The sequence below is a fragment of the Ruegeria sp. HKCCD8929 genome (assembly GCF_013031405.1).
In the GTDB taxonomy this organism is placed as follows: Bacteria; Pseudomonadota; Alphaproteobacteria; order Rhodobacterales; family Rhodobacteraceae; genus Ruegeria.
Window position 1 is genome coordinate 113,959 of record NZ_WPZY01000007.1, and the last position, 168,738, is coordinate 282,696.

The window sequence follows — 168,738 nt, forward strand, 5'->3', positions numbered from 1 at the left end:
CCCTTACCACGCCTGGACCTATGAGCTCTCCGGCCAGTTGCGCGCCGGGCCCAACATCAAATCCGTTCCCGGCTTTGACCGCAGCGCCATCTGCCTGACCTCTGTCCGCACCGAGGTCTTCAACGGCTTTATCTTCGTCAACCTCGACGATGACGCCGCCCCGATGGACGACTGGTACCCCGGCGTGCGCGAGGAAATCCGCGCATTCGTCCCGCATATCGACGATCTGGAACCGCTGGAATGGGTCGAGATTCCGGAAAACTGCAACTGGAAGGTCAGTGTCGAGAACTACTCGGAATGCTATCACTGCCCGACCAACCACCCGACCTTTGCCGAAGGCGTGGTCAAGCCCGAAACCTATGACATCCAGCCCGATGCGGGCGGCGGCTACGTCCTGCGTCACACGACCGAGTGTCAGAGCCTCGACAAGATGACCTACCCCATCGACCTGTCGGTGCCCCATGCGGGCGACTACCAGTCGTGGTTCCTGTGGCCGATGTTCTCGTTCCAATGCTACCCGGGCAATGTGCTGAACACCTATCACTGGCGCGCAAACGATGCCGATCACTGCACCGTCTGGCGCGGCTGGTACACCGAGGGCGGCTCGGAAAGCGCGGTGATCCGGCAACTGGCCGTACAGGACCGCGAAACCACGGTCGAGGAAGACATCCGCCTGGTCGAATCCGTCCACCGCGGCCTGAAATCCCGCGGCTACCGCCCCGGCCCGCTGGTCCTCGACCCCGGCTGCGGCGTGATGTCGGAACACTCCATCGCCCGGCTGCAACAATGGATGCGCGAGGCCGTGGATGGCTGACTTCCGCACTACATACACCAAACCCGTAGGGCGGGCTTCAGCCCGCCTCCCGCTTGCAGCCGCACGGGATTGGATACGCAAATCCCTGCTCTCGCTTGCAGGCCTGTGTCTGACATCGCTTCCAACATCGGCCTGTTATACGCCAGAAATGGGCTCTTACTTCTTTTGGAGCAAACTCTCCGAAGAACTACTGGAAAAGGAATTTGCCGCGAAAATCAGGGTGAAATCCTTTGAACCAACGATGTGGGAAGCCGTCGAATACAAACTTTCCGATGGCACAACACATCAAGGCCGTCAGCTGATTAGCTGGCCAACGATCGAATTTGAGGTGGTTGAATTATTCCGGGGCAAACTGGACGTGACGACATCCGTGCAGAAACTAATGGTGGACAGCTGCAATTCAGGCGTGAGGCTCGAGTCCGGAGATGAACGCTTCGTTGCGGGGCGGATAGTCGACGGGCGACCCGTTTTGCAGAAAATTCACTACCACACCGGAGGGTGGGAATGACGGAAACGCTTGTCGGCCAATGCATGTGCGGCGCGGTCAACTGGTCGTCATCCGACCAGATCACCCGCCGCCTGTCCTGCCATTGCGGCGACTGCCAGAAAGCCACCTCATCCCCGTTCACGACATTCGTGGGCCTACCCCCGGAAACCGTCGAATGGACCGGCGAGATCAACCACTACGAAAGCTCGCCCGGCACCCATCGCGGCTTCTGCCCAAAATGCGGCACCCGCCTCTATTTCCGGTCAGACAAATGGCCGGGAGAGATCCACATCCACGCGGCGACGTTGACCGACGCCTCAAGCTATACCCCCGACGCCCATGTCGTCATGGCCAGCGCCGTTCCCTGGCTGCATCTGGCCGATGACATTCCCAAACACCAAAGCTTTCAGGCCGAGCCCGCCGATCAGGAGTAGAACCCATGCTGATGCCCGGTGAGTGGCAACCCGAACACAAACTGTTCCCGCATTCGGTGGGTTTTACGTCTCCACCTTTCGACTTTGACGCCGCACCATCGGATTTCCTGCGCATGTGTCCCGAAACCGTCGGCGTGCATGGCTGGATGCTGCACGTGCCCGACTATGTGCACGGGCTGGACCAGCGCAAACAGAATTTCGGCATGCTCGATGATTTCGTCCATTGCATGTCTCGCAACGGCGTCGATGTCTGCGGACAGGTCGGCTCAAACTGGGTGCATGCCTGCGGTCTGGGGGTCGAGGGCGTCCGGCAGCATTGCGAAGACCTCTCCGACAAATACGGCATCCGGTTTCACATGGCCGGATACGCCATGGTCGAAGCCCTGCGTGAGATAAATGTCGAGAAGGTCGCGCTCAACGCCGCCTATCACTGGCCCGAATGGTGGCAGGGCACGGTGGGCTTTTTGCAAGAGGCCGGGTTTGACGTGGTTTGGGCGGGCAACTTTCACGATCAGGGCTGGTTCGCCAGTCAGGAAGAGGTCAACGCCTACCGCTGGGTCTTCGGCGGCGATCTGGCAATGAAGAGTTTCGAATATGTCGCCGAGCTGGCACCCCAGGCCGAGGCAATCCTGATTAACGGAATGTGCAACTTCCGCACGGGTCCGGACGGGTTACCGCAACGCCCGTTGCACCTGGCCGACGATCTCGAGGCGGCACTGGGCAAGCCGGTGATCGGCCATGACATCGCGCTCTACTGGCGCATCTTCAAATCGCTCGGGATTGCGCCCGAGACACCACATGGGCAGCTTTTGAGGCGGCTCTAGTCACCGAAAAAACCTGTACAAGTCGAACACGTCGCATCCGGGAGCCGGTACAAAATGCACAAAATCCTCGCCCTGTGGGCTGTGCCCCGCTCAACCTCGACCGCCTTCGAATGGATGATGCGGCAGCGCGGCGATCTCGATTGCCTACACGAACCGTTCGGCGAGGCATGGTATCAGGGCGAGGAGCCGCTCTGGCATCGGTTCCAGCCCGGCGAGAAAACGACCCCCGGCCTGACCCTGGAAAGCGTCTGGGACGACATCCAGCAACGTGCCCGCAAAGGGGCCGTGTTCCTCAAGGATTTTCCTTATTATATCAACCACATGTGGGACGCAGAGTTTCTGTCGAACTTCACCCACGCCTTCCTGATCCGAGACCCGGCCAAGACGATAACCTCGATGTACAAACAATGGCCGGATTTCGCCGAGGGTGAGGTCGGCTTCCCCGAGCAGCGCGCCCTGTTCGATCTGCTGACCGCTCTGAACGGCGCCCCGCCCCCGGTGATCGACAGCGACGACCTGCTGGAAGATCCCCATGCCATGACCAGAAAATTCTGCGATTCCATGGGCATACCCTTCATCGAAGAGGCGCTGACATGGGCGGCCGGCGGTGACCCTTCCGCCCATAGCTGGTGGGACGGCGGCTCGTTTCACGGCAATCTCGCGAAGTCCACCGGACTGGTGCCGCAGCCGCGCAGACATATCTCGATCGAGGACGCTCCCGACCGGGTCAAACAGGTGTATCGCCGGATGAAGCCGCACTACGATCACCTCTATAAACACCGCATACAGCCGTGATTTCCACCACGCGCAAACCGGAGACAAAACATGGCAGACACATTTGACGAAGACCTGTTCCTGAAAGGTCTGGAGCAGCGCAAAGGCACGTTGGGCGCTGAATATGTTGAGAAAAACCTGGCCGCCGCCGACGATTTCACTCGCCCCTTCCAGGAGGCGATGACCGCCTGGTGCTGGGGCTTTGGCTGGGGCGACGATGTGATCGAGCCCAAGACCCGCTCGATGATGAACCTCGCCATGATCGGCGCGCTCGGCAAGATGCACGAATGGGAAATCCACTGCCGCGGCGCGCTGAACAACGGCGTCTCAAAGGAAGAGATCCGCGCCATCGTCCATGTGGTCGGCATCTATTGCGGCGTCCCGCAGGCGCTCGAATGTTTCCGGGTGGCCCGCAAGGTTCTGGCGGAGGCCGGACAGCTTTGAGGCCATGCCGAAGGATGTTTTGAAGGCCCGCCCTCGTGGCGGGCTTTTCTTTTGGCGCCTCATGACATGTTACGAAAAAAACTGCCAGAAGCAAATTCCGTTACATTTTGTCTTGCCGCGAATCGCATTCCGGCGTATTACCCGACCAAGCGGTCACTTAATGACGCCCTACGCAAGACCGGAGTTTCTGACGCATGGACGCTTTCATCTGCGACGCTCAACGCACGCCCATCGGGCGCTATGGCGGAGCCCTTTCCCAGGTGCGCACGGACGATCTGGCCGCAATCCCGCTGGCGGCACTGAAGGAGCGTAACCCGGATGTGAATTGGGCCAGCGTCGATGACGTGATCTATGGCGATGCCAATCAGGCCGGGGAGAGCAACCGCAACGTCGCCCGCATGGCCGCCCTGCTGGCGGGCCTGCCGGTCGATGTGCCCGGAACTACGATCAACCGGCTGTGCGCCAGCGGAATGGATGCGGTGGGCATGGCCGCCCGCGCGATCAAAGCGGGCGATTACGATTTGGCTATCGCCGGCGGCGTCGAGAGCATGTCACGGGCGCCCTTTGTGATGCCCAAAGCCACCAGCGCCTTTACCCGCGCGAACGCGGTTTATGACACCACCATCGGCTGGCGTTTCGTGAACAAGAAGATGCACGAGATGTACGGCACCGACTCGATGCCGCAAACCGCCGACAACGTGGCCGAGGACTACCAGATCAGCCGTACCGATCAGGACGCTTTTGCCGCCCGGTCGCAGGCCCGCTGGGCCGCCGCGCATGAGGCGGGTTTGTTTGCCGACGAGATCACGCCGGTCACTATTCCGCAGCGCAAGGGCGAGCCCATTGTAGTGGAGACCGACGAACATCCCCGCCCCGGCACCAGCGCCGAAAAGCTCTCGGGCCTCAAGGGCGTTAACGGACCGGACAAGACGGTGACCGCAGGCAATGCCTCGGGCGTGAATGACGGCGCGGCGGCGATCCTGCTGGCGAATGAGGCATCGGCGGCACAGAACAACCTGACCCCGATGGCCCGCGTAGTCGGCATGTCGGTGGCGGGCGTCGAGCCCCGCGTGATGGGCATCGGGCCGGTGCCCGCCAGCCAGAAGCTGCTGGCCCGCGCAGGTCTCAGCATCGACCAGATGGATGTGATAGAATTGAACGAAGCCTTTGCGTCGCAGGGCCTTGCCACCCTGCGCGCGCTTGGCGTGGCCGACGATGCACCCCATGTTAACCCCAACGGGGGCGCCATCGCGATCGGCCACCCGCTGGGCATGTCCGGCGCGCGGCTGGTGATGACTGCGGCCTATCAGTTGAAACGCACCGGCGGGCGCTATGCGTTGTGCACCATGTGCGTAGGCGTCGGCCAGGGGGCCGCACTTATTCTCGAACGCGTGTAGGGCGCGGTCCAAAAAAACGGGAGGAGACCCGATATGTACGCTCAAATGATCAAGGCAGCAGGAACCGGCGTCAAATCCCGCGAGGAGATGACCGATCAGGAACGCGTGTTTCAAGACAAGATCGACGCCGATATCAAGATCGAGCCGCGTGACTGGATGCCCGATGACTACCGCGCCACGCTGATCCGCCAGATCGGCCAGCACGCGCATTCCGAGATCGTAGGGCAACTGCCCGAAGGCAACTGGATCACCCGCGCGCCCACATTGGAACGCAAGGCGATCCTGCTGGCCAAGGTACAAGACGAGGCGGGGCATGGCCTGTATCTCTACTGCGCCGCCGAAACACTGGGCGTCAGCCGCGACGAGATCACCGAGATGCTGCTGGATGGCCGCATGAAATACTCGTCGATCTTCAACTATCCGACGCTGAACTGGGCAGATATCGGCGCCGTGGGATGGCTGGTCGATGGTGCGGCGATCATGAACCAGGTGCCGTTGCAACGGACGTCCTATGGCCCCTATTCGCGCGCGATGATCCGCATCTGCAAGGAAGAGAGCTTTCACCAGCGTCAGGGCTATGACGCGATCCGCAAGATGGCCGAGGGCACGCCCGAGCAGCGCAAGATGGCGCAGGATGCGCTGAACCGGTTCTGGTATCCGTCGCTGATGATGTTCGGACCTTCGGACAAGGAGTCGGTGCATTCGGCGCAGTCGATGGCGTGGAAAATCAAGATCAACACCAATGACGAGTTGCGCCAGAAATTTGTCGATCAGACCGTGCCGCAGGCCGAGTATCTGGGTCTGACCATCCCCGACCCCGAGCTGAAGTGGAACGAACAGCGCGGACATTATGATTTCAGCGAGCCGGACTGGTCCGAATTCTTCGACGTGATCAAGGGCAACGGCCCCTGCAACGTGGACCGCCTCGCCGACCGCAACAAGGCTTGGGACGACGGCAAATGGGTGCGCGACGGGCTGCTGGCCCACGCCGAGAAGAGAAAGGCCCGTAAATCCGCCGCCGCCAAGGTGGCAGCCGAGTAAAACATGAACGATCCGCTGCGCGAGGCTGCCGGTTTTCGCCACCGGAATCAGAACCCGCGCCCAGCCAGGAGGAGAACTGAGCGATGAAAAACGAATGGCCCCTGTGGGAAATCTTCATCCGCGGCCAGCATGGCATGAGCCACCGCCACGTGGGCTCACTGCATGCGCCTGACGCCGAGATGGCGATCAAGAACGCCCGCGACGTCTATACCCGCCGCAACGAGGGCGTGTCGATCTGGGTAGTTGAAGCAAAGCATATCAGCGCCACCGCGCCGGGCGACAAGGGCCCGCTGTTCGAACCGTCGGAATCCAAGATCTACCGTCATCCGACGTTCTTTGACATTCCCGACGAAGTGGGGGCGATGTGATGACCCGGGAAGACGCCTTTCTGCAATTCCTGCTGCGGATGGGGGACAACACCCTGATCCTTGGCCACCGGGTCAGCGAATGGTGCGGCCACGCGCCGGTGCTGGAAGAGGATATCGCGCTGGCCAATACCGCGCTGGACCTGATCGGTCAGACTCAGATGTGGCTGGGGCTTGCGGGTGAGATCGAGGGCGCCAAGAGCGCCGACGATCTGGCCTTCCTGCGGGACGCCTGGGATTTCCGCAACGTGCTGCTGGTCGAGGTGCCGAACGGCGATTTCGGCCGCACTCTGATGCGCCAGTTCCTGTTCGACGCATGGCACTCGATCATGCTGGGACGGTTGATGACATCTTCGGATGAGCGCGTTGCCGCCATCGCCGAAAAGGCCAGCAAGGAGGTTTCCTACCACCTGGAACGCTCAGGCGACACCGTGGTCGGTCTGGGAGACGGCACTGAGGAGAGCCATGCCCGGATGCAGGAGGCGCTGGACTATCTCTGGCCGTATGTCGGCGAGATGTTCGCAGGCGACGCGGTGGATGCCGAGATGGCGGCAGCAGGGATCGCTCCCGACCCGGCGGGCCTGCGCGAGGAATATGACGCGCTGGTGGGCCGCGTGCTGGGCGAGGCAACGCTGACGATCCCGGAAAGCCGTTTTGCCCACAAGGGCGGGCGCGACGGGCGGATGCATACCGAGCATCTGGGCCATCTGCTGACAAGCATGCAGTGGCTGCAGCGCGCCTATCCCGGCGCAAGCTGGTAAGATCCGATGACGCGTGCCTCGGTCAAACAGGTCTGGGACTGGCTCGACGCCGTTCCCGACCCCGAGATCCCGGTGATTTCGGTCGTCGATCTCGGCATCGTGCGGGATATCGAATGGGATTCGGATACGCTGACGGTTACCGTGACCCCGACCTATTCGGGCTGCCCGGCGACCTCGGTGATCAGTTGGGACATCGAAACCGCCCTGCGCAATCACGGGATCAAGGACATTCGCCTGCAAACCCGGATCTCGCCCGCCTGGACGACGGACTGGCTGAGCGACAAGGGCCGCGCGAAGCTCGAGGAATTCGGCATCGCACCGCCCCAACCCGCGGGCGGCCCCGAGCGCTGCCCGCGCTGTGGCAGCAAGGCAGTGGAAAAGGTCAGCCAGTTCGGCTCGACCCCGTGCAAGGCGCATTGGCGCTGCACCGGCTGCCTGGAACCTTTCGACTATTTCAAGTGCATCTGAGGAGGACCGGATGGCACGCTTTCACGATCTGGAAGTCACCGACATCCACAAAACCATCCGCGACGCGGTCGTGGTGACGCTGAAGCCGATGAACGGCTCGGCCGAGGAATTCGATTTCACCCAAGGACAGTATCTGACCTTTCGCCACGACTTCGACGGCGAGGAACTGCGTCGGTCCTATTCGATCTGCGCGGGCAAGGACGATGGCGTCCTGCAGGTGGGGATCAAGCGCGTCGATGGCGGTGCGTTCTCGACCTGGGCCAACGAAGAGCTGAAGGTCGGTGATAAGATGCAGGCCATGCCGCCGATGGGTGGCTTCTTCACCCCAATCGATCCGGAGGCCGAGAAATCCTATCTTGGTTTTGCCGGGGGATCAGGCATCACACCGGTCCTGTCGATCCTCAAGACCACGCTGGCGCGTGAGCCCAGGTCGCAATTCACGCTGGTCTATGCCAACAAGGGCGTGAACACGATCATGTTCCGCGAGGAACTGGAGGACCTCAAGAACCTCTATATGGGCCGCCTGAACGTGATCCATATCCTTGAGACCGACGCGCAGGAGATCGACCTGTTCACCGGTCTGGTAACACAGGAGAAATGCGCCGAGTTGTTCCAGCACTGGATCGACATCGAGAATACCGATGCAGCCTTCATTTGCGGCCCCGAGCCAATGATGCTGGGCATCGCGGCAGCGTTGCGTGCACACGGGCTGGACGACAACCAGATCAAGTTCGAACTGTTCGCCAGCGCCCAGCCGGGCCGCGCCAGACCCAAGGCGGTCTCGGCCGAGGCAGCGACCAGCGCCAACCAGACCAAGGCGGCGATCACGCTGGATGGGGCAACCCAGACCATCACCATGCCCAAGGACCTCTCGATCCTCGACGCCGCGCTCGAAAACACCATGGATGCGCCTTATGCCTGCAAGGCCGGGGTCTGCTCGACCTGCCGCTGCAAGGTGATCGAGGGCGAGGTCGAGATGGTGGCGAACCATGCGCTTGAGGATTACGAGGTCGAGAAAGGCTATGTGCTGAGCTGCCAGGCCTTCCCGCTGACCGACACAATCGTCGTCGACTACGACCAGTAAGGGAGAGGGACTATGGCCGAAGACATGACGATCGAAAGCTATCTGGCCGCCGGTGGCGTGCTGACCAATCCCGTGAACGTGCCGCCGCGCTACCGCGCCGAGCTGATGAAGCTGATGGCGACCTTCGTTGACAGCGAACTGGCCGGGGCCGCGGGCTTTGCCGACATCATCAACGAGGGGCCCGGCATCAAGGAGCGGATCGCAGCGGCAAAGATCGTGCTGGAAAAGACCGACAATGCCGACCGGGTGCTGCGGATCATGGGCGAGTTCGGCGCCAATACCGAACGCTACGCGACCCACCACCCCTGGACCGCCCGGCTGGAGCGCGCCGCCGATATCGGCGCGACCCGATCCGAGCACGACATGCGGCTGGCCGTCTTCAACTATCCGCTGCAAGGCTGGGTCGATGCGGTGGTGATGAACCTGCTGATGAGCCGCGCCGTGGTGGTGCAGCTGACCGAGTTCTCAATGATCTCCTACCAGCCGCTGGCCGAAGCGTTCCGGACCATTGCTCCCATCGAGGCCCATCACGGCGAACTGGCGCTGGAAGGGGCGGTCAAGCTGGTGGAAGAGGGTCAGGCAGCCGGGATGCAGGCCTCGGTTGACTACTGGTGGCCACGCGTGGCGGCCAGTTTCGGAACCGGATCATCCGAGAAAGCGGACAGCCTACGCGAGATGGGATTGCGCAAATCCTCCAACACCGAACTCCGCACCCGATGGGAAGCGGAAGCCGGTAGCCAGCTGGAAAATCTCGGCCTCAAAAAGCCCTGAGCACACGCAAACGGAGACCGGGCGGCTCCCGCCCGTCGCCCACGCCTGCGGCGCGGCCTCCCGTTGGGCCCGGCCGCGCACGCCAAGGCGTGCGCGGCGGCATCTCGTCCCAAAGACGGTGACACCCGCAGCACCTTCTCCGCGCGGCGGGCGCGAAAAGTCGAAGCCGGCGCGCGGGTGACCCGCCGCCTTTGGCACAGGTCTCAGGGTGTTTTGGGGCGGCCGATCAGGCCAAACTTCAGGGCGAAAGATCGTAAGGACATGCGTTTGCGGCGCGCTCTACGGGTTGGCTTGACCTGCGCATCTCCGCCGGTCCGGTTGAATTCGTAGACGTCGATCACCTTTTCGGCACAGCCGCAGGCCTCGCCCAGGCCGACCTTGGTGTAGTAGAACTTCTCGAAACTCTCCGGCCTTTGCATCGCGCACCTTCCTGCCCACATGAAGCAAGAGGCCAGCCGCCCAGACAAGTCTTTTGCGAGCGGCTCAGGCGATTGTGAGAACGCCGCTTACAGCCCCGGCACGCCGTGCAGAGTCAGGTCGCTGACCATCCGCGCATATTCCTCGCGCGCATCGGACCCCGCGCCGGAATTCCACATGTAATACCAGTTCAGCATCCCGAAGACCGACATCGTGGCCGAGCGCAGCTTGACCGCGTCGCCTCGGAACACATCCGGTGCAATCTCGGCGATGATGCCGCTGAGAAACTCCACCATATCGCGCTGATAGCTGCGCAGCAGTTTCTGCTGATCTTCCGGCAGGGCGGACATGCCGCTGGTCTGCACCCGGTGCTCGTCATCGACCCCCTGATAGGCCAGCAGGATCTCGGCCACCACCTTATGCAGCCGTTCCGCCGCGCTGAGTCCATCCATCTCGATGCCGCAGATCAGATCGCGCAGCTCGCGCAGATAGGTCTCGAGGATGTCGAACAGGATCGCATCCTTGCTGTCGTAATAGTGGTAGATATTGGCCTTCGAGATCCCGCACTCGCGCGCAAGCTGGGTCATCGACGCGCGGTCGAACCCTTCGCGGGCAAAGACGCGCGCGGCGGATTTCAGGATCTGCGCGCGCTTCTGGTCATGGTCCTTGGCAATCGTACGGGCCAAACCTCACTCCTTATCCCGGTTGTCGACAACGCGCTTGGCCTTGCCCTGAGAGCGCTCGACATCGCCGGGCTCCCCTACAACAATCTCGGTGGAAACGCCAACGATGTCCTTGATCCGCTTGGTCAACATGCGGGCGGCGGCGGTCTTGCTGAGCTCATCTGCCGCATCCGGCATCGCTTCGACATAGACCCGCATCGCGTCCATGCGGCCCGCCTTGTAAAGCTCGATCTGGTAGTGTGGGGCCAGGCCGCCGGTGGCCATCACCTGTTCCTCGACCTGGCTGGGGAAGACGTTGACGCCGCGCAGGATGATCATGTCATCCGAGCGCCCCGTGATCTTCTCCATCCGCCGCATCGAGCGCGCGGTCCCCGGAAGCAGCCGCGTCAGATCGCGGGTGCGGTAGCGGATCATGGGCAGGCCTTCCTTGGTGAGCGTGGTGAACACCAACTCACCCATCTCGCCATCGGGCAGCACCTCACCCGTCTGCGGATCGATGATCTCGGGGTAGAAGTGATCCTCCCAGATCACCGGACCGTCCTTGGTTTCGACGCACTCGTTGGCGACGCCCGGGCCCATGATTTCGCTGAGGCCATAGATATCGACGGCGTGCATGTCGAAGGCCTGTTCGACCTCCCTGCGCATTGCGTCGGTCCAGGGTTCGGCCCCGAACACGCCCACCGACAGAGAGCTTTCGCGCGGGTCCATGCCGACCTTGTGATACTGCTCAAGGATGTTGAGCATGTAGGACGGCGTCACCATGATCCCGTCGGGCTTGAAATCGGTGATCAGGCCCACCTGTTTCTCGGTCTGCCCGCCGCTCATCGGCACCACGGTGGCGCCCAGACGCTCGATCCCGTAATGGGCGCCCAGACCGCCGGTGAACAGGCCGTAGCCATAGGCGTTGTGGATCATGTCACCCCTGCGCAGGCCCGACGCACGCAAGGAACGCGCCACCAGATCGGCCCAGTTGCTGATGTCGGTTGCGGTGTAACCCACCACGGTCGGCTTGCCGGTGGTGCCCGAGGAGGCGTGCAGGCGCATGATCTGCTCGCGCGGAACGGCGAACAAACCGAACGGGTAGTTGTCACGCAGGTCGTTCTTGTAGGTGAATGGGAATTTCGCCAGATCGCTCAGCGATTGCAGATCGTCGGGATGCACCCCGGCCTCATCACAGCGCTGCCTGTACATCGGCACGTTGTCATAAGCATGGCGCAGCGACCATTTCAGCCGGTCCAGTTGCAGGGCGCGAATCTCGTCGATCGAGGCGATCTCGATCGGGTCCAGATCGGCTTTGTTCGGGGTCAGGTCCTTCATTGAGTCCTCCTCGCCTTATTCTTCGTCAAACAGGTTGCCGTTGATCGCCCGAGAGAAGCCCCGGAATTCGGCTATCCTTTGGCCGTCCTGATTGGTGACTGTCACATCGTAAATCCCGCTGCGCCCGGTCAGGCTCAGCTCGGTGGCGTTTGCGATCAACCGGTCGCCGCGCCGTCCCGGCGCGATGAAGCTGATCACGTTGTGCTGGGCAACCGTTGACTGGTTGCGGCTGTTGCAGGCAAAGGCAAAGGCGCTGTCGGCCAGCATGAAGCTGACCCCGCCGTGGCAGATGCCGTGCCCGTTGCAGTGATGCGCCTCGACTATCATTTCCAGCGTCGCGGTGCCCTCGTCGATATGGGTGATCGCCATCCCCGCCCATTTCGAGGCATTGTCCCCCGCCCACATGGCGGCAGCGGCTTTTTCGGCGCGTTCCTTCGGAGTCATGGTCACCTGCCCTGAAATTTCGGCGCGCGTTTTTCGAGGAAGGCGGTGACGCCCTCGGCATAATCCGCGCTTTCACCGCAGGTTTTCATCGCATCCGCCTCGAGTTCAAGGTGATCCGTCAGCGTGTTGACCGCTGCGGCCTGAATGGATTGTTTGGTCAAGCCCAGACCCAGCGTCGGGCCATTCGCGAATTGTTCGGCCATGGCGCGGGCTTCACCCATCAATTGGTCGTCGGGCAGCGCTTTCCAGATCAGGCCCCAATCCTCGGCCTGTTTCGCGGGCAACGGCTGCGCGGTCAGGGCCAGTCCCTTGGCGCGCGCTTCGCCCAGCAAGCGCGGCAGATGCCAGCTGCCGCCGGTGTCGGGGATCAGGCCAACCTTGGAAAAGGACTGGATGAACTTGGCGGATTCGGCGGCCAGCACGATGTCACAGGCCAGAGCGATATTTGCCCCGGCCCCGGCGGCCACGCCGTTTACCGCGCAGATGACAGGAAAGTTCAGCGAACGGATCAGGCGCACCAGCGGCGCGTAGAAGGTGCGCACCGTCTCACCAAGATCGGGCGGCCCATCCATCTTGGACGGGTCACGATCACCCAGATCCTGTCCCGCGCAAAACCCCCGGCCCGCCCCGGTCAGCAGCACCGTGCGGGCGCCGGTGTCGCGCGCTTTTTCCAGCGCGGCGCGCAGGGCGTAATGCATCTCGTCGGTGAAGCTGTTCAGACGATCCGGGCGGTTCAGCGTGATTTCCACCCAATTTCCATGATCCTGCGCAAGAATCGTATCGCTCATCACCGCCCCGCTTTGCAGATGTTTCGACAAATATCTTGCATTAACCGAACGGTTGGTCAATAAATTTCTTGAATATGACGAATCTCCCGGTTGAGAAAGGCAAGACATGGCGCAGAGCCCGGTCGTAACGGTGACGCAGGACGATGACATCGCGTGGGTTGAGATCAGCAACCCGCCAGTCAACGCGAGCTCCACTGCGGTGCGGGCCGGGTTGGCGCATGCTGTGACCGAGGTTCGGGGCGCGCGGGTCGCGATCCTGACCTGCGCGGGGCGGACCTTTGTTGCCGGCGGCGATATGTCCGAGTTCGACCGCCCTGCCGAAGAACCGCATCTGCCGGATGTGGTGCAGATGATCGAGGACAGCGACACGCCATTTGTGGCAGCGATGCATGGCTCGGTACTGGGCGGCGGGTTCGAGATTGCCATGGGCTGCACCTGGCGGATCGCGGCCCCGGGCACCAAATTCGGCCTTCCGGAAGTCAATGTGGGCCTGATCCCAGGCGCCGGAGGCACCCAGCGGGCACCGCGCCTGATCGGGATGCAAGCGACCATCGACATGGCGTGTTCGGGCCAGATCTTGGATGCCGACCAGATGCTGGCGTTGGGCGGTATCGACAAGGTGGTCTTGGGAGACCTGAAAGCGGCGGCCCGAGCCTTTGCCGCCGACCTGCCGCAGCGCCCGACCAAAGTGCGGGACCGCGAGGCCGTTGCGCTGGACACTGAAGCCTATGCGGCAGCCGAAGCAACGCTGAAAAAGCGCGCCAAGGGGCAGCAATCGTCGCTGAGGAACCTCGAAGCGTTGCAATGGGCCGCTCTGCCCTTTGCCGAAGGCCAACCCAAGGAACGCGCGCGCCATCTGGAACTGCGCCAGTCGCCTGAAAGCAAGGCGCTGCGCTATGCGTTCTTTGCCGAGCGCGCTGTGAGCAAGCCCCAGGCGATTGAGGGGGTCGCACCCCGCGATCTGCACCATATTGCCATCGTCGGCGGAGGCCTGATGGGGGCGGGCATCGCCATGGCCTGCCTGACGGGCGGTCTGCGCGTGACCCTGATCGAGCGCGATGCCGACGCTGTCTCAGCCGCCCGAGACCGCGTGGCACGGCTGATCGCAGGTGGCGTGAAACGAGGCAAGATTTCGGAGGCGAAACAGGCCGACTTGCTGGCCCGTCTGGTCACCACGGACAGCTATTCTGACGCGGCACAGACCGATCTGGCCATCGAGGCGGTGTTCGAAGACCTCGACGTCAAAAAAGCCGTCTTCGCGCAATTGGCCAAGGTCATGTCCGGGGACGCGATCCTTGCCACTAATACCTCCTACCTCGACCCGACGCTGATCTTCGAAGGCATCCGGAACCTGTCCCGCTGCCTTGGTCTGCATTTCTTCAGCCCTGCTCATGTGATGAAACTGCTGGAGATAGTACGGACGCCCGACACCTCAACAGAAGTGCTGGCCACCGGGTTCGCCTTGGGCAAACGCCTGCGCAAGGTCTCGGTTCTGTCCGGCATCTGCGACGGCTTCATCGGCAACCGGATGCTGGCCGCCTATCGGCGCGAGGCCGAGTATCTGCTGGCCGACGGTGCCCTGCCGCATCAGGTCGATGCGGCCATGCGGGCGCAAGGCCTGCCTATGGGCCCGTTCGAGCTGCAGGACCTGACCGGGTTGCAGATCGCCTGGGCCAACCGAAAACGGCAGGCTGCGACCCGCGACCCGAAGGAGCGCTATGAGCGCATCGCCGATACAGTGTGCGAAATGGACCGGCTGGGCCAGCGCGCGCGCAAAGGGTGGTACAAGTACAGTGAAGGCTCCCGCAGCCCGGAACGTGATCCGGAGGTGGAGCGGCTGATTGAGGACTATTCCGCCCAACGCGGCATCCGCCGACGCAGCTATACCGCGCAGGAGATCTCCGACCGCCTGCTGGCGGTGCTCGCCAACGAAGGCGCCCGCATCGTGGAAGAGGGAATCGCCGAACGAGCCGAGGATGTGGATATGGTGAAGCTCCATGGCTACGGATTTCCACGCTGGCGCGGCGGGCCGATGCATCTAGCCGCCGAGACGGGCTGGGAAAAGACGCAGAAGATCATGCAGATGGTCGCTGATGAAAGCCCTGATTCCTGGGTCATCGCGGCCCAACCCGAAAACCCTTAACCTGTTGATGGTTACAAAAAGGACCATTAACGCATTCTTGACTCACGTTTCTCAGGGAGGAGACAGACCCATGAAATTCACCAAGTTGAGCACCCTTCTGGCCTCGGCGGCGCTGGCCGTGTCGGGCACCGTGGCGCTGGCGGCGGATTACACGCTGACCATTTCCAGCTGGGCACCGCCGACCCACGGCATCAACGCCAAGATGTGGCCCAAATTCGTCGAGATGGTCGAAGAGGCCACCGACGGCAAGGTGACTGCCGAACTGAAGCTGGGCATCGCCCCGCCGCCCGCGCAGATGGACCTGATCCAGGACGGCGCCGCCGATGCCTCGATCATCTTCCACGGCTACCAGCCCGGGCGCTTCGTCACCACCAAGTTGATCGAGCTGCCGGGGTATGAGGGCTCGGCCGAGGCGGCCTCGGTCGCCTATTGGCGCGCCTATGAAAAATACTTCAAAGAGGCCAATGAACATCGCGGCGTCAAGCTGATCGCGCTCCATACTCATGGCCCGGCACAGCTGCATTCCAGCGCCTCGGTGACCGATCTGGGCCAGATCTCCGGCCTCAAGGTCCGCATCCCCGGCGGTGTCGGCGGTGATGTCGGCACGGCTCTGGGCGCCACCGGTATTCAGGTGCCCGCCCCCAAGGTCTATGAAACGCTGGCCTCGAAGGCCGCCGATGGCGTCGTGATGCCGTTCGAATCCCGCAAAGGCTTCAAGCTGACCGAGGTGGCACAGAACGTCTATGAGATGCCGGGCGGTCTCTATCGCGGCTCGTTTGCCTTCATCATGAACGAAGACACCTTTGCCGACCTGCCCGCCGATCTTCAGGCCGCGCTGGACGAGAAGGTGTTCGGTGAGCCGCTCAGCCGCGAGATCGGCAAGATCTGGGACGAGATCGACGCCATTGGCCGTGAGGCCACCGAGGGCGCCGACGGCAACGCGATCAACTCCGCCTCGGACGCCGATCTTGAGGCATTCGGCACCATCGCGGCGGATGTCCGTGAAAAGGTCATTGCCGAAGTCACGGACGCGGGCGTCGACGCCCAGGCCGCCTATGACATGATCAAGTCGGAAATGGCCGCCAACTAAGCCATCGCCAGCGGGGCGGCCCAGTTCGCCGCCCCGCAGCCAGCCCCGTGGGAGGAACCCCATGACATCCCTCATCCAGCTCATCCGCCGCGCCAGCGCGCTGCCGGTCATCGTGGCAAGTGTCGCGCTGTTCATCCTGATGGTGATGACGTTCTGCGACGTGATCCTGCGGTCGGTGTTCAATTCGCCCATCGAGGCAGCGACCGAACTGACCCGCATCCTGATGGCGATCCTGGTGTTTTCGGTGCTGCCGATCATCTCGGTCACCAATGGTCAGATCGCGGTGGACCTGACCGATGGCATCTTCAACCGCCTGCGCCTGAGCCGGTTACGGGACGGGATCATCTATGTGGCGAGCGGAGTGATGCTCATTTGGCCGATCCAGCGGGTCTGGGTTCTGGCCGAGCGTGCGCGTGACTATGGGGATGTCACCGAATACCTCTCGATCCCCACCTATCTGGTGGGCTGGTTCATCACCTTCTCGGTGGCGGTCACCGCGCTCGCCATGGTGATCACCGGCCTGCTGCACCTCTTTGCCCCCAGCCTTCTTGCGGAGCCCGCGAAATGACCGCCGCCCTGATCGGATTTGCCCTTGTTCTGGTGCTGGTGCTGGTGCGCCTGCCCATCGTCTTTGCCATGGGCCTCGTCGGTACGCTGGGGTTCGCCTATGAGCGCGGCGGCTCGATTTTCTCGGAACGCGGGCTCAAGGCCGCCATGTCGATGGTGGGTCGCCAGATTACCGACACTGCGCAGGATTACGGCCTGTCGGTGGTGCCTCTGTTCATCCTGATGGGCCTGTTCGTGAACAAGGGGGGTATGGCCCGTGAGCTTTATGCCGTGTCCAACGCTTTTCTCGGCCATCTGCGCGGCGGCATCGCCATGGCGACAGTCGCGGCTTGTGGCGGGTTCTCGGCGATCTGCGGCTCTTCTCTGGCCACGGCAGCCACCATGTCCAAGGTCGCCATGCCGCAGATGCGCCGCTATGGCTATTCGGACGAACTGTCCACCGCTTCCATCGCCGCAGGCGGCACGCTCGGCATCCTGATCCCACCCTCGGTGATCCTGGTGATCTACGGCCTGCTGACCGAAACCTCGATCGGCAAACTGTTCATGGCAGGCATCATTCCGGGCCTTCTAGGTATCTTGTTCTACCTCTTTGCCGTCCGTTGGACGGTGTGGCGCGACCCCGAGGCAGGACCTGCCGGCGAGCGCTCTGGCTGGGGCGAGCGGTTCAAGGCGCTGGGGTCGGTCTGGGCTGTGCTCCTGCTGTTCTTTCTGGTGATCGGCGGGCTCTACGGTGCATTCGATTTCCACCCGCTGAATCTGACCTTCTCACCGACCGAAGCGGCGGGGATGGGAGCCGCGGGTGCCTTCCTGATTGCGCTGTTTCGGGGCGGGCTGACCGTCAGGTCCACCTTCGACGTGCTGAAGGAAACCAGTTTTACCGCCGCCGCCCTGTTCTCGGTGCTGATCGGCGCGCAGGTGTTTTCGAACTTCATCAACCTCGCCGGCCTGCCCGAGGCACTGATCGCCATGGTCACGGCTTACGAAGTCGCGCCCTTCATGGTGATCCTGATGATCCTCGGCATCTATATCATCCTCGGTTGTGTGTTCGAATCGCTGTCGATGCTGCTGCTGACGGTGCCGATCTTCTTTCCGCTGGTGACCTCGCTGGGCTACGATCCGATCTGGTTTGGCATCGTGGTAGTGGTGGTGACCGAGATTTCGCTGATCACCCCGCCCGTGGGCCTGAACGTGTTCATCCTCAAGGGGGTTGTGGGCGATGTCTCGACCGGCACCATCTTTCGCGGCGTGACACCGTTCTGGGTTGCCGACATCTTCCGGCTGGCGCTGATCGTTCTGGTGCCCATCGTGGTGCTCTACTTGCCGCAACAGATGGGCGCGCTGGGACACTAAGCAGTTCGCGACCGGGGCAATTGCTCCGGCCGTTTGTTTTGCAGACCTTGCATACAGATTTATTGACCGATCGTTCGGTTAATTATATAACACAAAAGCCGCTGCGGCCGGTGTGACAGGAACAGGAGAGCCCGATGACGCTACAACAGATTTCCAGCTTTGCCGCCGGTGAGTGGATCGCGCCCGGCTCCGGCGCCCGCACCATCGCCTCGGCCATCACCGGTGAGCCCATCGCCACCGCCGGAAATGACGCGCTGGACGTACAGGCCATGCTGGACTTCGCCCGCAACACCGGCGGCCCGGCTCTGCGCCGGATGACCTTCCACGAGCGCGCCAAGATGCTCAAGGCGCTGGCCCAGGCGCTTGGGACCCGGAAACAGGCGCTCTACGATCTGAGTTTCAACACCGGCGCCACCCAAAGCGACCACCTGATCGACATCGACGGCGGCATCGGCACCATGTTCGTCTTTGCCTCGAAGGGCCGTCGCGAGATGCCCGACGGGCATGTCTATCTGGACGGCGATGTCGAGCAGCTATCGCGCAACGGCACGTTCCTGGGCCAGCACGTCTGCACGCCGCTGCAAGGCGTGGCGGTGCACATCAACGCCTTCAACTTCCCGGTCTGGGGGATGCTGGAAAAGCTGGCCCCAACCCTGCTGGCCGGTGTTCCGGCTATCGTGAAACCGGCCACCAACAGCTGCTACGTCACCGAACTGGCGGTGAAGATCATGCTCGACAGCGGTCTGTTACCCGTAGGCGCGCTGCAACTGGTTTCGGGCGGCCTGGGCGACATGCTGGATCGGCTCTCCTGTCAGGATGTGGTCAGTTTCACCGGCTCCGCCGACACCGCGCTGAAACTGCGGCAGAACCCGGTGATCCTGCAGAATTCGGTACGCTTCGTGGCCGAGCAGGACAGTCTGAACGCTTCGATCCTCGGCCCCGGCGCCGAACCGGACACGCCCGAGTTTGATCTGTTCGTCAAGGAGGTCGCCCGCGAGATGACCACCAAGGCGGGCCAGAAATGTACCGCCATCCGCCGCATCATCGCACCGCAGGCGCGGGTCGAGGCGGTGATCGAGGCGCTCTCTGTCCGCCTCGCCAAAACGGTCATCGGCGATCCCCGGCTGGAAACCACCCGCATGGGCGCGCTGGTCTCGAACGGGCAAAAGGCGGACGTGCTGGCCAAGGCCGAAATCATCGGGCAGGAGGCCGAGCGGGTGTTTGGCAGCCCCGACACTTTCCACGTACAGGGCGCTGACGGCTCCAAGGGCGCCTTCGTACCGCCGATGCTGTTTCACTGCGCCGACCCTGATGGCGCCCAACGCGTGCACGACACCGAGGCCTTTGGCCCGGTCTCGACCATCATGGGTTATCGCGATCTGGATCACGCCATTGCGATCGCCAATCGCGGGCAGGGCTCACTGGTCACATCGCTGATCACCCACGATCCGGGTACCGCGCGGCAGGTGGTACTGGGCGCGGGCGCCTATCACGGGCGGATCTACATCAACAACCGCGACTCGATGAAGGAATCGACGGGCCACGGCTCCCCGCTGCCGCATATGGTCCACGGCGGCCCGGGCCGCGCAGGCGGTGGCGAGGAAATGGGCGGCGTGCGTGGCGTGAAACACTATATGCAGCGCACTGCCGTTCAGGGCTCGCCCGAGATGCTGGCCACAATCGGCGAAAAGTGGGTACCCGGTGCTGCCGAGATCCAGGGCCCCGCCCACCCGTTTACCCGCAAGTTCGGCGAGCTTGCAATCGGCGAAACGCTGCATACCGCACCCCGCACCGTCACGATGGATGACATCGAACATTTCGCTCATTTCACCGGCGACACCTTCTATGCGCACATGGACGAGGACGCGGCCAAACGAAACCCGTTCTTCCCCGGCCGCGTGGCGCATGGTTACCTGTTGCTCAGCTTTGCCGCCGGTCTCTTCGTCGAACCGAACGAAGGTCCTGTGCTGGCCAATACCGGCCTCGACGGGCTGCGCTTCATGAAACCGGTCAGCGCCGGTGACAGCATCAAGGTCCGTCTGACGGTCAAGAAGAAAACCCGCCGCACCGACGAATACGGCGAAGTCCGTTGGCACGTGACCCTGACCAATCAGGACGACGAGTTGGTAGCGGAATACGAGCTGCTCACAATGAACGCCTACTAGGCATCGACCCATCCGCTGGCGCCCCCTCTCCCCTTGCGGGAGAGGGCCGGGGTGAGGGGTTCACACAGGAATCTGTTTTTCATATCGCTCACACGGCCTTAGACTGGGTTCATGACCCAAAACGACGCGTGGTTCGAAACGGCCGTTACCGAACTGATTGACCCGCAAAACCAACGGGTCTGGTCGATCATCGTCTCACTGTTCGGCGATCTGGCGCAGGAGCGCGGCGCCCAGCTCTCGGGCGGTGCCGTGACCCGCATCATCGAGCCGATGGGCATCAAGCCCGAGGCGATCCGCGTGGCCCTGCACCGGCTGCGCAAGGATGGATGGATCGAAAGTGCGCGCAGCGGACGAGCCTCCATGCACTTCCTGACCGACTATGGCCGTGCACAATCGGCGCAGGTCACCCCCCGCATCTACGCGCGCGCGCCTGAGATTGCACAGGACTGGCACCTGCTGATCGCCGAGGACGGGCCGGGCATCCGCACGCTGGACGACCTGATGCTGACCAAGCCCTACACTCCCATTGGCCGCGCCGTCGCCTTGGGGGCAGGTCCGTTGCCCGCCGATTGTGAAGATCTGGCCACCTTCGAGGTAACCGCCCGCGCGGCACCCGCTTGGCTCCAATCCCGCCTCTGCCCGCCTGATCTGATCGAGGCCTGTACCAGCCTGCGCGACGCGGCGCAGCGGGTGCGCAAAACCCGTCCGGCAGAGTGGCAGCCTACGCCACTGCAAATCGCAACATTGCGCACCCTGATCGTCCACCGCTGGCGCCGCGTCGTGCTGCGCCATCCCGACCTGCCTGACGTGTTTTATCCCGACGATTGGACCGGCGAACTGTGCCGGGCCGAAGTCTTTCGCCTGCTCGATACGCTGCCTTTCACTGGCCCCGCCGAGGTGAACGCCGCTGTCTGATATTCGCCGGTCGAAGTTAGAATTGCCTAGCCTCACCCTCCGCGCAGGCGCTGCATCAGATAGACTTCGCTGTCGGGGCGGATCGGCTCGTTCAGGCTGCCCGCGATGATCCGCCCGTCGACGGCCACGGACACGCCCGCGTCGATGGGACCTTGTAGCGCCGGATAGGCGCGGACCAGTTCGCGCAGCAACTCGCCGGTGTCCGAGGCCTCGACCTCGACCACTTGCCGGCCCCCGGTCAGAGACCGGAGGCCGGACCAGAGGTTGACCTCAACCATTGTCCTTGAGCGCCGCCAGAATGCGCGGCGGCGACATCGGCAGCTGACGCATCCGCACACCCGCCGCGTTCGACACCGCGTTGGCGATGGCAGCAAGAGGCGGCACGATGCCGGTCTCTCCGACCCCGCGCACACCGAACGGGTGACCCGGATTCGGCACCTCGACGATCACCGTATCGATCATCGGCAGGTCTGAGGCCACCGGAATGCGGTAGTCGAGGAAGATCGAGTTTTGCAGGCGTCCGTCCTCGCCATAGATATATTCCTCGTTCAGCGCCCAGCCGATACCCTGCACCGCGCCGCCCTGATACTGCCCCTCGACATAAGCCGGATGGATCGCCTTGCCCGCGTCCTGGATGACGGTGTAGCGGGTAACGGCGGTCTTGCCGGTTTCCGGGTCGACCTCGGCATCGACGATGTGGGTCCCGAAGGACACACCGGCCCCTTCAGGCGTTGCCTCGAAATGGCCCGAGATCGGGCCGCCCGTGGATCCCATATTGGTTGTAATATCGGCCAGTGGCATCGGATCGAAATCGCCTGCGTTGGGGCCGGAGGGCACGGCGCAGCCGTCCTCCCACTTCACCGCATCAACGGGGATGCCCCACTTGGCAGCCGCCCGCTCGCACAGCTTTTCGACCGCATTGCGTGCGGCCTTGATGGTGGCGAGGCCGGATGCGTAGGTCACGCGCGAGCCGTGGGAGACGTCGTTGTACCCCAAAGTGGCGGTGTCTGCGACGGTCACCCGGATGTTCTCGTAAGGGATACCCAGCACCTCGGCCGCCATTAGCGCCATCGACGCGCGCGAGCCGCCGATATCCGGCGTGCCGACCATGAGCTGGGCCGAACCATCCTCGGACAGCGCCAGCGAGACCGAGGTTTCGCCGCCATGGTTGAACCAGAACCCGCAGGCAATCCCGCGTCCCTGCCCCGGTTTCAGCGGCGCTGCGTAATGCGGATGCGCCTTGGCGGCCTCCAGCGTTTCCACCAGCCCGATCCTTCCATAGCGTGGCCCATAGCTGGCCTTGGTGCCCTCATAAGCGGCGTTCTTCAGACGGACATCAATCGGGTCGAGGCCCAGCTTGTTGCACAGCTCGTCGATGACCGATTCCACCGCGAACGCCCCCATCGGCGCGCCCGGCGCGCGGTAGGCTGCCTGTTTCGGGCGGTTGGCCATCACGTCATAGCCCACCTGCCGCACATTGGTCAGGTTATAGGGCGCAAAACCGCACATCGCGGTCATATCACCCGGCGCGCCCGGGAAGGCGCCGCCCTGCAGACGGAAGATGCCCTCGGCGGCGGTGATGGTGCCGTCCTTCTTCATGCCGATCTTGACATCCATCGACGCGGACGAGGTCGGCCCCGTGGCTCGGAACACCTCGGAGCGGTTCATCACCACCTTGACCGGCCGGTTGGCCTTACGGCTCAGCGCCAGCGCCACCGGCTCGATGAACACGGTGGTCTTGCCGCCGAAGCCGCCGCCAATTTCCGAGGCGGTGACCCGCAGGTTTGAGGTTTCCATACCCAGGAGCGCTGCACAGGTCTTCTGCACGATCCAGTGGCCCTGGGTGCAGCACCACAGTTCGCCCTTGCCGTCATTGCCTAGCGAGGCCAGGCAGGCATGCGGTTCGATGTAACCCTGATGGGTGGCTTCGGTGACAAAACTGTCCTCGATCACCAGATCGGCCTCGGCAAACCCGGCCTCGACATCGCCATGGCCGCTTTCGTGATAGCGCACCACGTTGGGGTGCATACCCTCGGGCACCGAGTAATCGGCAGCCCCTTCGCGGATCACCGGAGCGTCCGGGGCCATTGCCTTATCCACGTCAGTGACATGCGGCAGCACCTCATATTCCACCTCGATCTGCTTCAGCGCATCCCGCGCCGCTAGCGCCGAGGTCGCCGCCACCGCCGCCACCGCGTGCCCGTCATAGAGCGCCTTTTCGCCCGCCATAACGTTTTCCAGAACGTTCCAGAACTCACCTTCAAGCCCCGGTTTGAACGGCACTTTGTCCGAGAAATCAGCGCGGGTGATGACAGCCTTGACGTCCTTCAGCGCCTCGGCCTTCGAGGTGTCGATCTTGACGATCCGCGCGTGGGCGTGGGGGCTGCGCAGGATCGCGCCATGCAGCATCCCCGGCGCATGGGCGTCCGCGCCGAACTTGGCCCGCCCCGTCACCTTGTCCAGGCCATCGGGCCGGTCGGGCCTCGTGCCCACGAATTTGAAATCGGATTTGCGATCGTCGAGCGCCATTACGAAGCCTCCCGCATCTCAGCCGCCGTATCCATCACAGCGCGGATGATCTTGTCATACCCGGTGCAGCGGCACAGGTTGCCCGCCAGCCAGTACCGGGTTTCCTCTTCGGTCGGGTCGGGGTTCTTTTCCAGCAGCGCCTTGGCCGCAACCAGAACCCCCGGCGTGCAGACCCCGCATTGCAGCGCGGCATATTCGATGAATTTCTTCTGCAGCGGGTGCAGCTCTTCTCCGTCCGCCATGCCTTCGACGGTTTCGATCTGCCCGCCCTCGGCCTCGGCCCCCAGCATCAGGCAGGAACAGACCAGACGGCCATCGACCGTGACAGAACAGGCGCCGCAGTCGCCGGTGCCGCAGCCTTCCTTGGCGCCGGTCAGGTTCAGCCTGTCGCGCAGGCAATCCAGCAGGGTTTCGCGCGGATCGCAGAGATATTCGACCGTATCGCCGTTTACGGTGGTCGAGACGTGGATCTTGCTCATGCTTGTTCTCCTTTGGCACGGGCATAGGCGATCTTGGCGGCGCGCCTGGCGAGCACACCGGCGACCTCAGTACGGAACGCGATGGTGCCGCGCTTGTCGTCGATCGGGTTGCAGGCGGCAGAGGCGGCAGAGGCCAGCGCTTCCAGCGCGGCCTGGTCCAGCGTGGTGCCGATGATGGCGTTCGCGCAATCCTCGACCAGCAGCACGGTCGGCGCCACGGCGCCCAGCGACACCCGCGCCTCGGTGATGGTGTCGCCCTCCAGCCGCAGGTTCACGCCGCAGCCCACCACGGCAATGTCCATCTCGGTGCGCGGGATGAACCGCAAATAGGCGTCCCCCGCATTCTGCCCGCGCGCGGGCACATGTACGGCCGAGATCAGCTCGCCCTTGCCCAGCGAGGTCCGGCCCGGCGCCGTTGGGATATCCTCGACGGCAACAACCCGGTCTCCCCCGAGGCCCGTTACTGTCACGGTAACACCGGCGGCGAACATGGCAGGAACGGAATCGGCTGCCGGAGAGGCGTTGCACAGGTTGCCGGCGAGCGTCGCGCGGCCCTGCACCTGGGTCGAGCCGATCAGGTCCATCGCCTCGACCAGCCCGGGCCAGTCGCGGCCCAGTTCGGGATGCTCGCTCATCTCGGCGCCGGTCACGGCCACGCCAAGCGTCCAGCCGCCGTCCGCGTTCCGGGTAATGTCCCGCACGCCGCCGATCTTCTTGATGTCGATCAGGTTATCGGGGGTCACGATATCGGCGCGCAGTTGCACCAGCACATCGGTGCCGCCGGCTAGAAACCGGGTGATGCCCGTTGCATCTGCAGCCAGCGCCGAGGCCTCGGCAAAACTGGCGGGGCTGTGGTAGTTCATCAATATACCTCGCACCTGTTGGTCAGGATTGACTGGGGTGTTCGCCGCGAAGGTAGAGCAGCAATCCGCCCTCGTCCATGTCATGAGCGACGGAAATTTTACCCCTGAAATGTCGTGAACAGACAAAGGGAGGGGCAGGTTTGTCGACTGGTTATGTCAGTTGACTGGACAGCGCCGCTCTCAAGTCTTTACCAGCCGGCTTTTTGGACCGGAATCAAGGGCGAAGCCCGCCGGGCCGCGACCTCCCTCCCCCTTGGGAGGGCGCATTGGCGATGTCCCGCGCCGCCCGGCCGTCCTTCAGGACTTTTGAGATAAAGCGCTAATCTCATCCGCCATGAGCGCCCACCCGAGGGAGGCCGCGGCCCTCTGATCGGCTCGGGAGGCTACCGTCATCGGAGCCGCCCGCGCGGATTGCCAGTTTTACCAAGCCCGAATCACGCGTCAGGATCACAGTTCACCACGCAGATGCCAAAGCTCCGGAAACAGCTCCACCTCCAGCATCCGGCGCAGATATTGCACGCCCGAGGTGCCACCGGTGCCGCGCTTGAAGCCGATCACCCGTTCCACGGTCGTCACATGGTTGAACCGCCAGCGGCGAAAGTAATCCTCAAGATCCACCAGCTTTTCGGCTAGTTCGTAGAGATCCCAGTACCGCGCGGTGTCCTCATAAACCATCAGCCACGCCCGCTGCACCTTCGGGTCGGCAGCATGAGGGCTGTCCATCCGCCGGACCTGCGCCCCGAACGCCACCCCGGTCCGCGCCGACAGCGCATCCAGCGCCACGTGGTAGAGCGAGGGGCGCTTCAGTTCCTCCGCCAGCATCCGATGCAGTTCCGGCCGGTGCTCATGCACCTTCATCATCGCCGTATTGCGATTGCCCAGCATGTACTCGATCAGCCGATACTGATGCGACTGAAAGCCCGAGGAACTGCCAAGCGCCTCGCGGAATGTGGTGTAATCGCTGGGCGTCATCGTCCGCAGCACGTCCCAGGCCGAGTTCAGCTGATCGAAGATTCGCGCCACCCGGCTGAGCATCTTGAAGGCGGGCCGGAAATCCTCGCCCTGTTGCAGCAAGTCACGCGCCGCTGACAGCTCGTGCAGCACCAGCCGCATCCACAGCTCGCTGGTCTGGTGCTGGATGATGAAGAGCAGCTCGTCGTGGGCATCGGAGTGCAACTGATGGGTCGCAAGCAGCTCGTCCATATGCAGATAGTCGCCATAGCTCATGTCCTTGGCATAGGACATCTTGGCACCTTCCCGGCTGGGGTCATAGGCTTTGGACATCTGGTTCAATCCCTGAGTAGTTCTGATAGCAGCGCGGAGCCGGGCCTGGCCAGTTCCTCGACGACGCTGAAATGATCGTGGCCCGGATCGAAGATATTGGGCACCTGCCACACCTCGGACAGAACCCGTGTCTGGCGCACCAGTTCCGGGCGTTCGTTGGCGCCGACCCAACACGTAGCCTTTACGCCGTCACGCTTGGACAACAGCGCCGGGCTCAGCGCGGCGGCCTCCGCCGCGTCCAGACCAAGGGTCCGGTTCATTTCAGTATGCAGCAACGGGCGCAGATCGTGGATGCCGCTGACCGGAACCACCTTCTCGACCCGTTCGGGCAAAGGCCCGTCCGCGCAGGCCATACGCGCCACCAGATGACCGCCCGCGGAATGGCCGATCAGGCGGATGGGCCCCGCAACGTGCCGCGCCGCCTCTTCGATGGCGGTGCGCACCTCGTCCGCGATCCGGCTCAGCCGTGCCTCGGGCGCTAGCGTGTAGCTGGGAATGGCCAGCACCCAACCCTGCGACAGCGGCCCGGCGGCGAAATGAGACCAATAGCTCTTGTCGAGCATCTGCCAGTAACCGCCATGGATGAACACGACCAGCCCCCGCGCCTCACCTTTGGGGCGAAACAAGTCCAGCCGGTTGCGCGGGGCGTGGCCATAGGCGATGTCGATCTGTCCGCCCTGCTCGCGCCACGTGGCCGCCTCGGCCGCCCAGCGCGCGGGCAGCTCATCGGACCCGGGCACATAGCCGGAATTGTCGAACGCGTCGTCCCAGTCGATCATGCACCGCTCCTCCACCGTCAACGCTACGCTCGCGCGCCAATTACTTCAAGCCTGAAACTTTATACTTGAAATAAAATCGCCACCGCGCAACCATACCCGCACGGGCATGGGGAGGACACGAATGCGCGTTGCATGTCTGGGAGGCGGCCCGGCGGGCCTCTACTTCGCGATCTCGATGAAGCTGCGGGACCCGTCGCATGAGGTCACCGTGATCGAGCGCAACAAGGGCGACGACACCTTCGGCTGGGGCGTGGTGCTGAGCGACGACGCGCTGGAGAACCTGACCGCGAACGACCCCAAGAGCGCCGAGGCGATCCGCGCGAATTTCGCCTATTGGGACGATATCGCGGTGATCCATGACGGGCACCGCACCGTCTCGGGCGGGCACGGGTTCGCCGGGATCGGACGCAAGGCGATGCTGCTGCTGTTGCAGGATCGCGCCCGCGAGTTGGGCGTCAACCTCCAGTTTCAGACCGAGGCGCGCCCGGTGGCCGAGTATCAGGCCGAGTACGATCTGGTCGTGGCCTGCGACGGGCTGAACTCGCGCGTGCGCAGCGATCTGGCCGAGCATTTCAAACCCGATATCGACACCCGCAAGTGCAAGTTCATCTGGCTCGGCACCCATCAGAAATTCGACGACGCCTTCACCTTTATCTTCGAAAAGACCGAACATGGCTGGATGTGGATCCACGCCTACCAGTTCGACGAAGACACCGCGACGGTGACCGTGGAATGCAGTCAGGAGACCTGGGGCGCCTGGGGCTTTGAACACATGTCCAAAGAGGACAGCATCGCCACCTGCGAGCGCATCTTTGCAACGCATCTGGACGGGCACGCGCTGATGTCAAACGCCAGCCACCTGCGCGGTTCGGCGGTGTGGATGAACTTCCCCCGGGTGCTCTGCGAGACATGGCACCACCAGAACGTGGTGCTGATGGGCGACGCGGCAGCCACAGCGCATTTCTCGATCGGCTCCGGGTCGCGGCTGGCCTTCGACAGTGCGATTTCACTGGCCAATTACCTGCATTCCGAGCCGACCATGGAACAGGCGTTCCAGCGCTATCAGGACGAACGGCGGCTTGAAGTGTTGCGCCTGCAATCGGCGGCACGGAACTCGCTGGAGTGGTTCGAGCAGGTGGAACGCTATCTCGACATGGACCCGGTGCAGTTCAACTACGCGCTGCTGACCCGGTCGCAGCGGATCAGCCACGAGAACTTGCGTCTGCGGGACGGCGCATGGCTGAACGGGGCGGAGGAGTGGTTTCAGACCCGCGCGGGAGGCGCGGCGGAACCGGTGCGCGCGCCGATGTTCGCTCCGTATCGGCTGCGCGGCATGGAGCTGACGAACCGCATCGTGGTGTCCCCCATGGCGCAGTACAAGGCGGTCGAGGGCTGCCCCACCGACTGGCATCTGGTGCATCTGGGCGAGCGCGCCAAGGGCGGTGCCGGGCTGGTCTATACCGAGATGACCTGCGTCAGCCCCGAGGGCCGGATTTCGCGGGGCTGTCCGGGGCTGTATGCGCCCAAGCATGAGTCCGCGTGGCGGCGGATCGTCGATTTCGTTCACGCCGAGACACGCGCCAAGATCTGCTGCCAGATCGGCCACTCGGGCCGCAAGGGGTCGACCCAGCTGGGATGGGAGGAGATGGACGCACCGCTGGAGAGCGGCAACTGGCCGGTGATGTCAGCCTCCCCCATCCCATGGTCCGCCAAAAACCAGATCCCCCGCGAAATGGATCGGGACGACATGGACCGGGTGCGGAATCAGTTCGTTGCGGCGGCAGGGATGGCGGAACGCGCGGGCTTTGACATGATCGAAGTGCACGCCGCCCACGGCTATCTGATCTCGTCCTTCATCTCGCCGATCTCGAACCAGCGCACCGACGGTTATGGCGGCTCGCTCGACAACCGCATCCGCTATCCGCTGGAGGTCTTCGCCGCCATGCGGGCGGTCTGGCCTGCGGACAAGCCGATGTCGGTGCGCATCTCGGCCAATGACTGGGTGGGCGAGTACGGCGTGACTCCGGAAGAGGCGGTTGAGATTGCCCGCCGCTTCGGCGCTGCCGGGGCCGACATCATCGACGTCTCCGCCGGGCAGACCACGACCGAGGCTCAGCCAGTCTATGGTCGCATGTTCCAGACCCCGTTCTCGGACCGCATCCGCAACGAGGCCGGGATCGCGACCATGGCGGTGGGCAATATCTATGAGGCGGATCACGCCAACTCGATCCTGATGGCGGGCCGCGCCGACCTGATCGCCATCGCCCGCCCGCATCTGGCCGATCCCTACTGGACCCTGCACGAAGCTGCCCGGATCGGCGACCGCCACGCCGAGTGGCCCCTGCCCTATCTGGCGGGCCGGGATCAGGCCTGGCGGCTGGCGGATCGTGAGGCGGAAATGGAGATACGGGCATGACTGCGAACGCGAAACGGACCGACCGCGAACCCGACAGCAAGGCACGGCTGCGGCTCTGGCTGAAGCTGTTGAAAGTGTCCCGCGGCATCGAGGCCGACCTGCGCGAGAACCTGCGCGTCGAGTTCGCCTCGACCCTGCCGCGCTTCGACGTGATGTCGGCGCTCAGCCGTCATGGCGACGGGCTGAAGATGAGCGAGTTGTCGGGGCTGCTCAAGGTCTCGAACGGCAATGTTACTGGCATCGTCGAGCGGCTGGTGGACGAAGGCTTTGTCCTGCGCGAGGCGGTGCCGGGCGACCGCCGCGCCTCGCGCGTGCGGCTGACGCGGAAGGGGGCCGAAGAGTTTGCTCGTCAGGCTTCGGAGCATGAGAACTGGGTGGACCAGCTGCTGGGCGCGTTGGGGCCAGAAGAGGCGGCAGAGATGACCGAATGGCTGGACAGGATACTAACGGGGGGACCGGCATGAGCGAGGCGACACATTTCCAGTGCGAGGTCAGCGACGGCATCGCCCGCATTGTGTTGGACCGGCCCGAACGCAAGAACCCACTGACCTTCGACAGTTATGCCGAGCTGCGTGACTGGTTCCGCGACCTGCATTACCGCGAGGATGTGAAGGCGGTGGTCTTTGCGTCGAACGGCGGCAATTTCAGCTCGGGCGGGGATGTGCATGACATCATCGGGCCACTGACGCGCGTGACCGTGAAAGAGCTGCTGGCCTTCACCCGGATGACCGGCGATCTGGTCAAGGCGATGGTGAATTGCGGCAAGCCGGTGATCGCTGCGATCGACGGCATCTGCGCGGGCGCCGGCGCAATCATCGCCATGGCCTCGGACCTGCGGATCGCCACACCCGAGGCCAAGGTGGCGTTCCTGTTCACCCGCGTCGGGCTTGCCGGCTGCGACATGGGCGCCTGCGCCATTCTGCCCCGGATCGTCGGCCAGGGCCGCGCGGCGGAACTGCTGTTCACCGGCCGGTCGATGAGTGCAGAAGAAGGGCAGGCTTGGGGCTTTCACAATCGGTTGGTTTCGGGCGCTGAATTGGACGGCGCCGCACGGGAGATGGCGGCGCAGCTGGTGGCGGGGCCGAATTTTGCTCACATGATGACCAAGACCATGCTGGCGCAGGAATGGTCGATGTCGATCGAACAGGCCATCGAGGCCGAGGCGCAGGCGCAGGCGCTTTGCATGCAGACCGGCGATTTCGAGCGAGCCTACACGGCTTTTGTCGCCAAGGAACGGCCTGTGTTCGACGGGGATTGAACCGATGATCTTGCGAATATGGCAAGCTGCGGGAGCCTCCGGCGGGAGTATTTGGGAAAAGATGAAGGGAGGGAGCCGCGCATGCCTGACCGCAGTTTCCTGAACTGGCCATTCTTCGAGGACCGGCATCGCGCCTTGGCAGCGGAGTTAGAACAGTGGTGTGCGGTGTATCTGGAGGTGGATCATGCGGATGTGGACGCGGCCTGCCGCGCGCTGGTTCGGGATCTGGGCGATGCGGGTTGTTTGCAGCATACCGGCGGCGCGCTGGATGTCCGCACGTTGTGCCTGATCCGCGAGACGCTGGCGCGGCATGACGGGCTGGCGGATTTCGCCTTTGCCATGCAGGGGCTGGGGACCGGTGCGATATCGCTGTTCGGGACGGCGGAACAGCAGGCGGAGTGGTTGCCCCGCACCCGGTCCGGCGCGGCGATTGCGGCCTTTGCGCTGACCGAGCCGCAATCGGGTTCGGATGTGGCGAACTCGACGATGACGGCGGCGCAGGACGGCGATGACTATGTGCTGAACGGTGAGAAGACCTGGATTTCGAATGGTGGCATTGCCGATGTCTACACCCTCTTCGCCCGCACCGGTGAGGGGCCGGGCGCGAAAGGGCTGAGCGCCTTTGTCATTCCCACCGGCTTACCGGGGTTCGAGGTGGTCGAGCGGCTTGAGGTGATGGCACCGCACCCGCTGGCCCGGTTGCGGTTCACCGATATGCGGGTGCCGCGCTCGGCGCTGCTGGGGGCGGCAGGCGAAGGGTTCAAGGTGGCGATGGCCACGCTCGACGTATTCCGCTCGACCGTGGCGGCGGCGGCGTTGGGATTTGCGCGGCGGGCGCTGGATGAGGCGCTGGCGCGGGTCGCAGAACGGCAGATCGGCGGCGCGGCGCTGTTCGATCTGCAGATGGTGCAAGGCCATATCGCCGACATGGCGGTGGATGTGGACGCCAGCGCCCTACTCACCTACCGCGCCGCCTGGGCCAAGGACATGGGCGCCGCGCGGGTCAGCCGCGAGGCGGCGATGGCCAAGCTCTACTCGACCGATCAGGCGCAGCGGGTCATCGACAACGCGGTGCAGCTCTTCGGCGGCGACGGGGTCCGGCGCGGCGAAAAGGTCGAGGAGCTTTACCGCGATATCAGGGCGTTACGCATCTACGAAGGCGCATCCGACGTGCAGCGCGTCGTCATCGCGCGGCAGACCATGGGGGCGTTTCAGGGAGGAGGTTGAACCATGCTGGGACCAACGGCACATGTGGACACGTTCGCGCGGGACAATCTGCCTCCGCCCGATCTGATGCCGGATTTTCTGCTGGACGGGTTCGAGTACCCTGAGCGGCTGAACGTGGGGGTCGAACTGACCGACGCCATGGTCGGCAAGGGCTATGGCGATCACACCGCCCTGATCGGCAACGGGCGGCGGCGCACCTACAAGGAGCTGTCGGACTGGACCAACCGTCTGGCCCATGTGCTGGTCGAGGATCTGGGGGTGAAACCCGGTAACCGGGTGCTGATCCGGTCGGCCAACAACCCCGCCATGGTCGCCTGCTGGCTGGCCGCCACCAAGGCGGGTGCGGTGGTGATCAACACCATGCCCATGCTTCGGACGCGAGAGCTGACCCAGATCGTCGATAAGGCGCAGATCACGCACGCACTCTGCGACACGCGGTTGATGGAAGAACTGGTGAGATGCGCCAAGGCCTCGGACCACCTGAAATCCGTGGTGGGGTTCGACGGCACCTCGAACCACGATGCCGAACTGGACCGTCTGGCGTTGGAGAAACCGGTCCTGTTCGATGCGGTCGAGACCGGGCGGGACGACGTGGCGCTCTTGGGCTTTACCTCGGGCACCACCGGAGAGCCCAAGGCCACGATGCATTTCCATCGCGACCTGATGATCATCGCCGACGGCTACGCGCAGGAGGTTCTGGGCGTGACCGAGGCGGACGTGTTTGTCGGTTCCCCGCCGCTGGCCTTTACCTTCGGGTTGGGCGGGCTGGCGGTCTTCCCCTTGCGCTTCGGCGCCGCCGCGACGCTGCTGGAACAGGCCTCGCCGCCAAACATGGTCGAGATCATCGAGACCTACAAAGCCACCGTCTGTTTCACCGCCCCCACCGCCTATCGCTTCATGTTGCAGGCGATGGATGAGGGTGCAGACCTGAGTTCCCTGCGCGCCGCGGTGTCGGCGGGCGAGACCCTTCCCGCGCCGGTCTATGACGAATGGATGGAGAAGACCGGCAAGCCGATGCTCGACGGGATCGGCGCCACGGAACTGCTGCACATCTTCATCTCGAACCGCTTCGACGACCACCGCCCGGCCTGCACCGGCAAACCGGTTACAGGCTATGAGGTCCGGATACTGGACGATGACGGCAACGAGGCCCCACGCGGCGAGGTTGGCAAGCTGGCGGTGCGCGGGCCCACCGGCTGCCGCTATCTGGCCGATGACCGGCAGGCGGAGTATGTGCGCGATGGCTGGAACGTCACCGGCGACAGTTTCATGATGGATGAGGGCGGGTACCTGCATTTCGCCGCCCGCAGCGACGACATGATCGTCTCCTCGGGCTACAACATCGCGGGGCCGGAGGTCGAGGCCGCCTTGCTCGCCCACCCCGCCGTCGCCGAATGCGGCGTGATCGGTGCGCCGGACGAGGCGCGCGGCCAGATCGTCGAGGCGCATGTGGTGCTGGCTGAGGGGCACGCAGGCGACGCGTTGATGATCAAGATCCTGCAGGACCACGTCAAAGCCACCATCGCCCCCTACAAATACCCCCGCAGCATCAGGTTCATTACCGAACTGCCCAAAACCCAGACCGGCAAGATCCAGCGCTTTCGCCTGCGCGCGGATGAGACCTGAGCGGAGACAGATATGGCACATGAGATCATTCAACCCGACGGCTGGGCCCCGGCAAAAGGATATGCCAACGGCGTGCTGACCGGGGATGGGCAGCTATTCGTCGGCGGGCAGATCGGCTGGAACGCGCAGCAAGTCTTCGAAACCCACGACTTCATCGGCCAGATGGAGCAGGCACTGCGTAATATCCTCGATGTGGTCGAGGCCGCCGGGGGCCGGGCCGAGCATATCACCCGCCTCACCTGGTATGTCACCGACAAACGCGAATACCTCGCCCGCCAGTCCGAGATCGGCGCCGCCTACCGCCGGATCATTGGCCGCCATTTCCCCGCCATGGCCATGGTGGTGGTCGCGGGCCTGATCGAGGACGAGGCGCTGGTCGAGATCGAGGCAACCGCGGTGATAAGCTGACGCGTCGCCACGTGAGACAGATGCCATGACCAACTCATGCGACCGCGCAAATATCGATGCGATACATTTCGGATCAAATCTCGGAGTTCTCCGCACATTCGCAAATTGGCCGCTCTCGACGACATATCAGGTACTCGGGGGTCTGGTTGCAGTGAGTTACTGGGGCAGGGCATGGTTCAATGAAACCAGCCAATTGAAAACGGATTGTATGTCTTTCCGGGGTCGGGCTCCTGCCCGCAGCTCGGCGAAATACCCATGGGTCGGGGCGATCTTCTCGTCAAACAGCCGAACGATCCGTCCATCCCTCAGGTCTTGCTCGATCAGCGGCAGCCAGCCAACAATGGCGCCCTGCCCCTCGGCGGCGCCTCGCAGCATGACATTGGCATCCTCAAAGAGCGCACCGCGCAAAGCTTCGGAGGGTTTCACACCCTGGGCCGAGAACCAGTCGAGCCAGCCCCAGTGATTGCGTTGGTGCAGAATGGGCGCCGATAGCAGGTCGCCGGGGTCAGCGAAGGGGCCATGCCGCTTGACGAAAGCGGGGCTCGCCACTGCGACGGGCTCAAGCTCAAGCAGCTTGGTGGCATTCGCCGGCATGTCCTGCACCCGCTCCCACCGGATCACGATATCGGCGGACCCGGTTGCTAGATCGCCGGGCCGGTAGGACGGAAGAAACTCAAGCTCAAGGTCCGGGTGACGTTGCCAGAATTCGCCGATGCGCGGCATCAGCCAGCGCGCGGTGAAAATGGGCCCCGCAGCGATACGGACGACCTTTCGCGGTGCCTCGCGGAGAGCGTCAACAGCCCCCTCCAGCAGCCCGAACGCCTGCCGGGTCGCCTCTGAAAGCTTCTTGCCGTCTTCGGTCAATACAACGGTGCGCCCTGTCCGGTCGAAAAGGCGCCGTCCAAGCTGCTGTTCGAGGCCGCGTATGTGATGGCTGATGGCAGTTGCGCTGACCGACAGCAGTTCGGCTGCCGCCCTAAAACTGCCCAGCCGGGCGGCCGCATCAAATGCACGCAGGGCAGGCAGGGAAGGAAGCATTACGGAATATCCATGAATTTTTCTCATCATTTGTCGAGAAAAATGCCTTTGTAAATAGGGCCGTTTCCGAGGAGCCTGGCTTGAGTAAATTCGATCCGAGGCAATCATGCCGAACCCCGTCACCCGGCGAGGACGCAAAAACCGCGCCAACGCGGCAGCTCAGCCGGATGCAAACCCGCCGGTCTGGCCCGGGGTTGTCGGCGGCCGGTTCAAACCGCTGTCGGATGATGAAGTCGCGTTGGTCGAGGAAGCCGCGTTTGGATTGCTCGAAACTTTGGGGCTGAGCCAGGCAACCGAATCCATGGTCGATAAGGTTACTGCCGCCGGGGGCAGAGTGACCGACGACAGACGCCTGCTGTTTCCGAGAAACCTGGTTCGAAAAACCATCGCCAACGCGCGGCGGGATTTCACCCTGTGCGGCCAGACCCCTGAACATGATCTGCAAATCGAAGGGGCACGGGTACACATGTCGACTGGAGGCGCGGCCCCCGGTGTCTTTGATCTGGATACCGGGGCCTACCGGGACTCATCGTTGCAGGATCTCTACGATGCCGCCCGCATCACCGACCGGATGGAGAACATCCATCATTTCAGCCGTTCGGTCGTGGCTCGCGACCTGCCCGACAACGCGGCGATGGACATCAACACCGCCTATGCCTGTCTGATGGGCACGTCGAAGCATGTCTCGATCTCGATCACCGAACCTGCCAATGTTGTCGATGTCGCGGCGCTCTGCTACCGGATCGCAGGGGGCGAGACGGCGTTCCGGGCGCGGCCCTTCCTGACAGTCATGGTCTGTCATGTGGTGCCGCCAATGCGCTTCGCCAAAGAGGCCTGCGACGTGCTTGAAACGGCCATTCGTGCGGGTTTTCCGGTGCAACTGATCAGCGCCGGACAGGCCGGAGCGACCAGCCCCGCAACCATTGCCGGTTCACTGGTGCAGGCGGTGGCCGAAACACTGGCCGGGCTGGTCTTTGCGCGACTGGTCGACCCTGAGGTGCGGGCCATTTTTGCGCCCAAGCCGCTGGTTGCGGATCTGCGGACCGGATCGATGTGCGGGGGCGGCGGCGAACAGGCGATCCTCATGGCGGGTGCTGCGCAGATGGGGCGCCATTGGAACCTGCCCACCAGTTCCATCGCGGGGATCACCGATGCCAAGACGCTGGATGCGCAATACGGCTCGGAAAAGGCGCTGGCGGTGGCAATGGCGGCCCATGCGGGCGCTAACCTGATCACGCAGGCGGCGGGCATGATGTCAAGCCTTTTAGGCGTCAGCCACGCCGCCTATGTGGCGGATAACGACATGTTAGGGAACATCCTGCGCACTGTGCGCGGGGTCGAAGCCACACCCCAGAACATTGCCGCCGACGTCATCGCGGGCGTGTGCAGGGGCGAAGGTCACTACCTGGGCCAGCAGCACACGTTCGAGCGCATGAAAGCCGACTATTTCTACCCGAATGTCGGGGATCGGCGCGCGCCGGGGGATTGGGAGGCCGGCGGGGCTCATACGGTCGGAGACGCGGCGCGCGACCGGGCGAAAGAGATCCTCGCCAACCATTTCCCCGCGCATATCGACGACGACACGGACCGCGCATTGCGGGCCCGGTTCGACATCCGCCTGAGCCGGAACCAGATCGGGAGGGCAAGCGGATGACCCCATTGCGCGACACCACCGGAAACACCGACTGGACGGCCCGGGCCCGCGCCGTGATCCCCGGCGGCGCCAGTCACGAATTCCGCTACCGCCAGCCACACGCGATCTTTTTCACCCGGGCGAAGGGCGCCGAAAAATGGGACGTGGAAGGCAAGCGCTATATCGATTTCAAGCTGGGCGCGGCGAGCCAGATATTGGGCCATGCGCATCCCGAGATCGCCGAGGCCGTGGCGCGGCAGATGCATCAGATGCCCTATACCGGCGATTGCCATCCGCTTGAGGTCGAATGGGCCGAATGGCTATGCCGCCTGTTTCCCTCGGCCGAGCGGGTGCGTTTCACCGGATCGGGTAGCGAGGCAACCATGCTGGCGCTGCGGGTCGCCCGGGCCCACAGCGGCAAGGACAAAGTGCTGCGGATCGACGGGCATTTCCACGGCTGGCACGACCTGTTGCTGGCCGGGGCGAAGCCAGGCACCGACGCCCCGCCCTCGCTGGGCGTACCGCTGGCAATGTCCGATCTGACCGTGGTCGCACCGCCCGATCTTGTTCAGATCGGCGAAATTTTGGCGCAAGACACCGGCATCGGCACGATCTTCGTCGAAGCGTCGGGCGCAAACTATGGCTCCGTCCCTCTGCCCGACGGGTTCCTGCAGGGCATCCGCCGCCTCGCGGACGACCTCGACCGGGTGCTGGTCTTTGACGAGGTCATCACCGGCCTGCGCTGGTCGCCCGGCGGTCGGCAGGCGCGCGATGGGGTGGTGCCGGACCTCACCGCGCTGGCCAAGATCACCACCGGCGGGTTGCCCGGCGGCGCGCTGGTCGGGAAGGCCGAACTGATGGAGCTTCTGAGCCCGCTCAAGGCGCGCGACGGGCTCAGCCCCCCGGTCAGCCACAAGGGCACGTTCAACGCAGCACCAATGGTGGCCGCCGGGGCGATCCGCGCGATGGAAATTCTGTCAACCGGCGAGGTGCAGGCGCATGCGGACGCCATGGCCGCCCGGCTGCGCGACGGCTTCAACGGTGTTTTTACCCGCCACGGCCTTGCCGCAACGGCCTATGGCGACAGCTCTACCTGCCACCTCTATTTCGGCGGCCCCTCGGTCGCCGGGCTGGATGCCGCCACGATCCGCAAGGTGCCGCCCGGGCTGATCAAGGGGCTGAAGGACGGGTTGCTGGAATGGGGGGTCGATTTTATGTCCCACACCTCTTGCGTCACCGGGCTGCCGCACACACCGGACCTCGTGGACGAAGCGGTGGCCGCCTTTGACGCCGTGATCGGCGACCTGATCCACAACGGGGTGCTCGCATGACCCTGCCCACCCATGCCCGTACCGTCGTCATCGGAGGCGGCGTCATCGGCTGTTCCATCGCCTACCACCTCGCCCGTGAAGGGCGGCAGGATATCGTGGTTCTGGAACGCTCGAAACTGACCAGCGGCACCACCTGGCATGCCGCTGGCCTGGTGCGCCGCCTACGCCCCTCGGCCACGCTGACCAAGCTCATCAGCTACTCGATCGACCTCTATGGCGCGTTGGAGGACGAGACCGGGCAGGCCACCGGCTGGGTCCAGACCGGATCGCTAACGCTGGCCACCAACCCGGACCGGCTGACCAACATCAAGCGGCAGGTCAGCCTGGGCCGCGCCTTCGGGCTTGAGGCCGAAGTGGTCGATGCGGGCCGGGCCAGGGAGCTCTGGCCCCTGATCGAAACGGATGACGTTATCGGCGCGGTCTGGTCGCCCGCGGATGGCCGGGTGAACCCGTCCGACGTGGCGCTGGCTCTGTCGAAGGGAGCGAAGGCGCGTGGCGTGCGGTTCTTTGAGGACACACGCGTGACCGGGCTGCGCAAGACGGGCGGGCGGATCAGCGGTGTCGAGGTGGGCTCGCATCTGATCGAGGCCGAGGAAGTGGTGATCGCCTGCGGGCTCTGGTCTCGCGAGGTCGCGGCGATGGCCGGCGCCCACATGCCGCTTTATGCCTGCGAGCACTTCTACATCCTGACCAAGCCACTGGCGGAGGTGCAGGCACTGGGCAAGGGCGCCCATCTACCGACGCTCAACGATCAGGATGCCTTCCTATATGCTCGCGACGATGTCGAGGGTTTGCTGGTGGGCAGCTTCGAACCCCACGCCAAGGGCCTGCCGCTCGACCGCCTGCCCGCCGATTTCAGCTTTGACCTGCTGGACGAGGACTGGGATCACTTCATACCGATGATGGAAAACGCGCTGCACCGCATCCCGGCGCTGGAGCGGGCCGAGGTACGGATGCTGCTGAACGGGCCGGAAAGCTTCACGCTCGACAGCCAGTTCATGATGGGTGAAAGCCCAGAGGTGCCGGGATTGTTCCTGATGGGTGGCATGAACTCCACCGGGATCGCCCTAGCCGGTGGCGCGGGCCGGGCGATGGCCGAATGGATCATTGCGGGCGAGCCGACGATGGAACTGGCCGAGGCCGATATCCGCCGCTTCGGTCCCGAGATGAACGTGCTGGCCGCGCTCGATGCGCGTATCCCCGAGGTATTGGGCCGCCACTACGACAACCCGTATCCGGGCCGGGCGATGGAAACCGCGCGGGGACAGCGCCGTTCGCCCATCCACAACGCGCTGGTGGCCGCCGGGGCCCGGTTCGAGGCCCGCGGCGGCTGGGAAAGGGCGGTGCACTTTGGCGGCGCGGCAGTGCATCTGCCACTGACCTTTGGAGTGCCTAAATGGCGGGAACAGGTGGGGCGCGAAGTTGAGGCTTGCCGCAATGGCGCGGCCATTCTGGACCAATCCGCCTTTGGCAAGATCTGGGTGCAGGGGCCGGATGCCTGCGCCTTTCTCAACCGCCTCTGTACCGCGCAGATGGACACTGCAGTGGGCCGGATCGCCTACACCCAGATCCTCAACGCGCGCGGTGGCATCGAAAGCGACCTCACCGTTCAGCGGCGTGGCCCCGAGACCTATCTGATGATCGTTGGCGGCGGAGAGGTCGTGCGGGATCTCAAGCGGATGCGCGAGACCAAGGGCGATTTCCGGGTGGAATTCACCGACGTGACCAGCGGTTACGCGATCCTCGGACTGGCGGGTGCAAGGGCGCATGAGGTGCTGCAAGCGTGTTCGAACACGCTTGTGCCCCAACTCAAACACTTCCACTTCGCCCCGGTCGAGATCGGCCTTGCCTGCGGCTGGGCCGGTCGGCTGTCGTTTACGGGCGAGGAGGGGTATGAGCTGTACATTCCCGCAGATATGGCGATGGCCGCACATGAGGCGCTGGTCGCGGCGGGGGCGACCAATGCGGGGCTCTACGCGTCCGGCAGCTTGCGCATCGAAAGCGGGTTTCGGGCCTTCGGGCATGAACTCTCACCCGGAACCACCCCGTTCGAGGCTGGTCTGGAGGCGTTTTGTGCCTGGGGCACCGGCTTTGTAGGTGAGGTCGCGCTGTGCCATCTGTCGGGGGAAAGCGGTTTGGAAACCGCTTTTCAAGAGCCTTCGAAGGCTCTTGATCAAGGCGTTTCGAAACGCCTTGGCGCGGGACGTTGGATCGTTTCGCTCCTGTTCGACGACCCGGATGCGATCCCTATTCATGATGAGCCGGTCTGGTTCGATGGCCGCGTGGTAGGCCAGATCACCTCGGCCGCGTGGAGCTACCGCTTTGGCCGCTCGGTCGCCTTGGCCATGGTCGACGCACCGCTCAACCGGCTTGCCTGCGAACCGGTCGTGGACGGGTTCGAGATTGAAATCGCCTGCACCCGGTTCACCGCCCGCGCCTCACTGAAACCCGCCAAGGAGGCGTTTGCATGAGCGACACCACCCGCAACACGCAAGTCGCTATCATCGGGGGCGGCATCATGGGCGTCGCCGCGCAGTTTCAGCTGGCCGAAAACGGCTGGACCGATACGATCCTCTTTGAAAAGGCGGAGCTGACCAGCGGCTCGACCTGGCATGCCGCAGGTCAAATCGCCCACGCCGTCGGCAGTCGCATCATGGGTTGGATCAACAAGACCTCGATTGAGACTTACAAGCGGGTCGAGGCCGAAACGGGTCAGTCCATCGGCTGGCACGAGGTCGGCGGCTTCCGCATCGCCACCACCGATGATGAGGTCGACTGGATGAAATCGATCATGGGCGTGGGCCGCTTGCTCGATCTGCCGATGGAGCTTGTGGGGCCGGAAGAGGTAGCCAAAGGCAACCCGTTCTACAAGGTCGATGACGTCAAAGCTGCCGTGCAGACCTTCGAAGACGGTCACATCGACCCTTCAGGCGTGACGATGGCTCTGGCGGCGGCGGCCCGGGCGCGCGGGGCCCGGATCGAACGGCGCAACCGTGTGACGGGCGCCAGCCGCAACGGCAATGCCTGGCTTCTGCGCACTGAGCAGGGCGATGTGCTGGCCGAACATGTGGTGATCGCCGCAGGATCCTATGCCAATCAGGTCGGAGAATGGTTCGGATTGAAAATCCCGTCCGTCTCCTGCCTGCACCACTACCTCGTCACCGACACCGTGCCGGAATTCGCTGGTCGCCCCGAGCTTCCGGTGGTGCGCGACAACGCCTTTGGCGGCTATATCCGGCAGGAACAGCAATCCGGGCTGATCGGCATCTACGAAGATCATCGCTGCCCCACCGTGTGGGAAATGCCCAAAGGCGCGCCATGGGCCGCTGAGAATGAGCTGTTCGACGCCGATTACGACTCGATTGGCGATTTCCTGATGGTGGCCTTTGGCAAGATGCCGATCCTCGCCGATCTCGGAATCAAGCGCGTCGTGCGCGGGGCGATCACCCACACGCCCGATGGCGGCATGCTGGTGGGACCCTCCGGGGCGCCCAATGTGTGGCTGGCCTGCGGGTCGTCCATCGGGCTGGCCTGGGGCGGTGGCGCGGGCAAGGTGCTGGCCGACTGGATGGTGCATGGCGAGACGCCGATCAATACTCGCTCCCTCGACCCGCGCCGCCATGGCGATTTCGCGACCGACGCGTTCATCGTCGAGCGTACCCGGGACGAGTTCATGCGCCGCCATGACACGCCATGCCCCGGCAAGCAGTTCGCAAGCCTGAGGCCGGTCAGGCGCCACCCGCTCTATGACCGGCTGGCCGCCAAGGGCGCCGTGTTCGGAGAGATCGCCGGCTGGGAACGCCCGCGCTATTTCGGCGCGGTGGGCGAGGTCGAACAGATCGGCTGGGGGCGTCAGCCCTGGCACGAGAACGCAAAGGCCGAGGCCATGGCAACCCGCCGCGCGGCAGGCGTGATCGACCTCTGCGCCTTCGCCCAGTTCGAGATCACGGGTAGGGATGCGGGCCGTCTGCTCGGCCGGCTTTCGGCGAACCGCATCCCGCGCAAGGACGGTCGGATCAGCCTCAACCACCTGCTGACCGAACGGGGCCGGTTCGAGACCGAAATCACAATCTGGCGCGTAGACGAAAACCGCTATTTCACTGGCTCGGCCATCACTCGCGCGGGGCCGGATTTCGACTGGATCCGCGCGCATATCCGAACCGGCGAGGATGTGACGATGATCAACCGCAGCGCCAATTGGGGCATGCTGGCCTTGTCCGGCCCGGCCTCACGCCGCATCCTGCGCGATCTGACCGATGCCGATCTCTCCAACGCGGCCTTTCCGTGGCTGTCGGGGCAGGAAATCGAGGTGGCGGGGGTGCCCTGTTACGCCCTGCGGGTCTCATTCGTGGGCGAGCTCGGCTGGGAGCTGCACGCGCCGCTCGACCGCATCGCCGAGCTTTATGACGCCCTCTTCGCGGCTGGTGAAAAGCACGGGTTAACCGATCTGGGCTCTTACGCTTTCAACGGCATGCGAATGGAAAAGGCCTATCGCGCCAGCGCCGAGCTGACCACCGATATAGGGCCGTTCGACGTCGGCCTTGACCGGTTCGTTGTGACCGACGGGCGCGACTTTGTCGGGAAGGAAACGCTTCTGTCCGGCGCACCGGAATGGGAGTTGCTCTATGCCGAACTGCACGCCGAAGGGATCGACATTCACGGGGGCGAACCGGTCCTGCTGGGGGATAAGGTTGTCGGGCTAACCACTTCGGGCGGGTATGGTTACACGGTCGGCAAATCGCTCGGCTGGCTGTTTGTCCGCAAGGGCACCTCGCGCGACAGGTTGGCCGTGCAAATCCTCAACGCCACCCACCCTGTAACCATCCACGACACCGCGCTGTTTGACCCCGAGAACCTGCGCCCGAGATCCGAGGAGTGACCATATGACCATGATCAACGGAGGTGAGGCCGTCTACCGCGTCCTCAAGGCCAACGGAATCGACACGGTGTTCGGCCTGCTCGGCGGTTCAATGCTCGAGCTTTACGATGCCATGCACAAGGGCGGCGAGATCGCCTATGTCGGCGCTCGGGATGAGCGCGCAGCGGGTCACATGGCGGATGCCTGGGCGCGGATGACCGGCAAACCGGGCGTCGTCCTGGGCGCGCAGGCGGGTCCCGGTGTCGTCAACATCGTCACCGCCGTGGCCGAGGCGCATCTGGCCTACTCGCCGCTGGTGGTCATCGCCGGGGCGATCACGCGGGCCGATCAGGCCAAGGACACCTTTCAAGAGGTCGATCAGGTCGCGCTGTTTCAGCCTATCTGCAAGCGCTCGGTCATGGTGACCGACCCCGTGCGGCTTGTGCCAATGCTGGAGGATGCGATCCGGCTGGCCAATTCGGGACGCCGCGGGCCTGTCGTGCTGCACGTGCCGCGCGATATCTTTGCGGCTGACATGCCCGCCGTGGACCCTCAACCGGTCAGGATCGCCCGCCCGGGACCGGCGGCGCCGGAAGATATGGCGGCCATCGCGTCCCTCCTCGGCGCCGCGCAGCGCCCGGTCATCTTCGCCGGGGCCGGGTTCAAATGGGGGCATGGCCGCAACGTGCTCATCGCACTGGCCGACGCGCTGGAAGTTCCGGTCGTGGCCTCGACCGGTCATGCCGACGTGATGCCGCACCGCCATCCATGGTTCGCCGGACAGGCCGGGCCGCGCGGCAACCGGGTGGCCAGCAAACTGACGAAAGAGGCCGATGTCATGGTCGTGCTCGGGGCGCGGCTGGGGTTCAACTCGACCTTTCATTCGAACGACTATGTGGGAGCGCGCACCCGGATTGCCCATGTCGATATCGAAGGCTCTGCCGTGGGCCGTTACTTCCCCGCCGAAATCGCGGCGCAGGGGGATGCGCGCCTGACGGCGGAAGCACTGCGCGAGATCACTCCAAGGCCCGATTGCGACGACTGGCGCAAGAGCTTTCAAGCAGACATGGAGGACCTATGGGCGGAGCGCGCCGAAGAAGGCCGGAGCGACACCCTGCCGCTGCACCCGCGCCGGGCGCTGGCCGAGATACGGGGCGCCCTGCCCGAGGATGCCATCGTCACGCTGGACACCGGCAACACCTGCCTGCAGGCCGCCGACCGGCTGGCCCACTACGCGCCGCTGTCCCTGATCACCCCGCTCGATTTCGGGCTTGTCGGCTTCGGCCTCGCTGCCGCTATCGGCGCCAAGGCCGCCAGCCCGGACCGCCCGGTTGTGGCGATCATGGGCGACGGCGCCATAGGCTATACGATGATCGAGATTCAGACCGCCGTTTCGCACAATCTGCCGGTGGTTATCGTCGTACTCGACAATCAGGCCTGGGGCGCCGAGAAGGCCTATCAGCAGGAGTTTTTTGGCGGCCGCCTTCTGGGCGCCGAAATCCGCTCGCCCCGCTTCGACCACTTCGCCGAAAGCTGCGGTGGCAAGGGCATTTGGGTGGACGGCCCGGGCGATATGGCCCCGGCCCTCAAAGGGGCGCTGGACAGCGGACAGACTGCCGTCATTCAGGCCCGGATCGACCCCGGCGCACTGATGACCCTGCGCAAGGACCTATTCAAGGCAACGCGAAAGGAGTGACCCCAAGCCAGTCTGGGACACGATCATCGTCGGGGTGACCTCACGCTTGGCCGATATTTGCGCCGGCGATTTTTAGCGCCCACTCGCGCCCATGAAACGGGCCGCAACGTCTGGCGCAACCGGCTCAGACCACACATAACGCGGCACCCCAACTGTCGGCATTCTCCTCATATGGATCGGTCACATGCCAACGCCCAAGATATTTGGCTGGCCGTTCACCGCGTTTTGGTCAAATCTGTGCACGGGAGGAGACAGCGATGCAGAAGCGACAGGATCGGCACCGCCTGACCGGGCCAGAGGTCCCCCGGCGATGAACCGTCACGACAAGGGCATGGAGATCCGACGCGCGGTTCTGGGCGACGCCCATGTGGACCGCGCCGAGGCTGCCAAAACCGATCTGGATGCCCCGTTTCAGGACCTGATCACCGAGGCCGCCTGGGGCACCGTTTGGGCCAGCGACGGGATCTCCCTGCGCGAACGCTCGATGCTGACCCTCGCCCTGCTAGCCGCCACCGGCAATTTCGACGAAATCCCCATGCATATCCGCGCCACCGCCCGGACCGGGGCATCGAAACAGGACGTGCTCGAAGCATTCCAGCACGTCGCCATCTATGCTGGCGTACCCCGCGCCAACCATGCGCTTAAACTGGCCATGGCCACCTATGCCGAGATGGAGGCAGAGCCATGACCAAACCCGCCGAATTCTACGCCCGCGACCGGCGCTGGCATCCCCCGGCCTATGCGCGCGACTACAAGACCTCGGTCACCCGCTCACCGCAATACGCTGCGATCAGCCTGGAAAACACCGTTTCGGAAATCACCGGCCCGGTCTTCGGGCACAGTGATATCGACCCGCTCAACAACGACCTGCTGTCAAACTTTGCACAACCGGGCCAGAGCCCCATCGGCGAGCGCATCATCGTGCACGGGCGGGTGCTGGACGAAAACGCACGCCCGGTGCCGAATACACTGGTTGAAATCTGGCAGGCCAACGCTTCGGGCCGCTACCGGCACCGCAAGGACACCTATCTGGGCGCGCTCGATCCCAATTTCGGCGGCTGCGGACGGACATTGACCGACGCCGAGGGCCGCTATCATTTCCGCACCGTCAAACCCGGTGCCTACCCATGGCGCAACTGGATCAACGACTGGCGGCCCGCGCATATCCATGTCTCGGTCTTCGGCACCGGCTTTGCCCAGCGCCTCGTCACCCAGATGTATTTCGAGGGCGACCCGCTGATCGCCCGCTGCCCCATCGTCAACACTATCCCCGACCCGGAAGCCATCGACCGCCTGATCGCGCCGCTCGACCTGAACGCGACCGTCCCGCTCGATACCATCGCCTACCGCTTCGACATTGTGCTGCGCGGGCGCCGCTCCACCCTGTTCGAAAACCGGCCGGAGGGGAACTGATGCCACCCAAGCTGCCCTATCTCAAGGAAACCCCCTCGCAAACCGCCGGGCCTTACGTCCATATCGGCCTCGCCCCCGGGGCGGCAGGATTCGACATCTACGACCAAGAGCTTGGCCATGACATCGCAGGCCCCAATGCGCGCGGCGAGCGCATCCGGGTCGAGGGGCTGGTGATCGACGGCACCGGCTCACCGGTCAAGGACGTGCTTCTTGAGGTCTGGCAGGCCAATGCCAACGGCATCCATGCCCATCCCGAACAGCCCGGCGAGACCGAGGACGGCTTTCGCGGCTGGGGCCGGGTGATCACCGATTTCGACACCGGAGAATGGGGTTTCGACACCGTCAAACCCGGCCCGGCCCCGGGTCGGAACGGCACCGTTCAGGCCCCCCATATCAACCTCTGGATCGTGGCGCGCGGTATCAATCTGGGCCTCAACACCCGGCTCTACTTCAGCGATGAGGCCGAGGCCAACACAACCGACCCGGTGTTGAATCTCATCGAATGGGAACGCCGCCGGGCCACCCTGATCGCCCAGCGCTCCGAACGCGACGGCCAAGCCCTCTACCGGTTTGACATCAGGATACAGAGCGAGGAAGAAACCGTATTCTTCGATATTTGACCCCCCAATGCCAAATCCAAGGACCCGCCCATGACCAAACCCTGCATCCTCTGCTGCGCGATCACCGGTTCCGTCCCCACCAAAGCCGCCAATCCGGCGGTCCCGACCTCGATCAGCGAACAGATCGAAAGCAGTCACGCGGCGGTCGAGGCGGGCGCGTCGATCATCCACGCCCATGTGCGCAACGACGATGAAAGCCCCAGCTCGGACCCCGAGAAATTCGCGCGGCTGAAAGAGGGGTTGGAAAAACACTGCCCCGGCGTGATCATCCAGTTCTCGACCGGAGGCCGCTCGGGCTCGGGTCTGGAACGCGGCGATATGCTGCCGCTGAAACCGGACATGGCCTCACTCTCGGTCGGCTCGAACAACTTCCCCACCCGGGTCTACGAGAACGCCCCCGACCTGATCGAGTGGCTGTCGTCCGAGATGATCAAATACGAAATCACCCCCGAGATCGAAGCCTTCGACCTCAGCCACATCCTGCACGCCATCCGCATGAGCGAGGCGGGACTGCTCTATGGCAAGCTTTACGTGCAATTCGTGATGGGCGTCAAAAATGCCATGCCCGCCGACCGCGAAGTGTTCGACTTCTACGCCAAGGTGATGCGCGAGCGTGCGCCGGATGCCGAATGGTGCGCCGCCGGGATCGGACCAAACCAGATCACGGTCAACGAATGGGCCATCGCCGCCGGAGGCCACACCCGCGCGGGCCTCGAAGACAATGTCCGCCTAGACAAACACACCCTCGCCCCGTCAAACGCCGCCCTGATCGCCCGCGCCGCAGAGCTGTGCGAGAAATACGAGCGCCCGGTCGCCACCCCGGCGCAGGCCCGCACCATCCTCAGCCTACGCGCCGCCGGATAAAGCACCCCTTTTTCCTCTTGCCTCAAAATATCCCGGGGAGCGCGAGGGGCTGGCCCCTCGCCTGCACTACATCTCAACAAGCACAAGACTTGAAATACCGCGAACCAAGCCGCTTGGAAGCGGCTTAAGCGGTTTGAAAACCGCTTCAAGGCGTTTGCAAACGCCTTGGCCCGGCCCATCCGTCAGAGGTCGATCTCAACCACTCCGCCCGCCTCCGCCGCGCGGCTCTGGCACAGGATGATCGCCCCTTCGCGCTGCTTCTTGGACAGCACGAAATCCCGGTGCTCGACCTCGCCCGAGACCAACCCGCATTTGCACACCCCGCAAATCCCGTCAGAACATTTCACATCCACATGAATGCCCGCCTCGTTGAGCACCTGCGCCGCATCCTTGTCCTCGGGCACATGCAACTCCCGCCCGGACCGGGCCAGCCTCACGGTGAACCCGAAATTTTCGTAATCGGGTTGCTCGGGCACCAAGAAATACTCCAGATGCCGCGCCTCCTCGGGAAACCCCTGCCGTTCGGCGGCCTGCATCACTCCGTCCATGTAACGTTCCGGCCCGCAGGTATAGACGTGCCAGCCCTCGGCATACCCTGCCAGCACCGAATTCAGATCGGCCCGCGTGCCCTCATCGGAAAAATGCAGATGCACCTTGTCCGCCCAGAGGACCGCCGCCAGATCGTCCAGATACCCCGCCCCCGCGCGAGTACTGGCCGAGTAATGCAACTCGAAATCCGCGCCAAGCTCATGCAACCGATGCGCAAATGCGATCATCGGCGTGATGCCGATCCCGCCGCCCATAAGGAAGGTCTTTGTCGCGCTCTCATCCAGTTCGAAATGGTTGATGGGCTTTGAGATGAAGACCTTGCGCCCCTCGCTGAAGATCCGATGCAAAAGAGCCGATCCACCCCGCCCCTCATCCTCGCGCAGCACGCCGATCTGGTACTTCGACCGATCCGCCGGATCACCCGACATCGAATATTGCCGCAGGAATTCCGGCGCCACCAGAACGTCCAGATGCGCCCCCGCCGTCCATTCCGGCAAAGGCGTGCCATTCGGTGCCGCGAATTCATACTTGGTCACATCCGCCGTCATCTGCTCGACCCGGGTCAGTTCCACCCGCATCACCGGCGCATCGCCTGCGACCGAATAACGATGCACCACCGACATATCGCCCGCCGCCAGCCGGGCCTTGTACTCCTCGGCGCTCACCATCGCCTCATAGGCCGCAATCCCGGCCTCGCGATCCATCGCAAAGGGATAGGGCCAGGGATGCGGCGCCAGCGGCGCGGGATAGACCGCCAGCGTCTGATCCTCGTATTTCAGGTCCAGGTCCTTTTGCAGGTCCCGCCGGTTCAGCGGATGCTCCGAGGGCCGATACGCCCCGTCCGCCTGCAACTCGATATCCCACCACCATTTCTTGGTGTCATTCAGCCCGCCATTGCCCACAGCATCGTCCAGCTTCGCGAGTGCCGGCGCAGCGGAGGGTATATTCATCGCCGCCCAGCGGAACGGGCGCTCGGCAAACAGCCCTTCAAGGTTCCACGGACAGGTCTTCATGCAGCGCCCACACATCGCCCCGCCCGGCGTGGTGATCCGGTAGGTCGCGCATTTCTGGCTGTCGGATTTCCAGATCTCATAGCCATTGAACATCAGCTTTGGCCCGGCGGTGATCGCTCCTGACGGACACTCTCGCGCGCATTTGTTGCAGCTCTCACAGAAGGTCTGCAGGCCGAAATCGATGGGCTTGTCATGGCTCATCGGCATATCCGTCGTGACCACCCCCGATTTCAGGCGCGGACCCAAGTAGGGGTTCAGGATCACCTCGCCGATGCGGCTGACCTCACCCAATCCGCTCAGCAGCAAGAGCGGGGGCTGCAGCACCTCGCCATCCATCACCGTATGCGCCTTGGCCTTGTAGCCGACATTGCGGATCTGCTGCGCGATCACACCGCCCAACAGGGAAAACCGCAGATAGGCCCGCATGGATTGCGCGACGCTGATCCAATCGTCACCGCTGGCACCCTCCATAGTCTCATAACCCTGATCAACGATCATCGACACGGCTTGATCATGCAGCGGCACGATCTCTTCCCCGGTGGCGTCATGGGAATACCAAGTCCATTCCGGACACCGGCTGAGCCCCACCGCGTCGATGCCCAGAAAATAGCTTGCCGCCTTCACATTCGCTGCGTTGCGACCGGCGTCTTTCGGTTTGTACGTTTCGGCACTTTCCCCGTCCTGAAGCAGTACAAAAGCGCCAAGTGCCCGCCGCTGCGCAAAACTGGGCGCCGCCTTGCGCGCGTAATGCCCGCCCTTGGCCCCGTCCTGCAACGCCTTGCCCATATCCCCGAACTGCGCCCGCGCGAACATGTCGGCCCGCTTGGGCACCCGCGCCACGTTGGCCTCGTCGATATAGGTGGTGGGCACATCAACGCGTTTGAGTTTCTCGAAGGGATGCGCCCCATCCATATAGCGGCGTTTGGCATAGGGATCGCGGTTCAACGCGTTCTTGGCAAAACCCGCGCCCAGCCACCATGCGGGACCTTGCGTCGGGAACCACGGCTGCTCCGCCAGCGGCACCAAAGGCCGGTCATGGGCAATCTCCATCTCGGTCGTCACCGCCGCCAGCCCGAACCGCTGCCCCAGCCACGGCGCGACCAGCGCCCCGTCCTCGGCCGAGACCAGCCCCGCCGCCACCGCCAGCCGACCCAGATCGACATCCGAAGAGGTCACCGTATGCGCCCGCGCATCGAACCCCAGCAGACGGATGTAATTCGCGATCACTACCGCGTTTTCCGTGGCCAGCAGACAGGCGCGATGATCCTGTGCTCCCATGATCCACTCCGCCCCGGGCTCGCCCGGTTCCGGATCGCGGTTGTGTTCATAGAGGAACACGATGGCATGGCGATGGCTGTCGATGGTCGAAGGCTCCGCCTCCATGCTCTCCTTGAGGTCGGCCATGATCACGTCGATGCCCGAGGCCAGCGTCTTGGTCTGTCGCGTCTTCAGCGCATGGGCCAACCGGTCGATATCCGGGTTGCGGCGTGGCTTGGCCAGCAGGGCCCCGGCGGGCAGCGGACCACACCCCGTCATCGACGCATCGTTGAAATATCCAAACGCTTTCAGATGGTTGGCGCGCTCCTGCGGATCGCCCGGGATCTCCGCCATGGCTGGGTTTACGAACCCATCCCGGATCGCATCCATCATCGCCTGAAACTCGCCCATGGCGTTGACGATGCTCTCCGGGCTCTCGGGCCGGTGAAACCTCAGCTCCGCCATCCCGGGCACATCGGTCAAGCCCGGCGTATCTGCACGCCGCTGCAACCGCTCCAGCGGATACCGCCCCAGATGAACGGGCCGGTTCTTGTCCGAGAAAAAGCGGATGCCCATTGTCTCTCTCCTATTCCTGCGCCTGACCTAGCCCGGATTGGACAGCAAATCCATTCATGACTAATCATAGATTGCATGAGCAAAATCGATTTCACTGATCTCGACGGCAAGGTCCTGCGTACCTTCCTGACCATCCTCGAGGAAAGCTCGGTCTCCAAGGCCGCTGACCGGCTGGGCGTCACACAATCGGCGGTCAGCCACACGCTCGGCAAGCTGCGCGCCGTGCTGGGCGATCCGCTCTTCGTACGCTCGGGTCAAGGGCTGACCCCGACCGAACGGGCACTGGCGCTGAAGGAACCAGTGCAAAAGGTCCTCGACGGGATGCGGGCGCTGACCGAGGAGCGGCCCTTCGACCCGCTCTCCGAAGAGATGCAGTTCCAGATCGCCGCCAACGACCTGCAGCGCGAACTGATCTTCCCGATCCTCCTGCGCGAAGCTCGCACCGAAGGCATCCGCCTGCGCCTCGATTTCGTCCCCTCCGGCGTGCCGGACCCGGCAATCCTGCGCAATGACCGCTGTCAGCTGATGCTGACCCCCCTGCCACCCGACGGACCGGATATTTATCAGAAACGGCTGCTGACCAGCCCGCTGATGATCTACTACGACGCCGACCACCGCGACCCGCCAGACAGTTGGGAGGCCTATTGCGCCACCGAGCATGTCGAGGTCCGCTTTGCCGATGGGCGCAGCGCCAAGGTGGTGATGCGTGGGGTGGACCAAAGCCAGATCCGCCCCGCCACGGTCACCCTGCCACATTTCAACGCCATCCCGTCCTTCGTGAAGGGCAGCGACCTGATTTCGACCGATACCGCGCTGATGCGACAGGGACCACTCGCCAGCCTCGACTGCGCACCGCTGCCCTTCGCCTGTGACCCGGTATCGATCTACATGGTCTGGCACGAGCGCTCGACCGGCGATCCGGCGCATCGCTGGCTGCGAAACCGGATCGAACGGATCGCAGCAGCGCTGGCCGACTGAGACGCCGGGAGCAGGAGCAACCAAGAAAATTCGAATTTTCTTGGCAACAGCCTTTAAAGGCTGTTGGGCCGCGCCGTTTGCACCTGCGCTGTCAAGCCTGTGACAACAACCAGTCGCGCATGACTGCCACCAGTTCCGGATGGCGCGGCTGGCGCGGGGTCACGATGTAGAACCCCAGATCGGCCGACAGGCTCTGCGCAAACGGCCGCACCAGCCGCCCCGATGCCAGTTCTGCGGAGACCAGTGGCGCATTGGCCAGCGCCACGCCCTGCCCGGCCACGGCGGCGTCGATGGCCAGGCTGGTCTGGCTGAAATTCATCATCCGCTGCGTCGCCGCCACGCCCATTTCGTCCAGAAACAGCGGCCACAGCCCATGAGTGTCGTTCAGCAGCGTCTGCCGTGCCAGATCCTCCGTGGCGTGCAGACCCTCCGCCAAACCTGGGCTGCAGATAGCCACATACTCAGTGGCAAACAGCGGCTCAGCCACCAACCCCGGTCCGAAAGGCGGGTGCCCCTGCCGAACGGCGATATCGACGCCGTCGCTCTGGAAATTCGCCAGTCGCTCACGTGCATCCACCTGCACCTCGATCCCGGGGTGCTGCGCTGTAAAGTCGCCCAGACGCGGCACCAGCCATTTCGAGGCAAAGCTGGGCGTCACCGACAGGGTCAGAGGTCGCCGCTCCGCCAGCGTCTCGGCCGCCTCACCAATCAACCGGAACGCTTGCCGCAGCGGCGCATGAAACCGCCGCCCCGCTTCGGTCAACCGCAACCCGCGCGGCAACCGGTCAAAGAGCTGAACACCCAGCCGCGCCTCCAGCCCGCGCACCTGCTGCGCCACCGCGCCCTGCGTCACCCCGATCTCTTCGGCAGCGAGACGGAAATTCAGATGGCGCCCCGCCGCCTCAAAGGCGCGCAAGGCATTGAGCGGGGGCAATGACATGAGAACACCCAGTAGGTTTTCTACAGGATTACGGCAGCAGAACTGATTGGTCAAACCGGCCCGCTCTCCCCATCCTTGGGCCAACGATTGAAGGAGACATCAAGATGGCAGAGAAAGTGGCCCTCATCACCGCAGGCGGCAGCGGCATGGGCGCGGATGCGGCACGGCGGCTGGCGGCGGACGGGTTCAGGGTCGGCATCCTGTCCTCATCCGGCAAGGGCGAGGCGCTGGCGCAGGAACTCGGCGGCGTCGGCGTGACCGGCTCGAATCAATCGAATGACGATCTGCAGCGGCTGGTCGATGCGGCGATGAGGCATTGGGGTCGGGTCGATGTGCTGGTGAACTCCGCAGGCCACGGGCCCCGCGCGCCAGTGCTGGAACTGACGGATGAGGACTGGCACACCGGCATGGAAGTCTATTTCCTGAACGCGGTCCGCCCCACGCGGCTGGTCACCCCGATCATGCAGGCACAAGGCGGCGGTGCGATCATCAACATCTCGACCTTCGCCGCGTTCGAGCCCGACCCGGTCTTTCCCACGTCGGGCGTGTTCCGCGCCGGGCTGGCGGCCTTCGCCAAGTTGTTCTCGGACCGATATGCCACCGACAACATCCGCATGAACAACGTCCTTCCGGGCTTCATCGACAGCCTGCCGGAAAAGAAAGAGTTCCGCGCCCGCATCCCTATGGGCCGCTATGGCCGCAGCTATGATGAAGTCGCTTCAGTGATTTCACTGCTCGCCTCTGAGGGCGGCGGCTACATCACGGGCCAGAACATCCGGGTGGATGGCGGCATCACCCGCTCGGTCTGAGTCCGCCGTCTCTCTGCTTGCAGAGGGCGGATGAAGGCGTTTCGAAACGCCTTCAAGCCGCTTGCATGCCGCTTTCCCGCCCTCAATATCCGATCCGCGCCTTGATCAGATGGGTCAGCGTGGCCCCCGTCTCGAAGTAAGCCTGCCGCACCCGCGTCAGGCTTTCCCTGTGCTCCGCCACCGGCGCAACCGGCAGCGCCTCCGGGTTGCCCGTCAACAAGCTCTCGGCCATGCCCTCACCGAACACCGTGCCGGGCCCGATCCCACGCCCGGAATAGCCATGCGCGGCCAGCGCATTCGGGCCAATCTGTGTGATCTTGGGGATATGATCCGACGTCATTGCGATTCGCCCGCACCATCCCTGTTGCAGCGGCACCCCCGCCAGCGCCGGATAAAGCTGCGTCAGCTTGCGCCGCGCCCACCCGGCATGGATGGCGCTGCCGGGATGGCCCAGATCCCCCATCGCGCCGATGATCATCCGGCCCGCGCCGTCCATCCGGAACGAAGACATCACCAGCGCCGTATCCCAACACCCCTCGCCGCCAGGCAGAATCGCCGCGCGTTGCACCTCGGTCAGGGGTGGCGTGGCGAACTGGAAATAATGCACCGGGACATAGGCCGGAGCCGTACCGGGCCACCCCGTGTGATAGGCATTCGTCGCCTGGATCAACGCCCTGGCCCGAACCTCCCCGCCGGGGGTGCGCACATGCCACAGATCGCCCTCGCGCCGGATCTCCAGCGCCGGAGTCCGTTCGTGCAACCTCGCCCCCGCCGCCTGCGCCGCCCGGGCCAGCCCCCGGACATAGCCCAAAGGTTGGATCGTGCCCGCACGCGGATCGAAAAGTGCGCCGTGAAAGGTGGCAGAACCTGTGCGCTGGGCCACCCCCTCCGCCGAGATCATCTCGACCGGAGCGCCCGCAGCCACCAACTGTGCATGCCGGGTGTACAGGTCCTTCAGCCCGGCGGGTGAATGGGCACAATGCAGGGTTCCGTTGCGCACCGCCTCGCAGGCGATGCCATGGCGGTCGATCAGCTCGAAAACGACCGAGGGCGCCCCGGCCAGCAACGCAATCAGCCGGTCGCCTGCCTCGGCCCCAAGATGCCCACCGATCTCATCCGGAGGCAGCCAGAGACCGGCATTGACCAGCCCCACATTCCGCCCCGAGCCGCCGAACCCGATGGTCTCGGCCTCAAGCAAACACACATCCGCGCCCGCCTGCGCCCCGTGAAGTGCGGCGGAGCAGCCGGTAAATCCGCCGCCAATCACCACCAGATCGGCCTGCACGTCGCCGCTCAGCGCCGGCGCCTCCACCCTTTCGGCGCAAGTCCGGTGCCAGAGATTATCCGCATTCTCCGAACTCACGCCCATCCTCCCTGGCCCAGCCTTACTGCGCGGCCACTAGCCCACGCTGGTCGTCACGGCCCATGGCGATCAGAAACGGAGCCTGCCCCTGAAGGGCCTGAAACCCCGCCTTGTCCGCCATGCCACGCCAGTTGCCCAGCATCAGTGACTGCGCCACCGCACCACCCAGCGTGGCCCCCGGACCGGTGACGATGAACAGGTCCGGCGCGAACTCGCGCGCCGCCGTCTGTACGGCCCGGGTGAAATCATAAGGCTCGGTCACTTGATGGCCCAGCGTGTAGTCCCACAGCGCCCGTGTATCGGTCGCGCCCGGCCACCAGATCTTGCCGCGCCCGTCGATCAGCGGGCGATCGGGCTGGCCGAACATCTCTCCGGACAAACGCGCCCGCCCCTCGGCCGCGACCGGCGCCTGCAGCGACGTGTGAAACGCTGCGTGATTGACCAGCCGCATCGGGAACCGCTCCTGCGCGACAGGCTGCGAGGCCTCAAACGCCTTGAGCCCCTCCTCATTGCCCGCCAGCACCAGCATCCCGCCCAGATCGATCGACAGTGCCAGATCGTGCCCATCCAGCGCGTCGATGCGGGCCACATGGGCCAGCAATTCGGCCTTGCGCGCGGGATCGTCAACCCAATCCTCGCCGGTGAAGGGATAGACCAGCTGCCCGCCGATCAGACGTTCCTGCATCAGCGTGCCCATGGTATTGACCACCCGGAACCCGTCCCCGGCGCTCAGTGCCCCGGCAGCGGCCAGCGCGGTATACCAACCCATCGAGTTGCCGGTGACCGCGACCACCTCGATATCCTCGGCCAAGCTCCGCGCATCGGCCAACGAGGCAGCATAGATCAAAGGTGAGGCCACATCGCCGCGCGAGTACTTGCTGACCGAGAACCGCCCGGCCCCATCCAGCGCCGTCACCGTCTCTTGCCCGGTCTCAGCGCGGATGGCGTCGAACTCGTGGAACTGCGCCATCCGGTTTGCATGGTAGCGATGCAGGTAGCCGAGCTCCGGCTTGTTATAGGTGCCCCGGCCGGGGCAGATCACGACGGCAGTGCGGGTCATGTCTTTGCTCCGGTCAGGGAAAGGGCGGCGGCAACGATGCCCGGTTTGGAGGGCAGAGGCGCGGCATAGGCAGGCCCGGTGGCAATGAAACAATCCTCGGCCACCACACGCGCGGCCCGGATGTCGGAGGCTTCGGCAAACAGCGTCATCAACGCCTCGGATTGGCTGCCGGTGCGGCGGCATTCATCGACGATCAATACGTGCCTGCAGCCTTTGGTGGCCGCCAACAGAGCCTCAGCCGGCAGGGGTGCCAGCCAGCGCATGTCGATGATGCGGGTTTTCAGCCCCGCCGTGTCCAGCTCGGGCAGAGCCTGCTTCGACAGGTAATGCCCGTTGCCATAGGTCACGATGGCCAGATCGGTGCCGTCGCCATGCATGCCGACCTCGCCCAGCCCGATCCGCTGATCCGGCGAGGGATAGATGGTCATCCAGCCCCCATCCTGCGCCTCATGCAGATCGCGCATGGGATAAAACGCGATAGGCTCCAGAAACACGACCACCCTCTGCTCCTCCCGCGCCAGCCGCACGCATTCGCGCAGCATCCGCGCCGCGTCCGCCCCGGTCGAGGGGCAGGCGATGATCACACCGGGGATGTCGCGCAGCACCGCCAGCGAGTTGTCGTTATGGAAATGGCCGCCAAAGCCCTTCTGGTACCCCAACCCGGCAATCCGCAGCACCATCGGGTTGGTGAATTGCCCGTTCGAGAAAAACGGCAACGTCGCCGCTTCGCCCCGGATCTGGTCCTCGGCATTGTGCAGATAGGCCAGGAACTGGATCTCAGGGATGGGGACGAACCCGTTATGCCCCATGCCGATGGCGAGGCCAAGAATGGACTGCTCGTCCAGCAGAGTGTCGATCACCCGGTCGGGACCGAAACGCGCTTGCAGCTTCTGCGTGACGCCATATACCCCGCCCTTGCGGCCCACATCCTCGCCCATGCAGACGATCTCGCCATGTTCCAGCATCAGATCGGTCAGCGCCCAGTTGATCAGGCGGCTCATCGGCTGCGGCTCGTCCATTGCGCGCATGTCGCCGCCAAATGCCTTGGCCCGCGCCTCGGCGCTGGGGCCGTTGGTCGGCTTGCAGTCCCGTTTCGGCGGGATGAGGCTCGCCATCACCTCCTCGGCATTGGCCAGATGCGGGCGGGTCGTGGCCTCGGCCGCAATCCGGTCGGTGCGGGCGCAGGTCTCCTCGTAGATTTTCAACGCCTGATCCGGTGAAAGCGCCCCAGCCTGATCCAGCAAACGCACCGAATTTAGCAGAGGATCGTTGGCCTCATCCGCCTCGACCTCGGATTTGCTGAGATAGGTCGTCGGCACATCCGCCCCTGCATGGCCGTAAAGACGCACGGTTCTGAGATGCAGGAAAGCGGGTTTGCGGCGAGTGCGCACGTATTCTGCCGCCTCTCGCGCAACCGCATAGGTCTCGTAAATGTCCAACCCGTTTGCCTGAAAATACCTGATCCCCGGCCGATGCTCCATCGACGCCTGTATCCAGCCCTTCGGCGTCTTCACCGAGATACCGATCCCGTTATCCTCACACACGAACAGCAGCGGCAGTGGCGTGGACTGCACGCTGGTCCATCCGGCGGTGTTGATCGCCCCCTGCGCGGTCGAATGGTTGGCCGAGGCATCGCCGAACGAACACATGGCGATCCCGTCCGCGGGCAGCTCCCGATGCTCGGGATCATGCCTGCGCGCCGCGCCCAGCGAATAGGCCGCCCCCACTGCCTTGGGCAGATGGCTGGCGATGGTCGAGGTCTGCGGCGGGATGGTCAGCGCCTTGGACCCCAGCACCTTGTGCCGCCCGCCCGAGGTCGGGTCCTCTTTTGAACAGGCAAAGCTCAACAGCATATCCCAGGCAATCTGCTGCCCACCTTCCTTTTGAGCCACCTGGTCGGCGCGGGCGATCTGGAACGCGGCATCCCGGTAGTGCAGGAAAGCGATATCCGTGGGCCGCAGCGCATGCGCCACCGCTGCCATCCCCTCATGCCCCGACGAGCCGATGGTATAGAACCCCTGCCCGGCCTTCTGCATCGCCCGGCTGGTCCGGTCCAGCGCCCGGCTCAGCACCTGCGCGCGATAGAGCGACACCGCCTCGGTCCCGCTCAGCCCCGGAGCAGGGGGCGCACCAGCAGGCAGATCGCGCGCGGCAACACGGGTCAGGAAATTCTCATGAACGATCTGGGCGCGGTCCATCGCGGGTCCCCGGTCTTGATTGGATTACAGTCTGGCGGTCGCGTCCGCGATCCGGCGCAACCCTTCTTGCAGGCTTTCGGTGGCATAGGCAAAGGAAAGCCGCAGATGCCCCGGCATCCCGAACGCCCGCCCCGGCACCAGCGCCACGCCGGCCTCATCCAGCAGATAGCGGCAGAATTCATGATCCACCGGCATCTTCTCGGGACAGCTCGGAAAGACGTAGAACGCGCCATCGGGCTGCGCGCAGCTCAGGCCCGCAGCATTCAGCCCTGCCACCACCAGATCCCGCCGCGCCCGCATCTCGGCCCGGCGCTCGGCCAGTAACTCCCGCGGTCCGGTGATCGCGGCCAGCGCCGCCGCCTGCGCGATGGAACAGGCGCCGGAGGTGATCTGCCCCTGCACCGCCACCATCGCCTTGGTCAGCGGCGCCGGGCCAATCCCCCAGCCGATCCGCCAGCCGGTCATCGAATAGGCCTTGGAGACGCCGTTCACGGTCAGCACCCGCCCCGCCAGCGCGGGCACCGCCTGCACAAAGGGCGTGAACGGAACGTATGAGAGATGCTGATAGATCTCGTCCGAAATCACCCAGACGTGGCGGTGCCTCTCCAGCACCGCCCCAAGCGCCTGCAACTCCGCCTGCGTATAGACCGCCCCGGTCGGGTTCGACGGGGTGTTCAACAGCAGCCAGCGCGTTCGCGGTGTGATCGCGGCCTCTAGCTGCTCCGGCGTCAGCTTGAACCCCTGCCCGCGCGGGCAGTCCAGCACCATCGGCAGCCCACCCGCCAGCTTCACCATGTCCGCATAGCTGGTCCAGAACGGCGCGGTGGTGATGACCTCATCGCCGGGGTTCAGCGTCGCCAGAAACGCCCCTGCGAGCACCTGCTTGGCCCCGGTCGAAACGATCACATTCGCAGGCTCCACTCCGGCCTGCCCCGCAATCGCTGCGCGCAGGGCAGGCGTCCCGGCGGTGGCCGGATAGCGAGTCTGCCCGTCCAACGCCGCCTTGTGAGCCGCCTCAATCACATGTGCCGGGGTCGGAAAATCGGGCTCGCCAGTGCTCAGCGCGATCACGTCCACACCCTGCGACCGTAACTGCGCAGCCCGCTCCGAGATCTGCACGATCTCCGACAGCTCGATCCCGTCGAGCCGCCCGGCCCGCCGAAACTCTCCCGGATTGTTCTGAATGGTCATGGCATCCTCGCCGTTGGGTCCGTGCTTTCCCGCCCTTCATCGCGCCGCAACCGGGAAAAAACCAGTGACATTCCTTTCGAAAGCCATGAGTATAACTCATATGATTGCCCCTCGCCGCTTCCTGCCCTCAATCGCGTCCCTGCTGGCTCTGGAGGCCGTCGACCGGCTCGGCAGCGCCTCGGCGGCGGCCGAAGAACTGTCCCTGACCCAAAGCGCCATCAGCCGCCAGTTGAAAGTGATGGAGGAGCAACTCGGCGTCGCCCTGATCCAGCGCACGCAAATGCGGCTGCAACTGACCCCTGCCGCGCGGGAATATGTCGAGACCGCCCGCACGGCGCTGCACCAACTGGCGCAGGCCTCGCTCAAGCTCAAGGCCAACCCGACTGGCGGCTCGCTGCACCTGTCGATCCTGCCCGCCTTCGGGATGCACTGGCTGGCCCCGCGCCTGCAGGATTTCGCCCGGCGGCACCCGGAGGTAACCGTAAATCTCAGCACCCGGCTACAACCCTTCGACTTCGCCACCGAGCCCTTCGACGCCGCGATCCATTTCGGACAGCAGGACTGGACCGGTGTAAACTATCTGCGGATCATGCGCGAGGATGTGCTGCCCGTCTGCGCCCCTGATCTGGCGCCAAAACAGGCCAACAGCCCTGACTGGCTGCTGACCGCCCCGCTTTTGCATCTCGATACCCGCCCCGACGCATGGGAGCGTTGGTTTGCCGCGCAAGGCATGATTGCCACGGGGCTGCGGGGGATGCTGTTCGACCAGTTCTCGACCATGATCCAGGCGACCATACATGGGCTGGGCGTGGCGCTGCTGCCCAGCTATCTGGTGGCGCAGGACCTGCAGAGCGGACGGCTGGCGCCCGCCTGGGACGGACCATCGGTCAGCCTCGGAGATTACTATCTGGTCTGGCCGAAGGGCCAAACCGAGTCCGCACCGCTGATGTCGTTTCGGGACTGGTTGCTGCGGCAGGTGGCGGACCAGCCCGGCATGTGACGGGGTCGCGCGGCGCGCCCACCCGCAGCTTCAGGGTCCGGATGCCGGGCCTGACCCGGTCGATACCAGAGCCAACGCCGTTGTCACCGCGTCGTCGGAAACCTGATCGAATTTCCTGTAATATGCGCCAACGGCATAAAACGGCTCAGGCGTTTTCAGACAAATCACTTCGTCGATCCCGGCACTCTCTTCTAGTTCAGCCAACGTGTCTTCGGGCGCAACGGGAACGGCAAGGATCAGCCGCGACGGACCCCGCGACCGAAGATTCTGCAGGGACGCCCGCATCGTGGCGCCGGTGGCAATTCCGTCGTCAACGACGATCACGGTCTTGCCCCGGATTGGCAATGCCGCCCGACCACCAAGATAGGAGTCACGCCGCCTCGCGATTTCGCGCAGTTCCGGCTGGGCCAGCTCCCAGATCCGGTCTCTATCCAGACCCGCGCTGCGCGCGATGTCCTCATTGACGACAAGACCCGGCTCCGCCCCGTTGGTGACGGCGGCCAGCGCCAGTTCGCGGTGGCCCGGAAAACCAACCTTGCGCACGAAGACGATATCGAGCGGTGCGCCGAGACCTTCGGCGATAATCTCGCCGATCGGCACGCCACCCCGGGGCAGCGCCACCACAACGGTTTCAGCAGGATCGAGCGCAGGCATCCGTGCCAGCAATTGCCGCCCCGCATCGGTTCTGTCCTGGAACATTTGATCCTCCTGCGATCAGGAAGGTATGCCAGGCAGTCTATCGCGCCCGTCGGTTTCCACCAAGGACTGGCGGGTTGCCAAATGGGTGGCGGCGGGCGGACCCGCCGACCGGCAGGATCACACGTCCAGTGACCGGGCGATCAGTTCCTTCATCACCTCGTTGGTGCCGCCATAGATCATCTGCACCCGCGCATCCGCGTAGAGCCGCGCAATCGGGTATTCCATCATGAACCCGTAGCCGCCAAAGAGCTGCAGACATTCATGCATGACCTCGTTCTGCACCTCGGACCCCCAGTATTTCACCATCGAGGCCGTGGGCGCATCCAGCTCACCCTTTTCCAGCTTGGCGATACAGTCATTCACGAAACTGCGCAGCACCTCGGCCTTGGTCTTGCACTCCGCCAGCTTGAACCGGGTGTTCTGGAAATCCATCACCCGCTGTCCAAACGCCTTGCGCTCCTGCACGTATTTCACCGTTTCGGACAGGGCGAAGTCGACGGCGCCCAGCGCCATGATGCCGATAGTCAGCCGCTCCCACGGCAGCTGCTTCATCAGTTGGTAGAAGCCCTGCCCCTCTTCCGCGCCGATCAGGTTGGTCATCGGCACCTTGACGTCTTCAAAGAACAGCTCGGCCGTGTCGTTGGCCTTCATCCCCAGCTTCTTCAGGTTGCGCCCGCGCCGGAACCCCTCGGCGCCGTAGGTCTCGACCGCGATCAGCGACACGCCCTTGGCGCCTTGGCTCTTGTCGGTCTTGGCCACCACAATCACCAGATCGGCGGTCTGCCCGTTGGTGATGAAGATCTTCGACCCGTTGATCCGGTAGGAATTGCCATCCTTCTCAGCCGTCGTGCGCACCGATTGCAGGTCAGACCCCGTCCCCGGCTCGGTCATCGCAATCGCGCCCACCATCTCGCCCGAGGCCAGTTTCGGCAACCACTTCTGCTTTTGGTCCTCGCTGCCATAGGCGGTGATGTAATGGGTCACGATCGACTGGATGCCATAGCCCCAGCCCGCATCCCCGCGCGCCGTCTGCTCGTAGATGGTGACCGAGTCGAACCCCACGCCGCCGCCGACACCGCCATATTCCTCGGGGACCGAGCCTGCCATCAACCCGGTTTCCCCGGCCTTGTGCCAGAACCCGCGATCAACGACGCCGTTATCGACCCAAGCCTCGATGTTCGGGACCAGTTCGTCATCCATGAACCGGCCCGCCATCTCGGCAAACATCCGGTGTTCGTCGGTGACCCAGGCCGCTGTGCTGGTGAAAAGAGACATGTTCATTCCTCATCATCCGGGATTACGCCCAAGCTACAATCGCTTGCGGATCAAGCCAATCCGGGTGACGCGGCGTCCCGACGGCGCAACGCAACGTATCTTTCGCTCACTGCCCGACGCGATGCCGCGCGCCTTTGGCGGGCGGGGTCTCCGGACCACCGGCAAAGCACTGGGCGATGGACATCCATTCGGTCGCCACCGGCCCCTCGGCCCGCAGCGCGGTGTCGGCGACGTTGCGGGTCTGGGCCACCACCTGCGCGAATTCTACTGCCGGGCCGTTGATCCGGTTTTCGCTCGGTTCACCGAATTCCCACGCCGCACCCGAGGGCGCGGTCAGCTCCAGCCGGGGCATCACTTCGGGTACCTCGCGGCCATGCACCTTGTAGGACCAGCTAAAGGTGTTGACCCCCAACACCACGATGTTTCGGATCCGGTCGGTTTCCTGCCGTTCGACGCCGAGGATATCGAACACCTCCTGCCCATGCGCCCAGGTCTCCATCTGCCGCGCGGTGATGGACGAGCGCACCGACATCTCCGGCCCCGCCCATTTCACCCGCTGCTTCGGGTCCAGCCGCGCCCAGCGCGCGCCCATATCCGTGTAAAGCGCCCTCCAGGCGGCGCGCAGTTCCTCTCCCCGCTCGGGGATCATCGCATTCTCGGTCGCCCGAAACCCTTGGCTGCCGATCCCGTCGAAAGTCTCAGCCAGCCGCGCCTGAAACGCCGCCTCGTCAGCTAAGGACAGATCGGCCATCCGGTTCCAGAAATGCAGATGCACCAGCACGTCGTTCAGCGTCCAATCCTTGAACTGGGTCACCGTTTCCCAAGCGTCGCCGGTCACATCCGCCAACACGGCATAAAGCGCCTCGCTCTCGTCCAGAAAATCCTTGGCCTGCTCCATCGCTCACCTCTCGTCGATCTCGATCATCACATCGCCCGAGGCCAGCTGCTGGCCCGCCGCCACATGCACCTCGCGAACCGTGCCCGAGACTGCGGCGGTGATCTGGTGCTGCATCTTCATCGCCTCCAACACCGCCAGAGTATCCCCTTTGGCGACGCTCGCGCCCGGCGCGGCCTCGACCGCCAGAACCAGCCCCGGCATCGGCGCCGTCACCCGGCCACCGCTGGCCGCCGCTTCCTCCTGTGCACCCGCGTGCAGGCGGTGGAATGTCAGCCGTTCGGCCCCGACCGCCAATTGCACCTTATCCCCAGCCACATGCGCCACCGCGTCGACGGTCTGGCCGTTGATCCGGGCGCGCAAGGACCTGTTCTGTCCCTCCAACGTGACGTCGAACCGTTCCTCGCCAACCCATACCTGCCACCCGGCGCGCGCGGCGCTGACCGAGGCGTCAATGCGCCGCTCCCCGGCACTCAGACTCAACCCGCGTGACAGCAGCGGCGCGCTCGACCAACCCAGTTGATCCGGAGACACATACCCCGCCCGCGCCAGCGCCGCGTCCCGGTCATGCTGCATCAGAACCGCCACCGCCAGCGCAATGTCGCGCGGCGCGGGATCGCTCGCCGGAAACCCCTGCGGATAGACCTGATCCAGCAGCCCGGTCGTGACCTCTCCGGCCACAAAGGCCGGTTGCCCCAGCACATCCGCCAGAAACGCCGCATTGGTGGCGGTGCCCAGCAGCACCGTCTCCTCCACCGCCCTGACCAACCGCCGCCGCGCCGCCGCGCGCGTGGGTCCTTGGGCGATGATCTTGGCCAGCATCGGGTCGTAGAAGGGTGAGACCTCCTGCCCCTCGACCACCCCTGCATCAACCCGGACACCCGGCCCAACCGCAGGTTGCCAGAGGTCAACCGGACCCGTCACAGGCAGGTAACCACTGGCCGGGTCTTCGGCATAGAGCCGCACCTCGATGGCATGCCCATTCAGCGCCACATCCTCTTGCGTCAGCGGTAAGGCCTCACCCTGCGCCACCGCGATCTGCAACGCCACCAGATCCAGCCCGGTCACCATTTCGGTCACCGGATGCTCCACCTGCAGGCGCGTGTTCATCTCAAGGAAATAGAACGCCCCCGACCCGTCCAGCAGAAACTCCACCGTCCCGGCGCCGCGATAATGCACCGCCCGCGCCGCCTCGACCGCCGCCGCACCCATGGCGGCGCGCAGATCGGGCGTCATCACCGGGCAGGGGGCCTCTTCCACCACCTTCTGATGGCGGCGCTGAACCGAGCAATCTCGTTCGCCCAGATGGATGATGTTGCCGTGGGTATCAGCAAAGACCTGAAACTCCACATGGCGCGGCTCGACGATCGCCTTCTCAAGGATCAGCTCATCCGAACCAAACGCCCCCTTCGCCTCGGATCGCGCTAAGGCCAGCGCCTGCGGCACAGCATCCGCTTGCATCACCAGCCGCATCCCCCGGCCACCGCCGCCTGCCGCCGCTTTGACCATCAGCGGAAAACCTATCTCCTCTGCCGCCTGCGTTAGAGCAGCGTCGGACTGGTCCGCCCCTTCATAGCCCTGCACGCATGGCACGCCCGCGGCCTGCATCAGCCGCTTGGCCTCGGCCTTGTTGCCCATGGCGCGGATCGCATCCGGCTCGGGCCCGATGAACACCAGCCCCGCCGCCTCAACCGCGCGGGCAAAATCGGCATTCTCGGACAGGAACCCATAGCCCGGATGGATCGCCCCAACGCCCGGCTCTCGCGCCGCGCCGAGGATCTTCTCCGCATCCAGATAGCTATCCCCAACCGGCCCCTCACCGATCCACACCGCCTCATCCGCCAGCGCCACATGCAGTGCCTTGGCATCCGCCGTGGTGTAAACGGCCACCGTCCGCAGCCCCATCTCGCGGGCCGAGCGGATGATGCGCGCGGCGATCTCGCCCCGGTTGGCGACCAGTATCGCGTCAAACATCCTCAGAACCTCGCCACACCGTAAGAGCCCGGCTTCACCTTGCGCGCCCGCCCCTCAAGGCAGGTCTCCAAACAGAACCCCAGCACCAGCCGCGTGTCGCGCGGGTCGATCACGCCGTGATCGAGGCACCGGCCCGAGGTGTGAAACGCCCCCGCCTGCCGGTCGAAATGGGCGGCAATCGCGGCGCTCTGCTTGGCCAGAAGCGCCTCGTCGACCTCCTCGCCCTTCCGCTTGGCCCCGGCACGGGCCACCATCTCCATCGTGCCCGCCGCCTGCTCGCCGCCCATGACGCCAGTGGTGGCGTTGGGCCAGGCAAACAGGAAATCCGGCTCATAGGCAAAGCCCGACATGCCATAATTCCCGGCCCCAAAACTGGCGCCGATATAGAGCGTGATGCGCGGCACATCGACCGAGGTCACCGCCTGGATCATCTTGGCCCCATGCTTGATCATCCCCGCCTGTTCGTATTGCGTGCCAACCATATACCCGGTGGTATTGTTAAGGAAAATCAGCGGAGTATCCGCCTGCCCGCAAAGCTGAATGAACTGCGCCGCCTTGGTGGCACCCGCCGGATCGATGGGACCGTTATTCCCAATGATCCCCACCGCGATCCCGTTGATTGCCGCCTGCAGACACACGGTCGAGACCCCGTAGCGCGGCTTGAAATCCTCAAACTCCGAGCCATCCACGATCCGCGCCACCACCTCACGCACGTCGTAGGGAATGCGGTAATCAGTGGGCACCAGCCCGGCGATCTCGTCGACATCCAGGCGCGGCTCGGCATAGCTGCGCTCACGCCGTGGCGGCAGGGATTTGTTCCAGTCGAGCCGCGCGATCACGTCGCGCGCCATCTCGACGCCATGCGCATCATCCTCGGCCAGATACTCGACCAGACCGCTGACCGAGGCATGGATCTCGGACCCGCCCAGATCGCGGTCATCGGCCTTTTCGCCGGTCGCCGCATGCACCAGCGCCGCCCCCGCCAGCGCCGCCATGCCGTTCTTCTTCACGCCCACCACGTAATCCGCCAGCCCCGGCATATAGGCACCACCGGCGGTGGACGGCCCGTGCAGGATCGCCAGGTTCGGCAATCCCGCCGCCGAGAGCCGCGCCAGATTGCGGAACAGCTTGCCGCCATTGGCCCACAGCTCGACCTTATACTCCATCAGGTTCGCCCCGGCGCTTTCCACCAGATGCACGAAGGGCAGGTTCTGGCGCAGCGCCATCTCCTGCGCCGACAGGAACGCGGCCATGGTCATCTGGGTCATCGCGCCTGCCTTGATACCGCTGTCATCCACAACAACGACACAGCGCACGCCCGAGACGAAACCGATCCCGATGATCACCGACGCACCGGGGACCGAGGCCTCGGGGTCGTCGCTATCCACCATGTACCCGGCCAGACTGTGGAGCTGCAGAAACGGCATCCCCGGGTCCAGCAGCCGCGCCAGCCGGTCGCGCGGCGTGATCTGCTCGCGCGCCTCCATCCGCTCGCGGCGCTGTTCCGACAGGGCCACGGGCCGCGCCTCCAGCCCGCGTAATTCCTCGGCCAGCGCCAGCATGTCGGCGCGGTTTCTGGCGTAGGTCTCGCTGTCTCGGATGACCTGGCTGACAAAGCCCATCGGCCCCTCCCCGTCAGGAATTTACAATCAGCCCCGCCGGGATCTCGACCGGCAGGGACAGGAGTTTCTGGGCGAATGCCTTGCCCTGCGCGTCATTGCGCAGCGAGGCGACGCCGCCGCCGCCCAGCACCCGCGTCATCAGGATGTTCATCGCGGGCAGTCCGGGCAAGTAGAACCGTTCCACCCCGCCCGCCAGTTCCTCGCTGAACACCCGCGCCACGGCCTCGGACGTCAGCGCGGACCAGATATGCGGCATGTAGGTGGGATGCCGGGCGATCACGCCGATATTGGCGCTGTCACCCTTGTCGCCCGACCGCGCCCAGGCCAGTGCCTCAAGCGGGCGCGTCTCGGTTTCCGCCACCGGGGCCAGAGTTGGCGGAACCTCCGGGCGGCTCGGTTCATCGGCCTCGGGTGGAGGGCCGGGCGGGTCGAACGCCACCACCTCTCCATCCACGGTCACGCGGCACTCAATCGCCCCCGAATCGACCAGAAACGAAAACAGCGCGACCACAGGCGAGGGCTTGGCCCGCCCACCCCCGGTAAAGAAATGCAGCCCCGGCGGCGTGGCCAGCGCACCTCCTGTCAGTTCCTTCAGAAACACCCCGACCGCGCGTGCATCGTCATGGTGTACGGCGGCCTTGAATGCGATCTCTTCATAGTCCCCAGCCCCGGGCCGCCCGCCAAACGCCTCGAACGACACCTCGCGATAATCCGGCGCCCCCATCGCCGCCAGCACGTCCCGCGCCCGGTCCAGCCCGGCCTGCGCAAAGCCCCGCGCCTTGGCCCGCGCGTCGCGGCCGTTCATCTGAAACACCATCCCGGCGCGATATCCGTCGGTCCAGGTCACCGAGACCTTCAACCGCCCCGTCGGCGCCCGCCCGCGCGCGCCGGTCACGCGCACCCGGTCCGACCCGTCCTGCGCCACCTCAACCCCGGAGAAATCGCACACCACATCCGGCAGGTGATAGGCCTGCGGATCGCCGATCTCATAGAGCATCTGCTCCCCCACCGAAGCGGGCGAAACAATACCGCTCGTCCCCTCAGGCTTGGTCAGCACCATCGCCCCGTCGCCCGAGACCTCGGCAATCGGATAGCCGATCCGCGCCGGATCGCCCGCCTGTTCCCAATCGGTGAAATTGCCCCCAGTTGACTGCGGCCCGCATTCCAGCAGATGCCCGGCCAGCGATCCCGCAGCCAGCAGATCGAAGTCACCCGCGCCCCAGCCAAAGCGATGCATGCAGGCCGCCAAGGTCAGCGCGCTATCCACGCAGCGCCCGGTGATCACGATATCCGCGCCGGCCTGCAGCGCCGCCACGATGGGCCCCGCGCCGATATAGGCGTTGATCGAGGCAATCTTCTCCACCGGCGGCATCGGCGCGCCCAAGAACATCTCGACCTCGCCCGTAAACTCCGCCGCGCGCGGCAGCAGGTCGTCACCCTCGACCACGGCCACCTTCAGATCCAACCCGGCCTCGAAAATCCTTGCCTGCAACGCCTCGGCGCAGGCCAGCGGGTTCACCCCGCCCGCATTGGACAGCACCTTGACCCCGCCCCCGGCAATCGCGGCCAGGTTTCGCCCCATCGCCTCGGTGACGAAATCAGGCGCATAGCCAAGGCTCGCATCCTTCATCCGCGCGCGGGCCATGATCGACATGGTGATCTCGGCCAGGTAGTCGTAGACCAGCACATCCACCCCCGCGCCCAATAGCTGCGCGGTGGCATGGGTCGCCTCGCCCCAGAACCCGCAGGCCCCTCCGATCCGAAGTGCAGAAGTCACGCGACGTCCTTCCTTCTCCTCCCGCAGCGGCACTTTACAGACCGCCCGTTCTGTTTTTAGGTTGCCCGCAACAGGGGCGGCCGGTCAACGGGGTTCCGCCCGAAACAACGCCACGGAACGGATGAGAACAGACAAGCCCAGACCGCAGGACCAGCGCCGCAAGACGATGCAGGCCCGGATCATCCGCGCCGCCATCGCCTGCCTCGACGCGGATGGTTACGGCGAGACCAGCTTTGCCCGCATTCAGGCCGAGGCGGGCGTGTCGCGCGGCGCGATCACCCATCACTTCCCCACCAAACAGGCACTGGTCGCCGCCACCGCGATGGAACTGCTGGCCAACGCGCTGGAACCGGTGGAACAAGGCGCCTCCGTCCCGGTCCGCGAGCTGATCCTGACCGCCTGGGACCGGGTGGTGAATTCCTCCGGTGGTCGCGCCATGGTCGAAATCCTCGTCGCCTGCCGCACCGATGCCGAGCTCTACCACCTGCTCGCCGACCACCTGCACGACTGGGACCGGCGAAGCCGCGCCTCGATCGCCGCCAGCTACAAAGGCCACGACCCCGGCGACGCGGACCTCCTGTGGAGCATCACCCGCACCTTCCTGCGCGGCCTGATCCTGCACGAGAAATTCGTGGACGATCCCGCCGACATGACCCGCATGGTCGACCGCTTTGCCCGCCTGATGGAAACCCAACTGACCCGGCGCCCCGCCAAGGAGACGACATGACCTGCCCCTCCCCCTTCATGACGCCCGAGCGCGAGGCCTTCCGCGCCAATCTCAAACGCTTCTTCGACGCCGAGGTGAAACCGCATATCGAGGAATGGGAGGCCAACCGCGCCGTCCCATGGAACCTGCACGCACAACTGGCCGAATTCGGCGTCTTCGGCTTCGGCATCCCCGAGGAATATGGAGGCCTGGGCTTCGACGACGCCTTCATGCGCGCCGATTATGCCGAGCTGGCCTTTGGCTGCGGCGCCTCCGGCGTGGCGGCGGCCGTCGGCGGCCGAATGATCTCGCTCGGTCCCATCGCCCGCTTCGCGCCCGAGGAATTCAGGCGCACCATTCTGCCCGAAATCGTGGGCGGCCGGATGAACTCGGCGCTGGCGATCACCGAACCGGGCGGCGGCTCGGACGTGGCGAACCTGACCACCAAGGCCGAGCGCGCCGCACAGGGCTGGGTGCTGAACGGCGCCAAGACCTATATCACCGGCGGCATGGATGCGCAGTGGTTCGTGGTCGGCGCCCGCACCGGCGGACCGGGGATCGCGGGCATCTCGCTGTTCCTGATCGAGGCCGACACGTCCGGCTTCACCCGCACCCCTTTGGGCGGCAAGATGGGCTGGCACTGCTCGGAACAGGCGATGCTGCATTTCGACGCCTGCCACGTGCCAGACACCGCCCTGATCGGCCCCGAAAACAAGGGCTTTCTCGCCATCATGAACAATTTCAACTACGAGCGTCTGGCGATGATCGCAGGCAGTCTCGGCATGATGCGGCTGAGCTATGACGCCGCGCTGGACTGGGCGCGCGAGCGCAAGACCTTCGGCCAGCGGCTGATCGAACACCAGGTGATCGCCCATAAATTCGCCGAGATGTCGGCCCGCATCGACATGACCGAGGCCTATCTGGAGCGCATCTGCTGGGCGATCAATCAGGGCCTCATGCCGGCCGCCGAGATCGCCAAGGCCAAGGTGCAGGCCACCAAGGCGCTGGAATTCGTGGCCTCCGAAGCGATGCAGATCTTCGGTGGCGCAGGCTATCTGACTGGCAATCCGGTCGAGCGGGTCTGGCGCGAGGTCAAGGTCATGGCCATCGGCGGTGGCTCCGAGGAAATCATGCGCGATCTGGCGGTGCGGCAGATGGGGCTGACCGGGCAATGACCGCAGCACACTCAAGTCATCGTCTCGAGAGCCACAAACCGCTCGCCGATAAGAACACCGTATCTTGAGCAGTTGACGACAAAAACCGGCGGCCGGGACGTAGACGCGCAAGACTTGGTCTGCGCAAGCTTTCCTTGCTTTCTGCGTCACGACCTTCAAAGCGAAGTGACCGGACTGTCTATCGACGCGAATGGCCTGCGCCGGAGGCATGCCACTTGAAAACATCTCCGCCCGTCGCTCAAGCCACCAACGCCGCGTCCAGCAGCACCTGCGCCGCCGCCTTTGCATCCTGCGCGGGCGTGCCGCTGCCCAACAGAACCGAGGTCACAATCGCCCCCTCTTTCAGCAGCAGCATCTGAGATCCCAACTGCTCCGGGTCCTTCGCGCCAGCCTGTCGCGCCAGCCCGATGAGATACTCCAGCAGCATCCGCTTATGCTCAGCCGCCTGCACGTGAATCGGATGATCCACGTCCTGAAACTCCGCCCCGGCCTTGATGAACATGCACCCGCGATACTTGCCCTCCTCGAACCATTCCGCCAGCGCATCGAACCCGGCGATCAACCGTCCTGCGGGCGTCTCCGCCAGCTCCTCGACCCGTCGACAGAACCAGTTGCGAAACCGCTCATCCCGCAGACGCAGTGCCGCCAGGATCAGCTCCTCCTTGGTGCGGAAATGCTTGTACATCGAGGTCTTGGACACACCCGTCTCGACCACCAGCCTGTCCATCCCGGTGGCATGAAACCCGTCCCGGTAAAACACGTCCAGCGCTTTACTGACCAGCTCGTCCCGCTTGTTCGGGCGCATGATTCGGCTCCTTCATGTACAGATCAGTACATATAGATCAAACCCTCTCCTTTCAATGTGAACCTCGCAACCCTATGATTTTTAGGAGTTCGACTACAATAGAAAAAGGAGAAACCAAAGAACCTCTCCAAGGGACTTGAAATACTTTACCGATCAGTACACTTTACGGATTGTGAGTTTACAGATCGGTACATCCAAGGATCACCCCATGCCCGCGTCATCCCTCGCCCGCCACCTGCCCGTCCTTCTGGCCCTGGCCATCCTGGCCGCGTCCCTTGCCTGAGCAGCCCCCATGACACGCCCCCCACTGCCCCCGTTTACCCGCGAGACCGCCATTCAAAAGGTCCGCATGGCCGAAAATGCCTGGAACAGCCGCGACCCCAACGTCGTCACCCCGGCCTATACCGAGGACAGCCAGTGGCGGAACCGGGCCGAATTCCTGACCGGCCACGACCAGATTCATGCCTTCCTGACCCGCAAATGGCACAAGGAACTGGACTACCGCCTGATCAAGGAACTCTGGGCCTTTGCAGACAGCCGCATCGCCGTGCGCTATGCCTATGAATGGCATGATGACAGCGGCCAGTGGCACCGCTCCTATGGAAACGAGAACTGGGACTTTGCACCGGATGGCCGCATGGCCCGCCGCCATGCCTCCCTGAACGACCTGCCAATCACCGAGGCCGGCCGACTGTTCCGCTGGTCGCAAGGCCCCCGCCCCGACGACCACCCCGGCCTGACCGATCTGGGCCTCTGACCGGAGAACACGATATGCCCCGCGCCTTTGCCGAACTGACCTTCACCCCCGCCGTCCGCGCCCATCAGGCTCGAATGGGATCGGACAAGACATATGCCAAGTTCATCGACGGCGGGCCGCAGCAGGGACACCAGATCGGTGATGCCGAAAAGGCCTTTATCGAGGCGCGGGACGGGTTCTATCAGGCCACCGTGTCCGAAACCGGCTGGCCCTACGTGCAATACCGGGGCGGCCCTGCCGGGTTTCTCAAGGTGCTCGGACCGCAGACCATCGGCTACGCCGATTTCTCGGGCAACAAACAGTATATCTCGCGCGGCAATCTGGACGACAATGATCGGATCGCCCTGATCCTGATGGATTACGCCAACCAGCGGCGGCTGAAGATCCTTGGCCGGATGGCCTTTACCGAAGGCGAGTCCGCCGCGGCCAGCCTCTACCCCGAGGGCGCCGACGCCCCCGCCGAACGTGCTGCAATCATCCATGTCGATGCGCTGGACTGGAACTGCCCCCGCCACATCACGCCCCGCTTCAGCGAGGCCGAGCTGAAACCGCATCTGACCGCGCTCGGGGCGCAACTGGCGCAATTGCAGCAGGAAAACGAACGGTTGAAGGCAGAAATCGCCCAACGCCCCTCACCCTGACCCTCTCCCCTGAGGGGAGAGGGGACGTGAACCGGAAAGTTCAGCGCGACCAAAGCCCTCTCCCCTCGGGGGAGAGGGTTGGGTGAGGGGGATGGCCCCAATTTCATTAGGCTCTGCCCACTCGCGGGAGCAACTCTCCAGTGGACCGTTTCCAAAACCGTGGCCGCCCCGGGGCTCCGCCCGTTCGGCGCTGAAATCGGTCCACTGGACCGATTTCCGGGCGCGCCTCACCCCATCCACCGCCGTACCGGCGCGTTGCTTTCCTCCAGCGCCTGACACACCACATCGACCAGCGTCGGCCCGTCATGCGCCACCGCCTCGGCCAGCACCTTCTCCAGATCGTCCGGATTCTCCACCCGCCAGCTCTTGACGCCATAGGCCGCCGCCACCGCCGCCTGATCGGTATGGCTGAAATCGACGTTGTAATACCGCGCGTCCTTGTCGGCGAACTGGCTGGCCTTGATCCAGCCGAAATTCGAGTTCGAGAACACCACATACGTAATCGGCGCCCCCGCCCTGCACACGGTCTCCAGCTCGCCACAAGTGAACCCGAACGAACCATCCCCCATCAGCGCCACGGTCTTGGACGTCGGCCGCCCAAACCACGCCCCCAGTGCCGCCGACAGCGAATACCCCAGCGCCCCATGCGCGCGGTTGGTGATGAAGTGCCGACCCGGCTTCGGCAGCTGGTAATAGGCCGAGAAATACGGGCAACTGGTGCCGGGATCGGAGACCACCGTGGCATCCTCGGGCAGCACCTTCATCAGTGCCGAGATCACCCGCTCGGGCCGGATCGGCGCCTGCGAGGACTGCGCCAGCGCCTCGAACACCTCGAACTTGCGCTTCTTCTTCTCGGCCACCGCCGCCGCACCACCAAAGGTCCCGGCCCCCTGATCGCGCGCATCCAGTAACGCGTTCACCTCGGCCAGCGCCAGCCGCAGATCGCCCACCACGGCGACCTCGGTCTGGTAATTGGCATTCATCACCATCGGGTCATTGTCGAAATGCACCACCCGCGTGCCCGGCTTCGGCGCCTCCCACCGTGCCGTGGTGGTCGAGCCTGCCCGACACCCCATGAACACCACCAGATCGGCGGCCTCCATCATTTCCCACGTCTCGTCGGTGCCCCCGTTCGAGCCCACAACGCCCAGACAGTTCGGATGGGTCTCGGCCAGCGATCCCTGCCCCGAGATCGAGGTCGCCACCGGAATATCCAGCCGCGTGGCCAGCCGGTCCAACTCCTCCCAGGCCTGCGCGATCACCACGCCGCCACCGCAGACGATCAACGGGTTCTTCGCCGACAGAATCGCCTCGACCGCCGCCTGCGCCGCACCCGGTGCGGGCGCCTGCGGGTAGGCCGGATAGGACGCCGTGGTGCCGTCGGCCCAGATATCCGACGCCTCAACCGCGTCATACTGCACGTCATAGGGCAGCCCGATATGCGCCGCCCCCGACCGCCCCGTGGTCATCGCCCGGAACGCTGCCCGCACCATACGCGGGATGTGATCGGCGCGCTTGATCACCGTGTTCCACTTGGTCAGCGGCGCCATCAGCGCCTCCTGGTTCACCTCGGTCAGCGGGTACTTCCCGTAGGACGCCACCGAGATATCCGTGGTGATCCCCAGCACGGCATACGAACTTTCCGACGCCTCGATCAGCCCCGGCAGGATATAAGTCGCACCGCCGCCCGACGGCCCTTCAGCCACGCCGACGCGCCCGGTCACCCGGGAATAGGCATCGGCCATGTAGGTGGCACAACGCTCGTCGCGGGTCAGGATGTGCTTGATGCCATGATCCAGCCGCAGCATCGCGTCATAGAACGGCAGCGTGGTGTCCCCGCACAGGCCAAAGATATGCTGCACGCCCTGCGCTTCGAGCATCCGCACCATCGCCTCGGCGCCATTCATCTGGTTGCTCATCGAGTCACTCCACGGAATTGCGTTCAAAATTGTATACAGTTCTGCATGATGACTTGCGCACATGTCAATCCCGTTCTAATCTCGCCCCGAAGAAGGAGTGGATATGGCAAAATCGGAAAGCAACGTGGACCGGCTTTATGACGCGCTGCGGCGCATGGCGTCGGATTTTGCCTTCAAGCCCGACGCGCGCATCAACGAAAGCGCGCTCGCCACCGAGCTCAACGCCTCGCGCACCCCGATCCGCGAGGCGCTCAACCGTCTGGTGGCCGAGGGGTTCCTGACCTTCCAGTCGGGTCGAGGCTTCTTCTGCCGCTCACTGTCGCCGGAACTGGTCATGGACCTTTACGAGGCCCGCGTTGCCGTCGAGGTCGAGGCCGTGCGCCTCGCCTGCACCCGCGGCTCGGACGCCGCCATCGCTGCGCTCACACAGGAACTCGACGAGATCGCCCCCGACTACACCCCCGACGCCGACCCCGAGCAGCTACTGGCGATGGACGAACGCTTCCACGGCCAGCTCTGCCAGCTCTCCGGCAATGCCGAACTGTGCCGAATGCTCGCCAATCTCAACGACCGCATCCGCTACTTGCGCCTGATCGACCTGCGCCGCCTGCGCGAAACGGCCTCTGACAGCACGACCATGATCTCGGCCCACCGCCGCATTCTGGACGCTGTCGCGGCCCGCGACGCGGAAGAGGCCGCGGCCCGGATGCGCGCCCATATCGAACGCCGCCGCGAAGGCGCCACGCAGGCCGTGCGCGACGCCTATGCTCAACTCTATGTCCCCGATCTCTGAGGCCAACATGTCCGTACAAGCAGGTGGAAAAACCGTCTTTGGCGCCGCCATCGGCATCCTGATGCTGGAAACCCGCTTTCCCCGTATCCATGGCGACATGGGCAACGCCGCGACTTGGCCCTTTCCGGTGCATTACCGCGTGGTGCGCGGCGCCTCGCCCGACAAGGTGGTGCGCGGCAACCCCAAAGAGCTACTGGACACCTTTATCGAGGCGGGCCGCGATCTGGTGGCCACCGGCGCCGACGGCATCACCACCAATTGCGGTTTTCTGGCGCTGGTGCAGGACGAACTGCGCGAGGCCTTGGGCGTACCGGTCGCAACCTCCTCGCTGATGCAGGTGCCGATGGTGCAAGCGCTGCTGCCTCCAGGCAAAAAGACGATCATCCTGACCATCTCCAAGGCCACCCTGACCGAGGCTCATCTGAGCGCCGCAGGCGTGCCGCCGGACACGCCCATCTACGGCACCGATCAGGGCCGCGTCTTTACCCGCGACATCCTCGGCGACGCACCCGAAATCGACTTCGCCGCCTGCCGCCAGGACATGCTGGATGCCGCCGACACTATCATAGCGAATGAACCCCACGCGGGCGCCATCGTGCTGGAATGCACCAACATGGTCCCCTACGCCGCCGACATCCGCAAACGCACCGGCCTGCCGGTCTACTCCATCTATTCCATGATCGAGTGGTTCCAGGCCGGGCTGATGCCGCGCAAATTCGCGCTGGACCTGGATGATCCACGACCCTGACATTCAGGACAAAAGCAGCGCATAGTAGCCTGAACTTGGGACAGCTCGGGACGCCCCGGAATGCGCGCATTTGAGATCTTGTGGATTGTGCTGTTCAGATTTCACTGGGTCGCCCGGATCTGGGCGATCCTGCTCATCCTCGTGAACCTCGCGGCACTCCTGTTCCTCGACACGTATTGCGCGAAAGCCTGCCTTCTGGCCGCAGCCGCCGGCATTGCGGTGATGATTGCCATCTATCTCAAGCATGGTTTCGTGCGCCTGCTCGGGATCGGGCATGCTTTCTGGATTCCGATGCTTGCGTGGTTTGCCTGGGACCTGCCGGATGCAAGCGAGAACCATGCTCTGTTCGTTTGGGTGCTTCTCCTGATCCTGTTCAATTCCATTTCACTGGTGATCGACGCGCTGGACGTGACCCGCTATCTGCGGGGAGAGCGCGCACCGTTCTACAGATGGTGAATTCCGGCGCAATTTCAGTGCCTTGACAAGCAATCCGTGTTCCGCCGGTCATACGGCTTATGCCGACGATTGCGCCAGCATCGCCTCGACCCCGGCAACGCAAAAGTCGATCAACTGCTCCAGCCGCGCCTCATCGGCCCCCGGGCTCAGCGCCTCGATCCGCCAGCCGGTGTTGAGAAAGGCCAGCATCGCCGACACCGAATAAACCTGCCCCGTGGCAATCAGTTGCGGATCGACCTCAGGATACAGCACCGCAACCTCTTCGATGAACCGCCGCGCCGTCGGATCGAAACACTCCGCCGCAATCCACCGCCAGCGCGGATCGGCCGAGACATGCGCCACCAGCCGTCCATAGGCCAGCCAGCCCGGGCCACCGGTTTGCGCCAGCGTGACGTAAGGCCGGATGAAACAATCAATCACCCCGTGCAGCGTGACTGCGCCTCGTGCCTTCAGGGCCTCCAGCCCCTCGATCCTGATCCGCGACAGCTCATCGGCACGGCGGGCGACGGTCCGGTGAAACAGCTCTTCCTTGCCGCCCCCGTGGTGATGCACCAGCCCCACCTGAACGCCTGCTCGCGCCGCAATGTCACGGATCGACGCGCCTTCGAATCCACGCTCGGCAAACAGGATCTCGGCCGCATCCAATATCCGCGCCCGGGTCTGCAGCGACCGCTGTGACGGTGCCCTTCTGCGTTGTTTTTCCATCCAGACCCTCTTCGCGCCAAAACCATCTTGCCTTATATTGAACGATCGTTCAAGTTAACGGCGCGAATGGGAGGAGACATGACGGAAACGCGCGAGGCATTTGCCCTGATCGGGGCTGGCCCGATGGGGCTGGCGACCGCCAAGGTTCTCAAGGAACAGGGTATTCCGTTTCAGGGGTTCGAGCTGCATTCGGATGTGGGCGGGCTGTGGGATATCGACGGGCCCAAATCGACCATGTACGAGACGGCGCACCTGATCTCGTCCAAGGCGATGACCGAGTTCACCGATTTCCCGATGGCGGACTCGGTGGCCGAATACCCCTCGCATCGCGATCTCAAGGGCTATTTCCACGATTTTGCCGACCATTTCGGACTGCGCGAACATTACCGCTTCAATGCCGAAGTCATCCAGGCCACCCCGCTCGGCGCCCCCGGCGATGGCTGGCGCCTCACCTGGCGCGATGCGCAGGGCAAACACAGCGCCGAATTCGCGGGCCTTCTGATCGCCAACGGCACCCTCTCGGAACCCAACATGCCCGAATTCGCAGGCCACTTCGATGGAGAGCTGATCCACGCCTCGGGCTACCGCTACCCCAACCAATTCGAGGGCAAACGGGTGCTGATCGTCGGCGCGGGCAACTCGGGCTGCGACATCGCCGTGGACGCCATCCACCACGCCAAACGCTGCGACCTGTCGATGCGGCGCGGCTATTACTTCGTCCCCAAATACATCTTCGGCAAGCCCGCCGACACCATGGGTGGGGCGATCAAACTGCCAATGTGGCTGAAACGCCCAATCGACGCCCTGATCCTAAGCTGGTTTGTCGGCGATCCGCAAAAATACGGCTTTCCCAAGCCCGACTACCGCCTCTATGAAAGCCACCCGGTGGTCAATTCGTTGGTGCTCTATCATGCGGGCCATGGCGATCTGCGCATCAAGTCGGATGTCGAGCGGTTGGACGGCCACACCGTGCATTTCCGCGATGGCAGCCATGAGGACTACGACATGATCCTCGCCGCCACCGGGTACAAGCTGCATTACCCGTTCATCGACTCCGATCTGCTGAACTGGCAGAGCGACGCGCCGCACCTCTACCTCAACGCCATGCACCCCGACCGCGACGACCTGTTCGTGCTGGGCATGATCGAGGCCACCGGACTCGGCTGGCAGGGGCGGCACGAGCAGGCCGAGATGGTGGCGCGCTATATCCGCGGCCTGCGCGACGGCAGCCCGGCCGCACAAGAGCTGAAATCCCTTAAATCCGGCACGTTCGAGCGCGCCACCGGCGGCATGAACTACCTCAACCTCGCACGCATGGCCTACTACGTGGACAAAGCCACCTATCGCCGCGCCGTCACCGGCTGGATCGACAAATTCCGAAAGGCCGCGTCATGATCGGCATCGACGAGGTGACGCTGAATTTCAGCGCCGGATCGCTGACGCTGCTGAATGCCATTCTCGCCGTGGTCATGTTCTCGATTGCCATCGACCTGACACCCGGCGACTTCCGCCGCCTTCGCGAGGCTCCCAAGCCGTTGATCGTGGGCCTGTCCTCACAATTCCTGATCCTGCCGCTGCTGACCTTCGCGCTGGTCTGGACGGCGGCACCCCGCCCGTCCATCGCATTGGGTCTGATCCTTGTGGCAGCCTGCCCCGGCGGCAATATCTCGAACTTCATCACCCATCGCGCGGGCGGAAACGCGGCGCTTTCGGTCTCGATGACCGCGATGGCCACGGTGGCCGCGATCCTGATGACGCCGTTCAACATCGCGCTCTGGGGCGGGCTTTACCCCCCGACCCGCGAAATCCTGCGCGAAACGGCCATCGACCCGGTGCAGATTGCCATCACCGTCGGCCTGATGCTGGTACTGCCTCTGATCCTCGGGATTCAACTCAACCTTCGCAAACCACAGATCACGGCACGGATACGTGCGCCGCTGCAATGGCTTTCCATGGCCATCTTCGTGGCCTTCATCATTCTCGCCCTGGCAGCCAACTGGGGGTTCTTCCTCGGCTTTGCCGGGGCCGTCGCCGGGCTTGTGATCGTGCACAACGCCCTGGCTTTGGGGGGCGGTTGGGTCGTGGCCACTCTGACCCGGCTGTCCCCCTATAACCGCCGCGCCATCACCATCGAAACCGGCATCCAGAATTCGGGGCTGGGCCTGGTTCTGATCTTCGCCTTCTTCAACGGTCTGGGCGGCATGGCCGTGGTTGCCGCCTTCTGGGGGATCTGGCACGCGATTTCGGGGATCGGTCTGGCGGCTGTGATGTCCCGGACCGAGGCGGCGCGATGACCCGCATCCTGATCACCGGTGCCGCCGGTATGGTGGGCCGCGCACTGCTCGACGAGCTTGCGGATCAGACGGTGTGCGCCACCGACCTCACCCGCCCGGACCCGCTGCCCCCAAACGTCAGTTTCCACCGCATGGACATAACCTCTGACGACCCGGACCGAGTGATCGCCGAGATGCGCCCCGAAGCGATCGTGCATCTGGCCTCGATCGTCACCCCCGGCATGGGCCGCGAGGCCGCCTATCGCGTCGATGTCGACGGCACCCGCAAGGTGCTCGACTCGGCCCTGACCCAGGGCGTGCGCCGCCTCGTCGTCACCTCCTCAGGCGCAGCCTATGGCTATCACGCCGACAACCCGGTACCCCTGCGCGAAACCGACCCTCTACGCGGCAACCCTGAGTTTCCCTATTCCGATCACAAACGGCAGGTTGAAGACCTGTTGGCCAAGGCCCGCCAGACCGCCCCGCAATTGGAGCAGATCGTCCTGCGCGTCGGCACGGTTCTGGGCGACGGGACCGAGAACCAGATCACCGCGCTCTTCCACAAACCCCGCCTGCTGGCCGTGACCGGCAGCGACAGCCCCTTCGTCTTCATCTGGACCCGCGATCTGGCCCGCATCCTGAAGCGCGCCGCCACCGACGGCCCGCCGGGCATCTACAACGTGGCAGGAGACGGCGCGATGGGGGTCAATGATCTGGCCCGCGCCCTGGGCAAACCGGTGCTGCGCGTGCCCGCCTGGGCGCTCAAGGCGGCACTGGCCGTGGCCCGCCCGCTGGGTCTCACGCGCTACGGCCCCGAACAGGTCCGGTTCCTGCAATACCGCCCCGTACTGACCAATGACGCGCTGAAATCCGAATTCGGCTACACCCCGGAAAAGACCAGCGCGCAAGCGTTCGACCACTGGAAAAGGCAGGCAGGCCTGTGAAATCCGCAATCATATCCGGAGGCGCCGGAGGCCTCGGCCGCGCCCTCTCCGCCGCCTTGCAGGCGCGCGGCTGGCGGGTCGTGCTGCTGGATCTCGACATCTCGGACCTGCCGGAAACGCCAACCCAACTCCCGCTTACCTGCGACCTGACCGACCCCGACCAACTGGACCGCACCGCCGCCGACGTCCTGCGCCGCTGCGACAGCATCGACCTCGTGATCTACAACGCCGGGATCACCCAGATCGGCGGTTTCGACAGCACCGACGACGCCGGCCACCGCAAGGTGTTCGAGGTCAACTATTTCGCCGCCGTCGCCATGGCCCGCGCCTTCCTGCACGCTGTGCGGCAAGCCAAAGGCACGCATCTGGCGATCTCCTCCGTGGCCGGGTTCACGCCCCTCTATCACCGCACCGCTTATGCCGCCTCGAAACACGCGCTCGAGGGGTTCTTCAAATCGCTGCGGTCCGAGGAAAAACCCCATGGCGTACGCACCTTGATCGCGGCCCCCTCCTTTGTCGCCACCAACCCCGGCAACGCCCGGCGCCAGCCCGACGGCACCACCCGCCCCGGCTCGGCCACCGACGGGATGGACTACATGACCCCCGAGGCGGCGGCCCAAACCATCCTGCGCGGCCTCGACAAGTCCCGCCCGATGATCCCCGTGGGCCGCGTCGCCCGCGCCGCATGGCTGCTGAACCGACTGTCCCCAACGCTCTACCAGCGCCTGATGGAACGCCAGATCGACGGCCGCTGAACGCCCTACACTTCATCTTTTCCCAAATACTCTCGCCGAAGGCATGCCCCGGCCCACCACGAAACGAAGGATCGGGGCAATTCTGACCGCTTACCCCTTGACCTTCCCGTGACTGGAACCCCTATCTGAAGGACAAACAGGCTTACTGAACGAGTCGCATGTCCGCATCGCACACCACACATCTCCGGATCACCGGCATGGGTTGCGCCTCCTGCGTAGGCCGGGTCGAGGCCGCGCTGAGCGCCGTTCCCGGTGTCGCAGAGGCACAGGTGAATTTCGCCACCGCAATCGCACAAGTGCGCCATGACGGCCCGGTCACCGACCTCACCTCGGCACTGGAAACCGCAGGCTACCCAGCCGCGCAGGACCATACAGTGCTGAAGATCGAAGGGCTCAACTGCGCCTCCTGCGTGGGCCGGGTGGAGCACGCCCTGCAAGCTGCGCCAGGCGTGATCGAGGCCAACGTGAACCTCGCCAGCGAGAGCGCCCGTGTCGCCTACCTGACCGGCGCCACCGACCCCGTCACTCTGGCCGCGGCCTCGAGCGAGGCGGGCTATGCGGCCCATCCCGAAACACCGGACCACCAACCCGGCGCCAATGACAAGGCGGACGAAATCCAGGCCCTGACCCGCACGACCCTGATCGCGGCGGCTCTGGCCCTGCCGGTCTTCGTGCTGGAAATGGGCGGCCACCTGATCCCGGCCTTCCACCACTGGGTGCACGCCACAATCGGCACCACGGCCAGCCAACTGCTGCAATTCGCGCTCACAACTGCACTGCTTCTGGGCCCCGGACGCATTTTCTATGCCAAGGGCTTCCCCTCGCTGTTCCGCGGCACCCCCGACATGAACGCGCTGGTCGCTCTCGGCACCTCGGCGGCCTATGTCTTTTCCCTCATCGCGACCTTCGCGCCCGCCCTGCTGCCCGCGGGCACCGCCAATGTCTACTACGAGGCCGCCGCCGTCATCGTCGTCCTGATCCTCGTGGGCCGACTGCTCGAGGCGCGCGCCAAGGGGCGCACCGGCTCGGCCATCCGCAAGCTGATCGGCCTGCAACCCCGTACCGCCCGGGTCGAGCGCGACGGCGCCACCACCGAACAGCCCATCGAGACCATCGTCACCGGAGACCTCCTGCACATCCGCCCCGGCGAGAAGATCCCGGTGGATGGAGACGTGCTGGACGGGCAGTCCTATGTCGATGAAAGCATGATCACGGGCGAGCCGGTCCCGGTCGACAAATCCATGGGCGCCGAACTGGTTGGCGGCACCGTCAATGGCACCGGCGCCCTGCGGATGCAGGCCACGCGCGTGGGCGCCGATACGGTCCTGTCGCAGGTGATCCGCATGGTCGAGCAGGCGCAAGGCGCCAAGCTGCCGATCCAAGGACTGGTCGACCGCGTCACCGCCCGCTTCGTGCCCGCCGTCATCGGCGTGGCCGTTCTGACCGTTGCCGCCTGGCTGCTCTTCGGCCCCGCCCCGGCGCTACCGATGGCGCTGGTGGCCGGGGTCTCGGTCCTGATCATCGCCTGCCCTTGCGCCATGGGGCTGGCCACGCCCACCTCGATCATGGTCGGCACGGGCCGCGCCGCCGAACTGGGCGTTCTCTTCCGCAAGGGCGACGCGCTGCAACAGCTGCAATCGGCCCGCGTCGTGGCGCTCGACAAGACCGGCACGCTGACCATGGGCCGCCCCGAGCTCAGCGACCTGATCCTCGCCCCGGGCCTCGACCGCGACACCGTGCTGCGCCTGGCCGCCGCGGCAGAGGCGCGCTCGGAACACCCCATCGCCGCCGCGATTACCCGCGCCGGGCCTGCCGACCTGCCCGAGGTCACCGGTTTCGAGACCCTGACCGGCCTCGGCCTCCGCGCCACCGTCGAGGGGTGCGAGGTCCTGATCGGCGCCGACCGGCTGATGGCACGGGCAGACATCGACCTCGGCGACCTGCACACACAGGGTCTGGAACTGGCGGCCCAGGGCTGCACCCCGCTCTATGTCGCGATAGACGGGCAGGCCGCCGCGGCGTTGGCGGTCACCGACCCGATCAAGCCTGGCACCCGCGCGGCCATCGACCGGTTCCACCAGATGGGCCTGACCGTCGCCATGATCACCGGCGACAACACCCGCACCGCCCAAACGCTCGCCGCCCGGCTGGGCATCGACCACGTCACCGCCGAGTTGCTGCCGCAAGGCAAGGTGGCCGCCGTCGAGGCGCTGCGGGCCAAGCATGGAACGCTCACCTTTGTCGGCGACGGCATCAACGATGCCCCTGCACTGGCGGCGGCGGATATCGGCATCGCGATCGGCACCGGCACCGACGTGGCGATCGAAACCGCTGATGTGGTGCTCATGTCCGGCGATCTGCGCGGCGTGGCCAACGCCTTCGAGGTCAGCCGCCGCACCATCCGCAACATCCACCAGAACCTGGGCTGGGCCTTTGGCTACAACATCCTGCTGATCCCGGTCGCCGCTGGCGTGCTCTTCCCCTTCGGCGGGCCCCTGCTGTCGCCGATGCTCGCCGCCGGCGCCATGGCCCTGTCCAGCGTCTTTGTCCTGACCAACGCCCTGCGCCTGCGCCGGGTGCGCGCGGCCCTGCCCGAACAGGCCGTCGCGCCCGCGCTGGCCCCAGCCGAATAGAGGCCGCCCATGAATATCGGAGATGTCGCCACCCACACCGGCCTGCCCGCCAAGACCATCCGCTATTACGAGGAAATCGGCCTGATCACACCGCAGCGCGAGCTGAACGGTTACCGCCGCTTCCGCGAGCAGGACCTGCACAAGCTGAACTTCCTCGGCCGCGCCCGCGCACTGGGCTTCACCATCGAGGATTGCCGCACCCTGCTGGCGCTCTACGAGGACGAAACCCGCGCCAGCGCCGACGTGAAACGGATCGCGCGCGGCCATCTGGCGCAGATCGAGGCCAAGATCGCCGACCTCAACGCCATGCGCGACACGCTCAGCCACCTGATCGACGCCTGCGCCGGGGACGATCGCCCCGACTGCCCGATCCTGCAGGGTCTGGGCGGCGAAGACTGACAGCGGGGTTGCCCTCGGGCGCCAGCTTTGCTTTGTCTCTGCTGAACGAACCGGCCCGGGGGAGGGGCCGGGCAGCCGAGAGGATCATTAAATGGCAAAAGTCGCATTCCTTGGCCTGGGCGTCATGGGCTATCCCATGGCCGGGCATTTGCAGGCCGCAGGCCATGACGTCACTGTCTACAACCGCACGGCTGCCAAGGCCGAGGCCTGGGTAGCCGAGCACGGCGGCACGATGGCGGCAACGCCCCAGGAGGCCGCGCACGGCGCCGCACTCGTCATGGCCTGTGTCGGCAACGACGACGACCTGCGCATGGTCTGCACCGGCGAAGAAGGCGCGTTTCACGGCATGGACGCAGGCGCGATCTTTGTCGATCACACCACGGTGTCGGCCAAGGTGACCACCGAGCTATACGAGGCGGGCAAGGCCCACGGCATCGCCTTTGTCGACGCCCCGATCTCGGGCGGGCAGGCGGGGGCAGAGAATGGCGTGCTCTCGATCATGTGCGGCGGCGATCAGGCCGCGTATGATACCGCAGAACCGGTGATGCAGGTCTATTCCAAGATCTGCCGCCGCATCGGCGACAGCGGCGCGGGCCAGATGACCAAGATGTGCAACCAGATCGCCATTGCCGGTCTGGTACAGGGCCTCAGCGAGGCGCTGCACTTTGCCGAAAAGGCGGGCCTCGACGGCCGTGCCGTGGTCGAGGTGATCAGTCAGGGCGCCGCAGGCAGCTGGCAGATGGTGAACCGGCACGAGACGATGCTGCAGGACCATTTCGACTATGGCTTTGCGGTGGACTGGATGCGCAAGGATCTGGGCATCTGCCTCGACGCCGCCAACGAGACCGGCGCCTCACTGCCGGTGACCGCGCTGGTGGATCAGTTCTACAAGGACGTGCAGAAACTGGGCGGCGGGCGTTGGGACACGTCTTCGCTCTTCAAACGCCTGCGCGCTTTGGACTGACAGCGCGAATGGGGGCTCTGCCCCCGCCGCCCCAGGGGGCGACTCCCCCGGGATATTTTCAAACAGAAGAAGGGGCGGGCCGTTCACATCTTCTTCTGTTCAAAAATATCCCCGCCGGAGGCTTCGCGTGGCACACGCGAAATCGGGCGCGGCGGCATCGAACTGAACCCTGCTGCAGGACAGGAGAGACATTGTGACCATCACCCACTGGACCGACGCGCTGCGGCAGAATTGGGGCATCGCCGCCGACCTGACCCGGCTGGACGGCGAATATGACCTGAACTTTATGGCCGAGGCCGCCAACGGACAGGGCTATGTTCTGAAGGTGATGCGACCCGGCTGCGAGGCCGGGCTGGTGGACATGCAGATCAAGGCGCTGGAGTATATCGCGGCCGAAGCACCCGGCCTGCCCTTTCCCAAGGTCTACCCGGCACTCGACGGAGATGCTCTGCCCATGATCACGGATGAGGATGGCCAGCCGCGCCTTGTCTGGCTGCTCGACCGCCTCCCGGGCCGATGCTACGCAAAAGCCGCTCCCAAATCCCAGGAGCTGATCCTGAAACTGGGTCGTGTGCTCGGCGCCACGGGCCGGGCGCTGGAGGGGTTCCGGCATGAGGGGCTGAGCCGTGAGTTCAAGTGGGATCTCACGCAGGCGGGCTGGATCAGCGACAGGCTCGACGTTGTCACCGATCCCGTTCGGCGGGGACTTCTGGAGGATGTTGCCGAAAGCTTTGCCGCCATCAGGGACCGGCTGGACAGGCTGCCGAAACAGGCAATCCACAATGACGCCAATGACTACAATATCCTTGTCGAGGGCGAGCTCTCTGACCGCCGCAGCATCTCGGGCCTGATCGACCTGGGCGACATGTGCGCCGCCCCCCGCATCTGCGATCTGGCCATTGCCGGGGCCTATGTGGTGCTGGATCACCCAAAGCCGGAACAGGCGCTGGCCGCGCTGGTGCGCGGCTATCACGCCGCCAACCGCCTGCGCGCGGAAGAGGTGGATTTGATCTGGCCGCTGCTGCGGATGCGGCTGGCGGTATCCGTAGTCAACTCCACCCTGATGGCAGCCGAAAACCCGGATGACCCGTATATCACCATCTCGCAAGCCCCCGCCTGGCGCTTTCTGGAAAACGACACTGTCAATGGCGGCCTGATGCCCGCCCGCCTGCGCGCCGCCTGCCACCTGCCGGTGACCGACGGGGCCGAGCGCATCCACACCTACCTCAACAACCACCGGGGCGAGTTCGCCGCTCTCTTCGGCACCGATCTGAGCGACGCTCCCATGGGCTCACTCTCGGTGGAAAACTCCACCTGGCCGCAAGACCCGTTCCACATGCCGTTGGACGAAGCCGCGCGGGTGGGCGAGGAATTTGGAGAGGGTTATTGGCTCGGCTACTACAACGAACCGCGTCTGATCTATGCCGAGCCCGGGTTCCGCAAAGGCCCGTGGAAGGCCAGCGACCGCCGCGCCGTACATCTGGCCGTCGATGTCTTTGCCCCGGCAGGCTCAACACTCTACGCCCCGCTCAGCGGGCGCGTGGAGGCGGTCGAGAACCGCGATGCACATTTGGACTATGGCGGGGTGGTGATCCTGCATCACGAAACACCCGAAGGCGATCCGTTCTACACCCTTTACGGCCATCTCGACCCGGAATGCTGCACCCGCCTGAAACCCGGCGACCCGGTGGCACAGGGCGCAGCCTTTGCCCGGCTCGGCGATGCCACGCAGAACGGCGGCTGGGCGCCGCATGTGCATTTCCAGCTTGCGCTGACCACCATGGGCATGGAGGCCGACTGGCCCGGCGTCGGCGATCCGGACGAGATGGACCTGTGGCACGCGGTCTGCCCGAACCCGGCGGCCCTGCTGAACTTGGCCGACGACAAGGTATTCTACCACCCGACCGACAAGATGCATGTTCTGGCCGGGCGGCAGGCCCATTTCGGCGCCAATCTGAGCCTGACCTATGATGACCCTGTGATGCTGGTGCGCGGCTGGCGGCATCACCTGTTCGACGAATGGGGCCGGCCTTATCTGGACGCTTACAACAACGTCCCGCATGTGGGCCACGCCCATCCGCGCATTCAGGCGGTGGCGGCGGATCAGCTCACGCGGATGAACTCGAACACCCGCTATCTGCACCCCGCCCAGACCGCCTTTGCCGAGAAAATCCTGTCGAAACTGCCCGACCATCTGCAGGTCTGTTTCTTCGTCAATTCCGGCACCGAGGCCAATGAGCTTGCCCTACGCCTCGCTCGCGCCCATACCGGCGCACGCGGCATGGTCACCCCCGATCACGGCTATCACGGCAACACCACCGGGGCGATCGACATCTCAGCCTACAAGTTCAACGCACCCGGCGGCGTGGGGCAATCCGACTGGGTCGAACTGGTCGAAGTGGCGGACGATTATCGCGGAACGTTCAGACGGGACGATCCCAACCGAGCCCAAAAATTCGCCGATCTGGTGGACGCTGCCATCGCCCGGTTGCAAGACAAAAGCCACGGCGTTGCAGGGTTCATCGCCGAAACCTTCCCCTCGGTCGGCGGCCAGATCATCCCGCCCAAGGGCTACCTGCCTGCGGTCTACGAGAAGATCCGCGCCGCAGGCGGCGTCTGCATCGCCGACGAGGTGCAGACCGGACTGGGGCGGCTCGGCGAGCACTATTTCGGCTTCGAACACCAGGACGCGCTGCCCGATATCGTGGTTCTGGGCAAACCCATCGGCAACGGCCACCCGCTGGGCGTGCTGGTCACCACCCGGGCCATCGCCGACAGCTTTGCGCGCGGTCCCGAGTTCTTCTCCACCTTCGGCGGCTCGACCCTGTCCTGCCGGATCGGCAAGGAGGTGCTGGACATCATCGACGACGAGGGCTTGCAGGACAACGCCCGCCTGATGGGCACCCGCCTGATCGAGGGGCTGCGGCAGATCGGGGCCGATTTCGCCTGCGTCGGGGATGTGCGTGGCATGGGCCTGTTTGTCGGGGTCGAACTGATCAACCCGGACGGGTCCGAAGGCGCCGAGATCTGCAAATACGTCAAGAACCGGATGCGTGATCATCGCATCCTGATCGGCAGCGAGGGGCCCAAGGACAACATCCTCAAGATCCGCCCGCCCCTGACCATCGAGGCCGAGGATGTGGACATGATCCTCTGGGCCTTGCGCGATGTACTCTCCGAAGTGGGCGACTACGCCCCCGCCCCCGTTTGCGACCACGAACACCATCACCATGGCTGCGGTTGTTGCTGACGAAAAGGCCCCAGCCCTTGCGGACCGGGGCGGGTCAACCGGACGTCATCGACATCCGGGAGGGATTCATCAGTGCAGCACGGATGGCTGTGGGGCATGCGTGGCCTGCGGCTGCAGTGAAGGGCGGACCATCCGGCGCAAGGTCAGACCCAACTGCTCGGACAGGGCCGCCAGCGCAGGCGCGAAATCGGAGCGCACGATCAGCGCCGCCATCATCATCGCATCCTCGCGCGCGCCTTCCGAGGCTGCGCCCACCATCTGCGCGAAGCAATTCTCGTCCGCGCCTAGACACGAACAGCCCAGCCCATGCCGGATCAGCGGCCGCCGCCCATGGCTGACGCACAGGCTGCAAATCTGGTCCAGCGTCGACATCGCCGCCCGCCCCTGGCCGGCGCCAAGAGCAATGTCGAAATCGCTGGCCGCATCGGCACGGCCATGGGCACCGTCGCTCCACAGGCGCAGATACATCACCGCGCCTGCCTCGACCGGCGCCAGATCAGCCAGCCTGCCGACCGCGGCCCCGCCGCGGGACGAGGGCGCGCTCATTTGGTCAGGATCAGCTTGCCCGCGCGGGTGATGCGCAGGGTATAGAGCTGGTCGCCCAGCTCGATATGGGCCAGATTGCCGCCATTGGTCAGCTCTTCCGCCTTGTGCGACGGCAACATCTGAACGGCATAGCCTTGGGTCGGGGTCGGGGTTTGGACAGTCATCTGTTTGTCTCCAGTACGCTGGCAATCCGTTTCATCCGCGGGCGCACCTGAAAGCGGTCGATGAGGGTCCGGCATGACGAGACCTCGGGCTTTGCTTCGGCGCGGTCGCAATGGGTGACTTGACTTGCTGGCCCGAAGCAAAGCGGGTTGGCTGGTGTCTTGCAAGACTAATCTGATAAAAATACTAAGGTATGTCAAGCGCCCATTTTTCGCATCTACGAAACATCTTTGTCGCGCATTGTAATTCTTGTTTTTGAATGTGAGAATGTGTCGAGGAGGAGATATCCCAATGACACTGACTCGCCGCACCTTCCTGCAGCAGACCGGTGCCGGGCTGGCCCTGGCCGGAACCGCCGCCGCCCGCGCCTGGTCCGCCACCGAAACCATGCTCGGCTCCGCCCGGATCACCAGCCTGTCCGATGGACACCTGACCCTGCCGCCCGAGTTCATCTTCGGCCCGATGCCGCAGGCCGAGCTGGCCCCTGTCCTCGACGCCCACCAGATCGGCGAAGGCCCACTCACACCCGACTGCAACGTCACGCTGTTGCAGGATGGCGAACGGGTGGTGCTGTTCGACACCGGCTCGGGCCCCGGCTTTCAGGACACGGCAGGCAAACTGACCGAAGCCCTGGACCAGATCGGCGTCGCACCCGAGGACATCACCCATGTGGTCTTCACCCACGGTCACCCCGATCACCTCTGGGGCGTGCTGGATGATTTCGAGGACCCGCTGTTTCCCGCCGCCGAGCACATGATGGGCCGCATCGAATGGGATTACTGGCTGAACCCGGCCACAGTGGACGATATCGGCGACGCCCGAGCCACCATGGCGGTCGGTGCCAAACGGCGGCTTGAGGCGCTGGAGAACGCCATCACCCTTTTCGACGACGGACAGGAGATCCTCCCCGGCATCGCCGCCCACGCCACCCATGGCCACACGCGCGGGCACATGTCCTTTGAAATCCGCTCCGGCACCCGCTCGCTGATGGTGGTCGGAGACGCCATCGGCAATCACCACGTGGCCTTCGCCCGCCCCGACTGGCCCTCCGGCTCGGATCAAGACCAACCCACCGCCGCCGCAACCCGCACCCGGCTGCTGGATCAACTGGCCGCCGATCGGATGCACCTCATCGGATATCACCTGCCGCAAGGCGGGTTGGGGCATGTGGAACGCGACGGGCAAGGCTACCGGTTTTTACCGCTGGGCAGCTAGGCACCCAAGAAAGCCCGGCACGCCGGGCTTGCCTCCGGCGGGGATATTTTTGAACAGAAGAAGCAAGGGAGATCAGATCCAGCCCCCCACGCTTGGCAGGGGGCCTTCTCCTGTTACGGTCATCGGTGTCCCCACCTGTACCGCAAGAACAGACTGACGGAAAAAGGTAAACAGATCCCTTCTTCTGTTCAAAAAATATCCCCGCCGGAGGCATGTGCTGCCGCAGGCAGCGCATTTCGGGTTGCGGCGCGGCGGCTGGCCTGACAGGGGTCAGGCGAGCAACCGGAGCCATTCATGACCGCATCCATCGTCTTTGACCTCGACGGCACGCTGGTGGACAGCGCCCCCGACATCACGGCCGCCGTCAACAGGATGCTGGCGGAGGAAGGGCACGCGGCGCTGGATCAGGCCACCGTGACCTCGTTTGTGGGAAAAGGCCTGCCCAACCTGGTCGCGCGTGTCATCACCCACTGCGATATGGACATGGGCCACCATAGCCGGCTGGCCCGGGTCACGCTCGACCACTACAACCGCAACTCGTCCACCCTGACGGTCGTGTATCCCGGCCTTGTCGAGGCTCTGGGCACGCTCAGGACTCGCGGCTGCGCCATGGGGGTCTGCACCAACAAACCCGAAGCGCCCGCGCGGCATGTGCTGGAGGCGCTGGGTCTTGCGCGATTCTTCGACGTGGTGATCGGCGGCGACAGCCTGGCCACCCGCAAACCCGACCCGGCGATGCTGCACGCGACCTTTGCCGCGCTGCCGGACCTGCCCCGCCTCTATGTCGGCGACAGCGAGGTGGACGCCGAAACCGCCCGCCGCGCCGACATACCCTTTCTTCTGTTCACCGAGGGCTACCGCAAGGGCCCGGTCAATTCCCTCCCCCACACCGCCAGCTACAGCGACAGCGCGGCGCTGCCCGAGCTGGTGGATCAGCTGCTGGGCACAAGCTGAGCCGCAATGCGGACGCGCACCGGATCGGGCCAGGGCTCGGACCGGCCCATGCGCCTGATGTGAACCAGCGTCGCGGAGGCGCGCAGCCGCAATTCCTCGCCGCAATGAGCCGTCAGCTCATAGTCGAGGCTGGAACGCCCCAGCCGGGTCGGCGTCAGGCAAAAGGTCAGCACATCCCCATGGTGGCTGGGCGCAGTGAAGGTGGCGTTGATCTGTGCCGTCGGCGCCCCGTTTTCCCGCACCAGCTGGTCAAACGGCAGGTCCAGCTCGCGCGCGAACCAGTCCTCGACCACGTCGTTGATCATCTCGAAGTAACGCGGAAAGAACACGATACCCGCCGGGTCGCAGTGACGAAAACGAACGGGAAACTGAGTGGTAAAGGGCACGGGGCCGCCTCCTGTCTCTGACACCAGCACCTTCGCCATGTATCGCACAAAGCTCAAGCGCTCGGCGCGGCTTTCATACAGGACCCGCGCCCAAACCAATTCCCGAGTGAAAAACTAAGATTGACTTATCTGACAGATTAACTCAGTTAATGACGCAATCTCCGCCGACCCAACACGTACAGGCAGGCCGGTCAATGCGAATGAGAAGGACAAGAGCCCCATGATCCAAAAAATCCTCGCCACCAGCGCACTCGCCCTGGGTCTGGCCACTGGCGCCATGGCCGGTACGGCCCCGGAAAAATCCGCGGTTCTGGACACCTATGCCGATATTGCCGAAGCCAAATATGCCGACAGCCTCACCGCCGCGCGCAGCCTGCAGACCGCGGTTGACGCGCTGATTGCCGACCCTTCCGCCGAAGCGCTGCAAGCCGCCCGCCACGCCTGGCTGGCCGCCCGCGTGCCCTATCAACAAACCGAGGTCTACCGCTTCGGCAACGCCATCGTCGACGACTGGGAAGGCAAGGTGAATGCCTGGCCGCTGGACGAGGGGCTGATCGACTATGTGGGCGCAGCCTATGGCGGCCCGACCGACGGAAACGAATTCGCGGCCCTGAACGTGATCGCCAATGCCAGCTTCAGCCTGTCGGGCGAAACCATCGACGCGGGCAAGATCACGCCCGAGCTGCTGGCCGAAACCCTGCACGAGGCGGACGGGATCGAGGCCAATGTGGCCACCGGTTATCACGCCATCGAATTCCTGCTTTGGGGGCAGGACACCAACGGCCACGCGCCCGGCGCGGGCAACCGCCCCTGGACCGACTACGCACAGGGCGAGGCTTGCACCGGCGGCAATTGCGACCGCCGTGGCGAATATCTGAAGGCGGCAACCGACCTGCTGGTCAGCGATCTGGAATGGATGACCGGGCAATGGGCCGAAGGTGGCGCCGCCCGCGCGGCCCTGATGGAGAATGAGGATGCAGGCGTCAGCGCCATCCTGACCGGCATGGGCTCGCTGTCTTATGGTGAGCAGGCGGGTGAGCGGATGCGTCTGGGCCTGATGCTGAACGACCCTGAGGAAGAGCATGATTGCTTCTCGGACAACACCCATAACAGTCACTACTATGACGGGCTGGGCATCCAGAACGTCTATCTTGGCCAGTATGTCCGCATCGACGGCACCCTGGTTTCGGGCGCCTCGCTGGCCGAGCTGGTGGCGGCGCAAGACCCGGCGCTGGACGCCGAGATGAAGGGCAAGCTGTCCGGCACCATGCTGGCACTGGGCCGGATCAAGACCGCCGCCGAATCCGGGTTTGCCTATGACCAGATGCTGGAACGCGGCAACGAAGGCGGCGAGGCGCTGATCATGGGTGGCGTCAACGGCCTGATCGACCAGACCAAGAGCATCGAACGGGTGGTGTCGGCGCTGGGGCTCGATCAGGTCGAATTCGAAGGTTCCGACAGCCTCGACAACCCGAACGCGGTGTTCCAATAAACCCGCTGCCGGATTGACGGGTGCAAAACGAGCAAGCAGCGCCACCCGGCGTTGCTTGTGTTCTCCAAGGCACATCTTTCACCACCAGAGGGACACGTCCTCCCTCGGGTGGGCGCCCGCAACGAATGTGGTCAGCGCTTTATCCCAAAAGCCCCGGACGACAACTGAACGGTGCATGACATCGCCAAGGCGCCCTCCGCCACGCCAGAGGCGTGCCAAACAAAAAGTGGCGCACCTTTGGTGCGACCCGGGAGGGAGGGCGCGGCCCGGCGGCACTGCGTGCCTTGATTCCGGGCAAGCGGCGCACTCAACCTTTGACGCTCTCTGAACCATAAAAAATACCCATCCCGCAAATCGCCTCTGGACCTCGCCAGCAATCCCGACTAATTAACTAAGAAAATCACCAGGGCCTCTGAGTCTCCCATGATCGTCTGCCACTGCACGAACATATCAGACCACGAAATCCGCGCTGCCATCGACTGGATGCGCACGGCGGACCCGCAAACCGTCATCACCCCGGGAAAGATCTATCACGCCCTCGGCAAATCGGCCGATTGCGGCGGATGCATGCCGCTCTTTCTGGACACGATGCGATCAAGCGATAGTCTGGAAGTCCCAATGCAGCTCCGCGCCTTGCGTGCCGGAACAACACAGGAGAATGCAGATGAAGGGCGATCCCAAGGTTATCGACTATCTCAACAAATCCCTGCGGCATGAACTGACGGCGGTCAGCCAGTATTGGCTGCATTACCGGCTGCAAGAGGACTGGGGCCTCGGCCACATGGCCAAGAAAAGCCGCGAGGAAAGCATCGAAGAGATGGGCCACGCGGACAAGCTGATCGAACGAATCATCTTCCTCGAAGGCCACCCCAACCTGCAGAAGCTGGACCCGCTGCGGATCGGCCAGAACCCCAAGGAAACGCTGGAATGCGACCTTGCGGCCGAGATCGACGCAAGGGCCCTCTACAAGGAAGCGCGCGAATACTGCCGGGAAGCCGGTGACTATGTGTCGATGTCACTGTTCGAGGAACTGATGGCCGATGAAGAGGGCCATATCGACTTCCTCGAAACGCAGCTCGACCTGTATGAAAGGATCGGCGAAGCCAATTATGCGCAACTCAACGCCTCGAAGATGGACGAGGAAGACTAGCCTCGCGCCCCTTCCGGTGGTCCTGACCCTGACCACCGGAGCCCTTGCAGCCGACCTGCGGGACGAACATCTCAACACCATCCCCAGAACCGAAGACGAGCGTGCGCGGATCGCCAACGTGCTGTCCTCACCCGCCGATTTCACAGCACCACAACCATTCGAGGAACTCAGCGCCGGGGCAACGACGGTGCGCGCGCGCAAGGATGCGGACGCCTTCTCGCAGCCCTCGGACAATCTGAGCTTCGAGCAAGAGCTGGATTTCCGCGTCGGCAACGGGCTGTTCCGCAAACTCTGGGTGTCCTCGCCCTCATCCACGCTGGCCTCCGATGGTCTGGGCCCGCTCTACAACGCCCGCTCCTGCCAGCGCTGCCACATCAAGGACGGGCGCGGCCATCCGCCCGAAACCCCAAAGGACAACGCCATCTCGATGTTCCTGCGGGTCTCGATCCCCGGCGCCCCCGAGGATGGGATCGACGTGATCGAGGACTATATCGCCACCCGCCCCGAGCCCACCTATGGCAGCCAGCTTCAGGATTTCGCGCTGCCCGGGCACCCGGCGGAATACAGGCTGAGTGTCAGCTACGACGAGTTCGACGTGACGCTGTCGGATGGCGAAACCGTCTCGCTGCGCCGCCCGACCTACCAGGCCACCAATCTCGGCTACGGCCCCCTGCACCCGGACGCGATGCTCAGCCCCCGGGTGGCGCCGCAGATGATCGGCCTCGGCCTGCTTGAGGCCATCCCCGCTGCCGACATCCTCGCCAAGGCCGACCCTAAGGATGCCGATGGCGACGGCATCTCGGGCCGCGCCAATATCGTCTGGTCCACCGAATTCGGCCGCCCGATGCTTGGCCGCTTCGGCCTCAAGGCCGGCTCCCCCACGGTCCGCGAACAAACGGCGGCGGCCTTTGCCGGCGATATCGGCATCTCCAGCCCGCTCTTCCCCGCCCCGCACGGCGAATGCACGGCGGCGCAGACCGATTGCGTGAACGCCCCCCATGGCGACGACGACCCGCGTGGGTATGAGATCGACGCCGAAGGGCTGGATCTGGTCACCTTCTACAGCCGCAATCTGGCCGTCCCCGCCCGCCGCGACGTGGACAACCCGCAGGTGCTGCGTGGCAAAGAGGTGTTCTATACCTCCGGCTGTACCGCCTGCCACCAGCCCGCCTATGTCACCCACCGGCTCGAAGACCGCCCCGAACACAGCTTTCAGCTCATCTGGCCCTATTCGGACCTGCTGCTGCATGACATGGGCGAGGGGCTGGCCGACAACCGCCCCGTGGCCCGCGCCACCGGCCGCGAATGGCGCACCCCGCCGCTCTGGGGCATCGGCCTGACCGAGCGCGTTTCGGGCCACACCTACTTCCTGCACGATGGCCGCGCCCGTTCCCTGCTGGAGGCGATCCTCTGGCACGGTGGCGAGGCGCAGGCGGCACGCGACACCGTGGTGGCGCTGCCCAAGGATGACCGCGAGGCCCTGATCCGCTTTCTGGAAAGCCTCTGACCGATGCGCCTGATTGCCTGTCTCCTGGCCCTGCTGATCCCCGCCACACTGTTCGCACAGGACCGCGCGGCCACGCTCACCGCAATCACCGACGCGCATATCCTGCCCAGCTTTGCCGAACTCACCGTCCGGACGGAGGCGCTAAAAACCGCCACTCAGAAAGATTGCATGCCTGCCTCGCCGGACCTGCAAACCGCCTTCCACGCCGCCTTCGATGCCTGGATCGCGGTCAGCCACCTGCGCTTCGGCCCGACCGAAGAACAGGACCGCGCCTTTGCGCTGGCCTTCTGGCCCGACACCAAGGGGTTCACGCCCAAGACCCTCTCTGCCCTGATTGCCGCCGAGGACCCGGCGGTGAACGACCCGGACGCCTTCGCTTCGGTCTCCATCGCCGGGCGCGGGTTCTTCGCGCTTGAGGCCATGCTCTACGACGCCAAATTCGCCGAGCAAGGCAGCGCCCCCTACCGCTGCGCCCTGATCCGCGCCATCGCCGCCGACATCGACGCCAATGCCGACGCGATCCGGGCCGACTGGCAACAGGATTACACCGCCAAGCTCACCGCGCCCGGCCCCAATAGCCCCTATCGCAGCGGCGACGAGGCGGTGCAGGAGCTGTTCAAGGCGCTCGCCACCGGCCTGCAATTCACAGCCGACACCCGCCTTGGCCGCCCGATGGGCACATTCGACCGCCCGCGCCCCAACCGGGCCGAGGCGCGCCGCTCGGGCCGCGCGCTGCGCCACGTGGTGCTGTCGCTCACGGCCCTGCGTGACCTCGCCGCCCTGCTAGCCGCCGACCACCCGGATGTGGCCGCCGAACTGGACGCGGGTTTTGCCCATGCGCTCGACCGGGCCGAGAAACTGAACGACCCGACCTTTGCCGGTGTCGCCGACCCGCAGGGGCGGTTCCGGGTCGAGACCCTGCAACAGGCGATCAACGACATCCGCGACCTCACCGCCACACGGCTTGGCCCCACCCTCGACGTCGCCGCCGGGTTCAACTCGCTGGACGGAGACTGAGATGACCAAGCGCCGCGCCTTTCTCGCCGGTCTCGCCGCCACCGGCCTTGCCCCGCGCACTAGCTGGGCCGAGCTTGGCGCCCCGGATTTCCTGTCGGCGGCCCTGTTTCCCGACGGCTCCTACCGGCTGGCGGGGCTCAGGGCGGCGGGAGAAATCCTGTTCTCCCTCCCCCTGCCCGCGCGCGGCCACGCCGCCGCCGCCCATCCCCACCGCGCCGAGGCGGTCGCCTTCGCCCGCCGCCCCGGCACCTTTGCACTGGTGATCGACTGCACCACCGGTCAGGAACTGGCCCGCCTCACCGCGCCCGAGGGGCGGCATTTCTACGGCCACGGCACATTCTCCCCAGATGGCCGCCTGCTGTTCACCACCGAGAACGATTACGAGGCCGGAATCGGCATCATCGGCCTCTGGGACGCTGCGAACGGCTATGCCCGTCTGGGCGAATTCAATTCCGGCGGGGTCGGTCCGCATGACATGGCGCTGATGCCCGATGGCGCAACACTGGTCATCGCCAATGGCGGGATCGAGACCCATCCCGACACCGGGCGCGCCAAGCTGAACCTGCCGGTGATGCGCCCGAACCTCAGCTATCTCGACCTCACCGGCACGGTGCTGGACCAAATCGAACCGCCGAGTGAGTTGCACAAGAACTCGATCCGTCACCTGACCGTGCGCGCCGACGGGCTGGTCGGGTTTGCCATGCAGTGGCAGGGCAACACCGCCGAGCACCCACCGCTGCTGGGCCTGCACCGGCGCGGCGAACCGCCCCGCCTGCTGACCGCCCCCGAGACAGACCAGCGCCGCCTGAACGGCTATGCGGGCAGCGTCGCCTTCTCGCATAACGGCCGGACCGCCGCCATCACCTCCCCCCGGGGCGGCGCGCTGCACCTCTTCGACGTGGCCAGCGGCGCTTTCACTGCCGCCCATATGATCGAGGATGTCTGCGGCCTCGGACCCAGCCCCGACGGCCTGATCTTCACCGCCGGAACCGGCGCCGTCGGGCAGCTCACCGGCACGGGTGCCAGCGTGTCGGCCCAAGCGAAATGCCAGTGGGACAACCATCTGGTTCCTGTCCCACACACCTGACCGTTTGCACCCCGCGCACCCGCCCCAGATAATGCTTGGAAGAATCAGGCCGCTCGCTTAAAGGGCGTGCGCACATCGGAACGCTCAAACGCCAAGGACCCACCTGATTGAAACACCCGTCTGACGCACCGCATTCCATCTATGGGGTTGAGAAATGGGGCAAAGGCCTCATCGAGGTGACAGAGGGTGGCGAGATTGGGCTGCGAAATCCGCTGGCCCCCGACGCGCCCGCAATCAGCCTGCCGGGCATCCTGCACGATCTCGACCAGCGCGGCATCAAATCGCCGATGATCCTGCGCATCAGTTCCTATCTGGAAAGCGAGATCGCCCATATCAACGAAAGCTTTCGCGACGCCATCACGCGCACCGGCTACAAGGGCAGCTATCGCGGCGTGTTCCCGATCAAGGTCAACCAGCAGGCCCAAGTGGTCGACCGCATCGTCGAGTTCGGCAAACAGTACAATTATGGGCTCGAAGCGGGCTCGAAACCCGAACTGGTCATCGCACTGGCCCACCGTCTGGCGCGCGAGGCGTTGATTGTCTGCAACGGCGTGAAGGATGCCGAATTCATCCAGCTCGCCATCCTCAGCCGCAAGATCGGCTTCAACACGGTGATCGTGCTGGAAAGCCCGAAAGAGGCCGACACAGTCATCGAGGTCTACAAGGAACTGGGCATCGAACCACTGCTGGGCGTGCGGGTGAAACTCACCAACCAGATCAGCGGCAAGTGGGAGGAAAGCTCGGGCGACCGCTCGGCCTTTGGCATGAACACCGATCAATTGGTGGCCGCTGTGGACAAGCTGCGAGATGCCGGGCTCCTGCATTGCTTGAAACTGCAGCATTCGCATCTGGGCAGCCAGGTGCAGGATGTGAACGATGTCCGCCGCGCCGTGGGCGAGGCCTGCCGCTATTACACCGAACTGACCCGCGAAGGCGTGCCGCTGACCCACCTCGATCTCGGCGGCGGCATGGGCGTGGATTACACGGGCGAGAAAAAGGCCACCGAGAACTCGATCAACTACACGGTCGAGGAATACTGCGCCAACGTGGTCGAAACCGTGGCCTACGCGATGGACGAGGCCGAGGTCAGCCACCCCACCCTCGTCACCGAAAGCGGCCGCGCCGTGGTGGCGACCTCATCCATGCTGGTCTTCAACGTGCTGGAAAGCACCCTCTATGATGCCCCCAACGGACCCAAGGCAGAGCCGGACGACCACCACATGGTCTCGGATCTGGCCGCAGTACACGGATACCTGACCCGCGACCGCCTGCAGGAATGCTGGAACGACGCCACCTTCTACCGCAATGAGTTGCGCGCCCTCTTCCGCCGCGGCTATGTCGACCTGCGCCAGATGGCCCGCGCCGAGCGCATCTACCTGTCGCTGATGGCCCGCATCAAGGCGCTGGTGGCCTCCGAACAGGACGAAACCGACGTCGACGACCAGCTCGAAAAACTGGCCGATATCTACCACTGCAACTTCTCGCTGTTCCAATCGCTGCCGGACGTCTGGGCCATCGACCAGCTGCACCCGATCGTGCCGCTGCAAATGCTGAACCAGACCCCCGACCGCCGCGCGGTGCTCAGCGATATCACCTGCGACAGCGACGGCAAGATCGACCGCTTCATCCTCGCCGACGGCGTGTCCCCCAGCCTGCCCGTGCACACCCTGCCCGAGGACGAATACTATATGGGCGTCTTCTTCGTCGGCGCCTATCAGGAAACGCTGGGCGACCTGCACAACCTCTTCGGCGACACCAATGTCGTCACCATCGACCTGCGCGCAGACGGCGGTTTCGACCTGCTGCATGAACAAGAGGGCGACACCATCTCCGAGGTCATGGCCTATGTCGAGTTCGACCCCTCCGACTGCGTCGCCGCCTTCCGCAAAATGGTGGACGAGGCGATCTCAACCGGTACTCTGATGGCCAAGGACCGCAAAACCCTGATGAGCGCCTACCGCGACAGCATCAACGGCTACACCTACTACGAATAACCCCCTGTGAGAGGAGACAACCCGATGGGCAAGACACTGGTTGTTGGCGCGGGCGGCGTATCCCACGCCGCCGTGCACAAGATGGCAATGAACTCGGACATCTTCACCGAGATCACGCTGGCCAGCCGCACCAAGTCGAAATGCGACGCCATCGCCGCAGCCGTGAAGGACCGCGTGGGCGTCGACATCAAGACCGCCGCTCTGGACGCCTACAACGTCGCGGACACCGTCAAGCTCATCAAGGACACCGGCGCCGAGATCCTGGTCAACCTCGCCCTGCCCTATCAGGACCTCGTGCTTATGGATGCCTGCCTCGAGGCGGGCTGCCACTACCTCGACACCGCGAACTACGAGCCCGAGGACGAGGCCAAGTTCGAATACCACTGGCAATGGGCCTATCAGGACAAGTTCAAAGAAGCCGGCCTGACCGCCATCCTCGGCTCCGGCTTCGATCCGGGCGTGACATCCGTCTTCGCCACCTGGCTCAAGAAACACAAGCTGGAGACCATCCGTCAGATCGACGTGCTGGACGCCAATGGCGGCCAGAACGAGCAGGAGTTCGCCACCAACTTCAACCCCGAGATCAACCTGCGCGAAGTGCTGGCCGAAGTCCGCCACTGGGAAAACGGCAAATGGCACCACAGCCCGGCGATGACCCACAAGGTCGAGTTCGACTTCCCCGCCATCGGGCCCAAGAACATGTACCTGATGTATCACGAGGAGCTGGAAAGCCTCAGCACCCACTTCCCCGAGATCGAACGCGCCCGCTTCTGGATGACCTTCGGCGACGCCTACATCACCCATGCCAAGGTGCTGGAAAACGTCGGCATGACCCGCATCGACCCGGTGATGCATGACGGCAAGGAAATCATCCCGATCCAGTTCCTGAAAACCCTGCTGCCCGATCCCGGCGATCTGGGGCAGGAGACCAAGGGCAAGGCCTGCATCGGCGACATCGCCACGGGTCAGGCCAAGGACGGCTCAGGCGAGAAGACCTATTACATCTACAACATCTGCGATCACGAGGAATGTTATGCCGAGGTGGGCTCGCAGGCCGTGTCCTACACCACCGGCGTCCCCGCGATGATCGGTGCGGCGCAGGTGCTGAAGGGCAACTGGGTACAACCCGGCGTGTGGAACATGGAACAACTCGACCCCGACAACTTCATGGACATGCTCAACGAACATGGCCTGCCGTGGCAGGTGCATGAATTGGACGGACCGGTCGAGTTTTAGGCGATGAGGGCCGCATAGACCCGCGGGGTGGCGCAATCGCGCCGCCCCATGGGGGCGGGTCGGCGCGGCCCGGCATGCCGCCGGGCGGAACGCATCTCACAGGGAACACCAAATGGCCGACATGATGACCACACAGGCAGGCGATGCCGGGGCCTTCCGCAGTTTCGACCTCAGCCGCGTCCCCACGCCCTGCTTCGTAGTGGACGAAACAGCAGTCGAACGAAACCTGCGTATCCTCGCGGATATCTCCGACCGCTCCGGCGCCCATGTCCTCAGCGCGCTCAAGGCTTTCTCCATGTTCGCCCTCGCCCCGCTGATCCGCCAATATCTCGGCGGCACCTGCGCCTCCGGCCTCCACGAAGCCCGGCTGGGGCGTGAGGAATATGGCGGCAAGGTCGCGACCTTCTGCGCCGGCTACAAGGATGCCGATATCGACGAAATCCTCGCCCTGTCGGACCACATCATCTTCAACAGCCCCGCCCAAAAGGACCGCTTCCTCGCCAAATCCCACGCCGCAGGCAAACAGGTCGGCCTGCGCATCAACCCCGAACATTCCGAGGGCGAGGTTCCCAAATACGACCCCTGCGCCCCCTGCTCACGCCTCGGCACGCCGGTCAGCCAGCTTGACGCACGGGCGCTGAACGGCGTGGACGGTCTGCACATGCACACGCTCTGCGAACAGGGGCTCGAACCGCTTCAGCGCACATGGGCCTCGGTCGAACCCAAACTCGCGCCCTTCATCGGCGGCCTCAAATGGCTGAACTTCGGCGGCGGCCACCACATCACCCGTGACGATTACGACCGCGACGCACTGGTGGAGTTCATCAAGGGCATCCGCAGCAAATACGGCATCGACGTCTATCTCGAACCCGGCGAGGCCGTGGCGCTGGACTCGGGCATTCTTGTCGGCGAAATCCTCGACCTGCCGCAGAACGGAATGAACCTCGCCATCACCGATATCTCGGCCACCTGCCACATGCCCGACGTGATCGAGGCCCCGTACCGCCCCGCGCTGATGGACGAGGCGGACGCAGGCCACACCTACCGCCTCGGCGGCCCGTCCTGCCTCGCCGGTGACGTGATCGGCGATTACACCTGGGATCAGCCGCTGCACATCGGCCAGCGTTTCGCCTTCCTCGATCAGGCGCATTATTCGATGGTCAAGACCAACACCTTCAACGGCGTCCCCCTGCCCACCATCGCGCTGTGGAACAGCGAAACGGACGCGCTGAACATCGTGAAGCAGTTCGGTTACGACGACTTCAAACAGAGACTTTCCTGAGGGCTGGGCATGAGCATTTTTCTTGACAGCGAACTGACTGCATCCGAGCGCAGTGATGAGGCCCGTTTCCGCGTGATCCCGGTCCCGCTGGAGCGCACGGTCTCCTATGGCTCAGGCACCGCGACCGGCCCCGAGGCGATCATCGAAGCCAGCAACGAGCTCGAGCGGATCACCGGCCATGCCGAGCCTTGCGCCGAGGGCATCTTTACCGAAGCGCCCCTCGATTGCGACGGCCCGCTGCCCGAGGTCATGGAGCGCCTCGCCCAGCGCACCGAGGCCGCCATTCGCGCGGGCAAGGTGCCGGTCACCTTGGGCGGCGAGCACTCGCTCACCTACGGCGCGGTAACGGGTGTTGCGCGTGCGCTTGGTCAACCGGTTGGTATCGTCCAGATCGACGCCCATGCCGACCTGCGCAACGCCTATCAGGGCGAGACGCATTCCCATGCCTCGGTGATGCACCTGCTGGCCCGGGAAGGCATCCCTCTGGCTCAGTTCGGCGTGCGTGCATTTTGTACGGAAGAGGCTCAGACCCGAGTACAAAACGGAATATTCCACGTCGATGCTGAAGAATTGGTTACCGGCAACATCCACGCCATCGACCTGCCAAAGGACTTCCCCGAAATGGTCTATGTCAGCTTCGACGTCGACGGCCTCGACCCCTCGCAGATGCCCGCCACCGGCACCCCGGTCCCCGGCGGCCTAGGCTATTATCAGGCGCTGCACCTGGTCGAGCACGCGCTGAAGGGCCGCAAATGCGTAGGTTTCGACGTGGTGGAACTGGCCCCCGACGGCAACGCCGCATGGGACTTCACCGCCGCCCAGATCGTCTATCGCCTGATGGCCGCCTGCTGATCCAGGCCGGTCAGCCAGTCCACAAAAACCCGCGCCGCACGGCGCTCACCCGCCCGCCCGGTGGTGCACGCGAAGTACCCACGCTCGGCTTCCAACCGCCGCGCACAGACCCGGATCAACCGCCCGGCAACGATATGATCCTGCAGCAGATCCTCCCACCCCAACATGATCCCATCCCCGTTCAGTGCCGCCTGCAGGTAAACGGTGAAGCTGGTGAACCGCTCGGCTGAGCCCGGCGGCGCGACGTGGACGCCGGTCCCATCCAGATACCGCTGCCAGTCGCGCGTGTGGAGACCATGCACCAGATGCAGCAGACGGTGTTCGGGCAAGGCCTCCACTTCCAGTGGAGCGTCCAGATAAGAAGGCGCGCAAAGCGGCACCATCTCCTCGGCAAAGATCAGCGCCTGACGCACGCCCGGCAACCGGTCGGGCTCGTCAAAGACGATGATCACGTCCGAACCGCCCTCGTGATACCGGTCGCTCAGATCGCGCGAGACCAGCTCGACCACGATATCCGGATGCGCCGCGCGGAAAGCGGGCAAGCGCTGCATCAGGTAGCAACTGGCGAAGCCGATGGTCGTATCCACCACCAGCGTATTGCGCTCGGTCGGCAGGCGGATCTGCTCAACCGCCGTCTGCACCTGCATCAGGCTGCCCGCGACGGCGTGAAACAGCACGTCGCCCTCGGGCGTCAGGGTCACCGCCGGGCGGGTGCGGTGCAGCAGGCGCACGCCCAGTTCCGCCTCCAGCGCCGCGACCCGGCGGCTCATGGCAGGTTGCAGCACGTTCAGCTCCTGCGCCGCGCGCGAGAAGGTGCCGTTGCGGGCGACCGCCTCGAACGCCGTCAGCAGTTTCCAATTCAATCGAGCCACTTGTATTCCCATACGGAATGAATGCCATTCGCATTTTGAGCATGTGCGGGCAAAAGGAAAGCCCCTAGCGTCGGTCGAAATGTCCAATGTCTGAGCGCGAAAATGACCGAGGCCCGTCCCATTGCCCGAACTGCCCCCGCGCTGGAGCGGCTGGCGGCGTTTGTCGCCAACGCACCTCTAGAGCCGGACGCCGCCACGCTGCGCACCCTGCAGGACGGAGTGGTGGATTGTCTGGGCTGTATCCTCGTGGGCTCGGGCACATCGGTGGCGCAAAACGCGCAGGCGGGGGTAAAGGCGCTCGGATCGGGAGGGCGCTGGCCAGTCAACGGCACGGATTTGCAGGTAGGCCGCGCGCAAGCCGCGCTGCTGAACGCCGTGGCGGGCCATGCGCTGGACTTCGATGATTGGGAGGCCCCCGGCAATACCCATCCCACTGTTGTCATCCTCCCGGCCCTGCTGGCGTCGGTAGAAGGCACCACCTCGGGCGCCGACCTGATCGCGCCCTACCTTGCCGGGTTCGAGGTGATCGCCCGGCTGGGCGAGGCGATGAATTTCGAACATTACGACGGCGGCTGGCACACCACCGCCACTCTGGGCGCATTGGGGGCTGCGGCGGCAGTGGCGCGCTTGCTGGGACTGGACACCCTGCAAACCGCACACGCCCTGTCGCTCGCCGCCAGCCGGGCGGCCGGCTATACCTGCCAGTTTGGCAGCAATGCCAAGCCGTTGCAGGCCGGGTTCGCCGCACAGGCCGCAGTGGAGTGTGCGTATCTAGCACAAGCGGGCGTCACCGGGCAGGTGCATGTGCTGGATCACCCCAAGGGCATGGCGGCGCTGACCGGCGGGGCCAATCCCGCGCGGATGGAGGCGGCGCTGGAGCGGTTGGGCAAGCCGCTGGCGCTGGCCGAACACGGGCTGATCCTGAAACCCTGGCCGAGCTGCGGCTATACCCACCGGATCATGACCTGCGCGCTTGAACTGGCGCCTAAGCTGGACAACCTCGGCCAGATCGATCGGACCGACCTGCACCTGCCGGATTTCCACTATGCCATCCTGCCCTTCGACACGCCCTCGCACTGCTCCGAGGCGTTGTTCAGCCTGCCCTTTGTGTGCGCCATGGGGCTGGCGCGGCAGGACCTGACACTGGCCAATGTGGCCCGGCCCACATGGGACGATCCCGAGATCGCCGCGCTCATCGCCAAGACCCGCGTGCACCCGTTCCGGCCCAAACGCCCTGACCAGAACTACGCCCCCGAAGACCCCGACCGGCTGGAGATCACTCTGACCGACGGGCGCCAACTGACCGCCTCCTGCATCTATCCCATCGGCGCGCCGCAACACCCGATGACCGAGGCGCAGATCCGCGCCAAGTTCACCGCCAACGCGGGACCGGTATCTCAGGATTGGGTCGATGCCCTGTTCGACTGGCCGCGCGCGCCCTCGATCCTCTCCCTGCTTGACGCGAAAGGAGACCGCCCATGACCCGTTCCCGATCCGGTCGCGCCGCTCGGCGTGCCGCCCGCGCGGATGGCGCGGGGTCCGGCCCCACATCCGCTATCTGGCCGGGCATCGAGGGTGGTCGTTATCGCCCGATCCCGCAGGACGGCATCGCCGCCATTCACGACACCGCGCTGCGCATTCTGGCCGAGGTCGGCATGGCCCGCGCCACCCCGCGCTGCATCGACACCGTGACGGCGGCGGGTGGCGGCGTGACCGAACAGGGCCGCCTGCTGTTTCCACGCGAGATGGTCGAGCGGGTGCTGGCAACTGCGGGGCGCGGCTTCAAGCTCTATGGTCAAAAGCCGGAACACGACCTCGACCCCTCGGGCACCCGCATCCATCTGGGCACGTCCGGAGCCGCCGTCCACATCATCGACAGCGACACGCGCGAGGTGCGCGACAGCACGCTGCAGGACCTCTACGACATGGCTCGGCTGGCCGAAGCGCTGCCCAATATCCACATGTTCCAGCGCACCGTGGTGGCGCGGGATCTGATCGACCCGCATGAAATGGAGCTGAACACGGCCTATGCCTGCGCCCTGGGCACTGCCAAGCCCATCGGCACTTCGTTCAGCTCGGCCCAGACCATGCGGGATGCCATCGACATCTTCCACCGCATCGCGGGCGGCGAGGCGGCATGGCGCGCGCGTCCCTTCTGTTGTGTCTCCACCTGTTTCGTGGTCCCGCCGCTCACCTTCGCCGAAGAGGCGCTGAGCATCATCGAATGCGCCGCCGACACCGGCACGCCGCTGAAACTGGTCTCGGCGGGTCAGGCGGGCGCGACCTCGCCCGCACCGCTGGCGGGCGCGGTGGCGCAGCAGACCGCCGAGGTGCTGGCGGGGCTGGTCTATGTCAACCTGCTGAACCCGGGCCACCCGGCGCTGTTCGGCGCGCTGCCCTTTGTCAGCGACCTGCGCACCGGGGCGATGTCGGGGGGCTCGGCGGAGCAGGGTGTGCTGATGGCCGCCTGCGCGCAGATGGCCCAGTTCTACGGCATTCCCTGCGCGGTCTCGGCAGGCATGACCGATAGCAAGATGCCGGACTTTCAGGCCGGGTATGAAAAAGGCATCACCGAATTGCTCAGCGCGCTGGCCGGGGCCAACCTGATCTACGAAGCGGCGGGCATGTATGGCTCGCTGCTGGCGGCCTCGAAAGAGAGCTTTGTTCTGGACAACGACCTGATCGGCTCGGTCCTGCGGGCGACGCGGGGGATCGACGTGACCGAGGATACGCTGGCCTTCGACGTGATCCGCGAGGTTTGCACCAACGGGCCGGGGCATTTTCTGGGCGCCGATCAAACGCTGAACCGGATGCAGTCGGATTATTATTACCCGGCACTCGCCGACCGCCGGACACCGCAGGAATGGGGCGATGCCGGGGGGGACGACCTGCTGGAGCAGGCCCGTGCCCGGACCCGGGCGCTGCTGGCGGAACCAGTGCCGGACCACGTGTCACATGAGATCGACGCTGAGATCCGGCGGGCTTACCCGATCCGCCTGCCCCACCCGGCGCGGGGCATACACGCGGCCTGAGAAAACGTAAAAAAGGCCGGAGCAATGCCCCGGCCCTTTCATCCTCACTCGGCGGCCTGATGTGCCTCTTCCGCTGTCTCGTTCAGCTCCATATGACCCTCGCCCTTGTTCAGAATCCGCCGCAGCATTGGCTCGAAGAACTCCAGCGGTTTAGTCGGGTAATCCGGGTCAAAGGCGCATTGGTCGTAGTCATGGCAGAAGCGGCGGCAATCCTCCCAATAGGGGCTGTCGCGATACTTGTCGCGGGCGTTGCGGTCGCCGCCGAGATGGTGGTTGTAGTAATACCCCTGGAACACACAGTGATGCTTGAGAATCCAATGCGTGCGCTCGCTGACATAGGGCTTCATCATCGCCGCCGACAACTCGCCGTGATTGTAAGGGGACAGGATGTCGCCCACGTCATGCACCAGAGCGGCCACCACAATCTCTTCATCTGCACCATCCTCATAGGCACGGGTCGCGGCCTGCAGGCTGTGCTGATAGCGGTTCACCGGGTAGGGCGTCCACTCTTCGTCCAGCGAGCGGATGGCGTCGAGGATGCGGTCGGGCAAAGCGGCGTTATACGCCTCTTCATAGTCCATCACGGCATCCCAATCGGCCTTGGTCGCTTCTTCGAAGCTGGTCCAGGTTGGTTTGTGGCTTTTGTCGAGCATGGCGGTTTCCTGTTCTGAACGCTGGGGCGCAGTCTAGACACTGCTAGCCCATCAATAAAATGAATTGATTTGCTCAATCCGATGAAGAAATAGTTTCATATGCAGATCAAAGCACTCGAAACCTTTCTGTGCGTGGCCGACGCCGGCGGATTTCATGCCGCCGCGCGCAAGATGAATGTCACGCAAACCGCCATCAGCGCCCGTATTCGCGCGGTCGAACAGGCGGTGGGCCAGACCCTGTTCACCCGGGGTGCGGGCGGCACCGCGCTGACCGATTTCGGCCGCCAGTTCCGGCCCTATGCCGAGCAGATGGTTGCGCTCTGGGCCTTTTCCTCGCGCGAGTTGCCGGGGCAACAGCCCAACCGCGTATCGATCCGGCTGGGCGCGCAGCTCAGCATCTGGGACCCGCTGCTGGTCGATCTGGCGATCAGTCTTGAGGAGAATTTCGGCAAGCTGCTGCTGACCCTGAACTACGATCACGACCTGAACGTAGCCGAGGCCGTCGCCTCGCACGTGCTGGACGCGGCGCTGACCCATGAGAGGCCCCGCGACCGGCAAACCCAGCACGAGGAACTGCCGCCGGAACGATTGATCCTAGTCGAAAACCCTCAGTCCGAAGCTGCAGAGGCGTTGTTCGTGAATCTGGAGCTTGGCGAGCAGTATCGGGATCACGTGCGCAACGTGGCCCGGCAGGCGTCGGGCCAGACCATCTTTCTGGGCAACTGCATGATGGCACTGCGCTATGTGCTGCGGCGCGGCGGGCGGGGGTACTTTCCGGACTATCTGGTCTCGCACCACCTGCAAAGCAGTGAGCTAGTGCGGGTGCCGGAGGCCGAGGACCTGTTGTTACCGCTTTATTTAGTCTTTCATCCAGACCCGGCGCGGCGAGCACAGTTCGACGAGATTCTGAGCTGTTTGCGAGACCTGCGGATCACGTGATCCGAGGCGCAGCGGACGCCCTATCCCGCTCGCCCATTTGACAAATCGCCGCTTCCGGGCTCATGACTGGAACAACCCATCCCGACCACCGGGCAAGGACACGCAAGATGAGATTCCTTCTGGTCGAAGACAATGCCAGCCTGGCCAAGGCCATTCTTGACCGGCTGCGGCTGGACGGGCATGTGGTGGATCACGCGCCGGATGTACAAAGCGCCGAGGATTTCGCCGCCACCACCGACTACGACCTGATCCTGCTGGATATCATGCTGCCCGACGGCGATGGCCGTACCTTCCTGAAGCAACACCGCGACCGGCAGATTGAAACGCCGGTGATCGTGCTGACCGCCCGCTCGGAAGTCTCCGACCGGGTGGGCGTGCTGGATCTGGGCGCCGACGATTACATCACCAAGCCCTTCGATTTCTCAGAACTTGAGGCGCGCTGCCGGGCGGTTCTGCGGCGGCGTGGCGGCGGCAGCTCGAACGAGCGGCGCTTTGGCAATCTGCGCTTTGACCCCATGGCCGGAACCCTGTCGGTCGAGGATCAGACCATCTCGCTCAGGAACAAGGAACTCCGCCTGCTCGAAGTGTTTCTGAGCGCGCCGGACCGGATATTCTCAAAGGCCAAGCTGGTGGACCGGCTGTTTTCCTATGAAGAGGATGTCTCGGAAAACGCTATCGAGGTCTATGTGGGCCGCCTGCGCAAGCATCTGGTGGGCTCAGGCGTCGAGATCGCCACCGTGCGCGGCCTGGGTTACCGGATGTCGCTGCAATGACCCGGCGGGCCCATGTCAGCGGGTCGATCCGCAGGCGGCTGTTGTTGCAGTTGCTGGGCAGCGCCGCGCTGCTGGCCGCCATCCTGTTCGTGACTGTGCTGGGGTTCGTGCGGGATGTGGCGGAGGAGAGCCATGACAGCATCCTCTTTGCCTCGGCCACCTCGATCATGGATTCGATTGCGGTGAATGCGGGCGAGGTGTCGGTCGATCTTCCCTATGCGGCGCTGTCGATGCTGGGCAATGTCAGCGACGACCGGGTGTTCTATCGCGTCTCGCGCGCCGGGGAGGTGCTGACCGGATATTCGGACCTGCCAGCAGGCGAAGCCACCGTGCGGGCCGGTCAGCCCGTGTTCGAGACGCTGGATTACAAGGGCGAGACCATCCGCATGGTGACCTCGTCCCGGCGTCTTTCGCTGAACGGCGCGCCCACGGATATCGAGGTATCGGTTGCACAGACGCAGAACGGGCAGGCCGCCATACTGGCACGGCTGTCCCGGTCGGCGCTCTATCTGGGGATCGGGTTCTTCGTGTTGTCCTCGGCATTGGCGATCTGGTCAGCACAATCCAGCGTTCGTCCGCTGAAATCGCTGGCACAGGCCGTGTCGCGCCGGGGGCCCAAGGACCTGCGCCCGGTGTCGCGCCCGGTGCCGTCGGAAATGGCGCCACTGGTCTCGTCGCTCAACACGTTCATCGACCGGCTCGGCGTATCCCTGACCCGGTCCGAGGATTTCATTGCCGAGGCCGCGCACCGGGTCCGGACCCCGCTTGCCACGGTCAGGACACAGGCCGAGATCACCCTACGGCGGGTCGAAAAGGAAGAAAACCGCGGCAGCCTGCGCGAGATGATCCGCGCCATCGACGAAACCTCACGCGCGTCGGGGCAATTGCTGGATCACGCCATGGTCTCGTTCCGCACCGACAGTCTTGAGCGGGTCGATATCGACCTGGCCGAGCTGGCCCGCGAACTGGTCGAGCGTTTGCGCCCGGTGGCAGATCTGAAGGATATCGATCTGCATTTCGCCAACTCCGGCACCCCCCGCATGTCTGGCGACGCGATCCTGATCCAGAACGCCGTGCGCAACATTCTGGACAATGCCATCAAATACTCCCCGCCCGAGCGGCAGGTGCATATCCGGGTCAGCGGTGACGGGGCGCAGGCCCGGGTGTCGATCGAAGACGAGGCCGGAGGGTTCGGCACCACCGACACCCATGCCCTGACCGAACGCTTTGTACGGGGCGAGAATACCCAAGGCGTCGTCGGATCGGGGTTGGGCCTGACCATCGCCCGCGAAGTGGCCGAGGCCCATGGCGGCACCCTGACCATCGAAACCAGCAAATCCGGAGCCGGTGCATGCGTAACCCTCTGCTTTCCCTCGCACTGATCGCCAGCCTGTGGGGTGTCTCGGCCAGCGCCTTCGAGATCGAGGACCGGCAATGGGTCGGCCCCGAGAATGCCCGCGCGCTCACAGTCATCTCGACCACCGATTTCGACATTCTGGCGCCGCTGATGGAGAGCTTTCTACGCAACCGCCCCGGGGTGGCCGTCGATTATGTGGTAGCAAGCAGTTCCGAGCTGATGAAAGCCATCGCCGATGAGGGGCAGACCTTCGATGTGGCGCTGTCCTCGGCCATGGATCTGCAAACCAAGCTGGCCAATGACGGTTTCACCCGCCCGCACCAATCCTCGGCCACCGCGCTGATCCCCGGCTGGGGCGAGTGGCGCAATCACGTGTTTGCGTTCTCGCAGGAACCCGCCTCGATGGTGGTGTCTGCCACCGCGCTCACCGAGGCCGAGATGCCGCGCACACGGCAGGCGCTGATCACGCTGCTGCGCGAGCAGCCCGACCGTTTCCGGGGCCGCATCGGCACCTATGACGTGTCGCTTAGCGGTCTGGGCTATCTCTTCGCCACGCAGGACGCCCGCACGTCCGAGACCTATTGGCGGCTGATGGAGCTGATGGGCGGGCTGGATTTGCAGCTATATTGCTGCTCCGGCGCGATGATCGAACAGGTGGCGGATGGAGAGATCTTTGTGGCCTATAACGTGCTCGGCAGCTATGCGCGGGCGCGGGCGGATCTGGCGGACCGGATCGTGGTGATCGACCCCGAGGATTACACCCATCTGATGATGCGCTCGGCGATCCTGCTGAACGATGCCGCTCAGCCTGAACTGGCCGAGGCCTTTGTCGATCACCTGATCACTGCGGCATGGTCCAACCCTCCGGCGCCGGAATACCCGTTCCGCCATCCTCTGGGCGCCCCCGGGCCAAGCGAAAGCGCGCGGCGGCCAATCCAGTTGGGGCCGGGTCTGCTGGTCTATCAGGACAGGGAAAAACGCAAGCGCTTCCTCGGCGAATGGGTCAGCGCGTTGCGGCAGGAGTGATTCCGTCGTTATGCCGGAAAAGTGGAACCCGGCCCTGCTCGGACCGGGTTCGCATTTGGATCAGAAACCGCTCAGATACGCGATGACGTCGGCCTGATCGCTTTCCTTCTTGAGGCCCGCAAAGGACATCTTGGTGCCCTTCATGAAGTCCTTGGGCTTGGCCAGAAACTCGGTCAGGCTGGCCTCGTCCCAGACAAGACCGCCCTCGGCGGCTTCGATCAGGGCGGACGAGTATTTGAACCCTTCGACCTGACCGGCGGGCGCGCCGATGATGCCATTCAGCTGCGGACCGACCTTGTTCTTGGCGTCCTCGCCCACGGCATGGCAGGCCTTGCATTTCCTGAAGACTTTCTCGCCCTTCTCGGCGTCGCCTTCGGCCACGGCCGGCAGAGCCAGCGCCGAAGCGAGGGTTGCAAGGATAAGGCTACGTTTGATCATGTGGCTTCCTTTCCGTCATTCAGATCAACAATTCCAGTTTGGTCCCGGGGAAACCTGTCAGAACCTGCGCGCCCCGGTCGCGCGGCATGAGGCAGAGCGCAGTCGACAACCCATCGGCCAGCGCAGCACTTGGGGCCGAGATCGCTACGGTCTTCTGAAGGGGGTCCTTCCCGGTCGGGTCCAGGATGTGACCCTGCCCCTCGCCCAGCACCGTGCCCATCGGTGATGAGGTCGCCACCGCCCGATCGCGCAGGGTGATCCGCTGCGCAACCGCGCCGTCCGGCCCGGCCAGCCCCACCCGCCACGCACCGCCGTCGGCGCGGGTCCCAAGGGCGGCGATCTCGCCCATATCCACCAACACGTCGGTCAGCCCATGACCACGCAGCAGCGCCGCGATCCTGTCGGTGATCGCGCCCTGAGCTATGCCGTTGAGCGTCAGGGCGGTACGCCCCGGCTGGTCCAGCCGGATCTCGTCGCGCCGGATGTGCACCTGACCCCATCCCACAACCTTGCGGGCACCGTCCAGATCGTCTCCGGACGCGCCCTGCGCCAGCGCTACCCAGAGCGGCTGGATGCTGGGATCGAAAACCCCGCCGGTGGCGTCATGTAGCGCGGTCGACAGGCTCAGCACATCCAGCAGTTCCGGCGCCGGGTTTGACAGTCGCCCGTCCCGGTTCAACCGGCTGAGCTGTGAGTCCGGGCGGTAGAGGCTGAAGACGCGTTCCAGCCGCTCCAGCTCGGCCTCGACCGAGGCGATGACCGGCGCGGCTTGCACATCCGTCAGCCCCTCCAGCCGCAAACTGGCCCCGGCGCCCAGCGCAGTGCCCCGCCAATGCGCAACACGGGCGGCCAAAGCGCCGGAGGGCAACGCGGCGCAGGCGGCAGAGATGGTCAGAAAGCGGCGGCGTGAAAGATGGGTCATGCCGGTGTCTCCAGTTTCAAGTCCAGATCGACGGGGCCCAGAACGGCCTCGTCCGGAATATCCGTCAGGGGCATGGCCGCGCCGCCATAGCGGGCGATGAACGCCTCGGCCCCGAAGCTGTCGGCAAAAGGCACCACCTCGGGCGCGCCCATGCCGCCTGCCACCCCCGCGCCAACGACGAACAGCGCCCCATCGGCGGCGATCCAGTTCGAGATGCCGGGATTGCGCCAGTTGGGCGCGACGGTCATGTCGCTGACATAGACGGCGGCAATCTCGGCGTCGCGCTCGGGGCTTTTGAGATAAGCCAGCATGTCGCGCACCTGTGCGAAGAAGAGCGGCGCCGGGTAGCCCTCCAGATGGATCTGTCCCTTGGGCCCGCCATGCTCGGCGATGTTCATCTGGCAGAAATAGCTGAGCGCGGTTTCGGTCAGCTCAACCGGCGCCGGGGGCGCTGCGGCCTGCTCCTCCTTGCAGGCGGCCAACGCGACCAGCGCGATCAGGGCGAGGTGTCTCATGGCTCGACCCTCCGAAATGCGGCGCGAGCGAGGATGAACCCCAGCACCGGCCAGATCATCAGCGAGGCAGGCGCGGCCCAGACCGGCAGGGCCTGCGCGGCGCCGGTCATGCCGGACGCCATTGCCACGCCCTCGGTCGCGGCGATGTTCCACAAACGGAATGCGTCGGCCGGGTTGGCCACCATCACCCATGGAAAGACGGATCGGGTGAAGGTGCCGCCCTGATCCATGACCACGGCCCCCAAAAGCCCCAGGTCATAGAGGACGACAAAGACCAGCCAGAGCCCGGCCGACAGACCTGCCGCCGCCGCGGCGCCCCGTGCCAGGGCGGACAGCAGGTATCCCAGCGCCAGAAACACGGCGCCCAGCAGGATGGAAGTGAGGATAAGGCGCACAAGCGCCAGTAGGCTTTCGGGGCCCGCTCCGCCAAACCACGCCGCGACCGCCCCGGCGGTGCCGAAACCGATGGTCATGGCGAAGGCGAGCGCAGCCAGATGGGCGGTGAACTTGCCCAACAGAATCTCTCCGCGCCCCGCCGGGTAGGACAGAACCAGCGCAAGGCTGCCCCGGTCCACGTCGCCCGCGATGGCGTCGAACGAGATCATCAGCGCCAGCAGGGGCGCGAGGTAGACCGAAAGTGTCGTCATCGACGCCACCGAAACGGTCAGCATGTCGACACCCAGCGTGCCGGTGGGGGCGCTGCCCGCAAAGGTCAACGCCAGCGCAAACAGCACCATGATGAGCGTTGCGACCAGCAGCCAGCGGTTGCGGCGCAGGATCAGCATTTCGGCGCGGGTAATGGCAAAGAAACGGGTCATTGCAAGGCCTCCCGTGCGTAGTGGCGATAGAGGTCTTCCAGCTTCGGCGGGGTCATTTCGACATCCGCCACCGCCTCGCCCATCGCAGCGATGCGGCGCAGCGCCTCCATCTTGTCGGCGGGTGAGCACAGCAGCTCGACCGAGGCGCCGTTGACGCGGTTGCCGCCCAGTTCGGCGGCCAGCGTTTCGGCGCTCTCAGCCGCCCGCACCCGCAGTTTGATCGGCAACCCAGCCAGCGCCGAGAGGTTGGCCAGCGTGTCATCCGCCACCATCTGCCCCTTGCGCAGGATGGCGATGCGGTCGGTGCGGGCCTCGACCTCGGTCAGCGCATGAGAGGCGATCAGCACCGCCGTCCCCTGCCCCGCCAACTCGTCGATGATGGCATAGAGATCCTGCCGCGAGATCGGGTCCAAACCGCTCGTCGGCTCATCCAGCAGCGCCACTTTCGGCTGGCCCAGCAGCACCTGCGCCAGACCAAGACGCTGCCGCATCCCCTTGGAATAGGTGCCGATGCGGCGGTCGAGCGCATCGCTGAGGCCCACACGCTCCAGCAGGCCGGGAACATCGGCCTTTTCGCCCGAGAGCCGGGCAAACAGGGTCAGTTGCTCGCGCCCGGTGAGGGCGGGATGGAATGAAACCGCTTCGGGCAGATAGGCGGTATCGCGGCGGGCCGAAGCACTGCCGGGGGCCGCGCCTCCCACGCGGATCGAACCGCCATGGATGGGCGTCAGACCGAGGATGGATTTGATCAGGGTCGACTTGCCCGCGCCGTTATGGCCCAGCAGCGCCATGCGCTCGCCGGGGGCAAGGGTCAGGTCGATGTCGTCCAGAACGCGGGTCTTTCCCCGGTCCTTGCTGACATGTTCGATGGTCAGGGCCTTATCCGTCATGAGGCACCTTTTTCATGGCTGGGGGTTCAGGGGCTTGCATAAGGGGATTGCTGTCCATCACACCCCCCGGCAACAACGCCGGGAAAGCAGATTGCGACCAGCGCACCAGCTGCACGGCAGGGGAGCCGAGCAACAATTTGGCTGCGGGTTGGGTCCACAGCACATGGTCCATACTGTCATTGGGGCGATAGGGGGCGTCGGCGATGCCGTTGCCGTCGACGTCATAGGCGGCAAAATCGGACCAGTAATTGCCGCGCCCATCCTCGGACCACTCGACCCACTTGGTCGAGACGTATTTCACCTGGGTCCGGTTGCCGATGAAGGCGTTGCCGAGGATACGGTTGCGTTCCGAGCCGGCGGTAAAGTGAATGCCGATGCCGCAGCCCTGGAACCAGTTGTCGGTGAACTCGTTCTTGTTGGAATTGTAGAGAAAGGTGCATTTCTCCTTGGCACCCTTCACCACATTCCCGGTGATCACGCTCTTGTTGGCATAGTTCAGCATCACGCCATGCTCTCGGTCGCCGATCGACACATTGTCGGCGACCTTTACGTTGGTCGAGAACATGACGGCATAACCTAAGTCATTTCCGACCGAGATATTGCCGGAAACAACCGAATCATCGGCATACATATAGTGGACGGCAAAGCGCAGATCGCGGAACAGGTTGCCGGTGAAGGTGTTCTTCTTGGACGAGTTTACAAAGATCCCGTCGCGGCCATAGCGGATGTCGTTATCTGCAACCACCGCGCCCGGCGCGTTCCAGACATAGACCCCATTGCCGCGCACATTCATGTGGCGGTCCTGGCGGCCTTCGATCCGGTTGCCGCGGACGATGCTGTCGTTGGCGCCGTGAATGTCGATGCCATAGAGGTTGCCCAGCAGCACATTATCCTCGACCACCGGCGCTGTGGCCGTCTTGGTCAGTTGGATGCCGCTGTCAATCCCGTCATGGTCCGAGCCTGAGCCAATCACCGTCAGCCCGCGCACGGTTACGCCCGGCCCAGTTACGGTAATGACGCTGCCCGCGCCTTGTCCGTCGATGGTGGCCTGCCCCAGCCCGTCGATGGTGACGGGCCGATCCAGCACCAAGGTTTCGGTGTAGACACCGGGGCTCAGGCGGAGGGTGTCTCCATCTGCCGCCTGCGCCAGTATCTCGTTGATGGCCCCCGCCCGGTTGGGCACATCCCAATCCGCCGCCCAAAGGGGCGAGCCGAGCAGGAGCGGTATGAGCAGGGGCCAACGCATTTTATGCGCTCCGCGGCTCAACAAACATCCGGCCGCGCATTTCCATGTGCAGCGCGTGGCAGAACCATTGGCAATAGTACCAGTGCACGCCCGGACGGTCGGCAATGAAGGTGACCGAAGCGGTGGCCTGCGGTGCGACCTCCATCGCGATGCCGAAGTTCGACAGGCACAGCCCGTGGGTCACGTCGTCCACGTCATCCAGGTTGGTAACATAGATGGTCACCTCGTCGCCCTGCTTGACCGAGAACTTCTCCATGCTGAAGACAGGCGCGGTCGAGGTCATGTAGACGCGGACCTTGTTGCCGTCGCGGATCGGTTCCTCGGCGCCTTCTTCCAGATCGACACCATCGGCAGCCGCCTGCTGACGCGCATCTTCCCACATCGGGTCGTTGCGATCCCAGACGTTGACCGGGTTCACCTTGGAGCGGTGGACAAGGATCGAGTCGTGCGGCTCGGCAAAGGTCGGGCCGTCATGGACCACCTTCATCTTGTCGCCCGAGATGTCGATCAGCTGCTCGTTTTCCGGCTTCAGCGGACCCACGTTCAGGAAGCGGTCTTTCGAGAACTTGTTCATCGAAATCAGCCACTTGCCATCGGCTTCGGCGGTTTCACCCATCGAGGTCGAGTTGTGGCCCGGCTGATAATGCACGTCCACCTTGTCGACGATCGGGTCAACGTCCGCACCGGCATAGGCTTCGATGGCCTTGGCGATGTCCCATTTCACCACCTGGCTGTCCAGGAACAAGGTGGTGAAGGCATTGCCCTTGCCGTCGAACGCGGTGTGAAGCGGGCCAAGGCCCAACTGAGGTTCGGCCACGATTGCGGAACGCGGATCGGCATTGTCGGCAAACAGCGCGTCGACCTTCTCCACATCGATCACGGATACGGTCGGCGACAGCTTACCGTTGATCATGATGTGTTTCTTGTCGGGCGCCGCGTTCACACCATGCGGCGAGTTCGGGATCGGGATATAGCGGGTCAGGTTGCCACCGGCCTCTTTGCGACCGTCCACAACCTTGACGCCGTTCAGTTCCTGATAGTTCCCGGCGGCCACGGCCTCTTCGATGCCTTTCAGGTTGAACACGACCACGTGGTCCAGCTCGTTCTCGGTCATCTCGGCCAGGTTCATACCCATTTCCGAGTTGTACGAAGTCGAGAACGCGTATTTGCCCTGATAGTCGCAATCGGTGTTGTCAAGGTTGCCCGACACCATCACCTGCCACGCGATCTCCATCGTGTCACCGTCGATGGCGGTGAAGATGTTCACGTATTGCGACGGATCGTCGAGAATCTCGCCATCATTGACCAGCGGAGCCTCATGCTCGCCGTTGGCGAAGATGTAGCCGGTGCGCGGGTATTTCTGCGGACGCAGTCCGTGGATGTCATGCGCGTTCGGGATCTCGATGATCTTGTCGCATTTCATGACGTCGCAGCGCACGCGGGCCACGCGGGTGTTGGCCTTATCGTTCATGAACAGATAGCGGCCATCATAGGTGCCATCGGTGAAGGACATATGCGGGTGGTGCAGGTCGCCGTTGTCATAGGTAACCTTGCCGTTTGCAGCCAGATATTCCTTGGTCTCGGGCAACAGGCCTTCGGTCAGAACCTTCAGCGATTCATTGGTCTGGCCCCAGCCGGTGGCCGAGCAGCGGTTGAATACCGGCACCCGCATCAACTCGCGCATCGAGGGCACGCCCAGAATGCGCAGCTCGCCGGTCTGGCCCGAGGACCAGAAACCGTAGTACTCGTCCAGCTCACCGGGCTCCAGATGGGCGGCGGCGGCGGCGCTGGCCTCTTTCGCGGTCATCAGGGTCGCGCCCAGACCGGTTCCGGCCAGCACAGCCCCCGTCGCGGTTGCCCCCAGCATTCCGCGGCGTGTGACGTTCAGGGTCTTGTCGTGTTCCGACATGGTCGTTCCTCCTTTTAGGAAACGGTTTGCGGTTTGGCGTTCGGATGGTTCGCCGGTGGTTGTCCAAGAGCCCCCTTCAGATCGGCGGTACCGACCTTGGCGCGGCGTTTGATCTGCTTGATCACCACCGGGCATTTGCTCTCGGACTGATAAAGGACCTGACAGTGCAGGCAGGTGACGCATTCGTTCGGGTTGATCTCACCGGTCGGGTGGATCGCCTGAACCGGACATTCGTTGGCGCAGGTCTGGCATGGGGTGCCGCATTCCTTGTAGCGCTTGAGCCAGTCGAACATGCGGATGCGCGCGGGGATCGCCAGCGCCGCGCCCAGCGGGCACAGGTAGCGGCAGTAGAAGCGCTCGATGAAAAGGCCGATCAGCAGCAGAACCACGGCGAAGACCACAAACGGCCAGTCGCGCACGAATTTCAGGATGATCGCGGTCTTGAACGGTTCGATCTCGGCATAGGTTTCGGCCAGCGGGATCGAGACCATGCTGAGACCGAAAAGACCAAGGAAGATCATGTATTTCAGCGGCCAGAGGCGTTCGTTCAGCCCCCAGGGCAGCGTCCATTGCGGTACGCGGAAGGCGCGCGCGATCTTGTTGGTCAGCTCCTGCAGCGCGCCGAACGGGCAGAGCCAGCCGCAATAGGCGCCGCGGCCCCAGAACAGCAGGGCGGCGGCCACCGCGAACCATTGGATAAAGACCAGAGGGTCGAGCAGGAAGGCGTCCCAGGTAAAGCCGGTCCGCAGGCTGCCCGCCAGTGCCATCAGGTTGACGACGCTGAGCTGCGCGTTGGCATACCAGCCGACAAAGAACAGCGTGAGCGTCAGATAGCCGATGCGGAACCAGTAGAAGAAACGCGCATTGGCAGTGGCCTGGAACTGGAAGAAGAAGGTTCCCGTCAGCACCAGCAGCATTACGCCGAGGACGCCGATCTCGACGGTCCGGTCCTTCCAGATCCGCTGCCAGAGGGCGGCCTTGGCGGCGGCCTCGTCAGTGGCATCTTCGACCACCGCAGGCGCCGCGAGGGGGAGCAGGTAGTTTTCGGGCAGTTTGTAGCCCAGATCGAAGGTCAGAAAGGTCTTCTCGACCGCGCCCACGGCCCGCTGCACCAGCAGTTGCAGGCGGAAGGGTTCGGCGGGGTCGAATTCGGAATCGGCGGGGATTCTGAAGATGTCCAGTTCGGTGAAACTGGGCGCGTCAGGGGCTGCGACCTCGCCCAGGCGGCGCTGCTGTCGGTCGAAGAAACGGACCGAGCGGTCGCCTTGGATAAGCTGGATGCGGTCGAAGATACCGCCGCGGACATAGCCGGAGCCCTTGAAGCTGTAGGCGCCGCGGCCCAGTACGAGGATGGCGTGTTCACCCTCGTCCAACCAGTTGACAAGATTGGCATATTCCGCCTCACCCAGAAGCGACTTGCCGATGGAGGGCACCGAGACCAGCGCCATGTGCATGTCGATGAAGGTGTCGTCCGGCTCGCCCGGTTCGGGGCGCCTGATGGCGCGCTGGTCGCCGGTGGCCTCGAATGCCGCGTTGATCTGGCCGATGTCCAGCGTCATCCGGCGCACCGAGCCGTCGCCCGACAGCGTTGCCCAATCGTAGGTTTCGCTCAGCCCGGTGTCGATCTCGCGCTTGGGCCCATCCGCCTGCACCGGGGACAGACCGCCGAGGCCCAATGCGCGGGACACCTTGATACCGGCGCGCACGAGGCTGTCGTCGATCACCATGATGGTCACCGTCGCGCCCGAGATGATGTCGAGGTCATGGCCCTCGCCCCCGGTCTCGGCCTCGCGCTTGAGGTCGAGACCCGCGTAACCCTCTGTCAGGGCGACCATTTTCGAGTTGGGGATGCCGATCAAAACGATGGGTTCGGAGTGTTTGACCAGTTTCACGCCGGTCAGCACCGCGTCGGCGTCGATGGCCGCAACCACGTGAATGGGCTTGCCGGAATAGCCCGTGGTGCCAACGAAATCCGAGGTCAGGAAGGCCCATGCGACGGTCTCGCCGCCCTTCAGGACAGGGGCGACTTTCACGTCCTCGCGCACCGGGCCGAAGGCATCGGCGCCGGGGGCGAGTTCGGCGGGTTCGATCTCGGGGAGGAAGCTGGCGAGGCTGTCGGCCTGAGCGCTCAGCGCCATCAGGCAGGACAGGGCAAAGGCCAGCAGAAAATAGGTTGCGCGCATCAGGACCACGGCGCACCTCCGGTTACTTGGATTGACGCCATGGACGCGCGCGGGGCGCGTTCGGTTCTGTCTTGGGGCGCGGGCGGAGGGCCGCGGCTGTCGGGCCAGAATTGCGCGGGGTTGTCCGGTTTGTACACAGCGCGGACATGCCATGTTCCGGTTTGTACACATCCGGACCGGGCAATCCCGGGCAGATCCGGAAGCGGCGCGGCCCCCGTCACTGCGCACAGGGCGCACTGCGCGCATTTCGGGCAAGGGGCGGTGTCGGTGGTGCCGTCTTCGGGATCGACCTGGACCCACACCGCCCCTGCCTCCGAGCAGATCTCCATCCACACACCTTGCTCGGCGCTCGCCAGCGCCGGGCTGAGCAGTTGCAAGAGCAACAGGAGGATGCCCAGCCCGCCAGCGGCCGCGCGAGGGGCACGGACGTGACGGCGTGGCAATGGGCGGTGCGCGAACATGGAGGCTCCGACTCGGGATTTCGGCCCATGTCTTAGACCCGCAGCGGGCGGAGGGACTTGACTTCGGTCAGGTCGGGCGCGGCCTGATCGCCGCAGGGGATCGGGCCAGGGTACAGCGGGCAGAGCTATTCAGATCTGCATAACGGATATGCGAAAAAGTAAACCAATTAGTTCAGTTCGCTGGTTGAAAACTGAACCGCGTAGTTTACCTCGGTGATGTGAACTGAGTAGTTCAGATCGGAGAAAGACCATGAAACCCCTTATGATTGCCCTTTCATTGACCCTTGCAACGATGGCCGCACCGGTGATGGCGCTGAGCGTGGACATGAGCAACCTGACCCCTACTCTGACTTTCCCGGAACCCGCCCCTGAACCGGTGAGCCAGGACGCTGTTATTATCAGCAAGTAACGCCACCGGGCTGCGGGCGGGGCGGGATGGCCCCGCCCGCGGTCAGGATGGGAAGAGCACGGTGCCGCCGAACAGCGTCGGCGTGCTGCACCGAAACCCCGGATTGTCAGTCCGACCCCGGACGTCCAATCACTCGGCCGTTGTCACGCGAGGCCCGGTCAAGGCGGGCCACATGGCCATGAGGTAGAGCGTGAAGGCTGCGGTCCAGAGGCCTCCGGTCGCCAGCATGGCGGGCAGGTAGAGGCTGTCGATTTCGGTTCCGGCCCAGCGCAGCAGCGCGGCGGCGGCCATCAAGCCATAGCCCAGCGCCATCGGCGCGGATGCAACCAGCGGACGGCCCGAATGGCCCAGCGCGGCGCGGCTCATTACCGCGAGCGTCATGCCGCCAACGCAGCCGATGCCGAGGATGTGCAGACCGGCCAGTTCGTTGCCGATGCCCAGACCCGAAAGCCCCCAGAGAAGCATTCCGAGCGCCAGCATCGCCAGCCCCAGATGCAGGGCCAGCAGGATGGGTTTGTTCAGGCACCATGCTCCGCCCCAGCGGGCCAGCCGCGCGATCTGTAGCAGGCCGAAGAGGATGGCGGCGGGGGCGATCGCCTGCGCGGGCAGGCCCGTCATCACCAGGATCGGCAGCAGCAGGGCGAGGATCAGCGCCGCGCGCTCAACCGGTTTGGCACTGTGCGGCCAGCGCGCCTCGGGCACGCCTGCGCGTTTCATGGCGTTGCGGGTGAAGGCCGGCGTCACCCGGCCGCCCAGCACCGAGATCAGGGCGGTGACGGCGATCAGCCCTCCGCGCAGACCGGCCAGGGCGGTATCGCTGGTCGCTCCGGTCCATTCCAGATGCACCAGCAGGTTGGCGGCCCAGATATAGGAAAGAAACAGCAGGAACATGACGTTCTGTGGTTTCGGGCGTTTCAGCAATTGGGTGAGGATTTTCAGCGCCAGCACCGGGATGAACGACAGGTCCAGCGCCGCGACCAGCACCGGCGGCAAAAGCCCCGCGTACCAGACCGCCAGCCGTCCGGCCAGCCACAGCCCTGCCGCCAGCGCGATGAAGCCCTGCCGCGCGCCCGGGGCGCCGGTCCAGTTCGGCACGGCGGTCAGGAAGAACCCGCCGATGGCGGCGGTGGCGTAGCCGAAGATCATCTCGTGCGCGTGCCAGAGCACCGGGGCCTGCGACGATGCCGGGCCGGCGGTGGCGCCGCCGAGATAGAGTACCCAGATCAGGCCGGTGAACACGCCATAGAGCCCGGCTGCCAGGAAAAACACCCGGAAGCCTTCGGAAAACAGCCGGTTCAGCATGGCTAGGCCGTGGCCTTTTGCTGTGCGGCCCGCGCCCGGCGTTTCAGGGTCGGGCAGGTGTTGGGGTCGTTGAAGATGACCTGGCATCGCAGACATAGGACACACTCATTTGGATTGATCCGGCCCAGCGGGTCGATGGCACCGACGGTGCATTTGGGTTCGCACAACCGGCATTCGCGGCCGCATTGCGGGCGGCGGCGCAGCCAGTCGAAGATCTTGAGCTTGGCCGGGATCGCAAGCGCGGCACCCAGCGGGCAGAGGTAGCGGCAGTAGAAGCGCTCGATGAAGAGCCCCGCCGTCAGCAGGACCAGCACGAAGAGGACGAAGGGCCAGGCGCGGATCATCCGGAGCGAGATGGCGGTCTTGAACGGTTCCGCCTCGGCCAGGATCAGCGCGTCCTTCATCGAGTAGAAGCTGAGCGCGAGGATGGCGATGAAGAGGGTGTATTTGATGATCCAAAGCCGTTCATGCAGGGGTTGCGGCACGGCGATCTGTTTGACGCCGAGACGGCGGGCGGCCTGGTTGAGCAGTTCCTGCAGGGCGCCAAACGGGCAGAGCCAGCCGCAGAACACACCCCGTCCCCAGAACAAGAGCCCCAGCGCGACCCCGGCCCAGAGGGTGAAGATCACCGGTTCGATCAGGAACGTCTCCCACCGGAACCCGCTCAGGAGCGATTGCACGAAGGCCACCACCTGTACCACCGAGAGCTGGCCGTTCACGCCCCAGCCGAGCCAGATCAGCGTGACCGAGAGGAACCCGAGCCGCAGGCGGAACCAGAGTTTCGGGCGGCGCACGATCCATTCCTGGGCCAGCAGGATCAGGGTCAGCAGCACCTGCATCGAGGCCACGCCGATGACCGCCCATTTGCGGCGCTCCCAGGTCTCCTGCCAGAGCGGGATCGGCTCGGGCGGCAGCGGGTTGAGGTAGGTTTCGGGCAGCGCGTAATCCAGTGCGGCGGTCATCGTGACCTCGCCCTGCGCGCCGGGGCGGCGAGCGGTGAGTGCGAGTTGGAAGGGTGCTGCGGGATCGAAGCCCGGGCCGCCAATCTGGAAGAGCGAGCGTTCCTTGAGTTCCGGCGCGCCCTTGGCGAGCTTGTCGATGCGGGTATAGCCCTGCCGCAGCAGGGGCAGGCGCAGGTCGCCCTGCACCACTTCGAGCCGGTCGAACAGGCCCGATTTGCGCCAATCGAGCCCGCGATGGGAATAGAGCCCGCGCGAGCCCACGAAGAGGCCCACCTTGTCCGCAGGCAGGCCGCCCACGGCGTGGGTATAGCTTTGCTGGCCGAGGATGGTGCGGCCGATGGTGGGCGGGTCGATCATGGCAGCGAACAGCTCGATGAAGGTTCCGTCGCCGGGCTCCAGCGGCGGTTCGGCCCCGGCCAGCCCCTCGGCGGCTTGCGTCATGTCGAGATGTAGGCGGGTGATGGCGCCCTGTTCCAGCAGCGTGTCCCAGTCGCTGGGCGTATAGCTCACCCGGTCGATCCGCCCGGCGTCGAGGATGCCGCGCGAGAGGGCCAGCGTGCGCCCGACCCGCAGGATGGCGTCGCGGATCACCCCGGTCGAGACGGTGGCGCGCGAGATGATGTCGGGGGCACCGGCCTCGGCCAATGCTGCCGATTGCAGAGGTGCGGTCAGATCCACGCCACCGAACCCGCCGACGAAGCGGGCGATGTCGGCGTCCGACAGGCCCAGCGTCAGGATCGGCTCGGAATGGCGCATCAGCCGGGCGCTGGCGATACGGGCGTCGGGGGTGACGGCTACCAGCATGTCGATGGGGCGGCCGGAATAGCCGACAGTGCGGGCGATCTCCCAACTGGAACCGATATGGGCAAGCACAGCGCCGTCCGGCGCCTCAACCCGCCAGCCGGGCGGCGCGCTGTCCGTGTCGCGGATGACGATCACCGGGCCGGGAAGGTCCAGCATGTCGGCGGCCAGTCGGGCGTCGGGCTCGGCCGGAGCGATATCGGCCTCGAAGCGGAACCGGTCCTGCGCCGCAAGAGGCGTGGCCCAGGCGGTCAGCAGCGCAAGCGCGCAGAGCACGCCGCACCAGATCCGGTGTCGCAACGTTTCCATGATCCCAGCGCTACGCCCATCCGCGCGGACCAACCTTAACCAAAGTCAAGGCAGCCCGGGGCCTGTGCTGCCAGAGTCGGCGGTGCCTCACCAGCTCAACGGAGATACCCGTTATGAAACAACCAAATGCCATTCGCAGAACATTGCTTCTGACCAGCGCCGCGCTGACGCTGGGCTTGGCCGCGCCGATGGCCGTGGCCGAGGAAAAGCCCAAGGATCACGCTGACGGCCCGGCGGCTGCGTATGAACCCAGCATGACCACGCTGGGCCAGCTCAACCTGGAAATCCCCGGCCGCAAGGAAGGCGACCCGGTGATGACTCAGGATGAGTACAACACCGCCAACAAGATCTATTTCGAACGCTGCGCCGGCTGCCACGGCGTGTTGCGCAAGGGCGCCACCGGCAAGGCGCTGACCACCGACGTGACCCGCGAGAACGGGTTCGAATATGTCCGCGACTTCATCACCTACGGCTCGCCCGCCGGTATGCCCAACTGGGGCACCTCGGGTGAACTGACCGAGGAAGAAGTGGACATGATGGCGCGCTATATCCTGCTCGATCCGGCCTCGCCGCCGGAGTTTGGCATGCCGGAGATGCGCGAGACCTGGAACCTGATCATCGCACCCGAAGATCGTCCCACGGAAAAGATGAACGATTGGGATCTGGACAACCTGTTCTCGGTCACCTTGCGCGATGCGGGCCAGATCGCGCTGATCGACGGGGCCTCCTATGAAATCAAGGCCGTGATCGACACCGGTTATGCGGTGCATATCAGCCGGATTTCCGCGTCGGGCCGCTATCTGTTCGTGATTGGCCGCGACGCCAAGGTGAACATGATCGACCTGTGGATGGAGAACCCCGATACGGTTGCCGAAATCAAGGTCGGCTCCGAGGCGCGTTCGATCGAGACCTCGAAATTCGAGGGGTTCGAGGACAAATACGCCATCGCCGGGTCCTACTGGCCGCCGCAATACGTGATCATGGACGGCGACACGCTGGAGCCGCTCAAGATCAAGTCGACCCGCGGCATGATCTATGACGAGCAGACCTTCCACCCGGAACCGCGTGTGGCGGCCATCGTGTCCTCGCACTACAACCCCGAGTTCATCGTCAACGTCAAGGAAACCGGCAAGATTCTGATGGTCGACTATTCCGACATTCAGAACCTGAAAGTGACCGAGATCGAGGCCGAACGGTTCCTGCATGATGGCGGGTTCGACAGCACCAAGCGCTACTTCCTCACGGCGGCAAACGCGCGCAACAAGGTTGCGGTCATCGACACCAAGGAAAGCAAGCTGACCGCGATCCTGGACACCGATGGTCAGACCCCGCACCCGGGCCGCGGCGCCAACATCATGCACCCGACCTACGGGCCGGTCTGGGCGACCTCGCACCTGGGTGATGAAACCGTGGCGCTGATCGGGACCGACCCTGAAGGCAACCCGGACAACGCCTGGAAGGTCGTGCAGCAGCTCTATTCGATGGGTGGCGGTTCGCTGTTCGTGAAGTCTCACCCGACATCGAACCACCTGTATGTCGATGCACCGCTGAACCCGGATGCCGAGATCACCGGTTCGATGGCGGTCTTCAAGATCGACGAGCTGACCCAGGAGGAACCGGAATACACCGTTCTGCCGATCGTGGAATGGGCCGGGATCACCGAAGGCCAGCCGCGCGTGGTGCAGGGCGAGTTCAACCAGGAAGGCAACGAGATCTGGTTCTCGGTCTGGAACGCCAAGGATCTGGAAAGCGCCATCGTGGTTGTCGATGACAAGACGCTGGAACTGAAGTCGGTGATCAAGGACGAGCGCCTGATCACGCCGACCGGCAAGTTCAACGTCTACAACACTCGGGCTGACGTCTACTGATCAGTCCAACGGGGCGGGCCATTTTGCGTTCCTTCGGCCCGCCCCCTTTTCCCTTGCGCCAGCCACCTTCTACTGACGGAGCACGCCATGCATGACGCCGGAAAAGTCCATCTGATCGGAGCCGGGCCGGGAGATCCCGAGTTGATGACCTGCCGGGCGGTTCGGATGCTGCAAGAGGCGGATGTGGTCGTCTATGACAAGCTGGTCAGCCCCGAGATCGTCGCGATGGCGCCCGCGGGGGCGCGGATGATCCCGGTGGGCAAATCCCCAAAATGCCATCCTGTGCCGCAGGATGAGATCAACGACATTCTTTTGAACGAGGCCCGCAAGGGGCATGTGGTCGCGCGCCTGAAGGGCGGCGATCCGATGATTTTCGGGCGCGGCTCGGAAGAGGCCGCGTATCTGATGGCCTATGGAGTGGTCGTCGATTACGCCCCCGGCATCACCGCCGCGCAGGGCGCAAGCTGTGCCACCGGCGTGCCGCTGACCCATCGCGGGTTGGCCACATCGGTGCAGTATGTGACCGGGCACCGGCAGGCGGACAAGGTACTGGATCTGGACTGGAAGCGTCTGGCCGATCCCGACTGTACGCTGGTGATCTACATGGGCGTGGCCAATATCGGCCAGATCGCCATGGGTCTGATGACCGAGAACCTGCCGGGCTCGACCCCGGTGCTGGCCGTGGGCCGCGCGACGACGCCGGATGAGCGTCGTCTGGTGTCCCGTCTGGATCGTATTGCAGCAGATGTGCGCGCGGCGGCGCTGACGGCGCCGACGCTGTTCATCATTGGCAAGGTGGTCTCACTTTATGCCGAGCAGCCGGTGGCCGAGCTTGTGGAACAGGTGAAGGCGCATGGGTAGCGTCGCTCACAAGCGCTTAGGGCGGCGCCCGACCCTGGGTGGGCGAGAAGCGCCCTCCCATGGGGAGGGTCGGGCGCTGCCCGGCGTGGCCGCCGGGCGATCTGGTTGGGCGGCGCGAGCGGTACTGACAACCGCTCTGCTTGTTGCCACCTCGGCCTTTGCCGCTGACGTGCTCGACCCCAACGCTCTCAAACGCCTGGTGCATCAGGATTGCGGGTCATGTCATGGCCTCACGCTGAAAGGCGGGTTGGGGCCGGATCTGCGGGCGCAGAACCTGCAGCATTATGACGTGGACGTCCTGACCGGCGTCATCCTCGACGGTATCCCCGACACCGCCATGCCCCCCTGGCGCCCGCTGGTGACCGAGGAAGAGGCCGAGTGGATCGCCCATTATCTGCTGGAACCGGAGGACCAATGAAACGCTTTGCTCTTGGCCTGATGGCCGCCCTGATGATGAGCGCCGCACAAGCGGAGCCGACAGCCACCGGCGACCTTGGACTGGTGATCGAACGGGCTACTGGCTCGGTCCTGCTGGTCGATCAGTCCGACCGCGCTGCACTGGCGCGAATCGAGGGTCTGGGCGATCTGAGCCATGCCTCGCTGGTCTATTCGCCGGATGAACGGTTCGCTTACGTCTTTGGCCGCGACGGCGGGCTGACCAAGGTCGATATCGTCACCCGCCAGATTGCGGGGCGCGTGGTGCAGGCGGGCAATGCCATCGGCGGCGCGATCTCGGACGATGGCGAGTTGGTGGCGGTTTCGAATTACGAGCCCGGCGGTGTGCGGGTCTTTGACGCCGACACGCTGGAGATGGTGGCCGACATTCCCACTGGCAGTAAGACCATCGGCCTTGTCGATGCGCCGGGGCGGCGGTTCGTGTTCACCATGTGGGATACCGGTGAGACCTGGATCGCGGATTTTGTGGGTGGCGCGCCAGAGATCACGAAGATCGAGGATATGGGGAGGAACCCCTATGACGCGCTGATCACCGCCAATGGACGCACCTATATCACCGGTCTGTTTGGCGAGGACGGGTTGACGGCGCTGGACCTGTGGTCCGACAGCCCCGAACCGATCCGCGTGCTGCCCGGTTATGGCCGGGGTCAGGAGGAGATGCCGGTTTACAAGATGCCGCATCTTGAGGGCTGGGCGCTGACGGGGCGCGAGTTCGTGCTGCCCGCTGTGGGCCACCCGCAGGTACTCTGGGTCGATGCCGAGACGCTGACCGAGACCGGGCGGACGCAGACCCATGGTCAGCCGGTCTTTGCCATGGCCCGGCCCGATGGGCGGCAAGTCTGGGTCAATTTCGCCCATCCGCTCAACGACACCATTCAGGTGATCGACAGCGTCAGCAAGCAGATCATCCACGAATTCAAGCCGGGCCCCGCCGTGCTGCATATGGAGTTCACGCCCCGCGGGCATGAGGTGTGGATCAGCGTGCGCGACGCCAACAAGGTCATGGTCTACGACACGCAAACCTTTGAGAAACTGCGCGAGATTGAGGCGGAGAGCCCGTCGGGCATCTTCTTTACCGCCCGCGCGCACAGAACGGGGCTGTGACCGAGATGTGCCATATCACCGATCCCATTGACCGCGCCCTGCTGGACGACTGGCAGCGTGATTTCCCGGTGACCGCGCGCCCGTTTGCGGTGCCGGCGCAGGTGCTGGACCTGACCGAGGCCGAAGTGATCGACCGCCTGGCGCGGATGCGCGCGGCGGGACGGATCACCCGGGTGGGGGCGACAATCGCGCCGGGCACCGTCTCGGCCAGTACGCTCGCCGCCGTGGCTGCCCCCGAGGAGCGGATCGAGGAGGTGGCGGCGCTGATCGATGCCGAGCCGGGGGTGAACCACAATTACCTGCGCGAGGATCGCTGGAACCTTTGGTTCGTGGCCACCGGGCCGGATCGGGAGCACGTGAACGACACGCTGGCCCGGATCGAAGCCCGCACCGGGCTGCGGGTGCTCGATCTGCGGCTGGTGCGCCCATTCAACGTCGATCTGGGCTTCCGGATGGCAGCCAAGACGCCCCGCGTCCCGGCCCCGCGCCGGATCGACCGCTCGGCGATGCAGAGCGGCGACCGGGACCTGTTGCAGGCGCTGAGTTCGGGCCTGCCGCTGGTGGCGGAACCTTATGCGGCGCTGGCCAAGTCTCTGGGCCGTGATGGCTCGGACGTCATGCGCCGCATCAGCGCACTGCATGGGGCGGGCATTGTCTCGCGGCTGGGCGTTATCGTGCGCCACCGGGCGCTAGGGTGGTCCGCCAACGCGATGGTGGTCTGGGACCTGCCGGCCGAACAGATCGACGCTGCGGGCCCGGCGCTGGCCGCGCATCCCGGCGTGACGCTCTGTTACGAGCGGCGGCCGGCCGAGGGGGTCTGGCCCTATCGCCTTTACTCCATGATCCACGCCCGCTCGCGCCCCGAAGCGCGCGAGGTTCTGGCCGGGGCCTCGGCCCTGCCCGAACTGGCGGGGGTTTCGCACAAGGTGCTGTTCTCGGTCCGCTGCTTCAAGCAGACCGGCGCGCTGATCAAACCGAAGGAGGCCGCCGCATGACGCCGCTCGACGCCACCGACCGCCGTTTGCTGAACCGGATGCAGGAAGACCTGCCGCTGGTCGCCCATCCCTATGCCGCCGTGGCAGAGGAGCTGGGGATCGGCGAGGACGAGTTGCTGGCGCGGCTGGCGCGGATGAAGGAGGACCGGGTGATCACCCGGTTCGGACCGTTTTTCGATGCCGCTGCCATGGGCGGGGCCTTTTGCCTGTGTGCCATGGCGGTGCCGAAGGCCGAGTTCGACGCGGTCCTGACCAAAGTCAATGCGCATGCGGAGGTCGCGCATAATTATCAGCGCACGCATCGGCTGAACATGTGGTTCGTGCTGGCCACCGAAACGCCTGACGGGATTGGGGCCTGCGCCGATGCGATCGAACGGGAAACGGGGATCACGGTCCTGCGGTTTCCGAAACTGCAAGAATTCTTCATCGGGTTCCGGGTGGCGGCATGATTGACGACACGGACAGACAGATCATCGCGGCGATGCAGGGCGGTTTGCCGCTGGTCCCTGCCCCCTTTGCCGAGATCGCATCGCGGCTGGAGATGGACGAGGGCGACCTGATGGCGCGCATCGCGGCGATGAAGGCCAGCGGTGTGATCCGGCGCATCGCGGCGGCGCCCAATCACTACAAGCTGGGCATGACCGCAAACGGGATGACCGTGTGGGATGTCGAGGATGCCCGCGTCGCCGAGCTTGGCGCGCAGGTGGGCGCCCTGCCCTTTGTCACCCATTGCTATGAACGTCCCCGCGCCCTGCCCGACTGGCCCTACAACCTGTTTGCCATGGTCCATGGCGCCTCGGGCGATGAGGTCGAGGAGAAGCGGGCGCAGATCGCGGCGCTGCTGGGTGCGGCCTGCCGGGGGCACGACATTCTCTATTCAACGCGCATCCTGAAAAAGACCGGGCTGCGCCTGAAGGAAAGGAACTGACATGTTCCGACTGAGCGAATACATGAAGCAACTGGTCGCGCCGACACCGGTGCGCAAGCGGCGACCCGGCCCGGTGAAGCCGGTGGTGATCTGGAACCTGACGCGGCGCTGCAACCTGAAATGCCGTCACTGCTATACGGTTTCGGCGGATGTGAACTTTCCCGGTGAGCTGAGCCATGAACAGGCGATGGAGACGCTGGAGGATCTGGGCCGGTTCCGTATCCCGGCGCTGATCTTGTCGGGCGGCGAGCCGCTGGACCGGTTCGATTTCTACGATATCGCGACCCGGGCGCGGGACCTGGTGCCGATGCTGGCACTGTCGACCAATGGCACCAAGATCCATGGCGAGGCCGCCGACCGGATTGCAGAGGTGGGGTTCAGCTATGTGGGCGTTTCTCTGGACGGGATCGGGGCCACCAACGACTGGTTCCGGGGCGTCGAGGGCGCCTTTGCCGATGCTCTGCGCGGGGTGCGTGAATGCAAGAAGCGCGGCATCAAGGTGGGGCTGCGGTTCTGTCTGACCGAAGGCACCCAGCATCATCTGCCGGACCTGCTGAAGCTCTGTGATGACGAGGGGGTGGACAAGTTCTATCTGTCGCATCTGGTCTATGCGGGCCGGGGCGACAAGAACCGGGGCGAGGATGCCGAGCGCAAGCGGACCCGTCATGCCATGGACCTGCTTCTGGAGCGGGCCTGGGACGGCGTGCAGGGCGGCCAGCCGCTGGATATCGTGACCGGCAATAATGACGCCGATGCCGGGTATTTCCTGGGCTGGGTGCAGCACAACTTCGATGACGCGCGGGCGGCGCATGTACGCGAGCATCTTGCGGCCTGGGGCGGGAATTCTTCCGGCCTCGGCGTGGCCAATATCGACAATCTGGGCCGGGTGCATCCCGATACCTACTGGTCGGATTACACCGTCGGGAATGTGAAGACGGCGACGTTTTCCGAACTGTGGACCGGCGCCGACCGGATGCTGGAGTTGCTACGGACGCGGCCTCGCCCGTTGAAGGGGCGCTGCGGGGCGTGCCGGTTGCAGGATGTCTGTGGCGGCAATACGCGCATCCGGGCATTGCAACTGACCGGCGATCCGTGGGCCGAGGACCCGGCCTGTTATCTGTCTGATGCCGAGATCGGGGTCGAAGGCGGCGAGCGGCTGGAAGTGACGCCATTTCGGGGGAAGAGCCATGATCCGGCGCATCAGTTCTTTTGATTTTGCGGGGCATGGCTCCGCAACCGAGGTGCTGGCGGTAAGGGCGGGAGCCTCCGGCGGGAGTATTTTTGAAAAGATGAAGATCGGGGGCGTTATTTGCGCTCTGGCCGTCGTGTTTGCTGGAACGGCGCAGGCGGGGCCGGTGGAGGATTATTCGGAGAATTGTGCCTCGTGCCATGGGGCGGACCGGCTGGGCGGGCTGGGACCCGCGCTGATTCCCGAGACGTTGCGGCGGATGCGGGGGCCGAAAGTGGCCGCGGTGATCCGGGATGGACGCACGGCAACGCAGATGCCGGGATTTGGCGACGCGCTGGACGAGGCCGCGATTGCGGCGTTGTCGGACTATCTCAAGGAGCCGCTGGCGGAGGTACCGCCCTGGGGCGAGGCCGAGATCTTAGCGAGCCGGGTGTTGGATGAGGAGTATGTGGTGGCGGCGGCTCCGGTCTGGGACAGTGATCCGATGAACATCACGCTGGTGGTGGAGACCGGCGATCATCATGTCAGCGTGCTGGATGGCGATACATTCGCGGTTCTGGATCGGTTCGAGACGCCGTTCGCCGTGCATGGCGGGCCGAAATTCAGCCCCGACGGGCGCTATGTCTTCATCATGTCGCGCGATGGCTGGGTGCAGAAATATGACCTCTGGTCCCTGCAACAGGTGGGCCGGGTGCGGGCGGGGCTCAACAGCCGCAACATTGCCATGAGCCATGACGGTAAGTGGCTGGCGGTGGCGAATTACCTGCCGATGACGCTGACGCTGCTCTCCACCGAGGATCTGTCGGTGGCCCGCGTCATGGAGGTGGTGAGCAAGCAGGGCGAGCCCAGCCGGGTCTCGGCCGTCTATCAGGCGCCGCAGCGGCAGAGCTTTATCCTGGCGCTCAAGGATGCGCCCGAGATCTGGGAGGTGGCGACCGATCCGAATGCCGATCCGGTCTATGAGGGGTTCATTCACACGCAGCGCAAGGGGATGATCGAGGCGATCCCGTCCTCGGAAGGCCTGTTTGCGCGGCGGCGGATCGAGATCAGCGAGCCGCTGGACGATTTCTTTTTCGACGACGATTACCGCAATCTGATCGGGGCGGCGCGCGACGGGGTGCGGGGTGTGGTCGTCAATCTGAATGTGGGCCGCGAGATTGCCGAGCTGCCGCTGGAGGGGATGCCGCATCTGGGCTCGGGCATCAGTTGGGAGCGCGATGGCCGGCGCGTCATGGCGACGCCGCATCTGAAGGAGGGTAAGCTCTCGATCCTCGATACCGAAAGCTGGGAGGCGATCACGACGATCAGAACCGAGGGGCCGGGGTTCTTTCTGCGCAGCCACGAGAACACGCCCTATTTCTGGGCCGATGTGTTCTTTGGCCCCAACAAGGACGCGATGCATGTGATCGACAAGCAGAGCCTGGAGATCGTGCGCACGCTGCGTCCGGTGCCGGATGCCACGGTCGCGCATGTGGAGTTCACCCGCGACGGCAAACACGCGCTGGTCTCGGTCTGGGAGGAGGACGGCGCGGTGATCGTCTATGATGCGCAGACGCTGGAAGAGGTCAAACGGTTGCCCATGCGCAAACCGTCGGGAAAATACAATGTCTTCAACAAGATCACCTTCTCGGAAGGCACCAGCCACTGAGGGCCGCTGGCCGGTCTGGAAACTGGCGCTGCTGCTTTACCCCTTTGCTGCCGGAACGGTGGCGATCAACCTGTTTCTGGCGGGGCTGATCGCGCATGCCGTCGGGTATTCGGCGCTGAGCCCTGTCGCCTCGATCCTGTGGTCCGTACCGCTGGGCATACCGGCCACCTGGGCGGCGGGGCGCTGGGTGCGCAGTCTCATGGATGAGGCGGACGGGTGACTCAGGCCGCGAGCGCGGGGTCCTTGCGGCGGGCCAGCGGGCGCCCGGCGACGGCGAGGAAGGCGGTTGAGACGGCGATGCCCAGAATGGCGGGGCAGTAGAGCAGCCACCAGAGCTCGGGCCGCTGGATCACCACCGGGGCGATCACGCCGCGTATGCCTTCGAGAACGACGAGGATGGTGAAGGCGGTCAGGATCTGCGGCCAAAGGCCAAAGCGCGAGAAGCCGCCGAGCATCAGGGTGGCAAACCCCATCAGCGCCACGGCGATGCAGATGGCGATCCATGAAAAGCGCTGATGCAGTTCCTCGATCATTTCGCCGACGCTGTATTCCTCGACCTCGGAGATACTGTCCCGGTCGAGGATCAGATCGGCGGTCGGGATCGCCTGCAGGCTGCGTTTCAGCATGCCGCCGCCCCGGGTGAGCGAGGAGATGTCGTATGAGACGTCCTGAAACAGCGTGGTCGACATGGTGCGCGTGCCGGTATCATAGCGCAGCGCCATGCCGTCGAGCATGACCAGGTTGAGCCCTGCCCCGCCGCGCACCAGAAAGGCGCGCGTGCCGGAATAGGTCACGGGTTCCGCCGGGTCGCGCCGGTCCGAGAGGAACACGTCGTTCAAGGTGCCGTCCAGTTCGATGCTGCCGATATAGACCGTCACCCCATCCGCCGGGTGCAGGAACTCGCCCTCGTTCAGAAGCTGCGCGGTGACGTCGCCCGCGACCTCCTGCTGGCGCTGTTCCAGTTGCAGGACGGAGGCCGGGCGCAGGTAAAGGCTGATCGCACCCATCATCAGCCCCGAGATCAGGCCGAAGAGCAGCACCGGGCGTGCCAGACGCCACGGGCTTGAGCCGGTGGCCAGCATCACCGTCAGCTCGCTTTCCCGGCTGAGCCGGTTGGTGGCGTAGACCGAGGCGGCGAAGATCGCCATGGGCATGACGGTGCGGATCAGCGTGGGCAGCGACAGCGCGGTGAATTCCAGGAACACCATCGCCGACTGGCCGCCGCTGATGACCCGGTCGAACAGGCTGACCGAGCGGGTGATCCAGAACACGCCGACCAGAACCAGGGTGAAAAAGCCGAACAGCACCAGCAGTTGTCGCAGGAAGTATCCGTCGAAGCGCGACATGTCTCTCCTATCCGGGCGGTTCGAATTCCAGCCGACATTAAGCCATTACCGCGGCAGAGGAAACCGGGTCAGGAGACATTCTGTGCCGGGATCAGGATGCGGTGGCGCCAGAGCCAGGTGAGGAGTCTTGTGGCTTGTTCGGGAGTGGTTTGGCTCGCCCATGTGCGGGCGATGGTCTCGGCGGACTGGTCGGGCGTGAGGCGGTGCAGGAGCGGTGCGATGCGCAGGCCGTCGATGAAGACCACGGGGCGGGCAAGGTTGGGATGGGTCAGGGCGGTTTCGGGGCGGATCAGGGTTTCGGTCTGGATGGCGGAGGGGGTCAGCACGGCCTCGGGAGAGAGGCGCAGCGGGAGGTCGCTTGGCGGGGCCGTGTCCAGCAGGTCCGGGGGTGGGGTGGCCAGCCAATCCGGTGGAGTGGCTCGGTCGGTCCAGAACGGGTTGGGATGGTGTTGCGCCTGCCGGGCGTAGTAGTCGGCGGCGAGGGTTGCGTGGGTGCGGATACGCTCGGTCTGGCGGTCAGCGGCGAAGGTGAGGGCCAGTTCGGTGTCCTGCGCGCGGGTCAGCAGCGTGTGGGCCACGGCTGCTGTCTGCATCGCCTGGCCCAGCGCTGATTGCACGCCTTGTGAGGACAGCGGGTCGATCGAGAAGCTGGCCTCACCCACGCGTAAAAGATGCGCCGAGGGTGGGGTCTGTTCGGCGTAGCTGGCGGCGTCGCAACTGCGGACATGGCCCCGGCGGCTTGTGTCGAGGCAGGGCGAAAGCAGCGTCGATTGCGCCAGCAGGTTCAGGTAGAGGTCGCGGCGGTCTGCGGGGGAGAGGCCAGCGGCCCGTGCGGGGTCGAGGAATATGGTGGCGTTCACCGTGCCATCGGGCAGGAGCGCGCCCCAGTACCACTGCGCCTCACCCGCCTCGACCCGGGTTTCGGGGCCGAAACCGGGGGGTGGTTGCCAGTAGGCGTAGAGGGCCAGCAAGGGTTGCGAACAGCGGCGGAATTTGCGGGCCAGCCCGGCCTGCTTGCCTGCGGCGTCGATCAGCAGGCGGGTGTGGATGGTCTGTGGTGTCTCCCCGCGCAAGGGGATTTCCCAGCCGTGTTCGGTGCGCCGGGGGCGGTGGGCGCGGGCGGGTTGGAGGACGGTGACTCCGGCCTCAGCTGCGGCGTGCAGCAGCAGGGCATCGAAGCGAGCGCGGTCCACCAGCAGACCCGGTGGACCGGGGGACGTGCCGCGCCGTTCGAATTCCCCACCCCAGTAGAGGATCGAGCCGTGGGAGCGGAGGAAGCCCGCGCCCTCGATCCGGTCACGCAGGCCGAGGGCGGTGAGCGTGGGCAGGATCGAGGGGGGTAGTGACTCGCCGATATGGGCGCGGGGGAAAGCGGCGCGTTCGACGAGGGTGACGCGGTGGCCGAGTTGGGCCAGCCGCAGGGCGACACCCGATCCGGCGGGGCCGCCGCCGATGACGCAGATCTCGGTCTCATGGCGCGGGGGCATGGGGTCAGGCTTGGGCGGCGGCGGGGACGGCGCCGAAATAGTCCGGGCGGGCCTCGGACAGGCGGATATAGGCCTGCAGGCAGTAGTGCAGCCAGCCGCGGATATAGTCGCAGGCGGGGCGGCCGCGGTGGATCACCTCGTGATGGCAGCCGCCGCCGCAGAGATAGCGCGCCCAGCAGGTGGTGCAGGGGGATTGGCGGTGCACGTGGCGGTCTGATAGCCAGGCCCCCCGCCGTGGGTCGGGGCCATCGGTGACGGTGCCCATGGCGCCGTCCGCGTCCTCGACAAAGCGGTGGCAGGCGAAGAGGCCGCCATCAGCGGAGACGCCGAAATAGCCCGCGCCCGCGCCGCAGGGATACGGGCGGTGGGTGCCGCGATGGATCTCGTGCATGGCGGCGGACATGTTGGAGAACGGGTAGCGGCGGCCTGCGATCACCGCCGCCTCGAAGCTTTGCCCGCAGCGGATCATCTGGGCCAGCATCTTGTCCAGACCGGGTTTGTCCAGCTCGTGCTGCCCGTTGGGCGCGGTCAGCATGGGTGAGAAACCGACCGAGTGGAACCCCATCGCCACGAAACGGTCGAGCGTTTCGGGCAGGTCCATGTTCTGCGGTGTGACCGTCACGCGGGCGCCCACCTGCATGTGCTTTTGGCGGGCCAGCAACGGTTCGGCCCGCTTCAGGATCGCGTCGAAGCTGCCGCGTCCGCCGCGATAGGGGCGCAGGCGGTCATGAGCGGCGCCGATGCCGTCGAGGCTGATGGTGACGGCAAAGCCGTGCTGCTCGAAAAACTCCGCATCCTCGGGGCGCAGCAGGGTGCCGTTGGTGGTGATCGAGAACCCGGTGCGCACGCCTTTGGCCTGGGCCCGTTGGGTGGCGTATTCAGTGGTGCGGCGGATCAGGGCGCGGTTGATCAGCGGCTCGCCCCCGAGATAGGCGAGGTTGATGCGCACGCCGGGCTCGGCCTCGGCGATCAGGCGGTCGACCGAGGCCTTGGCGACCTCCCACGGCATGTTGCGCGCGGGCGCGCCGAAATCCCCACCCGAGGCGTAGCAATAGGTGCAGGCGAGGTTGCATTTCTGCGCCACCGCCAGCGACAGGGATCGCAACGGCATGTCCTGCGGCGGCGCGTCGTCGATATAGGGGACGTCCCCCGCCCCGAGGCCGGACAGGAACGCGGTCTGCTGCGCGGCATCCCAGCCCGACCACGCTGCAGCACTGCCCGGGGGGACGTCGAAGACCCGCGAGCCGTCGACCGCGAGCATGTGTTGGCCGTGCTCGGTGTCGAAGAAATGGGCAGCCCCCGCGAGGCCGCGCAGATCCGGCGGGGCCTGGGTCATGGGTCGTGATCCGGCCAGAAGGGGATGCCGATCCGGTCGGCGGCGAGCTTTTCGCCTTCGTCCCGCAGAATCTTCATCTCGGCGCGGACCTGAGACAGATAGTCCTGCGCCTCGGGGTAATCCTTGCCCGCCTCGGAGACATAGGCGTCGTGCAGCCCCTCTTTGACATTGTCGAAGATATCGAGCGCGTGTCTGGCCTGGTCTTCGGTTCCGACCTCGACAGGGCGCAGATAGGCCGGGAGGCCCTCGCCCGTGTTGTACTTGGCCAGAACCTCTTTCATCTGCCGGAAGCGCAGATAATGCTCGTCCCCGTCGGTGTCGATGCGCACGGCCAGCGTGTAGAGGTGACGTTCGTAGAGGTCCCTCTGTTCGAGGGTCGCCACGCAGCGGGCATAGGCGCGGTCGATATAGCCGCCGGGGCGCTCGATCTCGATGAAATCGTCGATGGCCTCGGTGGTCAGCGGGCGCAGCGAGCGGGGATAGACCTTGCCCGGGCCGGGGCCGAAGCGCAGCGTTTTGGCGGGCGTGAGGACCGGGTGGTAATCCTTGCCTTGCAACTCCCACAGCAGTTGGTTGGCGCAGCGCATATGGGTCATTTCGCCAATCGCCACCTCGATCAGCGCGCGGCGGGCGAAGATCAGGTCGTCCTTGAGCGTGGGCCAGCGGGCGGTGTCCGCCGTTTCGGGGTCGGCGAGGGTGAAATAGGCGTAGAGATATTGCAGGCTGAGCGTCATCTCCATCGGTGCCAGCCGGGTGCGCAGATCGGCGATCATCTCGGCGGTGGAGGGATAGGGCAGCACGTCCGGCAGGTCGATATCGGCCTCGTAGACCTCACCGGTTTCGCGGCCCTCGACGACGATGGGCAGATCGCTCCACATCTGGTTGACCTGATAGTGGTCGATCTGGAACGGGCGGTTCTGTTCGACCGTGTTGAACGCGGCCACATTGCCCGCCAGGCTGCGGTCCGAGCGCAGCCAGTCGAGATAGGTTTCCGCCTTGATCGGGTTGTAGGACTGGCCGGTGGGCAGGGCGTGTTCCGGATCGGTCTCGGCCATCACCACATCGGGGTGGTTCGAGGGCCAGTAGTGACAGCCACAGTCGCGGAAATCGTGGGACCACGGGTTGCAGAGGCTCTGGGTCAGTTCGCCGGGGTCGTAGGTATCGCTGAACACGCCCGCCTCGGTGCGGTAGCGGCGGCGGTAGCCGTGCAGTTCGACCGGTTCGGTGTCCACGACGCCTTCGTGATTGCGGCGGACCAGCGCGAGCGAGACCGGGTTGTCCGATCCGGCCTCGAGACTGCGGATGAAGCGCCAGACCATCATGCCGTCATAGGGCGTGCCGTCCTCGTCATGCATGTCGATGCGGCGGTCGCCTTGCTGCACCCAGGACAGGAACCAGCGCCCGGTGCCGAGCTTGGTGCCGATATCGCCGCGATAGGCGGACAGCAGGGTCTGCACCCAATCCTCGGTGCTGTCGTCGGGCAGCATCGGGTCGTACATGTAATCGACAAAGACCAGATGGAAGCCTTGGGTGTTCTTGGGAGCCTCGGGCACAGGGTTGAGCGGCACCCGCACGGCGTTGAACACCAGCCCCGGAAAGAAGCGGCGGTCGAGGTCGCGGACGTCCATTTCCAGCCCCGGAAAGCAGTTGCCGACCGAACCATCGAGGCGGGTGTTGGCCGGGTTGCCGGGCACGCGGTAGGCAGCGCGGGCGGTCAGGTTGCGGGGTTTGACGCGGATTGGCTTGGGCTGGTCAGGCATCTTTCTGCCCTCCTGCATCGGTTGGTGCGGGCGGGTGGGCCTGCAGATAGTCGATGAACGAGACCACCAGGTGATACTGGCGACGCGAGAGCGACAGCGGGTAATAGTTGGAATCGCGCATATAGGGCGGCATGCGCGCATCATGCATCTGGTCGCGGATGATACGCGGGTCGCGGAATTCGGGGTTGGGTTCCTGATCCGGGTTCGGGTCGGCCTCAAGCTGGCTCAGGATGCCGAAGGGCGGGCGCAGCAGCCGTTTGACGTAATCCGGGCGGCGGCGGAGGAAATCCAGAAGTGCGACCTCATCCACCAGTTGCTCGTGTACGAACTTGACCGCGACGGTGTAGGGCAGCCGGTCGTTGGCCACCGAGTTGGAGAAGACCGAGACCGGCTGCGGCCGGATCAGGTCGGGGATCTTGTCGGGGGGGACGGCATCCTCTTCGGTCATCGAGCGGGCATCGGTCGAGGGCAGGCCCGGGGTCGGCGGGATCTTGGTTTGGGCCTGAAGCGAGGCGTTGTCCTTGAGGCCTTGTGCACGGATGTCATCAAGATTGATCAGGCTGTTGGTCTCGAACGCGCGGCGGAAGATGTCGATGACCTCGTCCTTGCAGGCCTCGTAGGTCTGTTCCGTCACCTCGATCAGCGACAGGTCGCGGTCGTCGAGATCGTCGGCCAGGCTGTAGAACGGGCGCCGGTCGGGCGCGAAATCGGGCGGGCCGGTGAAGATGCGGGCGCGCGCGGTCAGGCGCTCGCCGCCGACCGAGAGATAGGCCTCGATGGTGCCGTCGCTGGTGTCGTCGACGACGCCCCAGGACTGGTCGTTGCCGACGCGGGCGCCGTCATAGCTGTCATGCGGTTCGGGATCGTCGTAAAGCCCGGTCATCATGATCCATTGCGACCACGGGGTGTCGGGGTTGAGGATGCGGTTCTGCGGCGGCACGATTTCGTGGATGCGGCCATATTCCGACTTGGGCGGGTCGTTCAGATAGCCCGGCACGGCCAGCGTGGCGGGGCCATAGGCGGCGTCGGGCGGGCCATAGACCTCACCCGCGGGTGGGGTGAAGCGCAGGCGCAGGATGCCGAGATCGACAGTTTCATCCCCGCAGGTCTCACAGGCGCCGGGGACCGGGCGGATGGCGCGGACGGTGCCCAGCGGGATCGGGTTGTGCTCATAGACCAGCGGCTGTTGTTTCGAGGTGTGGGGGCTGAAGGCCAGGAGGGGCTTGCGGGTGAAATCGTCACCCGCGATCTCGGTCCGGACGCGGAAACCGCAGGCGGCATCGCCGGTGCGCCGGGCGGCTTTCTGGTTGCCGACGGTAACGTGATAGCGGACATGTTTCAGTGACAGCCCGTGCCGGTCCAGCAGATCAGGGGTGACCGGGGTTTCGTATTCCTCGCCGCTGTCGGCGTCGTGCAGCCGCGCCCACAGCTCAAAGAACGGCGCCACGGGCCGCAGGGCGCCGGCGTCTTCGTCCCGGAACCGGATTTTCCGGGGGTCGGGCAGATAGGCCGAGACGCTGCCATCCTCGCTTTCCTTCAGCGTCACCGAGGATCGGATCACCGTCTGGTTGTTGCCGTGGGCATCCACATCCTGTTCCCACTCATAGCTTTCGAGCGGGGTCTTGCCCGGCCCCAGCCGGGCGACCGCCATGGGCGGCAGAAAGAAAATCTCGCGTATGGTTTCCATCAGTCGGGCCTCCCACCCCATCCGGTTGCGTGCGGCGCTCCGCTGATTTCGTTACGGGTTGGAATAGGGTTCGTAGGTGATGTTCGGGTCCGAAAAGAATGGCGTGGTTGTGTCCCGGATGATCCATGGCGGCGCGTCCGGAGGTACCTCGGAGATGCTCTGCTGGTAGTGGAAGAAGTTTTCCGGGTCGAACTTGTTTTTCACGAAGAGCAACGAGTTGAAATTGTCGCCCCAGTAGAGCCAGCGGTAGTTGAGCTGCGTGGCGCGCGGGTAGTTCTGGTAGCTGCGGTCGATGAAGAACCCCTCGTGGCTCATCATTTCCATGAAACCGTCGAGCCAGGGGACAACGGTGGCCTTTTCCTCATCCGACAGCCAGAACACGTCGACGTAGAAATTCATGTCGACATCCCGGTGGATGAAGGCGTTGCCGTCCTTACCGACGGGGACGCGGTTGATGGCGCCGCCATAGGGTTCGATGGCCACCGCGCCGTATGCGTTGGGGGTGGAATCGAGACAATCCACCACGCGCTGCCATTCGGCCTGGTTTAATTGCCGCGCGATATAGCCGCCCTGCTTGTCCTCGCGGGCCTGATCGGGAACGACGGGTATGTCGTATTTCTCGTCATAGAGCCACGAGTTAATCTCCTGGTAGGTGCCGGTCTTGGAGTTCTCCAGCTCACCACCGATGGGATCGTCGAGCAGGGGCTGGATGACCTTGCGCCCTTCATCCTCGGGGCCGTGATAGAGGCCCGAGACCAGCAGGATTTTCTCGTCTCCCTGATAGGCGAGAAAGATGTAGGCGCCGAACTCATCCGGGCCGGTCCGCATGTAGTTGGCCTGCAGGAATTCGAGCGCCTTGGCGGCCTTGTCGAGCGGCCATTTGATGTGAAAGCCCCAGACCTTGTAGAGGTCGTGCAGTCGGTAGCGGATTTCCAACAGCACGCCGAAATTGTTGCCGGTGCCGCCCCGGATCGCCCAGTAGAGATCGGGGTTGGTGTCGGCATCGGCCACCACGATGCTGCCGTCCCAGAGCATCACGGTGACGCCCAGCACGTTGTCGCAGGCCATGCCGTATAGCCGCGAGGTAAAGCCGTAGCCGCCGCCCATCATGAAGCCCGCGACGCAGACGTCCTGACAGGCGCCGCCGGGCACGTGCAGGTGATAGGAGTTCAGGACCGAGTTCAGCACCTTGAAGGGCGTGCCGGGGCCGACATAGGCCATCGGTGCCTCGGGCTTGGGATCGACCACCACGTAGCTGAGTTTGCTGGTGTCGAGCACCATGGAGTTGTTGACCGAGTATCCGGCGGTGCTGTGACGGCCCGAGCGCGACACCACCCACAGGTCGTGCTTGCGGGCAAAGGCGAGGCTGTCGCGCACATCCTCGATGGTTTCGCAATAAACGATGATCTCGGGATAGTCCTGAAACGCCGGGTTCCAGAGCTGACGGTCGTTGTTGTAATTCGGATCGGTGGGCAGAACGACCGTGCCCACCAGCCCCTTTTCAAAGGCGCGGATGTCGTCGGGATCTATCGGGTGGTAGCGTTGCAGGACGGTGTCGGTGCGGCTGCTTGCGATGCTTTCCTTGGCCAGAATGGTTTTGCTGATTTTGTGCATTTGCTGTCCCCAATAAACAAATTTTTTGAAAACCATCGGTCGGTATCCGGATCGGATCTCCGAACACGCACAACCATTTACACCACCCACGAAGGCCAAGCTGGCAGCAATCGGCCCCTTGGGTCAAGAAATCGTTTCGAAAAGCGCGCGGGCCTCGGTGACGTCGGCCAGTTCGGCGTTCTGGCCAATCCGGTCGAGCACGGGTTGCAGGGTTGGCTCAACCGCCACGCCGTGTTCCTTTTGCAGACGTGCCAGTGCCACTGCGGCGCGCAGTTCAAACAGGTCGGCGCCGTGTTCGCGCGCGGCGGCCATCGCCTGTTTCAAGAGTGGCACCGGGTCCTCGCCGCGTTCCTGGGCCAGCAGCGCCTGTACCCGCAGTTGCTCGGCTCGCGCCCAGCCTTCTTCGGTTTCCACGATGTGGAATGACGCCTGCTCCAGAGCCGTCGCCGCCGCCTGAACGCCGCCGGCGGTCAGCAGATGCTCTGCCAGCAGGGTGCGGAAGAAGGGCTTGTAGTTGCCAGCCCCGCTGGCCCACCATTCTTCGGCGGCGGCGCGCAGCTCGCTGATCCGCTGCGCGTCCGGGGACAGGGTCGCCTGAGCCCAGCTGCGCCAGAACCTCGCGGTGGTGGCCATGAACGAGAACGAGTGTTCGTCCGACAATCTGGCCAGCCGGTCTGCGGTTTCCAGAGCGGCCGGGAAATCGCGCCGCAGCAGATGCACCATGCACATGTAGGTCAGAACCTGCGCGACGCTGTGCGCGTGCTTGAGCCTTTCCGCCCCCTCCAGCGCGTGTTTCTGAACCTCAAGCGCGCGTCCGGGCAGGCCCATCACGCAATAGCACTTGCCAAGGAAGGCCGCCGTGATCGCCGCGTGGTCGGTGCCGTAGACATAGGCGAGATGGCCATGTTCATCCGGATCGTAGAGGGCCAGAGCCTGTTCGAGATGATCCCGCGCGTCGGGCAGATGGCCGATATGGAGCTGCACCGCCCCCATTGCGCGGTGACCGACCATCCGGTGTTCGGTCTTGCCGGTGCGGTCGGCCAGTTCCAGAATCTGGGCCGCCACCTCATGTGCGAGACGGTATTCGGCGCGGACCAGATGAAACGCGTAAAGGCCGTTGAGCACCGGGAAGAGCTGCTGCAACTCACTAATCCGGCCACAGAGCTTGCGCAGGCGTGCATAGGCGTCGCCCGTGTCATCCGCCGCGATACCCACCGTCGAGCGCAGCACCCCGGCGCGCAAAACCTGTATCTCGATCTCCTGCCGGTCGCGGCGTTCCGTCCGTGGCTGTAATGCCAGCAGATCCAGCGCCCGGGACAGGTGGGTGACCGCTTCGGTGTTGGCCGAGCGTTCGACCGCTTGCCGCCCGGCGCTCTGCCAGTGGTGCACCGCCTCATCCGGGCGTTTTGCCATGGTGTAGTGATGCGCCAGCACCTCGGGCTGGGTCTGGGACAGATGCGGCTGCTGGTCGTTCAACGCGCCCGCCGCGCGTTCATGCAGCACCTGCCGTTCGGTTCTGAGCAAGCTGTCATAGGCCATGTCGCGCAGCAGCGCGTGGCGGAACACATAGCCCTCGGCCGAGACCATGCCCCGCTGCAGGATGATCCCCGCCGAGACCAGCTGATCCAGCCCCGCACGTAGGGTCGAGGGCGACAGCATCGACACCGAGGTCAGCAGCGCAAAGGTAAAGTGGCGCCCGAACACGGCGCCGGTTTGAGCCACCTCCTTGGCCATGCCAAGACGGTCCAGACGCTCCATCAGCGAGTCCCTGAGCGTGTTGGGCACCGACAGTTCCGGCAGGGGACCGATCGGCACAAAGGTGTCGCCGGTGTCGCGGAGCTGACCGGATTCCAGCAGACCCCGGGTCACCTCTTGCACATAGAGCGGGATGCCATCGGCCTTGGCGGCGATCAGGTCGCAGACCGCCTCGGGCAGGGGTTTGCCGGCAACTTCGGTCACGATCTCGGCGATGTGCCGGCTGGACAGACGGCCAAGCTGCAGGTCCGAGACATTGGCGCGTGGCCCCCAGCCCGGGTCGAAACCGGGGCGCGTCGTCATGACGATCAGGACCGGCAGATCGCGCACCCGTTCGACCATCTGCTGCAACAGCGTGTGCGTGGTGGGGTCGATCCAGTGCACGTCCTCGAACAGGACCAGCACCGGATCGTCTGCGGCCATCCGAACTAGCTGCTCGGACATCACCTGAAACGTGCGCTCCAGCCGCTGCTGCGGGGTCAGGTCCAGCGGGCCAAACCGGTTTTCGGTGGGCAGGTGCAAGAGATCGGCGATCAGGCACATGTCCTGATCCGCATCGAGTTGCATCAGGTCTTCGAGCTTGGCAAGCCGCTCGTCGGCGCTGTCCGATTGGGTGAATTTGGAGGCGCCTTCCAGGTGCTGGATCAGGGGGTAAAGCGCACTGTTCGAGTGATAGGGTGAGCACTGAAAGCTGAGCCTGATCCGGCCATCCGCCCGGGTTTCCTGACTGAGCCCTTCGGCCAGGCGCGACTTGCCGATCCCGGCCTCGCCCGAGACCAGCACGACCTGCCCTGCCCCGGACTGCGCGGCGTGCCATTTTTCCTGAAGGTGCTCGAACTCGGCCCAGCGGCCAACCAGCCGGTCCGAGCCGGTGTCCAGCATCACCCCGAACCGGCGTTCGTTGCGGGCCGGGCCGATCACGGTCCAGGCGGGCACCTTGTTCGAGAACCCCTTGAGCGTGAACTGGCCCATATCCTCAAGCTCGAACGCGTTGCCGACCAATTTCCGGGTGGGCGCGCCGATGACCAGCGTGTTGGGTTCGGCCAGCGCCTGCAGACGCGCGGCGAGGTTCGGGGTCTCGCCCATCACCACATCGTTTTCCTTGAGCCCTTCGCCGTGGATGGTGCCAACGACGACCAGCCCGGTGGATATGCCGATACGGGCCCTGAGCGGCTCGTCACTGTCGATGTCGGGCAGAGCGCCGAGGATTTCCAGCCCGGCATGAATGGCGCGGGCGGCGGCGTCTTCGTGGGCATGCGGATAGCCGAAATAGATCATCGCCCCGTCGCCCATGAAACTGGCAACGTGGCCGCCGAAACGACCGACGGCGGTGGTGCAGGTTTCCTTGAAGCGGCGCACCAGCTCGCCCAGATCCTCGGGGTCGAGCCGCATGGACAGCGGGGTGGAACCCACCAGATCCACGAACATGACGGTGAGCTGGCGGCGCTCGGCCTCGATCTTGCCCGCCTTGCCGGATCGGTTGGCGCCGTCGCCCTGCGCACCGTGGGGCATCAGCGGAGGTGCGGCGCGTTCACGCTGGGCCCTGAGGATCCTGCGGCGGGGACCGAGCGGCAGGCCCATGTCCTGCAAATCCGCCTCGGAAAGCTCGGGCAGATCGCTCAGCTCGACCTCGGCGGCCTCGAACAGCGGCGTGTATCTCGCCAGTCCAAGGCCGTCCAGAAATGCGGCGATGTCCTTCATCTGCGGTTCACGATCCATCCCACACCGCGCCTTTCGGCACGATGCATCCCCTCTCGATTGCTCGGCGCCTGCCCCCTTTTGCGTGCCCCGTAGGCCGGGTCACCTGTGGTTACCGTCGGTCTGCAGTGTTTTCGCAACAGGCGCTTCGGTCAAGCATGCAGACCCTGTAAAGGTCCAAAATTATTCGGAATCTTCGTGGAAACGCGGCGTCGCGGGCGTATGCCAAAGGTATTTCGGGCGGGAGGTTCGGGGCGAGCCAAGGGCGTTCAGGCCGGATTTCCGATCCAATCGGATCGGTTGAGCCGACATTGTGCGCAAACAGGAAAGGCCCGCGTTACACGGGCCAATCCTGTGATCAGGCGGGAATCACGGCACCAGGCAGAAGCTCTGCTGGTAGTCTTCCCAGTTCGAATTGGTCAGGTCCCAGTCGTTCTGTGCGAACTTGAAATTGCCGTTTCGCGTCCGGTCCCAGGCGACGAGACGGATCGAAAAGCCGCATTCCGGCAGCGGATCGTCATTGTCGATACCGTCAAGCTCAAGATCCCATTGCTGGGTCAGGTTCAGCGTGCCGAGCGCCACATCTGTCGCCGGGGGCTGGGTGCCGGTGTCGTTCAGGCTGGCGCTGCCCGGAGGCCAGCTCTGGATCAGGGTTGCGGGCACCGGACCGCCGACATTGCCGTTGCCGTTCCAGCTGAGCGTGTAGTGCGAGAAATGCTCGTCGAAGATCTCGCCCCGGATGTCGATGATCACGTCATTGCCCATGCCGTCGATCTTGCACTGATCGTCGAACTGCACCGGCGGGGAACCGGGCAGGAACAGGGCCATGTCGACCGGATTGGGCTTTTCATTGTCCACCCGGATGCGGACCGGGGCGGAAAAGGTTTCGACCGCCGTCCCGATCTCGCGCATCACCACGCGAAAGACCGCCGTCTGCGCACCCGCAACGGTGGCCGAGCGCCATGCGGCCAGATAGCCATGGTCGGGGCATTCCGCAAAACGCCAGTAATCGGTCAGGGCAATCCAGCCCGAGATATCCTCGGCATAGAGGTCATTGTCGTTGCAGGTCGGCCCCACATCGCGCATCCAGTTCATGCCCGCATGATTGATCGGCAGTTCCGGCCCGCCATTGACAGCGACCCGCACCTGAAACTCATGCGTGGTGTATTCCGGGCAGGCGCTGCCGGGCAGCACGCCGTCGATGCTGATGTCACGTCCGAAAGGGCGCTGGTCACCGAACAGTCCAGTGATCTGGTTGATGTCGACAACGTCGATATCGCTGATCTTGTTGATGTAGAAGTTGCAGCCCTGCACGACGGTTCCTGCGGCCAGCGCATCAAGCCCCATATCGGTATCGCGCGGCTCAAACGACGCGATAAGATCCTTGTTGCGCAGATACACGCCCGGCCCGACGGTCAGAGCGTCACCATCCGAGATCGAGCCCTCGCGGGCCTGAATCTCGATCGAGAGCAGCTCGATCGGGACCTGCTCGATCGGGTCGATCGCGGGTGTATAGGCGTCCAGGCCATAGTCCACACCCTCGGCCGGAAGACCCGAGGGCAGAGCGGGCAACAAGCTGTTGTTGGACCGCACGATGGTTCCGTTTTTTGCCGACAGCAGATCGCCGTCCAGGAATTGCGGTTGCTGCACGTCCGGCGGGGTGCCTTCGGTCGAGAACAGGATATCGGTGTTGGTGCCGTCCAGAATGTCGATCAGCAGCCCGGGATTTTGCCGCAGCTCATCGACGCTGGTGCTGCTCAGCTTGGCCATCAGATCCCGCTTTTCGCGCGGGGCGCCTTCGATATGCACCGCATCGAGGCCCAGATTCAGGCTGCGCGGCAGATCGAACTTAACCAGCAGAGCGTTATTCGGCACCACCGCGCCATTGCCGAACAACAGATCGCCGGCGGTGAACTGACCGGCGCCGTTGACGGAATCGATCTCGGTCGAAAACGCGATGAACACGGCGCCGTCGTCGATGGTGATCTGTTCAACGGCGTCCAGCCCGTGATCATAACGCTCGATATCGAAGACACGCAGCAGATCGGCGTTGCGGGCGCAGAGCCGCGAGCCGCTGCCGACCTCGAAGGTCAGCAGATCGCCGTCGGACACGACCGGGCCGCCGGGCAATCTGGTGCCTCGCGACAGGAAATCCTCGGATGTCGAAAACCACAGACCCTTGCAGTCCGCCAGGTTGATCCCCTGAGCCATCGAGGCTGACGGCGCGACCAGCAATGCAGCACCCGCCAGTGCGGTGCAGGCAATAATAGATCGCCCAATGAAATTGGGAAAACGCATTGATTTACTCCATAAATTTGACCGTCCCTAAAATCGCGGGACCTAAAGTATTGATTTTTATAAAATTCACCTTGGCAAAATCGGTCAAGGCAAGCGGACAATACCACAAAAGCCCGGTTTTCGACAGGTGGGAATACCTTACTTGGGCGCGTTCACACCGTCCGCCGGGCGCCTTGTGATGTGGCGAGGGGCAGCGGTGGTGGTTCGCGCAAAAGTTGCCTCAAACCGGGATTCGTGCTAGGTAGAGCCTTCTTTTTTAGTAAGTTCTTGGAGAAATGTTATGAAACACGCCGCTGTTTTCGCGGTTCTTGCGGTGCTTTTCCTGCCGCCCGGCCTTCAGCCGAAATCGGGCGACATCTTCGCAGGGCCGTGCAACCCCGAGGTTCAGGACTGCCCCTAGTTTCCGGCAGATAGTCAGACATCATGGTCGATTGGATCTACGTCGGAGCGATACTGTTCGGCGCCTTTTCGCTGTTGATCGAAGCGGATCGCAATTACCGCACGTCGCTCGACAACCACCCGTTTCCGTATCACGCCATCCTTGAAAAGGTTGAGCTCGAGAACCTGTGCACGCCGCGCGAATGGCTGCTGGGGTTTCTGTTCTATTCGCTGCTGTACCTGCTGGCCTATGCGCTGATCCTCAGCTCGACCGAGCTGTTCCTGCTGGTGCGCAGTGCAAATCTGGCGGAGCTGCAGGTGGGCGCGAACACCGATTATGTCGGGCCGCTTTCGGACCCGCTGGAATTGGGTGACAGCACCTATGGCAAGCCGATCTTCGTCTCGGCCTTCCTGATCGCCTTTCTGTCGATGGGCGCGATGAAGCCGGTGGAAACCTACATGCGCGCCCTTGCCCACCGCCTGGCCGGGGTTCCGCGGGGCGTCTACAAGGTGCTCGAAGCGCTGCAATCGGTCGAATATCTGAAACTCAACCGGGGCGCGCCGAGCCCGCTTGTGAACAAGTTCGACAACCTGCTGAACGAGAAACGGTCGGAACTGTCGGGCCTGACCGATCAGTATACCGAAGGCATCCGCGCCCAGTTGTCCACCATCGATTGCCTGTCCCCGTCGGTCATCGCGGGCTTCAGCCACCTGCATTTTCCGATGACGCATTTCGACGCCTTCAAGGAAGTTCCCGATCTGCTCAGGAAAGAGATCGACGATGTCGAGGCCGACATCGCCGATCTGAACCCGACCGAGGCCAGCCTGAAATCCCTGCATGAAAAGGCGGTTCTGACCGCAAACAGCGCCAAGGCGGTGTTTGCGGTGTTCTATGTGCGCAACAACCATGCGATCAAGAACACCACACCGAACTCGCCCATCGCCCGGATCGAAAAGCTGATCGCGCGGGGCTACCGGATCGAGCTGAACTCGTTCGCCATGTCGATCTGCGTCAGCTTCATCCTGTCGCTGATGATCTGCTTTTTCGCCTATCAGAGCTGGAACGAGGCCAAGGTGTCGCAGCGGCCCGCCCTGGCCGAAGCCGAAATCGCCACCGTTTTCCTCAGGCTGACCGAGATCAAGGACCTCGAGGCGCGCACGGCGGCGCAGAATACATGCGTCGGGGCGCTGGCCGATCCGGCGCTGCTGACGGAGGTGGACCAGACCTGCGCAGAGGCCGTTGCCAAGGGGCAGGCAGCGTGGCTGCGGGCGCAGTTCACCCGGTTTGGCAGCTGGAGTTTTTGGGACACGTTGCAGCGCGGCCTGATGGTCTTTGGCGTTGTGGTCTCCACCATCTTTTTCCGCGAGGTGCGGGTCGATCAGAACTCGTGGAAGCCCTGGTCGATCAAGCGCATCCCGTTTCTGCGCCTGTTGTCGATGAGCGCCGCGCCGGCGGCGATTGGCGTGTTTGCCCTGTCGTCGGGCTATGTCATCCAGCTGGTCTGGGATTCCGGGTTCGACCTGACGCAGCGCCAGCTGACCATTCTGTTCCAGAACTACTGGATCTACTTTGCCTGGCATTTCCTGCCCGGCATGTTCCTGAGCATCGCCGCGCTGACGCTGATGGACAAACATGACGACTGGGTGTTCGAGGCGACGGCGCTGACCGGGGTCCTGTTCGCGGTGGTTCTGATGGGGCTGGCCTGGGTCATTTTCCAACTGACAACACCCAGCCCTCAGTCCACGGTCATCGAATTGCAGACCTGGTTCGGCGATCTGCGGATCAACCATGCGCTGCGCGACACGATTATCGTCTCGGCACTGCCTGCACTGTTCATCTTCTGGTTTGCAGTGTTCCTGGAAGCCACCGAGGAGAGCAAGCAGACCCGCTGGCTGATCGGGCGGCCATTCGCAAGCCGGCGCGGCAAGAGCGGAGGGTTCGCCAGCCGGCGAGACAAAACCGGAGGGGACGGCGATGCGTGACTTTTGTACGTTGGTGCTGGCCGCCGCGCTGATTGCCGGCACCGCAATTGCCCAGACCTCCCAAACCGGCGAGCCGACGGCCCGCGACAGCGTGCTGCGTATCGGGGTGCGCAGCGATGCGCGCCCGTTTTCATACCGGTCCGAGCGCAATTTCGACGTTCTTACCGCCGCCACGCCGGGGCCCTTGGCGAACCGGAAATACACCGGGTTCATGATCAAGATCTGCGATGCGGTGCTGACCGACATGCTGGTCAACCCGGCCGGAGAAGGCGGCAGGTTCACCAACCGCGATCTGAGGATTGTCGATGTCGATGAACTGGTGATGAAGAACCCCGAGAAAAGCCGGTTCGAGTATTTTGGCGAAGAGTTCGACATTCTGTGCGACCCAGCCACCATCACCAACGACCGACGCAGCGGCTTGATCCTGTCGCCGCCGCTGTTTCTGAGCGGCATCAGCTTTATCGACCTGCCGGAATTGCCCAAACCGCGGCAGGACGGCTGCCCGAGCCTGCCGCTGGTCGGTCTTGTGGGCAACACCACCGCCGCTCAGACCGGCATTCGCGCCGTCCTCGAAGCGGATGAACTGCCGCGCTACAACGCTCTGCTGGTCGACTATCTCAACGATGGCAAAACGAACTGCGCCAAGGAGGAGATCGAGTACGAGGCGGTGAGGATATTTGCGTCGCATTCCGAGGCGGCAGAGGCTTTTTGCGACAGGGAATATTACTATTATCTCGGAGATCACGAGATCATCACCGCCAACGCGCGCCTGATCCCCGGCTGTGATTTCGAGCATTCCGGGCGGACTTTTACCACCGACCGGTATGCGATTTTTGGGCAGATCGATTATCAGAACACCGAACGCGCCCTGCATGTTGCGCGGTTCTTCGAAATTCTCAGTCAGAAGGTGCCGTTCAGCCCCTCGATCCTGGATACCGCGTTTTCGGATACCTTCATCGGAACCGAGAAAAGCCGCGCGTTGGAGTTGTTTTTCTGGAGCGTGCGCGGCTCAAAATAGTTGGCCTTGCCAGCGCTGTATTGCACTGGCGGCCATGCCGCTCAGCTGCCCTCGGCCCCGAGGTCGGCCAGATGCTTTCTGCGCCGCAACTCCTGATCCAGAAGCTGCGAGATTTCGGATCTGGTGAGCACGTCCCGACCCTTGACGGAACTCTCCATGGGTTGTTGCTCAACGCCCGAAAACGAAACCTGGGCGGCCTTGGTACGAAACGGAAACTTCAAAAAAGATCTGATCGACATTTTGTGCTCCTCAGTCCGTTGGCGGGGTGTCGCTGCGGATGTTTGCCCGAACCCCGAGGGTGAGGCTCAAGGGCGTCCGTGAATGGGTGGTGGTCCGCAGCGACATCTTTCAAAAACCAAAAATGAGCGTAGATCCAAAGGGGAAAAACACACAAAAGCGGTCATTATTGATCGTTTAGTCAAATTTTGATGCCCGAATTATGCACGGTTTTCGGGCGCCGGTCGTGGCGCAACCTGCGCTAATTCCATGGAAAATCGGACCGGGGTCACGGTGAGGGGCGGAAAGCGCCACTGTGAGACGGGTGGGAAACGGGTGTGGAAACGGACGTTGCGTCACAAACCCACAAACTTCTGGGCACCACATGGACTGCGTGCATCGAGCCGGAATCTACGGCGGCTGATTCGTTGAAATCGCAGTATCTCACCCACCCCGCATCGCGTTGCCGGACGTTCCGGATGCGGTGCAAAGCGGGCTGTGGCGGGCGCAGATTACTGCGCCGCCATGGGCATTCTTGCGATCTGGCAGCGCTGCCAGAGGGTCGAGAGCGCGCCGACCAGATGATCGACATCCGCATCCGTGTGCACCGGTGACGGCGTGATGCGCAGGCGCTCGGTGCCCTTGGGCACGGTCGGGTAGTTGATCGGCTGGATGTAGATGCCGAACTCTTCCAGCAGAGTGTCCGAGATGAACTTGCACTTGACCGGATCGCCCACCATCACCGGGATAATGTGGCTGGGGTTGGGCAGGTGCGGGATGCCTTCGGCATCGAGCCGGGCGCGGACCTGCGCGACGCGGGCCTGCTGGGCGGTGCGCTCGGCCTGCGAGGTTTTCAGGTGCCGGATCGAAGCGGCGGCGCCTGCGGCAATCGCGGGCGGCAGGGCGGTGGTGAAGATGAAACCGCTGGCAAAGCTGCGCACGAAGTCACAGAGCGCGGCCGATGCGGCGATGTAGCCGCCGACCACGCCGAAGGCCTTGCCCAAGGTGCCCTCGATCACCGTGAGGCGATGCATAAGGCCCTCGCGCTCGGCTATGCCGCCGCCACGGGGACCGTAGAGGCCGACGGCATGCACCTCGTCGAGATAGGTCATGGCGCCGTATTTGTCGGCCAGATCGCAGATTTCCTTGATGGGGGCGATGTCGCCGTCCATGGAATAGACCGATTCAAAGGCGATCATCTTGGGTGCGTCCGGGTCGGCGGCGGCCAGCTTTGCCTCGAGATCGGCAAGGTCGTTATGCTTCCAGATCACCTTTTGCGCCCGGGAATGGCGGATGCCTTCGATCATCGAGGCGTGGTTGAGGGCGTCCGAGAACACGATCAGGCCGGGGATTTTCGACGCCAGCGTGCCCAGCGCGGCCCAGTTCGAGACATAGCCGGAGGTGAACAAGAGCGCCGCTTCTTTCCCGTGCAGATCGGCCAGTTCGGCCTCCAAGAGCACATGGTCATGGGTGGTGCCCGAGATGTTGCGGGTGCCCCCGGCCCCTGCCCCACAGCGGTCGAGCGCATCATGCATGGCGGCCAGAACATCCGGATGCTGCCCCATGCCGAGATAGTCGTTCGAGCACCAGATTCGCACGTCGCGCCGTGTCTCCCCGTCGGTCTGGCGAGCGTTCGGGAAGGCGCCGCAGCGCCGTTGCAGGTCGATGAAGACGCGGTAGTTGCCTTCGTCCTTCAGACCGTCGAGGCTCTGGGTGAAAAATCGCTCGTAGTCCATGACGCTCTACTCCCGGGAATACTGGCTTTGTTGGCAAGGGTATGGGCGGCTCGGGACGAGTTACATGACAATAGTCAAGCCGGGCGGTTATGGTATCGGGGCCGATCATGACGAAAGGGCTGGCGCCCCGGGGGCGGCTTTGGCATAGCGGGGGCACGCACCCAGCCGGGGGACATGGCCGTCGACGCCGTGGAAAAACGCAAGGGGATGGCCACGTGGCGCATGAATTACAGAAATCGATCGCGCGGAATTCGCTGCTGATCCGGTCACTGCCCGATCAGCATGTGACTACGCTGCTGAGCCACGCGATCTGGCGGCGGTATGAGCGGGGCGAGACCCTGTTTTTGCAGGAGGAAAAGGCACACGCGATCCATGTGGTGATCGACGGCTGGGTCAAGCTGTTCCGCATGGCGCCCACCGGGTCAGAGGCGGTGGTGAGCGTCTTTACACGCGGCGAGAGCTTTGGCGAGGCGGTCGCCTTGCGCAACATGCCCTATCCGGTTTCCGCCGAGGCGGTGACGGCCTGCGAGGTGATGCATATCCCCAGCCATGTCTTTGTCTCGCTGATGAAGGAAGACCCCGAGATCGGGATTTCGATCCTGGCCGCGACCTTCACCCATCTGCATTCGCTGGTGGCGCAGCTTGAGCAGCTCAAGGCGCATACCGGGGCGCAGCGGGTAGCGGAATTCCTGCTGAACCTGGCCGATTGTGAGGACGGGGCCTGCGAGGTGATTTTGCCCTATGACAAGATGCTGATTGCCGGGCGTCTGGGGATGAAGCCCGAGAGCCTGAGCCGCGCCTTTACCCGGCTGAAGACGGCTGGGGTGACGGTAAAGAGAAACCATGCCGAGATCGCCGATATCGAGACCTTGCGCGACTATGCCGATAGCGATCCCGCAGAGAGCTGGAGCAGATCATGAGCGAGCGAATGAGGTCCGTGCTGGACGCCATCGATGCGGCCAACGCGGCGGACCCGAGGATGGACGAGGGCCAGCCCGAGGCGCTGCTTTATGGCCAGCGGATGAGCGAGGAACTGGCGCGGCTGGTGCCCGAGGCCTCGGAGGTGTTGCAGATCGCGGCGCGGGGTCAGCATGTCGAGCGCTGGAAGCGGGCGCGCAGTGAATACCCCGAGGGCCGCGCGGGCTATCTGGCCTGGCGCAAGGCGCAAGGCGTGTATCACGCGGACGTGGTCATGGGCATGATGTCCGGCGCCGGGTATGGCGCGGACGAGGTGGATGCCGTGGGTCGGATGCTGCGCAAGGAAAGCATCAAGCGCGATGCAGAGGTGCAGGCGTTGGAGGATGTGATCTGTTTCGTGTTCCTCAAATGGTATTTCGCGCCCTTTGCCGAAAAGCACTCAACCGAGAAGATCCAGCGGATCGTGGAGAAGACCGCTCGGAAGATGTCGGCGGAGGCGCGGACGCGAACGTTGGAAGAGTTCGATCTGCCCGAGGATCTGGCGGCGGCCTTCAGGGTCTGATACGGTTCGGGTCGACTATAGGCTTTCACTGGCTTACTGGCGTGGTGCACCTGTCATGCAAGTGACGGGTCGCAACCCGAAGTGAGAGTAGCTGCCTCTGTACGTATTGCGGCTGTCCGCAGCCAAATCTTGCCTCCTGATCTCCTGAACCAGCAAGAAAACTCCGAGCAAAGTGTCGCTGTGTTGCCGCCTGCGTTTTGGCAACGGCAGGCTGATTCTGCAGCGGCATCTTGCCTGTGATTGCAAGTGGCCTCGCCACGACGCCAAGTCGGGCTTCCCACAACACAGGCAATGAAGGGAAGACCAATGTCACTTGCAAACACTGCTGAACGACAAATGCTCGACCTGATCAATCAGGAGCGGGCCTCTGCGGGATTGAACCCCCTGAGGCTGAACACGCTTCTGAACGAGTCCAGCGAGGATCACAGCCAATGGATGATCGACACGGACGTTTTTTCCCACACTGGCGCGGGGGGCTCGACCGCGACCGAGCGTATGCGGGCCGCCAACTATCCGTTCGAGGGGTCGTGGTCGTCGGGTGAAAACATCGCCTGGCAATCGGAACGTGGAGCCGACGGGATCTCTGACGATGTCGTGCAACTGCATCAGGGTCTGATGAACAGTCCGGGACACAGGGCCAACATCCTCAATCCCGATTTCACCGAGATCGGGATCGGGATTGAACGTGGGGACATGGATGGCTTTGACGCGGTCGTGGTCACGCAGAATTTTGCGCGCACCGATGGCGACACCTCGGCAACCATTGAGCCGGACACGGGGCCAACGCCGGACCCCACAGCAGAACCCACGCCCGAGCCGACACCGGAACCAACGCCGGAACCGACACCCGAGCCCACGCCTGATCCCGAACCCACACCGGAGCCTGAGCCGACGCCGGAACCCGAGCCGACGCCAGAGCCGGAACCGGAACCCGAGCCGGAGCCGACACCGGAACCGGATCCTCAGCCGGACTCTGGCTGCGATGACAGTCCAAACATTCATTTCGGAACCGCCGATGACGACAAAATTGCGGCCACAGGTGACTGGGCCATGGTCTTTGCAGCCGCAGGCAATGACGATGTCACGGGGTCTGACGGGCACGACTATCTGGACGGCGAAGCCGGCGACGATGCCATGGCCGGTGAGGCCGGCGACGACTTCATGGTCGGCGGCGAAGGAAACGACACCCTGAAGGGCGGTGACGGAATGGATCTCCTCGTCGGCGGCGCGGGGGACGACACCATGACCGGTGGAGCGGACGCAGACTATTTCGACTTCACGGCTGGCAACGACAAAATCACCGACTTCACGGCTGGTGAGGATATCCTGTTCCTGGATGCTTCCCTTCTCGGCAACAACCGCAACGCCCGGGATGTCTTTGCCAAGAATGCCGAGGTTGTCGACGGCAACACCGTCGTCGATTTCGGCAACGACACCTCGCTGACGTTGATGGGTGTGACCGAGGTAGATGAAATAGACGTCTATTCCTTCATGTGCTGATCAGGCTTTTGCTTGTGATCGCCTGAGCCGGGGGCGCAGCAGCCCGACATGCTGCGCCCCCGGTCATTTAAGCGTTTAGGGTTGAACCCGCTCAACAGCTCTTGCCACAATGCCGCTTCTGGGAAGCCCCCATCGGTCACCAGGAAATATGCGACCGCCTGTCCGCACAACGATTTTTTGGCAAACGTGTTCGCCTGGTTCAAGCCCCAATCTGGACATCGACCAGCAGCTATGCGCACCGTGAACTATGTCGCTGACGCAAGACTTCGAGCAAATTCTAGAAACTGCTCTGCCAACCGATCCCAGCTTTCAGCGGATCGAACAGGCGGTGATAGACAGGTGCATTTGTGACACCCGACGGTACGCTTTGGAGGGCTCCAAAGAGGCCTTTCTGTTCTCCGCAATGCGCCTACTGGCACTTCCCGACAACGGGCACACACGGCTGATTCCGAACGATGCCATCTCAGTGCTCCCGCTAAGGTTTGTGAGCGTCGGAACGGCCCTGCATTTAATTGGTACGGCACCAGAAACAACTGCACCAAGAGGAGAGTTGATTGCCGTCAACGGCACACCTTTGAGCCAAATCGAAGCCGCCTCAAAAAGATTTCTGGCGGGAACGCGTCAAAGGAAACGGGTCATCGGATCGATTCTTCTCGCGTGGCCGTATGCATTGGCTCGCCTGGGTTTTTCCTCGAAAGACGATACGACCGAGTATCGCGTGCAAGACGAGAATGGGCAGATAACCGATTTCAAAGTGGAGAACGGGTATACGGTTCCTGCATCAACGCTCTACCCGAGAAACGAGCATGGCAAAGCCGATCCGGCCTGGAAACCCGAGAGATTTGTGGAGATTAAGGACTGGCAGGGACTTGGGCTTTCAATATTGTTGCCAAGTTTCTTCGATCCAGGCGAAAGTGCGCTGCCGAAAGCCATCTCAGGTGCAGCAGAACAAGTAAGCGCCTGCTCGAACAAAACACTCTTGATTGACATTCGCGGAAACACCGGTGGCGACTTCCTTCAAACGATGCCCTTGATCGACGCCATCTCTGAAAACGCAAGCAGACAGGTTGTTGTGCTTGTCGATAAGTTCACGTTCTCCGCAGCGATAGTGTTTGTCGCCATCCTCAAACATCGTTTGGGACGTAGGCTCAAACTCATCGGGGAAGAAATGGGCGACGCGTTGATGTTTTTTGCTGAGGGCGGTTTGCTCGATTTGCCGACCAGCGGAGCGGTCGTTCGATATTCGTCGGCCTTTCACGACTGGGGGAACGGAACCAGCGATGAAACCACACCGGCCGAGATCGCGCGGCAAATAGTCCCGGCTGGAGCACTGGATTTGGATTGGGAATGGACCGCAAAACCTACGGCTGAGGATGCACACGGCGCGTTCTATCAACGAGTTCTCAAAAGTCTGAGCAATTAGACGAACGGCAGGAAAGTCCCGCAGACCGGACCTCAGATACTGGTGACGCGGCGCATGTTTGGTGAGGATGGCAGGGGCTCCTCCGAGAGCCATCACGGCAACACTTCCTCAGATCATGTAGAGTACAAAAAGCAGCAGGGTGAAGCCGGTCAGGATTGTGGTGAAACCGCGCAGCCAGGCGGGGCTTTGGGTGAGCTCTAGGTAGTGGGCGAGGATCGTGCGGGCTTTGATCAGGGCCAGGAACAGGATGGCGCCGCCCAAAATGGTGGGTGGCATGGGTGTGGTGGTCAGCAGTGCTGTGGCCAGGCTAAGGGCTAGCAGGGTGAGCCAGGCGCGGGTGGTGGTGTTTGGATTTGCGTATTTGGGGCGAGAAGAAGCCATGTACGTCATCCCAGCAGGTAGATCACGGGGAAGATCAGGACCCAGATCAGGTCGACCATGTGCCAGAATTGCGCCCCGGCCTTGATGTTGCGGGGGAGGTCGCGCCAAGCGACCAGAGCAAGGATGGCGACGCCTGCGGCCACATGGGCGGCGTGGAAGCCGGTGAGCAGGTAGTAGAACATGAAGAACGGGTGCGTGTCGAAGCCGATCCCCTGTGCTGCCTTGTCGGCGTATTCGACGCCCTTGATGATCAGGAACACGACGCCAAGCGCTGCGGCCGCGATGAGCGCCGCGCGGGCGTGCAGGCGTTTTGCGGCGTCGCGCAAGGCAAGCGCCTGCGCGGCGAGGTAGCCGGAGGTGATCAGCACCACAGTGTTGAGCGCGGCGCCGGTCTGGTAGAGGTGGGATTGTGCCTCGCCAAAGCCTGCGGGGTCGGTCAGGCGCACTGCCATGAAGGCGGCGAGCCCGGCGCCGAAGACCAAGAGTTCGCTGATGATCAGCACCCACATCATCAGCTCGCCGGGAAGTTCGTCGATCAGAGACGCGTCGCTCATGCGCCGACCAGTTGGCGGTAGATCTGCGGCAGGGCCATGGTCAGGCGGTTGGGGTCGGGGATGACGGCGAAACCGCCCTGCCCGAACATGCGGGGGAACCAGCTTTTGCCGGTCTTGTCGATGGTGACGCCGAAGACCGATTGGCCGACGCGGCGGGCCTCGCGGATCGCTTGCCGCGTGTCCTCGATGCCGTGGCGACCCTCGTAGTGGTCCAGATCGTTGGGTTTGCCGTCGGTGATGACCAGCAGCAGGCGGCGTTTGCGCGACTGGGTGGCGAGGTCGGCGGAGGCATGGCGGATGGCGGCGCCGAGGCGGGTGTAGAAGCCGGGGCGCAGGGAGGCGATGCGTTGTTCGACGGCCCAGCCCATCGGTTCGCCGAAGGATTTGCAGCGCTGGATGTAGACGCGGTGGCGTTTGAGGGAGCTGAAGGCGTGAATGGCGAAATCGTCGCCGCAGGCGTTGAGGCCCCAGGCGAGCGCGGCCAGCGCCTCGCGCTCGACGTCGATCACGGCGCGGCCCGAGACGGCGCTTTCGGTGGAGCGGCTGATGTCGAGCAGGATCGAGACCGCAAGGTCGCGGGCGACGGGGCGGGATTGCAGCCAGATGCGGTCATTGCCTTCGCCCGCGGCGCGGCGGTCGGTTTCGGCGCGCACGGCGGCCTCGATATCGAGCTGGTCGCCGTCGAGATGGCCGCGGGTCATGACGCGGCCCGGGCGCAGCGCCTCGAACTGGCGTTTGACGGCGCGGATGCGGCGGGCGGTGGCGGGGTCCTTGCCGAACTCGGCGGCGTCCTCGCGGATGTCGGCATCCGAGGTCAGGACGTTGACGTGATCGGGCAGGTAGGCGCCGGTGCGCACGTCCCATTCGGGGTAGAGGATGCGGCCCGAGAGACGCTCGCGGTCGACATCCTCGGGGGCGAGGTCTAGATGCAGTTTCAGTTTGGTGGGCGGGGCCTTGGAGATCTGGCCGAGGCCGATCTCGTCCTGATCATCGGCGGCCTTTTTGGCGTTGTCGGGGTCGTCGTCGTCCACGCGGCGATTGAGGTTGAGGAATTCGGCCCAGCTGAGGATGGCCTCGAACTTGTGCAGGATGAAGCTGTCGCTGCGCTCGGCCTGATCGGATTTGCGGCGGCGGGCGCGGTGGGTTTTCTCGTTGGATTCCTCGGGCGGGCCGTCGGTGTCGCGGCTTTCGACCTCGTGGTGTTCGGAGAAGCCCACGGCGCGCAATTCGGGCCAGAGGGGGACCGGGCGGAAGGGCTGGTAGCCGCGCGGGGCGGTGATGGAGGGATCAAGCCGCTTGGAAGCGGCTTGGCAAGCGGTTTCGAAACCGCTTGAAGGCGTTTGCAAACGCCTTGCCTGTTCCGAGAGCGGGTTCGGATCGCCAAGCATATGGCGCACCAGTTCCTCGACCGCGGCCTCGACCGGCGGCAGGTTCGGTACTGCGCGCTGGTGCAGCAGGCCCTTGCAGAGCTCGGTGTAGAGCGGACGCAGGCCGGGGGCGTTTTTTAGTGTGGCCGCGACCATCTCCTGCGCCGCTGCCAGAGCGTGGAGATCGGCGCGCAGGGGGTCGTCCTCGTCAATCCGGTTGCCTGCGTGCGCGGCGGCGGCGGCCAGCCAGACATAGAGCGCGCCATTGGCTGCGCGCGAGGGGTAGACGGCCAGTTGATCCGGCAGGCGCAGTACCTCACCGTCGAAGCTGGCGCGGGGCAACAGCTCGGCCTCGGTCGCCAGACGGCGGCGCCAGCCGAGCCGGTGGTGCGAAAGCTCGGGCGAGACCGGGCGCAGCTCGACACCCGGCGCGCCGCCAAGCCCCCGGAAAAGGACTGCCAGCCGCCCCGCGACCTGCGTAAGGTCGACCGCGGCTCCATCATGCACCTCAGGTGCATCGAGGCGGCTGGCAAGGGTGTGCCACAGTTTCCCGATGGTTTCTTCGGGTTCCCATGGCTCGAAATCGATCCTGACCATCGGCCGGCCTCACCCAAAGACGGCCGTGACAAGATCGAGGAGCCCGCGTTTGATATCCTCGTCATCGGTGAGAGGTTCGATCATCGCCGCAAGGATGGCGCGATCAGTGGACATGCCCTGCGCGATCAGAGTGGCGGCGTAGACCACGAGGCGGGTCGAGACGCCTTCCTCCAGATCCTGCCCCTTGAGGCCGCGCAGTTTGTCCGCGAGGCGCACCAGTGGTTTGCAGCGTTCCAGCGGCAGACCGCTTTCCTCGGACACGACCTTGGTTTCCAGCTCGGGCGACGGAAAGTCGAATTCGACCGAGATGAAGCGTTGCCGGGTCGAGGGTTTGAGGGTTTTCAGGATGTTCTGGTAGCCGGGGTTGTAGGAGGCCACCAGCATGAAGCCGGGAGCGGCCACCAGTTCCTCGCCCGTGCGGTCGATGGGCAGGATGCGGCGGTCGTCGGTCAGCGGGTGCAGTACGACGGTGACGTCCTTGCGGGCCTCGACCACCTCATCGAGATAGCAGATGGCGCCTTCGCGCACGGCGCGGGTCAGGGGCCCGTCGACCCAGACGGTTTCCCCGCCCTTGAGCAGGTAGCGCCCGATCAGGTCGGCGGCGGCGAGGTCATCATGGCAGGCCACGGTGTAGAGCGGGCGGCCCAGCCTGGCGGCCATATGCGCCACGAAACGGGTCTTGCCGCATCCCGTAGGCCCCTTGAGCAGGACCGGCAGGTTATTGTTATGCGCTGCGGTGAACACATCGCATTCATCGCCCTGCGCGAGGTAGAAGGGGGCGTCAGCCGCCCCCGTTCCAAGGTTCAATGATCCATCCATCTGCATCACTCCGCAGGTGTTTCGGCCGCGCCGGGTTCAATGATCTCTTTGCGCGGCACCCACATGGCGTAGATGAAGACCAGCGCACCGATCACGACCACCAGACCCGAACCGAAGCGCATCCAGTAGAAGATCGCGATCTGGTCCTGCACGTCCATGAAGTAGTCGCCCAGCACCCGTTGCAGGTGGGTCTGGATGGTGCCGGCGAAGGTCAGCACGAAGGTCATGAAGACCATACCGCCGGTCATCAGCCAGAAGGACGCCATGTTCAGCACCTGATTATAGGGATCGCGGTTGCGCAGGATCGGCATCGCGTAGCTGAAGATCGCCAGGTTCAGGGCGACATAGGCACCGAAGAAGGCCAAGTGACCGTGGGCTGCGGTGATCTGCGTGCCGTGGGTATAGTAGTTCACCCCGTGCAGCGTGTGCAGGAAGCCCCAGACACCGGCGCCGAAGAACGCGAGCGTGGCGCAGCCGAGCGACCACAGCAGTGCGGCCTTGTTCGGGTGGTCCCGACGGCCCTTCCAGACCATGACGAAGGCAAAGGCCATCATCGCGAAGAAGGGGATCACCTCAAGCGAGCTGAAAATCGAGCCGATCCACTGCCAGTAGGCCGGGGTACCGATCCAGTAGTAGTGGTGGCCGGTGCCGAGGATGCCCGAGAAGAGAGCAGCGGCGACGATGACATAGAGCCATTTCTCGACGATCTCACGGTCGACACCCGTCAGCTTGAGCATCAGGTAGGCCAGGATCGAGGCCATGATCAGCTCCCACACGCCTTCGACCCAGAGGTGGACGACATACCACCAGTACTGTTTGTCGAGCGCCAGGTTGCCCGGGTTGTAGAAGGCGAAGAGGAACAGCAGCGCCAGACCCCAAAGGCCCAGAAGCAGGATGTTCGAGATCGCGGTCTTCTTGCCCTTCAGAACCGTCATCGAAACGTTGTAGAGGAAGATCAGCGCGGCCACGACGATGCCGAGCTTGACCCATTTGGGCTGTTCCAGGAACTCGCGCCCTTCCTTGCCGAGGAAGTAGTTGCCCTCGAACAGGTTGAAGACGTAGGTGAGCACCACGCCCAGCGTACCGATCACCAGGATCGCGAGCTGAATATAGGCCAGCTTGGTCGAGTGGATCTCACGCTCGGCCTCTTCCGGGATCAGGAAATAGGCGGCCCCGAAGAAGCCGGTGATCAGCCACACGATCAGCGAGTTGGTGTGCAGCATCCGCACGATGTTGAACGGCAGCGACTCGGACAGCGTGTTGGGCGAGACATAGATCCAGCCGGCGAGCAGACCGCCCAGCACCTGGATCGCGAAGAGGCCCATGGCTACGGCAAAGTAGACCAGGGCGATTTTCTGGGATTCGTATTTCATTGCTCCGTTCCCTCCTTAGCCCGCGTCGTTGGGGGGCCAGTCCTGAGCGTCGATATTGTCCGTCCAGATCAGGAAGTTGCTCAGATCGCGGATTTCTTCGTCGCTGAGGTTGAATTGCGGCATCTGGCGGCGGCCTTCGATGCCGGTGGGTTGCGCCTCCATCCAGGCCTTGAGGGTTTCGAACGCCTCGTCAGGGTCTTCCAGGACGCCCCAACGGGTCATCACGTTGGCGACCTCGGGGGCGAAATAGGCGCCCTCGCCCAGGATGGTGTGGCAGTTGATGCAGGCGTTGTCCTCCCACACCCGTTTGCCGCGGATCACACTGTCATCCAGTTTGTCGGCATTGGTCGAGGTGGTGACGATGTAACGGTGTGAGTGGAAAGAAAGCCCCAAAAAGATGAGGATAAAGAACAGTGACCCGCCATAGAATATGTTGCGGGCCATGGACTTGGTCATGACTTCGCGCATTGCGCTCTCCTTTGCGCCGCGTTGCTGGTGCGGGGAGCATGGCGAGGCGGCGCGCGGAGCGCCTTAACGAAAGTCAAGGCTGGGGGAATGGGTGGCTGGCGTTTAGGGGCCGCTTACGGCGTTACAATGCGCCCGGAATTAGCCAGTTGTCGGGGGTGCGTTCGGTTGCGCCAGGGGTTGAGGCCCTTATCGGTCGCTGTCCGCCCTGTCTGGCGTCCACGGCTCTCGCCCGACCATCCGGTCTGCTTCCGCCGTGATGTCGTTCATATGCTGCTCAAGGTTCTGACGCAGCGCCTCGATCTGCTCTTCACTGGCCTTGCGTGGAACAGTTTCGGTCCATTCGCGGCAGATGAACACGCCATCGTTCCGCCAGGGTCGCGGCAACAACAGCCGGTCCCAGGTTCCGGCCTCGCGCCCGTGACGGGCGGAATAGGTGATGCCGAAGATCCGCTTGCCCGACGTCCGCGCCCAGATCAGCGGCACGGTTGAAGAGATCCGCTCGGGACCCCGGGGGCCGTCGGCGGCGATGCCGATCGAGATGCCCTGTTTCATCTTGCCCAGCACCTCGCGCGACAGGGCCACGTGGCGCTTGTGGCTGGACATGGCGATGGTGTCCATCCCGAAGAGCTGTTGCACCCGCCCCACCATGCTGCCGGCGCGCGCAGCCGAGGTGATCGAGCAGATCCTGCCCTTGTCCAGCGGGAAGAAATAGGGTGACTGCGCCAGCCGCTGATGCCAGAGCACAACGATGACCGGCTCGCCCTGCGCGGCCAGTTCGTCCAGCTCCTCGTACCCGATGCGCTGCCATTTGGTGTTGCGATGCACCAGGCGGATATAGCCCGCGATGCGCCGGGCGATCCAGTTCAGCACGGCTTCGCTGTCGGCTATCTTCTTTCGCAAACTCAACGGGCGCATCCTTATTGCTGGCCGAACTTGTCTTACCGTTCTCACCGGGTCGCGCAACTTCTTTGTGGGGCAGGCAGGGGCGGCGGAAAGTGAAAAAAGCCTCTTGAGTCCATCGCGCCGCTGGCATATCTGAGTGCACGCCTTAGGGGTATAGCTCAGTTGGTAGAGCGACGGTCTCCAAAACCGTAGGTCGCGGGTTCGAACCCTGCTGCCCCTGCCAAATCTCTCAATGCCATGCAGATTACGCCACGCCGTTCGAAGGAAGTCCCGTGCGGGGTTTCCGGCTTGCAGAATGGCGGTGTTTGCCCTGCCCACTCGCGAATGTTGATTGCAACGCCGTGGGAGAGCAACAGCGTCGGTCCGATGAGAACCGCCGCAAGGCCTTGGTTGCGAACGGAAAAACTCCGTCACCTGAGCCGGCCCTGTGGGGGACGGAACTATTTTTTCGAAAAAAGTTAACGATATGTGATCCAGTTTACTGAACGGGCGGCGGATTCATGCCACATTGGGGATGTTAATGAGTGAGTGTTTAACTGTTTATTAGAACACAAGTTTTTTGAACTTCTCCCTGAGATTAGGGCGCGCAATTGATCTGCGCGCCCGCTTTTATTTTTGGGCGTCACCCCAACGTCTCCGGCACAGCCTACTGTGCGATAGATATGCCGAAGTATCGGGCCTGTGACCCCGACTGTTTTGCCGCAACTCCGATTGACCAAAATGCCCGCCGGACCGGAGATCTCGAATATCGGTGGCCCACGTTACTGAACTGGCCGGCGACTCTTGTCAGATTACGGGCGTTGACGAGTGAATGTGAGTGTTTTTGCGTTTGTGAGCGTCTAGCGGAGGTCATGCCATCATGCCCAAACTCATGGAGTTGAACAAAAAAGACCTGGCAAAAAATCAAGTCAAAATCGGGGGTTACCTCGTCGCCATGGTGGAAGAAAGCGGACGCCGCCGTTGGACCCGCGCTTACGAAATTCGACAAGGCCCGTTCCGATTGGAAGAAGAAGAAAACCAAGAAATCCCTTCAGGCGTATTCGAAAGCGCTCGACGATCTGAACAAGGCTTTCGAGAGCTTCAAGGACAAGAAGAAGCTGGCGGAGAATGTGCAGAAATCGGATCTTCAGAAGGAAATTACCAGTTGGCAGGGCGAAATCGCCAAACACAAGAAAGAGCTGCCGAAGAAAACGAAGCCGGTGGAGAAGTCCGACGATGAACACATCGCCAAACTGCTGGCGAATGTGGATGATGCGGCCATGGAGAAATGGGCCTACTCAAGCTGACCCAGCATCCTCGCGGCCATCTGGAAGCGCCCAGTTGCAAATGGAGGGCGTTTGCCCGCATTAGCCCGGGCGCAAGCGCTGTAATTCAGCCCGCAAGATCAGTTCGACCCGGCCACAGACCCGGAGCTTTCGGCTTCGTCCGTGCGGTCGCTGTACCGCACCCGCATCTGGATGGCCTGAATAAACCGGCTTTTGTCGACGAGGGCAGACAGGAAATCGCCCAGATAGTCCCCGTGCAAGCCCGCCTCGATGGCGGCATCGAACGCCGCCTCGCCTTGTTCGAACCGCTCCTCGCGAAGCAACACCAAAGCGTTGATGAACTGAGTGTAGCTGTCGCCGGGTTTCAGCTGCAATGCTCGGTCAATGGCGGCACGGGCCTGCGGGAGCCGATCCAGTTCCATGGCAATTTCGGCATGCAGCCGGTGATCGTAGTGATCTGCCTCCTCAAGCGCGACACTGCGTTCGATTTGGGTCAGGGCCGCAGCATAATCACCGTCGCCGGCCAGAAGTTTCGCGCGCCAGAACAGCAGGTAACTGCTTGCGCCAGCCTGCTTTTCAGCTCCGGCCAGCAGCTCGTTTGCCTCGGACCCGCGGCCAAGCGCGACCAGTGCCCGCGCCTTGCGCACATATCCGTCGTCGGCTGCCGGCCAGGCTTCGATAACCGCATCGGCGTCCTTGAGCGCCTGCTTGGGGCGGTCCAGATTCAGCAGGATCAGGGACCGGCGCGAGCGGGCCGAAATGTAGTCGGGGTCGATCTCCAATGCGCGGGTCACGTGATCGAACGCCTCGTGCCATTTGTCCTGCTGAGACAGGACATAGGCCAGCCCGTATTCCGCGTTCGCATCCCAGTCGTTTTTGGCAAGCGCAGTACGAAACTGCTCCAGCGCAGGTTCGTATCGGTCCGCATATGCCAGCACCCAGCCCAGTTCGCGGATCGCCCAGCGATAATCGGGATCCAGGGCCAGCGCCGCGCGCATATAGCCGGTGAACTCATCGAGATCGATCTGTCTGGCATGGTATTGGCTGGCGGCGAGACCCGCCACGTTCTGGCCCCGGGGTTTGCGCGCCACCGCCTGGCGAAACAGCTCGGCGGCCGGAGCATAGTCGTCGCGCATATACAGAATCCAGGCGCTCCCCTGCAGTCCTGGTTCGGCCTGCGGGTCGATGGTAAGGATGTCGCCAAAGGTCGCATCGGCCCGGTCCAGATCGTCGACGTTGATGTATGACCAGGCCAGGCTGTCCAGCATTTCGATCCGCTGACCATCGGACGCCCTGTTTTCCTCAAGACCGCGCGTGCAGATTTCAATCAGCCGCTTGGCGGTGTCGTCCCCGGCGATACAAGCCGAGGCGTAGGTCAGCTGCGAATCCGTCAGGAGGGGCTTGGCGCTGGCATCTCCGCCCGATGCGACGGCGGCCAGCAGCACGGCGAGCAAGAGGCCGGGCAGCGATGCGGGCGCGGGTGAAAAATCTGTTTGGCGTCGTGTCATTTGCCGCAGAATACGCATGAATGTGCAAAGAAAAAGGCCGCTCTTGTTGAGCGGCCTTTTTTTGGTTTGGTTTGTTCG

Annotated in this window: 150 protein-coding genes and 1 tRNA gene (1 of these 151 only partly in view); 89 read left to right on the forward strand and 62 right to left on the reverse strand. The window is 64.2% G+C overall.

Features of this window, described 5'->3' with window-relative positions:
* From GOX53_RS12940 to GOX53_RS13000, 13 genes are all read left to right on the forward strand, one after another.
* A protein-coding gene (locus GOX53_RS12940; protein ID WP_171176954.1) for an aromatic ring-hydroxylating dioxygenase subunit alpha crosses the window boundary here: on the forward strand, window positions 1-814 show its 3' portion. Its footprint begins 278 nt before the window's first position; the window shows 814 of its 1,092 coding nt (coding positions 279-1,092); the start codon falls outside the window, past its left edge; it ends in the stop codon at window positions 812-814.
* Window positions 807-1,322, forward strand: a complete 516-nt coding sequence (locus tag GOX53_RS12945) for a hypothetical protein (RefSeq protein ID WP_171176956.1) — start codon at window positions 807-809, stop codon at window positions 1,320-1,322. Before GOX53_RS12940 ends, GOX53_RS12945 begins: the two co-directional genes overlap by 8 nt.
* On the forward strand, window positions 1,319-1,735 hold the full coding sequence (locus GOX53_RS12950; protein WP_171176958.1) for a GFA family protein: 417 nt from the start codon (window positions 1,319-1,321) through the stop codon (window positions 1,733-1,735). Before GOX53_RS12945 ends, GOX53_RS12950 begins: the two co-directional genes overlap by 4 nt.
* Before the next feature lie 5 nt (window positions 1,736-1,740).
* Window positions 1,741-2,559, forward strand: a complete 819-nt coding sequence (locus tag GOX53_RS12955) for a hypothetical protein (protein ID WP_171176960.1) — start codon at window positions 1,741-1,743, stop codon at window positions 2,557-2,559.
* 54 nt (window positions 2,560-2,613) lie between these two features.
* Window positions 2,614-3,354, forward strand: a complete 741-nt coding sequence (locus GOX53_RS12960) for a sulfotransferase family protein (RefSeq protein ID WP_171176962.1) — start codon at window positions 2,614-2,616, stop codon at window positions 3,352-3,354.
* Between the two features lie 30 nt (window positions 3,355-3,384).
* Window positions 3,385-3,777, forward strand: coding sequence for a carboxymuconolactone decarboxylase family protein (locus GOX53_RS12965; RefSeq protein WP_171176964.1), 393 nt, complete (start codon window positions 3,385-3,387; stop codon window positions 3,775-3,777).
* Between the two features lie 194 nt (window positions 3,778-3,971).
* Complete coding sequence (gene pcaF / locus GOX53_RS12970) at window positions 3,972-5,174, forward strand: 3-oxoadipyl-CoA thiolase (RefSeq protein ID WP_171176966.1); 1,203 nt, start codon at window positions 3,972-3,974, stop codon at window positions 5,172-5,174.
* Window positions 5,175-5,207: 33 nt separating this feature from the next.
* Window positions 5,208-6,215 (forward strand): 1,2-phenylacetyl-CoA epoxidase subunit PaaA, encoded by a 1,008-nt coding sequence (gene paaA, locus GOX53_RS12975; RefSeq protein ID WP_171176968.1) that lies wholly within the window; start codon window positions 5,208-5,210, stop codon window positions 6,213-6,215.
* An 83-nt stretch (window positions 6,216-6,298) separates the two neighbouring features.
* Complete coding sequence (paaB, locus tag GOX53_RS12980; RefSeq protein ID WP_171176970.1) at window positions 6,299-6,583, forward strand: 1,2-phenylacetyl-CoA epoxidase subunit PaaB; 285 nt, start codon at window positions 6,299-6,301, stop codon at window positions 6,581-6,583.
* Window positions 6,583-7,341, forward strand: coding sequence for a 1,2-phenylacetyl-CoA epoxidase subunit PaaC (gene paaC / locus GOX53_RS12985; RefSeq protein ID WP_171176971.1), 759 nt, complete (start codon window positions 6,583-6,585; stop codon window positions 7,339-7,341). The genes paaB and paaC overlap by 1 nt, the downstream gene beginning before the upstream one ends.
* 6 nt (window positions 7,342-7,347) lie before the next feature.
* Complete coding sequence (paaD, locus tag GOX53_RS12990) at window positions 7,348-7,809, forward strand: 1,2-phenylacetyl-CoA epoxidase subunit PaaD (protein ID WP_171176973.1); 462 nt, start codon at window positions 7,348-7,350, stop codon at window positions 7,807-7,809.
* A 10-nt stretch (window positions 7,810-7,819) separates the two neighbouring features.
* On the forward strand, window positions 7,820-8,893 hold the full coding sequence (locus GOX53_RS12995) for a 2Fe-2S iron-sulfur cluster-binding protein (RefSeq protein ID WP_171176975.1): 1,074 nt from the start codon (window positions 7,820-7,822) through the stop codon (window positions 8,891-8,893).
* Window positions 8,894-8,905: 12 nt separating this feature from the next.
* Window positions 8,906-9,664, forward strand: a complete 759-nt coding sequence (locus GOX53_RS13000; RefSeq protein WP_171176977.1) for a Phenylacetic acid catabolic protein — start codon at window positions 8,906-8,908, stop codon at window positions 9,662-9,664.
* Between the two features lie 203 nt (window positions 9,665-9,867).
* On the opposite strand, the gene GOX53_RS13005 is transcribed toward GOX53_RS13000, so the two are convergent.
* The 5 genes from GOX53_RS13005 to paaG form a co-directional block, all read right to left on the reverse strand.
* The gene (locus tag GOX53_RS13005; RefSeq protein ID WP_171176979.1) at window positions 9,868-10,083 is read right to left on the reverse strand and encodes a hypothetical protein; all 216 of its coding nucleotides are present in this window, start codon (window positions 10,081-10,083) and stop codon (window positions 9,868-9,870) included.
* Window positions 10,084-10,170: 87 nt separating this feature from the next.
* Window positions 10,171-10,767 carry a TetR/AcrR family transcriptional regulator gene (locus GOX53_RS13010; RefSeq protein ID WP_171176981.1) on the reverse strand — a complete coding sequence of 199 codons (597 nt, stop codon included), beginning with the start codon at window positions 10,765-10,767 and terminating at the stop codon, window positions 10,171-10,173.
* Between the two features lie 3 nt (window positions 10,768-10,770).
* A complete protein-coding gene (paaK, locus tag GOX53_RS13015) occupies window positions 10,771-12,081 on the reverse strand; it encodes a phenylacetate--CoA ligase PaaK (RefSeq protein ID WP_171176983.1) in 1,311 nt (436 codons plus the stop codon).
* A gap of 15 nt (window positions 12,082-12,096) precedes the next feature.
* Window positions 12,097-12,525, reverse strand: coding sequence for a hydroxyphenylacetyl-CoA thioesterase PaaI (paaI, locus tag GOX53_RS13020; protein WP_171176985.1), 429 nt, complete (start codon window positions 12,523-12,525; stop codon window positions 12,097-12,099).
* Between the two features lie 2 nt (window positions 12,526-12,527).
* A complete protein-coding gene (gene paaG, locus GOX53_RS13025; RefSeq protein WP_171176987.1) occupies window positions 12,528-13,313 on the reverse strand; it encodes a 2-(1,2-epoxy-1,2-dihydrophenyl)acetyl-CoA isomerase PaaG in 786 nt (261 codons plus the stop codon).
* A 106-nt stretch (window positions 13,314-13,419) separates the two neighbouring features.
* Between paaG and GOX53_RS13030 the strand changes: the two genes are divergently transcribed.
* The 6 genes from GOX53_RS13030 (at window position 13,420) to GOX53_RS13055 (ending at window position 21,543) form a co-directional block, all read left to right on the forward strand.
* Window positions 13,420-15,456, forward strand: a complete 2,037-nt coding sequence (locus tag GOX53_RS13030) for an FAD-dependent oxidoreductase (RefSeq protein ID WP_171176989.1) — start codon at window positions 13,420-13,422, stop codon at window positions 15,454-15,456.
* Window positions 15,457-15,526: 70 nt separating this feature from the next.
* A complete protein-coding gene (locus GOX53_RS13035; RefSeq protein WP_171176991.1) occupies window positions 15,527-16,546 on the forward strand; it encodes a TRAP transporter substrate-binding protein in 1,020 nt (339 codons plus the stop codon).
* A gap of 61 nt (window positions 16,547-16,607) precedes the next feature.
* Entirely contained in the window at window positions 16,608-17,114 is a 507-nt protein-coding gene (locus GOX53_RS13040) for a TRAP transporter small permease (protein ID WP_171176993.1), read from the forward strand.
* Window positions 17,111-18,463 (forward strand): TRAP transporter large permease, encoded by a 1,353-nt coding sequence (locus GOX53_RS13045; RefSeq protein ID WP_171176995.1) that lies wholly within the window; start codon window positions 17,111-17,113, stop codon window positions 18,461-18,463. The genes GOX53_RS13040 and GOX53_RS13045 overlap by 4 nt, the downstream gene beginning before the upstream one ends.
* A gap of 134 nt (window positions 18,464-18,597) precedes the next feature.
* Complete coding sequence (paaZ, locus tag GOX53_RS13050) at window positions 18,598-20,628, forward strand: phenylacetic acid degradation bifunctional protein PaaZ (protein WP_171176997.1); 2,031 nt, start codon at window positions 18,598-18,600, stop codon at window positions 20,626-20,628.
* 111 nt (window positions 20,629-20,739) lie between these two features.
* A complete protein-coding gene (locus GOX53_RS13055) occupies window positions 20,740-21,543 on the forward strand; it encodes a PaaX family transcriptional regulator C-terminal domain-containing protein (protein WP_171176999.1) in 804 nt (267 codons plus the stop codon).
* Between the two features lie 32 nt (window positions 21,544-21,575).
* Here the strand turns inward: GOX53_RS13055 and GOX53_RS13060 are convergent, their stop codons facing one another.
* The 6 genes from GOX53_RS13060 to GOX53_RS13085 all read right to left on the reverse strand — a co-directional run bounded on the left by GOX53_RS13060 (window position 21,576) and on the right by GOX53_RS13085 (window position 27,477).
* Complete coding sequence (locus GOX53_RS13060) at window positions 21,576-21,821, reverse strand: MoaD/ThiS family protein (protein WP_171177001.1); 246 nt, start codon at window positions 21,819-21,821, stop codon at window positions 21,576-21,578.
* A complete protein-coding gene (locus tag GOX53_RS13065; RefSeq protein WP_171177002.1) occupies window positions 21,814-24,072 on the reverse strand; it encodes a xanthine dehydrogenase family protein molybdopterin-binding subunit in 2,259 nt (752 codons plus the stop codon). Before GOX53_RS13065 ends, GOX53_RS13060 begins: the two co-directional genes overlap by 8 nt.
* Window positions 24,072-24,551 (reverse strand): (2Fe-2S)-binding protein, encoded by a 480-nt coding sequence (locus tag GOX53_RS13070; RefSeq protein WP_171177004.1) that lies wholly within the window; start codon window positions 24,549-24,551, stop codon window positions 24,072-24,074. The genes GOX53_RS13065 and GOX53_RS13070 overlap by 1 nt, the downstream gene beginning before the upstream one ends.
* The gene (locus GOX53_RS13075; protein ID WP_171177006.1) at window positions 24,548-25,414 is read right to left on the reverse strand and encodes a xanthine dehydrogenase family protein subunit M; all 867 of its coding nucleotides are present in this window, start codon (window positions 25,412-25,414) and stop codon (window positions 24,548-24,550) included. Before GOX53_RS13075 ends, GOX53_RS13070 begins: the two co-directional genes overlap by 4 nt.
* Before the next feature lie 447 nt (window positions 25,415-25,861).
* The gene (locus tag GOX53_RS13080) at window positions 25,862-26,698 is read right to left on the reverse strand and encodes a tryptophan 2,3-dioxygenase (protein ID WP_171177008.1); all 837 of its coding nucleotides are present in this window, start codon (window positions 26,696-26,698) and stop codon (window positions 25,862-25,864) included.
* A gap of 5 nt (window positions 26,699-26,703) precedes the next feature.
* On the reverse strand, window positions 26,704-27,477 hold the full coding sequence (locus GOX53_RS13085) for an alpha/beta hydrolase (protein WP_171177010.1): 774 nt from the start codon (window positions 27,475-27,477) through the stop codon (window positions 26,704-26,706).
* Between the two features lie 121 nt (window positions 27,478-27,598).
* On the opposite strand from GOX53_RS13085, the gene GOX53_RS13090 reads away from it, so the two are divergent.
* The 6 genes from GOX53_RS13090 (at window position 27,599) to GOX53_RS13115 (ending at window position 34,412) form a co-directional block, all read left to right on the forward strand.
* The gene (locus GOX53_RS13090) at window positions 27,599-29,893 is read left to right on the forward strand and encodes a bifunctional salicylyl-CoA 5-hydroxylase/oxidoreductase (protein ID WP_171177012.1); all 2,295 of its coding nucleotides are present in this window, start codon (window positions 27,599-27,601) and stop codon (window positions 29,891-29,893) included.
* Window positions 29,890-30,357: a MarR family winged helix-turn-helix transcriptional regulator gene (locus GOX53_RS13095; RefSeq protein WP_171177014.1), complete on the forward strand. Its 468-nt coding sequence runs from the start codon at window positions 29,890-29,892 to the stop codon at window positions 30,355-30,357. Before GOX53_RS13090 ends, GOX53_RS13095 begins: the two co-directional genes overlap by 4 nt.
* Window positions 30,354-31,151: an enoyl-CoA hydratase family protein gene (locus GOX53_RS13100; protein ID WP_171177016.1), complete on the forward strand. Its 798-nt coding sequence runs from the start codon at window positions 30,354-30,356 to the stop codon at window positions 31,149-31,151. Before GOX53_RS13095 ends, GOX53_RS13100 begins: the two co-directional genes overlap by 4 nt.
* An 81-nt stretch (window positions 31,152-31,232) precedes the next feature.
* Window positions 31,233-32,378: an acyl-CoA dehydrogenase family protein gene (locus GOX53_RS13105; protein ID WP_171177018.1), complete on the forward strand. Its 1,146-nt coding sequence runs from the start codon at window positions 31,233-31,235 to the stop codon at window positions 32,376-32,378.
* 3 nt (window positions 32,379-32,381) lie between these two features.
* Window positions 32,382-34,004, forward strand: coding sequence for an AMP-binding protein (locus GOX53_RS13110; RefSeq protein ID WP_171177020.1), 1,623 nt, complete (start codon window positions 32,382-32,384; stop codon window positions 34,002-34,004).
* Between the two features lie 12 nt (window positions 34,005-34,016).
* On the forward strand, window positions 34,017-34,412 hold the full coding sequence (locus tag GOX53_RS13115) for a RidA family protein (RefSeq protein ID WP_171177022.1): 396 nt from the start codon (window positions 34,017-34,019) through the stop codon (window positions 34,410-34,412).
* 156 nt (window positions 34,413-34,568) lie between these two features.
* Here the strand turns inward: GOX53_RS13115 and GOX53_RS13120 are convergent, their stop codons facing one another.
* Complete coding sequence (locus tag GOX53_RS13120) at window positions 34,569-35,450, reverse strand: LysR substrate-binding domain-containing protein (RefSeq protein ID WP_171177023.1); 882 nt, start codon at window positions 35,448-35,450, stop codon at window positions 34,569-34,571.
* Between the two features lie 106 nt (window positions 35,451-35,556).
* On the opposite strand from GOX53_RS13120, the gene GOX53_RS13125 reads away from it, so the two are divergent.
* The 9 genes from GOX53_RS13125 (at window position 35,557) to GOX53_RS13165 (ending at window position 47,865) form a co-directional block, all read left to right on the forward strand.
* Window positions 35,557-37,104, forward strand: coding sequence for a trimethylamine methyltransferase family protein (locus tag GOX53_RS13125; RefSeq protein ID WP_171177024.1), 1,548 nt, complete (start codon window positions 35,557-35,559; stop codon window positions 37,102-37,104).
* Complete coding sequence (locus tag GOX53_RS13130; protein ID WP_171177025.1) at window positions 37,101-38,414, forward strand: aspartate aminotransferase family protein; 1,314 nt, start codon at window positions 37,101-37,103, stop codon at window positions 38,412-38,414. The genes GOX53_RS13125 and GOX53_RS13130 overlap by 4 nt, the downstream gene beginning before the upstream one ends.
* A complete protein-coding gene (locus tag GOX53_RS13135) occupies window positions 38,411-40,885 on the forward strand; it encodes an FAD-dependent oxidoreductase (RefSeq protein ID WP_171177026.1) in 2,475 nt (824 codons plus the stop codon). The genes GOX53_RS13130 and GOX53_RS13135 overlap by 4 nt, the downstream gene beginning before the upstream one ends.
* The gene (locus GOX53_RS13140) at window positions 40,882-43,293 is read left to right on the forward strand and encodes an FAD-dependent oxidoreductase (RefSeq protein ID WP_171177027.1); all 2,412 of its coding nucleotides are present in this window, start codon (window positions 40,882-40,884) and stop codon (window positions 43,291-43,293) included. Before GOX53_RS13135 ends, GOX53_RS13140 begins: the two co-directional genes overlap by 4 nt.
* 4 nt (window positions 43,294-43,297) lie before the next feature.
* Entirely contained in the window at window positions 43,298-44,968 is a 1,671-nt protein-coding gene (locus GOX53_RS13145) for a thiamine pyrophosphate-binding protein (RefSeq protein ID WP_171177028.1), read from the forward strand.
* 310 nt (window positions 44,969-45,278) lie between these two features.
* Entirely contained in the window at window positions 45,279-45,656 is a 378-nt protein-coding gene (gene pcaC / locus GOX53_RS13150) for a 4-carboxymuconolactone decarboxylase (RefSeq protein ID WP_171177030.1), read from the forward strand.
* Window positions 45,653-46,381 carry a protocatechuate 3,4-dioxygenase subunit beta gene (gene pcaH / locus GOX53_RS13155; RefSeq protein WP_171177032.1) on the forward strand — a complete coding sequence of 243 codons (729 nt, stop codon included), beginning with the start codon at window positions 45,653-45,655 and terminating at the stop codon, window positions 46,379-46,381. The genes pcaC and pcaH overlap by 4 nt, the downstream gene beginning before the upstream one ends.
* Window positions 46,381-47,001, forward strand: coding sequence for a protocatechuate 3,4-dioxygenase subunit alpha (gene pcaG, locus GOX53_RS13160; RefSeq protein WP_171177034.1), 621 nt, complete (start codon window positions 46,381-46,383; stop codon window positions 46,999-47,001). Before pcaH ends, pcaG begins: the two co-directional genes overlap by 1 nt.
* Window positions 47,002-47,031: 30 nt before the next feature.
* Complete coding sequence (locus GOX53_RS13165; RefSeq protein WP_171177035.1) at window positions 47,032-47,865, forward strand: 3-keto-5-aminohexanoate cleavage protein; 834 nt, start codon at window positions 47,032-47,034, stop codon at window positions 47,863-47,865.
* 182 nt (window positions 47,866-48,047) lie between these two features.
* Here GOX53_RS13165 and GOX53_RS13170 read toward each other — a convergent pair whose 3' ends face one another.
* A complete protein-coding gene (locus GOX53_RS13170) occupies window positions 48,048-51,260 on the reverse strand; it encodes a 2Fe-2S iron-sulfur cluster-binding protein (RefSeq protein ID WP_171177036.1) in 3,213 nt (1,070 codons plus the stop codon).
* 75 nt (window positions 51,261-51,335) lie between these two features.
* Between GOX53_RS13170 and GOX53_RS13175 the strand changes: the two genes are divergently transcribed.
* Window positions 51,336-52,238 (forward strand): LysR family transcriptional regulator, encoded by a 903-nt coding sequence (locus GOX53_RS13175; RefSeq protein WP_171177037.1) that lies wholly within the window; start codon window positions 51,336-51,338, stop codon window positions 52,236-52,238.
* Between the two features lie 91 nt (window positions 52,239-52,329).
* Here GOX53_RS13175 and GOX53_RS13180 read toward each other — a convergent pair whose 3' ends face one another.
* Window positions 52,330-53,178, reverse strand: coding sequence for a LysR substrate-binding domain-containing protein (locus tag GOX53_RS13180; protein WP_171177038.1), 849 nt, complete (start codon window positions 53,176-53,178; stop codon window positions 52,330-52,332).
* A gap of 104 nt (window positions 53,179-53,282) precedes the next feature.
* Here GOX53_RS13180 and GOX53_RS13185 point away from each other — a divergent pair, with 104 nt between their 5' ends.
* Window positions 53,283-53,987 (forward strand): SDR family oxidoreductase, encoded by a 705-nt coding sequence (locus tag GOX53_RS13185; RefSeq protein ID WP_171177039.1) that lies wholly within the window; start codon window positions 53,283-53,285, stop codon window positions 53,985-53,987.
* 82 nt (window positions 53,988-54,069) lie between these two features.
* On the opposite strand, the gene GOX53_RS13190 is transcribed toward GOX53_RS13185, so the two are convergent.
* The 4 genes from GOX53_RS13190 to GOX53_RS13205 are packed head-to-tail and all read right to left on the reverse strand — an operon-like array spanning window position 54,070 to window position 59,799.
* Window positions 54,070-55,356, reverse strand: a complete 1,287-nt coding sequence (locus GOX53_RS13190) for an FAD-binding oxidoreductase (protein ID WP_171177040.1) — start codon at window positions 55,354-55,356, stop codon at window positions 54,070-54,072.
* 16 nt (window positions 55,357-55,372) lie between these two features.
* On the reverse strand, window positions 55,373-56,410 hold the full coding sequence (locus tag GOX53_RS13195; RefSeq protein WP_171177042.1) for an ACP S-malonyltransferase: 1,038 nt from the start codon (window positions 56,408-56,410) through the stop codon (window positions 55,373-55,375).
* The gene (locus GOX53_RS13200; RefSeq protein ID WP_171177044.1) at window positions 56,407-58,608 is read right to left on the reverse strand and encodes a dehydrogenase E1 component subunit alpha/beta; all 2,202 of its coding nucleotides are present in this window, start codon (window positions 58,606-58,608) and stop codon (window positions 56,407-56,409) included. The genes GOX53_RS13195 and GOX53_RS13200 overlap by 4 nt, the downstream gene beginning before the upstream one ends.
* Before the next feature lie 24 nt (window positions 58,609-58,632).
* Window positions 58,633-59,799: a pyridoxal phosphate-dependent aminotransferase gene (locus GOX53_RS13205; RefSeq protein WP_171177046.1), complete on the reverse strand. Its 1,167-nt coding sequence runs from the start codon at window positions 59,797-59,799 to the stop codon at window positions 58,633-58,635.
* Between the two features lie 100 nt (window positions 59,800-59,899).
* Here GOX53_RS13205 and GOX53_RS13210 point away from each other — a divergent pair, with 100 nt between their 5' ends.
* Window positions 59,900-60,799 (forward strand): LysR family transcriptional regulator, encoded by a 900-nt coding sequence (locus GOX53_RS13210; RefSeq protein WP_171177048.1) that lies wholly within the window; start codon window positions 59,900-59,902, stop codon window positions 60,797-60,799.
* Between the two features lie 30 nt (window positions 60,800-60,829).
* On the opposite strand, the gene GOX53_RS13215 is transcribed toward GOX53_RS13210, so the two are convergent.
* From GOX53_RS13215 to GOX53_RS13240, 6 genes are all read right to left on the reverse strand, one after another.
* Window positions 60,830-61,498: a phosphoribosyltransferase gene (locus GOX53_RS13215; protein WP_171177049.1), complete on the reverse strand. Its 669-nt coding sequence runs from the start codon at window positions 61,496-61,498 to the stop codon at window positions 60,830-60,832.
* A 117-nt stretch (window positions 61,499-61,615) separates the two neighbouring features.
* Window positions 61,616-62,773 (reverse strand): acyl-CoA dehydrogenase family protein, encoded by a 1,158-nt coding sequence (locus tag GOX53_RS13220; RefSeq protein ID WP_171177233.1) that lies wholly within the window; start codon window positions 62,771-62,773, stop codon window positions 61,616-61,618.
* Between the two features lie 106 nt (window positions 62,774-62,879).
* Window positions 62,880-63,671, reverse strand: coding sequence for a TIGR03084 family metal-binding protein (locus GOX53_RS13225; RefSeq protein ID WP_171177052.1), 792 nt, complete (start codon window positions 63,669-63,671; stop codon window positions 62,880-62,882).
* A 3-nt stretch (window positions 63,672-63,674) separates the two neighbouring features.
* Complete coding sequence (locus GOX53_RS13230) at window positions 63,675-65,642, reverse strand: acetyl-CoA carboxylase biotin carboxylase subunit (protein WP_305851957.1); 1,968 nt, start codon at window positions 65,640-65,642, stop codon at window positions 63,675-63,677.
* A gap of 2 nt (window positions 65,643-65,644) precedes the next feature.
* The gene (locus GOX53_RS13235; protein ID WP_171177054.1) at window positions 65,645-67,264 is read right to left on the reverse strand and encodes an acyl-CoA carboxylase subunit beta; all 1,620 of its coding nucleotides are present in this window, start codon (window positions 67,262-67,264) and stop codon (window positions 65,645-65,647) included.
* Between the two features lie 13 nt (window positions 67,265-67,277).
* Entirely contained in the window at window positions 67,278-69,041 is a 1,764-nt protein-coding gene (locus tag GOX53_RS13240) for an acyclic terpene utilization AtuA family protein (RefSeq protein WP_171177055.1), read from the reverse strand.
* 121 nt (window positions 69,042-69,162) lie between these two features.
* Between GOX53_RS13240 and GOX53_RS13245 the strand changes: the two genes are divergently transcribed.
* Together GOX53_RS13245 and GOX53_RS13250 are read left to right on the forward strand one after the other, a co-directional pair.
* Window positions 69,163-69,768, forward strand: a complete 606-nt coding sequence (locus tag GOX53_RS13245) for a TetR/AcrR family transcriptional regulator (protein WP_171177056.1) — start codon at window positions 69,163-69,165, stop codon at window positions 69,766-69,768.
* The gene (locus tag GOX53_RS13250; RefSeq protein WP_171177059.1) at window positions 69,765-70,922 is read left to right on the forward strand and encodes an acyl-CoA dehydrogenase family protein; all 1,158 of its coding nucleotides are present in this window, start codon (window positions 69,765-69,767) and stop codon (window positions 70,920-70,922) included. The genes GOX53_RS13245 and GOX53_RS13250 overlap by 4 nt, the downstream gene beginning before the upstream one ends.
* A gap of 238 nt (window positions 70,923-71,160) precedes the next feature.
* Here the strand turns inward: GOX53_RS13250 and GOX53_RS13255 are convergent, their stop codons facing one another.
* Complete coding sequence (locus GOX53_RS13255) at window positions 71,161-71,727, reverse strand: TetR/AcrR family transcriptional regulator (protein ID WP_171177061.1); 567 nt, start codon at window positions 71,725-71,727, stop codon at window positions 71,161-71,163.
* Between the two features lie 292 nt (window positions 71,728-72,019).
* Here GOX53_RS13255 and GOX53_RS13260 point away from each other — a divergent pair, with 292 nt between their 5' ends.
* Window positions 72,020-72,484 (forward strand): nuclear transport factor 2 family protein, encoded by a 465-nt coding sequence (locus GOX53_RS13260; protein WP_171177063.1) that lies wholly within the window; start codon window positions 72,020-72,022, stop codon window positions 72,482-72,484.
* 14 nt (window positions 72,485-72,498) lie between these two features.
* Entirely contained in the window at window positions 72,499-73,125 is a 627-nt protein-coding gene (locus tag GOX53_RS13265; RefSeq protein WP_171177065.1) for a pyridoxamine 5'-phosphate oxidase family protein, read from the forward strand.
* Between the two features lie 227 nt (window positions 73,126-73,352).
* On the opposite strand, the gene GOX53_RS13270 is transcribed toward GOX53_RS13265, so the two are convergent.
* Window positions 73,353-75,044, reverse strand: a complete 1,692-nt coding sequence (locus tag GOX53_RS13270; RefSeq protein WP_171177067.1) for a thiamine pyrophosphate-binding protein — start codon at window positions 75,042-75,044, stop codon at window positions 73,353-73,355.
* 103 nt (window positions 75,045-75,147) lie between these two features.
* Here GOX53_RS13270 and GOX53_RS13275 point away from each other — a divergent pair, with 103 nt between their 5' ends.
* From GOX53_RS13275 to GOX53_RS13285, 3 genes are read left to right on the forward strand one after another with little or no spacing between them, the layout of a single operon-like run.
* Window positions 75,148-75,837 (forward strand): GntR family transcriptional regulator, encoded by a 690-nt coding sequence (locus GOX53_RS13275; RefSeq protein ID WP_171177069.1) that lies wholly within the window; start codon window positions 75,148-75,150, stop codon window positions 75,835-75,837.
* Between the two features lie 7 nt (window positions 75,838-75,844).
* Window positions 75,845-76,585 carry an aspartate/glutamate racemase family protein gene (locus GOX53_RS13280; RefSeq protein WP_171177071.1) on the forward strand — a complete coding sequence of 247 codons (741 nt, stop codon included), beginning with the start codon at window positions 75,845-75,847 and terminating at the stop codon, window positions 76,583-76,585.
* A gap of 60 nt (window positions 76,586-76,645) precedes the next feature.
* On the forward strand, window positions 76,646-77,041 hold the full coding sequence (locus GOX53_RS13285) for a hypothetical protein (RefSeq protein ID WP_171177072.1): 396 nt from the start codon (window positions 76,646-76,648) through the stop codon (window positions 77,039-77,041).
* 57 nt (window positions 77,042-77,098) lie between these two features.
* Here the strand turns inward: GOX53_RS13285 and GOX53_RS13290 are convergent, their stop codons facing one another.
* Window positions 77,099-77,746 (reverse strand): TetR/AcrR family transcriptional regulator, encoded by a 648-nt coding sequence (locus tag GOX53_RS13290; RefSeq protein WP_171177074.1) that lies wholly within the window; start codon window positions 77,744-77,746, stop codon window positions 77,099-77,101.
* A 78-nt stretch (window positions 77,747-77,824) separates the two neighbouring features.
* Here GOX53_RS13290 and GOX53_RS13295 point away from each other — a divergent pair, with 78 nt between their 5' ends.
* The 8 genes from GOX53_RS13295 (at window position 77,825) to GOX53_RS13330 (ending at window position 88,964) form a co-directional block, all read left to right on the forward strand.
* Window positions 77,825-79,141: an NAD(P)/FAD-dependent oxidoreductase gene (locus tag GOX53_RS13295; protein ID WP_171177076.1), complete on the forward strand. Its 1,317-nt coding sequence runs from the start codon at window positions 77,825-77,827 to the stop codon at window positions 79,139-79,141.
* Window positions 79,138-80,040 (forward strand): bile acid:sodium symporter family protein, encoded by a 903-nt coding sequence (locus GOX53_RS13300; protein ID WP_171177078.1) that lies wholly within the window; start codon window positions 79,138-79,140, stop codon window positions 80,038-80,040. Before GOX53_RS13295 ends, GOX53_RS13300 begins: the two co-directional genes overlap by 4 nt.
* The gene (locus GOX53_RS13305) at window positions 80,037-80,963 is read left to right on the forward strand and encodes an SDR family oxidoreductase (protein WP_171177080.1); all 927 of its coding nucleotides are present in this window, start codon (window positions 80,037-80,039) and stop codon (window positions 80,961-80,963) included. The genes GOX53_RS13300 and GOX53_RS13305 overlap by 4 nt, the downstream gene beginning before the upstream one ends.
* Window positions 80,960-81,718, forward strand: a complete 759-nt coding sequence (locus GOX53_RS13310; RefSeq protein ID WP_171177082.1) for an SDR family NAD(P)-dependent oxidoreductase — start codon at window positions 80,960-80,962, stop codon at window positions 81,716-81,718. The genes GOX53_RS13305 and GOX53_RS13310 overlap by 4 nt, the downstream gene beginning before the upstream one ends.
* Before the next feature lie 158 nt (window positions 81,719-81,876).
* Complete coding sequence (locus GOX53_RS13315) at window positions 81,877-84,351, forward strand: heavy metal translocating P-type ATPase (protein ID WP_171177083.1); 2,475 nt, start codon at window positions 81,877-81,879, stop codon at window positions 84,349-84,351.
* 9 nt (window positions 84,352-84,360) lie between these two features.
* A complete protein-coding gene (gene cueR, locus GOX53_RS13320) occupies window positions 84,361-84,750 on the forward strand; it encodes a Cu(I)-responsive transcriptional regulator (RefSeq protein ID WP_171177086.1) in 390 nt (129 codons plus the stop codon).
* A 91-nt stretch (window positions 84,751-84,841) separates the two neighbouring features.
* Window positions 84,842-85,714 carry an NAD(P)-dependent oxidoreductase gene (locus GOX53_RS13325; protein ID WP_171177088.1) on the forward strand — a complete coding sequence of 291 codons (873 nt, stop codon included), beginning with the start codon at window positions 84,842-84,844 and terminating at the stop codon, window positions 85,712-85,714.
* A 199-nt stretch (window positions 85,715-85,913) separates the two neighbouring features.
* On the forward strand, window positions 85,914-88,964 hold the full coding sequence (locus GOX53_RS13330) for an aminotransferase class III-fold pyridoxal phosphate-dependent enzyme (protein ID WP_371810306.1): 3,051 nt from the start codon (window positions 85,914-85,916) through the stop codon (window positions 88,962-88,964).
* A 69-nt stretch (window positions 88,965-89,033) separates the two neighbouring features.
* On the opposite strand, the gene GOX53_RS13335 is transcribed toward GOX53_RS13330, so the two are convergent.
* Together GOX53_RS13335 and hemP are read right to left on the reverse strand one after the other, a co-directional pair.
* Window positions 89,034-89,510 (reverse strand): hypothetical protein, encoded by a 477-nt coding sequence (locus GOX53_RS13335; protein WP_171177092.1) that lies wholly within the window; start codon window positions 89,508-89,510, stop codon window positions 89,034-89,036.
* Window positions 89,507-89,674, reverse strand: coding sequence for a hemin uptake protein HemP (hemP, locus tag GOX53_RS13340; RefSeq protein ID WP_171177094.1), 168 nt, complete (start codon window positions 89,672-89,674; stop codon window positions 89,507-89,509). The genes GOX53_RS13335 and hemP overlap by 4 nt, the downstream gene beginning before the upstream one ends.
* Before the next feature lie 289 nt (window positions 89,675-89,963).
* Between hemP and GOX53_RS13345 the strand changes: the two genes are divergently transcribed.
* The gene (locus GOX53_RS13345) at window positions 89,964-90,887 is read left to right on the forward strand and encodes an MBL fold metallo-hydrolase (RefSeq protein WP_171177096.1); all 924 of its coding nucleotides are present in this window, start codon (window positions 89,964-89,966) and stop codon (window positions 90,885-90,887) included.
* 294 nt (window positions 90,888-91,181) lie between these two features.
* Window positions 91,182-91,841 carry a phosphoglycolate phosphatase gene (gene gph / locus GOX53_RS13350; RefSeq protein ID WP_171177098.1) on the forward strand — a complete coding sequence of 220 codons (660 nt, stop codon included), beginning with the start codon at window positions 91,182-91,184 and terminating at the stop codon, window positions 91,839-91,841.
* On the opposite strand, the gene GOX53_RS13355 is transcribed toward gph, so the two are convergent.
* Entirely contained in the window at window positions 91,820-92,227 is a 408-nt protein-coding gene (locus tag GOX53_RS13355) for an acyl-CoA thioesterase (protein WP_371810299.1), read from the reverse strand. The two genes, gph and GOX53_RS13355, sit on opposite strands and share 22 nt — an antisense overlap.
* A 277-nt stretch (window positions 92,228-92,504) precedes the next feature.
* Here GOX53_RS13355 and GOX53_RS13360 point away from each other — a divergent pair, with 277 nt between their 5' ends.
* The 10 genes from GOX53_RS13360 (at window position 92,505) to speB (ending at window position 103,844) form a co-directional block, all read left to right on the forward strand.
* On the forward strand, window positions 92,505-93,719 hold the full coding sequence (locus tag GOX53_RS13360; RefSeq protein WP_254446562.1) for an imelysin family protein: 1,215 nt from the start codon (window positions 92,505-92,507) through the stop codon (window positions 93,717-93,719).
* Between the two features lie 423 nt (window positions 93,720-94,142).
* Complete coding sequence (locus tag GOX53_RS13365; protein ID WP_171177104.1) at window positions 94,143-94,436, forward strand: bacterioferritin-associated ferredoxin; 294 nt, start codon at window positions 94,143-94,145, stop codon at window positions 94,434-94,436.
* Complete coding sequence (gene bfr / locus GOX53_RS13370; RefSeq protein WP_171177106.1) at window positions 94,384-94,869, forward strand: bacterioferritin; 486 nt, start codon at window positions 94,384-94,386, stop codon at window positions 94,867-94,869. Before GOX53_RS13365 ends, bfr begins: the two co-directional genes overlap by 53 nt.
* Window positions 94,829-96,376 (forward strand): di-heme oxidoredictase family protein, encoded by a 1,548-nt coding sequence (locus GOX53_RS13375; protein WP_171177108.1) that lies wholly within the window; start codon window positions 94,829-94,831, stop codon window positions 96,374-96,376. The genes bfr and GOX53_RS13375 overlap by 41 nt, the downstream gene beginning before the upstream one ends.
* Before the next feature lie 3 nt (window positions 96,377-96,379).
* The gene (locus GOX53_RS13380; protein WP_171177110.1) at window positions 96,380-97,393 is read left to right on the forward strand and encodes an imelysin family protein; all 1,014 of its coding nucleotides are present in this window, start codon (window positions 96,380-96,382) and stop codon (window positions 97,391-97,393) included.
* A 1-nt stretch (window position 97,394) separates the two neighbouring features.
* On the forward strand, window positions 97,395-98,480 hold the full coding sequence (locus GOX53_RS13385; RefSeq protein WP_171177112.1) for a DUF1513 domain-containing protein: 1,086 nt from the start codon (window positions 97,395-97,397) through the stop codon (window positions 98,478-98,480).
* Window positions 98,481-98,587: 107 nt separating this feature from the next.
* On the forward strand, window positions 98,588-100,474 hold the full coding sequence (speA, locus tag GOX53_RS13390) for a biosynthetic arginine decarboxylase (protein ID WP_171177113.1): 1,887 nt from the start codon (window positions 98,588-98,590) through the stop codon (window positions 100,472-100,474).
* 24 nt (window positions 100,475-100,498) lie between these two features.
* The gene (locus GOX53_RS13395) at window positions 100,499-101,710 is read left to right on the forward strand and encodes a saccharopine dehydrogenase family protein (protein ID WP_171177115.1); all 1,212 of its coding nucleotides are present in this window, start codon (window positions 100,499-100,501) and stop codon (window positions 101,708-101,710) included.
* 112 nt (window positions 101,711-101,822) lie between these two features.
* A complete protein-coding gene (gene nspC, locus GOX53_RS13400; RefSeq protein ID WP_171177117.1) occupies window positions 101,823-102,992 on the forward strand; it encodes a carboxynorspermidine decarboxylase in 1,170 nt (389 codons plus the stop codon).
* A gap of 9 nt (window positions 102,993-103,001) precedes the next feature.
* Window positions 103,002-103,844, forward strand: a complete 843-nt coding sequence (gene speB, locus GOX53_RS13405) for an agmatinase (RefSeq protein ID WP_171177119.1) — start codon at window positions 103,002-103,004, stop codon at window positions 103,842-103,844.
* Here the strand turns inward: speB and GOX53_RS13410 are convergent.
* Window positions 103,820-104,707: a LysR substrate-binding domain-containing protein gene (locus tag GOX53_RS13410; RefSeq protein ID WP_171177121.1), complete on the reverse strand. Its 888-nt coding sequence runs from the start codon at window positions 104,705-104,707 to the stop codon at window positions 103,820-103,822. The genes speB and GOX53_RS13410 overlap by 25 nt on opposite strands.
* A gap of 111 nt (window positions 104,708-104,818) precedes the next feature.
* Here GOX53_RS13410 and GOX53_RS13415 point away from each other — a divergent pair, with 111 nt between their 5' ends.
* Both GOX53_RS13415 and GOX53_RS13420 read left to right on the forward strand, forming a co-directional pair.
* On the forward strand, window positions 104,819-106,198 hold the full coding sequence (locus tag GOX53_RS13415) for an MmgE/PrpD family protein (RefSeq protein WP_171177123.1): 1,380 nt from the start codon (window positions 104,819-104,821) through the stop codon (window positions 106,196-106,198).
* Window positions 106,195-107,748 (forward strand): trimethylamine methyltransferase family protein, encoded by a 1,554-nt coding sequence (locus GOX53_RS13420; RefSeq protein ID WP_171177125.1) that lies wholly within the window; start codon window positions 106,195-106,197, stop codon window positions 107,746-107,748. Before GOX53_RS13415 ends, GOX53_RS13420 begins: the two co-directional genes overlap by 4 nt.
* A 44-nt stretch (window positions 107,749-107,792) precedes the next feature.
* Here the strand turns inward: GOX53_RS13420 and GOX53_RS13425 are convergent, their stop codons facing one another.
* Window positions 107,793-108,401, reverse strand: a complete 609-nt coding sequence (locus GOX53_RS13425; protein ID WP_171177127.1) for an HD domain-containing protein — start codon at window positions 108,399-108,401, stop codon at window positions 107,793-107,795.
* Between the two features lie 99 nt (window positions 108,402-108,500).
* Here GOX53_RS13425 and GOX53_RS13430 point away from each other — a divergent pair, with 99 nt between their 5' ends.
* The 4 genes from GOX53_RS13430 (at window position 108,501) to GOX53_RS13445 (ending at window position 112,496) form a co-directional block, all read left to right on the forward strand.
* Entirely contained in the window at window positions 108,501-109,340 is an 840-nt protein-coding gene (locus GOX53_RS13430; RefSeq protein WP_171177129.1) for a LysR family transcriptional regulator, read from the forward strand.
* A 107-nt stretch (window positions 109,341-109,447) separates the two neighbouring features.
* Window positions 109,448-110,113, forward strand: a complete 666-nt coding sequence (locus GOX53_RS13435; protein WP_171177130.1) for a response regulator transcription factor — start codon at window positions 109,448-109,450, stop codon at window positions 110,111-110,113.
* Window positions 110,110-111,495, forward strand: coding sequence for a sensor histidine kinase (locus GOX53_RS13440; protein ID WP_171177132.1), 1,386 nt, complete (start codon window positions 110,110-110,112; stop codon window positions 111,493-111,495). Before GOX53_RS13435 ends, GOX53_RS13440 begins: the two co-directional genes overlap by 4 nt.
* The gene (locus tag GOX53_RS13445; RefSeq protein ID WP_171177134.1) at window positions 111,465-112,496 is read left to right on the forward strand and encodes an ABC transporter substrate-binding protein; all 1,032 of its coding nucleotides are present in this window, start codon (window positions 111,465-111,467) and stop codon (window positions 112,494-112,496) included. Before GOX53_RS13440 ends, GOX53_RS13445 begins: the two co-directional genes overlap by 31 nt.
* Window positions 112,497-112,556: 60 nt before the next feature.
* Here the strand turns inward: GOX53_RS13445 and GOX53_RS13450 are convergent, their stop codons facing one another.
* The 9 genes from GOX53_RS13450 to GOX53_RS13490 are packed head-to-tail and all read right to left on the reverse strand — an operon-like array spanning window position 112,557 to window position 121,878.
* Window positions 112,557-112,934: a cytochrome c family protein gene (locus tag GOX53_RS13450; protein ID WP_171177136.1), complete on the reverse strand. Its 378-nt coding sequence runs from the start codon at window positions 112,932-112,934 to the stop codon at window positions 112,557-112,559.
* 19 nt (window positions 112,935-112,953) lie between these two features.
* Window positions 112,954-113,856 (reverse strand): FAD:protein FMN transferase, encoded by a 903-nt coding sequence (locus tag GOX53_RS13455; RefSeq protein ID WP_171177137.1) that lies wholly within the window; start codon window positions 113,854-113,856, stop codon window positions 112,954-112,956.
* Window positions 113,853-114,371 carry a nitrous oxide reductase accessory protein NosL gene (locus tag GOX53_RS13460; RefSeq protein ID WP_171177139.1) on the reverse strand — a complete coding sequence of 173 codons (519 nt, stop codon included), beginning with the start codon at window positions 114,369-114,371 and terminating at the stop codon, window positions 113,853-113,855. Before GOX53_RS13460 ends, GOX53_RS13455 begins: the two co-directional genes overlap by 4 nt.
* Window positions 114,368-115,189, reverse strand: a complete 822-nt coding sequence (locus GOX53_RS13465) for an ABC transporter permease (protein WP_171177141.1) — start codon at window positions 115,187-115,189, stop codon at window positions 114,368-114,370. The genes GOX53_RS13460 and GOX53_RS13465 overlap by 4 nt, the downstream gene beginning before the upstream one ends.
* Window positions 115,186-116,079 carry an ABC transporter ATP-binding protein gene (locus tag GOX53_RS13470; protein WP_171177143.1) on the reverse strand — a complete coding sequence of 298 codons (894 nt, stop codon included), beginning with the start codon at window positions 116,077-116,079 and terminating at the stop codon, window positions 115,186-115,188. The genes GOX53_RS13465 and GOX53_RS13470 overlap by 4 nt, the downstream gene beginning before the upstream one ends.
* Window positions 116,069-117,325 carry a nitrous oxide reductase family maturation protein NosD gene (locus tag GOX53_RS13475; RefSeq protein WP_171177145.1) on the reverse strand — a complete coding sequence of 419 codons (1,257 nt, stop codon included), beginning with the start codon at window positions 117,323-117,325 and terminating at the stop codon, window positions 116,069-116,071. Before GOX53_RS13475 ends, GOX53_RS13470 begins: the two co-directional genes overlap by 11 nt.
* A gap of 1 nt (window position 117,326) precedes the next feature.
* A complete protein-coding gene (nosZ, locus tag GOX53_RS13480; RefSeq protein WP_171177147.1) occupies window positions 117,327-119,234 on the reverse strand; it encodes a TAT-dependent nitrous-oxide reductase in 1,908 nt (635 codons plus the stop codon).
* Window positions 119,235-119,248: 14 nt separating this feature from the next.
* Entirely contained in the window at window positions 119,249-121,417 is a 2,169-nt protein-coding gene (locus tag GOX53_RS13485; RefSeq protein WP_171177237.1) for a NosR/NirI family protein, read from the reverse strand.
* Window positions 121,417-121,878, reverse strand: coding sequence for a DUF2946 family protein (locus GOX53_RS13490; protein WP_254446554.1), 462 nt, complete (start codon window positions 121,876-121,878; stop codon window positions 121,417-121,419). The genes GOX53_RS13485 and GOX53_RS13490 overlap by 1 nt, the downstream gene beginning before the upstream one ends.
* Window positions 121,879-122,128: 250 nt before the next feature.
* On the opposite strand from GOX53_RS13490, the gene GOX53_RS13495 reads away from it, so the two are divergent.
* A complete protein-coding gene (locus GOX53_RS13495) occupies window positions 122,129-122,287 on the forward strand; it encodes a hypothetical protein (protein WP_171177149.1) in 159 nt (52 codons plus the stop codon).
* Window positions 122,288-122,416: 129 nt separating this feature from the next.
* On the opposite strand, the gene GOX53_RS13500 is transcribed toward GOX53_RS13495, so the two are convergent.
* Together GOX53_RS13500 and GOX53_RS13505 are read right to left on the reverse strand one after the other, a co-directional pair.
* Window positions 122,417-123,589 carry an NnrS family protein gene (locus GOX53_RS13500; RefSeq protein WP_171177151.1) on the reverse strand — a complete coding sequence of 391 codons (1,173 nt, stop codon included), beginning with the start codon at window positions 123,587-123,589 and terminating at the stop codon, window positions 122,417-122,419.
* Window positions 123,590-123,591: 2 nt separating this feature from the next.
* Entirely contained in the window at window positions 123,592-125,661 is a 2,070-nt protein-coding gene (locus GOX53_RS13505; protein ID WP_171177153.1) for a NosR/NirI family protein, read from the reverse strand.
* A 113-nt stretch (window positions 125,662-125,774) separates the two neighbouring features.
* On the opposite strand from GOX53_RS13505, the gene GOX53_RS13510 reads away from it, so the two are divergent.
* The 10 genes from GOX53_RS13510 to GOX53_RS13555 all read left to right on the forward strand — a co-directional run bounded on the left by GOX53_RS13510 (window position 125,775) and on the right by GOX53_RS13555 (window position 134,930).
* A complete protein-coding gene (locus GOX53_RS13510; protein ID WP_171177155.1) occupies window positions 125,775-127,529 on the forward strand; it encodes a nitrite reductase in 1,755 nt (584 codons plus the stop codon).
* An 87-nt stretch (window positions 127,530-127,616) separates the two neighbouring features.
* Window positions 127,617-128,390: a uroporphyrinogen-III C-methyltransferase gene (gene cobA, locus GOX53_RS13515; RefSeq protein WP_171177156.1), complete on the forward strand. Its 774-nt coding sequence runs from the start codon at window positions 127,617-127,619 to the stop codon at window positions 128,388-128,390.
* Window positions 128,383-128,808, forward strand: a complete 426-nt coding sequence (locus GOX53_RS13520) for a cytochrome c (protein ID WP_171177159.1) — start codon at window positions 128,383-128,385, stop codon at window positions 128,806-128,808. Before cobA ends, GOX53_RS13520 begins: the two co-directional genes overlap by 8 nt.
* Window positions 128,805-129,950, forward strand: a complete 1,146-nt coding sequence (locus GOX53_RS13525) for a cytochrome D1 domain-containing protein (RefSeq protein ID WP_171177161.1) — start codon at window positions 128,805-128,807, stop codon at window positions 129,948-129,950. The genes GOX53_RS13520 and GOX53_RS13525 overlap by 4 nt, the downstream gene beginning before the upstream one ends.
* A 5-nt stretch (window positions 129,951-129,955) precedes the next feature.
* Window positions 129,956-130,945 (forward strand): Lrp/AsnC family transcriptional regulator, encoded by a 990-nt coding sequence (locus tag GOX53_RS13530; RefSeq protein ID WP_171177241.1) that lies wholly within the window; start codon window positions 129,956-129,958, stop codon window positions 130,943-130,945.
* The gene (locus tag GOX53_RS13535; protein ID WP_171177162.1) at window positions 130,942-131,394 is read left to right on the forward strand and encodes an Lrp/AsnC family transcriptional regulator; all 453 of its coding nucleotides are present in this window, start codon (window positions 130,942-130,944) and stop codon (window positions 131,392-131,394) included. Before GOX53_RS13530 ends, GOX53_RS13535 begins: the two co-directional genes overlap by 4 nt.
* Complete coding sequence (locus GOX53_RS13540) at window positions 131,391-131,873, forward strand: AsnC family transcriptional regulator (protein WP_171177164.1); 483 nt, start codon at window positions 131,391-131,393, stop codon at window positions 131,871-131,873. Before GOX53_RS13535 ends, GOX53_RS13540 begins: the two co-directional genes overlap by 4 nt.
* Before the next feature lies 1 nt (window position 131,874).
* Window positions 131,875-133,086, forward strand: coding sequence for a heme d1 biosynthesis radical SAM protein NirJ (gene nirJ / locus GOX53_RS13545; protein WP_171177166.1), 1,212 nt, complete (start codon window positions 131,875-131,877; stop codon window positions 133,084-133,086).
* Window positions 133,087-133,162: 76 nt separating this feature from the next.
* On the forward strand, window positions 133,163-134,710 hold the full coding sequence (locus tag GOX53_RS13550; RefSeq protein WP_171177244.1) for a nitrite reductase: 1,548 nt from the start codon (window positions 133,163-133,165) through the stop codon (window positions 134,708-134,710).
* Window positions 134,667-134,930 (forward strand): hypothetical protein, encoded by a 264-nt coding sequence (locus GOX53_RS13555; protein ID WP_171177168.1) that lies wholly within the window; start codon window positions 134,667-134,669, stop codon window positions 134,928-134,930. The genes GOX53_RS13550 and GOX53_RS13555 overlap by 44 nt, the downstream gene beginning before the upstream one ends.
* A gap of 1 nt (window position 134,931) precedes the next feature.
* Here the strand turns inward: GOX53_RS13555 and lptF are convergent, their stop codons facing one another.
* From lptF to GOX53_RS13595, 8 genes are all read right to left on the reverse strand, one after another.
* On the reverse strand, window positions 134,932-136,056 hold the full coding sequence (gene lptF / locus GOX53_RS13560; RefSeq protein WP_171177170.1) for an LPS export ABC transporter permease LptF: 1,125 nt from the start codon (window positions 136,054-136,056) through the stop codon (window positions 134,932-134,934).
* A 68-nt stretch (window positions 136,057-136,124) separates the two neighbouring features.
* Complete coding sequence (locus tag GOX53_RS13565; RefSeq protein ID WP_171177172.1) at window positions 136,125-137,543, reverse strand: NAD(P)/FAD-dependent oxidoreductase; 1,419 nt, start codon at window positions 137,541-137,543, stop codon at window positions 136,125-136,127.
* Window positions 137,544-137,547: 4 nt separating this feature from the next.
* Window positions 137,548-138,879: a radical SAM/SPASM domain-containing protein gene (locus tag GOX53_RS13570; RefSeq protein ID WP_171177175.1), complete on the reverse strand. Its 1,332-nt coding sequence runs from the start codon at window positions 138,877-138,879 to the stop codon at window positions 137,548-137,550.
* Window positions 138,876-140,639, reverse strand: a complete 1,764-nt coding sequence (locus GOX53_RS13575; RefSeq protein ID WP_171177176.1) for a ferritin-like domain-containing protein — start codon at window positions 140,637-140,639, stop codon at window positions 138,876-138,878. The genes GOX53_RS13570 and GOX53_RS13575 overlap by 4 nt, the downstream gene beginning before the upstream one ends.
* On the reverse strand, window positions 140,632-142,326 hold the full coding sequence (locus tag GOX53_RS13580) for a hypothetical protein (protein ID WP_171177178.1): 1,695 nt from the start codon (window positions 142,324-142,326) through the stop codon (window positions 140,632-140,634). The genes GOX53_RS13575 and GOX53_RS13580 overlap by 8 nt, the downstream gene beginning before the upstream one ends.
* A 51-nt stretch (window positions 142,327-142,377) precedes the next feature.
* Window positions 142,378-143,940 (reverse strand): FAD-binding oxidoreductase, encoded by a 1,563-nt coding sequence (locus tag GOX53_RS13585; protein WP_171177180.1) that lies wholly within the window; start codon window positions 143,938-143,940, stop codon window positions 142,378-142,380.
* Between the two features lie 123 nt (window positions 143,941-144,063).
* Window positions 144,064-147,414, reverse strand: a complete 3,351-nt coding sequence (locus GOX53_RS13590; RefSeq protein ID WP_254446555.1) for an AAA family ATPase — start codon at window positions 147,412-147,414, stop codon at window positions 144,064-144,066.
* Window positions 147,415-147,762: 348 nt separating this feature from the next.
* Window positions 147,763-149,691: a hypothetical protein gene (locus tag GOX53_RS13595; protein ID WP_171177181.1), complete on the reverse strand. Its 1,929-nt coding sequence runs from the start codon at window positions 149,689-149,691 to the stop codon at window positions 147,763-147,765.
* Between the two features lie 423 nt (window positions 149,692-150,114).
* Here GOX53_RS13595 and GOX53_RS13600 point away from each other — a divergent pair, with 423 nt between their 5' ends.
* Together GOX53_RS13600 and GOX53_RS13605 are read left to right on the forward strand one after the other, a co-directional pair.
* Window positions 150,115-152,052 carry a hypothetical protein gene (locus tag GOX53_RS13600; protein ID WP_171177184.1) on the forward strand — a complete coding sequence of 646 codons (1,938 nt, stop codon included), beginning with the start codon at window positions 150,115-150,117 and terminating at the stop codon, window positions 152,050-152,052.
* Window positions 152,045-153,070 (forward strand): hypothetical protein, encoded by a 1,026-nt coding sequence (locus GOX53_RS13605; protein WP_254446556.1) that lies wholly within the window; start codon window positions 152,045-152,047, stop codon window positions 153,068-153,070. Before GOX53_RS13600 ends, GOX53_RS13605 begins: the two co-directional genes overlap by 8 nt.
* A gap of 41 nt (window positions 153,071-153,111) precedes the next feature.
* Here GOX53_RS13605 and GOX53_RS13610 read toward each other — a convergent pair whose 3' ends face one another.
* Both GOX53_RS13610 and hemA read right to left on the reverse strand, forming a co-directional pair.
* The gene (locus tag GOX53_RS13610) at window positions 153,112-153,309 is read right to left on the reverse strand and encodes a hypothetical protein (protein WP_171177186.1); all 198 of its coding nucleotides are present in this window, start codon (window positions 153,307-153,309) and stop codon (window positions 153,112-153,114) included.
* A 489-nt stretch (window positions 153,310-153,798) separates the two neighbouring features.
* Window positions 153,799-155,022 carry a 5-aminolevulinate synthase gene (gene hemA, locus GOX53_RS13615; protein ID WP_171177188.1) on the reverse strand — a complete coding sequence of 408 codons (1,224 nt, stop codon included), beginning with the start codon at window positions 155,020-155,022 and terminating at the stop codon, window positions 153,799-153,801.
* 215 nt (window positions 155,023-155,237) lie between these two features.
* Between hemA and GOX53_RS13620 the strand changes: the two genes are divergently transcribed.
* From GOX53_RS13620 to GOX53_RS29820, 3 genes are all read left to right on the forward strand, one after another.
* Window positions 155,238-155,942: a Crp/Fnr family transcriptional regulator gene (locus GOX53_RS13620; protein WP_171177190.1), complete on the forward strand. Its 705-nt coding sequence runs from the start codon at window positions 155,238-155,240 to the stop codon at window positions 155,940-155,942.
* Entirely contained in the window at window positions 155,939-156,502 is a 564-nt protein-coding gene (locus GOX53_RS13625; protein WP_171177191.1) for a DUF4202 domain-containing protein, read from the forward strand. Before GOX53_RS13620 ends, GOX53_RS13625 begins: the two co-directional genes overlap by 4 nt.
* 306 nt (window positions 156,503-156,808) lie before the next feature.
* Window positions 156,809-158,002, forward strand: a complete 1,194-nt coding sequence (locus GOX53_RS29820; RefSeq protein WP_171177193.1) for a CAP domain-containing protein — start codon at window positions 156,809-156,811, stop codon at window positions 158,000-158,002.
* Here the strand turns inward: GOX53_RS29820 and GOX53_RS13635 are convergent.
* On the reverse strand, window positions 157,984-158,205 hold the full coding sequence (locus tag GOX53_RS13635) for a hypothetical protein (RefSeq protein ID WP_171177195.1): 222 nt from the start codon (window positions 158,203-158,205) through the stop codon (window positions 157,984-157,986). The two genes, GOX53_RS29820 and GOX53_RS13635, sit on opposite strands and share 19 nt — an antisense overlap.
* A gap of 44 nt (window positions 158,206-158,249) precedes the next feature.
* Here GOX53_RS13635 and GOX53_RS13640 point away from each other — a divergent pair, with 44 nt between their 5' ends.
* The gene (locus GOX53_RS13640) at window positions 158,250-159,425 is read left to right on the forward strand and encodes a peptidase S41 (protein ID WP_171177197.1); all 1,176 of its coding nucleotides are present in this window, start codon (window positions 158,250-158,252) and stop codon (window positions 159,423-159,425) included.
* A gap of 108 nt (window positions 159,426-159,533) precedes the next feature.
* On the opposite strand, the gene GOX53_RS13645 is transcribed toward GOX53_RS13640, so the two are convergent.
* The 7 genes from GOX53_RS13645 to GOX53_RS13675 form a co-directional block, all read right to left on the reverse strand.
* A complete protein-coding gene (locus GOX53_RS13645; protein WP_254446557.1) occupies window positions 159,534-159,806 on the reverse strand; it encodes a cytochrome C oxidase subunit IV family protein in 273 nt (90 codons plus the stop codon).
* Window positions 159,807-159,811: 5 nt separating this feature from the next.
* Entirely contained in the window at window positions 159,812-160,360 is a 549-nt protein-coding gene (locus GOX53_RS13650; RefSeq protein WP_171177201.1) for a cytochrome c oxidase subunit 3, read from the reverse strand.
* Complete coding sequence (locus GOX53_RS13655; protein ID WP_171177203.1) at window positions 160,357-162,324, reverse strand: nitric oxide reductase activation protein NorD; 1,968 nt, start codon at window positions 162,322-162,324, stop codon at window positions 160,357-160,359. Before GOX53_RS13655 ends, GOX53_RS13650 begins: the two co-directional genes overlap by 4 nt.
* A 9-nt stretch (window positions 162,325-162,333) precedes the next feature.
* Entirely contained in the window at window positions 162,334-163,143 is an 810-nt protein-coding gene (locus GOX53_RS13660; RefSeq protein ID WP_254446558.1) for a CbbQ/NirQ/NorQ/GpvN family protein, read from the reverse strand.
* A gap of 5 nt (window positions 163,144-163,148) precedes the next feature.
* Window positions 163,149-164,516, reverse strand: a complete 1,368-nt coding sequence (locus GOX53_RS13665) for a cbb3-type cytochrome c oxidase subunit I (protein WP_171177207.1) — start codon at window positions 164,514-164,516, stop codon at window positions 163,149-163,151.
* A 15-nt stretch (window positions 164,517-164,531) separates the two neighbouring features.
* Complete coding sequence (locus GOX53_RS13670) at window positions 164,532-164,984, reverse strand: cytochrome c (RefSeq protein WP_171177209.1); 453 nt, start codon at window positions 164,982-164,984, stop codon at window positions 164,532-164,534.
* Between the two features lie 186 nt (window positions 164,985-165,170).
* Entirely contained in the window at window positions 165,171-165,890 is a 720-nt protein-coding gene (locus GOX53_RS13675; RefSeq protein WP_171177211.1) for a lysophospholipid acyltransferase family protein, read from the reverse strand.
* Window positions 165,891-166,034: 144 nt separating this feature from the next.
* Between GOX53_RS13675 and GOX53_RS13680 the strand changes: the two genes are divergently transcribed.
* Window positions 166,035-166,110 (forward strand) — tRNA-Trp (locus GOX53_RS13680).
* A 636-nt stretch (window positions 166,111-166,746) separates the two neighbouring features.
* Window positions 166,747-167,106 (forward strand): hypothetical protein, encoded by a 360-nt coding sequence (locus GOX53_RS13685; RefSeq protein ID WP_171177213.1) that lies wholly within the window; start codon window positions 166,747-166,749, stop codon window positions 167,104-167,106.
* 165 nt (window positions 167,107-167,271) lie between these two features.
* Here the strand turns inward: GOX53_RS13685 and GOX53_RS13690 are convergent, their stop codons facing one another.
* Window positions 167,272-168,660 (reverse strand): tetratricopeptide repeat protein, encoded by a 1,389-nt coding sequence (locus tag GOX53_RS13690; RefSeq protein WP_171177215.1) that lies wholly within the window; start codon window positions 168,658-168,660, stop codon window positions 167,272-167,274.
* Window positions 168,661-168,738: the final 78 nt, after the last annotated feature.

Excerpts from the sequence above, each read along its gene's own strand:
- GOX53_RS13585 (WP_171177180.1), bottom strand. The coding sequence starts at position 143,940 with ATGCACAAAATCAGCAAAACCATTCTGGCCAAGGAAAGCATCGCAAGC.
- GOX53_RS13315 (WP_171177083.1), top strand. The coding sequence starts at position 81,877 with ATGTCCGCATCGCACACCACACATCTCCGGATCACCGGCATGGGTTGC.
- GOX53_RS13500 (WP_171177151.1), bottom strand. The coding sequence starts at position 123,589 with ATGCTGAACCGGCTGTTTTCCGAAGGCTTCCGGGTGTTTTTCCTGGCA.
- GOX53_RS13260 (WP_171177063.1), top strand. The coding sequence starts at position 72,020 with ATGACACGCCCCCCACTGCCCCCGTTTACCCGCGAGACCGCCATTCAA.
- GOX53_RS13075 (WP_171177006.1), bottom strand. The coding sequence starts at position 25,414 with ATGAACTACCACAGCCCCGCCAGTTTTGCCGAGGCCTCGGCGCTGGCT.
- GOX53_RS12955 (WP_171176960.1), top strand. The coding sequence starts at position 1,741 with ATGCTGATGCCCGGTGAGTGGCAACCCGAACACAAACTGTTCCCGCAT.
- GOX53_RS13505 (WP_171177153.1), bottom strand. The coding sequence starts at position 125,661 with ATGGAAACGTTGCGACACCGGATCTGGTGCGGCGTGCTCTGCGCGCTT.
- GOX53_RS13135 (WP_171177026.1), top strand. The coding sequence starts at position 38,411 with ATGACCCTGCCCACCCATGCCCGTACCGTCGTCATCGGAGGCGGCGTC.
- GOX53_RS13650 (WP_171177201.1), bottom strand. The coding sequence starts at position 160,360 with ATGAGCGACGCGTCTCTGATCGACGAACTTCCCGGCGAGCTGATGATG.
- GOX53_RS13055 (WP_171176999.1), top strand. The coding sequence starts at position 20,740 with ATGACCCAAAACGACGCGTGGTTCGAAACGGCCGTTACCGAACTGATT.
- GOX53_RS13110 (WP_171177020.1), top strand. The coding sequence starts at position 32,382 with ATGCTGGGACCAACGGCACATGTGGACACGTTCGCGCGGGACAATCTG.
- GOX53_RS13040 (WP_171176993.1), top strand. The coding sequence starts at position 16,608 with ATGACATCCCTCATCCAGCTCATCCGCCGCGCCAGCGCGCTGCCGGTC.
- GOX53_RS13030 (WP_171176989.1), top strand. The coding sequence starts at position 13,420 with ATGGCGCAGAGCCCGGTCGTAACGGTGACGCAGGACGATGACATCGCG.
- GOX53_RS13420 (WP_171177125.1), top strand. The coding sequence starts at position 106,195 with ATGACCCGTTCCCGATCCGGTCGCGCCGCTCGGCGTGCCGCCCGCGCG.
- GOX53_RS13265 (WP_171177065.1), top strand. The coding sequence starts at position 72,499 with ATGCCCCGCGCCTTTGCCGAACTGACCTTCACCCCCGCCGTCCGCGCC.
- GOX53_RS13305 (WP_171177080.1), top strand. The coding sequence starts at position 80,037 with ATGACCCGCATCCTGATCACCGGTGCCGCCGGTATGGTGGGCCGCGCA.
- GOX53_RS13465 (WP_171177141.1), bottom strand. The coding sequence starts at position 115,189 with ATGACCCGTTTCTTTGCCATTACCCGCGCCGAAATGCTGATCCTGCGC.
- GOX53_RS13005 (WP_171176979.1), bottom strand. The coding sequence starts at position 10,083 with ATGCAAAGGCCGGAGAGTTTCGAGAAGTTCTACTACACCAAGGTCGGC.
- GOX53_RS13395 (WP_171177115.1), top strand. The coding sequence starts at position 100,499 with ATGGGCAAGACACTGGTTGTTGGCGCGGGCGGCGTATCCCACGCCGCC.
- GOX53_RS13520 (WP_171177159.1), top strand. The coding sequence starts at position 128,383 with ATGGGTAGCGTCGCTCACAAGCGCTTAGGGCGGCGCCCGACCCTGGGT.
- GOX53_RS13210 (WP_171177048.1), top strand. The coding sequence starts at position 59,900 with ATGATTGCCCCTCGCCGCTTCCTGCCCTCAATCGCGTCCCTGCTGGCT.
- GOX53_RS13535 (WP_171177162.1), top strand. The coding sequence starts at position 130,942 with ATGACGCCGCTCGACGCCACCGACCGCCGTTTGCTGAACCGGATGCAG.
- paaB (WP_171176970.1), top strand. The coding sequence starts at position 6,299 with ATGAAAAACGAATGGCCCCTGTGGGAAATCTTCATCCGCGGCCAGCAT.
- GOX53_RS13525 (WP_171177161.1), top strand. The coding sequence starts at position 128,805 with ATGAAACGCTTTGCTCTTGGCCTGATGGCCGCCCTGATGATGAGCGCC.
- lptF (WP_171177170.1), bottom strand. The coding sequence starts at position 136,056 with ATGTCGCGCTTCGACGGATACTTCCTGCGACAACTGCTGGTGCTGTTC.
- paaI (WP_171176985.1), bottom strand. The coding sequence starts at position 12,525 with ATGACTCCGAAGGAACGCGCCGAAAAAGCCGCTGCCGCCATGTGGGCG.
- GOX53_RS13625 (WP_171177191.1), top strand. The coding sequence starts at position 155,939 with ATGAGCGAGCGAATGAGGTCCGTGCTGGACGCCATCGATGCGGCCAAC.
- GOX53_RS13185 (WP_171177039.1), top strand. The coding sequence starts at position 53,283 with ATGGCAGAGAAAGTGGCCCTCATCACCGCAGGCGGCAGCGGCATGGGC.
- GOX53_RS29820 (WP_171177193.1), top strand. The coding sequence starts at position 156,809 with ATGTCACTTGCAAACACTGCTGAACGACAAATGCTCGACCTGATCAAT.
- GOX53_RS13580 (WP_171177178.1), bottom strand. The coding sequence starts at position 142,326 with ATGGAAACCATACGCGAGATTTTCTTTCTGCCGCCCATGGCGGTCGCC.
- GOX53_RS13230 (WP_305851957.1), bottom strand. The coding sequence starts at position 65,642 with ATGTTTGACGCGATACTGGTCGCCAACCGGGGCGAGATCGCCGCGCGC.
- GOX53_RS13595 (WP_171177181.1), bottom strand. The coding sequence starts at position 149,691 with ATGCGTTTTCCCAATTTCATTGGGCGATCTATTATTGCCTGCACCGCA.
- GOX53_RS13685 (WP_171177213.1), top strand. The coding sequence starts at position 166,747 with ATGCCCAAACTCATGGAGTTGAACAAAAAAGACCTGGCAAAAAATCAA.
- GOX53_RS13690 (WP_171177215.1), bottom strand. The coding sequence starts at position 168,660 with ATGACACGACGCCAAACAGATTTTTCACCCGCGCCCGCATCGCTGCCC.
- GOX53_RS13360 (WP_254446562.1), top strand. The coding sequence starts at position 92,505 with ATGGCCGGTACGGCCCCGGAAAAATCCGCGGTTCTGGACACCTATGCC.
- paaC (WP_171176971.1), top strand. The coding sequence starts at position 6,583 with ATGACCCGGGAAGACGCCTTTCTGCAATTCCTGCTGCGGATGGGGGAC.
- GOX53_RS13575 (WP_171177176.1), bottom strand. The coding sequence starts at position 140,639 with ATGCCTGACCAGCCCAAGCCAATCCGCGTCAAACCCCGCAACCTGACC.
- GOX53_RS13670 (WP_171177209.1), bottom strand. The coding sequence starts at position 164,984 with ATGCGCGAAGTCATGACCAAGTCCATGGCCCGCAACATATTCTATGGC.
- GOX53_RS13145 (WP_171177028.1), top strand. The coding sequence starts at position 43,298 with ATGACCATGATCAACGGAGGTGAGGCCGTCTACCGCGTCCTCAAGGCC.
- GOX53_RS13080 (WP_171177008.1), bottom strand. The coding sequence starts at position 26,698 with ATGTCCAAAGCCTATGACCCCAGCCGGGAAGGTGCCAAGATGTCCTAT.
- GOX53_RS13125 (WP_171177024.1), top strand. The coding sequence starts at position 35,557 with ATGCCGAACCCCGTCACCCGGCGAGGACGCAAAAACCGCGCCAACGCG.
- GOX53_RS13550 (WP_171177244.1), top strand. The coding sequence starts at position 133,163 with ATGAAGATCGGGGGCGTTATTTGCGCTCTGGCCGTCGTGTTTGCTGGA.
- GOX53_RS13645 (WP_254446557.1), bottom strand. The coding sequence starts at position 159,806 with ATGGCTTCTTCTCGCCCCAAATACGCAAATCCAAACACCACCACCCGC.
- GOX53_RS13045 (WP_171176995.1), top strand. The coding sequence starts at position 17,111 with ATGACCGCCGCCCTGATCGGATTTGCCCTTGTTCTGGTGCTGGTGCTG.
- GOX53_RS13435 (WP_171177130.1), top strand. The coding sequence starts at position 109,448 with ATGAGATTCCTTCTGGTCGAAGACAATGCCAGCCTGGCCAAGGCCATT.
- GOX53_RS13100 (WP_171177016.1), top strand. The coding sequence starts at position 30,354 with ATGAGCGAGGCGACACATTTCCAGTGCGAGGTCAGCGACGGCATCGCC.
- GOX53_RS13590 (WP_254446555.1), bottom strand. The coding sequence starts at position 147,414 with ATGGATCGTGAACCGCAGATGAAGGACATCGCCGCATTTCTGGACGGC.
- GOX53_RS13170 (WP_171177036.1), bottom strand. The coding sequence starts at position 51,260 with ATGGGCATCCGCTTTTTCTCGGACAAGAACCGGCCCGTTCATCTGGGG.
- GOX53_RS13510 (WP_171177155.1), top strand. The coding sequence starts at position 125,775 with ATGAAACAACCAAATGCCATTCGCAGAACATTGCTTCTGACCAGCGCC.
- GOX53_RS13275 (WP_171177069.1), top strand. The coding sequence starts at position 75,148 with ATGGCAAAATCGGAAAGCAACGTGGACCGGCTTTATGACGCGCTGCGG.
- GOX53_RS13375 (WP_171177108.1), top strand. The coding sequence starts at position 94,829 with ATGCGCAACTCAACGCCTCGAAGATGGACGAGGAAGACTAGCCTCGCG.
- GOX53_RS12995 (WP_171176975.1), top strand. The coding sequence starts at position 7,820 with ATGGCACGCTTTCACGATCTGGAAGTCACCGACATCCACAAAACCATC.
- GOX53_RS13490 (WP_254446554.1), bottom strand. The coding sequence starts at position 121,878 with ATGTTCGCGCACCGCCCATTGCCACGCCGTCACGTCCGTGCCCCTCGC.
- bfr (WP_171177106.1), top strand. The coding sequence starts at position 94,384 with ATGAAGGGCGATCCCAAGGTTATCGACTATCTCAACAAATCCCTGCGG.
- GOX53_RS12965 (WP_171176964.1), top strand. The coding sequence starts at position 3,385 with ATGGCAGACACATTTGACGAAGACCTGTTCCTGAAAGGTCTGGAGCAG.
- GOX53_RS13175 (WP_171177037.1), top strand. The coding sequence starts at position 51,336 with ATGAGCAAAATCGATTTCACTGATCTCGACGGCAAGGTCCTGCGTACC.
- GOX53_RS13475 (WP_171177145.1), bottom strand. The coding sequence starts at position 117,325 with ATGCGTTGGCCCCTGCTCATACCGCTCCTGCTCGGCTCGCCCCTTTGG.
- GOX53_RS13380 (WP_171177110.1), top strand. The coding sequence starts at position 96,380 with ATGCGCCTGATTGCCTGTCTCCTGGCCCTGCTGATCCCCGCCACACTG.
- GOX53_RS13195 (WP_171177042.1), bottom strand. The coding sequence starts at position 56,410 with ATGACCCGCACTGCCGTCGTGATCTGCCCCGGCCGGGGCACCTATAAC.
- GOX53_RS13445 (WP_171177134.1), top strand. The coding sequence starts at position 111,465 with ATGCGTAACCCTCTGCTTTCCCTCGCACTGATCGCCAGCCTGTGGGGT.
- GOX53_RS13640 (WP_171177197.1), top strand. The coding sequence starts at position 158,250 with ATGTCGCTGACGCAAGACTTCGAGCAAATTCTAGAAACTGCTCTGCCA.
- hemP (WP_171177094.1), bottom strand. The coding sequence starts at position 89,674 with ATGACTGTCCAAACCCCGACCCCGACCCAAGGCTATGCCGTTCAGATG.
- paaD (WP_171176973.1), top strand. The coding sequence starts at position 7,348 with ATGACGCGTGCCTCGGTCAAACAGGTCTGGGACTGGCTCGACGCCGTT.
- GOX53_RS13385 (WP_171177112.1), top strand. The coding sequence starts at position 97,395 with ATGACCAAGCGCCGCGCCTTTCTCGCCGGTCTCGCCGCCACCGGCCTT.
- GOX53_RS12945 (WP_171176956.1), top strand. The coding sequence starts at position 807 with ATGGCTGACTTCCGCACTACATACACCAAACCCGTAGGGCGGGCTTCA.
- GOX53_RS13070 (WP_171177004.1), bottom strand. The coding sequence starts at position 24,551 with ATGAGCAAGATCCACGTCTCGACCACCGTAAACGGCGATACGGTCGAA.
- paaG (WP_171176987.1), bottom strand. The coding sequence starts at position 13,313 with ATGAGCGATACGATTCTTGCGCAGGATCATGGAAATTGGGTGGAAATC.
- GOX53_RS13565 (WP_171177172.1), bottom strand. The coding sequence starts at position 137,543 with ATGCCCCCGCGCCATGAGACCGAGATCTGCGTCATCGGCGGCGGCCCC.
- GOX53_RS13430 (WP_171177129.1), top strand. The coding sequence starts at position 108,501 with ATGCAGATCAAAGCACTCGAAACCTTTCTGTGCGTGGCCGACGCCGGC.
- GOX53_RS13665 (WP_171177207.1), bottom strand. The coding sequence starts at position 164,516 with ATGAAATACGAATCCCAGAAAATCGCCCTGGTCTACTTTGCCGTAGCC.
- GOX53_RS13085 (WP_171177010.1), bottom strand. The coding sequence starts at position 27,477 with ATGATCGACTGGGACGACGCGTTCGACAATTCCGGCTATGTGCCCGGG.
- GOX53_RS13335 (WP_171177092.1), bottom strand. The coding sequence starts at position 89,510 with ATGAGCGCGCCCTCGTCCCGCGGCGGGGCCGCGGTCGGCAGGCTGGCT.
- GOX53_RS13610 (WP_171177186.1), bottom strand. The coding sequence starts at position 153,309 with ATGTCGATCAGATCTTTTTTGAAGTTTCCGTTTCGTACCAAGGCCGCC.
- nosZ (WP_171177147.1), bottom strand. The coding sequence starts at position 119,234 with ATGTCGGAACACGACAAGACCCTGAACGTCACACGCCGCGGAATGCTG.
- GOX53_RS13220 (WP_171177233.1), bottom strand. The coding sequence starts at position 62,773 with ATGTCTCTTTTCACCAGCACAGCGGCCTGGGTCACCGACGAACACCGG.
- pcaH (WP_171177032.1), top strand. The coding sequence starts at position 45,653 with ATGACCAAACCCGCCGAATTCTACGCCCGCGACCGGCGCTGGCATCCC.
- hemA (WP_171177188.1), bottom strand. The coding sequence starts at position 155,022 with ATGGACTACGAGCGATTTTTCACCCAGAGCCTCGACGGTCTGAAGGAC.
- GOX53_RS13495 (WP_171177149.1), top strand. The coding sequence starts at position 122,129 with ATGAAACCCCTTATGATTGCCCTTTCATTGACCCTTGCAACGATGGCC.
- paaZ (WP_171176997.1), top strand. The coding sequence starts at position 18,598 with ATGACGCTACAACAGATTTCCAGCTTTGCCGCCGGTGAGTGGATCGCG.
- GOX53_RS13365 (WP_171177104.1), top strand. The coding sequence starts at position 94,143 with ATGATCGTCTGCCACTGCACGAACATATCAGACCACGAAATCCGCGCT.
- GOX53_RS13190 (WP_171177040.1), bottom strand. The coding sequence starts at position 55,356 with ATGGGCGTGAGTTCGGAGAATGCGGATAATCTCTGGCACCGGACTTGC.
- GOX53_RS13285 (WP_171177072.1), top strand. The coding sequence starts at position 76,646 with ATGCGCGCATTTGAGATCTTGTGGATTGTGCTGTTCAGATTTCACTGG.
- GOX53_RS13250 (WP_171177059.1), top strand. The coding sequence starts at position 69,765 with ATGACCTGCCCCTCCCCCTTCATGACGCCCGAGCGCGAGGCCTTCCGC.
- GOX53_RS13485 (WP_171177237.1), bottom strand. The coding sequence starts at position 121,417 with ATGCGCGCAACCTATTTTCTGCTGGCCTTTGCCCTGTCCTGCCTGATG.
- paaK (WP_171176983.1), bottom strand. The coding sequence starts at position 12,081 with ATGAAGGACCTGACCCCGAACAAAGCCGATCTGGACCCGATCGAGATC.
- GOX53_RS13105 (WP_171177018.1), top strand. The coding sequence starts at position 31,233 with ATGCCTGACCGCAGTTTCCTGAACTGGCCATTCTTCGAGGACCGGCAT.
- GOX53_RS13180 (WP_171177038.1), bottom strand. The coding sequence starts at position 53,178 with ATGTCATTGCCCCCGCTCAATGCCTTGCGCGCCTTTGAGGCGGCGGGG.
- GOX53_RS13570 (WP_171177175.1), bottom strand. The coding sequence starts at position 138,879 with ATGACCCAGGCCCCGCCGGATCTGCGCGGCCTCGCGGGGGCTGCCCAT.
- GOX53_RS13300 (WP_171177078.1), top strand. The coding sequence starts at position 79,138 with ATGATCGGCATCGACGAGGTGACGCTGAATTTCAGCGCCGGATCGCTG.
- GOX53_RS13325 (WP_171177088.1), top strand. The coding sequence starts at position 84,842 with ATGGCAAAAGTCGCATTCCTTGGCCTGGGCGTCATGGGCTATCCCATG.
- GOX53_RS13235 (WP_171177054.1), bottom strand. The coding sequence starts at position 67,264 with ATGGGCTTTGTCAGCCAGGTCATCCGAGACAGCGAGACCTACGCCAGA.
- GOX53_RS13415 (WP_171177123.1), top strand. The coding sequence starts at position 104,819 with ATGACCGAGGCCCGTCCCATTGCCCGAACTGCCCCCGCGCTGGAGCGG.
- GOX53_RS13090 (WP_171177012.1), top strand. The coding sequence starts at position 27,599 with ATGCGCGTTGCATGTCTGGGAGGCGGCCCGGCGGGCCTCTACTTCGCG.
- GOX53_RS13245 (WP_171177056.1), top strand. The coding sequence starts at position 69,163 with ATGAGAACAGACAAGCCCAGACCGCAGGACCAGCGCCGCAAGACGATG.
- GOX53_RS13605 (WP_254446556.1), top strand. The coding sequence starts at position 152,045 with ATGCGTGACTTTTGTACGTTGGTGCTGGCCGCCGCGCTGATTGCCGGC.
- GOX53_RS13065 (WP_171177002.1), bottom strand. The coding sequence starts at position 24,072 with ATGGCGCTCGACGATCGCAAATCCGATTTCAAATTCGTGGGCACGAGG.
- nspC (WP_171177117.1), top strand. The coding sequence starts at position 101,823 with ATGGCCGACATGATGACCACACAGGCAGGCGATGCCGGGGCCTTCCGC.
- pcaC (WP_171177030.1), top strand. The coding sequence starts at position 45,279 with ATGAACCGTCACGACAAGGGCATGGAGATCCGACGCGCGGTTCTGGGC.
- GOX53_RS13215 (WP_171177049.1), bottom strand. The coding sequence starts at position 61,498 with ATGTTCCAGGACAGAACCGATGCGGGGCGGCAATTGCTGGCACGGATG.
- GOX53_RS13035 (WP_171176991.1), top strand. The coding sequence starts at position 15,527 with ATGAAATTCACCAAGTTGAGCACCCTTCTGGCCTCGGCGGCGCTGGCC.
- GOX53_RS13120 (WP_171177023.1), bottom strand. The coding sequence starts at position 35,450 with ATGCTTCCTTCCCTGCCTGCCCTGCGTGCATTTGATGCGGCCGCCCGG.
- GOX53_RS13540 (WP_171177164.1), top strand. The coding sequence starts at position 131,391 with ATGATTGACGACACGGACAGACAGATCATCGCGGCGATGCAGGGCGGT.
- GOX53_RS13000 (WP_171176977.1), top strand. The coding sequence starts at position 8,906 with ATGGCCGAAGACATGACGATCGAAAGCTATCTGGCCGCCGGTGGCGTG.
- nirJ (WP_171177166.1), top strand. The coding sequence starts at position 131,875 with ATGTTCCGACTGAGCGAATACATGAAGCAACTGGTCGCGCCGACACCG.
- GOX53_RS13600 (WP_171177184.1), top strand. The coding sequence starts at position 150,115 with ATGGTCGATTGGATCTACGTCGGAGCGATACTGTTCGGCGCCTTTTCG.
- GOX53_RS13460 (WP_171177139.1), bottom strand. The coding sequence starts at position 114,371 with ATGAGACACCTCGCCCTGATCGCGCTGGTCGCGTTGGCCGCCTGCAAG.
- pcaG (WP_171177034.1), top strand. The coding sequence starts at position 46,381 with ATGCCACCCAAGCTGCCCTATCTCAAGGAAACCCCCTCGCAAACCGCC.
- GOX53_RS13205 (WP_171177046.1), bottom strand. The coding sequence starts at position 59,799 with ATGACCATTCAGAACAATCCGGGAGAGTTTCGGCGGGCCGGGCGGCTC.
- GOX53_RS13345 (WP_171177096.1), top strand. The coding sequence starts at position 89,964 with ATGACACTGACTCGCCGCACCTTCCTGCAGCAGACCGGTGCCGGGCTG.
- GOX53_RS13450 (WP_171177136.1), bottom strand. The coding sequence starts at position 112,934 with ATGATCAAACGTAGCCTTATCCTTGCAACCCTCGCTTCGGCGCTGGCT.
- speB (WP_171177119.1), top strand. The coding sequence starts at position 103,002 with ATGAGCATTTTTCTTGACAGCGAACTGACTGCATCCGAGCGCAGTGAT.
- GOX53_RS13060 (WP_171177001.1), bottom strand. The coding sequence starts at position 21,821 with ATGGTTGAGGTCAACCTCTGGTCCGGCCTCCGGTCTCTGACCGGGGGC.
- GOX53_RS13165 (WP_171177035.1), top strand. The coding sequence starts at position 47,032 with ATGACCAAACCCTGCATCCTCTGCTGCGCGATCACCGGTTCCGTCCCC.
- GOX53_RS13295 (WP_171177076.1), top strand. The coding sequence starts at position 77,825 with ATGACGGAAACGCGCGAGGCATTTGCCCTGATCGGGGCTGGCCCGATG.
- GOX53_RS13455 (WP_171177137.1), bottom strand. The coding sequence starts at position 113,856 with ATGACCCATCTTTCACGCCGCCGCTTTCTGACCATCTCTGCCGCCTGC.
- GOX53_RS13225 (WP_171177052.1), bottom strand. The coding sequence starts at position 63,671 with ATGGAGCAGGCCAAGGATTTTCTGGACGAGAGCGAGGCGCTTTATGCC.
- pcaF (WP_171176966.1), top strand. The coding sequence starts at position 3,972 with ATGGACGCTTTCATCTGCGACGCTCAACGCACGCCCATCGGGCGCTAT.
- GOX53_RS13115 (WP_171177022.1), top strand. The coding sequence starts at position 34,017 with ATGGCACATGAGATCATTCAACCCGACGGCTGGGCCCCGGCAAAAGGA.
- GOX53_RS13440 (WP_171177132.1), top strand. The coding sequence starts at position 110,110 with ATGACCCGGCGGGCCCATGTCAGCGGGTCGATCCGCAGGCGGCTGTTG.
- GOX53_RS13470 (WP_171177143.1), bottom strand. The coding sequence starts at position 116,079 with ATGACGGATAAGGCCCTGACCATCGAACATGTCAGCAAGGACCGGGGA.
- cobA (WP_171177156.1), top strand. The coding sequence starts at position 127,617 with ATGCATGACGCCGGAAAAGTCCATCTGATCGGAGCCGGGCCGGGAGAT.
- GOX53_RS12950 (WP_171176958.1), top strand. The coding sequence starts at position 1,319 with ATGACGGAAACGCTTGTCGGCCAATGCATGTGCGGCGCGGTCAACTGG.
- GOX53_RS13660 (WP_254446558.1), bottom strand. The coding sequence starts at position 163,143 with ATGGATGGATCATTGAACCTTGGAACGGGGGCGGCTGACGCCCCCTTC.
- GOX53_RS13255 (WP_171177061.1), bottom strand. The coding sequence starts at position 71,727 with ATGCGCCCGAACAAGCGGGACGAGCTGGTCAGTAAAGCGCTGGACGTG.
- GOX53_RS13280 (WP_171177071.1), top strand. The coding sequence starts at position 75,845 with ATGTCCGTACAAGCAGGTGGAAAAACCGTCTTTGGCGCCGCCATCGGC.
- GOX53_RS13270 (WP_171177067.1), bottom strand. The coding sequence starts at position 75,044 with ATGAGCAACCAGATGAATGGCGCCGAGGCGATGGTGCGGATGCTCGAA.
- GOX53_RS13655 (WP_171177203.1), bottom strand. The coding sequence starts at position 162,324 with ATGGTCAGGATCGATTTCGAGCCATGGGAACCCGAAGAAACCATCGGG.
- GOX53_RS13290 (WP_171177074.1), bottom strand. The coding sequence starts at position 77,746 with ATGGAAAAACAACGCAGAAGGGCACCGTCACAGCGGTCGCTGCAGACC.
- gph (WP_171177098.1), top strand. The coding sequence starts at position 91,182 with ATGACCGCATCCATCGTCTTTGACCTCGACGGCACGCTGGTGGACAGC.
- GOX53_RS13425 (WP_171177127.1), bottom strand. The coding sequence starts at position 108,401 with ATGCTCGACAAAAGCCACAAACCAACCTGGACCAGCTTCGAAGAAGCG.
- GOX53_RS13140 (WP_171177027.1), top strand. The coding sequence starts at position 40,882 with ATGAGCGACACCACCCGCAACACGCAAGTCGCTATCATCGGGGGCGGC.
- GOX53_RS13130 (WP_171177025.1), top strand. The coding sequence starts at position 37,101 with ATGACCCCATTGCGCGACACCACCGGAAACACCGACTGGACGGCCCGG.
- paaA (WP_171176968.1), top strand. The coding sequence starts at position 5,208 with ATGTACGCTCAAATGATCAAGGCAGCAGGAACCGGCGTCAAATCCCGC.
- cueR (WP_171177086.1), top strand. The coding sequence starts at position 84,361 with ATGAATATCGGAGATGTCGCCACCCACACCGGCCTGCCCGCCAAGACC.
- GOX53_RS13095 (WP_171177014.1), top strand. The coding sequence starts at position 29,890 with ATGACTGCGAACGCGAAACGGACCGACCGCGAACCCGACAGCAAGGCA.
- GOX53_RS13200 (WP_171177044.1), bottom strand. The coding sequence starts at position 58,608 with ATGGACCGCGCCCAGATCGTTCATGAGAATTTCCTGACCCGTGTTGCC.
- GOX53_RS13530 (WP_171177241.1), top strand. The coding sequence starts at position 129,956 with ATGTGCCATATCACCGATCCCATTGACCGCGCCCTGCTGGACGACTGG.
- GOX53_RS12960 (WP_171176962.1), top strand. The coding sequence starts at position 2,614 with ATGCACAAAATCCTCGCCCTGTGGGCTGTGCCCCGCTCAACCTCGACC.
- GOX53_RS13555 (WP_171177168.1), top strand. The coding sequence starts at position 134,667 with ATGTCTTCAACAAGATCACCTTCTCGGAAGGCACCAGCCACTGAGGGC.